Raw genomic sequence first — 230686 nt, 5'->3', positions numbered from 1 at the left:
AGTCCTTCGGCGCACAGATCTTTATCGGCCATCGCGCCGAGAACGCCGCCGAGGCTGATGTACTGGTGGTTTCAAGTGCCGTGAACACCTCCAACCCGGAAGTGGCCACCGCCCTTGAACGGCGTATTCCGGTGGTACCACGCGCCGAGATGCTGGCCGAGCTGATGCGCTATCGCCATGGCATCGCCGTCGCCGGTACTCACGGCAAAACCACCACCACCAGCCTGATCGCCTCGGTATTCGCCGCCGGTGGCCTGGACCCGACGTTCGTGATTGGTGGCCGCCTGAATGCAGCCGGCACCAATGCACAGCTCGGCACCAGCCGCTACCTGATCGCCGAAGCCGACGAAAGTGATGCCAGCTTCCTGCACCTGCAACCGTTGGTGGCGGTGGTGACCAACATCGACGCGGACCACATGGCGACCTACGACGGCGACTTCAACAAGTTGAAGAAAACCTTCGTCGAGTTCCTGCACAACCTGCCGTTCTACGGTTTGGCCGTGGTGTGCCTGGACGATCCGGTCGTGCGTGAAATCCTGCCGCTGGTCAAGCGCCCGACCGTGACCTACGGCTTCAGCGAAGACGCGGATGTGCGCGCAATCAATGTGCGCCAGGAAGGCATGCAAACCTTCTTCACCGTGCTGCGTCCTGACCGTGAGCCGCTGGATGTCTCGGTCAACATGCCGGGCAACCACAACGTGCTCAACTCCCTGGCGACCATCTGCATTGCCACCGACGAGGGTGTCAGTGATGAAGCCATTGTCGAAGGCTTGTCGCGCTTTGCCGGTGTGGGCCGCCGCTTCCAGGTCTACGGCCAGTTGCCGGTAGACGGTGGCGACGTGATGCTGGTGGACGACTACGGCCACCACCCGACTGAAGTCGCGGCGGTGATCAAGGCCGTGCGCGGCGGTTGGCCGGAGCGCCGCCTGGTGATGGTCTACCAGCCGCATCGCTACAGCCGCACCCGCGACCTGTATGACGATTTCGTCAATGTATTGGCCGATGCCAACGTGCTGCTGTTGATGGAAGTCTACCCGGCCGGTGAAGAACCGATTCCGGGCGCCGACAGCCGCAAGTTGTGCAACAGCATCCGCCAGCGTGGCCAGTTGGACCCTATCTACATCGAGCGCGGCGTGGATCTGGCGCCGCTCGTCAAGCCGCTGTTGCGTGCCGGCGATATCCTGCTGTGCCAGGGCGCCGGCGACATCGGTGGCCTTGCCCCTAAATTGCTGGCGAGCCCGCTTTTCGCCGCTGCCGAAAAGGGGAAGTCGAAATGACCACTGACTACGGCTCCCTGTTTTCCAGAATTACCCCGGCCGACTTCGGCCGTGTAGCGGTGCTGTTCGGCGGCAAAAGCGCCGAGCGCGAAGTGTCGCTCAAATCCGGCAACGCCGTGCTCGAAGCCTTGCAAAGCGCCGGTGTGAATGCCTTCGGTATCGACGTGGGCGATGATTTCCTCGCCCGCCTGCAGGCCGAGAAGATCGACCGCGCCTTCATCATTCTCCACGGCCGTGGCGGTGAAGACGGCAGCATGCAGGGGCTGTTGGAGTGCGCGGGCATCCCTTACACCGGCAGCGGCATCCTCGCTTCCGCCTTGGCCATGGACAAGTTGCGCACCAAGCAGGTGTGGCACAGCCTGGGGATTCCAACCCCGCGTCACAGTGTTCTGTGCAGCGAAGACGATTGTATTTCCGCGGCCAAGGAACTGGGTCTGCCTTTGATCGTCAAACCTGCCCATGAAGGCTCCAGTATCGGCATGGCCAAAGTGAACTCGGCCGCCGAATTGATCGACGCATGGAAAGCGGCAAGTACCTACGATTCGCAAGTGTTGGTGGAACAGTGGATCCAAGGTCCCGAGTACACCATCGCCACCCTGCGTGGCCAGGTATTGCCGCCTATCGCATTGGGTACGCCCCACACCTTTTATGACTACGACGCCAAGTACCTGGCTTCCGATACCCAGTACCGGATTCCATGTGGCCTCGATTCAACCAAGGAACAGCAATTGATGGACCTCACGGCGAAAGCCTGTGAGGCACTGGGTATCGCCGGTTGGGCGCGGGCAGACGTGATGCAGGATGAGCAAGGGAATTTCTGGTTCCTGGAAGTCAACACTGCTCCCGGCATGACCGATCACAGCCTGGTACCTATGGCCGCCCGTGCCGCCGGTCTGGATTTCCAGCAGCTGGTGCTGGCGATCCTGGCCGCAAGCGTTGAGTCAAGAGGCTAAGAACATGAACGGCGCATCGCTTCGTCATCAGCCCCCACCCGTACCGAGCCGCAAGCCGGTGCCACGGGGTGCCAGCCGAATGGTGGCTAAAGAGCCGATGTCGGTGCGCTTGCCCAAGGCCAACTTTGGCTTCCTCAAGGCGCTGTTCTGGCCGGTGTTGCTGGTGGCGTTGGGTTTCGGCACCTACGAGGGCGCCCAGCGTCTGCTGCCGTATGCCGACCGACCGATTACCAAGGTCAGTGTGCAGGGCGACTTGAGCTACATCAGCCAGCAGGCGGTGCAGCAGCGCATCGGCCCGTACCTGGCGGCGAGCTTCTTCACCATCGACCTGGCCGGTATGCGCTCGGAGCTGGAACAGATGCCGTGGATCGCCCACGCCGAAGTCCGCCGTGTATGGCCGGACCAGGTGACGATCCGCCTGGAAGAGCAACTGCCCGTGGCCCGTTGGGGTGATGGCGCGTTGCTGAACAACCAGGGGCAGGCGTTTGCGCCTCGTGAAGTGGCCAACTATGAGCACCTGCCGCAGCTGTTCGGGCCGCAGCGGGCGCAACAGCAAGTGATGCAGCAGTACCAGGCGTTGAGCCAGATGCTGCGGCCGCTGGGCTTCTCCATTGCACGCCTGGAATTGCGTGAGCGGGGCAGCTGGTTTTTGACGACCGGGGCAGGCAGTTCCGGCCCGGGCATCGAGTTGTTGCTGGGACGCGACCGCTTGGTGGAGAAGATGCGCCGCTTTATTGCCATCTATGACAAAACCTTGAAAGAACAGATTACGAACATTGCGAGCGTCGACCTGCGTTACGCCAACGGCCTGGCCGTCGGCTGGCGTACACCGGCTGCGCCCACGGCAGCACAACCCGCTGTCGCGAAGAATTAAGAAGAGGCAGGACCCATGGCAAACGTGCAAAGCGGCAAAATGATCGTCGGTCTCGATATCGGCACCTCCAAGGTGGTGGCGCTGGTGGGCGAGGTCGGGGAAGACGGCACGATCGAAATCGTCGGTATTGGCACGCATCCGTCCCGGGGCCTCAAGAAGGGCGTGGTGGTCAACATCGAGTCCACCGTGCAATCGATCCAGCGCGCCATCGAAGAAGCGCAGCTGATGGCCGGTTGCCGGATTCACTCGGCGTTCGTCGGCGTTGCCGGTAACCACATCCGCAGCTTGAACTCCCACGGCATCGTGGCGATCCGCGACCGCGAAGTCAGTTCGGCCGACCTCGAGCGCGTCCTCGACGCCGCCCAGGCCGTGGCCATCCCGGCTGACCAGCGCGTCCTGCACACCCTGCCGCAGGACTATGTGATCGACAACCAGGAAGGTGTTCGCGAGCCCCTGGGCATGTCGGGCGTACGTCTGGAGGCCAAGGTCCACGTGGTGACCTGCGCCGTCAACGCCGCTCAGAACATTGAAAAATGCGTGCGCCGCTGCGGCCTGGAAATCGACGACATCATTCTCGAGCAACTGGCTTCGGCCTACTCGGTACTGACCGACGACGAAAAAGAACTGGGCGTGTGCCTGGTGGACATCGGTGGCGGCACCACCGACATCGCGATCTTCACCGAAGGCGCGATCCGTCACACCGCCGTGATCCCGATTGCGGGCGACCAGGTGACCAACGACATCGCCATGGCGTTGCGGACACCGACCCAGTACGCCGAAGAAATCAAGATTCGCTACGCCTGTGCCCTGGCCAAGCTGGCCGGTGCCGGTGAAACCATCAAGGTTCCAAGTGTCGGCGACCGCCCACCGCGCGAACTGTCGCGCCAGGCCCTGGCCGAAGTGGTCGAGCCACGCTACGACGAACTGTTCACCCTGATCCAGGCGGAACTGCGCCGCAGTGGCTACGAAGATCTGATCCCGGCCGGCATCGTGCTGACCGGTGGTACTTCGAAAATGGAAGGCGCGGTCGAACTGGCCGAGGAAATCTTCCACATGCCGGTGCGCCTGGGCGTGCCTCATGGCGTGAAGGGCCTGGGCGACGTGGTGCGCAACCCGATTTATTCCACTGGCGTGGGCTTGCTGTTGTACGGGCTGCAAAAGCAGACCGACGGCATTTCCCTGTCGGGCCCGAGCATTCGTGACAGCTACCGCAGCGACGACGATGAGAAAGCGCCGTTGCTGGACCGGATCAAAAGCTGGGTGCAAGGCAACTTCTAACGATTTACCGCAACACCGCAACACCGTTCCAAGCAGTAGGCGAAAAAACTAGAGAAAATGAAAGGAGAGGGAACATGTTCGAACTCGTAGACAACATCCCCGCAAGCCCGGTCATCAAAGTGATCGGTGTCGGCGGTGGCGGCGGCAACGCTGTCAACCATATGGTCAAGAGCAACATTGAAGGCGTTGAGTTCATTTGCGCCAACACTGATGCCCAAGCGCTGAAAAGTATCGGTGCGCGGACCATCCTGCAATTGGGCACAGCCGTGACCAAGGGCCTCGGCGCCGGCGCCAACCCGGAAGTCGGCCGTCAAGCCGCTCTGGAAGACCGCGAGCGTATTGCCGAAGTGCTGCAAGGCACCAACATGGTGTTCATCACCACCGGCATGGGCGGCGGTACCGGTACCGGTGCTGCGCCGATCATTGCCGAAGTGGCCAAGGAAATGGGCATTCTGACCGTCGCTGTGGTGACCCGTCCGTTCCCGTTCGAAGGCCGCAAGCGCATGCAGATCGCCGACGAAGGTATCCGTCTGCTGTCTGAAAGCGTCGACTCGTTGATCACCATTCCCAACGAGAAGCTGCTGACTATCCTGGGTAAAGACGCCAGCCTGCTGTCGGCTTTCGCCAAGGCTGACGATGTATTGGCCGGTGCCGTTCGCGGTATCTCCGACATCATCAAGCGCCCAGGCATGATCAACGTCGACTTTGCCGACGTGCGTACCGTGATGAGCGAAATGGGCATGGCGATGATGGGCACTGGCTGCGCCAGCGGTCCGAACCGTGCACGCGAAGCCACTGAAGCGGCCATCCGCAACCCGTTGCTGGAAGACGTGAACCTGCAAGGCGCGCGCGGCATCCTGGTGAACATCACCGCAGGTCCTGACCTGTCCCTGGGCGAATACTCCGACGTGGGTAGCATCATCGAAGCCTTCGCTTCCGAGCACGCCATGGTCAAGGTCGGCACCGTTATCGATCCGGACATGCGTGATGAGCTGCACGTGACCGTGGTTGCTACCGGCCTGGGTGCAAAAATCGAGAAGCCTGTGAAGGTCATCGACAACACCTTGCACAACAGCCAGGCCAGCCAGCCAGCTGCGGCTCCAGCGCCCGTGCGTCAGGAACAGCCGTCGGTGAACTACCGTGATCTGGACCGTCCGACCGTGATGCGCAACCAGGCCCAGGCCGGTGCTGCGGCGTCCCGTAGCCTGAATCCGCAAGATGATCTGGACTACCTGGACATCCCGGCATTCTTGCGTCGTCAGGCCGATTAATGGAATGTATCAGGGCTATGAAGGTGATTGGTGTTCAGCAAAGGTCTGGTCTGGTATTATCGCCAGCCTTTGTTGATACCAGTTCGCAATTTGCGCTGAAGCGGTCCAATCCATGATTAAACAACGCACCCTGAAGAATATTATCCGTGCAACAGGTGTAGGTCTGCACTCCGGGGAGAAGGTATACCTGACCCTCAAACCTGCACCTGTCGACACCGGCATCGTGTTTGTTCGTGCCGACCTGGACCCTGTGGTGCAGATTCCTGCTCGCGCGGAAAACGTTGGCGAAACCACTATGTCGACCACATTGGTCAATGGTGACGTCAAAGTGGATACGGTGGAGCACTTGCTCTCGGCCATGGCTGGCCTGGGCATCGATAACGCCTACGTCGAGCTCTCCGCGTCCGAAGTCCCGATCATGGATGGCAGCGCTGGACCCTTCGTATTCTTGATTCAATCTGCCGGCCTGGAAGAACAGGACGCAGCCAAGAAGTTCATTCGTATTCTGCGGGAAGTGACAGTAGAAGACGGCGACAAGCGCGCCACCTTCGTCCCGTTCGAAGGCTTTAAAGTGAGCTTTGAGATCGATTTCGATCACCCGGTATTCCGTGACCGCACCCAAAGTGCAAGCGTGGATTTTTCCAGTACTTCGTTCGTAAAAGAAGTCAGCCGCGCGCGTACCTTTGGTTTCATGAGTGACATCGAGTACCTGCGCAAGCACAACCTCGCACTCGGCGGTAGCGTTGAAAACGCCATTGTGGTCGACGCGGATGGTGTACTGAACGAAGACGGCCTTCGCTATGAAGACGAATTCGTGAAGCACAAGATCCTCGATGCAATCGGTGACCTCTACCTGCTGGGCAACAGCCTGATAGGTGAGTTCAAAGGCTTCAAGTCGGGCCACGCCCTTAACAACCAGCTGCTGCGCAAGTTGATTGAGCAGACAGACGCTTGGGAAGTCGTGACCTTCGAAGATGCCAGCACCGCACCGATCTCTTACATGCGTCCCGTTGCGGCGGTGTAAGTAACAACTCTCTTTCTTTAGTTTTGAAAGGCCACCTTCGGGTGGCCTTTTTTTTTATTCGCTCATTGCTATCCGGTTACGGCCCGAGTACTTGGCCTCATACAACGCCTGATCCGCACTGAGCAATAACGTCTCCAGGGACATGTGGCTGTGTTTGTCCCAGGTGCTCATGCCGATGCTCACGGTAATCGGCTGCTCGGCGCCGGGCACCAGTGGCAAGTGTTCGACACTGCTGCGGATATGTTCGGCGATCACCCAGGCGCCTTTGACGTCGGTGTGCGGCAGCACCACCGCAAACTCTTCTCCACCGTAGCGCGCGGCCAGGTCTGCCGGGCGCCGGATGTTGTCGCTGATTACCTGGGCAACCGTGCGCAGTGCCTCGTCGCCACCGTGATGGCCGTGGCGGTCGTTGAATGCCTTGAAGTGATCGACATCGATCATCAGCAGCGTCAGCGGCTCGGTCGAGCGTTGTGCGCGGTCCCATTCCAGTTGCAGGCGTTGGTCGAGCACACGGCGGTTGGCCAGGCCGGTCAGGGCGTCGGTGGCGGCCAACTCCGACAGCACTTGTTCGGCGCGATAGCGGCGGCGCAGTTCGCGACGCAGCATCCAGGTCAGCCATAACAAACCGATGCACAGTACACCGGTGGCACCACTGGTCAGCAACGCGGCACGTTTCCAGGGGGCGAACACATCCTCGCTGGACAGGGCCACCACCACGATCAGCGGCAGGTCGCCCACGTTGGTGAATGTATATAGGCGCTCTATCCCGGTGAGGGTAGAGACTGCCTGGAAGCTGCCTTCGCCTTCGCGCAGCATGCGCTTGAAGTTGGGGCGATCACTCAGGTCTTTGTCGATCATGTCGCGTTCCAGCAACGGCTGCTGGGCCAGGAGAATGCCGCGGCTGCTCAGCAGATTCACGGAGCTGCCACTGCCGATGGCGAGGCGATTGAACAATTGATCGAAATACGCCAGGCGCATGGTCGCCACCGCCACCCCGGCAAATTCGCCATTGGGCCCGGATACGCGGCGGCTGAATGCGATACGCCACACTTGCTCGCAGTCGCAGTGGATCTTGAACGGGCGGCTGATAAACAGCCCGGCGTCGGGGTTCTGTTGCTGCACCAGGAAGTAGTCGCGATCAGCAAAGTTGCGCCGTGTCGGATGCAGGGTAGAGGAGTCGGCAATCACCGCACCATTGGCATCCAGTAGCAGTACTTCGCCTTTGAAGGGCGCCGCGTTGGATTGATCAAACTGCACCAGGTGCCGGATGTCCGCAGGCACCGACGTCAAGTCCTTGTACGAGGTGGCCGCGATCAGACCCTGCAATGCCAGATCGTAGAGTTCGACGTTGCGCAGCACATCGGCGTTGATCAACTGGGCGATGTTGGTGGTCATGCGCTTGGCCGCCTGCAGGGTGCTGGCGTGTTCACGGCTCAGCAGCGCCGTGACGATCACCACGATCAGGATTACGGTCAGGCTGCTGCCCAAAAGCAGCAACAGTTCCGAACGAACGGGCAGTTTACGAGTGCGGGGTTGTCTCATCGCGCAGACTTCAACAGGTAGATACTGGCAGTTTAGTTCTGCGCGATGAAAATTAAATCATTGGTTAATAAGAAAAGTTTGTTGATCAGAACACATTGATCGGGTAGTCCACGATCACGCGGTATTCATCCACATCCCGGTCTACCGCCGAGTAGCCATTGCCCCCACGGTTGGTCGCCCATTGCAGGCGCACGGCCAGGTTCTTGGCCTTGCCGCCCTGTACCACGTATTTGAGGTCGATGTCGCGTTCCCAGTGCTTGGCGTCCTTACCGTCAGCGCTATACCAGGCGCTGTAGCCACGGCTGTTGGGGTCGACCTTGGTCAGGTCGGTCTTGCCGCTGATGTACGAGACGGCTGAGGTCAGGCCAGGCAGACCGAGGCCGGCAAAATCATAAGCGTACTTGAGCTTCCACGAGCGCTCGCCAGGTCCGTTGAAGTCCGAGTATTGCTGGGAGTTATCCAGGTAAATGCTGTCGCCTTGGGTGATGTAGTCGAATGGCGTGTTGCCGTTGACCCGTTGGTAGGCGGCGGTGACGCTGTGATGGCCGATGCCCACGGTCAGGTGCAGGCTGTAGGTGTTGTTGTCGATGCTGCCCAGCAACGATTGCCCGGTGTCCTGGGTGTGATAGTAGTGCAGGCCAGGGTTGAGGCTGACCAGGTCGTTCAGCGTGTAGGTGTAGTCCAGGTCGTAGTAGTACTGATGCCAGACGTCCTTGAGTTCGGACGCGTATAGATTGCTGGTGAGGCCCGCAACACCGCTGAACGATACGCCGGCCCAGTTCAGGTGTCGGCTGTCGGTGTGGTCCGGCAGGGTGCCGTAGCTGGTGCCGATACGGCGGTGGCCGCTCTGGTTGTAGAGCTTGGTGAAACTGGCCTGGCCGCCTTCGATCATCCAACCGTCGAAACTGTGGTTGACCAGGCTCACGCCACGGAAGGTCTGCGGCAACATGCGGGTCATGCCGCCAGCGATTACCGGGTTGTTGAGCAACAGGTCACCGGCTTTCAGCTCGGTATCGAAAGCGCGCATTTTCAAGGTGCCGCCGGCGGTGGAAAACGAGCCGGGGGCTTTGCCGTTGCCGCTGCCATAAGGAAGGATGCTGGAACCGTCGGTGCCACCACCGCCGTCAAGCTTGAGGCCGAGCATGGCATTGAGGTCCAGGCCGAATCCGACCGTGCCTTGGGTGTAACCGGACTCGAAGGTGCCGATAAAACCCTGGCCCCACTCCTTGCTGTCATCGGTGTGAATGTCGCGACGGTCGCGGTTCATGTAGTAGTTGCGGGTGTTGATGTTGAGGTGCGAGCCTTCGACGAAACCGTCGGCGGAGGTCGGGTCGGCGGCGTGGGCGAGAGAGGTGATCGTTGCTGCAATAGCGATGAATAACGGGGTGAATGTCAGCGAGGTTTTCACCGGTGAAGCTCCTTTGGTCAATCATTGACGGCCAATGTCGTAGGGGATGCCTGGCCTTTTTTTACGGCAAAAAAAAGCCGCTGAAGTCAGCGGCTTTAAGACGAATTCCCAGTGTAGAGCCCTGGAAATAAGTCGAGGGAAATTCGGGTGAGCGGGAAGCTGTCGTTGCCATCGCGCTCATCGATGCGTCAAAGTAACGCAGGTGAGCGGTGCGATACAGAGTGTAACAAGATAATGACTGTTGCCAAAACCGCAACAGTTTGGCCTGGCTGATGTGTTTGGTTTCAAGTGTGGGAGGGGGCTTGCTCCCGATAACAGAGTGTCAGTCGCTACATTTGTGACTGATGCACCGCTATCGGGAGCAAGCCACCTCCCACATTTGCCGGCGGATTCAGATTGGCAGGGTGATGCCAAAGGTGTTGCCGCCACCCTCACTGCGTACAAACACATCCCCTCCATGCATCAGCGCAATCGCCTTGACAATGGCCAGCCCCAATCCATGGTTCGCTCCGCTGTTGCTGCGCGACGCATCCACCCGATAAAAACGTTCGAACAAGCGTGGCAAATGCTCGCCGGCAATCTCATCGCCAGGGTTGGTCACGCTGATTGTCACCTGATGCGCCTGCTGTTCAATGCTCACGTCGATGACCTGCCCCGGCGCGGTGTGCTGCACGGCATTGCTCAGCAGGTTGATCAGCGCACGGCGCAGGTGGGCCTTTTCGATCTGGACCAAGGCGTCGCCACGGACCTGCACTTTGACCTGGGCATCTTCGAGGATGAAGTCCAGGTAATCGAGGGTGGTGGCCACCTCATCGGCCAGTGAGCTTTCAATCAGCTTGGTCGCCTTGCTGCCCTGATCGGCACTGGCCAGGAACAGCATGTCATTGATGATTGAACGCAGGCGTTCCAGCTCTTCAAGGTTCGATTGCAGGACCTCGAAGTAATGCTCTGCCGAGCGCCCCCGTGTCAGCGCGACCTGGGTCTGGCCGATCAGGTTGGTCAGCGGCGAACGCAGCTCGTGCGCCACGTCGGCGTTGAACGATTCCAGACGTGAGTAGGCTTGTTCCACCCGGTCCAGGGTGGAGTTGAACGAGTTGACGAATTGGCTCAGTTCCGGCGGCAGCGGCGACAACTGCAGCCGCCCGGAGAGTTTGGGTGGCGCAAGCTTCTGCGCTTCGTCCGAGAGCTTGCCCAAGGGTTTGAGCCCGATGCGCGAGACCCAGAATCCCAGCAGAGCCGCCAGCACTACGCCGACAAAGGCCAGGCCGATCAGGGCCATCAACAGCTGGTGCTGGGTGGCGCGGAAGTTCTCGGTGTCGATGGCAATCAGGAAGCGCAAGGGCGGGCGTTGTTCTTTGGCCGGAAACTGGCTCACCAGCACTTTGAACGGATATTCATGCCCCGGCAGACGCAGGTCGCGCTTGCCGGTGGGGCCGGCGGCGAAGGCGCGAGTCCGTGCATCCGGCTCACCGTATTCATACTGAGAGTCGCTGCTGACCACCCAAAATCGGATGCGTTTGTCTTCCTCACCCAGCAGCTTGAGTTTGGCGGTGATCTTCGCCCAATGCTCCGGCGTACCGAAGCGTGTCACCGAAGACTCCAGCACGCTGTAGCGGGCATCCAGCTCGGCGCCGGGCAGCAAGCCCAGGCCACGGTCCACTTGCTGGTACAGCGCGCCGCCGATCAGCACGAAGATCAGCAGCGCGACCAGGGTGAACATGCCGCTCAGGCGCAGGGCGATCGAGTTAGCGGCCACTTGGGTTCTCCAGCACACGGCTTTCCAGCACATAACCCATGCCGCGAATGGTGTGCAGCAGTTTCTCCTCGAACGGCCCGTCGAGCTTGGCGCGCAGGCGTTTGATGGCAACTTCCACCACGTTGGCGTCACTGTCGAAGTTGATGTCCCAGACCATTTCCGCAATGGCGGTCTTGGACAGGATTTCGCCCTGGCGTCGCGCCAATACACTGAGCAGCGAGAACTCTTTCGCCGTCAGGTCCAGGCGCACGCCATTACGGCTGGCCTTGCGGCTGATCAGGTCGATCCACAGGTCGGCGACGGTGACCTGCACCGGCTCATGCCCGCCACTGCGGCGGGTCAACGCTTGCAGGCGCGCCACCAGTTCCAGGAACGAAAACGGTTTGCCCAAATAGTCATCGGCGCCTTCGCGCAGGCCACGAATACGGTCCTCCACGCGCTCGCGGGCGGTGAGCATGATCACCGGCGTCTGCTTGCGCGCGCGCAATGCGCGCAACACGCCGAAGCCGTCGAGGCCGGGCAGCATCACATCGAGCACGATCACTGCGTAGTCATTTTCCAGCGCCAGGTGCAAACCCTCGACACCTTCGCGTGCCACATCGACGGTGTAGCCTTGCTCGGTCAAGCCACGGTGCAGGTAGTCCGCGGTTTTCTCTTCATCTTCAACAATCAGAACGCGCATGAGCCGTTTGCTCCAGGACGGGCCTCAGCCTCAATGTGGGGTCGCCAGCTCAAGCGCTGGCTTGGGCCGGTGGAAGATCTTCTCAAGGTACAAGTATATGACCGGCGTGGTGAACAGCGTCAGCGCCTGGCTCACCAGCAGGCCACCCACCACGGCAATGCCCAGCGGTTGGCGCAGCTCCGCACCCGGGCCGGAACCCAGCATCAACGGCACCGCGCCGAGCAATGCGGCCAGGGTCGTCATGATGATCGGCCGAAACCGCGTGACGCACGCTTCATAAATCGCCTCTTGCGGTGCCAGCCCGCGCACGCGCTGGGCTTCCAGGGCGAAGTCGATCATCAGGATGCCGTTTTTCTTGACGATACCGATCAGCAACACCAGGCCGATCAACGCCATGATCGAAAAATCCTGGCCCAGCAGCCACAGCATGATCAGCGCGCCCAGGCCCGCCGAGGGCAAGGTGGAGATGATCGTCAACGGGTGCACGAAGCTCTCATACAGCACCCCCAGGATAATGTAGACCGCCACCAGCGCCGCGAGGATCAGCCAGGGTTGGCTGGCCAGCGAACTCTGGAATGCCTGGGCCGCGCCCTGGAACGTCCCGATCAAGGTTGCGGGCATGCCGATTTCATTCTTGGCCTGGTTGAGCATGATCACCGCATCCCCCAGTGCGACGCCGGGCGCCAGGTTGAACGACAGGTTGGCGGCCGGGAACATGCCGTCATGGCTGATGGACAATGGCCCGACGCTGGGCGGGTCGACCTTGGCCAGGGCCGACAGAGGCACCATCTCGTTGGTCAGCGGCGAGCGCAGGTAAAAGTAGTTCAGGCTTTCGGCCTTGCCGCGCTGCTGGCTGTCCAGTTCCAGTACCACCTGGTATTGATTGATCTCGGTCTGGAATTCGTTGATCTGGCGCTGGCCGAAGGCGTCGTACAGTGCCTGGTCGACATCGGTGGCGGTCAGGCCGAAGCGTGCGGCGGCCTGGCGGTCGATGCTGATGTGGGTGATGCTGCCACCCAGTTGCAGGTCGTTGGACAGGTCGCGAAAGGCCGGGTTGGCGCGCAGTTTTTCGGTGAGGCGCTGGGTCCAGGTGTTGAGCGTCGGGCCGTCGTTGCTCTTGAGGACATATTGATACTGGGCACGGCTGGGGCCGGAGCTGAGGTTGATGTCCTGGCCGGCGCGCAGGTACAGCACGATGCCCGGCACTTTCGCCAACTGGGGGCGCAGGCGATCGATGAACTGGCTGGCGGACACATCGCGATCACCGCGGTCTTTCAAGGCGATCCAGAAGCGACCGTTGGCAATGGTCTGGTTGCTGCCGGTCACGCCTACCGAATGGGAAAACGCTTCCACGGCGGGGTCAGCCTTGATGATCTCGGCCAGGGCCTTGTGTTTGGCGACCATGTCCGGGTAAGACACGTCGGCTGCGGCTTCGCTGGTCCCCAGTACAAAACCGGTGTCCTGCACCGGGAAGAAGCCCTTGGGGATAAACACATAACCGACCACGGCCAGGGCCAGGGTCACCAGAAAGATCGCCGCCATGCTGCGTTGATGGGCCAGCGCGCGGCGCAGGTTGCGCGCATAGCCGGCCAGCAGGCGTTCGCTGAAGCCGGGTTTATCGGAGGCCTGGTGGGGCGGCGCACGCATGAACAGCGCGGCCAGGGTGGGCGCCAGTGTCAGCGAAACCACCACCGAAATCAGAATGGTCGAGGTGGCCGTCAGCGCAAACTCCTTGAACAGCCGTCCGACCACGCCGCCCATGAACAGCAGCGGGATAAACGCCGCCACCAGCGAGAAGCTGATGGACACGACGGTAAAGCCAATCTCGCCGGAACCCTTGATCGCCGCTTCACGTTTGTCGAGACCCGCTTCCAGATGGCGGTGAATGTTCTCCACCACCACGATAGCGTCGTCCACGACGAAACCGACCGCGATCACGATCGCCACCAGGGTGAGGTTGTTGAGGCTGAAGCCCAGCACATACATCAGCGCGAAACTGGCGACCAGCGACACGCCAAGCACGCTGGACACAATCAGCGTCGCCGACAACTGGCGCAGAAACAGTGCCATCACCGCCACCACCAGGAGGATGGCGATCAACAGCGTCACTTCCACTTCATGCAGGGACGCGCGGATGGTCTTGGTGCGGTCGCTCAACACACTGACGTTGACCGAAGCCGGCAACATGCCTTCCAGGCGCGGCAGCGCGGCCTGGATACGGTCCACGGTCTCGACGATGTTGGCGCCCGGCTGGCGTGAAATCACCAGGTTGACGCCTGGGGTATCGCCTGACCAGGCCTGCACGTAGGCGTTTTCCGAACCATTGATGACTTTGGCGATGTCACGCAGTTGAACCGGTGCACCGTTCTTGTAGGAAACGATCAGTTGGCCGTATTCGTCCGGGTGAAACAGCTGGTCGTTGGTCGACAGTGTCGACACGCTGTTCTCCCCGTAGATCGCGCCCTTGGCCAGGTTCAGGCTCGACTGCTGGATGGCCAGGCGCACGTCCGCGAGGGTCAGGCCGATGGCCGCGAGTTTGTCCGGCGAGGCCTGCACGCGAATCGCCGGGCGCTGCTGTCCGGTGATGTTGATCTGGCCGACGCCGTCGATCTGACTGATCTGGCGGGCCAGTAGGGTTTCCACGTAGTCGCTCAGTTCGGTGCTGGGCATGCTGTCGGCGCTGACGCTGAGGATCAGTACCGGGCTGTCTGCCGGGTTGACCTTTTTCCAGGTCGGCAGGCTCGGCATGTCCCTGGGCAGTTTGCCGGACGCGGTGTTGATCGCCGCCTGGACTTCCTGTGCCGCGGTGTCGATGCTTTTGTTCAGGGTGAATTGCAGCGTCAGCAGGCTTGAGCCCAAGGCGCTGCTGGAGGTCATCTGGGTCACGCCGGGAATGGCGCTGAATTGCACCTCCAAGGGCGTTGCAACCGACGAGGCCATGGTGTCCGGGCTGGCTCCGGGCAGGGTAGCGGTGACCTGGATCGTCGGAAACTCCGCTTCCGGCAGTGGGGCGACGGCCAGGCGTGGGAAGGCAATCAGCCCCAGCAACACCAGGGCGAAGGTCAGCAGCAGGGTGGCAACCGGATTGTCGACGCACCACGCGGAAGGCGAACGGCTGCCGCTCATGGTTGCACCTGAGGGGCAACGGTCTGGATCACCTGGGGCGGTTCCTTGAGCACCTCCACCCGGGCTCCGGCCTTGAGCCGCGACTGACCATCGCTGACCAGCACGTCCCCGGCCTGTACCCCCTTGATGATGTTGAGGTCGCTGTTCTGGTAGACCACTTGCACCGGTACCACTTCAACCTTGTCACCGCTGATCCGGTACACGAAGTGCGAGTCCAGGCCGCGTTGCACCACGGTCGGCGGTAACACCAAGGCGTTTTTGTCCATGGCGGTCTGGATCTTGAGGGTCACCAGTTGCCCCGGCCACAGGCGCTGGGCGGCGTTGTTGAACTCGGCTTTGGCGCGCAGGGTGCCGGTGGTGGAGTTGATCTGGTTGTCGATCAGGCTCAAATGGCCTTCGGCGAGCAGGTCGCCGGTCTGGCCGTCGGTGTCGGCGCCCATGTAGACATCGACGTTGGCCTGGGTCGGCGCGGCGATCAAGCCTTGCAGGGTCGGCAGCATTTGCTGTGGCAGGGAAAATTCGACGGCAATCGGGTCGATCTGCGTGACGGAGAACAGACCCTGGGTATCACTCATACGCAGGAAGTTACCCTCATCCACGGTGCGAATACCGACGCGGCCGCTGACTGGCGAGCGTATCTGCGTATAGGAAAGTTGCACCTGAGCCGAGTCGATAGCGGCCTGGTTCCCCTGGGCCGTAGCCTTGAGCTGATTGACCAAGGCTTGTTGCTGGTCGTAGGTCTGCTTGGATACGCCGTCGTCAACGCTCAACGCCTTGTAGCGCTTGAGGTTGACCAACGCCACCTGCAACTGGGCCTGGCTTTCTCCCAACTGTGCCCTGGCCTGGTCGAGGCTGGCGCGGATCGAGCGGTCGTCGAGGGTTGCCAGCAGGTCGCCGGCCTTGACCCACTGGCCTTCCTTGACCAGCAACCTGGTCAGGATGCCGTCGATTTGCGGGCGAATCACCACACTGTGCAGCGACAGCACCGAACCGATACCACTGACGAAACGCGGGACATCCTGTTGTGCAACGCTCACCACGCGCACCGGAATGGCAGCCGGTGCAGCCAGTTTGGTCTTGGCTGGGCGGGTCAATGCCCAGGCTGCAACCGCCAGCACCAAAAGGACGCCCACCAGCAGGGCCGTGTTTCGTTTTATTTGCATAGGTGAGGCGCCAGGGCAAAGGATCGTAAGAATGAATGAACCTTTATAGCTCGCCGACCCGGTCAGCAAAGTGACCGCTGTCTGACGGCGCTGTCAGTTAAGGTCCGACCATTCGTACGACAATAGATAAAGATACGAGGGCCGCAGGTATACTGCGCGCCAGTGTGGCCTGCAAGCCGGTCCCTCTCCATTTTTTGCCCGCTCCGGAGCTTTCATGACTTCCCCGACCCAACCCGCTGTTGAAGCGACCGACCTCGTTGATACGGCCAATGCCGACGGCGTTGAAAAAGCCGAGATCCCGGCTTTCAAGTTCCCTTTCAAGCCGGGTGAACTGGCCGGGGCCAAGAATGCCGGCCAGCCTTGGTACAAGGGCGGTGTCAAGAACGGTCATACCAAGACGCCAGGTATGGCGCCACCCGGTACTCGCCGTTCCATGGGTAAACGTTAAGAGTAAAAATTCGCGGGCAATACCGATCATTGCCTACGGCAATAGCTGAAATTTCGTATTGTCGGCCCGCAGACCTTTCTTGAAAGCTTGCACGGTATCCGCTTCGCTCCGGCTGTTTTTGCCGGAGCGCAGGTGAGATGAGCCTGGCTTTTCCGGAAAGGATATCCCCCTGATGCTGAAACAGCTCTGTGTTGCGTTTGCCGTATTACTGCTGCTCGTCATGTTCAGCACTGCCACTGCCAGTGATCCACCCAGACACGAAATCCGTTTTGCCGTCGCCGCGCATTTTCCCCCGTTTCAAAGCCGCAATCAGCAAGGCCAACTGGTGGGGCTGAATATCGAATTGGGCAACGCCCTGTGCGTGCAGCTCAATGTGCGTTGTACCTGGGTCGACCAGGTGGTTGTGGAAAACTTCCCAGCCCTTGAAGCCCGGCAATTCGATGCGATCATGGGCATGGCGCCGACATCGGCCCGGCGCCAGTGGGTGAACTTCACGGATGATCTCTACCCGATCACCACCCGCCTGGTGGCCCGTAGATCATCGGGTCTGACTCCGGATCGGCGATCGCTCAAGGGCAAGCGTGTCGGCGTCCTGGTGAAAAGTAACCGTGAAGCCTTTGCCCTCTCGCAGTGGGCGCCGGCAGGGGTGACCATCAAGAGTTTCTGGCTCAATGACCAGCTGGTTCGCAGCCTGGTCGCGGGCGATATCGATGCGACGTTGCAAGGTACCGTCGAAATCCGTGAAGCGCTGCTCGACACACCCGACGGCCTGGGCTTCGACTTCCTCGGCCCCGTCGTCTCGTCGCAACTATTGGGTAACAGCGTGGCGATTGCGGTGCGTAAGCCCGATACGGCGTTACGCAGTGAACTCAACCGTGCGCTCGAACAACTGATGCAGAACGGCGAGTACCGACGCATCCTGCACTCTTACCCTGTTAACGGGCTGCATGCCTGTCCATGATCGCCCGTTTCCCCAGGGTCAGGCGGCGCGCAAGGAGATGAATGCATAGTTGGCAGGCACTTCGGTAACGATTTGTGCCCCGGCATCCAGCACCTGTTCGGCGATATCCATCCCGGACACATGAAACACCCACTCATGGGCCGCATACGGCTGATCAACCGCCAGCTCGATCGCCTGGGTAAAGGCGTGCATGTCCGGTAAGTAGGCCGTAAAACCGTCACCCTTCAGCGCTGTGGTGCGGATGCCGAGTAAGGCGCACACCGCCTCTTTGGTCTGTACATCATCACGGTCAGCCTGGCGTGAGCGACGAATCAGCTCCGCCAACGCAGGGTCCGTCAGCTCACCCCCGACGATCAGGGCCGGCCCTTGTTCCCAGGATTCCGGTGGGCAATCCTTGGCCGCCGGGTTCAGCGGAATATGCGGGTTGATTTCCATCGGGTAGATCCGACACACCAGCGGGCGCCGCTCGTAGATGCCGCAGCGGTTGTCTTCGTCAAGATTCCGGCAGCGCCCGGCGTTGTAGGCGGCAAAGGTGATTGCCACTAATGCCTCGGTATTGCCGCTGGGCACTTTTACCGAACGGCGCTCGGCGTGTTCGCGCTGCTGCTGCGGCACCCCCAGGCCACTGGCCAGGAAACCTTCTACAAGAACGATCACATTACCGCCATCCGCCGCCCATTGCCGGGCTTCGTCGAGGGTCAGGGGGACGTGGTGGTCGGTGCAGCACTTGCCGCAACCTACGCAGGAAAAATGAGTGTTCATGGGCAAGTTCTGTCACCAGGCAAGGTCAGAGGGCACGCAGGAACGGTGACGGGTTTTTTACCTCTATCCACCATTCGGGCTCTCTTGAAGCAAGTTACACGCCAGTGCCTGTCAGTCCTCTATCACTACATCGCGTAGGACAAATCTCATGCCTGCGCTTTCATAGAGCTGCCGCGCGCGCAGGTTGCTCTCCAGCACCTTGAGGTCCACATAGGGTTCGCCGCGTTGCTTGAACACTGCAAAGGCCTGCAGCAACAACGCACGCCCCAGCCCCTGACCTTGGGCGCAGGGGTGAATCGAGAGGTTCTTGATAAAGGCGCTGGTCCAGCATTGAGCCACGCCGAGCACGCCGTCAGCGTTACAGGCCACCAGGCACAGCGTCGGGTCGAACTCGGCATCCGTGATGAATTGATGTTGCCATTGCTCCAGGCTGGGCACGCGACCGCCACCCTGGTCCTGGGTCAGGCGCAAGACTGAATGGATGGTTGGGGCCAGTTCGGCGCGGTAATGATCCAGCTCAATACCCGCCGGCCACTGTGGCGCGGGCAGGCTGCCCGTCAGGTCACGGCGCAGCAGCTGGAAGTATTCCCGCATGCCTCACAGACCTTTTTGCGCCACGCTCTGGGCGGCGACCACCAGGCATTTGGTCAGGTCTGGCGAGGAGAACTTGGTCAGCACCGCGTTGGCCCCGGCCAAGCGCGCTTTCTCGCTGTTCATCGCGCTGTCCAGGGAGGTATGCAGCAGCACATAAAGGTCCTGGAAGTCCGGAGTTTCGCGCAAGGTGCGGGTGAGGGCGTAACCGTCCATTTCAGACATCTCGATGTCCGACACCAGCACGTTGATCTGCGCGTCAGTGCCTTGCAGCTCCAGCAGCACATCAATCGCTTCCTTGGCGCTGCGGGCGGTGTGGCAGGTCAAGCCGAGGTTGCGCAGGGTATGTACCGACTGTTGCAAGGCGACCTGGCTGTCATCCACCACCAGGATGCGGGCATGGCCGAGGACTTCGGCTTCTTCCATGGTCAGGTCGGTCGGCGCCGCTTCAATCGGGGCCGGGGCGATGCCGTGGATGACTTTCTCGATATCCAGCACTTGCACCAACCCGCCTTCCACCTGGGTAACCCCGGTGATAAAGGCACGGTTGCCACCGGAGCCATAGGGCGGTGGGCGGATATCGGTGGTCAGGCAGTGCACGATCTTGCTCACCGCCTGCACATGCAGGCCCTGCTTGGAGCGGCTGACATCGGTGACGATCAGGCAGCCGCCGTCGGGGTCTTGCAGGGGCATTTCCCCCAGGGCGCGGCTCAGGTCGATCACCGACAGCGAAGCGCCGCGCAAGGTGGCGATGCCTTTGACGTGGGGGTGCGACTCCGGCAGCCGGGTCAACGGCGGGCAGGGGATGATTTCACTGACTTTCAGCAGGTTGATCGCCATCAGCTTGCCGCTGCGCAAGGTAAAGAGCAGAAGCGAGAGTGAGTCTGCGCGGGCTTTGGTGGTGGACATAAAAACCTTCTGTGGATCAGGGAGTGTGATCTGTAGCAGGTTATCGACTTGGGGGAGCCAGGCTTTAACCGGATTTTGTTGCGGGCCGGCTCCCCCCACCTTGGATCTGTATCAGCCCTTCCACACTTGTGGGTTCACCAAATCCTGCGGACGCTGCCCCAGCAAGGCGCTGCGCAGGTTATCCAAGGCACGGTTGGCCATGGCTTCGCGGGTTTCATGGGTCGCCGAGCCGATGTGCGGCAGCGTCACGGCATTGCTCAGTTGGAACAACGGCGACTCGGCCAATGGCTCCTGTTCATACACATCCAGACCGGCACCGCGAATTTGCCGGTTTTGCAGGGCCTCGATCAGCGCCGGTTCATCGACGACAGGCCCACGGGAAATATTGATCAGGATCGCGCTGGACTTCATCAGCCCCAGCTCGCGGGTGCTGATCAGGTGGCGGGTCTTTTCGCTCAACGGCACCACCAGGCACACGAAGTCGGCTTCGGCCAGCAATTGGTCCAGGCTACGGAACTGCGCGCCCAGCTCCTGCTCCAGCGCCGTCTTGCGACTATTGCCGCTGTACAGGATCGGCATATTGAAACCCAGGCGACCGCGTCGGGCCACCGCTGCGCCAATATTACCCATGCCCACGATACCGAGGGTCTTGCCGTGCACATCGCAGCCGAACAACGGTGCGCCGACGCTGGCTTTCCACTGGCCGGCCTTGGTCCAGGCATCCAGCTCGGCCACGCGGCGCGCGCTGCTCATCAGCAGGGCGAAGGCCAGGTCGGCGGTGCTTTCGGTGAGTACATCGGGGGTATTGGTGAGCATGATCCCGCGCTCGTTGAAGTAGGGCAGGTCATAGTTGTCGTAGCCCACCGAGACACTGGACACGACTTCCAGCTTGCTCGCCGCTTCGAGTTGCGCACGGCCCAGCTTGCGGCCCACGCCAATCAGGCCGTGGGCATGGGGCAGGGCGTCATTGAATTGAGCGTTGATGTCGCCGCGCTTGGGGTCGGGCACGATCACCTCGAACTCCTGTTGCAGGCGTTCGATCATGGGCGGGGTGATACGGCTGAAGGCAAGGACAGTCTTTTTCATTGCAGGCGGGCTCATCGACTACGGAAGAATGCCAAGCACGCTAACATTTATCCCCTCAACGCAACACCACTACAAAGTCGCGAGGCGAACGCCGCTGCTCAGCTCATACGCGGCCAGCTCCGCCTGGTGCGCCGCCAGGATCTCCGGCAACGACCCGCGCAGGTATTCCACCCAGGTCTTGATCTTCGCATCCAGGTATTGGCGCGAAGGGTAGATGGCGTACAGGTTCAGCTCTTGCGAGCGGTAGGTCGGCATGACCCGGACCAATGTGCCGTTGCGCAGGCCTTCGATGGCGGCGTACACCGGCAGCAGACCGACGCCCATGCCGCTGGTGATGGCGGTTTTCATCGCATCGGCCGAATTCACCAGGAACGGCGAGGTGTTGATCGCCACGCTTTCCTGGCCTTCAGGGCCATTGAAGGTCCATTTATCCAGTTGGATCACCGGGCTGACCAGGCGCAGGCAGGCATGGTTGAGCAAGTCCTGTGGGCGCTGCGCGCAACCCTTGGCCTTGACGTAGTCCGGCGAGGCACACGCAATGCTGTAGGTGATGCCCAGGCGTTGGGATACAAAACCCGAATCCGGCAGCTCGCTGGCCAGTACGATCGATACGTCGTAACCCTCGTCGAGCAGGTCCGGCACACGGTTGGCCAGGGTCAGGTCGAAGGTCACGTCGGGGTGGGTACGCCGGTAGCGGGCAATCGCGTCGATCACGAAATGCTGGCCGATGCCGGTCATGGTGTGCACTTTCAGTTGCCCGGCGGGGCGCGCATGCGCATCACTGGCCTCGGCCTCGGCTTCCTCGACATAGGCGAGGATCTGCTCGCAACGCAGCAAATAGCGTTTGCCGGCTTCGGTCAGCGCGATGCGGCGGGTGGTGCGGTTCAACAAGCGGGTTTGCAGATGGGCCTCGAGGTTGGAGACCGCGCGCGACACATTGGCCGTGGTGGTATCCAGCTGCGCGGCGGCGGCGGTAAAGCTGCCGGCTTCGGCGACGCAACTGAACGCGCGCATGTTTTGCAAAGTGTCCATGGAGTGTTCTCAGGGGAGATGACAAATTGTGACAGAAAGTTACGCCGACCAGTGATCCCTACCAATGGATTATCGCCTGAACGGTAACAAAGATTCACAGGAATACCAGCTTATCGTCCTGCATGCCGCCGCCTAGAATTGCGCCACCTTCCCCGCACCACCACCTCAGGAATTCGCTTGCCGTGCCGTGCCGCATCAGCAGAGAGCTGAAGACTCTCAGTGTTTGGGCTTTATCGTTAGCAATCAGCGGCTGCATCGGAACCGGAGGCATTGCCCCACAAGGCCAGGTCCTCAACGCCAATACCCTGGCCACCGACGAAGCCATCCAGAACGCCGTCCAGGACGCCCACTGGCCCACCGCCCAGTGGTGGCAAGCCTACAACGACCCGCAACTGAACCGCTGGGTTGAACGTGCCACGCAAAACAGCCCGAGCATGGCCATGGCCGCCGCGCGGGTGCGTGAGGCGCGGGCCATGGCCGGGGTGGCCGAGTCGGCCGAGTCGTTGCAGGTCAACAGCGACACCACTCTCAAGCGCCACAACTGGCCCAAGGACCAGTTTTACGGTCCTGGCGAGTTGAGTGGCGCGAACACCTGGGACAACAGTTCCACGCTCGGCCTGAGCTATGCGCTCGACCTGTGGGGCCGTGAAAGCAATACCACGGAACGCGCTGTCGACCTGGCCCACATGAGCGCCGCCGAGGCGCGCCAGGCCCAACTCGAATTGCAGAACAACGTCGTGCGCGCCTATATCCAGCTGTCGCTGCATTACGCCAGCCGCGATATTGTCGCCGCCACCCTGGCCCAGCAAGAGCAGATCCTGGAGCTTGCCAACAAGCGCCTGAACGCGGGGATCGGCACCCACTTCGACGTCAGCCAGGCCGAAACCCCATTGCCGGAAACCCATCGCCAACTGGACGCCCTGGACGAAGAAATCGCCCTGAGCCGTAACCAGTTGGCGGCGTTGGCCGGCAAAGGCCCGGGGGAGGGCGCGATGTTGCAGCGCCCGACGCTGTCCCTCGCCGCCCCGTTGAAACTGCCGTCCAGCCTGCCCGCGCAATTGCTCGGCCAGCGCCCCGACGTGGTCGCCAGCCGCTGGCAGGTCGCCGCCCAGGCCCGGGGTATCGATGTCGCCCATGCCGGTTTCTACCCCAACGTGGATCTGGTCGGCAGCCTCGGCTACATGGCCACCGGTGGCACCGCGCTGGGCTTCCTCAGTGGGCAGAAATTCAACTACACCGTCGGCCCGGCGATCACCTTGCCGATTTTCGACGGTGGCCGCCTGCGCGGGCAATTGGGTGAGGCGAGTGCCGGTTATGACATCGCCGTGGCCAAGTACAACCAGACCCTGGTCAACGCGCTCAAAAGCATCAGCGACCAGTTGATCCGCCGCGAGTCCATGGACAAGCAGGCGGCTTTCGCCGCGCAGTCGGTGGCGTCGGCCCGGAAAACCTATGACATTGCGATGATCGCCTACCAGCGCGGCCTCACGGATTACCTCAACGTGTTGAATGCCCAGACCTTGCTGTTCCGCCAGCAACAGATCGAGCAACAGGTTCAGGCCGCACGCTTGAGCGCTCACGCCGAACTGGTGACCGCCCTGGGTGGCGGCCTCGGGGCCGGCAGCGATGTGCCGCAACCGGCCAAGACCCTCCCGAGCAAGACCCCGGCGGCGCTCGCCGTGTTTGACCACTGAGTAGCCTGTGATGACTCCTTTGCCTGCACCGCTGCGCTGGCTGCACTCCCTTGAGTGGCGCCGTGGTTTCTTCGACTGGGCGCGCAGCGACGGCGTGACCTGGGTCTACATCTTCAAGGTGCTGATCGCTGCGTTCCTCACCTTGTGGCTGGCCATGCGCCTGGAACTGCCGCAACCGCGCACGGCAATGATCACGGTTTTCATCGTGATGCAGCCGCAAAGCGGGCAGGTGTTCGCCAAGAGCTTCTACCGTTTCCTCGGCACCCTGGCGGGCTCGGCGGTGATGGTCTTGCTGATCGCCCTGTTTGCGCAGAACACCGAACTGTTCCTCGGCGCGCTGGCGATCTGGGTCGGCCTGTGTACTGCCGGTGCGACGCGTAACCGCAACTTTCGCGCCTATGGGTTCGTGTTGGCGGGCTACACGGCGGCGATGGTCGGCTTGCCGGCCCTGGCCCACCCGGATGGCGCGTTCTTGGCGGCGGTATGGCGCGTATTGGAAATCTCCCTGGGAATCCTGTGTTCCACGCTGGTCAGCGCGGCGTTCCTGCCGCAGACCTCCAGCGCGGCAATGCGCAATGCCCTGTACCAACGCTTCGGCGTGTTTGCCTTGTTCGTGACCGATGGCCTGCGTGGGCGCAGCCAGCGCGAAGGCTTCGAGGCCAGCAACGTGCGTTTTATCGCCGAAGCCGTGGGCCTGGAAGGGCTGCGCAGCGTCACCGTGTTCGAAGACCCGCATATGCGGCGGCGCAATGGGCGCCTCAGCCGCCTCAACAGCGAGTTCATGAGCATCACCACGCGCTTTAACGCCTTGCACCAATTGCTGGAGCGGCTGCGCACCGATGAGGCTGATCACGTCGTCGCGGCGATCAAGCCCGGTTTGCAAGACCTGGCCGAAGTGCTCGACGGTTTTTCCGGCCGTGCCCTCACCAGCCCCGACGCCGCACGGCTGGCCAACCAACTCAGCGCCTACAAGGAAGGCTTGCCGACCACGGTGCGCAGCCTGCGTGCGGCCTTCCAGGAGGGCGAACCCACCGAGGCTGAGCAACTGGATTTCCACACCGCCTACGAGTTGCTTTACCGCTTCGTCGATGACTTGCACAACTACGCGTTGACCCACGCGTCCCTGGCCGACCACAGCCACGCACGGGAAGACTGGGACGAGCCCTATACGCCAAAGACCAACTGGCTGGCCTGCGCCGCTTCCGGGATCCGTGCGTCGTTCATCCTGATCGTACTCGGCAGTTACTGGGTGGCCACCGCCTGGCCAAGCGGCGCAACCATGACCTTGATCGCCGCCGCCACGGTCGGGCTGTCTGCGGCGACGCCCAACCCCAAGCGCATGGCGTTCCAGATGGCCTGCGGCACCTTGATCGGTGCGCTGGTGGGCTTCGTCGAAATGTTTTTCGTATTCCCGTGGATCGACGGTTTCCCGCTGCTGTGCGTGATGCTCGCCCCCGTCATCATCTGCGGTGCGTTTCTCGCTTCACGCCCGCAATACGCCGGCGTAGGCGTGGGCCTGCTGATCTTTTTCAGCACCGGCTCGGTGCCGGATAACCTCACGATCTACAACCCCTACAGCTTCATCAACGACTACATCGCGATGGTCATCGGCATGCTGGTGTGCGCGGCGGCGGGGGCGATCATTCTGCCGCCCAACAGTCGCTGGCTGTGGCGTCGCCTGGAGCAGGACCTGCGTGAACAGGTGGTGTATGCGATCAGCGGCAAGCTCAAGGGCCTCGCGTCGAGCTTCGAAAGCCGCACCCGCGACCTGCTGCACCAGGCCTACGGCCTGGCGGTCGGCCAGCCGCAGGTGCAGCGCGACCTGCTGCGCTGGATGTTCGTGGTGCTGGAAGTCGGCCACGCGATCATCGAGTTGCGCAAGGAACAGGCGATCCTGCCGGTGCACCCGGCGTATGCCGAATCCCAGCCGTGGCGCCAGGCGATCCGCGTGATGGGCCGTTCATTGGTGCGACTGTTCCTGCAACCCAGCGCGAGCAACCTGGAGCGCGGCCTGATCGCGGTCGACCACGCCATCAGCCGCGTGCAGGCCACCGACGAACCTTTCGCCCCGCACTTCGACACCTCGGCCCTGCGCCGGGTGAAAAGCTATCTGCACTTTATCCGCACCTCGCTGCTGGACCCGCAATCACCACTGGCGGCCCTCAAGGGCGCCACGCAAGGAGCCACGCATGCCCCGTGAAATCGCGTTCCACGGCCTCTACATGCCGACCATGACCCTGATGTTCCTGATCGCGGCGGGGCTGGCCTGGGGTGTGGACCGCTTCCTGGCCGGGTTCGACCTGTACCGTTTTTTCTGGCATCCGGCGTTGCTGCGCCTGAGCCTGTTCGTTTGCCTGTTCGGCGCCCTGGCGCTGACCGTCTACCGTTGAGAATGCCCCGATGAAAAAGTTTTTCAGTCTGCTTGCGACCTTGCTGGTGCTGGCCCTGGCCATCTGGATTGGCCGCACGCTGTGGGTGCACTACATGCAAACCCCGTGGACTCGCGACGGCCGTGTGCGCGCCGATATCATCAACGTCGCCGCCGACGTGACCGGCGAAGTGGTGGACGTGCCGGTGCGTGACAACCAACTGGTGAAAAAGGGCGACCTGCTGATGCAGATTGACCCCGAGCATTACCGCATCGCGGTCAAACAGGCGCAATCGCTGGTGGCCTCGCGTAAAGCCACCTGGGAAATGCGCAAGGTCAATGCCCACCGCCGTGCCGACCTCGACGCCCTGGTGATCTCCAAGGAAAACCGTGACGACGCCAGCAACATTGCCGACTCGGCATTGGCCGATTACCAGCATTCACTGGCGCAACTGGAAGCTGCCGAACTCAACTTGAAGCGCACTCAAGTGGTCGCGGCCGTCGACGGTTATGTGACCAACCTCAACGTGCATCGGGGCGACTATGCGCGCATCGGCGAAGCCAAGATGGCCGTGGTGGATATGAACTCGTTCTGGGTCTATGGCTTCTTCGAGGAAACCAAGTTGCCCCACGTCAACGTCGGCGACCCAGCCGATATGCAACTGATGAGCGGCGAGACCCTCAAGGGGCACGTGGAAAGCATCTCACGTGGCATCTACGATCGTGACAACCCTGAAAGCCGTGAGCTGGTGGCGGATGTGAACCCGACCTTCAACTGGGTGCGATTGGCCCAGCGGGTGCCGGTGCGCATTCATATCGATGAGGTGCCCGAAGGCGTGCTGCTGGCGGCAGGCATCACCTGCACGGTGATCGTCAACCCGACGACCCGTTGAGCAGGCTGCGTTGCGCGGCCCGCCCATGCACACACCTACGGCCCGAACCGCACCAGCATGCGTTGACCGACCCGCAGTGACGCCGGCGGGGGCTGGTCGAACGCCAGGATACATTCGACCGTACGCATGTTGGCCCGCACCTGGGCGTCGTCTTCAAGGGTGCTGTTGCCCAGTACCGCACTGATGCGCACCACATGCGCAGACAACGGTACCGAACCATTGCCGCTGTCATCCGTCACTTCGGCCCGCATGCCGGGGGTGACCACGCCGGCAAATGACTCATTCAGCTCGGCACGTACGATACGCGGCTGGTTCGGTAGCAATACGAAGGCCGCACCGGACTGCGCGGAGACCGCCGCGCCGGGCTGGATCAGGCGACGGACCACTTCGGCATCGATGGGAGCGCGGAGGCTGCGCCGGGTCAGTTCGTAGCGTGCGGCGTTGAGCTTTCTCGTCGCGATGTCGGCTTGCACCTTATTGGTTTCGCTCTCGTCACGTAGCCGCTCGACCGCTTCATGGGCCTCATCGGCACTTTGCTGGTCGCCGGCGCCTGCTCCGGCGGCCAATGTCAGGCGCTTGGCCTTCTGTTCGGCGAACTTGAGCTGCCTGGCCAGTTGTTTGGCTTGCACCTGCACCTGTTGTTGCCCGGTCAGTGCAGCACCCACCGCCAGTTGTTGCAGCTCGCTGTCCAGGGTGGCGAGCAGTTGGCCTTTTTTGACCTGCTCGCCTTCTTTCACCTTGATCTCATTAACCACTGCGTCGGAAGTGAAGCCGAGCTTGAGCAGGCCGCCTTCCACGTCAATGCGGCCACGGGCGACCGCCAGGTAGCTGGGGGCCGATGCGGCGGGGTTTGCCGGTTGATCTTCACGGGAGCAACCCGCGAGCAACAACAGTGCGCTACTCAGAACCAGCCATGGGCGAAGCGAACGCGAGTTCATACAAAATGTTCCTGGGCACCGGCCAGCTTGGCGGGTGGGAAAGGTTGGGAGTGATCGTTCAGGATGCGGCCGTCTTCAATGCTCAGCACCCGGTCGGAACTGCTGATCAGGCGTGGGTCGTGGCTGACACACAGCACCGTGGTCCCGTGTGTGCGTGCGATCCTGTGCAAAATGTCGATCACGATATGGCCGTTGGCGGCGTCGAGCGCACTGGTGGGTTCGTCGGCGAACAGCAGTTCGGGCTCTTTGGCCACGGCACGGGCGATGGCGACACGTTGCTTTTCGCCACCGGACAATTCGGCCGGGCGCAGCTTCATGCGCGCACCGAGCCCGACTTCTTCCAGGGCCGCGATGGCGCGCTGGCGTACTTCTTTGTGGGGCAGGCCCAGGTAGCTCAACGGCAGTTCGACCTGTTGCAGTGCGGTCAGGGCCGGGAACAGGTTGAAACCCTGGAACACAAAGCCGGTGTGCTTGAGGCGAAAACGCTCGAGTGCCTGGTTGTCCAGGCTTGCCAGGTCTTGCCCCAACGCGGTGGCGCTGCCCTGGTCGGGGCGTTGCAAACCACTGAGGATCGCCAGCAACGTACTTTTGCCGCAACCGGACGGGCCTGAGATCAGGGTCAGTTCCCCTGGCCGTATCGCCAGGGAAATGTCGTGCAGCACAGGCGTCACGATCCGGCCCGAGGTAAACGACTTGCTGATACCACGGGCTTGAAGCGTGATGGCGGTTGCCGATGTCGAGAGGCTCATGGGCAGTTATCTCAGAAGGCTTGCCGGGTCGGCGTGGCGTAAGGTGCGGATGGCCGCGAGGCCCGACACCAGTGCCAGGATCATGCTCAGCAGCACGCACGCCAGAGCCGCGCCGGACGAAAGTTGCAACGGCACGTTGTAGTGCGCCGCCATGACAAAGAACAGCCCCGCCAGCACCGAACTGCCGAGCAGCCCCAGCGCCCCGACCCAGAACGCCTGTTCCATTACCACTTTGCGCAGGGCATTGACCCCCACGCCAAGGGCATTCAGGGTTGCGTACTCGCGGATCGAACCGACGATGGCGGCCACCAGCGTCTGGCTGGTGATCACGGCGCCGACCAGAAAGACAATGCCTGCCAGAAACAACACGCCTGCACCGGCGCCCGTGTCGAACATCCAGTACATCTGCGAACGCTGGGCGAACTGCTGGGCGGTCCAGACTGCGTAGTTGCCGAACCCGGCACCGCCGCCCAGGCGCGCGGCAACGGCTTCGGCCTGGCTTGGGTCGCGCACTTTGGCGACCAGGTACGTCATGCGGTCCGCCGTGGCGGTGGCGTCGAGTTGTTGCGCCGTGGAAAGCGATGCCAGCACGTTGACCCCGCCCAGCGCACGCAGGCCGCTGGTGACGCCGACCACATGCACGCGCTGGCCGTTGATGATTGCGCTATCCCCCAGCTTGACGCCCAGGCTGTCCAGGTCGGCGCGGTCCACGATCACGGCGCCGGGCTCATCCAGGCGGGCACGCAGCAGGGGTGGCAAGGTCCGTTCAAACATCAGGCCCTGGGGCCCGGCATCAATGCCGCAGACGTAGACCGACACGCCACCGGTATCGCGTGCACCGCGCCAATCGGCATCCACCCAGCGGAACGACTCCACCCGCTGGATATCGGCATCCATGCGCAGGCGCATTTCTACATCGGCATTGATCGGCCGCCCGAGGTTGACGCTTTGCGTGCCGGGATAACCAACCCAAAGGTCTGCCGTGGAGCCGGTGATATACACACTGGCACTGCCGAAGATGCCCAGTACCAGGGCCGTCTGGAGCAACTGCAGCAAACCTGCAAAGCCTACCGCGATGATCGCGGGCAGGAAGCGGCGCCACTCATGCACCAGTGTCAAACGGGCAAGCGCCACCATCAGTCAGCATCCTTAAGCGTGGTCGCCGGTAACGGCGCGCCACCGAGCGCCTTGTAAAGCGCGACGTAGGCGACATCCCTTTGGGTGGTCGCGTTGTCGGCCTGTTGCTTGGCGCGCAGCGTTTCGACCTGGGCGCCCGTCAGTTCCAGCGGGCTCATCAAACCCAGGTGGACGCGCTGTTGCGCCGCTTCCAGGCGGCTACGTGTCGCGGCATAGACCTGTTTGGCCGACTGCTCGCGCAGACGCAGTTGCTCAAGGTCGCCCAAGGCAATTTCGGCTTCGGCAACGCCTTGCAGTACCGCTTGCCGATACGCCAGCACGGCGGCCTTCATCTGGTGATTCCTGGATTTGGCGGCGGCGGCCCGCTGGCCCCAGTCGAACAGCGGGATACTGATCCCGGGCCCGGCCGAGAAAATGCTGTTGCCGCTGGGCGTGTGCTTGCGATTGCTGGCAATGTTCAGCGACCACTGCAACGACGTGCCCAGGCTCAGGTGCGGGTACATTTCGGCACGGCTCAACCCGAGTTCACCGGCGGCGATCAACACCTCGGCCTCGGCGCCGGCAATTTCCGGACGTGTGCGCAACAGGTCCGCCGGCAGGCCGTTGACTTGCCGTTGGCCAAGTGTGGGAGCGGAGCCGGGTTGCAGCCAACCCGCGTCGGGTTCCGGTTGCCCGGTCAGTAGAGCCAATTGTTGCGCATGGCTGTTGATCAGTTGCCGTGGCTCGGTCAGCAGCATCTCCGTCTGCGCCAGTTCAGCCTCGGCGCCGGCCACATCGCCCTGAGGCGCCAGTGTGAGTTGCTGACGTACCTGCAACAGTTGCAGCTTTTCATGCTGGGTGTCGCGCACGCTCAGCAGCGCGCGTTCTGCCTGTTGCGCCGAGCGCAGTTCGATCCATTGGCGCACAACCTCAGCCACCAGCGACACCTGCACGCTGCGCAAGTCGGCAACTATGCGCGCCTCGTTACCCTGGGCCACGCGGTCGGCGCTTTGTCCGGCACCAAACAACGGCAGTTCCCACTGCGCGTCAAAGCCGATCAGGAAGTAAGACGTGCTGGTATCAGGGCTGATCGCATCGTGAGTCTTGATCCCCAGCGAGGGCAGATACGGCGATTGCGCATGTTGGCGCAATACCCGTGCGGCCCGCAGGCGCTCGACGGCGGCGGCGACATCCAGATTGTTTTGCAGGGCTCGCGCCACCAGCGCATCCAGCTTGGGGTCATTGAATGCGCGCCACCACTGGTTCAGGTCGGGGGCCAGCGGCGACCCGGGAGGCGGCGCGTTGCGCCACGCTTCGGGTGGGGTGGGTTTCAAGGCCGGCAAGGGGGCGACTGAACAGCCGGTCGTGACCATCAACAGCAGTGACAGTGAGCATAGCGTCCGGCAAGAGCGCGAAAGGTTAAAAGGCTTGATTGGTTTCACCCAGAAGCTTCCAGGACTGTTTTAGAGGATCGATGCGGACTTCGATCAACGACCAGCCGGATAGGGGCGAGGTGTTTGTTGAGTCAGGAATCAGGGCGCAACTTTACGCAAAGCGCCCGTTCAGGGTTGTAGCAAAATTGTATTGCTCTGTAATGAATGACCCTGGAGTCACGCCTGGCAGTAGGTTTCATGCAGGTGCCGCCATAGCAGCGCACCGCTGGCCTGCTTCTCGAACACCACGGTGGCCCGCCGATCCGTCCGGGTACCGCTGTCATCGATCTGAAGCTCGCGGTAAGTGACTGTCGCACCGTTGGCGTGTTGATCAATCCCGGTCATTTCGCTCAGGGTGATTTTCAACCCTGGACGCATGCCACCCAGGCGCGTGAACAGCGCATTGACCCCGGCCGCATTCACCCTGGCGCCGGTGGCGGGTGCCACCATGCTGAATTCGGGCGAGAAGCGCGCCAGCAGGCTCTGCAATGTTCCTTCAGGCGCCACTCCGGCAAACCATTGCTCGATCTGGATGTGGGTGTGGATCACTTCGTCGAAAAAAATACGGTAATCATTCATGGCTGTCGCTCACTGGCAGGATGAAGCAGTGCGCGGACTCTGGACGTATCCAGGCGTGACACTGCGAAGACGGGCAGCACGGTCAGGGCTGCGGCTATCGTGAAGGTTGTCGCGAAAGAATCCAAGGCCGACAACAGCGCACTGAGCGCCGCGGCGCCAAGGCAGAAGCTGATTTGCCGGTTGATGTTCCACAAGGCGCTGGCATGACCCATATGGGCGGCGGGAATATCCAGAAACGCCAGGGTTTGTGCGGTGCTGCTACACAGGCTGCCACCCAGGCCCATCAATACATAGGCAACAATAATCACGCTGGGTTCGGGGTTGTTCAGCAAGAGAATGCCGCCGCATTGCAGGGCCATTCCCATCAGCAACAAGGGTTTGGGGCCGCAACGATTGAACAGTTTTTTGCTGAGGAAAATGGCCAGCGCCGACGCCAGCGCCCACGGCAACATCAGTGCGCCAGTGCGTGTTGCGTCATAACCCAGGCTGCGCAAATAGAGAATGGCGATCAGGCTGGTACCGATAAACACGCCGGGAATGAACAGATAAACCAGCATTGCCACCCGCAGCATCGGGCTGCCGGCTTGTTTGAAAATACTGCCGATGTCCAGCGCCGGGCGCACGGCGGTCGGCACGTCAGGTTTTATCCACAGCATGGTCAGCAACCCGGTGACCAGCGCCAGCGGCAGGTTGGCATAGAAGATCCAGCGCCACGACACGCTGTCGACGATCAGCCCGCCCAGCGCCGGCGACAGTGCCGGCACCAGCAACGCCACCGACATCACCCGCGCCGTCAGTTGGCTGCGCTCCGCTGCCGGAAATTGCCGATAAGCCATCGCTTGCCCCACCGGAATCAGCAGCCCGCCACCCAAGCCTTGCAACGCACGCCAGCCAATCAGCGCTTCGATCGAGCTTGCCTGGCCGGCCATCACCGAAGCCCCGGCGAACAACAGCAGGCTGCTGGCAATCAACGTGCGCTCGCCCAGGCTCGCCGCCAGCCACACACTCAATGGAATGATCAAAGTGAGGCCGAGCATGTAGGCGTTGCTGACCCACGCCAGTTGCGTCACCGAAGCCTGTAACTGGCGGGCGATATCCGGGTAGGCGACGGTAGCGACAAACATGTTCACCAGGTCCAGGGCGAAGCCCAGCAAAAAGATCCAGGCGACTTTCGAGCGGTAGGTCATGAACGTGATCCTGCGAGTGAAGCGGGCAGGGTAGGCCACATGTTCACTTTGGAATACATCGGTTTGCCTGCTAGTTTGTCAAAAATATTTTGACAAGTGAGGGGGGTTGCCCATGGTCAGCCTGGACCGATTCGACACCTTCAAAGCCGTGGTAGAAGCCGGCTCGCTCAGCGCGGCCGCCGACCTGTTGGGCCAGACCCGTGCCGTGGTCAGTTTCAACCTCAAGCGCCTGGAGGCCGAACTGGGCGTTACCTTGCTCACTCGCAATACCCGGCAACTGGCGCTGACGGACGCCGGCGAGCGCTTCTATCAGCGCTGCACGCGGGTGCTGCTGGAAGCGCAACTGGCGATCGAGGATGCCCGTTCGGAACACGCCCAGCTCAAGGGCACGCTGCGCATCACCACGACCGTGGACTATGCGCTGGCCGTGGTGGCCCCGGCGGTCGAGGCGTTCCGTCGACTGCACCCGGACTTGCATATTCACTTGTCCACATCGTCCACCCATGCCGATTTGATTTCGGAACGTTTTGACGTGGCGATCCGGCTGGGGCGCCTTGCGGACTCCAATCACCGCGCCGTGCAGCTGTCGACCTACGAGGTATTGGCGGTTGCAGCACCAGCGTTTGCCGGGGTTCGAACCCTGGACGAGTTGGAGCGTTTGCCCAAGCTGGGGCATGGCCGCCTGACCGAGTTGAACGTGACCGGCCCGACCGGTGACCCGCATTCCTATCGCATCGGCCCGGCGGCACTGGTCGCCGACAGTGCCGCCGTGCTCCAGGCCTTTGCCGTGCGCGGCCACGGTGTCGCGGTGCTGCCGCAGTGGCTGGTGCAAGACGATCTGCGGTCGGGGCGCTTGGTGTGCCTGTTGCCGGACCATCGCTTTGCCCCGCAAGGGGTTTATGCGATGTATCCGGATACGCGGCATTTGCCGCAGAAGGTGCGGGCGTTTATTGATTTTATGAAAGGCTAGAGCGTCCGCGTCAGCCCGAAGCGTTTCATCAGGATTTTCTCCAGCAGCGCCTTGGGCAACAACGCGGCCATCAACGGCAACGCCCGGCTGCCGTTGCCCGAACGCAACAAGCGTGGTGGTTCGTTCTGTTGCACCGCCTTGAGCACATCCGCCGCGAATACATCGGCGGGGGTCGGCTTGTCCTGGGAGGCCTGGCTGCGCGCTCGAATGCCCTCGCGCAGCGGCCACCACGGCGATTGTTCGTTGATCAACAGCTCTGCCTGGGCGCCGGCATTTTTGGCGAAACGGGTGTTGATCGCTCCCGGTTGGACTTCCATCACCCGCACACCAAACGGCGCCAACTCCATGCGCAGTGCATCGCTCAAGGCATGCACGGCGGCTTTGGATGCGCAGTACGCACCGGCAAAGGGGGTCACCAACACGCCCGATACGCTGCCGATATTCACCACCAGGCCTTGGCGACGGCGCAGGGCGGGAAACAGCGCCTGGGTCACGCCGACGATGGAAAAAACGTTGGTTTCGAACTGGCGTTGCAGGCCGTCGGTGCCGCCATCGAGCAAGGGGCCCATGGCGCCATAACCGGCGTTGTTCACCAGCACATCCAATTCGCCCAGTTGTTCGGCCAGGCGCTGCAAGGCGGCACTGTCGTTGACGTCCAACGGCACGGCATTGAAGCCGGCCGCGGCCAGGCTGGTCACATCGTCCTGGCGACGGGCGCTGGCCCACACCTCGTAGCCTGCGCCTTTGAACGCGTCGGCGAGGGCGCGGCCAATGCCGCTGGAGCAACCGGTGATGAGTACATTAGGCATGATCAGTCCTTTGTCAGTCCGAGAAACTGCCTTGCAGATGCTCGGCGCGAAATTCCAGGGTTTGCGGGCGGTAGCCGGGGCGTAGCGGCGGCGTGGGCAGGCAGTCTTCCCAGATCTCACCAGCCTGCAGTTCGCCGGGGCCGCGATAGCGTGGGGCGGCGTAGACGTTGTCGGCCAGGTTGACCGTGTCGCCGGGTGCATAGGCGGCCACGCGCCAGCGCAGTTCGGTCAGGGGTACGTCGTTGGTGTTCTTCAGGGTCAGCTTCAACGGGCGGTCAGCCTGGCAGTCTTGTGGCGCATAACTGATACGAAGCTCCAGGCGCGCCAATTGCGACGCTTCGCGATTATCCAACCACACCACCCAGATCGCCACGCACCCCAGGCCGACAGCGGCGGCGAGGGAGACCGGCAGCGCCTTGGCGGGGTAGCGCAGCAGCAGGATCAGCCAGGTGATGATCAGGAGAACGCCGAAGAACATGGAGACCACCTCGAATAGGGAACGAGCATCCTAACTTAAGCTTAGGCGGGTTTGGGTTGCTTGAGTGCGATGTTGCCTGGGCTGATGTCATCGGGAGCAAGCCCCCTCCCACACTTGAATGTGTTCACAAATCAAAATGTGGGAGGGGGCTTGCTCCCGATGGGGACCGCAAGGCCCCAAAGAAAAAGCCCCCGCCCAACCGGCTGCGGATAGGGGACGCAGTCGGCTGGGCGAGGGCTTCTTGTACGACTGTTTTACTGCGCGATAGTTTTCACCGAAACACCTCGTTCAACCGGCGTCGAGCGTCCGTAGATATCTTCGAACCGCTCGATATCGTCCTCGCCCAGGTAGCTGCCCGACTGCACTTCGATGATTTCCAGCGGGATCTTGCCCGGGTTGCGCAGGCGGTGCACCGAGGCAATCGGGATGTAGGTGGACTGGTTCTCGCACAGCAGGAACACGTTCTCGTCACAGGTGACTTCAGCGGTGCCGCTGACCACGATCCAGTGCTCGGCGCGGTGGTGGTGCATTTGCAGCGACAGGCAGGCCCCCGGCTTCACCGAGATGTGCTTGACCTGGAAGCGTCCGCCCATGTCCACCGAGTCGTAGGAGCCCCACGGACGATAGACTTCGCAGTGGTTCTGGGTTTCGCTGCGGCCTTGCTCATTGAGGGTGTTGACCATCTGCTTGACGCCCTGGACCTTGTCCTTGTGGGCAATCATCATCGCGTCCTTGGTTTCCACCACCACGATGTTATCGAGGCCGATCACCGACACCAGTTTGCCGTTGCCATGCACCATGCAGTTGCGGCTGTCCTGGATCACCACGTCGCCTTTGCTCACGTTACCGTTGGCGTCTTTATCGTTGACCGCCCACAGCGAGGCCCAGCAACCCACGTCGCTCCAGCCGGCGCTCAGCGGCACGACGCAGGCGCGTTGGGTTTTTTCCATCACGGCGTAGTCGATGGAATTGTCCGGGCAGCAGGCGAAGGTGGCTTCGTCGAACGTCACGGTGTCGGCATCCTGCTCACTGCGCTCGAGGGTCAGTACGCAGGTGTCGTAGATGTCCGGGTCGTGCTTTTTCAGTTCTTCGAGGAAACGGCTGGCGCGGAACAGGAACATGCCGCTGTTCCAGAAGTAACCGCCGCTTTTGACAAACTCCACGGCCCGTTTTTCATCGGGTTTTTCCACGAACTGTTGCACGCGGCTCACACCCTCAGGCAGCAGCGAGTCGTTGGTGGACTTGATATAGCCGTAGCCGGTTTCCGGGCGGGTCGCCGGTACACCGAACAGCACCATCTCGCCCCGCTCGGCGGCCACGGTCGCCAGGGCCAGGGCGCGTTGCAGGGCTTTCTGGTCATCGATGACGTGGTCGGCCGGCAGCACCAGCATCAGTTCGTCACGGCCTTCATTGACCAGCATCATCGCAGTCAAGGCCACGGCCGGTGCGGTATTGCGCCCGAACGGCTCCATCAGGATGCGCTGGCTTTCCAGGTTGCGGGCGTTGAGTTGCTCATTGACGATGAAGCGGTGCTCTTTGTTGCAGACCACGATGGGGGTGTCCATGCCTTCGAACACCAGGCGTTCCAGGGTTTGCTGGAACAGCGTGTGTTCGCCGGTCAGGGCCAGGAATTGCTTGGGGAACTGTTTACGCGAAAGCGGCCAAAGACGTGAGCCGCTACCACCGGAAAGGATTACTGGGATCATGGGGTTTCTCCTTGAATCGATATGGGTCAGAGCCTGTGGGAGGGGGCTTGCTCCCACAGGGAATCGTCAAATTGAAAAGCTAATCAGCGGGTCGACACCGGGCGCTTGACCCAGACTGGCGACAGGCTCGAACCCGAGCCGGTGACATACAGCACCGCCGCTTCACCACGTTCCAACGCAACCGGCTTCACATCGCCGACTTTCTTGTCTCCGTCATACAACGCCAGGCTGACTTTCACCGGGTTGATCTCACGCTCGCCACGGCCTTTGGCGGCCACCGACTGGACCACGTCGGTCTTGCCGTCGGCGGTTTTCAGGGTCAGGGCCTTGTCGCTGAGGTTCTGCACGCGTACCAGGGATTTCTGCTTGTTCTTGAACGGTGGTTCTTCGATCAATTGCGGCTGGCCGCTACTGCTGTTGACCAAGGTGTAGTAGTGGTCCGGGGCGAGTTTGACCGGCACGGTCTGGCTGCCGACCTTGGCGCTGTAGTCACCGCCGGGCATGAAGCTGAAGTCGCTGCTGGAAAGTGGTGCGACATCGCTCAGGTTGGTGGCGCCGACGGTGGCGCTGACCTCTTGGTTGGACGCGTTGTAGATACGTACGAAGCTCGAGCCTTTTGGCGCGGTCGGGCCGTAAAGCGCTGCGTCTCCACCGGCAAAGGCGGACATCGAGACGATGCTCATACCGGCAGCCAGGGCCAGGGTCTTGGCGAGACGACGAGGAGTAGTAGTGAAAGTCATGTGAGTTACCTCTCTTTCAGTTTTGCGCCCGGTCGGGCATCTCGGATTTCTGGGTTTTAACGGTGTTGAGTGCCATGTTTTGTTGGCGCGAACCGGCTTGTTTAAGCTGCGCAACCCACTGCGGGTCGGCATCGCCGATTTCGTTGTTGACGGGCAGATATCGTTCGGGGAACTCCCAGATCAGCACTTGCGGCGGGCTGTTCTTGAAGTCATCGCTTTTCAGGTAGCTGAGCATCGGCAGGATCGGGCCGTGGCCGTCTTCGGCGTAGCTGATTACGTCGCTGTGCAAGGCTTGCTTGAGCGCGCCGACGAAGTTCCAGTTGGGGTTGGCGCTGTAGCTGGTGCCGACCAGGGCCACTGGGGTTTCGCTGTCGCTGAATAACGCATCGTCACCTTTGTTTTCAGCCAGATGAGTGACACGTTTTTGCAGTGGCTCTTTGGGCGGCATCAGGTTTTCGAACAACGGGTCGAGCGGCAGGAACAGACGCAGGTCGCCTTTATGCGGCTCGGTCCTTTCGGCTTCGGTGACGAAGCGCTGGGGTTCGCCGCTGAGCGGGGTCTTGTCGGCAATCACCTTGGCCAGCTGTTTGGCCGCGACTTCGGCGCCGTCCGGTGTCCAGTGGGTGTCGGTGCGCAGGAACACCTGCTTGCCGCCGAGCTTGGCCTGTTGCAGCGGGCCCAGCAGGTCGGGGGCGATGATCTTGTCGGCGGCCACGTGGGCGTGGAAGTCCTGGTACAGATTGGCGTGGATGCTCGCAGGTTTCACCTCACCCAGGTGTTCCGGGTACAGGCGCACCTTGGCCGGCACGATCGCCATCACCAGTTGAATACCCTGGGCCTTGAGCTTCTGGCGCACGCCTTCGACCAGTGCGTAATTGTCTTGCAGGTTCTGGTCTTCGTTGGCGCTGGGGTTGAACTCCTCGTCGCTGTACAACCAGTGATCGCGACCGAGCACTACGCCCTTGCGACCTTCGTTGAACAGCTTGTAGTCCAGCGCGGCCCAGAGGTTGGTGCCCAGGCGCTTGATCGGGAACTCGTCGTCGTAGTGGGTCTCGACGGCCTTGGTCCAGCGACCGTTGAGTACGGTCGCGTCGGCGTTGGTGCTGAAACCGAAGAAACTGCGCAGCGACCAGGCGCCAAGGGCCAGCAGCAACGCCAGGAACAGGCTGATATAGAGGATGCGCAATGAGCGGGTCATGGTCGGCTCCCTCAGAATTGGAAGTAAAGGAACGGCGAGAAACTCTGCGCCGACAGTTTGAGAATCGACGCCACGAACAGCAGCAGCACCGCGGCGCGCATGGCGTAGCGTGGCCAGTCAGCCGTCCAGTAGGCCGGTTGCACGGCGGCATCCCGGCCGACGGTGAAGCCGGGCTGGTGGATGCTGCCTGGGTTGTCGCCCGGCACCGCCTTGATCAGGCTCGGGTCGGCCGGGCGGGTTTTCTCGGCGGGGCGGTTGGCGTAGAAGTCGCGCAGGCCGAAGAACGCCAGCGTGGCGTACGCCACCACCAGGGTTGCCACTTGCAGGCCGGTGAGGCTGGCGCGGTTGAGTTCCGACAGCGACCACTCGTTGAAGCTGAACATTGCGCCGTACATACGCCCGGCGACGTGCAGGTTTTCAGCGCGGAAGATCACCCAGCCCATCACCACCAGGAGGAAGGTAAAGGCCCAACGGATGACGTTGAAACTGCGGGGTGTAGTGTTGAGGCCGATGGCTTTCTCAATCGCCAGCCACATGCCGTGCCACGCGCCCCACACGATGTAGGTGATGTTCGCACCGTGCCACAGGCCACCGAGCAGCATGGTCAGGAACAGGTTGCGGTAGGTGGTCAGCGTGCCTTTGCGGTTACCGCCCAGGGTGATGTACAGGTAATCGCGCAACCAGGTGGACAGGCTGATGTGCCAACGTCGCCAGAACTCGGTAATCGATTGGCTGATGTACGGCTGCTTGAAGTTTTCCATGAAGCGAAAACCCATCATCAAGCCCAGGCCGATAGCCATGTCGCTGTAGCCGGAAAAGTCGAAGTACAGCTGCGCGGTATAGGCCAGCGCGCCGAGCCAGGCGTCGCCGGTGGTGGGGTTTTGCAGGGCGAAGCAATGATCGGCCACCACCGCCAAGGTGTCGGCAATGAACACCTTCTTGATAAAACCCTGCATGAACCGGGTGCAGCCCTCGGAGAATTTATCGAGGGTGTGGGTGCGGTTGTTGAACTGGTCGGCCAGGTCGCGAAAACGCAGGACCGGGCCGGCGATCAGGTGCGGGAAGATCGCCACGAACGCGGCAAAGTCGATGAGGTTACGCGTGGCCGGGGTGTCGCCGCGGTACACGTCGATGATGTAGCTGATGGACTCGAAGATGTAGAACGAGATACCGATCGGCAACAGCACGTGAGTGAGGATGAACGGCTCCAGGCCCATCGACTTCATCATCACATTGATGCTGTCGACGCCGAAGTTGGCGTACTTGAAGTAACCGAGGATGCATAGGTCGACGGCCACGCCGAGCAGCAGCCAACGCTGTGCCGGCCGGGTGCGTACACCGGCGGCGCCGACCTTGAGGCCGATCCAGTAGTTCCACAGGGTGACGGCGGCGAACAGCGCCAGGAAGTCCACTCGCCACCAGGCGTAGAACACGTAGCTGGCAATCAGCAGCAGCAGGTTGCGATAGCGTTGCCCGCTCAAGTAGTACAAGCCGAGAAAGATCGGCAAGAACAGAAACAGGAACACATTGGACGAGAAAACCATCCCGATCTCTCCATGTTTAACCAACAGTCAAGGGCCGCAGCCCCCCCAAACCCCCCCACGATTTCGAGGGGAGGTTGTGATCGTTGTGATCGTTCCCATGCTCTGCGTGGGAATGCCTCACTGGACGCTCTGCGTCCGCTTTCTGGACGCGGAGCGTCCCTGGCTGCATTCCCACGCGGAGCGTGGGAACGATCAGCCGCTAACTGCCTTTGTTGCCTTTTTCATGCGTCGGGTCGTAGACCTTGGTCAGGTCGCCACCCAGGCGGAAAGTCTTGAAGGGCTGCATCCCGTGCTTGCGCTCGAGTACATCCGGGGCGCAGGTGTAGAGGGTGCAGAAGGGTTCGAGCCAGGCGAATTTCATGTCCTGCTTCAAGTCCTTCATATCCTGCTCTTTGCCGTTCTTCTGTTCGAAGATCTGCGGGTCTTTCACGCCGGCCAGCACTTTGTCGCCCAGGCGCTTGAGCGCGCTGTTGTTTTCCTGGCGCAAGTCCACGCCATTGACCAAGGCAAAACTGGCGATCATCGACAGCGGCGGCAGGGCGTAGTTGTGATACGACAGGGCCCGCTGCTGACGCTTCAATTCGTTGGGCAAAAAGCCCTGGTCGTCGACCTGGTTCACGCCGACCTTGTATTCCTTCACCGCCCAATCAAACAGGTCGCGGCGGTTGGTGGCGATGGACGTGGCCATCACCGACCAGGCGGCCCAGTAGGAGTGGTTGTTGGTTTTTTCCAGCGGCAGGTTGTCCCAGTCGCTGACGACTTGATCGGCCAGCTTGTTGAACCACGCCTCGATCAGTTGCGATTCCTGCTGATGGTTGGCCAGCGGGTGAGAGTCGGAGAACTTCAGGCGCACATAGGCCGAGGCCATGCTGCCCAATGCCCATTTGCGCATGGATTTGCCGGTGTGGTTGAAGTCCTTGGACATCAACGCATCGGCCTTGGCCCACGACACCAGCCAGTTCAACGTGCACTCGAGCTGTTCCGGGCGGCCGTCACGCATGAACTGCATCACGCGCTTGCTGGTGTCTTTTTCCAACTTGGTGATATCGGCGGTGCTGTCGCGAAAGGCCTGTTCGGACTTCAGGTTCAGCGTGGCGCGAGCCTTGTCCGAGCCTTCGTACTTGCTGCGAAATTGCAGCGGCCCGGTGTAGGGCGTCGGCATGGTGTCGCAGTTTTCCTTGAAGTCGCCGGTCTTGAACGCTTCAATCGGTGCGAAATAGCCCTGGGGCGGACGTAGCGGGGCGGCGGCGTTGACGGAACCGGCGAAGATCGCCAGGCCGAGCAACGAGGGAATCCATAGTTTTTGCATAAGTCACCTCACTTCCCGAGTTGGGCGGTCTGCTGACCACCGCTTGGGAATACGTTGCGTGTGCAAATTTTCGCTTCGACCTTTTGCGCGGCAGCTCCCGCTTCCGGCCCCTGCACTTCCACGGCCAGCAAGTTCTGCGAGGCCCAGTCTTCATCGGTGCGCAGTTCAAAGGCGAAACGCCCGTCTGTATCGGATGTTTCGGGTTTCTCGATCTTGATGTCCTCGTGGCGCCCGTTCATGTACCAGAGGGTGGCGTGCAAGGTTTTCACCGACGGATCGGCGAAGCGGATATCCACCTGATGGCTGCTGTTACGCAGGTCCTTGTTCGCGCTGTTGACCAGCAGTTCGTTCTTGCCGGGTTTGAGCGTGGTGCTGGTGCTCATCTGCGCGGTCTTGCCTTCACAGCCGTTGTCGAGCAGCGCCATCATCTGGCGGTAGATGGTTTCCTGGTCCAGGCGATACAGCGGCGAGAATTCCCAGATCAGGATCTTCGGTGGGCTCTTCTGGAATTCATCGCTGCCCAGGTACTGGATCATCGAGCCTTCCAGGCCGCCGCCGGGGAAGGCGACGTTGAGGATGTCGGCACCGATTTCCTGTTCCAGGAAGCCGGCGAAGTTGTAGTTCTTGCCACTGTGGCTGGTGCCCACCAGCGTGATCTGCGGGTTGCCCGAGTCACCGAACAAATCGCCGTCGCCCGCTTCGCCCTTGGGCTCGGTGGTGAACTGGTCCATGTACTGGATTGCATAGCTGGTGCCGCACAGTTGCCCGGCCATGTTGTGCAGGGTGCCGGTCTTGCCCATGCGTCCGGAGCGTTTGGTTTCGAATTCACGCTTGGGAATATCCGCGAACTCAGGCATCGCACGCACTTTGGCGGCGACTATTTTCGCGGTGCGCTGGGCGCCGTACGGGGTCCAGTGCTGGTCGCCGCGGAAGTAGAAGTCGTGGGCCGGCAATTCATCCGGCAGTTGCTCGTTGGTCAACGGCGACAGGTCCGGCACTACAAAGCCCATCTTGGCGAAACGGCCGAGCATGCTCTTGTAGTTGCCCAACGCCTTGTCGAAATCGAACTTGGCTTTTTCTTCGGGGTTGAGCTTGTTGCGGTTTACCAGGCCACGGGTCGGCTGGTAGACCAATACCAGCTCCACGCCCTTGGCCTTGAACGCATCGTGCAGCTGTTGCATGCGCTTGTAACCGGCCGGGGTGGTGTCGAATTCGGTGCGCAAATCTTCCTGGGTACGGAACAGCCAATCGCCCTGGGCTTGCACCAGGGTGGTGAAGTTCTGCTGGTAGCGCGTGGTGTAGTTCTTCGCGTCATGCGCGGCCGGGCACAGGCTGCAGCAGGGTTCGGCGGTGAAGGTCGGGGCCTTCAGTTCGTCGGCGCGTACGCCCTGGCTGGCCGCGAGCAGGCCGAGGGTCAGACCCGAAAGGCTCAGCAGTTTGATCATGTGTGGGTGCATAAGGGTCATCCTCAATCCTGCATTTCGGTCTGGCGTTCGACAGGGTCGATCAGCACGGCTTTCTGCTGGCGTACCAGCAGGTCGAGAATTTCTTCCTGGCGATCGCCCAGCACGCCGTTGAAGCTGATGCCGCTGGACTTGGTCGGTGCCAGCATCGACACGCGATACAGCTCGACGCTCAGCGGCGAGTCGATGGACAGCGGCCCGCTGGCGTTGCCTGCCAGTTCACCGCCGACCACGATCAGCGAGACCTTGGCGTCGAACGGGTCGAGGGCGATGTCACGGTCGGTGTCGGTCAGATCCTTGATGTGGCCGTACACGCCGGTCAGGCCGTTGGCCATGGCCGTGTTCTCGTAGAGCTTGATGTTCACGCTGTTGCGCACGCGAATGCCGTGACGACGGTTGCTGATCACCTTGTTGCCCCACAACAGGTTGTCGCCGCTCTCATAGAGGGTGATGCCGTCGGTGTGGTTGCGGTAGATCTCGTTGTCGACGATCAGGTTGTTCACGCTGTTACGGTCGATCACCAGGCCCGAGAGCTTGTTGTCGTAGCTGCGGTTGTTGAAGATGAAGCTGTCATTGACCTCACGGGAAATGATGATGCCGTGCTTCTTCTTCGTGCCGTGCACGGTGTTGTCGGCGATGATCAGGCCATGGGAGCGGTCGTGGGGGTCGATGCCGTAGACGATGTTGTCCTTGTAGGTATTGCCCTTGATGACAAAACCGGTGGTTTCATAGCAGTAGAAGCCGTACCACATGTCCGAGAACTCGGAATCGATGATCCAGCCGGTCGGTTCCGGGCGCTTGAGCACCTTGGCCATGTTCGGGGTGTACTGGGAAATACTCACCCCGTATGACTTGCTGTTGGCGTAGCCGAAACTGGCCATCTTGCTGTTGGCCACGTAGGTCTCGGTACCGCCCCAGGCCAGCAGGAACGGACGGAACTCCTTGGGTGACTGGAACAGTGCCGGGCCGTTGGTCTTTTCATTCCAACCGGTGATTCTGGTATCACGCACGAACAGCTGCCCGTCGTTGATCAGGAACGCACCGGCTTGTTGGGACAGGCGCAGCTCCTGGGTTTTGCGGTCGATTTCGAGGATGCCTTTACGCCCGACCACGATCGGCAGCTTGGCCAGGAACACACCCGGCGAGGTCTCGCTGAAGTACTGCTTGGGTACTTTGCCGAGCAAGTCCTTGAGGTTCATGTAGCCGTCATCGACGAAGATCGCCTGGGGAATGCCGTGCTGACGCACCACCCATTCGGCCATCTTGTTGTCACCGCCGATGAAATCCTTGAGCGCGTCTTCCTGCATCATGCGACGGATGCTGATCTTGCCGGGCTTGCTGCGTACGACTTTCTTTTCCAGCGCCGCAGCGGTGTAGCCGCTCAGGTCCGGCAAGGCGGGCTTGGCCATTTCCAGCGGTGCGGTCGGCGGGCTGGAAATGGTGTAGGTCTTGGCCTGTTGCAGCCCTTTGGCGATGGTCGGCGCCTTGGCCGCCGAATCGGCAAACGCCGGGGCGCTGGCCAGCAGCATTGCGGCGACGAGTAGGCTTTGAGCATTCATTGCGCAGGCTCCCATCAGAATCGCCAGATCACGTCGACAAAGGCGCGGTGCATGTACGAGTCGACTTGGCTGCCATAGGCGTCGCCCGGTTTGAACACGCCTGCACGAAAGCGCACCAGGGCCGATGGTTCATCGATCGACTGGCTCAACGCGGCCGGCAGCAGGCCCTTCTTGAAGTACTTGGTGACCACCAGGTCCATCTCCTGGCCCAGGTCTTTCTTGCCGTCTTCAAGGGGCAGGGAAGTGCTGGACAAGATTGCGCCGGTCACGTCATCGGTGTTGTTCTGCACGGCGTCGATACCGTTGCTGCCCACCGGCTTGTTGCCGTCGACACGCCAGAACTTGTGGTAGACCAGGCTGGCGTCATAGTCCTCGCGCAGTTGCCAGGAACCGAACAGGCTCATGGACTGCATGTTGTTCATCTCCCCCCGGAACGCCTCGCCGAAGCGGTGCACGCGGGACTGGGTGCCGGTCCAGTTCGAACGATTGCTCTGCAGGCCGTTCTGCTCGTATTCGGCGCTGGCGCGCGAATAAGCTGCACCGACTTGCCACTGCGGGTCGAGGCGCAGGCGCACACCGATATCGGTGGCCCAGCCGTTCACGTCATCACTGCGCTTGGCGTTGCCCGGGCGGGTGCCGTCGGCATTCAACGCGTTGACTGTGTCGCGGTTGCCTTGCATGCCGGTGATGCTGGCCCAGTAGTTGACGGTGTTGGTGTTACGCCAGTTATAGGCGTCGCTGTTGGCTTCGAGGCCGAGCCAGGTCAGGTCGCCGTTCTCGCGCTTGTCCAGCGGGTCGGTAGCCACGCCGGGTTCGGCGTAGTCGAGCTTGCCATCGTCATGGGTGTGGTGCCCGCGTATGCCGATCCACTGGCCCGGTGTCCACTGGTAGGACGCATCGGCGTAGAAGTGCTGGCGGTCCTTGTCCTTGGGCGACAGTTCCTTGAGGTCGGTGCGGTATTCGCTGAAGCGTTCGGCGGCGCCGACATTGGCCTTGAGCAAGGTGGTGTCGAAGGTCCAGTTCAGCGCCTCGATATTGGTATCGCGCCATTGGCCGTCGTCGTTGCGCAGGCGTTGGCGACCCAGCTTGAGAATCTCGCCAGGGTAGGGCGTGAAGCCGCTATAGCCGACCCAGAACTCGCGCAGGGCCAGGTAGTTTTTCTTGGTCTTGCGGTCGTTGTTGCTTGACTGCTCGGTGGCGTCATCGGAGGACTGTTGCAGGGTGTCGGTCTCGATGATGTCGCTCGATGTCACGGCCTGGCCCATCGCATAGGCGCTCCACGCGCCGCTTTCACCATAGACCCACGGGCGCAGGTCGAGGCCGATGCCGTTGACGTCACCGCCGGGCTTGGTGCCCAGGTCGCGGTCGTCTTCGGACTGGCCGGTGATTTTCACTTCCAGGCCGAAGTTCTTGGCTTCGGTCAGCGCCGCCAGGGTCGGGCATGACCAGAGCAGGGCGAAGGTCAGGCCAATGCCGGCCTTGACGAATGGATTGAGCTTCATAGGGATTCCTCGCCGTCTTCTTCTTGCAGGGCGTGCAGTTGCAGCGTGCTCTGGGCCAGGGTGCCGCGGGTGGCCAGTTCTTGTTGCACCAGGCGTTGGCCTTCGGCGCGTTGCGCAGGCGTCAGCGGGGCTTCGAGCTGGGTGGCCAACTCGTTGGCCTCCGGCGTGTCCTGGGCCTTGGCCAATTGGCTGAAGACATAGGCGTTCAATGGGTCGGGCTTGGTGCCCTTGCCTTGGGAGAACAACTGGGCAATGGCGAAGTCGGCGCTGTTCTGGCCGTTGCGTGCAGCCGTCAGCAAGTGGTCCAGGGCTTTTTGCGAGTAGACCTTGCCCAGGTAGCCACGACGGTAGATCTGGCCGAGGTAGTAATCGGCGGCGACTTCCTTGCCCACGGCTTTTTCGAAGTGGGCTTCGGCGGCCTTGGCGTCGGCCGGTACCCACTTGCCTTCGTAGTAGAGCTTGCCCAGCAACAATTCGGCACGCGGCTGGTCGGCAGCGCGGCCATTGTCCAGGTACTTCATCATCTGGTCGACGTCACCCAGTTCAGGGAAGTCGTAGAGCAACTGCGCCAGGCTGACCCAGGACGCAGGGTAGCCGGGGGCGATCTTCTCCAGCAGCGCCTGGGCGGTTTTTTCGTCCGGTTGGCCGAGGCTGGCGTCGCCGAGCACACGGGCGACGCTGTCGACGCGTTGTGCGGTGACGGTGCCACGGCTGTAGCCGGCTTTCATCTGTTTGAGCAGCTCGGCTTGTTTCTCCGGCTGGGCTTTTTTCTGATAGACCGTGGCCAACTCGACGTAGCAGATATCGGTGGTGTTCAGTGCGGCCTTGCAGATGCGTTCCACATCATCCAGGTGCTGGTCGTAGGTGTCCTGCGTGCGATACAGCAGCACTTGGGCCAGACCGGCTTCGGGGTAACCGGCAGCCTGCCATTGGCTGATCTGCTGCTGGGCATTCACGTTCGGGAAACTGTGCGGGTATTGCAGGTACAGCATCGCCAGCGGGATCAGGGTGTTGCCTTCGCCATGGGCAAAGGCTTTTTTCAGCAGCCCTTCGGCTTCATGCTGTTCGGCTTCGGTGCTGCCAGGCTTGGCCACCAGCAGGCGACCGAGACGGGCCTGGGCGCGGGGCGAGGTGTCCGCCGCCGCACGGTAGGTGGCTTCGGCCTGTTTGATTTGCGCCGGATCGCGTGTGCCGACCTGGATATCGGCCAAGCCTACCTGGGCCTCGCTGTAGCCCAGGTCTGCCAGTTGCTGGTAATTCTGCTGGGCGGTGACGGTGTCGCCACGCTTCAAGGCTTCGTTGGCCAGGCGCTGGTCGGGCAGGCCGGCGCAACCGGCCAGGCTCACTGCAACAGCCAGCAAGGCCACCGAACCCAGGTGGGAGGGGGCTTGCTGTGGCGAGCAAGCTTGCTTGCGCTGGGGGGCGAAGCGCCCCCAAAAAGTCGACGACTGCTGCGCAGTCGAGCGGGAGCAAGCTCCTTCGCCACGGCAAGCCCGGTCCCACAGGGATCGTGTTGTTTTTGATATTGGGTTCACAGGCATGTCCTCGCTTACAGACCGTGAGCCATGGCTTTATCGATCAGCCAGTTCAAGGAGGGGCCGCGGTCGCTGGTCACTTCCACCGGGCGACCGGCGTAGGTGCTGTCCAGCGGGGCGTCTGGCTTGATCTGTACGCGGATGTCGGAAGACAGGTCGGCGCTGTTCAGGCTGGTGCTGCTGACGATGGTGCCGGTGCGCACCTGTTCTTCGTCGGCCACCTGGAAGCTCACCGCAGTGCCTGGGCGAACGTCGGCGAACTGGCGATAGGTGAAGCGTGCTTCCACGTTGGCCTGGCTGCCGCGTGGCACCAGATGGAAGATCACGTCACCTTTGCTCGCGTACTGGCCGTCGGCAACCAGTTGCTGGGCGACCACACAATCGCAGGGCGAAGTGAGGGTGCCGGTCATTTGCTTGCCGAACAGTTCTTCAACCTTGGCCGGCTGCAGTTGGTCTTCGTCCAGGTGGCCTTTGAGGACATCGAGCATGCTGGTGCTGAACGTCGCCAGTGGCGCGCCTTTGGCGGCGACCGCGTCACCTTTGAGCAAGCTCTGCACGGTGCCGTCGCGGGGCATGGTCACGTTCATGCCGGGCACGCTGACCAGGCCGGCCTGGGCGTGGCTGACGAAGTACATGCCGTACACCGATTTGAAGATAAACCCGAACGCCGCAAGGCCGACCAGGAAGATCCCCGCGCTGAACGTCACTGCACGCAGACGCCCGAACGCGGTCATGCCGCTGCCGCTGTCCTTGACCTTGCGTGCCTTGGTGAAGTTGTCGCGTTGCAGGGTGGCGAGCACGTCGCCCATGGTCACGATGTCACCGGACAAGTGCGAGGTGATCAGGTGGCGCAGGGTGGAAATGTCTTGCGGCTCCAGGTTCTGGAACTGGCAACCGGCGCGGCCGCTCTGGCGGTCGTAGGAGCGGATCTGCAGCTCCACATCCATCGCCAGGCCGAGGTTGTCGATGACAAATTGCAGGCGGCCTTTGTGTACGGCGCCGACGGTCAGCGGCTGGGTGGAGGTGAACGCCAGGCCACCAGCGGACAGGTCGATCACTCGTGCTTCAGTCGGTGTGCGGTCAGAGTTGAAGAAGCGCAACTTGGCCGGAATCTTGACTCGGGCATGTTGGCGCTGGGCTTCGGATTCGTGGACAACATTGGCATTGACTGGGCTGTTCATACTGTTCGATTTCCTAGTTAATTCAGGCTTGGCAGGGTCAGACCATCATCAAAAGCACGGCGACAAAAATGCTGCCAGCAGAGAAGGTCATGGTCCGAGACGACCAGGTGTTGAACCAACGTTGAAAGCTGGCCAAATCGCGGGTCAGTTTGGTGTCCTGGCGGGTCCAGGACTGTTGATCAAGGCGGAAGAACACGTAGATCTTCACCAGCGCCCCCATGATCTGGTTGTAATAAAGAATCACCGGGTAGGCCGGGCCGATCTTGTGGCCGGAGCACGACAGCAACAGCGTGAGAATCAGGCGAGTGATGCCGATCCACAGCAGGTACGCGAGGATGAACGCGCCGCCGTATTTGAAGGTGGCTATGAACGCTACGGTCAGGCCGAGCAGGGACGTCCACATCGACACGCGCTGGTCGAACAGCACGATGCTGGTAAACACGCCCAGGCGGCGTACACCCAGGCCCAGGGCGCGGGAGTTCTGGCGCAGGTTGTTGCCGTACCAGCGGAACATCAGTTTGCGGCTGGCCTTGATGAAGCTTTTTTCCGGTGGGTGCTCGACCGTGTTGATCGCGGCATCCGGCACGTAGAAGGTGTCGTAGCCCAGGCGCATCAGGCTGAACCAACTGGACTTGTCATCACCGGTCAAAAACTTGAAACGGCCCAGGCGCCAGTGTTGCAGCGAGTCGCTTTCCACATCGGCGATGAAGTCCGGGTCGGTGACCACCGTGGCACGGAACACCGACATGCGCCCGGTCATGGTCAACACGCGCTTGGACAGGGCCATGGAGCACATGTTGATGTGCCGCTGGGCGAACCGCAGCTTGTGCCATTCGCTCATGATGTAGCCGCCGCGTACTTCGCAGAACTCGTTGGTGGTCAGGCCGCCGACATTGTCGAACAGCTGGAACCACGGCACGGTCTTGCGTACCACGCCCTCTGCGAGCACGGTGTCGCCGTCGATCACGGCCACCACGGCGCGGTCATCCGGCATATGCCGGGAGATGGCGCGGAAGCCGAAGGCCAGGCCGTCGCGCTTGCCGGTGCCGGCGATGCGCACGAAGTCGAGCTTGACGTGGTCCGGAGGGTTCATGCGTTCCCACAGGCTTTTCACCAGCAGCTCATCGGACATTTCCACCAGCGAGCAGACCACCGTAGTGGGGAAGCCGCATTCAATGGCTTCACGGATCACCGAGCTGTACACCTGGGCGGTGGTCAACGCGTCGATACGGAAGCTGGTGACCATCAGGAACACATGGGACGGGTCGGCGGCCTTGCCCAGCTTGCGCACTTTGCGGCGCAGGTGCGGGTAGACCACGTACAGGAACAGCATGCCGCGAAAGAAATGCGTCGCCCCCATCGAGTAGCGCCAGATACCGACAGCGCCAATCAGGAAAATAAAATTCTTCGACTGCGAGTCGAACGTGCTCGCCGGCAACAGCAGGGCGAGACCCATCAGCAGGCTGAGGAAGAACAACCAGCCGGCCGATTGGAGCAAAATGTGTCTTAACTTGGACATGAGCGTCATCCGAGGGTGGAGAAGGCTCCGGCTGCAAGCGCTGGGGAAGTACCCTTGCAGCCGGAACTTACCGTTGCCGTTACCAGCAAATGCCTTCGGTGCGGCCGCCGGCGCTGGTCGCCTTGGCCATGAAGCCCACCAGGTCGATCACTTGCTTGCCGTGCGGTGCTTCGTGCGCCAGGGCGCGGAACTTCTCGTCGCGGTTGCCCAGGATGATCACGTCGGAGTTGTTGATCACATCATCGAAGTCCGAGTTGAGCAGGGACGACACATGGGGGATCTTGCCTTCGATGTAATCCTTGTTGGCGCCGTGCACACGGGCGTACTCGACGTTGCTGTCGTAGATGCTCAGGTCGTAACCCTTGCCGATCAGCATTTCCGCCAGTTCCACCAATGGGCTTTCACGCAGGTCGTCGGTGCCGGCCTTGAAGCTCAGCCCCAGCAGCGCGACTTTGCGCTTGTCGTGGCTGGAAACGATGTCGAACGCGTTCTGGACCTGGGATTCATTGCTGCGCATCAGCGAGTTGAGCAACGGCGCTTCCACGTCGAGGGAACCGGCGCGGTAGGTCAGGGCGCGTACATCCTTGGGCAGGCACGAACCGCCGAAGGCGAAGCCTGGGCGCATGTAGTACTGGGACAGGTTGAGGGTCTTGTCCTGGCACACCACCTCCATCACTTCACGGCCATCGACACCAACGGCCTTGGCGATGTTGCCGATCTCGTTGGCAAAGGTGACTTTGGTGGCGTGCCACACGTTGCAGGTGTACTTGATCATCTCGGCGACGGCGATGTCCTTGCGGATGATCGGTGCGTCGAGTTCTTCGTACAGCGACTGCAGCACGTCGCCGGACGCTGTGTCGAACTCGCCGATGACGGTCATCGGTGGCTGGTCGTAGTCGGCGATGGCGGTGGATTCACGCAGGAACTCCGGGTTGACCGCGACACCGAAGTCGACGCCGGCTTTTTTGCCGGAGCAGTCTTCGAGGATCGGGATCACCACGTTGGCCACGGTGCCCGGAAGCACGGTGCTGCGCACCACGATGGTGTGGCGGGTGGTCTTGTCACGCAGGACGAAGCCGATTTCGCGGCACACCGACTCGATGTAGTTGAGTTCCAGGTCGCCGTTCTTCTTGCTCGGCGTGCCGACGCAGATCATCGACAGGTCGGTGTCGCGGATGGCTTCGGCGAAGTTGGTGGTGCCGCGCAGGCGACCGTTAGCGATGCCCTGGCTCAACAGTTCGCCCAGACCCGGTTCAACGATTGGCGATTTGCCCGCGTTGATCAGGTCGATCTTTTCCTTGGAAATATCTACACCGACCACTTCGTGGCCACGGGCAGACAGGCAACCGGCACAGACTGCGCCAACGTAACCTAGACCAAATATGCTGATGCGCATCGCATTTACCTCTTTGTGTTAATCACGCCAATTAGATGGCCGGAGTTCATGTTTGCAAGCGTCACTGATTGCCGCGAAAGTTGGGCGAATAAACGCCGACTTGTCACGTGCAGGCATGTTGAGTAGTGAGTGGCTAACGAGTGCACTCAAGTTGTGCTTAACTTGGCCTTGTTATTGGGGAGTGCTCTGAAATGTAGCCAGGCTTCCTGCTGGAAGGGGCTGGCGCCTTTGCCCGCTGGGCTCTGGCTTGCATATTTCAGGCAAACGCTGCCTTGGCCTATAGGGGATAGCAACTAATCCTTATCGCCGCCCTCAACTCAATCAGTTGATGATTCAACCCTGCTATATAAGTCGTGATGGCAACTTAGTTATTGCTGGGTTGTGATGTAAGTCATCTCCTACAGAAACAGAGAATTTTGTTACCGGTGGTATGAGCCGCGTGTTCAGGTGAAGTTCCGAGCCGCTCATCCTGTTTTCTGAAATTTCTTGAAATATTGGAAAAGATGGCACTAGTACTATATTGATAGCACTTGCTACTTCGGCCAGTAGTTGCAGGGAGTTGGTAAGCGGGGATAGTTTTGTGCCACTACCTTTTGAAAAAAGCGGTGCCACTACGAAAAAAAATGACGAATGTCGAGTGAAAGATTCGTTAGGAATGCGTCAATCTATTTTTTGACGCCAAATAAATGACGTTTTAAATTTGAAATACAGTCAAAAGTGGGAGGGGGCTTGCTCCCGATGGCAGAGTGTCAGTCACTGAATGGGTAACTGAACTATCGCTATCGGGAGCAAGCCCCCTCCCATATTTTGAGCGCCTTATTCCGGTGCGTGATCCCGCAGGAACACCAGATTGTCCGGCTTGGACAGCTGCGCATCGAAGCGATAACCCTGCACCTCGAACTGCTTCAGATGCGCTGGGTCGTTGATGCGTTCCTCGATCACAAAGCGGCTCATCATGCCCCGGGCCTTCTTGGCATAGAAGCTGATGATCTTGTACTGGCCGTTCTTCAGGTCCTTGAATTCGGTATTGATGATGCGTGCGTTCAGGGCTGTGCGCTTGACCGCCGAGAAGTATTCGTTGGACGCCAGGTTGAGCAACACATCGTCGCCTTGTTCGGCCAGGGCTTCATTGAGCCACTCGCTGATGCGTGTGCCCCAGAATGCGTAGAGATCCTTGCCACGGGCGTTGGCCAGCTTGGTGCCCATCTCCAGGCGGTACGGCATCATCAGGTCCAGAGGGCGCAGCAGGCCGTACAGGCCCGAGAGCATGCGCAGGTGGTCCTGGGCGTAGCTGAAATCGGCATCGGTGAAGGTTTCGGCGTTCAGGCCGGTGTATACGTCACCCTTGAAGGCCAGCAGTGCCTGCTTGGCATTGGCCGGGGTGAAGGCGGGCGTCCAGCTGCCGAAGCGCGCCGCATTGAGGCCGCCGATCTTGTCGGAGACGTGCATCAACTCGCTGATTTGCGCCGGGCTCATTTCGCGCAATTGTTCGATCAGTGCCTGGGAGTGATCCAGGTACTGCGGCTGGGTAAAGCGCTGGGTTACCGGCGGCGTCTCGAAGTCGAGAGTCTTGGCGGGGGAAATCACCATCAGCATGAAGTCGTCTCCTGAAATCGTGGCGTGTAGCGTGGCCGCGATTCTAGGGGGTGCAGCGTTTTGACTCCACCTATGATGGCGATAGTCGCGATCCGCTATGATGCCCGGTGACTCTGGAGAGGGAGACCCTGTGTGCGAATCGCGCTTTTAATCTCGGCTTGTCTGTTATGCCTCAATACCCAGGCTGCGCCGGTGGATGTGGCGAGCCTGGATCGTGGCACCTGGCCGGAAAAACTCAGCAGCCCGGCGCTGTTCGATGTGGCCTCGCGTGCGGAAATCCTGATGTTCGCCCACAGCCTGTTGGCCAGTGAGGCCCAGGATGACGGCGCGCTCAAGCAGCGACTGGGGCTGAAGATCATCAACCTGGCGTCGATCTACGACCTGCGTCGCCAGCTGTGGCAGCGCCTGCTGGAGAACTACACCCTCGCCCAGCAGAGTTGCGAAGAGGACGCCTCGTTCTGCTACCTGGTGGAAAACATGGATGACCTGCGCGAGCAGGCCGGCAAGTTCGAAGTCAGTGAAAACTCCTTCTATATAGGCTGGGCCGGGCCGAGCCATCAATTCCATGAGCGTTACCTCGATGAACTGCTGCGCAAGGCAGCGCTGTTCCCGCAGATCAGTAGCGAAGTGGCGCGCTTTGGTGACCATGAGCGCAACGGTGATGAGCTCAATGATCGAATGTTCCTGCTGACCTTCGACGGCGGTCCGGCACCGCTCAACGGCAATACCGACTGGCTCACTGACTATTTGCGTAAACAGAAGATGAACGCCATTTTCTTCGCCCTCGGCGGCAGCCTGCAAACCCGGGTGGAACGCAGTTCGGCCAGTGACGTGCAGGCGCTGTACCACGGCCAGTGCGTGGGCACCCAGGGTTGGCAATACCGTTCCCACAGCCACTGGGTGGACTGGCAAAGCTCCATCACCCGCGGTGCGTCGCTGACGCAAAACCTGATGCCGGAAAACTATGTGCCGCTGTTTCGCCCGCCTTACGGCCAGCGTCGCGCGGACAGCCAGGGGTTCTTCCAGGCGCAAGGTCTGCAGGTGGCGTTGTGGGATATCGATTCCCAGGACGAGCCGGGCCAGCTCAAGGCTGATGAGTCGGCGCAACGGGTGCTGACGCTGATGTTGCTGTGGCGCAAAGGGGTGATTGTGTTTCACGACACCCAGGACAAGGCACGGGTGGCGTTGCCGCTGTTGTTGCAATCTACGGCACAGAGTGGCCTGGGCTGGCAGGACTGCCGGGAAGCTTTTCGTTGAAAAAGACGAAACGCCCGGCCCGGTTGGGGCAGAGGCATTTTCGGGGTGATTTTGTGCGACAAATCGATGCAGGCGGACTTCCGACTTTAACGGGGTGCCTGGCACTCGGCTAGTGTTATTCGTCATCCTGAAAAATAAACTTCAAAAAAGCGTCAAAGTGCTTTTTCCTGTCATGGGTTTTGCGGTATTACGAAGTCAGATCGCCGAAACCTGCAGCACAGGTGGCGTCTTACAAGACTCCTCAGGTGGGCACCGCGCTTGACGTCACTCAGGTGCGGTCGGTGGTCGAATCGAGGCGCAGCACCGCCCAGGTATTGCGTCGAATGGCTCCCACAAAGGTGACCGAGTATGGATGATCATGGACGTAACCCTTCTTCCGACCAGCCAATCCTTTACGTGCTTGATACCAACGTATTGATCCACGATCCAAACGCACTGCTTAACTTCGAAGAACACCACGTCGCCATCCCGATGATCGTGCTTGAGGAGCTCGACAAGCTCAAAAGCGGGCACCACAGCGTGGCCGCCGAGTGCCGCCAGGCGATTCGCCTGATCGACAAGACCCTGGGTGAAGCTTCACCCGAAGACGTTGAAGTCGGCGTGCCGATCCAGCGTGGTAAAGGCGGGCCCAAGGGCTTGCTGTCGATTCTGATGAGCAAGCGCAGCGAGCCCAACAGCCTGCTGCCGGAGAACCTGAACGACAACAAAATCATCAACCAATTGATCGACTTGCACGCACGCGACAAGGAGCTGCGCGTGGTGCTGGTGACCAAAGACATCAACATGCGCCTCAAGGCACGAGCGTGTGGGATCGCTGCCGAGGACTACAGTACCGACCAACTGGTCGACGACGTGTCGATGCTGTCGCGTGGTTATCACATGATGACCGGCTCGTTCTGGGACCGCGTCAGCAAAGTCGAAACCCGTCAGGATCATGGCCGCACCTGGCACCAGGTGCAGTTGATCGACAACCTGCCGGCCGTGCACATCAATGAGTTCATCGTCGACGAACAGGGCTTCGTGGGCTGGATCAAAGAGATCCTGGTCGACAAGCTGCTGATCCTCGACCTGCATCAGGAACCCCTGTTGCACCAGGAAGCCTGGGGCCTGAAACCGCGCGATATCTACCAGAGCCTGGCGTTGTATGCGCTGCTCGACCCGGATATCCACCTGGTCAACCTGACGGGCGCCGCTGGTTCGGGCAAAACCATTCTCGCCCTGGCCGCCGCCATCGAGCAGACCATGGTGACCAAGCGCTATCGCCGCATCATCGCCACCCGCAGCGTGCAGGGCCTGGACCAGGAAATCGGTTTCCTGCCCGGCACCGAGGCGGAAAAAATGGAGCCGTGGCTGGGGGCGATCACCGATAACCTCGAAGCCTTGCACATGGATGACGAAAACACCCATGGCAGCGTCGATTACATCCTCAGCAAAGTGCCGTTGCAGTTCAAATCCCTCAACTACATTCGAGGTCGCAGCTTCCAGCAAAGCCTGATCCTGATCGATGAATGCCAGAACCTCACGCCGCACCAGATGAAAACCATCATCACGCGTGCCGGCGCCGGTTCCAAAGTGGTGTGCCTGGGTAACCTGGCACAGATCGACACCCCTTACCTGTCCGCGACCAGCTCCGGGCTGACCTACCTGACGGAACGTTTCAAAGACTTCCCCAACGGCGTGCACATCGCGCTGCAAGGGGTGCCTCGTTCGATCCTGGCCGAATACGCCGAGTCGCACCTGTAAACACAGACCTGTGAGAGTTGGTGGCTAAATGCCACGAACCACCCCGGATTTTTCGCGAAGTCCGGGGTTTTTGTTGTGGGCGACATTTGTCTTCGTTAATGCGCCCAGGGTGCTTGTGGTCTTTGTAATTATTTTGTTACATTTTTTGCCGCTGCAAAAACAATAAGAACGCTGCGTGACCCCCGTCGGAAGACCTCCTCATTAATTCGACGAACACTTGAAAACCCCATGGGTTTTCCGCGTGACCCTGCCTATTACAAAAAGCCCGATACATCGCTCATTGACGACGCACATCTCCAAAGGGAAAGGAAAATGGACGTAGCAGGTAATGGCTCCACTGTATTTTTTCGCAAGCGCCAATCGATACCCCTCACACCCATCGCTCTCGGCTTGGCCTTATGGCTCGGCCACGGCCCAACGGCCTGGGCGGATGACAGCAACCCTTACACCGCCCCGGTGCTCGAATCGGCCTTTCGCAAAGCGGTTGCCTCGTTTGGCCCGAATACCGACGTGTATAAAAACCTGCGGTTTGCCTACGCCGATATCGTCGATCTTGCCGCCAAGGACTTCGCCGGCCAGTCCGCCAAGTTCGATTCGGCCCTCAAGCAGAACTACGAGCTGCAACCGGAAAACCTGACCATCGGAGCCATGCTCGGTGACACCCGGCGGCCACTGGACTACAGCTCACGCCTGGATTACTACCGCAGCCGGCTTTTCAGCAACAGTGGCCGCTACACCACCAACATTCTCGACTTCTCCAAGGCCATCATCGCCAACCTGCCCGCCGCCAAGCCCTACACCTATGTAGAACCGGGCGTCAGCAGCAACCTCACCGGGCAGCTCAACGCCGGCCAGTCCTGGGCCGCCGTCACCCGTGACTGGAATGCCAACGCGCAAACCTGGAAAACCCCGGAAGCCCAGGTCAACTCCGGCCTGGATCGCACCAACGCGTATTTCGCCTATGCCTTGGGCATGACCGGCAAGGGTGTGAATGTCGGCGTGCTCGACTCCGGCATTCTCACCGAACACTTCGAATTCCAGGGCAAGAACGCCCAGGGCCAGGACCGTGTGCAGGCGGTGACGTCCACGGGCGAGTACTACGCCACGCATCCGCGTTATTTCCATGACACCCCGGCCGGCGAGTTTCAAAAAGGCGAGCACTTCAGTATTTCCGGCGAGTACGACCCGACCATCAACGACGGGCACGGCACGGAAATGTCCGGTGTGCTGGGCGCCAGTCGCAACGGCACCGGCATGCACGGCATAGCCTTTGACGCGAACATTTTTGTCGCCAATACCGGCGGCACCGACGACAACCGTTTCCAGGGCTCCAACGATCTGGACTACAACGCGTTCATGGCCAGCTACAACGCCCTGGCCGCCAAGAATGTGTCGATCGTCAACCAGAGCTGGGGGCAGAACTCGCGCAATGACGTGGAAAACCATTTCGGCAACGTCGGCGACAGCGCGGCCGACAACCTGCGCGACATGACCGCCGCCTACCGCCCGTTCTGGGACAAGGCCCACGCCGGGCAGAAAACCTGGATGGATGCGATGGCCGATGCTGCCCGGCAAAACAGCTTTATCCAGATCATCTCGGCGGGCAACGACAGCCACGGCGCCAACCCGGACACCAACGCCAACCTGCCATTTTTCAAGCCGGATATCGAAAGCAAATTCCTCTCGATCACCGGTTACGACGAGACCAGTGCCCAGGTCTACAACCGTTGCGGCACCTCGAAATGGTGGTGCGTGATGGGTGTTTCCGGGATTCCGTCCACCGGGCCTGAAGGTGAAATCATCCCCAACGCCAACGGCACCTCCGCCGCTGCGCCGAGCGTCTCCGGGGCTCTGGCGCTGGTGCTCCAGCGCTTCCCCTACATGACCGCCAGCCAGGCCCGGGATGTGTTGCTCACCACCTCCAGCCTGCAAGCGCCGGATGGGCCGGACACCCCTGTGGGGACCCTGACCGGTGGCCGCACCTACGACAACCTGCAACCGGTGCACGATGCGGCGCCGGGCACGCCGCAAGTACCGGGCGTGGTCAGTGGCTGGGGCCTGCCCAATCTGCAAAAAGCCATGCAAGGGCCGGGGCAGTTCCTCGGGGCGGTGGCCGTGGCATTGCCCACGGCTACGCGTGACATCTGGGCTAACCCGATTTCCGATGAGGCGATTCGCGCCCGTCGGGTAGAAGATGCCACCGAACAAGCGACCTGGGCCGCGACCAAACAGCAAAAAGGCTGGCTCAATGGCCTGCCTGCCAATGCTTCGGCGGATGATCAGTTCGCGTATGAGATCGGCAGCGCACGGGAGCAGGCGACCCTGGCTCGAGGCAAGGATTTGCTTACCGGCGCGACCTATGTCGGCAGCCTGGTCAAGTCCGGTGACGGCGAGCTGGTACTGGAAGGCCAGAACACTTACTCGGGCAGTACCTGGGTGCGTGGAGGCAAGCTGTCGGTGGACGGCTCGCTGACTTCCGCAGTGACGGTGGACGCTAGTGCCGTGGGCACGCGCAATGCGGATAACGGTGTGACGACCACCTTGGGTGGCACGCTGGCCGGCAACGGCACGGTGGGTGCCTTGACCCTCAACAGCGGTGGCCGCGTGGCGCCGGGGCATTCGATTGGCACGCTGCACACGGGTGACGTGACCTTCAATCCAGGCTCGGTGTACGCCGTTGAAGTGGGCCCCAATGGCCGCAGCGACCAGATCCAGAGCAGCGGCGTCGCGACCCTCAATGGCGGTGTGGTGACGGTGTCCTTGGAGAATAGCCCCAACCTGCTGTCCGCCAGCGAGGCGCGCAGCCTGCTGGGCCAGCCGTTCAACATCCTCAGCGCCAGCCAAGGTATCAACGGCCGGTTTGCGGCGATTACTCCCAACTATCTGTTTATTGGCACTGAGCTCAGCTACCAGCCGAACCAACTGAGCCTGACGGTGGCGCGTAACCAGGCGACGTTTGCCAGTGTCGCGCAAAACCGCAATGAGCGTGCGGTCGCGACAGCGGCCGAAGCGTTGGGCGCGGGCAGCCCGGTGTACGAAAGCCTGCTGGCCTCCGACTCGGCGCCGCAGGCGCGGGAGGCGTTCAAGCAGTTGTCCGGGCAATTGCACTCGGATGTGGCGGCGGCGCACATGGCCGACAGCCGTTACCTGCGTGAAGCGGTCAATGGCCGTCTGCAACAGGCCCAGTCGCTGGATTCCGGCGCGCAGATCCAGGCCGGCGATAACGGCGGTTGGGTACAGTTGCTGGGCGGTCGCAACAACATCAGCGGTGACAACAACGCCAGCGGTTATTCCTCATCCACCAGCGGGGTGTTGCTGGGCCTGGACACCGACGTCGGGGACGGCTGGCGCGTGGGGGCAGCTACCGGCTACACCCAGAGCCATCTCAATGGCGCATCGTCTTCGGCAGACAGCGACAACTATCACCTGTCGGTCTACGGTGGAAAACGTTTCGATGCGATAGCCCTGCGCCTAGGTGGCGCCAGCACCTGGCACCGTATCGACGCTTCGCGTCGTGTGGCCTATGCCAACCAGGCGGACTACGACAAAGCCGACTACAACGCGCGCACCGACCAGGTGTTCGGCGAGATCGGCTACACCCAATGGAGCCAGTTCGAGCCTTTCGCCAACCTGACCTACCTGAACTACCAGAGCGATTCGTTCAAGGAGAAAGGCGGCGCCGCAGCCTTGCACGCCAGCAAACAAAGCCAGGACGCCACGCTCTCCACACTGGGCCTGCGCGCGCATACCCAATTGCCGGTCAGCTCGACGTCGGCGGTGACCTTGCGCGGCGAGTTGGGTTGGGAGCATCAGTTTGGCGCTACCGATCGCGAAGCCTCGCTGAAATTCGCCGGCAGCGACACGGCCTTTGCAGTCAACAGCGTGCCCGTGGCCCGCGATGGCGCGGTCATCAAGGCCAGTGCTGAAATGGCCTTGACCCCTGACACGCTGGTGTCCTTGAGCTACAGCGGTTTGCTGTCCAACCGAGGTAACAACAACGGGATCAATGCCGGGTTTACCTTCCGCTTCTGACCCTTTGTAGTGAGCGGGCTTGCCCCGCGCGGCGGTGTGTCAGGTAAGTTTGAGCCGCCTGACACACCGCGGCGCGGGGCAAGCCCGCTCACTACATGCATTTGGATGGGGGGCCGCGTGTTGTGCCCCTTTTTTTGACCTACGGGTTTACAATTGTCGCTCCTGATCAGGAGTATCCCTGTGCTGACTCATCTCGATTCCCAAGGTCGCGCCCATATGGTCGACGTCACCGACAAAGCCGTGACGTTCCGAGAGGCCGTGGCCGAAGCGCGGGTGCGCATGCTGCCCCAGACCCTGCAAATGATTGTCGACGGCGCCCACCCCAAGGGCGACGTGTTTGCCGTGGCCCGTATCGCCGGCATCCAGGCCGCAAAAAAAACCAGTGATCTGATCCCGCTGTGCCACCCGTTGATGCTCACTGGCGTCAAGGTCGAGCTGAGCGCCGAAGGTGTGGATACGGTGCATATCCTGGCGCGCTGCAAACTCAGTGGCCAGACCGGCGTGGAGATGGAAGCCCTGACCGCCGCCAGTGTCGCAGCGCTGACGATCTACGACATGTGCAAGGCCGTGGACCGCGGCATGACCATCGAAAGCGTTCGCCTGCTGGAAAAGCTCGGCGGTAAAAGCGGGCATTTCAAGGCGGAGCAGGCATGAGCATCAACGTATTGTTTTTTGCGCGCTACGCAGAGGTGGTGGGCTTCGATTCGCTGGAAATGGAAGGCGATTTTGCCACCGTTGACGCTGTGCGCCTGGCGTTGGCGGCGGATCCGGAGTTTGCCGTGCTCAACGAGACCAGCCTGATGTGCGCCCGCAACCAGGAACTGTGCAACCTCGACGAACCGCTGCAGCCGGGCGACGAAGTGGCGTTTTTCCCGCCCGTGACCGGGGGGTGAGCAGGGTGATTCGTGTGCAAGTCGAGGCGTTTGATCCCGGCGCCGAAGTCAATGCGATGCACGCAGCCAATGTGGGTGTGGGCGCGGTGGTGAGCTTTGTCGGTTATGTGCGCGACTTCAACGATGGCCGTGAAGTGTCGGGGATGTTCCTTGAGCATTACCCCGGCATGACTGAAAAAGCCTTGGCCAAGATTGCCGTGGAGGCCGAGCAGCGCTGGCCGTTACTCAAGCTGGAGGTGCTGCATCGTATTGGTGTGCTGGAGCCGGGCGAGCCCATCGTCTTCGTCGCGGCAGCGAGTGCCCATCGCCAGGCCGCGTTTGATGCCTGTGCGTTCGTGATGGATTACCTGAAGACGCGAGCGCCGTTCTGGAAGAAAGAGAACACCAACGAAGGGCCGCGCTGGGTAGAAGGGCGCCACAGCGACCATACGGCCGCAGACCGCTGGAAATAGCGGGGCAAACACAAAACCCAATGTGGGAGGGGGCTTGCTCCCGATGGCGGTGGCACATTCAACAGTTGTGTTGACTGAACGACTGCTATCGGGAGCAAGCCCCCTCCCACATTTTTTACTGCACCCAGCTTTATGGGCGTTTGCGTTCAACCGGACGCAGCAAGTGCATTGGTGGTCTCTCGCCGCTGATAAGAGTCATCCCCAGCGAAGCCGGACCGCTGGAAATAGTGGGTCGAACACAAAACCAACTGTGGGAGGGGGCTTGCTCCCGATGGCGGTGGCACATTCAACAGTTATGTTGACTGAGCGACTGCTATCGGGAGCAAGCCCCCTCCCACATTTTTACTGCATCCAGCTTTATGGGCGTTTGCGTTCAACCGGACGCAGCAAGTGCATTGGTGGTCTCTCGCCGCTGATAAGAGTCATCCCCAGCGAAGCCGGACCGCTGGAAATAGCGGGTCGAACACAAAACCAACTGTGGGAGGGGGCTTGCTCCCGATGGCGGTAGCACATTCAACAGTTATGTTGACTGAACGACTGCTATCGGGAGCAAGCCCCCTCCCACATTTTTTACTGCATCCAGCTTTATGGGCGTTTGCGTTCAACCGGGCGCAGCAAGTGCGTCGGCGGTGTTTCGCAGCTGATCTTGCGGCCCAGCAGCGCCTCGATCGACGGTAGCTGATACGAGTCATCTTCCCCTGCGAAGCTGATCGATACACCCGCCGCGCCGGCACGGCCGGTACGGCCAATGCGGTGCACGTAGTCGTCCGGTACTTCCGGCAGGGTGAAGTTGATCACGTGGCTGATTCCGTCGATATGAATCCCGCGGCCCGCCACGTCGGTGGCCACCAGTACGCGGATCTTGCCCTCGCGAAAGCCTTCCAGGGTCTTGATACGCTTGTGTTGCGGCACGTCGCCCGACAGCTGCGCGGCGTTGACGCCATCACGCACCAGGCGTTCCTCGATGCGGCGAACTTCGTCCTTGCGGTTGGCAAACACCATCACGCGTTCCCAGCCGTTGTCGTTGACCAGGTTGTAGAGCAGTTTGTACTTGTCGGCACCGGCTACGGCATAGATGTGCTGTTCGACGTTTTCGCTGGCAACGTTTTCGGCTTCGATCTCGACGATGGACGGGTCGGTGGTCCATTGCTTGGCGAGGTTCATCACGTCGTCGGTGAAGGTCGCGGAGAACAGCAGGGTCTGGCGCTCGGTTTTCGGTGGGGTCTGGCGAATGATCTGACGGACCTGCGGGATGAAACCCATGTCGAGCATGCGGTCGGCTTCGTCCAGTACCATCACTTCGACCATGTCCAGGTGCACGTCGCCGCGCTGGTTGAAGTCCAGCAGGCGGCCCGGAGTGGCCACCAGGATGTCGCAGTGGCGGGCTTCGAGCTGCTTGAGCTGCTTGTCGAAGTCCATGCCGCCCACGAAGGTCATCACGTTGAGGCCGGTGTACTTGGTCAGGTCGGCGGCGTCCTTGGCGATCTGCACGACCAGCTCCCGGGTCGGGGCAATGATCAGGGCGCGCGGCTCACCCATGTAGCGTTCTTTGGGCGGTGGCGTCTGCAGCAACTGGGTGATGATCGAGATCAGGAACGCAGCGGTCTTGCCGGTGCCGGTCTGCGCACGACCGATGGCGTCTTTGCCGGCCAGGGTGAAACCCAGGACTTGCGCCTGGATCGGCGTGCAGTACGGGAAGCCCAGGTCCTGGATGGCGTGCATCAGTTCCGGGGCGAGCTTGAAATCGTGGAAGCGCGTCTTGCCTTCCTGGGGCTCGACGACGAAGTCTTCGAGTTTCCACGGAGTGACCGGCGGTTTGGGCGCACGTTCGCGACGTGGCTTGGGCGCGACGGGCGCAGGCGTGGCCTCGAGCGGTTTTGCCTGTTCGGCCGGCATTACCGCTGGCTTTTTCGGCTGGGCGGCAGGTGCGGTCCGGCCGGGCTGTTTACCGTCATTGCGGCTGCCGGACGTGGGGGCAGGGGCACTGGAAACTGGCGCGAGCGGCTCAGCCTCGCTTTTGCCGAACATCTTCTTGAGTGCTTTGAGCACGGTGATCTCATTAATTGGTTAAGGAATGTACGCCGGCCAGTGTAATGCAAGAAACGGGCGCGGCGTAGTGCGTCTGTCATGCGGCTACATAAAGCAATGCTTTTCAGCCCAGGCGAGTGCTCAACCAGGTACCGATATCGCGTATCTCTTCAGGTAACACTTCGTGGCCCATTGGGTATTCCTGCCATGTCACGGTGACACCACGGGTCTTCAAGTGCTCGTAGGCACTGCGGCCCATGGCGTTCTGTACCACGTCGTCGTAGTGGCCGTGCAGGCACAGGGCCGGAATGCGCTGCTGGCTGGCGGACAATTCCAGCTCATCGTCGAACGTCGGTGCGTAGGTGGAGAGGGCGATCACGCCGCCCAGCGCGCCTTGCCATTTCAGGTACGCGGTATGGAACACCACCGCCCCGCCTTGGGAGAACCCCGCGAGGAAAATCCGCGAGGCGTCTATTCCGCTGCTTTTTTGCTCTTTGATCAGGTCGGTGACCATTTTGGCCGAGGTTTCCAGCTCTTCCAGGCTGATGGACCGGGCCGGGCTCATGGCCTTGATGTCGTACCAGCTGGGCATCTCGTAGCCGCCGTTGATCGTCACGGGACGGGTCGGTGCCTGGGGCAAAACGAAACGGGTTGTCAGTAAGTTTTCCTGCAGCGCTTCGGCCACCGGCAGGAAGTCGTAGCGATCGGCGCCCAGGCCATGCAGCCAGATTACGCAGGCGTCGGCGGACTTGGCGGGCTGAAGAATCAAGGGTTCGGTCATGTCTGCTCCATCTATGTGCACACGCTCCGATTGGGTGCGTTGGAACGGTGCGTAAAAGGTCGATCTGTTAAGAGAATGTCGCAAGGTTGAATCTTTTTCTATTGCACATGGGCTGAAACGACTCAGCCGGCACTCTGGTACGCGCCTTGCTATGTGTAGGTCGATGTCAGAACTATTCGCAGACGGTAACACTATCAGTGACTGCCGCTTGTGGGATAGCAGCTGGAATTATCGCGACAACCTCATGCCGCTTGACCCTTAAAAAAGCCAACACGGGTCGATATCGCCTCATAAGGGTGCGCTGAGGTTCGAGCTCCGACACAACAAGAGCAACTGGAGGTTTGAATGAAGGTATTGAAATCCACCCTGGCCATCGTCACCGCGGCCGCTGTATTGGGTGTCAGTGGTTTTGCCCAAGCCGGCGCTACCCTGGACGCCGTGCAGAAGAAAGGCTTTGTGCAATGTGGTGTGAGTGACGGCCTGCCGGGTTTCTCGGTGCCGGATGCCAGCGGCAAGATCCTCGGGATCGACGCTGACGTGTGCCGTGCTGTGGCCGCTGCCGTTTTCGGCGACGCCACCAAGGTCAAATTCAGCCAGTTGAATGCCAAGGAGCGTTTCACCGCGCTGCAATCCGGCGAAGTCGACATCCTGTCCCGTAACACCACCATGACCAGTTCCCGCGATGCGGGCATGGGCCTGAAATTCCCGGGCTTCATCACCTACTATGATGGTGTCGGCTTCCTGGTGAACAACAAGCTGGGCGTGAAAAGTGCCAAGGAACTGGACGGTGCAACCATCTGCATCCAGGCCGGTACCACCACCGAGCTGAACGTCTCCGATTACTTCCGCGCCAACAACCTCAAATACACCCCGATCACCTTCGATACCTCCGATGAAAGCGCCAAATCGCTGGAATCCGGCCGTTGCGACGTGTTGACCTCCGACAAGTCCCAGCTGTTCGCCCAACGCAGCAAGCTGGCCTCGCCGAAGGATTACTCGGTGCTGCCGGAAACCATTTCCAAAGAGCCACTGGGCCCAGTCGTACGTAACGGCGACGACGAGTGGCTGGCCATCGTGCGCTGGGTAGGCTACGCCATGCTCAACGCTGAAGAAGCCGGTATCACTTCGAAAAACGTTGAAGCTGAAGCCAAGTCCACCAAGAACCCGGACGTCGCACGTCTGCTCGGTGCCGACGGCGAATACGGCAAAGACCTGAAAGTGAAGAAAGATTGGGTCGTACAGATCGTCAAGCAAGTCGGTAACTACGGTGAAGTGTTCGAGAAAAACCTCGGCAAGAGCACTCCGCTGGAAATCGACCGTGGCCTGAACGCGCTGTGGAACAACGGCGGCATTCAATACGCACCCCCAGTGCGCTGATCGCTGATGGTTCTGTCACCCGGTGGGCCAACCACCGGGTGATGTTCTGTTCCATTATTTCCGGGGCACTTCATGCAAAATCAAATCGGCGCACCCAAGCAGAAGCTCAGCTTCAGCGATCCCAAAGTGCGTGCGTGGCTCTTCCAGATCATCACGATTGTGGCGGTGGTCTCGCTGGGCTGGTACCTCTTCAACAATACCCAGACCAACCTTCAACACCGGGGCATCACCTCGGGGTTCGAGTTTCTTGAGCGCAGTGCCGGCTTCGGTATCGCGCAGCACCTGATCGACTACACCGAATCGGACAGTTATGCCCGAGTGTTCGTGATCGGCTTGCTCAACACCTTGCTGGTGACCGTGATCGGCGTGGTCCTGGCGACCCTGCTCGGTTTCATCATCGGCGTGGCGCGACTGTCGCCGAACTGGATGATCAACAAGCTGGCGACGGTGTACGTGGAAGTGTTCCGCAACATACCGCCGCTGCTGCAAATCCTGTTCTGGTATTTCGCGGTGTTCCTGACCATGCCGGGGCCGCGTAACAGTCACAACTTCGGCGATACCTTCTTTGTCAGCAGTCGCGGCCTGAACATGCCGGCGGCGTTGATGGCGCAGGGTTTCTGGCCGTTCGTGGTCAGCGTGGTGGTGGCGATTGTCGCGATTGTGCTGATGACGCGCTGGGCCAATAAACGTTTCGAAGCCACCGGCGTTCCGTTCCACAAGTTCTGGGCGGGGCTTGCGCTGCTGGTGGTGATCCCGACGTTGTGCACGCTGGTTTTCGGCGCCCCACTGCATTGGGAAATGCCGAAGCTGGCAGGCTTCAACTTTGTCGGCGGCTGGGTCCTGATTCCCGAGCTGTTGGCCCTGACCCTGGCATTGACCGTCTATACGGCAGCGTTCATCGCCGAGATCGTGCGTTCGGGCATCAAGTCCGTCAGCCACGGCCAGACCGAAGCCGCGCGCTCCCTGGGTTTGCGCCCGGGGCCGACGCTGCGCAAGGTCATCATCCCGCAAGCCCTGCGGGTGATCATTCCGCCGCTGACCAGCCAATACTTGAACCTGGCGAAAAACTCGTCGTTGGCCGCCGGTATCGGTTACCCGGAAATGGTTTCGCTGTTTGCCGGCACGGTGCTCAACCAGACCGGCCAGGCGATCGAAGTCATTGCTATCACCATGAGCGTGTACCTGGCGATCAGCATCAGCATTTCCCTGCTGATGAACTGGTACAACAAGCGCATTGCGCTGATCGAGCGGTGAGGAAACGCCCATGAGTTCTCATACTTTCAAACCTGACATGCCGCCGCCGAGCAAAGTCTTCGGCCCGGTGGCCTGGATGCGCGCCAACCTGTTTTCCAGTTGGCTCAACACCCTGCTGACCTTGCTGGCGATCTACCTGGTGTACCTGGTGGTACCACCGATTCTGCATTGGGCGATTCTGGACGCCAACTGGGTCGGCACTACCCGTGCCGACTGTACGAAGGAGGGCGCCTGTTGGGTGTTTATCCAACAGCGTTTCGGGCAGTTCATGTACGGCTATTATCCCGCCGATCTGCGCTGGCGAGTGGACCTGACCGTCTGGTTGGCCGTCGTGGGCGTGGCGCCGTTGTTCATCTCGCGTTTCCAGCGCAAGGCGATCTACGGCCTGAGCTTCCTGGTGCTGTACCCGATCATTGCCTACTGCCTGTTGCATGGCGGCATCTTCGGCCTGACCAACGTGGCGACCAGCCAGTGGGGCGGCCTGATGCTGACCCTGGTGATCGCCACCGTCGGTATCGCCGGCGCGTTGCCGCTGGGTATCGTGCTGGCGTTGGGACGGCGTTCGAACCTGCCGGCGATTCGAGTGGTCTGCGTGACCTTCATCGAGTTCTGGCGCGGCGTGCCGTTGATCACGGTGTTGTTCATGTCCTCGGTGATGCTGCCGCTGTTCCTGCCCGAAGGCATGAACTTCGACAAGCTGCTACGGGCGCTGATCGGCGTGATCCTGTTCCAGTCGGCCTATGTGGCCGAAGTGGTGCGTGGCGGTTTGCAGGCCATTCCCAAGGGGCAATACGAAGCGGCCGCGGCGATGGGCCTGGGGTACTGGCGCAGCATGGGCCTGGTGATTCTGCCCCAAGCCTTGAAGCTGGTGATCCCGGGCATCGTCAACACGTTTATCGCGCTGTTCAAGGACACCAGCCTGGTGATCATCATCGGTTTGTTCGACCTGCTCAACAGCGTCAAGCAAGCCGCCGCTGACCCGAAATGGTTGGGCATGGCCACCGAAGGCTACGTGTTCGCCGCCCTGGTGTTCTGGATTTTCTGTTTTGGTATGTCGCGCTATTCCATGCATCTGGAACGCAAGCTCGACACAGGCCACAAGCGTTAGGAGTTCTTTTATGAGCGAAGCAATCAAAAAGCCTGTGGGCCCTGAAGGCATTATCCAGATGCAGGGCGTCAACAAGTGGTACGGCCAGTTCCACGTGCTGAAAGACATCAACCTCAACGTCAAGCAGGGCGAGCGTATCGTGCTGTGCGGCCCGTCGGGTTCGGGCAAGTCCACCACCATTCGCTGCCTCAACCGCCTGGAAGAACACCAGCAGGGCCGTATTGTGGTCGACGGCGTGGAGCTGACCAACGACCTCAAGCAGATCGAAGCGATCCGCCGTGAAGTCGGTATGGTGTTCCAGCACTTCAACCTGTTTCCGCACCTGACCATCTTGCAGAACTGCACGCTGGCGCCAATGTGGGTGCGCAAGATGCCCAAGCGCAAGGCCGAAGAAATCGCCATGCACTACCTTGAGCGCGTGCGTATTCCGGAGCAGGCCCACAAGTTTCCAGGGCAACTGTCCGGCGGCCAGCAACAGCGTGTGGCCATCGCTCGTGCCCTGTGCATGAAGCCCAAGATCATGTTGTTCGATGAGCCGACCTCGGCGCTCGACCCGGAAATGGTGAAGGAAGTGCTGGACACCATGATCGGCCTGGCCGAAGACGGCATGACCATGTTGTGCGTGACCCACGAAATGGGCTTTGCCCGCACCGTGGCCAACCGCGTGATCTTCATGGACAAGGGCGAGATCGTGGAACAGGCGGCGCCGAATGATTTCTTCGACAACCCGCAGAATGATCGGACCAAGTTGTTCTTGAGTCAGATTTTGCATTGATCAATGTTTGAATGAATAAACCCGGCCTGGTGCCGGGTTTATTTTTGCCTGACTGAAAACCTGGAGCGTTGCCTTTGTAGGCAACTCTGAATACGCTGTAGGAAAATTCATCCTATGATTGGACGAAAGCGCAGAACCCATGACTGACATCGCCCCTCTGATCAAACGCTCCCTGGTCGATCAGGCCCTTGAACAATTGCGCCTGCGCATCAGCCAAGGCGTCTGGGCCGTGGGTGAGCGGTTGCCCACCGAGCCTGAGCTGTCCGCCGAGCTGGGCATCAGCCGCAATACCGTGCGTGAAGCCATGCGTGTCTTGGCATTTTCCGGGCTGATCGATATTCGTCAGGGCGACGGCAGTTATCTGCGCTCGATGACCGACCCACTGGGGACGATGCGTGCGTTGTCCCATTGCACCCTGGGGCAGGCGCAGGAAACGCGGCAGATTCTTGAAGTGGAGGCCGTCAGCCTGGCGGCGGTGCGTCGTACCGAAGAGGACCTCAACGGCCTGCGTGCGGCGCTCGACGCCAGCGCCGTGTTGTACCACGGCGACTTGGAGGCTTATATCAGCGCCGACCTGGTGTTTCACACGCGCCTGGTGGACGCCGCGCATAACCCTGCGCTGAGCGAGTTGTATCAGTACTTTTCCGCCATCGTCAGCGCGCAATTGCGCCAGACCCTGAATATTTCGCCGCGTCGCCAGGCGGTGTTCGATCTGCATGTCGCCCTGCTCGACGCCGTGGAACACCAAGACCCGGAACGTGCCAAATCCCTCTGCCGGCAGTTGATCAATGAACCCTGAAACCCAGCGCCCCAGCGAACTCGAAGAACTGTTGATCGATGCGGAAGCCGACGATGAGGTGGTGCAGAACAGCCACCCGCCAGTGAGTCGCCCCTGGCTGTTGCTGCTGGGCCTGGTGCTGGTGGCGTTGAACCTGCGCCCGGCGCTGTCGAGCCTGTCTCCGTTGCTCAATGACGTGTCCGCAAGCCTTGGGTTGTCGGCGGCCAAGGCGGGGTTGCTGACTACCTTGCCGGTGTTATGCCTGGGGCTGTTTGCCCCCACCGCACCTATCCTGGCCCGCCGCTTCGGCGCCGAGCGCGTGGTGCTGGGTGTCTTGCTGATGCTGGCTGCGGGCATCCTGCTGCGCAGTTCGCTGGGTGAAGTGGGGTTGTTCGCCGGTAGCCTGGTGGCCGGCGCGAGTATCGGCATCATCGGCGTGTTGTTGCCGGGTATCGTCAAGCGTGATTTCGCCCGGCAGGCAGGTGCCATGACCGGTGTCTACACCATGGCCCTGTGCCTGGGCGCGGCGCTGGCGGCTGGGGCTACGGTGCCGCTCAGCCAGCACTTTGGTGAGCGCTGGAGCATCGGGCTGGGCTTCTGGATTCTGCCGGCGTTGCTGGCCGCACTGTGCTGGCTGCCGCAGGTCGGTCAGAAGCATGGTGCCCACCGGGTGGCTTATCGGGTGAGCGGTTTGTTGCGCGATCCACTGGCCTGGCAAGTCACCTTGTACATGGGCCTGCAATCCTCCCTGGCGTACATCGTGTTTGGCTGGTTGCCGTCGATCCTGATCGGCCGTGGCCTGAGTGCCACCGAAGCGGGGTTGGCGCTGTCGGGCTCCATCATCGTGCAATTGATCAGCTCCCTCGCCGCACCGTGGCTGGCCACACGCGGCAAGGACCAGCGCCTGGCCATCGTGGTGGTGATGGTGCTGACCCTCGGCGGCCTGTTCGGTTGTCTGTATGCACCCCTCGACGGGCTGTGGGGCTGGGCCATTTTGCTGGGGCTCGGGCAGGGCGGCACTTTCAGCCTGGCATTGACCTTGATTGTGCTGCGCTCGCGTGATGCGCATGTGGCGGCCAACCTGTCGAGCATGGCCCAGGGGATTGGTTACACCCTGGCTTCCATGGGCCCGTTCGCCGTCGGCCTGGTACATGACTGGACCGGCGGCTGGGCCGCCGTGGGCTGGATTTTCGCGGCACTCGGGCTCGGCGCCATTGTCGCCGGCCTGGGCGCCGGCCGGGCGTTGTATGTGGACGTGCGCAGTGAGAGGGTTGACGCCTAGAGCATGGGCTTGCGGTGCTAAGTTGAAGCCTGTGGCGAGGGAGCTTGCTCCCGTGGCGGTTTGTCAGCCGACCTGGATGTTAGGTAGATCGCGTACATATCCATTGCTGCGGTAACGGCGGCTTATGGTTCCGCTCTTACAGCGGGTCACTTTTGGAAGGACCCAAAAGTAACCAAAAGGTCCTTGCCCCACCACTCGGCACCTCGCTCAGGCTCGGTGTTCGGCCAGCGTGGTTTAACGGGGCGACTAAGATCAAGATCTAAAGCAAGATCAAAAACACTGCAAACAGCGCATCAGGGCCATCGTTTGTTTAGATACCCATGGGCCTAGAGGTAGACCACCTCCAGCGTGGCTGACCCATCCATCGGCGTTTCCGTGCTCAGGTCCAGGTTTTGTTTGGCATTGATCACCGCCTCGAGCTTCAAGGTGGTGCTCAGGTTCTGGATCGCTGACGGGCCGGCCACGCTGCCGAGCACGTCGGTAAAGCCCAGCAGGCTGCGCGAGCCGATATCGATCGGGTTGCTGTTGGCGGTGCGCCACGCCACACCGCCTGTGGTCGATTCGGTGCCGTAGATCTGCGGCAGGTCATCGACCACGGTTTGCTTGGGATCGAAGCTCACCGAATACACACCGATCTTGCCGCCACTGTTGTCCAGCCCCAGCCCGTAGTAAATCTCGCTGTTGACGTGGGCCGTGCCGTCGCGGTTATCGCGCATGCGCAGGGCATAGCGGCCAGGGGCGTTGCAGCTCACCGTCAGGGTCAGGTACTTGAGGGGCAGGCGGGTACCGGTCGCCTGGTTCAGGTCCTTTTGCGAAATCTTGCCGAAGTCGACCAGGCCACCCCCAGGCAGCAGCGGCGTGCAGGCCATGGGCGTGATCAAGCCGGTGACGGTCAGTTCGACGGTGGACGCGGCGTTGGCCAAGGTGTAGGTGCCCAGCAACGTCAAGGCCGCGATGGGTATCAGGTAGGCGTTCATGGGGTGCTCCTCTAGAGGTAGTTGATTTCGAGGGTGGCCGAGCCGTCGAGATGCACTTCGCTGCCCAGGTCCAGGGAGCCGAGGGGCGCGAGTACCGCTTCGAGGTTCAGCGTGGCGTTGAGGTTTTGAATGGCGATGGGGCCGCCGACGCTGCCGGCCTGGGCGGCGAACCCCAGGTATCGGTTGGCTGCAATCGGCAGTGGGGTTGCACTGGCGCTGCTCCACGGCTGGGACCCGGTTGCGGAGTCGGTTCGGTAGAGTTGAGCGACGTTATCGGCGGTCATCTGCGATGGGTCGAAGGTCAGCCGGTAGCGGCCGATCTTCTGTTGCCTGGCGTCCAGCCCAAGGCCGTAGGTGCTGTCGTCGGCCACGCCGGTGGCCGAGCCCTGGCGGTTGTCCTGCATGCGCATGGCGAAGGCGGTCGGGGCGTCGCACGTGACGTTCAGCACCACTGTGCGCGGGGCCAGCGGTGTTTCCTGATGCTGATTGAGGTCAATGACCGACAGTTTGCCCAGGTTCACATTGCCGCCGTTGGACAGGCTCGGGGTACAGGCGGCCGGGGCAAACTGTGCAAGCAGGCTGACCTCCCGCGACCGCCCGGCGCCGCGGGCGTCGAACAGCCCGCTGGTTTCCCAGGTGACGGCTTCACGCACGCGGGAGGCCTCTTCACGGGCCCAGGCGCTGGCGTCGATTTGCACCGACAGGCTGCGCCCGGTTACGGGTATGCCGCCGCGCATTGGCACTATGCTGTGTTCCGGGCGCCAAGCCAGGGCTGTGGCGACTGTTACGGCGGGCTGGCCTGGCCCTGCCGATAAACCCAGCTCCACCGCCTGGCCATCGAGCACGGCATCGCTGGCTGTCAGGCCGTAGCTGCCACGCTCGGTGAAGCGAAACCGCTCCACACCCGCGCCGAGGCCACGATAAAACACGCTCATGTCCGTCGGCTGCGGGCAGTTCAGGGTGAGCCTTGTGCGGCGCTCACCCAGTAGCCGCTCACCGCTTGGGACAAGGGCGAGGGCGCGGTTCATCAAGCCGAAGTCCAGGCGGTTTTCGCTCAGGTTCAGTTGGCATTCCTCCGCGCCCAACGCACTGGCGCTCAGCAGCAGAAAACCCAGGGGAAACAAGGCAGCTTTCATGGTGATGGTCCTCATGGCGTCAGGCAGTGCGCGGGCGCGGTTTCGAAATACACGTTCGGATCGCCGGCCTTCGGCAAGGCAAAATCCAAGCGGCAGCGAGGCTGGTCGGGGGCCTTGACCCACAACGGGCGTTGATCCAATGCATTGGGTAAAAACACCTGACTGCCTTCCTGAACCAGCGTCACGAACTCACCATTTTCAGTGCTCACTGCCGCACCTCGCGGCAACGGCCGGCCATCGGCGGTGGTCACGCTCAGCAGCACGCGACGCGTCAGGCTGACGCCGAACTGCAGCTTGTCGACGCTGCCCCGGCCGGCGGTCAGTACCGCCAAACCGTTGCTGATATCGGCGTTGCGTGGCAGTGAGCGGGTTTGTACTTCCACCGGGCTACGGCCATAGGCGGCCAGTTGCGGTGCCACGGCCTGGCCTTGCCAGTCGGTCCACACCGGGCCGCTTGGGGTCGACAGTTTGATCCCGGCCATCTCTCCCACCGAAACCACGGCAAAGGTGTCGCGCACCGGGTACGGCGAGAACGTCACACCGTCACCGTGCAGCACCACACCGCCGCGGGCGCCGCCTTGATAACTGGAGCGCTGGGCTTCGGAGCGGGTGTAGTTGAAGTCCAACTGGCTGTAGTAGGGCAGTGCCGAGACCCCCAGGGACGACTCCACTTCGCGGTCGCGGCTGTCGCGTTCTACGCCGACACGGTAGGCCAGTTGGTCGTTGACCTGCTCGCTCATGCCCACGCCGACGCGGTGCTCGCCGCCCGTATTGCGCGCCCAGGCGCGGCCTCTGCGGTTTTCACCGAGGGGCAGGCTGATGTTCAAGTAAAGGCTGTCGTCGCTTTGCTGCCGGCCGCCTACCTGCCACTCGGCGCTGGCGGAAACCGACACCCCACCCACCGATGTGCCCCATGACGCCAGCGCCCGGCTGCTGCTGTAACCGGCATACGACGCGGAGCGTGACACCCCCGCGCTGAAGGCGCCCAGCCACGGGCTGGCCCACGATGCGGTGAGGCTTTGCTGATCGCGATAGCGTGAACGTTCCTGCTCGTGGGTGTAGCGCGAATAGGTCGACTCATCGAGGTCGCGGTAGCCCAGTGAACGCCACGAGGCGGCGGTGGTGATTGCCCAGTTGTCGCTCAGCTGTTGCGACCAGGAGAGGTCGGTCTGCACACCTTGCTCGTTGCCCACACGCGTGGCTTGTGCGCCCTGCACGGTAAATTGCAGCTGGGTCTCCGGGCGCGGTAACCAGCCCAGGTTCATGCCGGCGGCACGATAGGCATCGGCGATCAATCCGCCACCGCCGACGCTCACCTGGGAAAGCAATGCACCATTCCAACCGGCGCTGACCACCCAGGGTTCGGCACCGTCGCTGTTGCCGATCTGGCGCACGCGGCCCGCCGCCACGGCATAACCCGGCGCTGGCAGGCCCAGGCCGAGCATGGCGGCCGGCACGGTAAAACGGCGTTCTTCGCCATGGGTTTCCTTGACCGTGACCTCCACGTCGGAGCGACTGTTCAAGCGGCGTACATCGGTCAGGGAAAACGGCCCGGCGGGCACCACCGTCGAGTGGATCAACGCGCCGTTCTGGCGCACCTCGACCTGCGCCGGGCTGTTGGCGATGCCGGTAATGGTCGCGCCTCGGTTCTGGTCTTGCAGGGCGGTTTCGTTAAGCACCTGCGCGCCGGTGATCTGCGCGCCTGCCAGCACCGGGTTATAGAGGCTGATCTGCCCGGCCTGGAACACCGACTGTTGTTCGGCGAAGGTGCGCTGGGCATAGGCGTCCAGGTGGGTGGTGCGCGAGATTTTGTCTTGCCAGGTCTGCACCTGGCGGCTGCGCACGATCCAATCGCCGGCGTTGAAACCCACTTCGGTGTTGGCCGATGCAAAACGGCTGCTGCTGCCTGCGGATTGGTTATGCAGGCCAGTCAGGTCGTAGTTGAGCAAACCGGCGAAACCGCCGCTCTGATAGCCGGACACATCCTGCACCGCTGGGCGAAGGGCTTCGCCGGGCACGATCAGGGCGAGCTGCAAAGCGGCCGGGTCTTGCTCGATAACAGTTTGTGGGTAGGCGGCCAGGAAATCCTGGCAGGCGGCGTCTGCATCCAACACCACCAAGTTACCGGCATCCAGCAGAGGTCGGTCGAAACACAGAGCGCCCTCGCGGTCGAATGCCACGTCGATCCGGCCTCGGCGTTGGCCGTTGATGCTGAGGTTGACGGCGTGTCGCCCAGGGGTGAAGCGCGGCGCGTCCAGCAGCAGGTTGGCAAGCTCGGGGTCGATACCGCGTTGGGACAATGTTTGTGGATCGAACAGCCCGACTTTTGTCGGCTCGTCGGCCAAGGGTTCGTTGGCGGGCCAGAGGGCGCCGAGTGTCAGCGCCAGGCCGGCCAGCAGGGTGCGGCGGGGTGAAACGGCGGGCATGGCTTCGCCGTCGCGGTCAGTCATTACTGTGCTCACAAGGTCGTACTCGAGAGTGGAGGCATACTGGCTGAATTCAGGGCCAGGCTTCCCGGCGGCCTTCAATGAGGCCACTTCTTTATTTGAGGGTTGGCGCGGTGTGACCGTCGCCTGTTCTTATAGGTTGAGCGCCGCGTCGTAGGGCGCAACGGCAAAGCCGTAGGTGGTCGCAGGTTGCAGTCGCACCGTGTTTGCCGTTGCCGCGCTGACATTGATGCTCAGGGTTTCCCCCGGCAACACATAGGTGCGTGGCAGCAGCGCCGAGTTGTCGCCGGGCAGTAGCCGCAGTTCCTGGGCCAGGCGCACCACGTAGGGGGTCGGGTTGCTCACGGTCAGCTGGTTTTTTTCCAAGCGCCAGACCAGCCCCTCCCATGGGGTGCGGTTGGGAGCCAGGCCCTTGGGATGGATGATCACCGGCAGGTTCTGGCGCACGGTCACGCCCACCCGCGCATGGCCGGCCTGGGCCTGCGAACGTCCCTGGGGCATGCCTTCGAAGATCACTCGCTTCAAGCGCTGAGTGGTCAACGGCTGGGCCGATTGCAGAATGAAGCGCACCAACTGGCTTTTGGAGGGCTCCACCCGCGCCAGAGGCGGGGTGACAAACAGTAGCGGCTCGGTGTCCTCGGGGTTGTCTTCCAGGGTGACGTGCAGCAACGCAAGCTTGCCATCGGTATTGGTTACCGACACCGAGGTTTCGCCCTCGGCTTCGTAGAGGAGGACGACCGACGTATCCGGGACCATACCGTCAGCCACGGCTGGGTGACTGAGCATCAAGAGAAGAGCGCCGATGCACCGACGCAGTGTTTGAAAGGAGAAACCAGGGAAGGTTGGCATGGCTACATATACCTAAGGTCGAGCACGATAGAGCCGTCCAGCGGCACTTCCTGATTCAGGGTCAGGAACGCTGCGGCGTTGATCGACGTGTTGATGTTCAAGGTGGCGTTCAGCAGGCGATGAGGTTCCGGCACCAGGGTGCCGAGCCTGGCAAAGCCCATGTAGTTGTCGGGGTAGGCGTTGGCCTCGGGAAACCAGGTCAGGCCCTGATTGCTCGAGGCCAGTACCAGCACGCGTGAGCCGTCTGCCATGACGTCGCGAAAGGCAATTGAAACAGTGCCCAGGCGTTCGCCTGGGGCGTGGACGTTGTGGCCCAAACCGTAATAGAAGCCAGGGCCAAGGGATGAGTCTGCGCGGTTGTCCAGACCTACCAGCACAAACAGAACCGGCTCGTTGCAGCTTACGCCCAGGTCCAATGTCTGCATGGGCAGTGCGCTGAACTCGTATTGATTGAGGCTGCGGGCCGGGACCCTGCCATGGTCGACGATGCCGTTGTCCGACAGGGTGACCTCGCAGGCACTGGGGGTGATCAACCCCGTGACATCGAGGACCGTACTGGAGGATGCCCGTGCGGGTTGGCTGATACTGAACAGGTAAAGCAAGGCCAGCAGGCCTGAAGTCAGGTTCTTCATGGAAACGGTTCACCGGGAGCCTGAAGTATCGAGGGGGCCGAGGCTGCACCCCCTCTCAGGTGGTTTAAATGCGCAGCGACAGGTTCGCCACTCCTGGGTTTACAGGTAACGCACCGTCAGGGTCACGGAGGCATCGATCGCGGCTTCATTGTTAAGGGTTAATTGGCTGCTGGGCGCAATCCTGGGCTCGATGACCAACTGCGAGACCAGTGTCTGCACCGGCATGGGGGCGACGGTAGCGGCGTCGGCGACCGAAATGAGGTTGTGACGCATCAGGTGGCGCTCGACAAACCAGGTCAAGCCACCGTCATCGGAGCCAATGGTCCGGGCGGCGACGCTGTCAGCAATAGGGTTCAGCAAGCGCAGGGTCATGGCGCCAAGTTTCTCTGTGCCGTTGATCAGGCCCAGGCCGAAATCCATCATGTTGTTTTCGAAGTCGGAGCCTTCGCGGTTGTCCTTGCTCTCCAGTGCCATCAGGGTCGCGGCGTCGCAGATGACCGTTAAGTCGACGGTTTTTGCCTCAAGGGGGGTGGGTTGCGTGGTGTTCAGATCCTTCGCGGAAATTTTGCCGTAGTCCACCGTCTGCGCAGACAGGCTCGGCTCGCAGGAGCTGGGGGTGATCAGGCCGACGACGCTCAGGTCAACATTGGAGGCGGCGAAAATACTGGTACTGCTGGCCAGGAGCAGGCCGGCAAGCAGGGGTTTGATGGCTTTATTCATGTTGGGTCTCCAGAAAAAGGAATGGCAATTACCAGTACTTGAGCTGCAACGTGGCGTGACCGTCGATCGGCAACTCATCCAGCAAGGTCAGGTCGCTCGCCGGTGCGATCACCGTGTAGGCGCGCAGGCGTGCGTTCAGGTCCTTCACTGCGATAGGTATGTAGGCGCTGCTGGCGGCTGAGAATGCAGTCAAGGCCGCGTGCCCCAGGTAAGACGAGGGCCCCCAGGTGGTGCCGCCATCACGGGACATGATGGTTTGCACGGGCGCGTTGTCGGCGACCGCTTCAAACAGGCCGAACGAGACGGCGCCGAGTTTCTGATCGTCGTTGACCATGCCCAGGCCGTGCATCGAGCGTGGGTTGACGGCGGCGGTGCCGGCGCGGTTATCCACTGTGGTCAGGGTGAACAGCGTGGCGCCTTCGCAATGCACTTCCAGATCCATCTCACCGGTTTGCAGGCGAGTGGGAAGGACGGGGTCGAGGTCACGCGCGGTCAATTTGCCGTGGTCGACGACGCCATCGTTCGACAGGGTCGGAGTGCAAGACGCCGGGGTAATGGTCCCGGAGACGCTCAAGTCCATACTGCTGCTTGCGAAAGCGCTGGGTGTGCAGGCCGCCAGCAGAATGGCGAGCGCGGCGCTGGGGGTTCTATCCATGGGCACAGGTCCTTGTGAATGGGGGTTGGGGTGACGGTCAGAGGTACAGCACGTCCAGTGAAGCGCTGCCGTCCAGAGGGACTTCCTCGTTCAGCGTCAGGGTGCGGGTCGGAGCAATGTGAGTGGTGATGCTCAGGTCGACGGTTACGCTGCGCAGCGCCGTAGGAAAGTGCGGGCCGCTGCCGAGGGTGTCGCTGAACGCATTCCAGTAGCGATGCCCCATATAGCTGCCTGAAGAGTTCATCAACCAGCTTTGGCCTTGGTCAAAGGAGAACAGGGGGTAGACGACAACTTCTGAGATCGGGTTGAGCAGGTCTATGGAGTAGCTGCCCAGTTTCTCGTTGCCGTTGATCAGACCCAGGCCGTAGTTGTGGTCGAGGAAGAAATGGGCCGACCCCAGGCGGTTGTCTTTGCCGTTCAAGGCAAACAGGGTTGCGGCCTCGCAACTCACGTTCAGTTGCAGCGTGGCACGGGGGAGTTCGGTCGAATTGTCGACCGATAAATCCTTGGACGCGATCTTGCCGTAGTCCACCGTACCGTCCTGAGACAAGGTGGGGACGCAGGCGCTGGGGGTAATGCTGCCTTTGACGGTCAGGTCGACACTGCTGGCAGCCAGCGCCCAAGGGCAAGTGAGCAGCAGCACACTGCCTGCAAGGGCTGCGAAAGAGGCTTTCATGGGAAAACGTATTCCTGTGCAAGGTTCAGGGACAGATAGAGCGCGCGGAGAAGTTGCCCATTGGATTTAGAGTTATCGAGGGGCGCGCGCTGTTATTGATAAAGCGGGGGGAATTTATCGCCGGGATCGTGCGGGGTGAATGCAACTTTTACGATAGTGCGAGCAACCCTGTAACGCTGTTCGACGAGGGCGTTTTTATTCGGGAAAAAATCCCGTTGTCGTAGTTGTTGTATCGCCTTGGCCGGTTCATTTGGATACGTTTCGCGCTTTTTTCGCCTTTACTCAAGCTCAGTGGGTGGCGAAACTTTCTGAGCGAGAAGTTCCAGTGCAGTTGTCAGAAAAGTCGGCGATGTGTCGTCGACTCCTGGCGTCAGGCAAGGCCTGGTGAGCTTATCGCTCTGCATGAGGTCACTATGCGGGGCAATAAACCAGGCGGTGGGCCGCCTACGGCATTGCCGTCGGACGATCTGCCCAGTCATTGGCGGCACGCCAGGGTCTTGGTGGTCGACGATCACGCGACTTATCGGTTGCTGATGAGCGCGTTGCTGGACAAGCTCGGTGTCGCCCATCGAGTGGTCAATGACGGGCAGGCGGCGCTGGATAGCCTGGCCAGCGATGTGTACGACCTGGTCATCAGCGATTGCCGCATGCCGGTCATGGACGGCTACACCATGACCCGCGAGCTGCGACGCCGCGAACGCGAGGCCGGACATGCGCGGGTGCCGGTGATTGCCTTGACCGCACGACTGGACGCCGAGGACCTGCGTCATTGCCTGGCCTGTGAAATGGATGGCTGGCTGATCAAGCCGGTGTCGCTGGCCCGGTTGCGCGAAGTGGTGATGCAGTGGCTATCGGATGCACACGTCCATGCCCACCAAGCCCCTCACGGGCCCGCGAACTTCCGGTGCGAGCCGCGCCCGACCCGTGCCAGCCTGGTCGCCACGTTCGGCACCTGGGCGGTGGTCGAGCCGATGTTGCGCAGCCTGATCGACGAAGCCCGGTACGACCTGGCAGGTCTGGCCCTGGCCCAGGCGAGTCTGGATGCCGCATTGACCGCCCACCACTTGCACCGCCTGGTGGGGGGCGTGGCGTTTCTCGGTGCGACGCCGCTTGAACCGCAGGCGGTGCGGCTGATGGACGACGTACAGCGTTCGGGCGTGGCTGACTGCGCTGTGGTGCTGGGCATGTTTCGTGAGGATGTGGAACGTTACCTACAGTATTTGGGAAAACTTCGACTTGATAAATGAAGGAGTTTTCCATTCTGTTATGTAGTACTTTTCTGTATGTATTTTCTTTTAATTGTGTAGGTGTTAATGCCGGCCTCCAGAAGTATGGGGTAATAGCCTGTCAGCCGTGTTTATTGACGGTTGTTGCCTGCGACAGGGCGATGTATTTTGATTGCTACTTATTTGCCATCATGGATATTACCGATGCTCCGCATAATTATTGCTGACGATCACCCTATTGTTCGCGTAGGGCAGAGAGTGGTGATTGAGGCGAGTGGTAAGTGCAAGGTCGTGGGCGAGGCCAACGGGCCGGACGAATTGCTGGCGTTGGTGGGCAGCGTGCCCTGTGATGTGATAGTGACGGACTTTGCGATGCCCGGCGACCAACAGGCCGACGGTTATGGATTACTCGGGTTGTTGCATCGGCGCTACCCCAGGTTGCCGGTGATACTGGTGACCATGTTTGCCAACGTCGCGACCCTGCGCACGGCGTTGTCCCACGGTGCAAGGGCCGTAGTGGCCAAGAGTGCCTCGGCCAGAGAGTTGCCCCAGGCCCTGCAAACCGTGGTGCAGGGGCGTACCTTTGTCAGTGAAAGCCTGCGCGCCCAGCTTGACCAGGCGCAACCGGCACAGACCCCCAGGCTGTCCGGCAAGGAACAGGAAGTGGTGCGCATGCTTGCCAGCGGCATGACCGTCAGCCAGATTGCCGCGCGGGTCAACCGCAGTATCTCCACGATCAGCAAACAGAAAAGCACGGCCATGCACCGGCTGTGTATTTCCACGGATGTGGATTTGTTTGCTTATGCTCGTGAAGCGGGAATGGTGCCCTGATAGTTGCGGTTTTATGACATTAGTGTGCTGAGTGTATTCGTATTACTTGTATTTGGTTTAACTCGATCGTGCTTTAAAGTTTGCCTGTCGTCTCATCCTTAGTGTGGTGGGAGTCTGACATTCCTAGTCTATTAATTGAGTCGAACTTGCAGGGTGGCGACGCATGTTTGCTGCCCCGCTTATAATCGACCGTAAGCGAGCATTGATATGCAACAGTCTCAACTAATGATTGCCGCAGCGCTGATGCTGGCCGGTGTTTCCACGGTATCGGCTGCTTCAAGCGTGGACCTGAGCGTTACCGGCAAGATCACCCCGGCCGCGTGTACGCCGTTATTGTCCAATGGTGGCCTTGTCGACCACGGCAAGATATCCGTCCAGGATCTCAATCCCCGGGGCAATACCCAACTGCCGGATGCCGCGCTGACGCTCGAAGTGAACTGCGAAGCGAGCACCACCCTGGCCATCAAGGTCACCGATAACCGTTCCGGCACCGTCAGCTACAACAACGGGACCGCTTCATACTTCGGGCTGGGGCTGGCCGCCAATGACAAGAAAATCGGCTGGTATGAACTGAGGATGAACAACGCCACGGCGGACGGTGAACTGCGTGAGGTGATCGAATCGGTCGATGGCAGCACCTGGCTGTACGCCGGCACCCTCTGGCAGCCTGATTGGCTGCGTTCGTTGAACGGGGCGAGCGGTTCCTACGCGCCATTGCCGATGCAAACCTTCAAGGCTGACCTGGCGATTGCCACCTGGATCACCGACAAGGCCACGTTGCCGGTCACCGAAGAAATCCTCATCGACGGCAACGCCACGCTGGACGTTGTCTACCTGTAACCCGCCCACACATCACTCATGCCCCTGGCGAATGACCGTGGCTTTCCCCGGCCGCGCGGATTATCGTGCGCTCCTATCAACAACAACGATTCAGGGAGCTGCACATGAGTGATGCCCATACCGCGTTGATCACCCGTTTCTACCAGGCGTTCCAACGCCTGGACGCCGAGGCCATGGCCGCCTGCTATACCGATGACGTGGTCTTCAGTGACCCGGCCTTTGGCGAACTGCGTGGCCGGGATGCCGGCGACATGTGGCGCATGCTCACCACCCGCGCCAAGGATTTCTCCCTGACCTTCGACAACGTGCGCAGCGATGAGCATAGCGGCGGCGCGCATTGGGTGGCGACGTATCTGTTCAGCGCCACCGGCAACACGGTGGTCAACGATATCCAGGCGCGTTTCGTGTTTCGTGATGGCAAGATCTGCGAGCACCACGACCACTTCGACCTGTGGCGCTGGTCGCGCCAGGCATTGGGCACCAAGGGCCTGTTGCTGGGCTGGACGCCCTTGGTGAAAAACGCCGTGCGGGCCCAGGCACTCAAAGGCCTGAAGGCATTTCAGGCCAGTCGTTGATAAGCTGCGGGCTTTTTTGCATGGCCGAATCCTGCTGTGAACACGCCTGACCCCAAACCCTGGTTTGTCTACCTGGTACGCGCCGCCAATGGCGCGTTGTATTGCGGCATCAGCAATGACCCGGTGCGCCGGTTCGCGATGCACCAGAGCGGCAAGGGCGCGCGTTTTTTTCTCTCCAGCCCCGCCGTGGCGCTGGTGTACACCGAAGTGTGTGCAAGCAAAGCCGACGCCTTGCGTCAGGAACGCCTGATCAAAAAACTCAAGAAAAGCGCCAAGGAGTGCCTGGCGGCGAGTGGCTCATCACCCTGACTGATAGTTTCCCATCACGCCATCGTGACGTTTTGCGCGCTAAGCTGACGGCTCATTTGTTGTAAATGGACTCCAGCATGTCAGCGCTCATCCTGCATCATTACCCGACGTCACCCTTCGCGGAAAAAGCTCGGCTATTGCTGGGTTTCAAGGGCCTCTCCTGGCACTCAGTGCTCATTTCGCCGGTGATGCCCAAACCGGACCTGACCGCGTTGACCGGTGGCTATCGAAAAACGCCGGTGTTGCAAGTCGGCGCCGATATTTATTGCGACACGGCGTTGATCGCGCGCCGGCTGGAGCAGGAAAAGTCCTCGCCGGTGCTATTTCCCCTAGGCCAGGAAATGATCACCCAGACCTTCGCCACCTGGGCCGACAGCGTGGTGTTTGCGCATGCCGTCAGCCTGGTCTTCCAGCCTGAATCGGTGGCGGTGCGTTTCGCCAAGTTGTCGCCAGAGGCAATCAAGGCGTTTATCGCCGACCGCGCCGCACTCTTCAGTGGCGGCACGGCCAATAAACTGCCCGCCGAACTGGCCAAGCACCAATGGCCGGCAATCATGGCGCGCCTGGAGCAGCAGTTGCAGCGCGAAGAGGGCGACTTTCTGTTCGGCGAGCCGTCGATCGCCGACTTCGCCCTGGCCCACTCCATGTGGTTTCTCAAGGCTACGCCGGTGACTGCGCCATTGGTGGACGCCTATCCTGCGGTGGTGGCCTGGCTGGGGCGGGTGCTGGGCTTCGGTCACGGCAATGCAAGCCAGATGAGCGGCGAGCAGGCGTTGGAGATCGCCCGCAACGCGACCCCGGCACCCTTGCCCGATGAGGTATTCGAGGACTTGAACGGCTTCAAGGCAGGCCAGCAGGTCAGCATTGCGGCGACTGACTACGGCGTCGACCCGGTAGCCGGTGAACTGTTGTTTGCCGGCCGCGAAGAGCTGATCCTGCGCCGTACTGACGAACGTGGCGGGACTGTGCATGTGCATTTCCCGCGCTTTGGCTTTCGCATCCAGGCGTCATAGAAAAATTATTTGCGAACCGCGGTGAGGTAAACCTGTGGCTCATCCGTGTAGTGCTTGAAACTGCGATTTATTCGCATTAACAGCGTTTTCTACACGGGTTTTCACAGCATGAAGTCGACGGCGGGCGGTTGGGTTAAACAGTGGCTGGGAGCCTCGGTATTGGCGGTGTCGGGGCTGGCGTTGCTGCCCCTGGCGGTGGCACGGGCGCAGGAGCAGCAAAGCACCCAGTTCAGTTTTGCGCTGGCAGCCAAACCGCTGCCCCAGGCCTTGAGCGATTTCAGCCGGGTCACCGGCATGAGCGTGATCTACACCGATGAAGCCCCCTACGGCCTCAACGCTCCGGCGGTCAGTGGCCAGATGAGCGCGACCCAGGCCCTGCAGCGCCTGCTGAGCCAATCGGGCTTTACTTTCCGCCAGATCGACGCTCGCACCCTGGCCCTGGAACCGGTGCCTACCGAAGGGGCCGTCAACCTCGGCGCGACCACCATCAACGCTGCCAGCCAAACCCAGGACGCCACCAGCTACCAGCCACCGCCCACCAGTTCAGTGATGCGCTCCCAGGGCCTGTTGCTGGAAACCCCGCAAACCGTCAACGTCGTCCCTGCCCAGGTATTGCGTGATCAACAACCGCGCAATCTGGATGACGCCCTGGGCAATGTCAGTGGGATCACCCAGGCCAACACCCTTGGCAGCACGCAAGACGCCGTGATGTTGCGCGGCTTTGGCGACAACCGTAACGGTTCGATCATGCAGGACGGCATGCCAGTGGTGCAGGGGCGCGCGTTGAACTCCACGGCTGAGCGGGTCGAAGTCCTCAAAGGTCCGTCGTCGTTGCTGTACGGCATCCAGGACCCAGGCGGCGTGGTTAATATCGTCAGCAAGAAGCCCGAGCTGGTGCAGTCCACCTCCCTGACGGTACGCGGCTCGACCTTCGGCGATGGCAAGAACGGCAGCGGCGGCAACCTCGACACCACCGGCCCGATTGGCGACAGTGGCCTGGCCTACCGCCTGATCGTCGACCATGAAGACGAAGACTACTGGCGCAATTTCGGTACCCACCGCGAGACACTGCTGGCGCCATCCCTGGCCTGGTACGGCGACACCACCAAGGTGGTGTTCGCCTATGAACACCGTGAATTCCTTTCACCATTCGACCGTGGCACCGCCATTGATCCCAAGACCAACCACCCGTTGAATATCCCGGCGACTCGGCGCCTGGACGAGCCGTTCAACAACATGGAAGGCCGTTCCGACCTGTATCGCCTGGAAGTCGACCATGACTTGAACGACGACTGGAAAGCTCATTTCGGCTACAGCTGGAACCGCGAGACCTACGACGCCAGCCAAGTCCGTGTGGTCAAGGTCAATACCAACGGTACGCTGACCCGCAGCATGGACGGCACTCAGGGGGCGTTGACCACCGACCGTTTTGCCACCGCCAGCCTCGAAGGCAAGGTCGACGTGGCCGGCATGCAGCATGACCTGGTATTCGGCCTGGACGATGAGTACCGCAAGATCTACCGTGCCGACCTGATCCGCCAGGCGCCGCGTGGGGTCTTCAACTACAACAACCCCGTGTACGGCAACGAAGTGGCCGGCACCACCGTCAGCGCCCCGGACAGTAACCAGACCGACCTGCTGCGCAGCGATTCGCTGTTCTTCCAGGACGCCATCCACCTAACCGACCAGTGGATTCTGGTAGGCGGCGCGCGCTACCAGATGTACGACCAGTACGCCGGCAAAGGCGTGCCCTTTACCGCCAACACCGATGGCAACGGCCAGAAGTGGGTACCCCGTGCCGGCCTGGTGTACCGCTACACCGACCAGTTGTCGTTCTATGGCAGCTACACCGAGTCGTTCAAACCCAACTCCACCATTGCGCCGCTGGCCAACAAAACGGTGCTGGACGGCAGCCTGGAACCGGAACAATCCAAAGCCTGGGAATTGGGGACCAAGTTCGATATGCCGGGGCGCATCACCGCGAGCGCGGCGTTGTTCAACATCGAAAAACGCAACGTGCTGGTGCAGGTGGGCGATGGCCTGGCCTCGGTGTACAGCGTCGCCGGCAAGGTACGCTCGCGTGGCCTGGAACTGGACGCCAGCGGGCAATTGACCGACAACTGGAGCTTGATCGGCAGTTACGCCTATACCGATGCTGTGGTGGTCGAGGACAGTAAATACAAAGGTAACGACCTGCAAAACGTGGCGAAGAACACCGCCTCGCTGTCGGCGGTGTATGACTTCGGCAGCCTCCTGGGCGGTGATCAGTTGCGGGTCGGTGCCGGGGCGCGCTATGTCGGCGAGCGGGCGGGGGACGCCGCCAATAGCTTCGAACTGCCGAGCTACACCGTGGCCGACGTGTTTGCCACCTATGACACCAAAATCGATGGGCAAAAGGTCAAGTTCCAGCTCAACGTGAAGAACCTGTTCGACCGTACCTACTACACCTCTTCGGTGAACACGCAGTTCGTGTCCATTGGCGATGCGCGGCAGGTGTCGGTTTCCAGCACGGTGACGTTCTGATGAACAAGGTCGCCTGGCTACTGGCCCTGTTCATCAGCACCACCGCAGCGGCGGACAGCGGCGCCATCCACCGCGAACACCGAGTGACGTTGCCTGGCTCCGGGCACAGTTGGGGGTTCGTCGGCCTCGATCCGACGCGTCCCTATCTGTTCCTGGCCCGCCGCGAAAACGGGTTGACCGTGTTTGATGTCCAGCACCAACGTACGGTCAAGAACGTGCTGCAGTCCGATGGCGCCAACGGTGTGGTGTTCGTGCCTGGGTTGGACCGCGTGTTTGTGCTCAACACTGACGGCAGCTTGAGTGTGGTGCAGTTATCCACACTCAAGCCGCTCAAGCGTATCGCCGTTGCGCAAAGCAACCTCAACAGCGCGGTGTACGAGCCGTCCACCGGCAAGGTGATTATCGTCAGCGGGCGTCGGGCGGATCGTTCGACGCTGTTCGAGTTCGATCCCCAGCAGGAACGCATTACCGGCGCCCATGAACTGGCGGTGAAGAAGATCGACCCGCTGTTGCTCAAGGGCGATGGCAGTTTCTTCTTGCCGATGCGTGATGAAGGCAAGGTCGCGCGCTATGCGGCCGATACCTTTGCCGTGCTCGATACCTGGCAATTCAGCGATTGCCCCAAGCCGAGCGCGCTGGCCCAGGATGCCGAGCGCCAGCGCTTGTTTGTGGCGTGTCGAGGCGACTCGCCGATGCTGATCGTTGCGGACCGTGAAAGCGGCGAGGTCAAGGCCAGGCTGCCGATTGGGCGTGACGTCAATGCCGTGGCCTACGATGCGCAACATCGTCGTTTGCTGATCCCCAGCGGCGTGGACGCGAACGTCATGGTGATCGAGCAAAGTGATGCCGATCATTACGCCTTGTCGGCCACCGTCAGCACCGTGCCGATGGCCTATAACATGGCCTTCGACGCGCAACGCCAGCGGGTTTACCTGCCGGCCATGGACTTCAACCAGCCTGCGCCGAGCACTGCCGAACCCAAGCCCGACCCGCAGTTTCAGGCCGGTACGTTCTCCATCACCACCCTGGTACTTGATTGAGGGCTTTGAATTAACCAAGCTGCGCACTCTCGTAGTTTCAGGAATGCCAGTGTTATGCAGTGGGGACGATGGATACACGCCGGCGCGATGGCGCTGGGCTTTGGGTTGTTGCTCAGTGGTTGCGCCACGCCTTCGAAGACGGCGGGCGGGCAGGGCCTGGACCAACTGCTGGCCGACCCGGCGCTGCACGGCGCCAGCGTTTCCCTGATGGTGCGGGATGCCAAAAGTGGCGCCACGCTCTACCAGTACAACCCACGCACGCGGTTGGTGCCGGCTTCCAACCTCAAGCTGCTGACCACTGCTGCGGCCATGGACGTGCTGGGGCCGCAATACCGTTTTGCCACACAATTGCTCAGCAATGGCACGCGCCAAGGCGATCGTCTCAGCGGCAACCTATACCTGCGCGGCCTCGGCGACCCGACCCTGCAGTTTGCCGACTACCAGGCGCTGGCGGCGCAATTGGCCAGCCAGGGCATTCGCCAGGTGCAGGGCGACCTGGTGTTCGACGACACCTGGTTCGACGCCGAGCGATTGGGCGTCGACTGGTCCCACGATGATGAAACCACCTACTACGGTGCGCAGATTTCAGCGCTGACCGTATCACCCAATAGCGATTTCGATGCGGGCAGTGTCCTGGTCACGGCCAAGGCCCCGGTGCGCGTTGGCCAGCCTGTCACGGTCGAGATCTACCCGCCCACCGATTACCTGCAACTGAGCAACCGTGCCGTCAGCGGGCCGGGCAACACTTACGGGATCAATCGCCGGCATGGCACCAACCTTTTGCAGCTCAGCGGTGCGGTCGCGCCGGGCAGGCAGAGCGAGCAATTGGTCAGTGTGTGGGAGCCCACGCAGTTGGTCGCCAACCTGTTCGAGCAGGCGCTGGCACAGCAGGGCATCCGCGTTTCGGGGCGTCGGGTGATGGGCGCTGCGAGCCCGGCCACGGCGACCGTGCTGGCCGAGCACCAATCGGCGCCGCTGCAGGAGCTGATCACGCCGTTGCTCAAACTCTCGAACAACAACATGTCCGAAGCCTTGCTCAAGGCCATGGGGCGCAAGACCGCCAACAGTGGCACGGCGGCGGCGGGCGCGGTGGCGGTGGCCGGGTTTCTCAAGCGTCAGGGCCTGGATACCACGACGCTGAGCCAGGTCGATGGTTCGGGCCTGTCGCGGCGTAACCTGGTGTCGTCGCAAAACCTCACGGATGTGCTATTGGCCGCGAGCAAGCAGCCGTGGTTCAACGCCTGGTACAACGCGTTGCCGATCGCCGGCAATACCGAGCGCATGACCGGCGGCAGCCTGCGTTATCGCCTGAAGGGTACGCTCGCGGAAAACAACCTGCATGCCAAGACCGGCTCCATGGGCGGCGTTTCGTCCCTGAGCGGCTACCTCACCGATACCCACGGACGGCGGTTGGTGTTCTCCATGATCAGCAACAACTATGTGGTGGCCGGCGCCCAGGTCAAAGGCGTGGAAAACCGTGTGGTCGAGGCACTGTCACGCTGGGACGATTGATTCAGGGCTGATAGCCCATGCGCCAGCTTACGGCCCGGGTCGCTGCCAGCAACTGCTGCGCCGCCGGGCCATTTTCATCGGCGTGGAACAATGAGGTGGGGCCGACTACGGTCATCACCGCCGCCACTTGCCCGACCGCGTTGAAGACCGGTGCCGACAACGCATCGACCCCAGGCATCAGCAAACCGTGCACAAAATGCAGGCCACGGCTGCGAATCTGCTCGCACACAGCGGCGTAGGCCTGATCGTCGGCCAGGGCATGGGCGGTTCCGCCCTGAATCTCACGCTCGCGCAACTCCACGGTTTCCCGCGACGGCAAATAAGCGCTGAACACCAGGCCGGTGGACGAACTGAGCAGCGGTAATACCGAGCCCAACTGCGTCACCACCGTGACGGCGCGCACCGCAGGCTCGATATGCACCACGGTTGCGCCTTGATTGCCCCAGACCGCGAGAAAGCAGGTTTCATTCAATTCATCGCGCAGTTCCGCCAGGGGCATCGCGCCGACTTTCAACACGTCCATGCTGCCCAGCGCAGCCAGGCCCACGCGTAACGCCTCGCGACCCAGGCCATAGTGGTTGGTGGCGGGGTTCTGTTCGGCAAAACCTGAGGCGATCAGCGCCTGCAAATAACGATGCACCTTGCTCGCGGGCATTTGCACGTGTTCGGCCAGGCGCGACAACGAGGTGGCCGGCGAGAGTTCAGCCAGGGCCTTGAGGATATCGGTGCCCACTTCGGCCGAGCGGACTTTCTGTTTTCCGGTGTCGCGGGGGGTATCCATGGAAGGGCAAGAATCCGAGAGATGAATGGGCGTCTTTATAGCTTGACGGTCGATAGTGATCAAATTACGTTATGCGTAAGTGAATTACGATAAAAACAATTCCGTACAGAGGATGTTCCATGAACCTCGAATACCAATCGGGCTTCGGCAATGAATTCGCCAGCGAGGCCCTGCCTGGTGCGCTACCCGTCGGCCAGAACTCCCCGCAGAAAGCGCCTTATGGGCTGTACACCGAACTGTTCTCCGGCACCGCCTTCACCATGGCCCGCAGCGAAGCGCGCCGTACCTGGCTGTATCGTATTCAGCCCTCGGCCAATCATCCGGCGTTTGTTAAGTTGGATCGGCAATTGGCCGGTGGGCCCCTGGGAGCGGTGACACCGAACCGCCTGCGTTGGAATCCGCTGGATGTTCCCAGCGAACCGACGGATTTTGTCGATGGGCTCGTGGGCATGGTTGCCAACTCGGGGTCGGAAAAACCCTCGGGCATCAGCATCTACCACTACTGTGCCAACCGCTCCATGGAGCGCGTGTTCTTCAATGCCGACGGCGAACTGTTGATCGTGCCCGAGCAGGGGCGCTTGCGCGTTGCCACCGAGCTGGGTGTACTGGACGTGGAGCCGTTGGAAATCGTCGTGCTGCCACGCGGCCTGAAATTCCGTATCGAGCTGCTGGACGCCGAGGCGCGCGGCTACGTCGCCGAGAACCATGGCGCACCGCTGCGCCTGCCGGACCTGGGCCCTATCGGCAGCAATGGCCTGGCCAACCCACGCGACTTCCTCACGCCGGTCGCGCACTACGAAGACCTCAAGCAACCGACCACCCTGGTGCAGAAGTTCCTCGGTGAACTGTGGGCCTGCGAGCTGGATCATTCGCCGCTGAACGTGGTCGCCTGGCACGGCAACAATGTGCCGTACAAATATGACCTGCGTCGCTTCAACACGATCGGCACTGTCAGTTTCGATCACCCGGACCCGTCGATTTTCACGGTGTTGACCTCGCCCACCAGCACCCACGGCCTGGCCAACCTCGACTTCGTGATCTTCCCACCGCGCTGGATGGTGGCCGAGAACACCTTCCGTCCGCCGTGGTTCCACCGCAATCTGATGAACGAATACATGGGCCTGATCCAAGGCGCCTACGACGCCAAGGCCGAAGGCTTCCTGCCCGGCGGTGCGTCGTTGCACAGCTGCATGAGTGCCCATGGGCCGGATGGCGAGACCTGCACCAAAGCTATCAATGTGGAGCTGGCGCCGCACAAAATCGATAACACCATGGCCTTCATGTTCGAGACCAGCCAAGTGCTGCGTCCCACACAGTTCGCCCTTGAATGCCCACAACTGCAAAACACTTATGACGCGTGCTGGGCCTCGTTGCCCGCCACCTTCAACCCGAACCGGAGATAACCCATGACTCATCCAACGCTAACCCGCAGCTGGGTGGCCTCCGCCAACGGTCACCGCGATTTTCCCCTGCAAAACCTGCCGCTGGGGGTGTTTAGTATCAAGGGCTCGGCACCGCGCAGCGGCGTGGCGATTGGTGACTCGATTCTCGACCTGTTTGCCGCTTTGGACGCGTTCGAGGGTGAAGCGCGCCGTGCTGTGGAAGCCACCGCCGGCGGTCAGTTGAATGCCTTTTTCGAACTCGGCCGTGGCCCGCGTGTGGCCCTGCGCGAACGCCTGCTGGAACTGCTGGCCGAAGGCAGCCAACTGCAAACCCGCGAGGCTCAAGTGCTGCACCGCGCCGCCGATTGCCAGATGCATGTGCCGGCGAAAATCAGCGACTACACCGACTTCTATGTCGGCATCGAACACGCGCAGAACGTCGGCAAACTCTTCCGCCCCGACAACCCCTTGCTGCCGAACTACAAGTACGTGCCGATTGGTTACCACGGGCGCGCCTCGACCATTCGCCCATCGGGCACCGACGTCCGTCGCCCCAAGGGCCAGACGCTGCCGGCCGGCCAGGCCGAGCCGAGCTTCGGCCCGTGCGCACGCCTGGACTACGAATTGGAGCTGGGCATCTGGATCGGCCCGGGCAACGCCATGGGCGACGCGATTGCCATTGGTGACGCGGCCGAGCATATCGCCGGTTTCTGCCTGCTCAACGACTGGTCGGCGCGGGATATCCAGGCTTGGGAGTACCAGCCGCTGGGGCCGTTCCTGTCCAAGAGCTTTATCACCAGCATCTCGCCCTGGGTGGTTACGGCTGAAGCGCTGGAGCCGTTCCGCAAGGCGCAAGCGCCGCGTCCCGAAGGTGACCCGCAGCCGCTGTCTTACCTGCTGGACAAGCGTGACCAGAACGCAGGTGCCCTGGATATCGAACTGGAAGTCCTGCTGACCACCGCTTCGATGCGTGAGCAGAACCTGCCGGCTCATCGCCTGACGCTGAGCAACACCCAGCACATGTACTGGACCGCAGCCCAAATGGTTGCCCACCACAGCAGCAACGGCTGCCAGTTGCAGGCCGGAGATCTGTTCGGCTCGGGCACCTTGTCCGGGCCGCAGCCGGGGCAGTTCGGCAGCCTGCTGGAAATCACCGAAGGCGGAAAAAAACCGATTGAACTGCCGAGTGGCGAGGTGCGCAAGTTCCTTGAGGACGGCGACGAAATCATTCTGCGTGCCCGTTGCAGCCGTGAAGGGTTTGCTCCCATTGGCTTCGGCGAGTGCCGTGGCACCGTGGTCGCGGCGCACTGAGAGGGACGGGCGATGGATCTCTATACCTACTACCGCTCTACCGCGTCGTATCGGGTGCGTATCGCGCTGGCGCTCAAGGGGCTGGATTTCAGCGCCGTGCCGGTCAACCTGCTGGTTCCGGCGGGCGGCGCCAACCGCCAGCCCGAATACCTGGCGATCAACCCGCAAGGCCGCGTGCCTGCGTTGCGTACTGATGACGGGGCATTGCTGATCCAGTCGCAGGCGATCATCGAGTATCTGGAGGAACGTTATCCACAGGTGCCGCTGCTCTCCAAAGACCTGGCCGCCCGTGCCCATGAGCGGGCGGTTGCCTCGATCATCGCCTGCGATATCCACCCATTGCACAACTCCAGCACCCAGAACCTGTTGCGAAAGTGGGGGCATGATGAGGCGCAGTTGCTGGAATGGATCGGCCATTGGATCAGCCAGGGCCTGGGCGCGGTGGAGCAATTGATTGGCGATAAAGGCTTTTGCTTTGGCGAGCAGCCGGGGATGGCGGATGCGTTCCTGATTCCCCAGCTGTACGCGGCGGAACGTTTCAAGGTGCCTTTGGCCGCGTACCCGCGTATCGGGCGGGTGGCAGCCTTGGCGGCTCGGCATCCGGCGTTTGTGCAAGCACATCCGGCTAATCAGCCGGATACCCCTGATACACCCTGAATGAATGTGGGAGGGGGATTGCCCCTTCCACATTGGATCGAAGTTGCCCACATAAAAAAATAAAGGGACCTTGCGATGCACAATCAGATTGCCAGCTTTCGTGCGGCACTCGATGCCCGTCCGGTGTCGAACTATCAGTGGTTGATCCTCCTGCTACTGGCGCTGTTGCTGGTGACCGACGGTTACGACGCTCAGGTGCTGGGTTACGTGGTACCGGCCTTGGCCAAGGATTGGGGCTTGGAAAAAGCCGCGTTCGGCCCGGTATTCAGTGCCAACCTGTTGGGCCTGACGTTGGGCTCGCTGCTGGTGACGCCCCTGGCCGACCGGTTTGGCGTGCGGCGCATCCTGCTGGGCTGCGTGCTGATCTATGCCAGCCTCACGGTGTTGATGGTGTTTGCCAATTCCCTGACGACGCTGATGGCCGCGCGCTTTATCTGCGGGATCGGCATGGGCGGTGCGATGCCGAGCGCCATGGCGTTGATGTCGGAATACTCCCCACCCCGTTTGCGCACCTTGATGGTGACGTTGGCCGCGTGCGGCTTTTCGTTCGGCGGCGCGGCGGGTGGGTTCGTTGCGGCGGGGTTTATCGAAGGCTTTGGCTGGCAGGCGGTTTTCCTGGCGGGCGGCGTCACGCCGTTGCTGCTGTTCCCCTTCCTGGTGTGGCTGCTGCCCGAATCCCTGCCGCGCCTGTTGCGTGACGCACCGCCCTATGCGCGCTTGCAAAAGGTCACGGCGCGCATGCTGCCCGGCTGGCAGCCGCCACTGGCCAGCGCGGCCGAAAGCCAGCGGGAGGAGGGGAGCAAGCTGACGGTGCTGGAGTTGTTCCGCAACGGCTATGCGCGCCCGACCCTGCTGCTCTGGGCGACCTTTTTTGTCAGCTTGATCCTCTTGTACTTCATGATCAGTTGGCTGCCGTCGCTGCTGCTGGAAAGTGGCCTGGCCTTGAAAGAAGCCAATCTGGTGACGTCGATGTTCCTGTTTGCCGGCACCCTGGGTGCCATCGGCATGGCCTGGTTCGCCGACCGCCTGAAAAGCAAGGTGCGGCTGTTGTCCGGCGTGTTGGCGGCGGCTGCGCTGTGCACCCTCCTGTTAGGGCTGAACCATGACAACCCGCGTTACCTGGTGGCCTGCGTGTTCGCCGCCGGTTTCTGCATCATTGGCGGCCAACTGACGCTCAATGCCTTCGCCAGCAACTTCTACCCGGCCCATGTGCGCGCTACCGGCACCGGCTGGGCCTTGGGGGTGGGACGATTCGGCTCGATCCTGGGACCGCTGTTCGGCAGCCTGCTGTTGGCGATGCATATACCGGTGCAGCAGATTTTCTTCTTCTGCGCGATTCCGGCGGTGATCGCTGCGTTGCTGATCATTCAGGTACGTTCGCCTGTCGTCAGCGTGCCCAAGAGCCCGTTGCAGACGGATATCCTCAAGGCGCCGGGGGCTTAATGCACCACCGTGTTGGGCGGCAGATGCCCCAGCCGCTCGGTCAGGCGCAGGCGCTGGATCGGGTCTTCGCTGAGCAGCAGGGCATGTTCCAGGTCAAAGCGCTCGGCGTTCGGGCAGTCCAGGCGCTGATACAGGCTGGCCCGGGCCAGGTAGTCGGCGGCGCTGGCATTGCCCAGTTCCAGAACGCGCTCGGCATCGATCAAGGCGTCGAGCGGGGCATCATTGGAGAGGTGCAGCTGGCGCAGGTTGCGTGACAGCCGTTGCAGGATCGAACGGGGTTCAGCGGTGTTCAGGTGTTCGGCCTGCAACTTGAGATTCGGCCCATATTGACGTTGCAGCAGTTCGCGGCAGTCATTGGGGTACAGACGCCGACCGCCACAGGGGTCCAGCAGATGGTCGGCGCCGGGCACCCGCAACAGAAAATGCCCCGGGAAATTCACGCCCACCAAGGGGATGTCCAGGCGTCGCGCGATTTCCAGTGCGATCAGCGCCATGGCCAAGGGTTGCCCGCGCTTGCGTTGCAGTACCTTGTCCAGCAGGGCGGCGGCGGGGCGCAGCGGGGTGAATTCGTCCTGGGCGAATCCCAGGTCGTTCAAGCGCCGCAACAGGGGTTGACCCAGTTCGTCAGCGGGCAACATGGGCATGCCCAGCGCGACCTGTTGTTGCAGCAAGGTGACGTCTTGCAGGATGAGCAACGGCTGCACGACGGGATCGTGCTCGGCGGCAATCCACAACGCCGCTTCAAACAGCGCGGGGGGAGAGCGGTCCAGGCAGGCGAAAAAGGCTTGGCGGGGATTCATTGCTTTCTCCGGCGGATGCCCTCGTTTTAGCCTTGCTGTGAATTTTCGTCCAGCGTCTTGAGAAATATCCTACTGTCTTATGTCTTAGGGCCTGCAAAACCGTGAGCCTTATTCCAGTGCAGTCCAGCATTTTTCTACCGCAAGCCTATACTTGGGCCACTACCAGAAGTGATTCGGGAGCTCATTGATGTTTGCGCTCATGCACAGCACCCGCCTTGAATCGCTGCACCTGAGCGTCGACCCGGTGACCGGTCTGAAGGCGATCATCGCCATCCACAACAGTCGCCTGGGGCCGGCCTTGGGCGGCTGTCGTTACCTGACGTACCCCGACGATCAAAGTGCCGTGGCGGATGCCGCGCGCCTGGCCCAAGGCATGAGCTACAAAGCCGCCCTGGCCGGCCTGCCGGTAGGCGGCGGTACGGCGGTGATCATCCGCCCCGTGCACGTGGAAAGCCGCGCCGCCTTGTTCGAAGCCTTTGGCCGCTGCATCGAAAAACTCGACGGCCGCTTCATTACCGCCATCGACAGCGGCACCTCGGTTGCCGATATGGACTGCATTGCCCAGCACACGCGCTTCGTCACCAGCACCACCGCCGCCGGCGACCCCGCGCCGCACGCGGCCATGGGAGTGTTTACCGGTATCCGCACCACCGCCATGGCCCGCCTGGGCAGCGATAACCTCGAAGGCTTGCGCGTGGCGGTGCAGGGGCTGGGCAATGTGGGGTATGCCCTGGCCGAGCAACTGCACGCGGCCGGTGCCGAGCTGTTGGTCAGCGACATCGATCATGGCAAGGTCCAACTGGCCATGGAACAACTTGGCGCGCACCCCATCGCCAACGATGCCTTGCTCAGCACCCCTTGCGACATCCTCGCGCCCTGCGGCGTCGGTGCGGTGTTCAATCGCCATACGGTTGGCCAACTGCGTTGCGCCGCTGTGGCCGGTTCCGCCAGCGCGCAACTGACCAACCTGGAGATCGCCGACCAACTGGAAGGGCGAGGCATCCTCTACGCCCCCGACTACGTGATCAACTCCGGTGGCCTGATCTACGTCGCTCTCAAGCACCACGGCGCCGAGCTGGCGGATATCACGGCCCATCTGTCAAACATAGGCAGGCGCCTGACCGAAATCTTCGCCCACGCCCAAGCCGAAAAACGTTCCCCGGCACGCGTTGCCGATGAGTTGGCCGAGCGTCTGCTGTACAAATAGCCCAGGCATTAAAAAGGCCCTGAGCCAGTGACTCAGGGCCTGTTCAATTCGGACTTCATTCCGTTGCAGGGTTCAGCAACTCGGCCAGTGCATCCGGCTGGCTCTTGAACGCCTTGGCAAACACATCGCGGTTCTTCGCCATGTAGATCCCGGCTTCTTCCACTTGCTGCTCGCTCAGGGACGGCACGGCCTTTTGCAACACTTCTGCGAGCAACTCAGCGAGTTCAAGCATCTTGTCATGACGGTCAGCTTCGGCTTTATCCATGAACAAACGCTCCAGATCTCGGCTGCTGCGGTATACCACTTCGACGGCCATTCACCACCTCACATGCCTTCACGATAGTTGTCTATTGCGACTACTGTATTTATATACAGCTAAAGGTTAAGCCAAACCGTGGGGTTTGGGTAGCAGTTTTTTAATGTAGCTCGAAAAGCCAGGTTTGCAGTGCCTCATATCACCCCGCCATCATCTTATAGCTGCCGCTGGCCTTTTTTCTGCATGCAGAACAACCGTCACGTTCAACTCGCATTATCCGGTCGAGCCGACCTAAGGAAGCATCATCGTGAAAATCAACTGGGCTGAAAGGCTGCGCCAGAACGTCCATGGGCTGGCCGAATCCCTGGGCAACCTGTTTGTCGAGACATTCCATTACCTGGCGTTGTTTGCCATTGGTGCGGTGACCGCGTGGGCGGCGGTGATGGAGTTTCTCGGGATGTTGGAGAACGGGCATATCAAGATCGATGACATCTTGCTGCTGTTCATCTACCTGGAATTGGGCGCGATGGTCGGGATCTATTTCAAGACCAACCACATGCCGGTGCGTTTCCTGATCTACGTGGCGATCACTGCGCTGACGCGCCTGTTGATCTCCAACGTATCGCACCACAACCCGCCGGACATCGGCATCATCTACCTGTGCGGCGGTATTCTGCTATTGGCGTTTTCGATCATGGTCGTTCGATATGCCTCGTCGGCATTCCCGTCGGTGAAGGTTGAAGGCCCGCGTCGCAAAGGCGAGGCGAGCCAGGAAACCGAGAAGGGCGAACTCTAGAGCCCGACGCTGAAGGGCAGGGGACGGGCGGGCGGGCGCTGCAGAAGTTTGTGGCTGTCGCCGTCCGTCATCATCGCCAGGATCTCCATGGCGCTATGGCCCTGCTCTATGGCAATGCCGAACTGAATGCTTTGCACCAGCCGCTTGAGACGTTGCGGATCGTTGCGTTGTTCGGCACTGATCATGCGTTTGGCCACCACGCCCGTTTCGTTCGAGAGGGTGAGCATGATGCTGCCGTCGAGCCGTTGGATGCTCAGGTTGACGCGGTAATCGGGGCTGAAAGTGTCCGTGATGATCTGAAAAGGATTGTCCATGGTGCGTTACCGCCTGATAGGAACATGCAGTCATTGACGACCGGTGTCGGGAATAGTTCGCGTTGCCTGACCACCGGCCACTCCGTCGCTGAGGTTTTACAAAATCCGTTTACCTCATGAGCTGTACAGCAAAGGGCGTGCCGTACAGCGATCTGACAAACAATGCGGTCCTTGTGTGGGAGGGGGCTTGCTCCCGATGGCGGTCATTCAGCCGAGTATTTATTGGCTGACACACCGCTCATCGGGAGCAAGCCCCTCCCACAGTCATCTCGGGGTGTCTTTGAGAGCGGTGACCTGTTTCAGGGCAGTACCGAGAAAACGATCGCCGAAAGCGCAATCAACCCGATCACCACCACAAACCCATTCGACAACTGGCCCGAATACTGGCGCAGAGAGGGCACGCGGCGGATCGCGTACATCGGCATCAGGAACAACAGGCAGGCAATGATCGGTCCACCCATGGTTTCGATCATGCCCAGGATGCTGGGGTTGAAGGTCGCCACGGCCCAGCAGGTCAGTACCATGAACACTGCGGTGCAACGTTCCAGCGCCTTGGACGACATCGAACGGTTACGCCCGCGCAAGGATTTGACGATCAGGCCCTGGAAGCCTTCACTGGCACCGATGTAGTGGCCCAGGAAGGATTTGGTGATCGCCACCAGCGCAATCAACGGCGCGGCGTAGGCGATGACCGGCGTTTGGAAATGGTTGGCCAGGTACGACAGGATCGAAATGTTCTGCGCCTTGGCGGCCGCCAGGTCGGCCGGCGACAGAGCCAGCACGCAGCTGAAGCAGAAGAACATCACTGTCAGCACCATCATGCCGTGGGCGGTGGCGAGGATCCCGCCGCTTTTGCGCTCGGCCTGGGCGCCATAGACGCGCTTTTGATCGACGGCAAACGCGGAAATGATCGGTGAGTGGTTGAAGGAAAACACCATCACCGGAATCGCCAGCCACAGGGTCTTGAAGAACAGCGGCATTGGCATGCCATCCCCGGCCGAGGCGAAAAACGCGCCGTTCCAGTTGGGGATCAGGCTGAACGCGAGCAGCAACAGCGCGGCGACAAAGGGGTACACCAGCACGCTCATGGCTTTGACGATCACGCCTTGGCCGCAGCGCACAATGGCCATCAGGCCGAGGATCAGCACCAGTGACAGGACTGCCCGGGGGGGTGGCGTCATGTGCAACTGGTGCTCCATGAAGCTGCCGAGGGTGTTGGTCAGCGCCACGCTGTACACCAGCAAAATCGGGAAAATCGCAAAGAAATACAGCAGGGTGATCAGCTTGCCCGCGCCGACGCCGAAATGTTCTTCGACAACTTCGGTGATGTCGCCGGATTTGCCCGACAACACAAAGCGCGTCAGCCCACGGTGGGCGAAGAAGGTCATCGGGAACGCCAGCAGCGCCAGCACGATCAGCGGCCAGAAGCCGCCGACGCCGGCGTTGATCGGCAGGAACAAGGTGCCCGCGCCGATGGCGGTGCCGTAAAGGCCGAGCATCCAGGTGGTGTCGTGTTGCGTCCAGCCGCTGGTCACGGTTGTTTCTACGGCAGGGTTTTCTACGGCAGGTGTACGTACATCGGTCATCGATATTGCCTCGTTATTATTTTTGCGCGGGCTCACGTTGGGGCGGGTAGCAGTGCTCCGATCAGCACTCCACCCAGCTGACCGCCAGGCCGCCCCGTGAAGTTTCTTTGTATTTGTCATGCATATCGGCACCGGTATCGCGCATGGTGCGGATCACCCGGTCGAGGGAGATGAAGTGTTTGCCGTCGCCGCGCAGGGCCATTTGCGTGGCGTTGATCGCCTTCACGGCAGCGATGGCGTTGCGCTCGATACAGGGTACTTGCACCAGGCCACCAACCGGGTCGCAGGTCAGGCCCAGGTTATGCTCCAGGCCGATTTCGGCGGCGTTTTCCAATTGCTCGGGGGTGGCGCCGAGGATCTCGGCCAACCCGGCGGCGGCCATGGCGCAGGCTGAGCCGACTTCGCCCTGGCAGCCGACTTCGGCGCCCGAGATCGAGGCGTTTTTCTTGCACAGAATGCCGACAGCGGCGGCGGCCAGGAAGAAATTGACCACATCGTCGTCAGACGCGTTGGCATTGAACTTCATGTAGTAATGCAACACCGCCGGGATGATCCCCGCCGCGCCATTGGTCGGCGCCGTGACCATGCGCCCGCCGGCGGCGTTTTCTTCGTTGACGGCGAGGGCGAACAGGTTGACCCATTCCATAGCGGACAGGGTCGAGGTGATGACATTCGGTTTGCCGATTTCCAGCAGGTTGCGGTGCAATTTCGCGGCGCGACGCGGCACATCCAGGCCACCCGGCAAAATGCCTTCGTCGCGCAGGCCCTGTTCTACGCATTCGCGCATTACCGACCAGATATGCAGCAGGCCGCTGCGGATCGCTTCGTCGCTGCGCCACGCCCGTTCATTGGCCATCATCAGTTCCGAAACCCGCAGGCCGTGCTTGTTGCACAGGGCCAGCAGTTCGGCCGCGCTGGAAAAGTCGTAGGGCAATTGCACATCGCTGGTCGGCGCAGTGCCCGAAGCCGCTTCAGCCGCGTCGATGATGAAGCCGCCGCCCACCGAATAATAGGTTTGTTCGCTCAGCAGGCCGGTTTCACCGTAGGCGTGCAGCGACATGGCATTGGGGTGGTAAGGCAGGCTTTCGTCCAGCAGCAGGAGATCGGAGTGCCAATTGAAGGCAATGTCCTGGGTGCCGGCGAGCAGCAGCCGGCCGGACTCGCGCAACTGTTGGATGCGCGCGTTGATCGAGGTTGGGTCGACCTGGTCGGGCCATTCGCCCATCAGGCCCATGACACAGGCGCGGTCGGTGGCGTGGCCCACGCCGGTGGCGGACAGCGAGCCGTACAGGCGCACTTCGACCCGGCGCGTGGCGCTCAGTAACTGTTGGTCGACCAGTGCCTGGGCGAAGCTTGCCGCTGCCCGCATGGGGCCGACGGTGTGAGAGCTGGAAGGGCCGATACCGACTTTGAATAGATCGAAAACACTGATAGCCATGCTAAAGCCTTACAAGCAATGGAGTAGGAATCGCTGCCATTTTTGTAGGCCGAGCGCAATTGGCGCGATACTGATCCTCTGGATCGGCACTGACCAACGAATTATCCTAAGAAACCCTTTAGCAGGACTAAACGCTATGACCCGCCCACTCCATGGTCAGACCTACGTCTGGCTGCACGTGTTTTCCTGTGCGGCACGGCATCTGTCGTTCACTCGCTGCGCTGAAGAACTGCACATCACGCCGGGGGCGGTGAGCCAGCAGATCCGGCAGTTGGAGGAGCGCTTGGGTTTTCGACTGTTCCATCGCCGGGCGCGTGGGGTTGAACTCAGTGCCGAGGGCCAGCGGTTGGCGGCGACGGTGGGGGAGGCTTACGGCAGCATCGATGCCGAGTTGCAGCGCTTGGACGCGGGCATGATCAGCGGCACCTTGCGCCTGCGTTCGATTCCATCATTTCTGGGTAAGTGGCTGACCCCGCGTTTGCCGCGTTTACAGCAACGCTTCCCGGATATTCAACTGCGCATGGTCGCCGAAGACAGCAGCATTGCCTTGCACGAGGGCGACTTTGACTTGGCGATCGATCTCAACGACGGCAGCTATCCAGGCTTGTTATCCACAGCCCTGCTGGACGAGCAGATATTCCCGGTGTGCGCGCCGAGCCTGCTGCGCGGCCGTCCGCCGTTACACGGACCGGCGGATCTGGCGCACTTCCCGTTGTTGCACGACATCACGGCCTGGCGTGGGAGTTATGAATACGCCGAGTGGGAGTTTTACCTGAATGCCATCGGCTACCACCTCGCCGATGTGCGACGTGGGCACACCTTCAACCGTAACCACCTGACCATCGAAGCCGCCATCGCGGGCATGGGCGTGGCGATTGCGCGGCGCACGTTGCTCAATGACGAGCTGGAGCGCGGCACCTTGATTGTGCCCTTCGGTGTCGCCGTGCCCAACCACAAACGCTACGTGCTGCTGTATGCGCCGGGTGCGTTGAGCCATCCGGGCGTGCGTGCGGTGCATGATTGGCTGGTGGAGGAGGCCGAGGTTTTTCGCGGATTGCACCCGTTGGGAGAGGGGCAATTGTGAGGTTCGCAAGGTGTAGGAAGATTTAACTAACTCCCCACCCTAACAGCGTTTTTGCTCGTAGTCAGACTTAATTTGTAATGTGGGATTTATCTTTGCAAAGGGGTTGAAATGTTTCGCTGACTGCTCAATTGTGTCATCAAGAGGTCATGGTTTCACCGCACCGGTGTTGCAGTTGTGACCTCCCGCGAGCTAGCTGAAATAAGGGAAGAACTATGCAAATCCAAGTCAATAGCGATAACCATATTGAAAGCAGCATCCGACTGGAGGAGTGGGTACGTACGACCATTGAGAGCACGCTTGATCGTTATGAAGAACACCTGACCCGCGTTGAGGTTTACCTGCGCGATGAGAACGGCGACAAGCCCGGCCCCCATGACTTGAGTTGCCGGCTGGAAGCCCGGCCAAAGGGGCATCAACCGATCTCGGTCTGCGATAAAGCCGATACGCTGGAGCAGGCGATCGATGGTGCAGCCATCAAGCTTGAACATGCGTTGGAGCACCTGTTCGGCAAACTGCAAGGCAAGCCACGCGCTGCCGGGAAAAGTCTGCCGGCCAACAAAGTCGACGAGGGTGCGCTCGAAGCAGAGTTCGAAGAAAACTTGCAGGCAGCGATTAACAGCTGACCGCTCTTTCTCCCTAGCCAAACGGGCCTGCAGATGCAGGCCCGTTTTCGTTTAACGGCTGCGGAAAAAATACCGGCTCAAGAGCGCCAGGCCGCCAGCACCGATACCGGCGAAGAGCATCGCCCAACCGGCGCCATGGCGCAGCGCCGCCTGGGCGTCCGTCACGGTCAGCCCCGGCACGTCCAGCTTGCCCGCGGCAAGATGCTGGCTGATCGCCGGCCAGTCTGCTGCTGTGGATTCGGGCAGCAAGCTGGCCAGTTGATGACTGATCCCGAGCAGCAACACCAGCCCCATCAGCGCGATATTGAGCGCCAGGGTAATCAGCCGTGCACTGAGATCGATACCCGACGCCATGCCGGCACGGTCGGCCGAGACCGAGCCGGTGGTGGTGTTGGTGGTCGGCGAATTGGTCAGCGCCAAACCCACTCCCGCGATGACACAACTGCACAGCACCAGCACGATACTCGGTTGCTCGGTACCGTTGACCAGGGCCATGGCGATAAACCCGGCGCCCATCAAACCCAGGCCCACGGGGATGATCCGCTCCGCGCCATAGCGCAGTGCCAGGCGTTCAGCCAGCGGCGGCACCAGCAAGGTCGGCAACGTGTAGGTCAGCAGGGCGCCGCCGGTGGTCAGGGTGTCGTAGCCCAGGCCCGCCTGGAAATAGAGCGGCAAGTAGATCATGAACGGCCAGAAGCTGAAATTCATCCCGACCGAGCCCATCAACGCGCCGTTGAAACGCTGGATGCGGAACACCGAGAAGTCGAACATCGGATGCTCGCTGCGCCGCTCGATGACTACGAACAACAGCAACCCGATCAACGACAGACCAGCCCAAGCGAGCATGGCCGGTGCGCCGAAGCCGTGCTCGCTGCCTTGGGTGATGAAGTACACCAGCGCAAATACCGACAGCGTCAAGGTGAGCATGCCGGCGATGTCCAGACGATGACCCGCCGGGTCCCGCGATTCCTGCACGCTGACCCGCAGCAACACCAGGGTCAGCAGGGTCAGCGGCACATGCACCAGGAACACCCAGCGCCAATCCGCGATCGCCAGGATCAAGGCCCCCACCATGGGCCCGAAGCCCAGGCCCAGGCCCGCAATCACGCCCCATACCGCGAAGGCCCGCGCACGCGCCGCCGGCTCCCGGAACTGGTGCGAAAGAATGGCGAACTGACAAATCATCATGGCGCCGGCTCCCACACCCTGGACAAAACGCGCCGCGATCAGCATGGGCGCCGTATCGGCCAGCCCACAGGCCAGCGAAGCCAGGCCGAACAGCCACAAGCACAACACCAGCATGCGCCGTCGGCCAAAGCGATCGGCCAGGGTGCCCGCTGCCATCAGCACGCTGGTACAGGCCAGGGTGTAGGCGTTCATGATCCATTGGGCATCCTGGAAGCCTGTGCCCAATTGTTGTTCGAGGGTGGGCAGGATGACCGGCACGCTGGAGATTTCCAGGCCGAACATCAGTGCAACGAGGCACACAGCGGTGAGGGCGAGGCCATCTCTGGCGGTCCGTGGGGCGCTGACGGCCGATACAGCGGCGGCGGGCGGCATGGGCAATTCCTTTGGATTGAATGAGGGTTTATTCTCGCGGGAACAGGATTCTTTATTCGTGATAAGTTTTCCCTGGATAGGGGATTCAGGAGCGACAATAAAACCATGGCCACTCCACGTTTCGACGGCGTTGAACTGTTTCTGCAAATCGTCGAGAGCGGCAGCCTGACCGAAGCCGCCGAACGTCTGAACCTCACGCGCTCTGCCGTGGGCAAGGGCCTGGCGCGGCTCGAGGCGCGCTTGGGCACGTGCCTGTTGCAGCGCTCCACGCGTCGCCAGCGTCTGACCGAAGATGGGCAGGCCTATCACGAGCATTGCCTGCGTGCACTGGCCGAACTGGAAGCTGCCGAGTCGGTGCTCGAAAGCGGCCGACAACAGCCGCGTGGGCGTCTACGCGCAAGCTTGCCATTGGCGTTCGGCCACCATTATGCGGCGCCTGCCTTGTGGGGCTTGATGGACCGTTATCCGCAATTGGAGATCGAGATTTCATTCTCAGATCGGCTCACGGACCTGGTGCAGGAAGGCTTCGACGTCGCCGTGCGCATCGGCCCGTTACCGGACACCGACCGTCTGAGCGCCCGCCGCCTGGGTGAGCAGTCGGTCGGGTTGGCCGCTTCACCGGCGTACTTGCAGCGTGTCGGGCCGATTGACTGTATTGATGACCTCGCCGGTCACCGAGGCATTGCCTACCGTTGCAATACGTCCTTTCGCTCTGGGGTGGCATCGATGTTGATGCTCGACGACCTCCAGGCCGTGGCCGATGCCGCGATTGCGGGCGTCGGCCTGGCCTGGTTGCCGAGCTGGCTGATTGCGCATTATGTGCTGCGTGGGCAGTTGGAAGCGGTGTTGCCGAACCACCGCGCCCAGCCTGCGCCGATCCATGTGATCTGGCCGACGGCTGCGCATATGCCCGCCAAGGTGCGCTGCGCCATCGACGCCTTGGTGGCGGGCACCCCCAGCTGCCTGGCGGGCAGTTAGAACGCGATGGAGGTTTGCACGTAGACCGTGCGCGGCTCGCCGACGTATTTGCCCTTGTTGTTGTCGTCGAACGAACGGGTGTAGTACTGCTTGTTGAAGATGTTTTTCACACCGACCGCCACGTTCAGGTCTGACAACTGCGGGCCGAAGTCATACGCCGCGCGGCTGCTGAACAGCATGTAGCCGGGGATGCGTCCGTTGGCGCCGTCGGCACTTTCCGCCCGGGTATTGGCGTTATCGGCGAACTGGCTGCTCTGGTAGCTGCTGTCGAGGTTGAGCTTCCAGGGGCCTTCGGTGTAACCCACGCCCAGGGTGCCTTTGTGCTTGGACGAGAACGGCACGCGGTTGCCTTTGTTCGGGCCGTCTTCGCGGATGGTCGCGTCGACGTAAGCGTAGGTGGCGTAGACATCAAAGCCTGTGAGCGCCGGGCTCAACGCATCGAGGGCGTAGTTGACGCTCGATTCGATGCCCTGATGGCGCGTTTCGCCCCGGGCGATCACGGTGTCGTTGGTCTGGTTGCTGTCGTACTGGTTGTCGAAGTTGATCAGGAACGCGCCGATTTCCGCACGCAGGTTGCCGTTGTCATAACGGGTACCCAGTTCCCAGGTACGGGCTTTTTCCGGCTTCACTTCGCCGCTGGCTACGCGGTTGGGCATCTGGCTGTATTGCACGCTGCCGAACGAGCCTTCGGTGTTGGCGTAGAGGTTCCAGTCTTCGGTGAGGTGGTAGAGTACGTTCAACGCCGGGAGTGCGGTGTTGTAGTCGCCCTTGTATTTGACGTTGGTCAGGTTGTTGGTTTGCTGGGACTCGATCATCTCGTAGCGCACGCCCGGCGTGATGGTCCACTTGCCGATGTCGATGCGGTCATCGACGAACAACGCATTGGCCTCGGTGGCGCCACGCGTGTCGCGGTCGTTGCGGCTGTTGGTATCGGGCATTTGCTGGTTGGCGGTGATCGGCGTGCGATAGCGCATTTCGTGACCGGCTTCGCTGATGTAGCGGTAGCCGATGCCGACCTCATGGCGGCTGGGGCCGAGGTCGAAGCCCTGGGCGAAGCGGGTTTCCAGGCCGCGTACCCAGTATTCGCGGGGTGACAGTGAAAGGAAGTTGCCCTGGTCCAGGTAGCCGTTACGCAAGGTGGTGGTGAAGAACGTGTTGGCGGTGAACTCACGGCGGTCTTCCTGGTAGCGATAACCGGCGTTGAACATCGTACGGCGGCCCCAGAATTTGTCGTAGGGGCGGGTGGACTGGTACGGGTCCGCCTTGTAGTCCTTTACGTTCAAGCCGCCGGGCATATCGGCCTGGCCTTCGTAGTACTGAGCCATGGTATTGAAGCTGTTGGCGTCGTCGAGCTGGTAATTGCCCTTGAGAATCAGGTCGTCGATGCGCGTGTTGCTGTTTTCGCGCCAGTCGCCGCCACGGGTGCCGGAATACAGAATCGCGCCGCCCAGGCCGTTGTCGGCCGTGCCGCCGGCCAGCAGGTTGCCGCTGGTCTTGAAGCCATCGTGGCTGGAAGACGGGCTGGTCTCGGTCTGCAAGCCACCTTTGACCGTCGGTGCGTCCGGGATAGCGCGGGTCACGAAGTTGACGATGCCGCCGACGTTTTGCGGGCCATAACGCACGGCGCCGCCACCGCGTACCACGTCCACTGCATCCATGTTGCCCATGCTGATCGGGGCGAATGACAGCTGGGGTTGGCCATACGGTGCGAAGGGCACCGGAATGCCATCCATCAACACCGTGGAGCGCGAGGCCAACCGTGGGTTGAGGCCGCGAATACCGAAGTTCAGCGCCATGTCATGGCTGCCGGTGCCGTTGTTTTCCGGAGCGTTGACGCCGGGGATGCGGTTGAGCACGTCACGAGCCTGGGTCGCACCCTGGCGTTCGAATGCTTCGCGGCGGATCACGTCACGGGCGCCGGGGTGTTCGAACACGTTGGTTTGCTGCGCATCGCCGAGCCAGTCGCCGACGACATTGGAGGTTTGCAGTTCGACCGTCGTGGGGGCGTTGGCCGGTTGCAGGCTATAGGCATTGTTGCCCTCGGCGCGGGCTTGCAGGCCGGTGCCTTCCAGCAGTTTTTGCAAGCCGTCGGCGGCGCCGTAGTTGCCGGATAAACCCCGGCTTTGCATGCCGGCCGTCAGCTCGGAGCCGAAGGAAATCAGCACACCCGCTTCTCGCCCGAATTGGTTCAGGGCCGCTTCCAGCGAAGCCGGTGCGATGTGATAGGGCTTGGCATCGGCCGCCATCAGCTGGGGCAGCACGGCGAAACTGAGGCTGGCGCCGAGCAGGAGTTGGCGCAGGGTGCGGGCGAGAGGGGTGGGTTGCTGGAGCATAAATGGCGGTCCTGAGAAGGAAGGATCAAAGTGGCTTTCCTTCTCTGTCACGCGAGGGCTGGAAAACGGCTCACGGTTGTCGAAAATATTTTCAGGCGCGTGCCTGCACGCTCACCCAGTAGCGCGTGAAGCGGCGAACCTTGACCGGCAGGCTGACTTCCAGCAGATCGAGAATGCGTTCGCTGTCGTCCAGCGGATAACTGCCGGACAGCAACAGGTTGGCCACCTGCGGGTCGCAATTGAGCTGACCGCGGCGGTAGCGTCCCAGCTCGGTGAGGAAGTCTTCCAGGCGCATATGCGCAGCCATCAGCATGCCATCGGCCCAGGCGCCGCTGTTGGCGTCGACGGGGCGCGGGGTGTCCCAGCCTTTGCGAGTGAAATTCACCTGGCGGCGGGCTTCGACGATCAGTGGCAGGCCGCTGTAGTGGTCAGGCATGACCTCGACGTGGCCGTCGAGTACCGCCAGTTGGGTGTGGTCGTTGAACTGGCGCACATTCAAGCGCGCCGCCTGGCTGCTGAGCAGGCCCTGGCCGGTCAGCACACGCAGGGGCGAATGACCCGCCCGAGCCGTCAGCAGCATTTCGCCGTCGAGCAGGCGGATCGAGCGCTGCCGGCCATCCATGTGCACATCCACCGCGCTGCCGGTGTTGAGCTGCAACTGGCTGCCGTCGGCCAACTGCACTTTGCGACGCTGGCCTACGGGGCTGCGATAGTCGGCACTCAGCGGCGGCAGAATGTGTTGCTGGCGCAGGCCCCAGGCCGCCGCCGAACCCGCGCCGAGGATCAGCAGCAACTTCAGCGCCTGGCGCCGGCTGTTGGACTTCGGCGCGTTCAGCGCCGCATGGGCCAGGGGCGAAGGCATGCCGCGCAGGCGTTGGTTGACGCGTTGCATATGCTCCCAGGCGCGCTGATGCTCGCTGTGGGCCGCCAGCCACTGTTGCCAGGCCGCATGCTGGCGCGGGTTGAGGCCACCTTGCTGCATTTCCATCAGCCAGTGCACGGCCTGCTCGGCGACGTGGGTCGAGAAGTTCATAGGGCAAAGTAGCAACGCATGGCTGCTTTATTCAGGTGGCGTTTGACGGTGGCAATCGAGATGCCCAGTTCTGCGCCGATTTGCGCGTAGGTCAGGCCGTCGAGCTGGGCCAGCAGGAAGGCGCGTTTGACTTGACGCGGCAGGCCGTTGAGCAGTTGGTCCAGCTCGAGCAGGGTTTGCAGGAGGATGGCGCGTTCTTCTTCCGAAGGCGCGACGTGCTCGGGCAGTTGCGCCAAGGCGTCGAGGTAGGCGCGTTCCAGGTCCTGGCGACGGTAGTAATTGAACAGGACACGCTTGGCCACGGTGGTGAGGAAGGCGCGGGGTTCGATCAGGGTTGGGGTTTCCCGTGCGGTCAGCACCCGGATAAAGGTGTCTTGCGCCAGGTCCGCGGCACTTTCAGGGCAGCCGAGCTTGCGTCGCAACCAGCCGGTGAGCCAGTGGTGATGGTCGTGGTACAGGACTTCGACGGTGTTGGACGGCTGCAACGCGATCACTCCACGAACATTGGTGTGCGTCAGAGAACAAGAATTGTTCGCATTGTAGGTTGCATGACAACGTTGGGCAATCCTGCAGCTCTATAAAGGACGCAGGTGATTCATCCGTTCTCTTTTGCTTATGAGAATATTTATCATTAATATCGCGCACTGATGATCCTGGCGCCTCCCGCATGCACAGCACAACCTCACTGTCCGCTTCCTACCGACTGGCCGCGACGTCGCGTGTCGTAGTGGCGCCCGTGATTCTGTTGGCGGTGCCGTGTTGGCGGATGCTGCCATGAGGGTCGGCACCCCACCGGAATCCCAGGACCACCCGCACACCGATGCGGCCAGTGGGCGTGCGCATTTCCTGCAGGTGTTCTTGTCCCAGCGCTCGCAGATGGAAGCGTTGGTCAGCCGCCGCGTGGGTTGCCGTGCCACGGCGGCCGACCTGGTGCAGGACCTGTTCCTGCGTTTCTGGCGCCGGCCGCTGGTGCAAGTCGAAGAACTCAGCACCTACCTGTTGCGCTGCGCGGGCAACATTGCCATCGACCATTTGCGCAGCGAAAGCGCGCGGGTGCGCAGCAGCGAAGGCTGGTTGCCGGAGCAGCAGGACTACCAAGGCTGCGAACCCCAGGCGGCACTCGAAGCGGGCAATGATTTGCGCCATGTCGAAGCCGCTTTGCGCAGTTTGCCGGAGCGCACTCGGCAGATTTTCCTGCTTAACCGCATCCATGGCCGCAAGTATGCGCAGATCGCCCAGGCCATGGGCTTGTCCCAAAGTGCCGTGGAAAAACATATGATGCGTGCCCTCGAAGCCTGCAAGGCCAGCCTTCGTGAACCGCCGCCTCCACGCACGCCAGGGAAAGCACCGTGAACGTCACCCCCACACCCGCTCAGGAGCAGGCCGCGCTCGACTGGTTGAGCCTGTTGCACGACCAGCCCAGCAGTGGCGACCAGGCGACCTTCAGCCGGTGGTTGCGCGCCGACCCGGCGCACGTCGAGGCTTACTCCCAGGCGCAGGTGCTGTGGGAGCTGAGTGAAGTGCCGGCACGTCAACTGGCGGATGAAGAGGCGCTGGTCTTGCAGGGCTACCTCAATGCGATGAACACCCCCAAGCGCTCACGGGTGGTGCGCTGGTCCGGTGCGCTGGCGATAGCCGCGAGCCTTCTGTTGATGGTGTGCATGGGCGCAGGCTGGCAGCCGTCGCGCTGGGTCGATGACTTGGGCGCCGACTATGTGACGGCGACCGGCGAGGTGAGGACCGTCACCCTGGCCGATCAATCCCAAGTGACCCTGGATGCCGACAGCGCCATTGCCGTGGATTTCAGCCAGGGCGAGCGCCATATCCAATTGCGTCGCGGCGCCGGTTTTTTCAGCGTGACTCACACCGGCCAACCCTTTGTAGTGGGCGCCGACAGCGGTGAAGCGCGGGTGCTGGGCACGCAGTTCGAGGTGCGCCTGCAACCGGCGGGTGCCCAGGTGACGGTGCTTTCCGGGCGGGTCGCAGTGACGCCTTCCAGGCAGGGCCAGCAACAGATTCTGTCGGCAGGCCAGCAAGTGGCCTACGCCGACGGTGTCGCCGAACCCATGCACCCGGTCGACAGCGAATCACGCCTTGCCTGGCGTGAAGGTTGGCTCAACTACTACAAGGCGCCCTTGGCCGATGTGGTCAAGGATCTGGGGCGTTACTACCCCGGGCGCATTCTGTTGCTCAACGACGAGATGGCCGGCAAGCGTGTGAGCGGGAGCTTTCCGAGCAAAGACCCGCAAGCCGTGTTGAATGCCTTGCAGGCGGTGCTGGGGTTTGAGAAGCACGAGATTCTTGGTCGGATGATTGTATTGCGTTAGTCACACGTAAGATAAAAGCGCCGCAGAACCCCATGTGGGAGGGGGCTTGCTCCCGATGGCGGTGAATCAGCCAGAACAGCTGGCGCTGACACACTGCAATCGGGAGCAAGCCCCCTCCCACATGGAGTTTCTGCGGTGTTTTGTCGAGTGGATTACTTCAGCGCGGCCATGATCGCGTCCGGGTTGTAGTCACGGATCAACGTGCCGTTCACGTCCACAAACGGAATTCCGCCACCTCCCAACGCCTCATATGCCTTGCGCGCCTGGGCGTCCTTCTCGATGTCGAAGGCCTGGTAGGGGATGCCTTTCTGGTCCAGGAAGCGGCGGGTCTGCTTGCAGTAGCCACACCACTCGGTGGAGTAGAGCACCACGCGCGCCGAGGCGCGTATCGGCTCCGAAACCACCTGCGAGGGGTTGAACACCCGCTCGATCTTGCCCCAGTTCTGGATTACAACCACCACCAGCAACACCAGCAAGACTTTCTTGAACACCCCGCCGAGCATCAGTTGCGGCGCTTGAGCTGGTCGGTCAGTTGGGTTGGCAGGCCCTTGATGATCAAGGTGCCGGCGGCTTCGTCGTACTCGATCTTGTCGCCCAGCAGGTGCGCCTCGAAACTGATGGACAAGCCTTCGGCGCGGCCGGTGAAACGGCGGAACTGGTTGAGGGTGCGCTTATCCGCCGGGATTTCCGGCGACAGACCGTAGTCCTTGTTGCGGATATGGTCGTAGAACGCTTTTGGCCGATCTTCATCGATCAAGCCCGACAGTTCTTCCAGGCCCATGGGTTCGCCGAGCTTGGCCTGGCTGCTGGCGTAATCCACCAGGGTCTTGGTTTTCTCGCGGGCGGATTCGTCCGGCAGGTCTTCGCTTTCGACGAAGTCGCTGAACGCCTTGAGCAAGGTGCGGGTCTCGCCCGGCCCGTCGACGCCTTCCTGGCAACCGATGAAGTCGCGGAAGTACTCCGAAACCTTCTTGCCGTTCTTGCCCTTGATAAACGAGATGTACTGCTTGGATTGCTTGTTGTTCTGCCACTCGGACACATTGATCCGCGCCGCCAGGTGCAATTGGCCAAGGTCGAGGTGGCGCGATGGGGTCACGTCCAGCTCGTCGGTCACCGCCACACCTTCACTGTGGTGCAGCAGGGCAATGGCCAGGTAATCGGTCATGCCTTGCTGGTAGTGCGCAAACAGCACGTGGCCGCCGGTGGAGAGGTTGGACTCCTCCATCAACTTTTGCAGGTGCTCGACCGCCATGCGGCTGAAGCGGGTGAAATCCTGGGCACCGTCGAAATATTCCTTCAACCAGCCGCTGAACGGGTGCGCGCCGGACTCGGCATGGAAGAACCCCCAGGCCTTGCCTTGTTTGGCGTTGTAGCTCTCGTTGAGGTCGGCAAGCATATTCTCGATGGCGGCGGATTCGGACAGCTCCGTATCGCGGGCGTGAAGAACTGCGGGTGTGCCGTCGGGTTTTTTGTCGATCAGGTGGACGATGCAATGACGGATCGGCATAGGCTTCTCGGCTGGTTGAAGGGGAGCCGGTGGCCTCCCCGAAAAGTCGCTCAGTGTACCGCACCCATTGGTCAAGACACGCCTGGAAGGCTATTTTGGATGCTCTCTGACGGGGCATATGCCTTTTTTTCACGGTTTAGAGCGATAAAGCTGACCAAATGGCTAGGTAGAGGCGGATATTTCCCCGTCTCTGTGCTAGTTTTGCCCCGTCTTACGCCAAGTCTCGGCGTTAAGCGTGCATTCAGCATCTGTCAGGTCGAACCAATCCCCGTTTCAAGCATCTATAACCCCGATCTCCGCGGTTATTAAGCCTGGGGTGCCAGGCCTAGACGGTCGGGCTCGATGGCTGACACTGCACTCTGCAATCCATATGAATTTGATAGGGAAGGAACACCACAATGGCTATTACTAAAGACCAACTGATCGCTGACCTGGCTGAAGCAGTAGACGCACCGAAAACTACCGTGCGCGCTCTGCTGGACCAACTGAGCCAAGTTGTTGCTGATCAGCTGGAAAACGGCGGCGAAATCACTCTGCCAGGCGTTGGCAAACTGAAAGTGACCGAGCGTCCTGCCCGTACTGGCCGTAACCCTTCGACTGGCGCTGCCATCGAAATCGCTGCCAAGAAAGTTATCAAGCTGGTTGTGGCCAAAGGCCTGACCGACGCTGTTAACAAGTAAGACGCAGCAAAAAAAACCGTGCTCCGGAGCGATCCGGGCACGGTTTTTTATTGCCTGCGATTTGCCTTGTAGTGAGCGGGCAAGCCCGCGCTGGGTGGCGAAGCCGCCCTAAAACCGGCAATTGTGGTCAGGCTGGAGAAATGCAGTGTCTGGTATGGGGCTGCTTCGCAGCCCAGCGCGGGCAAGCCCGCTCACTACAGGGGTCAGTTGCGGACCCAGCGTTGGCGCCAGATCAGTTGTTCGTTCTTGGTCTGGAAGGTCCAGGCGACGAAACGGCTTTGTTTCTGCCCCTGGGACATCTCCACCACCTGGCTTTCCAGCGCGCCGGCCTTTTTCAGTGCTGTCTCGATTGCGGGCAGGTTCGACGCTTTTGACACCAGGGTGCTGAACCACAACACCTTGTGGGCAAAATGCGCGCTCTCGGCAATCAGCTGCGTCACAAAGCGCGCTTCACCGCCTTCACACCACAACTCGGCCGATTGGCCGCCGAAATTCAATACCGGCAACTTGCGCTTGGGATCCGCCTTGCCCAAGGCACGCCACTTGCGTTCGCTGCCCTTGGTGGCTTCCTCCATGGACCCATGGAACGGTGGGTTGCACATCGTCAGGTCAAAGCGCTCGCCCGGTTCCAGCAAGCCCAGCAGGATCTGCTTGGGATTGGGTTGCTGGCGCAGTTGAATGACTTTGCCCAGGTCGTTGGACTGCACGATGGCCTTGGCTGCGGCCACGGCGACAGGGTCGACGTCCGAGCCCAGGAAGTTCCAGCGGTACTCCATGTAGCCAATCAGGGGGTAGACGCAGTTGGCGCCCATGCCGACGTCCAGCACCTTGACGATAGAACCGCGCGGGATCTTGCCGTCATTGGTGCTGGCCAGCAGGTCGGCGAGGAAGTGCACGTAGTCGGCGCGCCCAGGCACCGGTGGGCACAGGTAGTCGGCGGGGATGTCCCAGTGCTGGATGCCATAGAAGGCCTTGAGCAGCGCCCGGTTGAAGACCCGCACCGCCTCCGGGCTGGCGAAGTCGATGCTTTCCTTGCCGTATGGGTTGATGATCACAAATTTCGCCAGTTCCGGCGTGGTCTTGATCAGCGCCGGAAAGTCGTAACGGCCTGTGTGGCGGTTGCGTGGGTGCAGGGTGGCCTCTTTGCGCGGCACGACGGGTTTGGCCGTGGCTGCGGTTTTAGGCTTCTTGCGCGGAGGTTTTGGCGTACTGGGGGCGGTCATGATGATTCTGGTGTTGGCTCAAAGTGGCGAGCATTGTCACACATCCCGAGGTGATCTCGGGCAAATGTGGGAGAGGGCAGGCCCCCCTCCACCTTGATTGTATTGCCAGCCTGGAATTGGGGAGTTCCAGGCAAAAAAAAGAGACCCGAAGGTCTCTTTTTTCACACAGGTTCCGCCTTACAGGCTGGAAATCCGCGCATGCTGCTCCGCCAGCTTGCCCAGGGCCTGTTCAGCCTCGGCGAGCTTGGCGCGCTCTTTGTCGATCACTTCAGCCGGCGCCTTGTCGACAAAAGCCGCGTTGGACAACTTGCCGCCCACCCGCTGCACTTCGCCTTGCAGGCGGGCGATTTCCTTGTCCAGGCGCGCCAGTTCGGCGCCTTTGTCGATCAGGCCGGCCATCGGCACCAGCACTTCCATGTCGCCCACCAATGCGGTGGCGGACAGCGGTGCTTCGGCGCCATCAGCCAAGACAGTGATGGACTCCAGCTTCGCCAGCTTCTTGAGCAGTGCATCGTTCTCGTTGAGACGGCGCTGGTCTTCGGCGCTGGCGTTCTTGACGAACACCGCCAGTGGCTTGCCCGGCCCGATGTTCATCTCGGCGCGGATGTTGCGCGTGCCGAGCATCAGGGTCTTGAGCCATTCGATATCGCTTTCGGCCGCCTCATCGATGCGCGCTTCGTTGGCCACCGGCCAAGGTTGCAGCATGATGGTCTTGCCTTCGATACCGGCCAGCGGCGCCAGGCGCTGCCAGATTTCTTCGGTGATGAACGGCATGAACGGATGCGCCAGGCGCAGTGCCACTTCGAGCACGCGCACCAGGGTGCGACGGGTGCCACGCTGGCGTTCGATCGGCGCGTTCTCGTCCCACAGCACGGGCTTGGACAGCTCCAGGTACCAGTCGCAATACTGGTTCCAGATGAACTCGTACAAGGCCTGTGCGGCCAGGTCGAAACGGAACTGGTCGAGTTGGCGGGTGACTTCGGCTTCGGTACGTTGCAACTGCGAGATGATCCAGCGGTCGGCCAGGCTCAGCTCGTAGGCTTCGCCGTTCTGGGCGCAGTCTTCGCCTTTATCCAGCACGTAGCGCGCCGCGTTCCAGATCTTGTTGCAGAAGTTGCGATAGCCTTCGACGCGGCCCATGTCGAATTTGATGTCGCGACCGGTGGACGCCAGCGAGCAGAACGTGAAGCGCAGGGCATCGGTGCCGTAGCTGGCGATGCCGTCGGCAAACTCGTCGCGGGTCTGCTTCTCGATCTTCTTCGCCAGCTTCGGCTGCATCAGGCCCGAGGTGCGTTTCTGCACCAGGGTTTCCAGGTCGATGCCGTCGATGATGTCCAGCGGGTCGAGCACGTTGCCCTTGGACTTGGACATCTTCTGGCCCTGGCCATCACGCACCAGCCCGTGCACGTACACGGTCTTGAACGGTACCTGCGGCGTGCCATCTTCGTTCTTCACCAGGTGCATGGTCAGCATGATCATCCGGGCAACCCAGAAGAAAATGATGTCGAAACCGGTGACCAGCACGTCGGTGGAGTGGAATTTCTTGAGGAATTCGGTTTGCTGCGGCCAGCCCAGGGTAGAGAAGGTCCACAGGCCCGAACTGAACCAGGTGTCCAGTACGTCGTTGTCCTGTTGCAGCGCAATGTCGGCACCGAGGTTGTGCTTGGCACGGACTTCGGCTTCATCGCGGCCTACATAGACCTTGCCCGACTCGTCATACCAGGCCGGAATGCGGTGGCCCCACCACAGTTGACGGCTGATGCACCAGTCCTGGATGTCGCGCATCCACGAGAAGTACATGTTTTCGTACTGCTTGGGCACGAACTGGATGCGGCCATCTTCCACGGCGGCGATCGCAGGTTCTGCCAGCGGTTTGGTGGACACGTACCACTGGTCGGTCAGCCACGGCTCGATCACGGTGCCGGAGCGGTCGCCCTTCGGCACTTTCAGGCCGTGGTCGTCAACGCTGACCAACAGGCCGGCGGCGTCGAAGGCGGCGACGATCTGCTTGCGTGCTTCGAAACGGTCGAGGCCGACGTATTCAGCCGGGATCTTGCCGTCAATGCTGTCGTTCAGCGTACCGTCCAGGTTGAAGACCTGGCAGGCCGGCAAGACGGCGGCATTTTTGTCGAAGATGTTCAGCAGCGGCAGGTTGTGGCGCTTGCCGACTTCGTAGTCATTGAAGTCATGGGCCGGGGTGATTTTCACGCAGCCGGTGCCGAACTCGGGGTCGCAGTAGTCGTCCGCGATAATCGGGATGCGACGGCCGACCAGCGGCAGTTCGACGAACTTGCCGATCAGCGCCTGGTAGCGCTCATCGTTCGGGTTGACGGCCACGGCGGCGTCGCCAAGCATGGTTTCCGGACGGGTGGTCGCGACGATCAGGTAATCGTTGCCTTCAGCAGTCTTGGCGCCATCGGCCAGCGGATACTTGAGGTTCCACAGGAAACCTTTCTCGTCGTGGTTTTCCACTTCGAGGTCGGAGATCGCCGTGTGCAGCTTGGTGTCCCAGTTGACCAGGCGCTTGCCGCGGTAGATCAGGCCGTCTTCATGCAGGCGCACAAAGGCTTCCTTCACCGCTTCCGACAGGCCATCGTCCATGGTGAAGCGTTCGCGACTCCAGTCTACGGACGAGCCGAGGCGACGGATCTGACGGCTGATATTGCCGCCGGACTGGTCTTTCCATTCCCAGACTTTCTCGAGGAATTTCTCGCGGCCCAGGTCGTGACGGTTCTGGCCGGTGGCCTCGAGTTGGCGTTCCACCAGCATCTGGGTGGCGATACCGGCGTGGTCGGTGCCCGGCTGCCACAGGGTGTCGCGACCCTGCATACGGCGGAAACGGATCAACGCATCCATGATCGCATTGTTGAAGCCATGGCCCATGTGCAGGCTGCCAGTGACGTTCGGTGGCGGAATCATGATGGTGTAGGAATCGCCCGCGCCTTGCGGGGCGAAATAATTCTCGGATTCCCAGGTGTTGTACCAGGAAGTTTCGATGGCGTGCGGCTGGTAGGTCTTATCCATGCGCGGCGGGACCCTAGTTGGCATTAATTCAGGAAAGCCGGCAAGTATAACGGGGGATAGGGCGCAGGGCGAGGCGAAGACGGGCTTGAGGTGTATGGGGGGCAAATGTGGGAGCGGCCTTGCCCCCGATAGCAGTGGACCAGCCAGTTCAGGGGTAGCTGATACCCCGCTATCGGGAGCAAGCCCCCTCCCACAGAGGATCTTTGTTTGATTTAAGACTGGTACTGGCTGAGCAACCGCTCCATCCGCGCATCCAGCCGGCGCTTGATCTCGGTTTCGATGTGCGGGGCAAAGTCGTCGATCACGTCCTGCATGATCAGTTGCGCGGCGGCGCGCAGTTCGTTGTCCAGGTGCAGCAGCAGGGCGTCTTGGCCTTTTTCGGCGGGGGCCGGCTCGACGGCGGGCGCCTGCGCAACCGGTTCCGGTGCGACGGGTTTGCCGCCGACCATGTCGAACAGCAGCGGAATCTGTACCTCGCCTTCGACCGTCTCGGTCAGCAGCGGCGGTTGCAAGTCATCATCACCCAGCAACTTGCGGATCGACTCCAGGTCGTCCAGCAGGTGGTCGTCTTTTTTTAAAGGGTTGGAAGTGTCCATCATTTACTCAAAGTCGTTGTAGCCGGTGATCTTGCAGAGGATAGCCCTGTTCGCGGTAGAAACGGAAACTCTCCCGCGCGGCCTGACGAATAGCCGGATCTTCCACCACCACTTCCGCCACCCGGGCGAACGCCTTGGCAAAGGGCGGTACTTTCAGGTCGAGGTTGACCAGCAGGTCATGGTGATCGCCGCAGCTGTCGCCCAATCCCAGGACGACCAGGCCGTCGGGTTCGGATTCGGCGGGGCCGTGAGGCACGAAGCTTTCACCCTTGAAGCGCCACAGGCGGGCATCGAGCTCGTCACGTTGGGCGGCATCGCTGCAGTGCAGGTAGATGCGATGGCCCATGCGCCAAGCCTTTTCGGTGAGTTTGCAGGCAAAGTCCAGGCGCGCGAGCGGGTCGGCGCTGGGCAATATATAGAAGTCGACTTGGGTCATTGCGGTTCCTGAACGGCCTCAACCGGGATAAAAGCGAGCGTATTGTGGCGAGCAAGCTTGCTTGCGCCGGGGCGCGAAGCGGCCCCAGAAAAGCTGGGGACTACTGCGCAGTCCAGCGGGAGCAAGCTCCCTCGCCACGACATTCTCGCTCCTACAGGGTTAGGCCTTGGCGCGATCCAGCAGGTACTGGGTCAGCAGTGGAACCGGACGACCAGTGGCGCCCTTGTCCTTGCCGCCGCTGGTCCAGGCCGTGCCGGCGATGTCCAGGTGCGCCCAGTTGAAGTTCTTGGCGAAGCGCGACAGGAAGCAGGCCGCGGTGATGGTGCCGGCTTTCGGGCCGCCGATGTTGGCGATATCGGCAAACGGGCTATCCAGCTGTTCCTGGTACTCATCGAACAGCGGCAATTGCCAGGCGCGGTCATCGGCGGCTTTACCGGCACTGAGCAGTTGCTCGATCAGCTCGTCGTTGTTGCCCAACAGGCCCGAGGTGTGGGAACCCAGGGCGACGACGCAGGCGCCGGTGAGGGTGGCGATGTCGATCACGGCCTGCGGCTTGAAGCGTTCGGCGTAGGTGAGGGCATCGCACAGCACCAGGCGGCCTTCGGCGTCGGTGTTGAGGATTTCGACGGTCTGGCCGCTCAGGGTGGTGACGATGTCGCCTGGGCGCGAAGCACCGCCACTCGGCATGTTCTCGGCACAGGCCAGGATGCACACCAGGTTGATCGGCAGTTTCAGCTCCAGCACGGCACGCAGGGTACCGAAGACGCTGGCGGCGCCGCCCATGTCGTACTTCATCTCATCCATGCCCAGGCCCGGCTTGAGGCTGATGCCGCCGGTGTCGAAGGTGATGCCTTTACCCACCAGGGCGTAAGGCTTCTCGGACTTCTTGCCGCCGTTGTATTGCATCACGATCAGGCGTGGCGGCTGGTCGCTGCCCTGGCCCACGGCATAGAACGAGCCCATGCCCAGTTCCTTGATCTTCTTCTCGTCGAGCACTTCGACTTTCAAGCCCTTGAACTCTTTACCCAGTGCCTTGGCCTGTTCGCCGAGGAAGGTCGGATGGCAGATGTTCGGCGGCAGGTTGCCGAGGTCGCGGGTGAACGACATGCCATTGGCGATGGCCTGGGCGTGGGTCACGGCACGCTGGACTTCAGCCTGGGCGGCCTTGATGGTCAGCAGGGTGATTTTTTTCAGGGCGCGGGGTTCGGCTTTCTGGCTCTTGAACTGGTCGAAGATGTAACCGCCGTCGACCAGGGTTTCGGCCAGCAGGCGCGTCTTGCCGTAGCTGTCGCGGCCTTTTACGACGATTTCATCGAGTGCCACCGTCGCTTCGCTACCGCCCAGGCCCTTGAGGGTGCTGAGGATGCCGCTGATGATCTTGCGGAACGGACGGTCGCCCAGTTCGGCGTCCTTGCCCACGCCAACCAGCAAGACGCGCTCGGCTTTGAGGTTGGGCAGGCTTTGCAGCAGCAGGCTCTGGCCGACCTTGCCGGCCAGGTCGCCGCGCTTGAGCAAGGCGCTGATGGCGCCACCGCTCAATTCGTCCAGCTGCTTGGCGGCGGTGCCGAGTTTGCGGCCTTCGCCGACAGCGACCACGAGGGTGGCGGTTTTCAACGTTTCGGGGCTAACGCTTTTTACAACCAATTCCATTTTCGGGTCCCTTATCAAGGTCTGTGAGCCTGAGGTTCGTACGCAGGCTTTAACGCCTGGCGGCTTGGTAAACCGCCAGCGGCAAAGGCCGCAGTTTGAACCTCGCCGACGGAACCTGACAACCCTTGCCACATGCTTTGTGCACGCGCATGAGTAAGCTCCGTGACAGGCGCGGTCAATCACAGGATAATACGCAATCTTTTTAGCCGGCCCATGCAAACGGGTCGACTCGTTATGCTTGCTTGTTTGGCCGCCTTAGCCTGACAACCCTGGAGTGTCTGGTTTGATCGTCTTCCGTTATCTGTCCCGCGAAGTCCTGTTGACCCTGAGTGCCGTGAGTGCGGTATTGCTGGTCATCACCATGAGTGGTCGTTTCGTCAAATTCCTGGCCCAGGCCGCTTCCGGGGCTCTGGACCCGGGCTCGCTGTTCCTGATCATGGGCTTTCGCCTGCCGGGCTTCCTGCAGTTGATCCTGCCGCTTGGCCTGTTCCTGGGCATTCTGCTGGCTTATGGCCGGTTGTACCTCGAAAGTGAAATGACCGTGCTTTCGGCCACCGGCATGAGCCAGCAGCGTCTGCTGGCCATGACCATGGTGCCGGCCGCCGGCGTTGCCTTGGTGGTGGCATGGTTGAGCATGAGCCTGGCGCCCCAGGGCGCCATGCAGTTCCAGCTGCTGCTGAACAAACAGGATGCGATGACCGAGTTCGACACCCTGGAGCCCGGGCGCTTCCAGGCGCTCAACGACGGCACGCGGGTGACCTATACCGAAACCATGACCGATGACCGCTCCAACCTCGGTGGTGTGTTCATTTCCCAGAAAAACTTCGGCCAGAACCAGAAAGACCGCGGCATTTCGATTCTGGTGGCCAATAGCGGGCGCCAGGAAGTACGCCCTGACGGCAGCCGCTACCTGATCCTGGAAAATGGCTATCGTTATGACGGCAGCCCTGGCCTCGCGGACTATCGGGCGATCAAGTACGACACTTATGGTGTGATGCTGGCCAAGCCTGAAATCAGTGAAGAGGTAACCGACCGCGACGCGCTCCCGACTGCCTCGTTGTTCGGCAGCCAGGAACTGCGCTCCATCGCCGAGTTGCAATGGCGGATTTCCCTGCCGCTGCTGGTGTTCATCGTGACCTTGATGGCCGTGCCGCTGTCCCGGGTCAACCCGCGCCAGGGCCGTTTCCTCAAGCTGCTGCCGGCGATCCTGCTGTACATGGCCTACCTGACCATCCTGATTTCCGCCCGTGGCTCCCTGGAGAAGGGCAGGTTGTCGCCGGCCCTGGGCCTGTGGTGGGTGCATGGGATATTCCTGGCGATCGGCCTGGGGCTGCTCTACTGGGAACCTATCCGTTTGAAAATGAAGAGCCGTCGTGGCCTGAAGGAGTTGGCCCGTGGCTAAGCTTGATCGCTATATAGGTAGCAGCGTACTGATCGCCATCCTGGCGGTGTTGGGCATCATCCTTGGCCTGGCCTCGTTGTTCGCTTTCATCGACGAAGTCGGCAACGTCACTGACACCTATACCGTCACGGACGTATTGAGCTTCGTCGCATTGACCGCGCCTCGTCGTGTCTACGACATGATGCCGATGGCGGCGCTGATCGGCTGCCTGATCGGCCTCGGCAGCCTGGCCAGCAGCAGCGAACTGACCATCATGCGTGCCGCCGGTGTGTCCATCGGGCGTATCGTCTGGGCGGTGATGAAGCCCATGCTCCTGCTGATGGCCTGCAGCGTGCTCGTCGGTGAATACGTAGCGCCGCCTGCCGAAGCCACGGCCCAGGCCAACCGCGCCCTGGCCCAGGGTTCGGGGGATGCGCAAAGCGCCAAGCACGGTCTGTGGCACCGCCAGGGTGACGAGTTCATCCATATCAACGCTGTGCAGCCGGGCGGCCTGTTGATCGGGGTAACCCGCTATACCTTCGACAAAGAGCGGCACATGCTGACTTCCAGCTTTGCCAAGCGTGCGCAGTACAGTGCCGAGAAGTGGGAGTTGAGTGATGTCACCACCACCTATTTCCGCAATGTGGGCCAAGGCACCAAGGCCAGCACCGAAGTGATCAACGTGGCCTCCGAGCCATGGGACATCGCCCTGAAGCCGGAACTGCTCAATACCGTGGTGATGGTCCCGGAAGCCCTGCCGATCTCCGGTTTGTGGAGCTATATCCACTACCTCAAGGACCAGGGCCTGAATAACGGCCGCTACTGGCTGGCGTTCTGGGTCAAGGTGCTGCAACCGGTGGTCACCGCTGCGTTGGTCTTGATGGCGATTTCCTTCATCTTCGGTCCGCTGCGTTCCGTGACCCTCGGCCAGCGGGTATTTACCGGCGTGCTGGTGGGCTTCACGTTCCGTATCGCCCAGGATCTGCTTGGCCCATCAAGCCTGGTGTTCGGTTTTTCTCCGCTGTTTGCGGTACTGGTGCCGACGGCGATCTGCGCCGTGGCCGGGTTGTGGCTGCTGCGGCGGGCCGGTTGATACTGCGCTTATGAACAAAAAATGCCCCGGTCGAGAGATCGGGGCATTTTTGTTCTGGTCAGCAAAGATGACGTCTGGCCTGAGCATCAGGTACAATTCCCGGCTATTTTTCAGCGGGCAATCTGCCTGCAGCCTTTTTGAGTGTTGACCCGTGAGTGATTTGAGTCATATCCGCAATTTCTCCATCATCGCCCACATTGACCATGGCAAGTCGACGCTGGCCGATCGATTCATCCAGATGTGCGGCGGCCTCGCCGAGCGTGAAATGGAAGCCCAGGTACTGGATTCCATGGACCTCGAGCGCGAGCGCGGGATCACCATCAAGGCCCACAGCGTTACTTTGTACTACAAGGCCAAAGACGGCATTACCTACCAGCTGAACTTCATCGACACCCCAGGCCATGTCGATTTCACCTACGAAGTCAGCCGTTCCCTGGCGGCCTGCGAAGGTGCCTTGCTGGTGGTTGACGCCGGCCAGGGCGTTGAAGCGCAGTCGGTTGCCAACTGCTACACCGCGATCGAGCAGGGCCTGGAAGTGATGCCCGTGCTGAACAAGATCGACTTGCCCCAGGCCGAGCCTGAGCGCGTCAAGGAAGAGATCGAGAAGATCATCGGCATCGATGCCACCGACGCCGTCACCTGCAGCGCCAAGACCGGCCTGGGTGTCGACGAAGTGCTCGAGCGCCTGGTGCACACCATTCCCGCCCCGACCGGCAACATCGAAGACCCGCTGCAAGCGTTGATCATCGACTCCTGGTTCGACAACTACCTGGGCGTTGTTTCCCTGGTTCGCGTGCGCCACGGCCGCGTGAAGAAGGGCGACAAGATCCTGGTCAAGTCCACCGGCAAGATCCACCTGGTGGACAGCGTCGGTGTATTCAACCCGAAACACACCGCAACCGCTGATCTGAAAGCCGGTGAAGTAGGTTTCATCATCGCCGGTATCAAGGACATTCACGGTGCGCCGGTGGGCGACACCCTGACCTTGAGCAGCACGCCGGACGTCGACGTACTGCCGGGCTTCAAGCGCATTCAGCCACAGGTCTACGCCGGCCTGTTCCCGGTCAGTTCCGACGACTTCGAAGATTTCCGCGAAGCCCTGCAAAAACTGACCCTCAACGACTCGTCGTTGCAGTACACCCCGGAAAGTTCCGACGCCCTGGGCTTCGGCTTCCGTTGCGGCTTCCTGGGCATGCTGCACATGGAGATCATCCAGGAGCGCCTTGAGCGCGAATACGACCTGGACCTGATCACCACTGCGCCAACGGTTATTTTTGAGCTGTTGCTGAAAACCGGTGAAACGATTTACGTCGATAACCCGTCCAAGCTCCCGGATCTGTCGGCGATCGAAGACATGCGCGAGCCTATCGTGCGGGCCAATATCCTGGTTCCGCAGGAGCACTTGGGCAACGTCATCACCTTGTGCATCGAGAAGCGTGGCGTCCAGCGCGACATGCTGTTCCTCGGTACGCAGGTGCAAGTGACCTACGATATGCCGATGAACGAAGTGGTTCTGGACTTCTTCGACCGCCTCAAATCCACCAGTCGCGGCTATGCTTCGCTGGATTACCATTTCGATCGTTACCAATCGGCTAATCTGGTGAAACTGGATGTGCTGATCAACGGCGACAAGGTAGATGCGCTGGCGTTGATCGTGCACAAGGACAACGCGCATTACAAAGGTCGGCAGTTGACCGAGAAGATGAAAGAACTGATTCCGCGCCAGATGTTCGACGTCGCGATCCAGGCCGCCATCGGCGGGCAGATCATTGCGCGGACCTCCGTCAAGGCTCTCAGAAAGAACGTACTGGCCAAATGCTACGGCGGTGACGTAAGCCGTAAGCGCAAGCTGCTTGAGAAGCAAAAAGCCGGTAAAAAACGCATGAAGCAAGTAGGTAACGTGGAAGTTCCACAAGAAGCCTTCCTTGCGGTGCTCAGGTTGGATAGTTAGGTCCTATGTCGCTAAATTTCCCGCTGTTGCTGGTCATCGCCGTTGCCGTTTGCGGTCTCCTGGCGTTGCTCGATCTGGTGTTCTTCGCCCCGCGTCGGCGGGCGGCTATCGCCTCCTATCAGGGCAGCGTCAGCCAGCCCGATGCGGTGGTGGTCGAAAAGCTGAACAAAGAGCCCCTGCTGGTTGAATACGGCAAGTCGTTCTTCCCGGTACTGTTCATCGTGCTGGTGTTGCGCTCGTTCCTGGTGGAGCCGTTTCAGATCCCGTCTGGGTCGATGAAACCTACCCTGGACGTGGGCGACTTCATCCTGGTGAACAAGTTCTCCTACGGGATTCGCCTGCCGGTGATCGACAAGAAAGTCATCCCGGTGGGTGACCCGCAGCGCGGCGATGTGATGGTGTTCCGCTACCCAAGCGACCCGAACGTCAACTACATCAAGCGTGTCGTGGGCCTGCCGGGCGACGTGATCCGCTACACCAGCGACAAGCGTCTGTTCGTCAACGGTGAATCGGTGGCCGAGAAGCTGCTGGGCACCGAGCCGAACACCCTGGGCAGCGCCGAGCTGTACCAGGAAAAGCTCGGTACGGTAGAGCACGAAATCCGCAAGGAAATGAGCCGCTACCGCGCAATGCCTGATGGCCAGTGGAAAGTGCCGGCCGGTCACTACTTCATGATGGGTGACAACCGGGACAACTCCAACGACAGCCGCTACTGGGATGACCCCAGCATTCCCAAGGACCTGCTGGGCATGGTTCCCGACGAGAACATTGTCGGCAAGGCCTTTGCGGTCTGGATGAGTTGGCCGGAACCCAAGCTCAGCCACCTGCCGAACTTCTCGCGGGTCGGGCTGATCAAGTAATACAGACGGCGCTGTTCACACAGCGCCGAATGCTTTTCTGGGGTTGGGACAATCATTGGCCCGGCTTCATGCGACACCAATCAGGATTTGAATTTGAACACTGCGTCAATCGTCGATGGCCGCCGGTGCCACCAACTAGATATGGATAAACCGTGACCGTTTCTCTAAGTCGTCTCGAGCGCCAGCTCGGCTACACCTTCAAGGACCAGGAATTGATGGTCCTTGCCCTCACACACCGCAGCTTTGCAGGGCGTAATAACGAGCGCCTGGAATTCCTCGGTGATGCCATCCTCAACTTCGTTGCCGGTGAGGCGCTGTTCGAGCGTTTCCCCCAAGCCCGTGAAGGCCAGCTGTCACGCCTGCGTGCACGGTTGGTGAAAGGCGAGACCCTGGCGGTACTGGCCCGTGGTTTTGGCCTGGGCGAATACCTGCGCCTGGGTTCCGGTGAATTGAAAAGCGGTGGTTTCCGCCGCGAGTCGATCCTGGCCGATGCCCTTGAGGCGCTGATCGGTGCGATCTACCTCGATGCCGGCATGGAAGCGGCGAAGGAGCGCGTCACTGCCTGGCTGACCTCCGAGATCGAGAGCCTGACGCTGGTCGATACCAACAAAGACCCCAAGACCCGCCTGCAGGAATTCCTGCAGTCGCGCGGTTGCGAACTGCCACGCTACGAAGTGGTGGACATCCAGGGTGAGCCCCATTGCCGCGTATTCTTCGTGGAATGTGAAATCACCTTACTGAACGAAAAAAGCCGAGGCCAGGGTGTGAGCCGTCGTATTGCCGAACAGGTAGCGGCCGCTGCAGCACTGATTGCCCTGGGCGTGGAGAATGGCCATGACTGATTCAACCGCAACACGCTGTGGCTATGTCGCCATCGTTGGACGCCCGAACGTGGGCAAGTCCACGTTGCTGAACCACATCCTGGGCCAGAAGCTCGCGATCACCTCGCGCAAGCCGCAGACTACCCGCCACAACATGCTGGGCATCAAGACCGAAGGCAACGTGCAAGCGGTCTACGTCGACACCCCGGGCATGCACAAAGGTGGCGAGAAAGCCCTCAACCGCTACATGAACAAGACGGCTTCGGCCGCGTTGAAAGACGTCGACGTGGTGATCTTCGTGGTTGACCGCACCAAGTGGACCGACGAAGACCAGATGGTTCTGGAGCGCGTGCAGTATGTCACCGGCCCGTTGATCGTCGCCCTGAACAAGACTGACCGCATCGAAGACAAAGCCGAGCTGATGCCGCACCTGAGCTGGCTGCAGGAACAACTTCCGAGCGCCCAGATCATCCCGATTTCGGCCCAGCACGGGCACAATCTCGATGCGCTGGAGCGTGTGATCGCCGAGCACCTGCCGGAGAACGAGCACTTCTTCCCGGAAGACCAGATCACCGACCGCAGCAGCCGTTTCCTCGCCGCCGAACTGGTGCGCGAGAAAATCATGCGCCAGATGGGCGCCGAGCTGCCGTACCAGATCACCGTGGAAATCGAAGAGTTCAAGCAGCAGGGCAAGACCCTGCATATCCATGCGCTGATCCTCGTCGAGCGTGACGGCCAGAAGAAAATCATCATTGGCGACAAGGGCGAGCGCATCAAGCGCATCGGCACCGAAGCGCGCAAGGACATGGAGTTGCTGTTTGACTCCAAGATCATGCTCAACCTGTGGGTGAAGGTGAAAGGTGGTTGGTCCGATGATGAGCGCGCACTGCGCTCCCTGGGTTACGGCGACCTTTAAGCAGAACACCGCAGGACTGAAAATGTGGGAGGGGGCTTGCTCCCGATGGCGGTGGGTCAGTTAATACATAAGTGACTGACCACCGCCATCGGGAGCAAGCCCCCTCCCACATTCGGTTTGTGCAGTTTTCAAAAAATGCATTCCAGCAGTGAGCCACCATGTCCCAGCCCACCAGCCAACCTGCCTACGTCCTGCACAGCCGCGCCTACCGCGAGACCAGTGCCCTGGTGGACTTCCTCACCCCTCAAGGCCGCCTGCGTGCGGTGTTGCGCAGCGCACGGGGTAAGGCGGGCACATTGGCGCGGCCGTTCGTGGCCCTGGATGTGGAGTTTCGCGGCAAGGGCGAGCTGAAAAACGTCGGCCGCATGGAAAGCCTGGGCACCTCGGCCTGGCTCAATGGCGAAGCGCTGTTCAGCGGCCTCTACCTCAACGAACTGCTGATCCGCCTGCTGCCCGCCGAAGACCCGCACCCGGCCGTTTTCGATCACTACGCCGCCACGCTGTTGGCCCTCGCCGAAGGCCGCCCCCTGGAACCGCTGCTGCGCGCCTTCGAATGGCGGTTGCTGGATGATCTGGGCTACGGCTTCGAGCTCGCCAACGACCTGCACGGAGCACCGATCGCCGCTGATGGCATGTACCGCCTGCAAGTCGACGCCGGCCTTGAGCGCGTGTACCTGCTGCAACCCGGCCTGTTTCAGGGCACTGAGTTGCTGGCCATGAGCGAAGCCGATTGGAGCGCCCCGGGAGCCTTGTCCGCCGCCAAGCGCCTGATGCGCCAGGCCCTGGCCGTGCATCTGGGGGGGCGGCCACTGGTCAGTCGCGAGTTGTTTCGAAAGCCCTGACAACCCCGTGTATGCTGTGCAGCGTTTCTTTCCCTTTTCAGGAGCGCTTCCGTGACCACCAGCAACCGCATTCTTCTTGGCGTCAACATCGACCACGTCGCCACTCTGCGCCAGGCCCGGGGCACCCGTTACCCTGACCCGGTCAAGGCCGCGCTGGACGCTGAAGAAGCGGGCGCCGACGGCATCACCGTGCACCTGCGCGAAGACCGCCGCCATATCCAGGAGCGTGACGTGCTGGTGCTCAAGGATGTGCTGCAAACCCGCATGAACTTCGAAATGGGCGTCACCGAAGAAATGATGCAGTTCGCCGAACGCATCCGCCCGGCGCACATCTGCCTGGTGCCGGAAACTCGCCAGGAACTGACCACCGAAGGCGGCCTCGACGTGGCCGGCCAGGAAGCCCGGATCAAAGCGGCCGTGGAGCGCCTGTCGAAGATCGGCAGCGAAGTCTCACTGTTCATCGACGCCGACGAGCGCCAGATCGAAGCCTCGCGTCGTGTCGGCGCGCCGGCGATTGAACTGCATACCGGCCGTTACGCCGATGCCACCACGCCAACCGAAGTGGCCGAGGAACTGCAACGCATCATTGATGGCGTGAGCTGCGGCCTCAAGGCCGGCCTGATCGTCAATGCCGGCCACGGCCTGCACTATCACAACGTCGAAGCCGTGGCGGCGATCAAGGGCATCAACGAGTTGAACATCGGCCACGCGTTGGTGGCCCATGCGCTGTTCGTCGGTTTCAAAGGCGCCGTGGCCGAGATGAAGGCGCTGATCCTGGCCGCCGCCAAGGCTTGAGATCCAGTGTGGGAGCGGCTTGCTCCCACATGAGAAGTCTTACTGTTTAGACCCCGCCGGTGTATCGTATCTGCCCTTTGCAGGGCTTGGTCCTGCGGCAGATACGTGAGGTTGTTGTGTCCCGATCCTTTTCCCGTCGACAAATCCTGGGTGGCCTCGCCGGCCTTGCCGTAGTGGGCGTGGGGGCCGGTGGTGCCTATCGCTACTGGCTGGGGAAAGTCGCCGAGGCTGAAGCGGGGCATGACTACGAGTTGATCGCTGCGCCCCTGGACGTGGAACTGGTGCCGGGACACAAGACCCAAGCCTGGGCGTTCGGCCCTTCGGCGCCGGGGACCGAGTTGCGCGTGCGCCAGGGCGAATGGCTGCGCGTGCGCTTCATCAACCACCTGCCGGTCGCTACCACGATCCACTGGCATGGTATTCGCCTGCCGCTGGAAATGGACGGCGTGCCGTACGTGTCACAGCTGCCGGTGTTGCCGGGTGAATACTTCGACTACAAATTCCGCGTGCCCGATGCCGGTAGCTACTGGTATCACCCCCACGTGAACAGCAGTGAAGAACTCGGTCGTGGCCTGGTCGGGCCGTTGATCATCGAAGAGCGCGAGCCTACAGGCTTCAAGCACGAACGCACCCTGAGCCTGAAAAGCTGGCACGTGGACGAGGAGGGCGCCTTTGTTGCTTTCAGCGTACCGCGTGAGGCGGCGCGTGGCGGTACTGCCGGGCGTTTGTCGACCATCAATGGCGTCTCCCAGGCGGTGATCGATTTGCCGGCCGGGCAGATTACCCGTGTGCGCTTGCTCAACCTGGATAACACCCTGACCTATCGCCTCAATATTCCCGACGCCGAAGCGCAGATCTACGCCCTGGACGGCAACCCCGTCGAGCCGCGCCCACTGGGCAAGGAGTACTGGTTGGGCCCTGGCATGCGGATTTGCCTGGCGATCAAGGCGCCGCCGGCGGGTGAAGAACTCTCCCTGCGTAACGGCCCGGTGCGCCTCGGTACCTTCCGCTCGGTGGCCAACACCGATGCACCCACCGAATGGCCTGCAGCCTTGCCGGCCAACCCGATCAGCGAGCCGGACCTGGCCAACGCCGAGAAACTCAACTTCAATTTCGAATGGGTGGGCACCGTGTCGGTGGACGACGGTAAACCGCCGAGCCTGTGGCAGATCAACGGCAAGGCTTGGGATATCACCGACAAGACCTGCGCCGACCGCCCGATTGCCAAGTTGGAAAAGGGCAAGAGCTACATTTTCGAATTGAAGAACATGACCCAGTACCAGCATCCGATCCACCTGCACGGCATGAGCTTCAAGGTGATCGCTTCAAACCGCCACAAGGTGATCCCGTACTTCACCGACACCTACCTGCTGGGCAAGAATGAGCGTGCCCGCGTGGCGTTGGTGGCGGATAACCCGGGGGTGTGGATGTTCCACTGCCACGTGATCGACCACATGGAAACCGGCCTGATGGCCGCCATCGAGGTGGCGTAATGCGCCAGATCCGTCCCGCAGCCATTATCGATCGCAGCCGCGACCAGGACTTCATGCGCGAAGCCCTGGCTCTCGCCGCTCAAGGCGCTGCATTGGGTGAAGTGCCGGTAGGCGCGGTGCTGGTGCAGGAGGGTGAAATCATCGGCCGCGGTTTCAACTGCCCCATCAGCGGCAACGACCCCAGTGCCCACGCCGAAATGGTCGCCATCCGCGCCGCCGCGCAGGCGATCAGCAATTATCGGCTGGTCGGCAGTACGCTGTATGTGACCCTGGAGCCGTGCAGCATGTGTGCCGGGCTGATCGTGCACTCGCGCATTGCGCGGGTGGTGTATGGCGCGCTGGAGCCCAAGGCCGGGATTGTGCAGAGCCAGGGGCAGTTTTTCACCCAGGGTTTTCTCAACCATCGGGTGTTGTTTGAAGGGGGCGTGCTGGCCGAGGAATGTGGCACGGTGCTGAGCGAATTCTTCAAGGCCCGCCGAGCCAAGCCATCTCTCTAAACAACCCTGGGGATTAAAAAATGTGGGAGGGGGCTTGCTCCCGATGGCGGCCTGTCAGTCAGTTTATTTATGACTGATGCACCGCTATCGGGAGCAAGCCCCCTCCCACAATTTGATCTCTATTGCTTCAGTGAGTGATCACCGTTATTTCTTGGCGATGATCACCGCCCGCATCGGCGCCGGCAGCCCTTCGATGGTCTTGCTGTGATCATCGGGGTCGAGGAAATCACTCAACGACTGATACTTCATCCACTCCGTGCCACGCTGTTCCTCCACCGTCGTTACGCTGACGTCCACACAGCGCACCTCACTGAACCCGGCCCGTCGCAGCCACAGCATCAACGCCGGTACCGACGGCAGGAACCACACGTTACGCATCTGCGCGTAGCGATCTTCCGGCACCAGCACTTGCTGTTGGTCGCCTTCCACCACCAGGGTTTCCAGGACCAATTCGCCGCCTTTGACCAGGGTGTCTTTCAGCGCCAGCAAATGCTCGATCGGCGAGCGGCGGTGATAAAACACACCCATGGAAAATACCGTATCGAAGCCTTCCAGATTCGCCGGCAGATCTTCGAACGGGAAGGGCAGGTGCCAGGCTTTGGGTTCGGACAAGTAACGCTGCACCGCCTGGAACTGGCAGAAGAACAGCCAGTTAGGGTCCACGCCGATCACGCTGTCAGCCCCGGCACCGAGCATGCGCCACATGTAGTAGCCGTTACCGCAGCCGACATCGAGGATGCGTTTGCCTTTCAAGTTCAGATGCGGCGCCACCCGCGACCACTTCCAGTCCGAGCGCCATTCGGTGTCCACATGCACGCCGAACAGATGGAACGGCCCCTTGCGCCACGGGCTCAGGCCCATCAACGCGGTGCGCATCTGTGCGCGGGTGGCATCGTCGCAGTCGGTGTCGAGTGTCAGTCCATTGATCAGGTCGACTTCGCTGGGCTGGATCTGCGGCAGCGCGTCCAACGCACTCTGCCAACGCTCCAGGTCGCCATGACCCTTTTCCATCTTGCTATCGAGTTGCGCTTGCAGGCCCTGGGCCCATACCGCCAGGGGAGTGCCGACCAAGTGGCGGGCGAGGGGGGACAGATCAATCATGGCAAGGCAATCAACGAGGCAAAGTTAAGACACTGGAACCACGGCGCGACTTTCGAGAACCCGGCGGCCAATAGGCGTTCCCGGTGTTCTTCGAGGCTGTCGGGCTTCATGACGTTTTCGATGGCGCTGCGCTTCTGGGCAATTTCCAGTTCGCTGTAGCCGTTGGCGCGCTTGAACGCGATGTGCAGGTCGGTGAGCAACGCCTGCTCTTCAGGATCATTGAAGCGCAGTTTTTCTGACAGGATCAACGCACCGCCCGGCAGCAGCGACTGGCGGATGCGCGTCAGCAGGCCCAGGCGTTCGGCGGGGTCGATAAATTGCAGGGTGAAGTTCAACGCCACCACCGAGGCCGGCTGGAACTGCAGCGCGAGGATATCGCCCTCGATGACTTCAACCGGCAACAGCTCCTGGAACATCGAGTCCTGGCCATTGAGGTATTCGCGGCAGCGCTCGACCATCGCCGCCGAGTTATCCACCGCGATCACCCGGCAGCCGTCAGTGCGCACATGGCGGCGCAGGGCCTGGGTCACCGCCCCGAGGGACGCGCCCAGGTCGTAGAGCACGCTGTTGGGTTGGGCAAACTGCGCCGCGAGCACGCCGAGGTTCTCGACGATGGTCGGGTAGCCCGGCACCGAGCGCTTGATCATGTCCGGGAACACCCGCACCACGTCCTCGTTAAAGGCGAAGTCCGGCACCTGGGGCAGGGGCTGGGCGAATAGGCGATCGGGTTCTTTGCTCACGGTTGTTCCGGCATTGATGTGGAAAAGGCCGGCATTTTAGCCAAGTTGGCCCGCGTGTGCGCGGGTTGTCTGATGGAAAGCCGAGGCGGTGATGCCCCACTGGCCGAGCCAGTAAGTGACGATCAATAGATAGGGCGCCGCGTCGAACGACACGACGAACCGATTGATGCCGATCAGCGTATCGGAAAACACAAATGACAGCGCTCCCGCAGCCGCCAGCAGTGCCGAGCGTTTTGGCACTTCGCTGCCCAGTCGTGCCAGTGCACGCCAGAGCATGGCGCTGATCACCGTTGCGTAAATCACTACCGGTATCAGCAAATCACCCAGGCCGTGGGCGATCAGGATGCTCAACAGCACGGCGCCCACCCCCAGCGCCAGTATCAATGGCAGCAGCGCCAAGCGGCGGCAGTCGCTGAAATACGCTTTGAGATACGCCAGGTGGGCGAATAGAAATGCACCCAGGCCAAAGATAAACAGGTCGCCCGGCCAGGCGAGCAATACATCGCCTACCAGGGAAAAAATCAGCCCCAGGCTGATCCAGCGTCGATAGTCGGTGGGCGGCGCATCATGCAGCCAACCCAGCAGCGCAAGCACCGGCATGGGTTTGACCAGCAGGCACAACAGTGCCGCGTGAGTGCTCAGGCCGTAGATAAAGGTGCCGGCACCCATCAACGCAAGGATCAGCCAGGGCATATCAGTTCACCGTAATGGCACAGTCGAAGGTCTCAGTGGGTTCGGCTTCCGGCTCCCAAGGCTGCTGGGAGGTCAGGCGCAAACGGCCCTGGCCTGCGGCAAACGCCTGGAAGCGCCAGGTGGATTGGCCGCCGCCGCCGATCACGCCGGATTCCGCGCTGCTGTAGACCTCCGGGCTCAGGGCGCGCAGCACGCCGCCGGCGGAGTCCTGGATGGCCCAGCGGTAACCGGTGGTGGGGTTGCTGGGTAGGGTGAGGATCAGGTTTTGCCCGGATTTAAGCTGGAGCGGGCAGGCGCTTTGGCTGTCCACGGTGACGTTTTGCTTCGGCGCACTGGCACACGCGGCGAGCAGAGCAAAGCTCAGGGGGAGTAGCAGGCGGGCAGCGGTCATGGAGCCTCCGTTCATTTACGACGAACGGCGAGCATAACCGAAGATGAGACAAGGTGTGACAGGCTGCTGTAGTGAGCGGGCTTGCCCCGCGCTGGGTGGCGAAGCCGCCCCAATAAAAACGCCGCATTTCTGCCTGAGAGAATGCGGCGTCTGGTTTTGGGGCGGCTTCGCCCCCCAGCGCGGGGCAAGCCCGCTCACTACGGGATCAGAAGAGTACTTTGGCCACGTCTGCGAAGCGCTTGGCAAAGTGCACCGTCATGCCTTCCTTCAAATACTCCGGCAGCTCTTCAAAGCTCCCGCGATTGGGCTCCGGCAAGATCAGCTCATGAATCTTCTGGCGCCTCGCCGCTATCACCTTCTCGCGCACCCCGCCAATCGGCAGCACGTGCCCGGTCAACGTCAGCTCGCCCGTCATGGCCACGCCTTTTTTCGGCGGCTGGTTACGCGCCAACGACAGCAGCGCACTGGCCATCGTCACGCCCGCACTGGGACCATCTTTCGGCGTGGCGCCTTCCGGTACGTGCAAATGCACGAAGGCTTCGTCGAAGAACTTCGGGTCACCGCCAAACGACTTCAGGTTCGAACTGATGTAGCTATAGGCGATTTCGGCGGACTCCTTCATCACTTCGCCCAGCTGCCCGGTGAGCTTGAAACCGCGATTGAGCGTGTGAATGCGCGTTGCCTCGATCGGCAGGGTCGCGCCGCCCATGCTGGTCCAGGCCAGCCCCGTAATCACGCCGGTGCCGGACAGCACTTGCTCGTTACGGAACACCGGCATACCCAAGGCACTTTCCAGGTCCTTGTTGCCGATCTTGATCACCGAGTCCGGTTCATCCAGCAGCTTGACCACCGCCTTGCGCACCAATTTGCCCAGTTGCTTCTCCAACTGGCGCACCCCGGCCTCTCGCGCATAACCGTCGATCAACGCGCGCAGGGCACCGTCGCTGATGGTCAGGCTGGTTTTCGCCACGCCGGCTTTTTCCAACTGCTTGGGCCACAGGTGGCGCTTGGCGATGGCGACTTTTTCTTCGGTGATATAGCCCGACAGGCGGATCACTTCCATCCGGTCCAGCAATGGGCCGGGGATCGAGTCCAGGGTGTTGGCGGTGCACACGAACAGCACCTTGGACAGGTCCAGGCGCAGGTCCAGGTAGTGGTCGAGAAATTCGACGTTCTGTTCCGGGTCGAGGGTTTCCAGCAGGGCCGAAGCCGGATCGCCCTGGAAGCTCTGGCCCATCTTGTCGATCTCGTCGAGCATGATCACCGGGTTCATCACTTCCACATCTTTCAGTGCCTGCACCAGCTTGCCCGGCAGGGCGCCGATGTAGGTACGGCGGTGGCCCTTGATCTCGGCTTCGTCGCGCATGCCGCCGACGCTGAAACGGTAGAACGGCCGACCCAGGGACTCGGCGATGGATTTACCCACGCTGGTCTTGCCCACGCCCGGCGGGCCCACCAGCAGCACGATGGAGCCGGCGACCTCGCCTTTATAGGCACCCACCGCGAGAAATTCGAGGATGCGGCTCTTGATGTCATCCAGGCCGGCGTGGTGCTTGTCCAGCACCTTGCGTGCGTGTTTGAGGTCGAGCTTGTCCTCGCCATACACGCCCCACGGCACCGAGGTCGCCCAGTCCAGATAGTTGCGCGTGACCGCGTATTCGGGCGAGCCGGTTTCCAGGATCGACAGCTTGTTCATTTCTTCGCTGATGCGTTTCTGTGCCTGGGTCGGCAGCACTTTGCCCTCCAGGCGCTGCTCGAACTGCTCGACGTCCGCACTGCGGTCATCCTTGGTCAGGCCCAGCTCTTGCTGGATGACTTTGAGCTGTTCCTTGAGGAAGAACTCGCGCTGGTGCTCGCCGATCTTGCGGTTCACTTCGGCTGAAAGTTCTTTTTGCAGGCGCGCGACTTCTACCTCTTTGCGCAGCATCGGCAGCACTTTTTCCATGCGTTTGAGCATGGGGACGCAGTCCAGCACTTCCTGCAACTCATTACCGGTGGCCGAGGTCAGCGCGGCGGCGAAGTCGGTGAGCGGTGACGGGTCGTTGGGGCTGAAGCGGTTGAGGTAGTTTTTCAACTCTTCGCTGTACAGCGGGTTGAGCGGCAGCAGTTCCTTGATCGCATTGATCAGCGCCATGCCATAGGCCTTGACCTCGTCGGTCGGCTCGCTGGGCTGATGCGGGTATTCGACTTCCACCAGGTACGGTGGGCGGTGGTGCTTGAGCCAGGTCTTGATGCGCACACGGGTCAGGCCCTGGGCCACGAATTGCAGCTTGCCGTTCTCGCGGCTGGCGTGGTGCACCTTCACCAGGGTGCCGTACAGCGGCAGGCTGGAGGTATCGAAGTGACGGGGATCTTCGGGCGGTGTGTCCATGAAGAACAGGGCCAGGGAATGGTGGTCGGATTTGCTCACCAGCTCCAGGGTTTCGGCCCACGGCTCTTCATTGACGATCACCGGCAACACTTGCGCCGGGAAGAACGGGCGGTTGTGGATCGGAATGATGTAGACCTTGTCCGGCAGGTTCTGCCCAGGCAGGGCCAGGCCGGTGTTGGAAGACGGCGTTTCTGCGTTTTCGGGGTCGGCGTAGTCGTTGATATCGTAATCAGGGAATGCTTGCTGGTCGCTCATGGGGCACCTGCATCAGTAAGTATGCAGGTTAGATGGGGCGGGACCGTGGTGGTTTCAATGGCCGCGAGCACTTAGCAACAAATTGCATGAAATTCCTGCGGTGACTCGGCCGATGGCGTCAGCTGATTTTGTGCAGGTAAGAGGGCAATGGCTGCTCGGGCAGCACCGACAACACTTTCAAACGCTGCAACATCCGCTGGCGTGCGCGTTGCAGATGTTCACGCAGGTTCAGTGCCGCCGCATCAAACGCACCGTGCAGCAGCAATTCCAGAATCAACCGGTGTTCGGCCAACATCGCAGGGTCGGCACCAATGCCCAGTAAACGGTAAAAAATCCGACTGATGATCATCGGGCTCTGGCCCTGGCGGATCAGCGCGGCAATCTTGCGGTTTTGCAGGCCGGCCAGGCAGTGCTGGTGCAAGTCCTCTTCGATCTGTTCGATGGCTTCCAGGCTGCAGTGGGGGTTGTCCTGGGCGTCCAGCACGCGCTGCAGCATCGTTTCAAGCCGCTCGCGATCGAGGTGAGGGGCGCTCTGGCGCAGGGCTTCGGGTTCCAGGCAGGCGCGCAGTTCGTAGTCTTCGGTGACTTCGCGTGCGGTCAAAGGCCCCGCCAGCCATTGCGAGTAGGGCTCCTTCTCGACCAAGCCACGGTCGCGCAGGCGCATCAGCGCTTCACGCACCACGGCTCGGCTGACGCCGTAGTGGTCGGCGGCGGCTTGTTCGTCCAGGCGGTAATGGCCGAAGGCGATGCACGTGGAGAGCGCCGCACCGATTTCCTCGACGATGCGCTCGCCCAGTGGCCGAGTGTCCACCAGCTCCACTTCGCCATTGAGCCCCAGGTGCGCATGGCTCAAGGGCAGGCGCAGGGGCTCCATGGCCAGGCCTTCGGGGTTGATCAGGTAGCCGCGACCGTTGAAGCGGCAGATCAAACCTTCGGCGTGCAGCAGGTCCAGCGCCTTGCGCACCGGTACGCGACTGGTGCCGAACAATTCGGCCAGTGGCGCTTCCAGCAGGACCAGCCCATGGCGGGCGGTACCGCTGACGATCGCGTCGCGCAACACTTGATGAATCATCGCGTAGCGGGAGGCCGAGGCGGACACTGCTTTCATCGCGTTCTCTGGTCAGGTAGGACGGTGGCCGGGGATTCTCTCACAGTTGCGCCTGTCACTCTGTACCCCGGCAAAGGCACTTTTCTGGGGCCGTTACGGCAGGCATGTTACTTTTCTGCACCAAAATGTACTTATTGATAAAAGATACATTATTAGGGTCGCGGGTTGTCCCGGCGGTCTCCTTTGGGTTTTCTATCGGATGCCAGCCCCTCTATCCCGTAGCTATTAGAGATAAACCAGACTGGCATACACAAGTCACCCGCTAAGACTGGCACGGAAACTGCTTTTGTAAAATGTACATTTTATTAATAAGTACGTTTTATAGAGGGTCGTCACTGTGTCAGACGCCACTTCAATGGCTGAGGCTTTCGCCAGCGGCCGCAGCGATCCGGTAGAGGTGCTCGAACAGGTGCTGGTCCATGCGAGCATGGCCCCCAGCGTGTTTATCGGCCTGAGCGCCGAACGTGCCCGCCGCGAGGCCGAAGCGGCCGCCGCTCGCTGGCGCGCCGGCCAACCCTTGAGCGTATTCGATGGCGTGCCCCTGGCCTGGAAGGATCTGTTCGATGTGGCCGGTAGCGTCACCACCGCCGGTGCCGCCTACCGTCGTACGGCACCGGCCGCCTTGCTCGATGCCCCGAGCGTGGGGCTGCTGTGCCGTGCCGGGATGGTCAGCGTGGGCAAGACCAACCTCAGCGAGCTGGCCTATTCCGGCCTGGGCCTGAACCCGCATTTCGGCACGCCGTACAATCCCCATGGCACCGACCGGCCGCGCATTCCTGGCGGCTCGTCTTCAGGTTCGGCGGTGGCCGTCGCCGCCGGGATCGTGCCGATCGCCATGGGCACCGACACCGCAGGGTCGATCCGCATTCCCGCGGCCTTCAATGGGGTGGTGGGTTACCGCGCCAGCAGCCGTCGCTACAGCCGCGACGGTGTGTTCCCGCTGGCCCGCACCCTCGACAGCCTCGGCCCGTTGACCCGCAGCGTGCGCGACGCGCTTGCCATCGATGACCTGCTCAACGGGCGTACGCAGTTGCACACTCCGCGCAGCCTCAAGGGCCAGCGTTTTGTACTGGAGCAGGGCGCACTGGACGGCATTGAGCCCGCCGTGCGCAATAACCTGCTGCGTGCGACGGATCAATTGAAAACCGCCGGGGCGCTGATCTGCGTGCGCCCGTGCATCGCGTTCCAGGCCACGCTGGACCTGATCCGGGACCACGGCTGGCTCGGCTCATTCGAAGCGTTCGCCCTGCATCAAGCCTTGCTCGACAGCGCCGATGCCGAGCAACTCGACCCCCGCGTACGCCGCCGCCTCGAAGCTGCGCGCGCGTTGCCGGCCAGCCAGTTGATCCACCTGCTCGATGCGCGTCGGCAATTGCAGCAACAGCTGAGCGACGACCTCGACGGCGCCATCCTGATCACGCCCACCGTTGCCCATGTGGCCCCCGCGCTGGCGCCGCTGGAGGCCGACGACGCGCTGTTCGTGCAGACCAACCTCGCCACCCTGCGCCTGACCATGCCCGGCAGCTTGCTGGATATGCCCGGCGTCACCCTGCCCAGCGGTCGCGACGCCCAGGGCTTGCCCACCGGGCTGCTGCTCAGCGCGCCGATGGGCGAAGACGCACGCTTGTTGCGGGCCGCGTTGTCCGTCGAATCCGTACTGACTATTTAAGGAGACACACCATGGCTAAAGACATCCTTTGTGCATTTGGCGTCGACGTTGACGCCGTCGCCGGCTGGCTCGGTTCCTATGGCGGCGAAGATTCGCCGGATGACATCTCCCGTGGCCTGTTCGCGGGAGAGGTCGGTGCGCCGCGCCTGCTCAAATTGTTCGAGCGCTACGGTTTGCGCACCACCTGGTTTATCCCCGGTCACTCGATGGAAACCTTTCCCGAGCAGATGAAGGCCGTGGCCGACGCCGGCCATGAAATCGGCGTGCACGGCTACAGCCATGAAAACCCCATCGCGATGACCGCCGAGCAGGAAGAAATCGTCCTGGACAAGTCCATCGAACTGATCACCCAAGTCACCGGCAAACGCCCCACCGGCTACGTCGCACCCTGGTGGGAATTCAGCAAGGTCACCAACGAGTTGCTGTTGAAAAAAGGCATCAAGTACGACCACAGCCTGATGCACAACGACTTCCACCCTTACTACGTGCGCAAGGGCGACAGCTGGACCAAGATCGACTACAGCCAGCACCCCGACACCTGGATGAAACCCCTGGTGCGCGGCGAAGAAACCGATCTGGTGGAGATCCCGGCCAACTGGTACCTCGACGACCTGCCGCCGATGATGTTCATCAAAAAAGCCCCCAACAGCCACGGCTTCGTCAACCCGCGTCACCTGGAAGAAATGTGGCGCGACCAGTTCGACTGGGTCTACCGCGAACACGAACACGCCGTGTTCACCATGACCATCCACCCCGACGTGTCCGGTCGCCCGCAAGTGTTGTTGATGCTTGAGCGTTTGATCGAGCACATCCAGAGCCATGCCGGCGTGCGCTTCGTCACCTTCGACGAAATCGCCGACGACTTTATCCGCCGCCAACCGCGTACCTGACCCTACAGGATGCGTTCGACCCCCCACTTTGCGAGGCGCGATTCATGTCCATCTACAACAAGCTTGACCTGACTGGCTGGAAACCCCGGCAACTGACGTCCCAGGAAGTGCGCTTCGCGACCTGGATCGCGTTTTTCGCCTGGGTGTTTGCGGTGTACGACTTCATTCTGTTCGGCACCTTGCTGCCGGAGATCGGCCGGCATTTCGGCTGGAGTGAAGTGGAGCAAGCGCAGATTGCGACTTGGGTGGCGGTGGGCACGGCGGTCGTCGCCTTTGCCATCGGCCCTGTCGTCGATAAATTGGGGCGACGCAAAGGCATCATTTTCACCGTGGCCGGGTCTGCGCTGTGTTCGGCGTTGACGGCCATCGGCGGGGCTTGGGGCAAGTCGCCATTGATTTTGATCCGTTCGTTGGGCGGGCTGGGCTATGCCGAGGAAACCGTCAACGCCACTTACCTGAGTGAGCTGTACGGCGCCTCGCAAGATCCGCGGCTGACCAAGCGCCGTGGCTTCATCTACAGCCTGGTGCAGGGCGGCTGGCCGGTGGGCGCGTTGATCGCGGCCGGGTTGACTGCGTTGTTGCTGCCGGTCATTGGTTGGCAGGGCTGTTTCATCTTCGCCGCGATCCCGGCCGTCGTGATCGCGATCCTGGCGCGCAAGCTCAAGGAAAGCCCGCAATTCCAGATCCACCAACGCATCAGCGAACTGCGTAAAAACGGCGCAGTGAACGAAGCGCAGAACGTCGCCGTGACCTACGGCGTGGATTACGACGAACACAGCAACTCCGGCCTCAAGGCGGCGTTCCGTGGCCCCGCGCGGCGCGCCACCTTGGTGATCGGCGCCGCGCTGTTGCTCAACTGGGCGGCGATCCAGGTGTTCAGCGTGCTCGGCACGTCGGTGATCGTCAGCGTGCACCACATCTCGTTTGAAAACTCGCTGATCATCCTGGTGCTGTCCAACCTGGTGGGTTACTGCGGTTACCTCAGCCATGGCTGGATGGGCGACAAGATCGGCCGTCGCAATGTCATCGGCCTGGGCTGGATGCTCGGTGGGCTGTCGTTTGCCGGGATGCTGTTCGGGCCAAGCAATATGCCGATGGTGGTGGGGCTGTACAGCCTGGGGCTGTTCTTCCTGATCGGGCCTTACTCGGCGGCGCTGTTCTTTATCAGTGAGAGCTTTCCCACCAGCATCCGCGCCACCGGCGGCGCGATCATCCATGCGATGGGGCCGATTGGCGCGGTGGTCGCCGGGTTTGGCGCGACCCAGGTGTTGTCCGCCGGCAGTGACTGGCAAACCGCCGCGCTGTGGTTCGGCGCACTGCCGTGCTTTTTGTCCGGTGCCCTGATGTTTGCCGCGCGCCATGTGCGCCCGGAAACCGTTCAATAAGGAGTGTGCGATGAAGCGTAAAGTTGCCTTGGTCACCGGTGCCGCCAGCGGCATCGGCCAAGCCCTCGCCGTGGCCTATGCGCGCAGCGGCGTCGCGGTGGCGGGCGGGTATTACCCGGCTGATCCACATGACCCGCAGACCACGGTTCGCTTGGTGGAAGCGGTGGGCGGCGAGTGCGTGATGTGGCCGCTCGATGTAGGCGACAGCGCCTCGGTGGACGCGCTCGCGGCGCAGGCCCTGGAGCATTTCGGGCGGTTGGATTACGCCGTGGCCAATGCCGGCTTGCTGCGCCGCGCGCCGCTGTTGGAGATGACCGATGAGTTGTGGAACGAGATGCTCAATGTCGACCTGACCGGCGTGATGCGTACCTTTCGTGCTGCCGCCCGGTACATGGGCGAGGGCGGCGCACTGGTGGCGATTTCATCGATTGCCGGCGGCGTGTATGGCTGGCAGGAGCACAGTCACTATGCGGCGGCGAAGGCGGGCGTACCGGGGCTTTGCCGTTCGCTGGCGGTGGAGTTGGCGGCCAGGGGAATTCGTTGCAATGCGGTGATCCCCGGATTGATCGAGACGCCGCAGTCGTTGGATGCGCAGAACTCCCTTGGCCCGCAGGGCCTGGCAAAAGCTGCGCGGGCAATCCCGCTGGGTCGGGTCGGGCGGGCCGATGAAGTGGCGGCGCTGGTGCAATTCCTGACCAGTGATGCGTCGAGCTACCTGACCGGGCAAAGCATCATTATCGATGGCGGCCTGACCGTGCGCTGGCCCGATTGACAGCTGCCCACATGGGATCTGTGTTTGCTTCAGGAGATTTGACATGCCTCAACTGACCAACCGCCGCGCCGTGATCACCGGCGCCGGCAGCGGTATCGGTGCCGCCATCGCCCGGGCCTACGCCGCGGAAGGTGCGCGCCTCTTGCTGGCCGACCGCAATGCCGCAAGCCTGGCCGAAACCGCGATCACCTGCCGCAACCTCGGCGCCGAGGTCGTCGAATGCCTGGCCGATGTCGGCTGCGTCGACGGCGCACAGGCCAGTGTCGACCGTTGCGTCGAGCATTTTGGTGGCATCGATATTCTGGTGAACAACGCCGGCATGCTCACCCAGTCGCGCTGCGTCGACCTCACCCTTGAAATGTGGAACGACATGCTGCGCGTCGACCTCACCAGTGTGTTCGTCGCCAGCCAGCGTGCCTTGCCGCATATGCTCGCGCAGCGCTGGGGGCGGATTATCAACGTGGCCTCGCAACTGGGGATCAAGGGCGGCGCCGAGCTGACCCATTACGCAGCGGCCAAGGCTGGGGTGATCGGCTTTACCAAGTCCCTGGCGCTGGAAGTGGCCAAGGACAATGTGCTGGTCAACGCCATCGCCCCCGGCCCGATCGAAACCCCCTTGGTGGGCGGTATCAGCGACACCTGGAAACGTGCCAAGGCCGCCGAGTTGCCCCTGGGGCGCTTCGGTTTGGCCGACGAGGTAGCACCCGCCGCCGTGCTGCTCGCCAGCGAGCCGGGCGGCAACCTGTTCGTCGGCCAGACCCTGGGCCCGAACTCCGGCGACGTCATGCCATGAGCGGGGTGTAGCGATGTGTGGGCTCTGCGGCTTGCTCGGCGAAGACCTGCACTGGAGCGATCCCCTGGGCGATGAACTGCCCCGGCGCCGTGAGCGCCTGCGCCGGATCGCCGCGATCAATCAGGTGCTGGCGGTGTTTCGGCTCAAGGTCGAGGACTTCCAGGGCGCCTCTTACCTGCTGCTGGGCGCCACCGGCAAACAAGCCTTGGCCAGTGGCCTGGATGCATTGTGGCAGGCGGCTGAAGACATGCTCGGCCGACCGTTGGACCCGCTTGATCCACGCTTGCTGGAGTCTCTGGAGTCATCATGAGTATCGCCCTCAACGTTATCACCGGCTTCCTCGGCAGCGGCAAAACCACCTTGCTCAAGCGTCTGCTGCAGGGTGAAAGCCTGGGCGACACGGCTTTGCTGATCAATGAATTCGGCGATGTCGGCATTGATCATCTGTTGGTGGAGGAGGTCGCGCCGGACACCGTGCTGCTGCCCAGTGGCTGCGTCTGCTGTTCGATTCGCGGCGAGTTGAAAGAGGCCTTGCTCGGCCTGTGGCAACGCCGCGAGCGCGGTGAAATCCCCGCGTTCAAACGGGTGATCCTGGAAACCACCGGCCTGGCTGACCCGGCGCCGATCCTCGCCACGCTCAATAACGACGTGCAACTGCGCGGGCGTTTCCATATTGGCTTGGTGGTCACCCTGGTGGACGCCAGCCACGCCGCGCTGCAGGAGCGCTTGCACCCCGAATGGCTGGCCCAGGTCGCGGCGGCGGATCGGCTGCTGCTGAGCAAAACCGACGTGGCGGGCGACTGTGCTCCTTTGCGCACGCATTTGCAGGCACTCAACGCCGGTACGCCGATCCTCACGACCCAGGACATTCACAGCGGCGACCAATTGCTGCTCGGTGAGGGCTTGCGCAGCGCTGAACCGGTTGTGGAGGTCAATCGCTGGCAGTTGCATCAAACCACCTCCGCCTCCCACGGTGCGGCGCAGGTGTGTTGCCTGACGTTCGAGCAACCGCTGGACTGGGTCGGTTTCGGGGTCTGGTTATCGATGCTGTTAAGATGCCATGGCGAACGAATCCTTCGCGTCAAAGGACTGCTCAACGTGAACGCAAGCTCGGCCCCTATCGTCATCCATGGCGTGCAGCATTGCCTGCATGCACCGGTCCATTTGCATGCGTGGCCGGGCAGCGATCGGCAATCACGCCTGGTCTTTATCCTGCGTGGGCTCGACCCGGCGCGGTTGCGTCACTCCTTTGAGGTGTTTTCACGGCGGTTCGTGGCATGATCACCCTACGTGTCCTCGGCACTTCGGTGACGCTGCTCGAATGCTTGCGGGTGCGTGCCGAACAGGAGCTGGGCATTCGCCTGGTGTACCAGGTGCACGATGTCGAACAGGCCCAGCGCATCGCGGTGATGCAGCCCGACAGCTACGACCTGTACGACCAGTGGTTCCACAACGTCGACTTCGTGTGGCCGGCGCGGGCGATCCAGCCCATCGACACCCGGCGGATTGCGCTGTGGCACGAGATCAACGACCTACCCAAGCGCGGTCGTCTATCGGCCAATGACCGCCTGGGCAGTGGCAGCGTGCCGAGCGAGCGCCTGTTCGTGCAGCACGACGGCAGCCTTGGCAGCACGGTGACCGAGCGCATCAGCATGTTGCCGCTGACCCATAACGCCGACAGCTTCGCCTACCGTCCCGAACGCTTGCCCGAGGGTTTCAGCCACGGCAATGAAAGCTGGGGCTGGCTGCTCGACCCGGCGTGGCGTGCGCGCACCGCGCTGCAAAGCGATGCCGCCATCGGAGCCCTCGACGCGGCGCTGGCAGTGCAGGGCGCAGGGCTGGCGCAGTTCAAGGACATCGGCAACATGAGCATCGAAGAGATCGATGTGCTCGCCGATATCCTGGTGCGCAAGCAGAAGGAGGGGCATTTCGCCGCATTCTGGTCGGATGACGAAGAGGCGGCACAACTGATGCTCAGTCCGAGTATCGATATCCAGAGCCTGTGGTCGCCGACCTTGATGCGCCTGCACCGTGCCGGCGTGAAGTACCGCCTGGCCGTGCCCCGCGAAGGCTATCGCGCCTGGTTCGGCGGCTTGTCGCTGTCCCGTCATGCCCGGGGCCCGGTGTTGGATGCGGCCTATGCCTACCTCAATTGGTGGCTGTCCGGCTGGCCTGGGGCGGTGATGGCTCGCCAGGGCTACTACATCGGTAACCCGGCGCGCAGCCGTGATCATTTGACCTGCGCCGAATGGGATTACTGGTATGCCGGCAAGCCTGCGCGGGAAGAATTGCCGGGCAGCGATGGCTTGCCCCTGATCGATGTGGGCGAGGTGCGCGATGGCGGTTCTTATGAACAGCGCATGGGGCATGTCGCGGTGTGGAATTCGGTGATGGATGAGCACAACTACCTGGTGCGCCGCTGGGGGGACTTCATGCGCGCACGGAGCGCTTAATCCGCACAGTCCTCAGTCGCCAATAAAATGACAGGCAAGTTCCAGGTTCTATTGGGTGTACTTATCCCAGGTCCCAGCTAATCTGCTAAAACACAACATTCGATCAGAATGGATGTTTTTTTGACGCCAGATCAGCAGTCGCCAGGGAGGCGCATGACACAGGGACGGCTTGGCAGAGAGCGGCGAATACTGCCCGAGGGCACTGCGATGAAGTGGCGTCACACTTTTCAGACCCGCATTGCCGGGGTGTTGGCGCTGTTGCTACTGGTGGTAGTTGCGGCCACTTACTTTGCCGTACAGGCCGCCACCACTCGCGCCGTGGAGAACCAGGCCGAGGTGCAGTTGGAAACCGGCCGCCAAGTGTTCGAGCGCCTGCTGGACCTGCGCGGGCGTCGGTTGCAATCCGGGCTGGACTGGCTCACCGCCGATGGCCCGTTCATGCAGGCCGTCGCCGCCGGCCGCAGTGAACCTATCCTGGCCGAGTTGCGTCGGCATGGCGGCGGTATCAGTTCCAGCGAGGTGTTCGTGCTGGACCTGGAGGGGCAGGTCATGGTCAGTACCTTGCCGATACTCACCCGCGGTCAGCCGTTTCCCTATGACCATGCCTTGCGGCAGGCGCGACGCAGCGGGCTGCAGATGCTGATCGTGGCGATGGACGGGCAGCCTTACTTGCTGGTGCAGGATGTGGTCCTCGACCCGCAGCCCATCGCCCGAGTGGTCATGGGTTTTCCCATGGACACGCTGTTCGCCAATGAGCTGCGCTCCATGAGCAACCTGGAGGTGTCCTTCCTCAGCGTGCAGGACGGCCAGGTCGGCCGCCTGTTCACCACCCAGCCCTACGAGTACCAGGCCAGCATCATCGAGCGGCTGCGTGACGTGCACTTGAACCCCGAAGCGCAGGTCGGCGTGTTTCATGGCAAGCGTGTACTCAGCCAGGTTCTGCCGCTGGCCAATACCGGTGATGGCGATGAGGTGCGCGTCTTGCTGCAAAGCCCGCTGGACCACGCCTTGGAGTCCTTTGCGCCGCTGGACCGGCAATTTCTCGGGATTGCCCTGGCCGTGCTGCTGGTAGCACTGGCGGCCGCGCTGTTCCTGGCGCGCCGCGTATCGCGGCCACTCGATGCCTTGGTGGCGGCGGCCGGGCGGATTGGGGCGGGTGACTATCGCACCGCCGTACGGGTTCGCAGCCACGACGAGTTCGGCTTGCTGGCCCGGGCCTTCAATGCGATGCAAAGCGGTATCGCCGTGCGTGAGCGGCAGTTGGCCCATAATGCCCTGCATGACCCGCTCACCGGCCTGCCCAATCGCGCCCTGGCCATGGAGCGCCTGGGCAGTGCGATCAGCGCCCGACGCCCGGTGGTGTTGTTATATATCGGCATTGAAAACTACCGGGTGATCAACGAAGGCTTCGGCCCTGAAGGTGTCGAGGACATGCTGCGCGAAGCCAGCCGCTGCTTGTCCATGAGCCTGCTGGCCAGCGACACGGCCGCGCGCATTGCCGGCAGCGAGTTTCTGCTGCTGTTGGAAAACACCGAGATTGACCGCGCCGTGGCGCGTGCCGACCACCTGTATGGGCTGCTCACCGAGCCCCAGCGCATCGGCCATGACGAAGTGCGCCATGAGGTGAGTATCGGCATCGCCGCGTACCCCGCCGACGGCCAGCAGGTAGACGAGTTGATCAGCCGCGCCGCCATCGCCCGGCATGACGCGGCGGCCTCGCCGGGCTACTTGCAGATCTACCAGCAGGACCGCGACTTGGCCCACCAGCGCCAGATCACCCTGATCCGCGATCTGCGCCGTGCGGTGATCGAGGGCGAATTGTTCCTGTGCTACCAGCCCAAGCTCGACCTCAACCAGGGCCACGTGCGCCAGGCGGAAGCGCTGTTACGCTGGCAGCATCCGACCCTGGGCCTGGTGTCGCCCAGCGAGTTCATCCCCTTGGCCGAGCGCACCGGCAGCATGGGCGCCCTGACCCTGTGGGTGATCGAAGAGGCGGTGCGGCAAATCGCCGAGTGGGGGCAACGGGGCTTGCCTATGCAGGTGTCGGTGAATATTTCCGTGGATGATCTGGCCGATGATGACCTGGCCATTCGCGTCACCGCCTTGCTGGTGCAATACGAGGTGGCGGCCGAGCGGCTGATCTTTGAAATCACCGAAAGCGCAATCATGCATAACCCGCAGCAGGCGCTCAGCGTGCTGGAACAGCTGCGTGGATGTGGCATCAGCTTGTCGGTGGATGATTTCGGCACGGGTTATTCGTCGCTGGCGCAATTGCAGCGCCTGCCGGTGCAGGAATTGAAGATCGACCAATCGTTTGTGCGCAACCTCGACAGCACCACCGGTGACGGTGTGATCGTGCGCTCGACCATCGAGATGAGCCACAACCTGGGGCTCAAGGTCGTCGCCGAGGGCGTGGAATTCGAGCCCAGCCTGAAATTGCTCAAGCAATGGAAGTGCGACACCGCCCAGGGCTACCTGATCGGCCGGCCGTTGAATGCCATGGCGTTCGAGATGTGGATGCGGCATCAGGGCTTTTCGGTCTAGCGCCGGGCATAAAAAAGGCGGCTATCCGTGGATAGCCGCCTGTGTTTTGCCGCCGGGATTGCTTAGTCCGGCAGTTTGAACGCCATCACATAGTCACCCTGCTTGGTGCCCAGGGAGCCGTGACCGCCGGCCATGACCAGCACGTATTGCTTGCCGTCCTTGCCGGTGTAGGTCATCGGTGTGGTTTGCGCGCCTGCAGGCAGGCGGCCTTCCCACAGTTGCTTGCCGTTTTTCACGTCATAGGCACGCAGGTACTGGTCCAGGGTGCCGCTGAGGAACGCTACGCCACCGGCGGTAGTGAACGTACCACCCAGGCTTGGCACGCCCATGGTCAGTGGGACCGGAACCGGCGAGCTGTCACGCACGGTGCCGTTTTTATGCATCCAGATGGTTTGGTGGGTGGTCAGGTCGACCGCTGCCACGTAACCCCAGGCCGGAGCCTGGCACGGCAGGCCCATCGGCGACAGCAGCGCTTCGAGGATCACGCCATACGGCGCGCCTTTGTTCGGCTGTACGCCTTCGGTTTCGCTGACACGTGGGCCTTGCTTGGCGATGTCGGCAGCCGGGATCAGTTTCGATTTGAACGCCATGTAGCTCGGGTTCACGAATGCGATCTGGCGGACCGGGTCGACGGAGATACCACCCCAGTCGAACACACCGAAGTTACCGGGGTACACGATCGAGCCTTGCAGCGATGGCGGCGTGAATGGGCCGTCGTAGCGCATCGACTTGAAATCGATCCGGCAGATCAGTTGGTCAAACGGCGTCACACCCCACATGTCGCGCTCTTTGAGCGGCGGTGGCATGAAGTTCAGGTCGGACTTCGGTTGAGTCGGGGAGGTGTGATCGCCGGCCACTGCGCCTTGCGGTACAGGGATTTCATTGATCGGCACTACCGGTTGGCCGTTGCTGCGGTCCAGTACGTAGATGCTGCCTTGCTTGGTCGATGCCATCACCGCTTGCTTGACGCCGTCGGCGGTCTTGATGTCGATCAGGCTTGGCTGGCCGCCCACGTCCATGTCCCACAGGTCATGGTGAGTGAACTGGAAGGTCCACTTCACGTGGCCGGTGTCGATATCCAGTGCGGTCAGGCCGGCGCTGTATTTCTCAGAGGCCGGGGTGCGGTCGCCACCATACTGGTCGGGCATCTGGTTGCCCATCGGCAGGTACAACATGCCGAGCTTTTCATCGACGCTGAACATGGACCACATGTTCGGCGAGTTGCGGGTGTAGGTTTTGCCTTCGGCCAACGGGGTGGTGTCGTCCGGGTTGCCGCTGTCCCAGTTCCACACCAGCTTGCCGGTGTGTACGTCGAACGCGCGGATCACACCGCTTGGCTCGTCGGTGGAGACGTTGTCGGTCACGTGACCGCCGATCACGACCAGGTTCTTGGTCACGGCCGGAGGCGAAGTGGAGTAGTAACCGCCTGGAGCGAAGCTGCCGATGTTGGCACGCAGGTCGACCTGGCCTTTGTCACCGAAGTCTTCGCACATCTTGCCGGTGTCGGCGTTCAGGGCGATCAGGCGGGTGTCGGCAGTCGGCACGAAAATGCGTTTCGGGCATACGGCGCTGACCGGCGCCGGGCTCGCGCTGCCGGTAGGGCTCTGCTCGGAAGCGTACACGGCGTCATCGTGATACGACACGCCACGGCAGGTCATGTGCGCCCAACCCTTGAAGTTGGCCGCACCTTCGGTGCTCAGCTTCGGGTCGAAACGCCAGATTTCCTTGCCGGTGTCCGGGTCCAGGGCAATCACCTGGCTGTGCGGCGTGCACACATAGAGCATGCCGTTGACTTTCAGCGGGGTGTTTTCCGCAGTGGTTTCACCGGGGTCGCCAGGGCCGGGGATGTCACCGGTACGGTAGGTCCAGGCCGGCACCAGCTTGTGCGCGTTTTCCGGGGTGATCTGGGCCAGTGGCGAGTAACGATCACCGAAGGCCGAACGGCCATAGGAGTTCCATTCACCGTCGGCCTGGCTCGGCGCTGCGCTGGCCATGCCAGGTACGGCGTCACGGTCCAGTTGGCCGGTCTTGACCATTTCACCCGGGTTGGTGAATTGGCTGGCCAGCGCCGTTGCACCGGCCAATACCACGGCCACGCTCAGTGCCCCAGTGCCCAGCGGCGCCGCTTGGCCGCGCAGCAGCGGGCGACGGAACCACGGGAGCAACATGACGATGCCCAAGGCGAACAACAGCGCCAGGCGCGGCACCAATTGCCACCAGTCCAGGCCGACTTCCCAGAGCGCCCACACGGTGCTGGCGAACAGCACCAGTGCGTACAGGCCCAGCGCAGCACGGCGAGTAGCCAGCAGCAACACGCCGGTCAGGGCGATGCCGATACCGGCCAGCAGGTAGTACAGCGACCCGCCGAGCATGCTCAGCTTGACGCCACCGGCCAGCAAGGCCAGGCCCATGATCAGCAGCAAGACGCCTAGCAGCCTGGGCAGCAGGCGGCTTGGGCTTGAGGCACCATCAGTGCTCATAGTGTGTTTCTCCGTTACGTTGGAATTATGTAACCCCGTGCTTCACTGTAGATGACGATTCAGCGCGGGCTTGGTTCATCGTTGTTTTTGGTTTTTCTGGGGTGCAGCGGGGTTATCCACAGGCGGGTGATTTATTCCCAGGCGCAGGTCGGGGTAAGACAGCGCTGTCTTTAAAAAGGAAAAAATTCGGCAAGATGGGGTCGACCGCAGGCGTGAAACGTTTCAGTTTATTGCGGGCAAGGATAATGCGGCGGCGAAACAAGAGAAAGCACGAATCGCAAGATGCATCGTTTCAGTTTTGGTAACAGTGACTAAATGTCGCTGCAAAAACAGGATGAAAAAAGGGGGCTGCTGATGGCGGTGATTCAGTCATTGGCTACAGCGACTGGAACTGCGTCATCGGGAGCAAGCCCCCTCCCACAGGGTTTGGCTGTGATTTTAGAAGGTGGTGCGGATGCCCAATTGCACACTGCGCCCTGGAGCTGGTGCGATATCACGCAGAATCGAGCTGGCGTAGCGAACGGTCTGGTTGGTCAGGTTTTCGCCGTTCACAAACGCCAGCCACTCGCTGCCGCCTACATTGAAGCGGTAACCCGCGCTGGCGCCCAAGGTGGTGTAGCCGTCGGTGCCGCTTTCGTTAGCCGGCACACGGCCTTGACCCGCTGCATGTTCCACATCGATGCGTGCCTGCCAGCGGTCCAGTTCCCACAGCAAACCGCTGTTCAAACGCAGCGGCGCGATGCGTGGCAAGGCTTCGCCGGTGTCCAGGTTGGTGGCGCGCGTGTAATCGCCCGACAGTTCCAGCGCGAATTTGCCGTAGGCACCTTCGCCCAACTTCCAGTGATCCTGGGCTTCGAAGCCGGCGAAACGTGCGCGTACGCCGGAGTATTTGTACTCAGGGATCCCGCCGGCGTCTTCTTCACCTTCATCGTTCAGCGTGCGACCGCTGCCCAGCAAACCGATGTAGTTGGAGAAGCGGCTGTAGAACACGCCAAAGCTGCCCTTGTGGGTACCGTTGTCAAAACGCAGGGCCAGGTCGCTGGACACAGCTTTTTCTTTCGACAAGTTGGCATCGCCCACTTCGTAAGTGCCGGTGGCGACATGGGCGCCGTTGGCGTACAGCTCATAGAATGTCGGGGCGCGCTCGGTGTAGCCCAGGGTGGCAGCCAGGGACCACACCGGCGTGAGGCTATACACCGCGCCTGATGACAGGCTGCCCGCGTTGAAGTCATTGGAGTGGTCGGCATTGGCGAAACGCGCGTTGCCTTTGGCATCCGGGTCGATGTGGGTGTGTTCCAGGCGCCCGCCAAGGCTGAGTTTCAGGCGCTCGGTGGCTTGCATTTCTTCGAGGATGAACAGCGCGCCGGCGTTGGTATCGGTCTGTGGCACGAAGGCTTCTTCGCCGAGGGCCGAGAACTCGTTGCGATTCACCTGGGCACCGACCACACCCTCGAACGGACCGATAGGCAGGTGACGGCCCTCGACCCGCGCTTCATAGCCCTTGTTCTTGAAGGTGGTGCCGGTCTCGCCGCCTTCAATCTCCCGGTGCTGGTAATCGGTATACCCCGCGTCGACCTTCACCGAACTGAACGGGCCTTGCAGGTTGCGCAACTCGGAGGCAAAGGCGTAATGGTCCTGCTTCATGCGGATACGCACGTCCTGCTCGGCGGGCGAACCATAGTTGCTGTCGTAGTTGCTGTAGGACAGGCCGGCATAACCGTCGTCCCAGGTGTAGGAACCCCCCAGCGCACCGCCGTCCTGGCGCCCGCTGCTGTTGCCCAGCCGGCCATCTTTGCCAGGGCCGTCTTCACTTTCAGGGGCGTGACGGCTGCGTGCATAACCCGGGATTTTCAGGTCATTGAATTCCCGTGCATTGGCATCCAGATGCAAGGCGAAGGTGCCATTCCCGGCCTCCAGTTTGCCCGCGCTGCTGCGGGTGGTGTCGGCGCCGCCGTAGCGCAACTCTCCGGCACCGTGGATACCTTCGATGGCCTCGGTGGGGATGCGGTTGTCGAACGTGTTGACCACGCCCCCGATGGCACTGCCGCCGTACAGCAGCGCCGCTGGGCCGCGCACGATCTCGATGCGATCAACGTTGATCGGGTCCAGCGGTACGGCGTGGTCATAGGACAGGGACGAGGCATCCAGCGCGCCCACGCCATTGCGCAGGATGCGAATGCGGTCGCCATCCTGGCCACGAATGATCGGTCGGCTGGCGCCGGGGCCAAAGTACGAAGACGACACACCGGGTTGCTTGTTGAGGGTTTCGCCCAGGCTGCCTTTTTGTTGCAGGGTCAGGTCGTCGCCTGCGAGCACGGTGGTGGGCGAAGCGAGTTGCTCGCTGCCCAGCGGGTTGGCGGTGATGACTTGAGGTTGCAGCTCCAGGGCGTGGGTTTCGGAGCAGATCAACAAGGCGGCGGCGAGCGGGGTCAAGCGCCAGAGAGGGAAGAGGGACATCGGACATTCCTTGGCAAAACAGCGAAAAAGAGCAGGTTCAAGACGGTATCGAGATCATTACATTTGATATTTGTCGTTACAATATAACATCTCTTTTTCAGCTGGATAGCGGGAACTTTTCTCCGAGGGCTATATTCAATGCAGTGCTTCCACCTGTACGCCTCGTCGGCTAAGGTGCGCGGCTGTGTTTTCTCTTTTTGCAAAAGGCCTGGCATGACCGCGACAAGCAACGACCCGCTCCACGGTGTGACTCTGCAACATATCCTCACCACCCTGGTGGCACATTACGATTGGGCGGGCCTGGCCGAACGCATCGATATCCGCTGTTTCAAGAGCGATCCGAGTATCAAGTCGAGCCTGACGTTCCTGCGCAAAACCCCATGGGCGCGGGAGAAAGTCGAAGGGTTGTACGTGAAGCTGATGCGCACCAAACGCCCGCTGGATTGATCCCATGAAGCGCTTTGTGGCCACGGCGGCACTGGCCGGTTGGGTCGGGTTGGCGATTCAGCAGTACCTGATTTTCTATTCGCGCTGGCTCACCGATGCCAGCCTGTTGGGCGGGTTGATCAACTTTTTCAGTTTCTTCACGGTACTGACCAATACTCTGGTGGTCGTGGTGCTGAGCTATGCGCTGGTCAACCGGGATTCAGCGGCCAGGCGGTTTTTCCTGGCGCCTACGGTCAGCAGTGGGATCGCTGTGAGCATCATCGTGGTCAGCCTGGCCTACAACCTGTTGCTGCGGCATTTGTGGAGCCCTGCAGGCTTTCAATTCATCGCCGATGAACTGCTGCATGACGTGATGCCGGTGCTGTTTTTGATCTATTGGTGGCGGTGTGTGCCCAAGGGCCATTTGCGCCTCGGGCATATCGGCGCCTGGGTGATCTACCCACTGGTGTACTTCGGCTATGTGCTGCTGCGGGGCGCTTTGCTCGGGCAGTATCAGTACCCGTTCATCGATGTCGGCACCCTGGGTTATCCACAAGTGTTTGTGAATGCCGGGGGGATTCTGGCGGGGTTTGTCGCGATCGCGCTGGCGGTGGTGGGGCTGGACAGACTCATCAAGCCCCACGCCTGATTCACTCCTCGTCGCTACCGTCGGCACGCCAGTAGCCTACGGCCTTGAGGAATTCTTCATTGACCCGGTGCGTGTCCAGCAATACACGACGCACCTGGCGCGACAGTTTGCTTTCGGTCGCCACGAAGCTGTACAGCGAACCACTCGGCAGCGTCAGCGTGCGTACGGTTTCCAGCAGGTCATCCTGGCCACGGATCACCCAGATCACTTTCACGTCGGCAGCACTTTCGAGGGGTTGCCGTTCCGCCGCGTTGGCGATCTCGATCACCGCCAATACCTGGCGCCCGGCCGGCAGTTCTTCCAGGCGGCGGGCGATGGCGGGCAGGGCGGTTTCATCGCCGATCAACAGGTAGCTGTCGAACATATCCGGCACGATCATCGAGCCCCGAGGCCCACCGATATAGAGGTGCTGGCCGACCTGCGCCTGCTCTGCCCACGTCGAGGCAGGGCCGTCACCGTGCAGGACAAAGTCGATGTCCAGCTCGCCGATGCTCAGGTCGAAGCGCCGTGGCGTGTAGTCGCGCATGGCGGGCTGCGGGCCGTCGCCCTTGATCGTGAAGGTCGGGCTCTCCAGTGCTGCCTGTTCGGCGGCGTTCTGTGGGAACAGCAGTTTGATGTGATCGTCACTGCCCAGGCTGACAAAACCCGCAAGCTCAGGGCCGCCCAGGGTGATGCGGCGCATGCGCGGGGTGATATCCACCACCCTCAACACTTGCAGGCGGCGACGTTTGATTTCATGGGTAACGCGATGGATGGCTTGAGTATTCATTGAGCTTTCCCGTCGGCAATGGCTTGAGCGGTGCCGTTGAGCAGCGCCGCGACACGAACGATTTCTTCCGGGCTCCAGCGCCCGTGGTGCGAATGCAAGGCATGGCGCAGGTTGTGTACCGCTTCGTGGATTTCCGGCGGGCGGTCGTGACCACGCAGCGAACGTTTGCTGACGTCGAGACGCATGCGTACACCCTCCAGGGCAACGGCTTGCTCGCTTAAGAAGAGACGACCGGCGTCGGTGATTGTGTAGCGTTTTTTTCCGCCTTCGGTATCGCCGGTGATCAGTTCGCTCTCTTCCAGAAAGGTCAGGGTCGGGTAAATCACACCAGGGCTGGGGCTGTAGGTGCCATCGAACAGGCTTTCTATCTGGCGGATCAGGTCGTAGCCATGGCACGGCTGCTCAGCGATCAGCGCCGGCAGCAGCAATTTCAGGTCTCCGGGTGCAAATACCCGAGGGCCTCGGCCGCCGCGTTCGCGTCCCGGGCGTTTTTCAAAGCCGTCGTGATGATGGGGATGGTGGGGGTGATGCTCTCTCATGTGCTTGGCTCTCCGTTTTGGTTAGATATAACGTAAGATATATCTTAAGGCGAACGCAAGCCCTTCGGACGAATGGCTCATCTATCGCTGTCGCTGTGTTTACGCGTGGCAGCACGGTGAATTCATATCCGGAAAGAACTTTGTTAGTTGTATAAATGACGGGTTGTAATATCGTTCTGACGGAATGATCCGCCAATAAAATATTTCGTTTAATTGTGCGTAGTTTTCTTCTTACAGCTAATTAATAAGTTTTGGCAAAGTGCTATATTTTTCCTATTGACTTGATCGTTGTCCGGCTACCCAGTACAAGGAAACCACCTGCTTACGTGTTGGAAAACTCACGGGATACTTGTGTCGCTTTGAAACTTGCGAAGTTGTCAATGCACGTTATTGGAAACGCTAAAGCGCGTTCTGTAACGCCAACTCCTTTACGTTAGAAAACAGGTATTCAGTCATGTTGAAAAAAATCGCCATTGCCTCGCCACTGGTTGCCGCTGTACTGGGTTCGTCCCTGGCGTTTGCCGCGGATGATGCGCGCACTTCCATCCAGATCAAGGCGGACATTCCCACCAAGCAGTTCCACGCCCAGCCGCTGGACCCCAACTTCGGTAAAGACGAAGTCATGAGCTACAACCCCGTCAGCGGTGAGCTGAGCTCGCTGCGCGCAACCTTCAGCGTCAAACATACCGATGGCTCCGTGCACGCCTACATTGAAGGTGGCCCTACGGCAGCCGCGCTGTACAACGGCAGCAACAGTATTGCGCTGACCAACACCTTCAACGGCGTCGTGCTGACCGCCTCACCGCAAGAAGTGGTGGATGACCCGCAATCCACCCCAGGCACCCAGGCTGACCTGGTGATTACTCCGGCCAAACCGGCGGACAACCAGAACGGCCTGTACACCGCCAACTACACCGTGATCTTCGACGCTGTGCCGCGCGCGCCGGCACTGTAACGCCGCCGTGTCGTGGAGCGCCTGGTTGAGCGCCAGGCGTTGATGAAGGGGCGGTGGCCTGTCCTGGCCGCCGCCCCGTTTGACAGCTTCGGCTGTCCGTAAAAGTGAGTATTCCGTTCATGTTTCCGATGACGCCTATCGCGGGCGCCCTGGCGCTATCGCTGTGCGCCAGCGCACTGGCAGCGCCCTCAGCGCCTGGCACCACGCCGCGCAGCCTGTTGTCGCAATCCAAGGAGTTGCCCAGTGATTTCGAACAACACTTCTTCGATGTGCCGCTGGCCGTGCGCGTCGAACTCGATCAACAGTTTCTCGGCGAGGCGATGATCGTGCTGGGGCGGGATGATCGCATCACGTTACTGGCGTTCGGCGATGTTGCCGACAGTCAGTTTTCAGCCGGTGAACGCGATAAGTGGCAGCAACTCCTGCAACAGGGCATGCCCCTGGGAAGTTGTGAGCGAAGTTGCCCGTCGCAATTATTGGCGGTGCACTACAGTATTGAAAATTCGTTGGTCTCGATCCTCACCGAAAATGTCGAGCGTAATGCCGAAGTCAAACGGTATTACGATCAGCCTGAAACGGGCAGCGTGGGCTTGATCTTGAATAATCAACTCAACCTCAACGGTGGCGCCGAGGAGCAACTCGGCGGGCGCTATGGCCTGGAGGCCAGCTCCAGCATCGGCAACTGGACCCAGGCGTTGAACCTGCAGTTGTCACGCCTCGGCGGCACCGACACCACCCTTTACCACGCTGTACACGAGCTTTATAGCCAGCGCGAACTGCAAGGCCAATTCCTGCGCCTGGGTTATTTCACTCCAGGCTCCGACGGTCTGACCCGACAGATACGTGCGTTCGGCGCCAACCCCGACACCGCCGTGGGCGTGATGTATGGCAGCTCCGACAGCCTGCTGATCAACAACCCCAAGCCCAGCGTGTACCCGATCTATGTCACCGCCAGCCGCCAGGCTTCGGTGGAGATCTACCGCAACGGCTTGCTGCTTAACAGCCAGGCCGTGGCAGCCGGGTTGCAGACCCTCTACACTCGGCCACTCCCCGGCGGTATCTACGAGGTGGAAGTGCGCCTGGTCGAAGACGGCCGCACCACCTCCACCACCCAGGAACTGGTCTACAAACCCAACAACTGGCGCAACGCCGACGAGCGCTGGCGTTACAGCAGCTTCCTCGGGCGCGAGAGCAAACTGCTGAGCAACTGGGACGAACAGGCCAGCGGCTTCATGACCTATGGTGCCAGCGCCAACTACCTGGCCCACCCCCGGGTCATCCTGGGTTTGTCGACACGCAAGGTGCGCGAGAAGCTGCAAAATGGCGTGTCGGTCGACTGGACCCTGGCTAACGCCACCAGCGTATATGCCAATGTCTACCAGACCCAGGATCACGGCACCGGCCTGGATATCCAGGGCCTGTACAGCTACGGCCATGGCAGCCTCGTGGCCAGCCACAACCGCAGTTGGCTCGACACGCGCCGCACCTATGAAACCTTGCCCGATGGCACGCGAGTGCGGCCGCGCAGCACCTTCGTCGGGCAGGCCAGCAATTCGTCGTTGTCGATCAACCATCGCCTGAGCAACAAGAGTTCGATCAACTCCCGGCTGTCCTACAGCCAGAGCAACATCGAAGGTCTCGGCCTGGACCTGGGCTGGAACCAGCGCGGTACGGTGTTGGGCAGCGATGCCAGTTGGCGTGTTTCGGTGTTCGATCGCCCGGCCACGGCCAGTACCGGCGACAAGCGTAACCGGGGTGTCGACATCAGCGTCAGCCTCGCCCTTGGGGGACCAGGCGAGCAATGGTCGGCCAGCCTCGGCACACGCACTGCGCGCGATGGCGGCCGCGACAACAATGGCTCGCTGACCTACCAGCGCAGTCTGGATGATCACTTCCTGCAGAGCGTCTCGGCCACGACGACGGCGGATACCTATGGCGTCGGCTTGTCCGGTCGCAGCAGCTTCCAGACCGAAGCGCTCTACGGCGACGCATTTTTGCAGCGCTCTTCGTTCAACGACAAGCTCAGCGGCGGCCTGAACCTCAATAGCACCGTCGCCGTAGGCGCGCAAAACATGGTGCTCAGCAGCCAGTACCACACCGGAGGGGCCGGGATGATCGTGGATGTCGAGACCGACCTCGACGACATCACCCTGCGCGCCGATGACCTGGCCGGTGGCAGCGCCACCTTGCGCCCCGGGCGCAACTTTGTGCCGATCACCGCTTACAAGAGCAGCACCCTGAGCTTTGACTTCGAAGGCAACCACCCACCGGCCGCCGCTATCCAGCCGGCGCGCAGCAACTACCACCTGAACAAGGGCGGCGTGGACTATCGCAAGATCAGTGTGATGCAAACCGTCACCGTGCTCGGACGGTTGCTCGATGCCCAGGGTAAACCGCTCAAGGGCCATCACGTGATCAACCACGCCAGCCGTGGGGTCAGCGAAGTGGACGGGTTCTTCTCCCTGGAAATGCACGCCGGTACACCCACCCTGCAAGTGAGCTTTGCCAATCAATTGCTCTGCCAGTTCCGCGTGGACCCGGGCACCGCCCGCCGCGAAGGCGACGTGCTGATGATCGGCGACCTCAGCTGTACGCCGGACACCCTGGCCGATGTGGTGCATGGCACGCAAACCGCCGGTTGAAACCCTTTATCCGTTGAGGTTCAAGCAATGAAACGTTTTTGCATGCTGTTAGGCGCCACGCTGTTTTCGCTGGGCAGCCACGCCGGCCCGCAGATCAATGTCGGGGTGGTCTACGACTACCTGGATGCGGAAAAAAGTACCTATATGAAGCGCGTGTTCAACGGCGGCACCTCCACGGCTTTCGTCAAGGTCAACATTCTCGAGATGATCTACGCCGCCGATGGCAGCTACCGGGAAGTGCCGTTGCAGGACCACGTCGGCGGCACCGCCCGCGACGGCCTGATGGCCAGCCCGGCGCGGCTGATCGTGCCGGCCAACGGTACCCAGGGCACGCGCTTGCTGTTCATGGGCAACCGCGACAAGGAGCGATATTTCCGCGTGCGCTTCGTGCCCGTCGTGCCACAGAGCGAAGATGAATTCGCCCTTACCGATGAAGAGCGCGCCGAATACAAAGACAACCTCGCCGCCGGTGTGCGGGTGCTCGCAGGCTACGGCACGGTGTTTTTCGTGCGCCCGAAAAACACGCGTTTCGACACCCAGGCCGATAACGCCGCCAGGCGCTACGCCCTGCGCAACAACGGCAACAGCGTCGTGGTGGTGGATGAATTCAAGGACTGCCGGGTCGACGACCCGCGTGACTGCCGGCCCACCGTCAAGCACCACATCATGGCCGGTCGCAGTTTCAGCTTCGACAAGGAAGCGGGGCGCGAATACCGCTTCAACCTGATCGAAGGCTCCGCGAAGAAAACCGTTGAGATCAAGGGTTGATCCCGTGCCGAGGCAAAAAATGCTCAAGTTACTGATGTGCGCCGCTGTCTCCATCGTCAGCCTGCTGACCGCCACTCCCAACCGGGCGGCGCTCGAGCGGGAGACGTTCGAAGTGTTTGTCGAGATCCCCACGCCGGACTTTTATGTGTTGCCGGTCGACCCGCAGTTGTTCCACCGCGAACAACGCCTGGACTACAACCCGGTGTCGTCGCAGTTGAGCCCGCTGCGCGCGCAGTTCGATGTGAAAAATATCGGCGGCGCCATCGGCGCACGGCTTGAGGAACAGCCATTTCTCTACAACGGCAGCGACCGTATCGACCTGCGTGTGAGTTTCAACCGGCAGGAATTGAGCCTGGAGCGCAGCGAAGTGGTGTCCACCGCCGAAGCCAAGCCCGGCAGGCGCGTCCCGCTGGAAATCGTCGCGATCAAACCCGCCGACGACTACCTTCCCGGCAATTACTACGGCACGGTGCGGGTGGTGTTCGACGCTACTGCGCCGGGCTCATGAGGTTTCTTTGATGAAGTTGATTATTCGCGCCGTGTGTGCGCTGGCGTTGCTGTTACCGCTGGCCGCGCAGGCTCTCACCCAGGACATCACGGCGGTATTTCGCCCGGACCCGTCCAACCCCTTGCTCAACCGTTTCGTCAACACCACACCCGAGAGCGGGATCTGCCCCTGGCACATCCCTGAGCGCTGCAAGGCTCTGGGGATTTTCAGCATCCGCACCAGCGACCTGACCTTCTCATCCAGCGTGCCGATCCAGGGCGGCCATACCGACGTACGCAAAGGCGCGATGTTCAAGGTGCCCAGCGAGTGGCGCGATGTGACCGTCAGCCATGCAGTCACAGGCGCGTCGGAAACGGTGAGGATGCGCATCGCCGGTATCGGTGGTCGTTTCGATTTGTACGGAGGGGTGGGCCAAACGGTCTGGGCCAGGGGCGCCATTGGCTGGAAATATGCCCCTGCACCTTGCCTGGGGACCAACTATGGCACGGGTAACAATACGTTTTTCTTGTGGTCCTGGATCACGCCGCTCAACGTCGGCGCCTGTGACATGGCTGCGATCAAGGATATCCCGGACATCCGCTACCCGGTGTTCGAGTACTCCTACGAACTCAGCACTCCGAACCCGCTGACCATGGACAGCGGTGTGTACACCGGCAGCATCACTTACAGCGTAGGCCCCCGGGCGGATTTCGATTTCGGTGACATCATGCAGCCCAACGACAATCAACTCACCTTTAACTTTACCCTGGACGTCGATCACCACCTCAAGGTCGAGGTGCCGCCGGGTGGCAATCGTGTGCAACTCGAACCCCAGGAGGGCTGGCAGGCGTGGTTGAAAAACGGACGCAAACCCACGCGACTGTTCCGCGATCAGACCGTCAACCTGTGGGCCAGCTCGCCATTCAAGATGACCCTGGAATGCGGCGAGCCCATGGGCAATACCTGCAGTATGCGCAACGCAGCGGGCGATCAAGTCCCGCTGGACGTCGCCGTCACCTTGCCCGTCGGGTTGAACGACAGCGTTGGGCGCCCGGTCAACCGGCTGCCCTTGCGCCTGGACGGTGTGGGCACCCAGTTATTCCAGCCGACGCGGTACATCGACCGCAAGCCCAGCACCCTGCACTTTGAGATCAAGGCGGACAGCGTGTCGCAGATGCTCGATCACGGGGGTGGCAGCGCCTATTCAGGCACGGCCACCGTGGTGTGGGACTCGGGGTTGTAGGCGCTTGCCGAGCCCCATGCCCTTGCGCCGGCTTCGCCATTGGCCTGGCGGTTTTCCGCGGCCGGCATGCATTGTGTATGGCTACCCGGTTGCAAGTACGGCATCAGGATCGGTGCCATGCCTTTGAGCACTTGCACCGGCAAGGCCGAGGTGAAGGTGAAGTGTTCCGCCGAGCGGCCAGGGACGAAAGCGGTGAGCGTGCCGAAATGACTGTCGCCCAGGTAGAACACAAAGGTCGCGGTGCGGTTGATCGACTTGGAGCTGATCACCCGGCCGCCGGCGCCGATGGCTTCGATGCGGTTGTCGCCGGTACCGGTCTTGCCGCCCATGGCAAGCGGGGTGCCGTCGGCCAGTTTGAAACTGCCGGAGACGCGTTTTGCCGTCCCCGCATCCACCACCTGGGACAGCGCGCCGCGCAGGGCTTGCGCCACCGCCACCGGCATGACCCGCTTGCCGGGCGCGGGGTCGTTTATCAGGCGGGTTTCATAGGGCGTGTCGGCGCCAAAGTGCAGGCTGTCGATGCGCAGCACCTTGGAGCGCACGCCGTCGTTGAGGATGATGCCCATCAGTTCCGCCAGCGCCGCAGGTCGGTCACCGGAGCTGCCGATGGCGGTTGCCAGGGAGGGCACCAAGTGATCGAAGGGATAGCCGACCGCCTGCCAGCGCTGATGGATATCGAGAAACGCCTCGATCTCCAGCATGGTACGAATGCGGCTGTCGCGTGCGCTTTGATGACGGCTCTTGAACAGCCAGCTGTAGACTTCCTGGCGCTCGAATTGGCTGGCTTTCACGGCCTCGCCGAAGGTGGCGTCGGGATGATTGAGCAGGTAGCCGAGCAGCCACAGGTCCAGCGGATGGACCTTGGCGATGAAGCCTTGGTCAGGCAAGTCATAGCTGCCGGGGCGGTAGTCTTGATAGAGCTTGGCCAGGCGCTCATCACTGAGCTTGCCGACGTCCTTGCTGCCGGCTAGGTGCGAACGCACGAAGCGGTTGAAGCTTTCCTGGCTCGCCTCGGGCAGCAGGTAACGATGCACCGCCGCCAGGCGGATCGGCGTCGCACGGACACTGTCGAGGAATGTATCGAGGCGGGCCTGGGTGTCTTTTTTCTGATACTTCTTCCAGAACCTGAGCAGGAACGCGGTGCCTTCGCGGTCGGCGAATCTGGCCAGGTATTCCTGGCGCCGAGGGTCGTTGTCGTCCTTGAGCAACTGCGCGCTGTTGTTGGGGCCTGCGTAGGTGGTATAGCGCACGATATCGCGCATCAGGCGAATGAACGGCAGGTTGATCGATTCGCGCAAGGCGTCGCGCAGGGTGGGGCTGCGGCCGTTGTCCTGGCTGCGAAAGTTGTGGAAGTGATGCAGGCCGCCCCCGGTGAAAAAACCTTCTGCCGGGTTGGCCGAGTAGGTGCGGTCAAGGGCGGCGTCGAGCATTTTTTCCAGGCTTTTGTCCGGGGTCTGGATCAGGTAGTCGATGGCCCACCGGCTGAGGCGGTCCTGATCGTTGATCGGCACTTTTTTCAACGCGGCGGGGGATTGCGCCGCGTATTGATCATGCAGCTCACTGACGATTTGCAAGTAGGTGGTGAGCACCCGCAGCTTGGCCGTGGAGCCCAACTCCAGCTTGCTGCCTTCATTGATATCGAAAGGCTGGTCGGTGTTATCGGTCTGTACCCTGACCCGCGAACCGTCCGGGGTCAGCTCGAACAGGGTAAAGCTGTAGCGGACTTGAGGCGTGCTGGCGGCGGTCAGCAGGCGCTCGCCGAGCAGGCCGAGCTGGCGTGCGTAGTCAGGGTCGGCCAGGTGCTTGAGGTAATCGCTGACCTGGGTCTGCAGGGTGCCTTGCAAGGTACTGGTCGCCGACAGGTCCAGGCGGTCGAGGTCGTACAGCGGGCGATTGAGCAACGCGGCAACCCGGCTGCGCGCGACGCTGATGCCCTTGTTGGTTTCAATCGGTTGCACCGTGGGTTGTTGCACCCAGTCGCGATAGCTGAGCGTGGCGCCAAGGGCCGCGTTGAGCAGTGGCGCGTCGATCACGCCGTTCTGGGCCAGCAATCGCAGATGGCTGTCGGTGAGTTGCGCCAGTTCGTCACGCCCCTTGACCAGGTAATGTGAAGGGCGGCGCTGGGCGATGATCAGCGCCAGCACCTCGCGCAATGCCAGCGCTTTTGCTTGCAGGTCATTGCCCACCAGCGCCTGGTTGACCTGGTTGAAATCGGCGCCGAACCACACCCGCAAACCTTCGGCCAGGCCGTGCACCTCACCGTGCCCCGGCACGGCCGACAACGGCACGCTGTTGAGGTAGTCGCGCACGATATTCTGCCGTGCGATCGCGGTGTCAGGTCCCGCCTGGTAAGCCCGTACGCCGGCGGAAAACATCTGCCGCAGTTTCTCCGCGCCGGAAAGTGTCAGGCCGTCCGGGGAGTGGCGGTACTTTTCCAACTGGGTCGCCAGGGTACTGCCGCCGGCACTCTGGCCGGGCAGGTGCAGGGTCTTGGCCACTTGCGACCAGGCCGCCTTGGCAAAGCGCGGCCAGTCGACGGCGGGGTTGGCCTGTGGGGCGGCGGGGTCGAGCAGGTCACGGTTTTCGATAAACAGCAGGCTGTTGACTACCAGCGGCGGAATGGCGGCGAAGCTGGCGTAGAGCTGTTGCGGGTAGGTGTATTGGTACAGCGGCAGCGCCTGGCAATCGGTGAGCGACAAACCGGCCTGGATTTTTTCCGCGTAGGGCACGAACAGCCCCTGGCGGGTGTAATCCATCAATTGGGGGGAGAAGCGCGTCTGGGATTGCACGACGTAACCGCGTTTGAGCAAGCGGGCCAGGAAGTCGTCGAGGTCGCTGTAGCCCAGGCGTCGGTCAAACGGTCCGGGGCCTGGGTACACGATGGCATCACTGGGACCGTCGGCCAGCCGGTAGGTCAGTTGGTTGGCCAGCCTGCTCAATTGTTCGGCTTGCAGGCGTGAAGTGCGCATCTCTCTGGTGGCGGCAAAGCCCAGGGCCAGCAACGCCATTAGCACGATCAGCCAGAACAGCCGGCGCCCGTAGCGGGGCCTGGGTTTATTTTGGGGTAAAGGCGCTGGTTCCGAACTGCCTTGTAGTTTCGCAGCCTTGGTCGATTCGGTTTGCCACAGTGCGCCCATAGTCGATTGATCCATTCACGCAGATTGATCGGACTTGTTTGAAGCTTAGACGGTGTGGGCTTGATGTGAGGAAATTGTATTTTTTGCGTGGGAAGCGTCTGAATCCGCCCTTGAGTGAACGACGGCAGCTGCGGCGATTGGTCGCCGGGTATAGGTCATATGCGCCTGTGAAATTGCATTATTGTGGGCGCTTCCACTAAATTGACTGGCTTTTACAGTGAAAGGCACTGGTCGAGGCTTTTTATACTGCACGGCCCATCGTCTTGCCCTGCAAGGCGGGGCTGTTCATGAGACGGCCCCGGTTTCGATTTCCGCCTGGCCTTACCGGCAACGGCGTGTGAAACGCGACGGGCTATCCAATAACAAGATGAGGTTGTATCCCTATGCCAGTCGGCAACCCCCTGCCCCATGGCGAGACCGCTCAAGGCGGCCCGCTCAAACGCGAACTCGGTGAGCGACACATTCGCTTGATGGCACTCGGCGCCTGCATCGGTGTCGGTCTGTTCCTGGGTTCGGCCAAGGCCATTGAAATGGCCGGTCCGGCGATCATGCTGTCGTACATCATCGGTGGCCTGGCGATCCTGGTGATCATGCGTGCGCTCGGCGAGATGGCCGTGCACAACCCTGTCGCCGGTTCGTTCAGCCGTTATGCACAGGATTATCTGGGCCCGTTGGCGGGCTTCCTGACCGGCTGGAACTACTGGTTCCTGTGGCTGGTGACCTGTGTCGCGGAAATCACGGCGGTCGCGGTGTACATGGGCGTGTGGTTCCCCGATACGCCGCGCTGGATCTGGGCCTTGGCGGCGCTGATCAGCATGGGCACCATCAATCTGATCGCGGTCAAGGCGTTCGGTGAGTTCGAGTTCTGGTTTGCCCTGATCAAGATCGTCACGATCATTGCGATGGTCATCGGCGGCGTTGGCATCATTGCGTTCGGTTTCGGCAACGATGGCGTGGCGCTGGGTATTTCCAACCTGTGGGCCCACGGCGGTTTCATGCCCAATGGCGTGCAGGGCGTCCTGATGTCCTTGCAAATGGTCATGTTCGCCTACCTGGGCGTGGAGATGATCGGCCTGACCGCCGGTGAAGCGAAGAACCCGCAGAAGACCATCCCCAGCGCAATCGGCTCGGTGTTCTGGCGCATCCTGCTGTTCTATGTGGGGGCGCTGTTTGTGATTCTGTCGATCTACCCGTGGAATGCGATCGGTACCCAAGGCAGCCCGTTTGTGATGACCTTCGAGCGTCTGGGGATCAAGACCGCCGCCGGCATCATCAACTTTGTGGTGATCACCGCGGCCCTGTCGTCGTGCAACGGCGGCATCTTCAGCACCGGGCGCATGCTTTACAGCCTGGCGCAGAACGGCCAGGCCCCGGCGACCTTCGCCAAGACCTCGAACAACGGTGTGCCACGTCGCGCCCTGCTGTTGTCGATCTTCGCGCTGCTGCTGGGGGTGTTGCTCAACTACCTGGTGCCGGAGAAAGTCTTTGTCTGGGTCACCTCCATCGCCACCTTCGGCGCGATCTGGACCTGGCTGATGATCCTGCTGGCCCAGCTTAAATTCCGTAAAAGCTTGAGCGCCGCAGAACAGGCCGGGTTGAAATACCGCATGTGGTTGTACCCGGCCAGTTCGTACCTGGCGCTGGCGTTCCTGGTGTTGGTCGTGGGGTTGATGGCGTACTTCCCGGACACCCGCGTGGCGCTGTATGTGGGGCCGGTGTTCCTGGTGCTGCTGACGCTTGTGTTCTATGCCTTCAAGTTGCAGCCGACCGACGCGAGTGAGGGTATGCCACGCTCCGTTTAGTGCGGGGGGAGCGAGTTCGCTCCCCTGGCGTTAGCTGCGTCTCTGGTTGGCCAGTTGTGCTGCCTGGGTCAATTGACGGATCAGGCGTTCACGTTCGGCAGTTTCCTGGTCGGTAATCGACTGGCGCCGGTCCAGGTAGGTGTCTGAGCGTTTGTCCGTCACTGCCTGGTTCAACGCATTCACCTGGTGCCGGGTGATGGTGTCAATGGTGCTGAAAGGCTCCGGGTAGCTGCGGGCGAGGTATTCGAGCCAGAAGTCTTCCTGCAACAAAGAGGTTTGCGGCGCGTCGGTCTTGCTGATGTCCCGCAGCTTCTGCCGGGCATTGGCAATATCCCTGGACTTGACCCACTCCCGTGCCGAATACAACAGCTCTTCCTGATGCACCGGCAGGTTGAACTCCTTTGCCAGGCTCATGCGCAAATACAGCTTCACCTCGGCATCGTCAGGATCGACCTGGGCCTCGCGCAGTGATTTCAGATGGTCCTCGGCGAACTGGTCGAGTGTGCGCAGGTAGAACAGGCTTTGCGCCAAGGCCAGCAGCTCGCGTTCGGCTATGGCGATGTTCGATTGCGCCTTGGCCACGTAGCGCAGGTGGCGGATTTCCATATCGATAAAGGCCAGGATCGCCCCATCACCACAGGTGCCTGCCAGGTAGGTGTTGAGGAATACGTCGTTACGTAACTCGGTGGAATCGCCCATGGCGTTCAGCAGGTGCCACACCCGTTGGGTCAGGGCTTTTTTCGAGGTTTCGTTCTTTACATAGGCATAAGACTTGGTCAGGTCCTTCAGTACGCGAAATGCGTCATCGGAGCTCGCGTCCTCGTTGCTCTTCAATAGGTCCCACAGCTTTTTGCAGGCCGCGTGTTCGGCAGCAGGGATGCCGGTAAGCCAATCATTCAAGTCGGCCGGCACGTTCTGTTGATGCTGGATGCCCGGCAAGGGGCCGCCCAGCCTGACGCCGGTCTGGGCGTAGTAGTCGTTTATCCGCTCTAGCGTGTCGGCGTCCAAGGGGTTGTCGTGCAACACCGTATTGCGATTGGTGCGGGCCATGCTGGTGTTGAACAACGCGTCGGGAAGCGTGGTAATACGGTTTTCATGAAGCATCAACGCACCCAGGTCGTCGCGGGTTTCGGCACCTATTGGCCATTGAGTGAGGCCGGTATTGCGCAGTGACAGAACCGTCAGCCTCGGCATGCTGCTGATATCCGGTGGCAGGCCCAATGGGTTGTTATCCAGGTGCAGTTCTTCCAGGCGGGTCAGGGTGCTCAGGCGTTGCCGGGATTCGTCGGTCAGCACGATGTTGTTGTCCGCCAGGAACAACTGTTCCAACTGGGTCATCGCGGTGATGCTGGCGGGCAGCTCCGTGAGCATGCAGTCGATTTTCAGATACTTGAGGTTGGCGAACTTGCTCAGAAACGCATTACCGGTGGCCGGGAAGCTATCGGCGGCGATATGCAGGTAATCGATATGCGCAAAGCCCTGGGTGCCCAGGAGAAAATCGGTGTCGGGCAAGTCGTTGTCGCCCAGTTGCAGCTTGAGCACGTGCACGTCGAGCAGGCCGTCGGCATACAGTACGCGGGTTTCCTGACGCCACGCGCTGCGGATCTGTTCGGCCAGGTAGCGCCGCTGGCCGAGGTTCATGCCCAAGGGGTCGGTGGCGGGATCATCGTTGGCGTGGGGCGACTCCGCCCAGCGGGTGAGGCCGTAATCCAAGGTCTGGTATTCGGCCTTGCGCCGCTCCAGTTCGAGTAACGCGGCGGGTTCGCTCATGCCCAGTGCATCAATCAGGGCGTTGGCCTTGGCCACGCTGAAACTGGGGTAGATCTCGCGCACCTTGCTGACCAGATCCACCGGCTGGCGGGCGTGGAACGGCCATAGGTCGCTCAAGGTAAACGGGTAGGCCGTGAATGAACTGTTGACCGCCATCGGCGGCTGCAGCCAGTACGGAATATGCGGCAGATCGAGCAGGGCCTTGATCGCCACGCGCTGGCCCAGCGCGAGGTCAGCGAGGCGGTGCCGCAATGGGGTCAAGTCACCGCTGTCGTCAATGCCCAGGGCTTGGCGCTCAGTTTCGGACAGCAGGTCGGCGACGCCCCCGAGCAGGTCGGTGGTTTCTCCCAGCGCCTGGCCCATGCCGTCGTAGGCCCGATAGCCGTTGTCCATCTTCACCAGAACCCGACGATCATTGCCGTCGAGGATCCCGGCGTGCTCCAGCAAGCGCCCTTTAGGCGTACCTGCGTGGATATCCAGGCGCAGGGCCGCCGGCCAGCCGGGGACGCTCTTGAGCAAATGCAGGATGATCTTTGCGCTGTCGGGGTTGGCCAGGGTCGTGAGGTACAAACCTTCGAAGGCGCGGTTCAGGCGCACATCATGGGCGGTCAGGCGCGCCTGTTCTGCCAGGCGCAGGCCGACCTCGTCGTGATCGTGCAACTGCTTGAGTTCCTGGCGGCTGGCATGCTCCAGAATCGCCTTGGCCGCGCTGATGGGGAGTGCCGGATGATGGTTCTGCAAGCGCTTTTCCAGGCGAGTGCCGCTCTGTTCGCTCTGGCGGTAGAGGATATCGAATAGCTGAGCGCGTTCCTGATGAGCATGCTCGGCGATTTTCTTCGCCAGTTTGAACAATCGCTCCTGCTGGGTCGCGGGCAGTTCGCCGAGCAGTGCCTCGATCAAGGTGGTGTTCAATACGATATTTTTCAGCGGCTCGGGGCCGTGGCTGTCGGTCTCGCTGATGCGGATCTTCTCGGCGTCGGGGTTGAGTTGGCTCGGGTACTGTCCGAGCACCTTGCCGTGGCTGTCGACCACTTCCAAGGCATGGCTGCGCGGCCATCCGGGCAAGGCGCTGACCAACAGCAATTGCAGCGAAGTCCGTGCACTGCGGTTGGCCGTGTAGGTGGTCATGGCGCGGATGAAGTGCAGGATCTCGTGCTCGATGCGAAAGCGCTTGCTGGTATCGGTCAGCAACGGAGGTGGAGCCAGGCCGGCGCTGTGCACTTCGCGCAAGGCCCGCGACGGGGTGTCGGTGAGCTTGAGGATGTGTTGCGCGGTGGCTTGGTCGACGTTGAAGTCCTCGCTGCCGAGGCGATAGAACAGGTGGTGGTCGTCCCAGGACAACGGGTTTTCGTTGGAAAGCCGCCACGCGCCACGACGATTGTGCTCCAGGCGGGGCGTGTCGACACCGACTTTTTTCGGGTGCTTGAGCCGCCATTTGAGCCGGGTGTGGTCATAGGTCACCGGGTACAACGAGCCATACAGGGGCAGCAGTTGTTGCCCGTCGAGTTCGTAGAGGCCCAGGGCGTCGGGTAACAGGTTGGCGGGCAGCACCACGCTTTGCGCGTATTGGCCCAACGACTGATCGAGCAGGGTGATGTAGCCTTCGGGGCTGCGTTGGGTGCTCATCAGGTCGCCAAGGGTGTTGCGCAAACCCTGGGCATCGGTGTCTGAGGTCATGCTCAGTTTCAGCCGTTCGTGGGGTTGCAGCACTGAGCCGATTGCCAGGTAGAAGCTGTCGACGCTCGGCGACACCGGGATCAGGCCCCCATTGCGCATGTCATAGGCCTGGTAATGGCCGTTGCCGTAGTGCCGCAACTCCACGGTGGTGTCATCCGGGCCACTGTTGGCATACGGCTTGTCGTCTATCTCGGTGATTACAAAGTGCCGCTTGAGGGTGTTGCGGATCAGGCTGGAGGCAAACTCCCGTGCCCATAGATCGGTGTCCGCATCAAAAGCCCTGGCGTGGTACAAGCCATCGATCACGGCGTCGATGCGCAGGGCCGTGCGATGGTTTTCCAGGTGTTCACGCAGTACATGGGGCAGCGTGCCATCCTGCAGGAACTGCGCCCGTTCGGTACTGCTGAAGTGCTGGTCGCGCAGCAGTTGATCAAGGTTGGCCGAGCTCAAGGGGGGGTACAGGTCACGCAGTTTTTTCAACACCGGGGTGACTTCCACCCGCGGCCGTGCGGCCCTGACCGGCACAAACACCCTGGCGGTATCGGTGGCTGCGATTTCATGGCGGGCAAAGCCTGAGTAGCGTGTCAGGGCGCTGAACAGGTCGATTCGCCGCGCTCGCGCAAGTTCACTGATCTGCAGGCGTATCCGGGCGATGCGCTGGGCTTCGGTGAGGTTGGGGCTGCCTTCTTTGCCCAGCACCGAGGCGGCGGGTTGCACGCGCAGGATCAATTCAAACAAGCGCTCCTGGGCCACGGCGCCGCTGCCGGTGTCGCCCAAGGCGCTGTAGGTGCCGTCATCGCGGCGCGTGAGGGTAATGCGCTGTGATGTGGCCGGCGGTGGGTCGCTTTTGGCGTAGCTTTCGAGCGGCGTGCCGTACGGGTCGTACACGTCGATCAGCACCTGCGCCGGCCAATCCGGCAGTTGAGTCAACAGGCTCAGTACCAGGCTGTCGGCATGCGGCGGCCAATGTCCGCGCCGGTGAAAGTGGTTGATCAGTTGGTTGATCAACTGGTCCGCCTGCAGGCGACGTACCCCTTCAGTCAGGGTGATGGGGGCAGGGCTGCCCGACCACACGCGGTCCAGAATGGCGCGCGTGGTGGCCGTACTGCGCAGCAGCGTGTGCATATCGGCATCGGTGAGCGCATGGGGGCCGTTGGGCAGCATGCGCTCGGTCAATTGGCGGTCCGAGAGGGTATGGGCATCTTGCAGGTCCAGCACCCAGACCTGTTGCGCCGGGTCGAAGACAATCGTCGGGGCGTAGGCGGTGCCATCGCCGTGCTTGATTTTCCAGCGCATGGCTCGGGCGTCGTAGTCGACCTCCACTACCTGCCGTTGCCCGTTTTGCTCGAGCCAGGCGTACTGCTGACCCTTGATCATGTAAGTGCCTTGTGGGCTGATGCGCTGGCCGTCGAGGAGGTTCTGGTCCGGCACCGCGTAAGGGCGGATATCCGGTGTCCACAGTTCATAGGTACTGTCGCTGCGCATGACTTTGCGTGGCTGGCCCAATCGCTGGATCAACTGCTCCAGGCGTTGCCGGTGCACACGCCCGGCGGTGGTGATCAACAAGCCGTTGACCGCAAGGTCGGCCACATCGCTCAGCGCCGCCGCGAACTGACTGGCTTCGCCTTTGGCCGCTTCGTTGATGCCGGTGATCAGGCTGTAGCCAAGGCTACCGAACACTACCGCCTGCATGACCCGGTTCAACCCGCTGACGCCACCTGGCACGGGGGTCAGCAGCAGTTGCAGAATTTCATCGGCGATCGCCGCTGCACCGTCGATCACCGCTTGCAGGTCGCGCTCCGAACGGGCGGTGGCGAGGGTTGAAAGGTTGGCCCGGTAGCGTTTCACCTGGCGCTGGGTCAGGGCTTCGACCAGGGTGTGTTTGCGGTTTTGCTTGGGGTCGGCGCTAAAACGCAGGCTGTCGAGAGTACGTTCGGGGAACAGACGATGAAAGGTGTCATACAGGAACCCCGCCAACGGGTTCAGGCCGGGCGGGCGCGGTTCATCCTTGAGTAACTTCTGGAACCCGCGCAGTTCGGGGGTGGGCAGTTGTCTTGCAAACCAGCCCAGGTCGCCCTTGCGGTGGCTGTCCTTGAGTTGCTGCACAAATGTCTGGTTGGCGCTGTTGGCGTCTACGTGATAGCGCAAGGCACCGTCGGGGCGGAACGGAAAGTAGGAGACGACGCCCAGGCTGGCCACTCGGATCATCAGCAAGGGCACTGCAATGGTTTTGCCGGTGCGTATGCTGAACGTCTCGAATTCAAGCGCGGGGCCGCTGCCGTCGATGGCCTGGCTGAGCTTATCGTAGAGCTCACGGGTCACGCCGGTACTGGCCCGGTTGCGATACGCCTCCAGTGTTTCGAACGACAGGCTGGAACGCGCACTGGCCAGCAGCACAGTGTGAAGTTTTCCGCCTTTGCGCAGGGCGTTGTTAAGGGTGGTTTGCAGTTGGCCGCCGAGGTCGAGGTCGCGGCTGATCTGGATGAATTTTTCGACGGTCAGATCCGGGTCGTCCACGCCACTGAGCGACGATGCATCGACAAAGGTTTGCCCCGCCTTGGGCGATTGACTGGTGGTGAAGTCGAAATTGAGACAGGCCGCATCCCACAGCGACAGGCTGGAATGGTGGGCACGGTATTTCCACGTATCGTAGGCCCGACGAAAGCGGCGTGCACCTCGCCCATCGTTCATGGCACTGGTGCGCGGTTCCCAGGGCAGGGGGGCTTGCAACTCTTCCAGGTAGCGGGTGTGCAGGTAGGCCTTTTCGGGGTCCTGGCCGCCGATGCGGCTGCGTAATTGGGCCAAGCCGCTGGCCTTGAACTCGCTGATCAACGTAGCGTTTTGCGCATCCACGGCCAGCAGGGCCTTGTGGGCTTCGCGTTGCAGCTTGACGTAGTCGCGTTGTTGCTCATGGCTCAGGCTGCTCATGGAGCGTGCGAAGGTTTCGCGGAGCATTTCCAGGGTTTCTTGGCGAGCCCAGGATTCGCTGGTTTGCAGCTCGCCCGACAATTCATTGAGCGATGGATGGGTAGGCATCGACCATTTCCTTTCACTGTTAAGTGGAGGGCAAATGGAAGCATCCCCGTACCGTTCGCTGGCGCTACCTATATAGCTTGCGTGAACGGCACGGGGCGATTGGCGCGGCTACCGTGCGAGGGTGTGGACGAATGGCCGCTGGTCCAGGCGTTTGTTGAACTCCATCCAGGCGGCCAGGCCACCCATCAGCAGCATGCCGGTGATGGCAGTGAGTAATTGCATGAGCAGGGTGTCGCCCATGAGTGCGTTAAGCATGTCTGCCAACGGCGCCAGCAACACACCGAGACAAAACACTTCGAGCGAGTAACGGCCCATGCGGCAGACCTGTTCGGCCGGCCAGTTGCGCGTCCATCCGGTGGTCGGGAGCAGCTTGGCGGTCACGTAGGCCAGGGCCAGGAAATGCACCAGGCGCACGGGTGACAGGTCGGTCTTGCTGATGGGGTAGATCAGGTCGCTGAGGGCGGCGGGCACCCAGGCGTCGTGCACCTGAGGCCAGCGCCAGGACAACGTCAGAACCCCGGCCAGTAGCACGTAGAACGCCGCCAGCACAAACACGGGTTGCTGCAACAACGGTCGCGGTTGAGTGGGCTCAAGCCTCTGGCTGTAGATCGCCGCCGCGCCGCCCAGTACAAACAGGAACTGCCAGGTCACCGGGTTGAAATACCACACGCCATCTGCAATCGCCCGCAGGTTCCAGCCCATCCAGGGCGCCAGCAGATATACCGTGGCGGACAGCGCCACCACGGCCCAAGTCCGGCGCAGCATCAACGGCAATACCAGCGGCAGGCCGGCCAGCAGCACGATGTAGAGCGGCAACGGGTCCATCAGGTTGGGCTTGAAGCGCAGCAGCAGCTCGTCGGTCAGTGCCTGTTGCGGATGGGTGATGAAGTGCGTCAGGCCCATCTCCTGGACCAGGTCGCGGGTCTCCACATGGCTGTTGGCGAAGAACACGATGCCCATCAGCATGGCCAACAAGAAAATATGCACCACGTACAGCACCCAGGCTCGGCGCAGGATTTTCAGCGAGGCGAACCAGTAGCCATCACGTTGCAGGATCTTGCCGTAGGCCAATACGGCAGCGTAGCCGGCGAGGAACACAAACACCTCCGCCGCATCGCTGAAACCGATGTTGCGCAAGGTGATCTGGCCGAGTGGGTTGTGGGGGACGTGATCCCAGAAAATGAAGATCAACGCCAGGCCCCGAAAAAAATCGATGCGCGGGTCGCGTCCGTTCAGCATGGCGGCTGGCTCTTGAACAATAGGTTTAATGAAGACAGGCGAGCGCGCGTGTTGTCGTACGCCGCACGTCGGGCGGGCGCAGGGTGGCGGGATTTGTAAATGATTGCAAAAGCGGGTTATTACTGAATGTAAAGCCTGCCCGATGTCGGGCAGGCCTTGGGGATATCACGCAGCCTCGACGTCATTGGGCTCAAAACTATCCGCCCGCGCCATCTGCCACATGCGTGAATAGAACTCGCCGTTGACCTCACCCGTCAGCAGCTCACCAGGCTTGAGAAACACATGCAGTTGTGAGAACAGCTTGATCTCTGTCGCTGACATGCGTCGCACCAGGTGTTTGGCCGACAGTTGCGACGGGTGTTCGAGACCCGCTGCCGCGAGCATTTCCGCCAGTGCCTTGAGCGTGCTGCGGTGGAAGTTGAATACGCGCTGGGCCTTGTCCGGCACCACCAGTGCCCGTTGGCGCAGCGGGTCTTGGGTGGCGACGCCGGTCGGGCATTTGTTGGTGTGGCAGCTTTGTGACTGGATGCAGCCAATCGCGAACATGAAGCCTCGCGCCGAGTTGGCCCAATCGGCGCCGATGGCCAGGACGCTTGCGATGTCGAATGCGCTGACGATCTTGCCGCTGGCACCGAGCTTGATCTTGTCGCGCAGGTTCAGGCCCACCAGGGTGTTATGCACGAACAACAGGCCTTCACGCAGCGGCACGCCGATATGGTCGGTGAATTCCACGGGCGCGGCGCCGGTGCCGCCTTCCTTGCCGTCGACCACGATGAAGTCCGGGAGAATGCCGGTTTCCAGCATGGCCTTGGCAATGCCCATGAATTCCCACGGGTGGCCGAGGCAGAACTTGAAGCCCACGGGTTTGCCCCCGGAGAGCTCACGCAGTTGGGCGATGAAGTGCATCATTTCGATGGGGGTGGAGAATGCGCTGTGGCGCGAGGGGGAGACGCAGTCCTCGCCCATCATGATGCCGCGTGTCTCGGCAATTTCTTTGGTCACCTTGTGCTTGGGCAGGATCCCACCATGGCCGGGCTTGGCGCCCTGGCTCATCTTGATTTCGATCATGCGCACTTGCGGGTTCTGCGCCTGCAGGGCGAAGCGTTCCGGGTCGAAGCGGCCGTCGCTGGTGCGGCAGCCAAAGTAGCCGCTGCCCAGTTCCCAGGTCAGGTCGCCGCCGTTCTCACGGTGATAGGGGCTGATGCTGCCTTCACCGGTGTCATGGGCGAAGTTGCCGAGCTTGGCGCCCTGGTTGAGGGCGCGGATCGCGTTGGCGCTCAGGGAGCCGAAACTCATCGCCGAGATATTGAACACCGACGCCGAGTAAGGCTGCGTGCACTGAGGGCCGCCGACCATCACGCGGAAGGTGCTGGGGTCGCTCAGCGGAGCCGGGCGCATGGAGTGGCCGATGAATTCAAAGCCCGACTGGTACACATCGATCAGCGTGCCGAAGGGTTTGTCGGCGGTTTCGTTCTTGGCGCGCGAGTACACCAGCGAACGCTGGGCCCGGGAGAAGGGCAGGGCGTCGCTGTCGGACTCCAGCAGGTACTGGCGTATTTCCGGGCGGATGGTTTCCACCAGATAACGGATATTGCCCAGGATCGGGTAGTTGCGGCGCACGGCGTGGGGGCTTTGCAGCAGGTCGAAAATACCGATCAGGCTCAATAGGCCGGTGATCACGGTAATCGGCCACAACCATTCGTGTTCGATAAAGGGGAGGCTGGCGAGGGTGAAAATGACGCACACGGCAAAGAAGGCGTAACGGCTTAGTAACGACAGGCTCATACGGGGTTCCTTGGGTTCGGACTCATCGGCCAGGCGTTTTGCGCCTGAAGAAAAATCGACGACAGCTGCGACTGGGATTGGCTCCCCAGCCTGCTGTACGGGTATTTCTTATGGACTTTCACGGTTTACAGAGCCTTGAAGCTTACGAGCGATCTCCTTGCTGGAGCAACCGCTGGGCATCAAATAGCAGGCCCTGATGCCCGTCAGTCAGGAGAAGCGCCGTTATCTTGGCGCGTTCTATGCCGCCGTTTGCCGGATCGGCAGCACCACGCGAAACTTCGTCCCCTTGCCCACTTCGCTGCTGACGGAAATATCGCCCCGGTGTTTCTTGACGATGCCGTAGGACAGTGACAGTCCCAACCCGGTGCCTTCGCCCACCGGCTTGGTGGTGAAGAACGGATCGAAAATCTTCTGCACGGTTTCCGGGGCTATTCCACAGCCGTTGTCCGCCACTTCCAGCCACACGTTTTCGCCTTCCACCCCATTGCTGATGGTGATCGTGCCGCGCTCCGGCCCCATGGCCTGCGCCGCGTTGATGACCAGGTTCATTACCACCTGGTTGAGTTGCGAGGCCAGGCATTCGATCTCCGGCAAGGGCGCGTAATGCTTGACCACATCGGCCTTGTATTTGAGTTCGCTGGCGACAATGTTCAGCGTGGAGTCGATGCCGTGCTGCAGGTCGGCGAATTGCCAGGCCTGGTCGTTATCCACCCGGGAAAAGTTTTTCAGGTCTTTGACGATCTGTACCACGCGGCCAATGCCTTCCTTGGATTCACGGATGAGGATGGGGACATCTTCCTTGAGAAAATCCAGCTCCAGTTCGGTGCGTAAAGCCTTGAGCCGATCCAGCGTTTCCCCCGGCGCCAGCTGGCTTTCGGCATGGTGGTAGGCGTCCAGCATCTGTTGCAGCTGGTTGAAATAGCTATCGAGCGTACTGAGGTTGGAGGAGATAAAACCCACCGGGTTGTTGATCTCATGCGCCACACCGGCTGCGAGTTGCCCCAGCGACGCGAGTTTCTCGGACTGCACCAGCTGGCTTTCGAGGAGCTTGCGCTCGGCGATTTCCACTTGCAGCGCCTGGGTGCGTTGTTCCACCAACTGTTCCAGATGGGCGGTTTGCAGCGAGGCGCGTCGGGCCATGTCCCATTTGTTGGCCAGGGTATTGGCCATCTGCTGGACTTCGATATTGTCGAAGGGCTTTTTCAGGATCAGCAAACGGTCATGGGCGTGCAGGCGCTCTAGCAGCGTGTCCCAGGAGTAATCCGAATAGGCCGTGCAGACCACCACTTGCAGGTCGGGAGCGACTTTCCAGAGTTCTTCGATGGTCTTTGCCCCGTCCCAGCCCTGGGGCATGCGCATGTCGACGAAGGCCAGTGCGTAGGGCCGTTGTTCGGCCATGGCCGTTGTCAGCAGCGCCAGGCCCTCTTCGCCGCCATAGGCCGAATGCAGCTCGAATGCCTGCGTCTTGGGTTTACTCGTGTCGCCAAACAACGCTGATTCCATGTCATCCAGCGCCTGGTTGGAGTCATCCTGCGGCATCAGGATTTTACGGAAGTCTTCGTGAATCGACGGCGTGTCATCAATCAACAGGATGCGCCGGTTGGGAGGCTGGTTCATGCGGGGCTTCCGGCAGGGGTAAGAGGGATTTTCAGGGTAAAGACCGCGCCTTGGCCTGGCCCATCGCTGTGGGCACTGAGTTGGCCGTTCATCTCAACGGCGGCCAGCGCGCAACTGTGCAGGCCGAAACCATGGCCTTCCTTACGGGTCGTGAAACCGTGGGTGAAGATGCGCGTCATGTTTTCGGCCGGTATACCTTCGCCTTCATCTTTTACACTGATCTCCAGCATGTCGTCACCCTGCGTCCGGACCGCGAGGGTCATCTGCCGTGGCCGGTCGCTGAGGTTGGACATGGCGTACTTGGCGTTGCTGATCAGGTTGACCATGATCAGCAGCAGCCGGTGTTTATCACCCATCACTTCCGGTACCGGCGCGAACTCCTTGACCACCGTGACGTGGTGACGGCTCAGTGCGCCGGCGTTCATGCGCAAGGCATCTTCCATCAGGGTGCTGATCTGGACCGGCTCCAGTGGGGTTGCGACACCGGCATAGGATTGCTGCGTGGAAACGATGTCCTTGATGTGATCGACACTTTTGCTCAGTTGCGCCAGCTCTTCGGCCATGCCTTGCTGTTCAACGGCAATGGCGTCCACCAGTTGGTTCAAGTAGTTGGGCAGCAACTTGCCTTTTTCGTCTTCGCTCAGGAAGGTGCCCAGATCGTGCGGGTGCTCATTGATCAACTGCATGGCTTTGCCCAGGCCCTGGGCTTTGCTGCTGCGCAGTTTGCGCGCGACCAGGTCGGCGGAGATATTCACGCTGTTGAGCACGTTGCCGACGTTATGCAGCACGTTGGTGGCGATCTCGGCCATGCCGGCCTGGCGGGCGCTGTCCATCAGCTCGCTCTGGGCATCCTTGAGCTGTTGGGTGCGCCGTTCCACGCGTTGCTCCAAGGTTTCGTTGGCCGACTGCAAGGCGCGGTTGACCCGGTTGACCTCGGCGAAACTGCGTAACAGGCGCACCGCCAGGTAGAGCAGCATCACCACCAGCAGGGTCGAGAAGATCAGCAGGTAGCGATGGTACTGATGATCCACCCGGTCAGACGCCTGCTGGTCCTGGTCGAGATGGGTGCTCAGGTTCTCCAGGCTTTCGGCCACCGGGACCGCGGCAATGCGCTCAAGCAGGCCATTGACCAGCGGCTGCTCGCGCAGGATCAACTCAATATGATTACTCAGGATGTCGACTGGCGCCTGAAACTCACTGGGCAGGGTTTCCTTGTTGATCGCCAGTTTGCCCAGGCCCACCAGAATATCCGCCGCCCGCTCATCACTGGTGACCTGGGCGAACTCCAGGCTGCTGAGCAGCAGGTCGTAGGTGTCGGTGGCCACGCTTTGTACATGCAGCCTGCTTTCATCGTCAACGCGGTTGAATTGGGCCTGGATATCGTCTTCGGCGGTCGGCAGGAACGCGAGGGAATTGCGCAGCACCGCGTTGTGGGATTTGAACTGGTCCACCAGCCGGGCTTTTTCCTGGAGGGCGGCTTCGTAGGCTTGCTGGCTGGCTTGCCAGCCAGCCAGGTCGGGACTGTCGTGGTAAGACTCACGGTTTTTCAGATCGGCCCATATCCGGGTCATTTCCAGCAAAGGCGAGACCAGCGGGTCGTAGTTACGGGTAATGGAGATCCTGGCCTTGAGCACCTCACTGTCCCACTGGGCATTGAGTTGCTGCAGTTGCCGGATCAGGTCCCGGGACTGGGTGTAGGTGGCGGTCTGGTCGCGGGTTGACTTGAGGTACAGAAACACCAGGATCGAGGCCAGAACCAAGGTCATCAGGGTGAGCAGCAGGGTGCTGGTATGGCTGCGAGACAGGGTCATAGTGGCTTACCCTCCCATTGGCCGGTCAGGGTCTTGAGAAACTGGATGATCAGGTCTTTGTCGTCCTGGGAAGGGTTGCGGCCCAGTTGGTACTTGAACATGACATCCACCGCGTCCTCCAGGGTCTTGGCCGAGCCGTCGTGGAAGTACGGCGCAGTGACCGCGACATTGCGCAGGCTGGGCACCTTGAACACGTGACGGTCTTCTTCATCCTGGGTCACCAGGTAACGGCCCAGGTCCGATTCGAGCGGGTTGCCGCGGGCCTTGAAGTAATCGCCCATCACGCCGAACTTCTGGAACATGTTGCCGCCGATGTTCACGCCCTGGTGACAGGCGATGCAGCCGTAATCTTTGAAGCGCTGGTAACCGTACTTTTCCTGGATCGTCAAAATCTCGGTGTTGCCCTGCAAATATTGATCGAACCGAGAGTTGGGGGTGAGCAGCGTACGTTCATAAGTCGCCAGGGCGTCTTGCACGTTGGCGGCGGTGACGCCATCCGGGTAGGCCTTGGAAAATGCAGATGCGTAGAGGGGCATGGCGGCCAAGTTCTGCACCACGGTTTTCCAGTCGCTGCCCATTTCAGTCGGGTTGATGACCACGTGTTCGGCTTGGGCTTGCAGGGTGTCCACCCGACCATTCCAGAACTGTTTGAAGTTCAGGCTGGCGTTGAACACGGTCGGCGTGTTGATACCGAGCGGCTTGCCATCGAAGCCCAGGGAGAATGCCTTGTTGTCGGCCCCTCCGGTTTCCAGGCGATGGCAGCTGGCGCAGGACAATGTGTTATTCACCGACAGGCGTGGCTCATTGAACAGTTGGCGGCCCAGCTCGACTTTGGCCGGGTCCAGGGTGGGCACCGGCGGCAGCGGTTTGAGCGCTTCGTCCAGCGGCGCGGCCATCAGCGGCGCGCCTAGGCCCAGCCATATCGCCAGGGTAAGCCCGTAGGTTGACACTGCTTTCAATCGCGCACTCCTTGCAAACGACTAATGATCGGGCATCAGGCTGGTCTTGCCCGCCTGCAGCAACAAGATGAAGTCCTGCGCAGGCACTGCCTTGCTGAACAGGAAACCCTGGCCTTCCTCGCAGCGCTCGGCCTGGAGGAATTTCAGCTGTTCGAGGGACTCTACCCCTTCGGCGATAATGTTCAAATCCAGGCTTTTGCCCATGCCGATGATCGCGCTGATCAACTGCGCATCCTGATTGTTCACAATCAGGCCGCGAATGAATGACTGGTCGATTTTCAACACATCGATGGGGAAGCGCCGCAGGTAGCTGAGGCTGGAATAGCCCGTGCCGAAGTCGTCCAGGGCCAGACGGACACCCATGGCTTTGATCCGGTTCAACGTGATGACGGTGGTGTCGACGCTCTGCATCAACACACTTTCCGTGATCTCCAGTTCCAGCTGGGCCGGGGGCAGCCCGGTCTGCTTGAGAATGGCGGCCAGGTTCTCAACGAAGTCGCGCTGGCGGAAGTCGATCGAGGAGATATTCACCGAGATACTCAGCGGGTTCAGGCCCAGGGCGTTCCAGGCTTGAGCCTGCTCGCAGGCGCGACGCAGCACCCATTTCGTCAGGGGCACGATCAGCCCGCAGTCTTCGGCCACCGGAATGAATTCGGCGGGGCTGACCCAGCCGGAGCGTGGCTGGAACCAGCGGATCAACGCTTCGGCGCCAACGATGTGCCCGGACTTCAAATCCAGCTTCGGTTGGTAATGCAGTACAAACTCATCACGCTCCAGTGCCTGGCGGATCGCACTTTCCAGGCCCTGTTGGCGTTGCGCGCGCAGGTTCATGTCTTCAGTGTAAAAACGGAAGTCGTTCGGCCCCAGTTCCTTGCTGTTGTGCATGGCGGTTTCAGCGTGCTTGATCAACTCCACCGCCGAGCCGCTGTCATTGGGGTAAGTGCTGATGCCCAGGCTGGCGGTGACGCTCAGGTCATGCCCGGCCACATGGCGGGTCACGCTGATGGCATTGAGAAATTTTTGCGCGATATGCTGGGTTTGCTGGAGATTCTGGACATCGTTGAGCAGGACCACGAACTGGTCAGAGCCATAACGGAACACCGAATCCGATTCCCGCACGGCCTCCAGCAGGCTTTGGCTGACCTGTTGCAGCACTTCATCGCCCACCGGGTAGCCCCAGGCATTGTTGACGCGTTTGAAACGGTCCAGGCCGATAAAGACCACCGCCAGCTGGGTCTCGTGCCGTCGGCCCAGGGCAATCGCCTGGGACAGACGGTCCCCCAGCAATGTGCTGTTGGGCAGGTCGGTGAGCGTGTCGTATTGCAACAGGCGCGAGACCTTGAGCAATTCCTGCACCCGTTCCTCGATGGTGCGCTCCAGGTCGATCATCTTCAGGGCGACATCCTGGGCCAGTTGCCATTTCCAGGTGAGGGCACTGGCCATCTGGCGGATTTCCAGGTGATCAAAGGGTTTTTTCAGGATCAGCAATTGGTCGTTGTACTTCAGCCGCGCTTCGATGGCCTCGAATGAGTAATCGGAATAGGCGGTACACAGCGCGATTTGCAGCTTGGGATCGACGTTCCATAGCTGTTCGATGGTTTGCAAGCCATCCCAGCCCGGAGGCATGCGCATATCGATAAACGCCATGGCGTAGGGGGATTGCTGCGCCAGGGCTTTGTTCACCAGCTCAAGGGCTTCCTGGCCCTGATAGGCCGAGTCCAGCACAAACGCCTGGCGCACGGGCGCGGAGGTGCCGAAAAGCGTTGCTTCGAGGCTGTCCAGGGACTTTTCGCCCTCTGCTTCGGCGCAGAGGATCTTGCGAAAGTCCTCGTGGATCGAGGCGGTGTCATCGACGATCAGGATGCGACGGTTGGCCCGTCCCGGGTCGATGTTCATGGCGCGCTCCGCACAGGCAAAAGGCTCGATTGCATAACGGCTCCTTCCTTGGCTTCACCTCTGAGTGGGGGGCGAGTTGCTCTGACAGCATAGTCGAGCTCGCTTGATATCGACGGCCAGTTGGCGTCAAATTAACGCGATTGCCGCGCGATGACCTGCAGCGTGAGTCCCCCTTGCCTACAAGCGAAGGCGCAAGGTACGACACGAGGGTTCAATTTAGCTCAACTTTGTTTTATTTGAAGGCAGAGTCACCATGGATGAACAGCTCGCTACGAAATCCGTCGTTTTGCTGGTCGACGACGAAGAATCGATCCTCAACAGTTTGCGCCGCCTGTTGCGTACTCAGCCCTACGAAATACTGCTGGCCGGCGGTGGTGCCCAGGCGCTGGAGATTCTGGCCGGGCGGCACGTCGACCTGGTGATGAGCGATGCGCGCATGCCCGGAATGGACGGCGCGCAGCTCCTGGCCGAAGTGCATCGTTTGTATCCCGCCACCAGCCGCATTTTGTTGACGGGTTATGCCGATGTGGCAACCATCATCAAGGCGATCAACGAGGGCCAGATTCACCGCTACATCAGCAAGCCCTGGAATGACGACGAATTGCAGTTGGTCCTCAATCAATGCCTTGAGCACCAGCGCCTGGAGCGCTTGACCCGGCAGCAGAATGAGCAGCTCAAGGTGCTTAACAGCACACTGGAAAAACGCGTGGCGGCGCGCACTTCCGAGTTGCAACAGACCGCCGACATGCTCGACCTGGCCTACGAAGAGCTCAAGCGCAGCTACGTGACGGGCACTGAGGTGTTCTCGCTGCTGGCCAACTTGCGCCTGCCCAAGGACAAGCAGACCAACCGCGCCTTGATCGAGCTGATTCGGGTGTATTGCGCCGCCCAGTCGATGGATGAAGCCAGTACCCGCGACCTGACGATGGCCGCTGCGTTGTACAACATCGGCAAGCTGAGCTGGACCGACGGCATGATGGTTGCGCCGTCGGACAGGCTGCACAGCACCGACCGTGAGTTGTATCGCGCGTACCCGACGCAAAGCGAGTCGCTATTGATGACCCTGGAGCCGATGAAGGATGCGGCGCGGCTCATTCGGCATCACCAGGAGCGCTGGGACGGTACGGGTTTTCCCGACCATCTCAAGGAGGAGGCGATTCCGTACGGCTCACGCCTGCTGAAGCTGGCAGTGGACTTTATCGAGTTGCAAAAGGGCTTGATCCTTGAGCGGTATCTGAACAGCGACGAAGCGCTGCTGTATATCCGCAAGTATGCCGGGCGCCTGTACGATCCGGCACTGGTCGAAGACTTCGTCAAAGCCTGCGCCACTTTTTTGAGCGATGTGACCCTGGGCGACCCCAGCGTCAAAGTCCTTTCCACCCGGGATCTGGAAGCCGGCATGGTCCTGGCGCGCAACCTCAATGCCGATAACGGCATGCTGCTGCTCAACGCCGGCAAGGTGTTGAACCTGCCGCTGGTGGAAAAGCTGATCGCGTTCGAAGCGATGGAAGGCGCCAAATACAGCGTATTTATCAAACTACCCGAAGAGACCCCCATTCTTTAATGAGCCTTTCAACCATTCGTATTGCTGCCGCCCTCCTGATCGGCCGCGACGGCCAGACCTTGCTGGTGCGTAAGCGCGGCACCCAGGCATTCATGCAACCGGGCGGCAAGATCGACGCCGGGGAACAACCGGCCCAGGCCCTGGCCCGCGAGCTGCACGAAGAACTCAACTTGCACATCGACCCCAGCCAGGCCCTTTACCTCGGCCACTTCTCGGCCCCGGCCGCCAATGAGCCAGGTTTTACCGTGCACGCCGAGTTGTTCCAGGTGCACATCGACGTGGCGGTGGTGCCCGCTGCGGAAATCGAGGAAGTGCGCTGGATCGACCCCATGGGCGACGGTGGCCTGCACTTGGCGCCGTTGACGCGTGACCTGATCCTGCCGTTCTATCGCCAGTCGCTGACGGCATGAAGATTCGCCCGCTGGTGGCCGGCGACGCCACCGCGTATCGCGAGTTGATGCTGGAGGCCTACGGCGCCTATCCACAGGCGTTCACCTCCAGCGTGGCCGAGCGTGCAGCGATGCCGTCGAGCTGGTGGGAAAAGCGCCTTTCCAGCCCGCTGGATCGGTTGCTGGGTGGGTTCGACGGTGATGAGCTGGCCGGGATTGTCGGCCTGGCCTTTGAACCCCGCGAGAAGGCTCGGCACAAAGTGACCCTGTTCGGTATGTACGTGAGCGCGGCGCATCAGCAGCAGGGGCTTGGCCGTAAATTGATGGAAGCGGCGCTCGATGACGCACGCCGCCAGCCCGGCCTCAAAGTTATTCAACTGACCGTCACCGCCGGCAACGATGCAGCCTTGGCGTTGTACCAGCGGTGCGGGTTTATCCAATACGGCCTGGAGCCGTTGGCGGTGCGGGTGGGCATCGAGTATTTCGACAAAATTCACATGTGGCGTGAATTGAAAGGTCAGTGATCAGCCACGGTGCTGCTCTGCGTCGTTTATCGAACCGCGCTGACCCCATCCAGCGTCGAAAACGAAGTGTCCTTGGCCGTCAGCAAGAAGTCGCGCATATACGGCGCATCCAGCATGTCGGCGCGAATCCCGGCATACAGCGTCGCAAACAAACCTTTCTCGCCCAGGCGCTTGGCCTTCACGTAACCCCGCGAGCTGTACTCATGCAGCGCCCAATGGGGCATGCCGCAGACACCACGGCCGCTGGCCACCAACTGCATCATCATCACCGTCAATTCCGAGGTGCGCACCTGGGCCGGTTCGACGTCGGCCGGTTCCAGAAAACGCGTGAAAATATCCAGGCGGTCACGCTCCACCGGATAGGTGATCAGGGTTTCGCTGAGCAGGTCTTCCGGCACGATATAGGACTTGTTCGCCAACGCATGCTGGTTGGCGACCGCCAGCATGGCTTCGTAGGTGAACAGCGGTACATAAGTGATGCCCGGCAGTTCCAGCGGGTCGGAGGTCACCACCAGGTCCAGATCGCCACGGGCCAGGGCCGGCAGCGGGGCGAAAGCGAAACCCGAGGCCAGGTCCAGCTCGACTTCCGGCCAGGCGTCGCGGAACTGGTCGATGGTCGGCATCAGCCACTGGAAGCAGCTATGGCACTCGATCGCCATGTGCAGACGCCCGGCGGTGCCGCCGGCCAACCGTGCGATATCGCGCTCGGCACCGCGCAGCAAGGGCAGGGTGGCGTCGGCCAATTGCAGCAGGCGCAGGCCGGCGCTGGTGAAACGCAGCGGCTTGGTCTTGCGCACGAACAGTGGCATGCCCAGGCGTTCTTCCAGTTCCTTGAACTGGTGGGACAGTGCCGATTGCGTCAGGTGCAGGCGCTCGGCGGCTTCCACCAGGCTGTCGGCTTCGCGCAAAGCGTGCAGGGTCTTGAGGTGACGAATTTCCAGCACCAGGGCCTCCATGAGTAAAACTTGCCAACACATTAATTAAGTTGAGTTTGTCTCATGTTCCCTTTGCGGACAAGCCGGTGCGCGGCGGCGACTAGAGCAATCCATCCCACGCCGTCTGGAAATGCTGCCTTGCCAGTGGTTTATTAATGTCGCCCCGCCAGATCGCCACGTCGCCCGTTGCCCCGTCGCGGGCTTGAGTCTGTTGCCATTTCAGCCCGAGGCGACGCTGGGCCGGCAATTTGAGGTGGCCTTTGACAAAGACATCGAGTTGCTTGGGCGTGGCCGACTCGTAGTGAAAGTGCGCGTACCACAGCGGCTTGGGCGTGGCCTGGCGGACATCGCGGATTTCAAATTCCTGCATGAAATCCGGCCGGCCATCCTGGCGCCGTCCCAGGTCCTCCAGGGCACCGGTCTTGCGGATATCGACAATCGGTTTGTCGTCCAGCTGCTGACTGAGCAGATAGTCCAGGTAGCCCTCGGTCGGTGTCTGGCTGCTGATTGACTGGTTGATCCGCAGCCGCCGGCCTTGCTCGCGCAGGTCGGTGGCCTTTTGGCGCAGTTGCCGGACCAATGCCGAATCTCCCGCCAACTCTGCGAGGTGACGGGCTTGCAGGTCGAGGGTATCTGCCTCGCTGGTCATCATGAACTCAAGGTCCGCCGGGAGCATTTTCTGGCGCCTGTAGCCGTCGACTCGGGCCTGGTGGGCGGCAAGGTTCTGCAGACGATTCTTGGCGTCCTGGGTCAAGGCGTTCAGATCGCGGGGGGTGGGTTGCCATGCCGTCGGGCTCGCTGCATCGACGCGGCGGAATTTGCCGTCGCTGCCTTGTTCCCAGACATGCTCCTCGCCCCGTTTACCCGTGAGGGTGTAGCGCGGTTTTTGCGGGGCTGAGGTTTTATCGGCGTCACCAATCAGCAGCAGGTTGTCGTCGGTCTCGAACACGCGTTTGCCGGGTGAGCCCGTGGTCTTGGGCGTGACGGTGGTCAGGGCTTTTTCGGCGCGTGTGCGCAGGGCGCTGAGCTGTTGGTGCATCTGCGCGACATAGGTGTCATCAAACAGCTGCGGTACACCGGCCGTCCAACTGTTCAGCTGGCGCTGATAGGTTTCGTAGGTGCTGATGCAGTGCTGCAAGATGCGGTTGCGCTGGCTGGGGTTGGGGCTTGCCTCGAGCAGATGACGTTGCAGGTACAGCGCCTGTATCAAGGCGTTCTCGGCGTTTTTCAGCGGCCCCTGCAGGTAGTGCCAGGCGATGTCGTGCCCAGGTTTGCGATGCGCGATGAGATCGGTCAATGCCTCGGTCTTGAAGCGCGCGCGTTCAAATTCCGAATAACGCCGGTTGATGGCTTCGGCAGCGGTGGCCAGGGTTTTTCGATTGATTCCAGGGCCCAGGGGCAGCCATTGGTTCATCAGTTCAACTGCGGCGTCGGTTCGCTGGTAGCAGTCGAATACCTGGATATCCAAGTCCCGGATCTGTGCCCTGAGGGCTTGCCTGGCGGACACCTGATCAAAGGGCATGGCCTGAAGACGGGTGTTGAGGGCGGCGGCTTCATCGGAATATTTCAGGACTTGTTGCAGGGCAACCCGCACTTGCAATTGCGCGCACTGGCACACGTTATCGGCCACATCGCTGCGCGATTTTCTCAGCATTTGGCTGCGATTCCCTCGCAGGTAGCGTGAGATAGCCACCAGCTCCTCATCCATTTTCAGCGCCTGCGCGGTGAGGCTGTCCATGGCGCGTTCCAGCGCCGGGATAACAGAGAGATCATCCGCGTGGTAGCGCGGCAGCAGTCGATTGAGTTCTGCGCTGCTGGCGTCTATCAACTGCAACGCCGTCCCGATCCGAGATATCAGCCTGCGCTGCTGGCGCAAGGCATGGTCGGTCCACCAGCGCGGCAGCCATTGGCGAATCATCGCCGGCCACAGCGGGTCGAGGCGGTCGGCCACGGCGCCCAGCACGTTGCCGCCCCCCGGCAGCCCGCCATCCACCAAGGTGCCGTAGAGCGCGCCATGGGTATCCCATTGGCCGTTCTCGTCCAGCCCGATGGGCTGCTTATAGGACTTTTTACGCGTGCCGCTCAGTCGCAGGGTTTGATAAGCCTTGTCGAACTCCACCTGGAAGATCTGGCCGTGGTTGAGGATGAAGTCACCTGCGGGGTGGCGATAGACCTGGCGATAAATGCCCTGTTTGCCCGGTTGCAGGCCCGCCAGTGAAAGCGGTTTTTCATACGCATAACCGTCGAACCGCGTCAGGATGCTTGCCCGGCTGTGCGATGCCAGGGAGCGCCAGGCGCCGCTGCTGACGCCGGCATGGGCCGATTGTCGCAAGCGCATCAACCGGCGCGCCGCATCGGCCCGCACCGACGGCACGGCGGCCATCGGCACAATATCCATGGCCGCGAACAACAGGCATTCGAACACTGACGCCAGCTGTTCAATGCCGGCATGCGTTTCCCCTTGGCGGAACGCATCGACGGCACCGGCCAGTTGGGTGACACCATCCACCAGCGACACCGCCGTACCCACGAAAGGCACGAACCCCAAGGCGATCTTGATCCCGTTGAACAGGTGCCCGCTTTGCAGCGCATAGCGTTCCAGCGCAAGGTCTTCGTTGGAGCGGGCATCATTGCGGTTGGCCTCGATCAGCCGCCCCATGTGCGCATCCAGCAGATGTGCCGACAGTGAGGTGGTGACCGGCCAACGTTCGCCCGCGCCGATCATGCCCGTAAAGTGTTTTTGCTGGGCCTGGTCGATCCGCTGGATATGCGCACGGACATCGCCCTTGATCGCATGGCCGGCGACGTACTGCACCATCTTGTCCAGCCGGCACAGATCGAACAGGCCCTTGCGCGCCTGGTCCAGGCTGTCGTAGCGACGGAAAAAACGTTCGTCAGGTGCGTCGGGCAGGTACAACAAGGTCAAGCCGCTCGCTGCGTCGTGAATGAAGGTGATGCCCGACAAGGTGATCGGCTGCTCGTCACGGGTATCACGCCCTCCCGTCGCGAGGTGGGCCGGCAGCAGGCGGATGCGCCGTGACCCTGAGTCCCAGGCCGTGGCGGTGTCGGCATCGATGGCGATGTCGAGCAGTTGCAGGTCCGTTTCCGTCAGCTGGTTTTGCAGCACGGCGTAGCGCCCTTGCAGCTGCAACAGCAGGCGCCAGGGTTTGATCAGCACTTCACGGCGGTACTGCTGTTCAAAGGTCGATTCATCCGGGTGCCCTCTGAACGTGGCGTAGATATGGTCTTCATATTTCTTCGCCAGGTTGAGGTCCCGCACCATCTTGCTCAGGTAGTCGGCGCTGAGTCCGGCCTGCAAGGCACGGACTTCCTCGGCGGCGTCGCTGGTCACGATTGCGCGCATAAAACCCAGGCGCAGGCTCAGCGTGCTGTCAATGTTGGCCAATGCCAGTTGTTCCAGGGACAGGCTGCTGCGTGCGCGACTGGGAACATCCACCAGGCGTGTCGGTGTGCCGCCGATATTGCCGCCGGGGATGATGTCGCGCTGCTGTTGGACAGAGTCCGGCAGTTCCACGGCGATGGAAAACCCTTGCTCAAGGGCGAAGTCCTTGCGCAGGCGCGCATCGATGTGTCGCCGCACAAAGTCGCCACGCGCGGGCAGGGACTGGTCGAATAATTGTTGTGCCTGTTCGATCGCCGGCAGGTAAGCCTGCATCAACGGTTTGAGGCTTGCACGTTGTTGCGCGGTAAGGCTGCGCAGCCAATCGGGGAGTTGTTCGGCCAGATGGGCGCTGTTGTCTTGTTCGAGCACCTGCAAGCAGGCCAGGTCCCGGGCTTCGTGCAGCGGCACGCGCAGGCTGTGAAGTGTCTGCAGGTGCAGTTTTTCCAGTTCAGCCGCACGTCGGCGGCCGTGGGGTGGTGCCGGATGATCCGAACGTATCTGCGCGGCCTGCTCCTCGAACGCGACGTGTTGCAGGTTGAGGCTGTAGTCGAGCGGGTCGACGGTCAGCTCCTTGAGCTGCATGGAAAGCGCCTGTTCCTCGGGCATCAGGCGTAATACCGATGCGGCCAGGGCCTGGCACGAGTCGAACCGCTGCAAGCCGCCGCCGGTGCCGGGCCAGTACAGCAACAGGCTATGAAGAGTGTCAGGTGGGTCGGTCAGCGCAAGCGCACAGGTGAAGACCAGCGGGCCTTTGAGTTCGGTGGTGGTGACGGTGGTCGTGGCGTTGTTCTGGCGGGTGATCGACAGCCATAGCGCGGCCACGCACGCGTCCTCGTTGCGCGCGGCGCGCAGCGGCTGGTCGAGCACCGTTTCCAGGCGGGTCAGTTCGTGTGGGTTGATTTGCTCAAGGCTGCGTTGCAGCCTGGCCTCGGCTCTCAAACCTTCGCGCCTGGCGGTATACAGCGCTGTGTACTGAATATTGAGGGTCGTGGTATCCAATGGCCGCCTTTCCAGCATCGTCACAGCGGCGGCGTCTGCCGCCAATTGCTGGGCAGTGAGTTCTGCGAGGGCTTGCTTGAAGGCGTTCATGCGAGGTTCATCGCCTTGCAGGGTTTCCAGGGCCAGGCGTTGTTGCCGGATCATCGCCCGGCGGTGGCTGGGGTCAAGGTCGGCGCCCAGCCAACCAAAGGGTGGCGGTGAATCCAGCTCGATTTCTTCGGCCGACGGCGTTTGCCTGGGCGCTGCCGCCGAGAACAGCGGGCGGGTGCGTCGCAGCAAGTCCAGTTCGTCACTGTGCAACAGCGCCAGGGGGGCTCCATCGCGGAAAACCGGGTGCTGCGGCGCGCTGCCCAGGCTCTGCCATTGCGCGTCGACCAGCCAGGCCAGCCATTGCTCGATGCCGTTGGCCAAGGGCTGTGTCTGGAGCCGGTAGTGGAGGGTCGCCAGGGGGGCTTCAGTACCGAACAGTTCGCGCTGGTGCTCCAGCAGCCAACGCTCCATCCCGGCACGTTGGCTGAAGACCTGCCAGGCCGGTTGGTGAAACGGCACATATAAAAGCTGGCTGACGGGTTGTTCCCCATCCAGTGTGACCACCCAGGCGCCGGGCAGTGCATGCAGGCTGGCGTCGGAATGTTTGAGCATCAGCTGTTCGGTGAATATTTTCTGCTCGTTCACTGACGGCGTGTCGTCCGACGACTCAAGCAGTACGAACAGCGGTGTGAGCGGGGTCGCCCGCTCAATGTCTTGAGCCTTGAGCCACAAGCCCGTCGCCTCGAAATGCTCGCGATACAACTGTGCGGCACGTTGGCGTCGGCTGATCGGGGTCTGCGGTGCCCGGCCCGCCCAATAGCGGTTCCAGGCCTGGGTGAGGGCGGCGCGGATATCCAGGCGGCGGACCTGCTCCAACAGTTGCGGCGTCGTCAGCTTGGCCAGTGGATGGTTGGCGGGCAGATGTAATACCTGCACGTCACTCAGTGTCGTGGTGTCAGTGGCCGGGTACTTGAGGAGAAACGCGCAAGCGTCGGTCAGGGAACAGCGGCCGGCCGCGTGCTCGCCCTCGGATGGGGTTTGCAGCCCTACCTGGGCGCCGTCCAGGCCCAGGTGTTGCTGGAGCGTGTCATGGATGGTCGCTCGCAGTGTCGGCGCGTGGCTCATCAGTTCGAGCATGTCCCTGCGGCAATCACGCAAGCGTTGTTCGGCGCGCAGCAGCAGGTTCTCGTCCTGGTTCAACGCCAGGGTCGTATGTGAAGGGGTAAAAGTCGGCAGTGGCAGGTCAGCGAGTGCTGGCGCAGATAGGTCGGGCATGATGGGGGTTCCTTGGGCAAAAGGCCGATGGCTTCCGGCATCCGCCCATTGAACGCACCTGCTCCGGCGAGTTGGCGCTACATGTGTAGACCTGACCGCTGGGCACTCTTCATCAAACTGTCATGGAAGTGTGGCAGCGCGCTTGAACAAACTTCATCAGACTCGCGCTCTACTGGGGTTCTGCGTTTCGGTGTTTTTCATGCGCGTGTTTTTTCTACTGGCCGCTCTCTTGTTCGGCCTGCCGTCTTTTGCGGCTTCTCGATGTGATGTCAATGTCCCGACCCAAACGGTCGACCTGGAAACAGTCAGCATCGCCTACCAAAGTATCGGGCGGGCGTCGGATCCTGCGTTGCTGCTGGTGATGGGGCTGGGCGGGCAGTTGATCCATTGGCCGGATGAAGTGGTGGTGGCCCTGTGTGAGCAGGGGTTCCGGGTGATTCGCTACGACAACCGTGACGTCGGCCTGTCCACCTGGCGCCAGGCCCCGGCCAGCGCCAACCTGACCTTCGAAGTGCTGCGCTACAAGCTCGGCCTGCCGGTAGCGACGCCTTACACGCTGACGGATATGGCCGATGATGCGCTGGGTTTGATGGATGCCTTGCAGATCCGGCAATTCCACGTGCTGGGCGTGAGCATGGGCGGCATGATCGCCCAGCACCTGGCGGCGATGGCGCCGCAGCGGGTGGAAAGCCTGACGTTGGTGATGACCAGCTCAGGCGCCGAGGGCCTGCCGGCGCCGAGTGCGGCGCTGGTGCAATTGTTGTCGCGGCGCAGCGCACCCAATCGCGAGGTGGCGCTGGAGCAGCAGGCGGATCTGCTCGCGGCCCTGGGCAGCCCGCAGGTGAAAGATGATCGTCAGGTATTACTGCATCAGGCGGCACTGTCCTATGACCGTGCCTTCAACCCGGACGGCGTGAAGCGCCAGATCATGGCAATCCTCGCCGAGCCAAGCCGCGTGCCGTTGCTCAACCAGCTGCGGGTCCCGACACTGGTGGTGCATGGCACCGCCGATCCCTTGTTGCCGGTGATGCACGGCGTGCACCTGGCCGCGCATATCCAGGGCAGCCAACTGAAGCTGATTCCGGGCATGGCCCATCGATTCCAGGAAGCGTTCAAGGCACCGCTGCTGACGGCGGTGCTGCCCTACCTGCAAGCCCATCGCGAAGACGTCGCGCACTGGGCGCAGATTGACCTGGGTGAGTCTTCGAAGGTGCTGTGAACTTGGTGTATGGTGCAACCTTTACGGCGCGTCAGTGCCGACAAGAACGCCTGCGAGGTTGCCTGCCATGAGTACTCCCCTGAAAATCGATTTCGTCAGCGACGTGTCTTGCCCCTGGTGCATCATTGGCCTGCGCGGCTTGACCGAAGCCCTCGACCAACTGGGTAGCGAGGTACAGGCCGAGATTCATTTCCAGCCATTCGAACTCAACCCGAACATGCCCGCCGGCGGGCAAAACATCGTTGAGCACATCACCGAGAAATATGGCTCCACCGCCGAGCAGTCCCAGGCCAACCGCGAACGCATCCGCGACATGGGCGCAGCCCTGGGCTTCGCTTTCCGCACCGACGGCCAGAGCCGTATCTACAACACCTTCGACGCCCACCGCCTGCTGCATTGGGCGGGGCTCGAAGGCTTGCAGTACAACCTCAAGGAAGCGCTGTTCAAGGCGTATTTCAGCGATGGCCAGGACCCATCCGACCACGCGACCCTGGCGATCATCGCCGAGAGCGTCGGCCTGGACATCAAGCGTGCGGCCCAGATCCTGGCTAGCGACGAGTACGCCGCCGAAGTGCGCGAGCAGGAACAACTGTGGGTGTCCCGTGGCGTGAGCTCGGTGCCGACCATCGTGTTCAACGACCAGTACGCGGTCAGCGGCGGCCAGCCGGCGGAAGCCTTTGTGGGCGCGATTCGTCAGATTATCAGCGAAGCCAAAGGCTGAGCTTCAGTCAAACTTGTAGCTGATCGCCGTCTGCACCTGGCCCTGGTTCACGTCGCCGGTTTTCTTGACGATGCTGCTGTTGGCCGCCGAACCGACCAGGCGCGTCCAGCTGGCGCTGGTCAGCCACGACCAATGGGAGGTCAGCGGGAACTCGAAACTCTGGGTCAGCGTCAGGTTCTGGAAGCCGGCGCTGGCGTTGTAGGCCCGGATACCTGAGGCGGCGGATTCATTGGCGTCGACGCCAAAGAACGCCTGGGTCTGGCGGGCGTCGGCAAAGTAGGCCATCAGGCCCGTGCTGCCGATGATGTCGCCGCCCATCGGGTAACCCAGTTCGCCGCCGAGTTTGCCGAGCATGCCGGTTCGACTGCGTGCGCCGCCGACGGCCTGGCCGACCTGGGTGTAGACGCGCCAGAAATCGGCCGGGGCGTATTGCACGAACCCGCCGACTTCGGCCATGTCCGGCACATCACGCAAGCCGCGCAGCGAGCCGTTGGACGTGCGGCCGGGCAGGTAATTGACATAAGGGCCGGCGGTAAAACCATTGGTATTGAGTACGCTCCAGGTCAGGCCGTCGTCTGTACCCAGGCTCACGTTGCCCCAGTCCAGGTCGAGGTAGGGAATCGGTTTGACTTCGTAGCTGCTGGCGGTGGGGTCGCGGGGCTGATAGCTGACGCCGGCACCCACCTCGCCGGTGATACCGGCGGCCCAAGCGGTGCTGGAAACGCCCAGCAGACCGACTAAACCTGTGAGTACCGCGCAAGTGACTTTGAACATGGAGCGGATTCCTTACCTGAACTGGCGCGCATTCACGCGCGAAGATAGCCCTGCGCGCAAGCACTCATCTTGTTTGTAGCAAGCTACAAAAATTGTAGCTGGCTCGACACATATCACCACGCATCTCAGCCAAAACCCCAGCCCCGCTGGCGTTCAGCCAGTTGGCACGCTCCCTGCTATACCCCTGGGGCAAGCGCATACAGCGCGCTCCATCAAGGTAAACGCAATGATCCAGTGGCATATCGTGTGTGACTTCGACGGGACCATCACCCCCACCGATGTCATCGACAACGTCCTCCAACGCTTCGCCGGCCCCGAGTGGGAAACCATCGAACAGGAATGGCTGGATGGACATATCGGTTCCCGCGAATGCCTGAGCCGCCAACTGGCGCTGATCAAAGCGACCCCGGCAGAACTGCTGGCGTATTTTGACAGCGTCGAAATCGATCCGGACTTCCCGGACTTCGTCGATCACGTCATGGGCCTGGGCGCCACCATCGAGGTGGTCAGCGATGGCATCGAACAGGGCATCGCGCGCATTCTGTCGCGCAACTACGTGACCCTGCTGCCGATCCTCGCCAACCGCCTGCGCCAGGTCGACCAGAACAGCTGGCGCATCGACTTCCCGTATTCCAGCGATGCCTGCCGTGCCGCGGCCGGCAACTGCAAGTGCAAATCCACCCCACGCAACAAACGCGTGCTGGTGATCGGCGACGGCAAGTCCGACATGTGTGTGGCTTCCACCGCCGACTTCGTCTTCGCCAAAGGCAGCCTGGCCAAATACTGCGAAGCCAACCATATCCCTCACGTGCGCTTCGACACTTTTGCCGAACTGCCTGCGCTGCTGGCCAAACTGCCGATGGGCATCGCCGCCAACGCCACCACCTTTACCGCTGAAAATCAGGAACTCTTCCACCATGTCTGATATCCGTATCGCTACCGCCGAAGACCAGGTTCTTCTGGATAAAGAAGCCAAGTATTGCTCTTACGGCGACACCGTTCACTACATCGAGCCACCGCGCATTTTCAGCCGTTGCGAAGGCTCCTACGTGTGGGATACCGAAGACCAGGCGTATCTCGACCTGCAAATGTGGTACTCGGCCGTTAACTTCGGCTACGCCAACCCGCGCCTGAATAACGCGCTGAAACAGCAGATCGATACCCTGCCGCAAATCGCCAGCCAGTACCTGCACAAAGGCAAGATCGAGCTGTCGGAAATGATCGCAGTCGACGCCAAGAAGAAATTCGGCCTCGACGGTCGCGTGCACTTCAACGTCGGCGGTTCGCAGTCCATCGAAGACTCCCTGAAAGTCGTGCGTAACGCCAGCAACGGCAAGAGCCTGATGTTCGCCTTCGAAGGCGGCTACCACGGTCGTACCCTCGGCGCGTCGTCGATCACTTCGAGCTACCGCTACCGTCGCCGCTACGGCCACTTCGGCGAGCGTGCGCAGTTCATCCCGTTCCCGTACCACTTCCGCGGCCCTAAAGGCATGACCAAGGAAGAATACGGCAGCCACTGCGTGAAGCAATTCGCCCGTCTGTTCGAGACCGAGTACAACGGCGTGTGGGACCCGAAAGTCGGTTCCAGCGAATACGCAGCGTTCTACGTCGAGCCGATCCAGGGCACCGGCGGCTACGTGATCCCGCCGATGAACTTCTACCGCGAGCTCAAGCAAGTCCTGGATCAGCACGGCATCCTGATGGTGTCCGATGAAATCCAGATGGGCTTCTACCGTACCGGCAAACTGTGGTCGATCGAGCACTTCGACGTGCAGCCAGACGTGATCGTCTTCGGTAAGGCGCTGACCAACGGCCTGAACCCGCTGGGCGGTATCTGGGCTCGTGAAGAATTGATCAACCCGAAGATCTTCCCACCAGGTTCGACCCACTCCACCTTCGCCTCCAACCCACTGGGTACGGCGGTAGGTCTGGAAATGTTCAAGATGACCAGCGAAGTCGACTACGGCGCCATGGTCATGGCCAAGGGCAAATACTTCCTGGAAGGTCTGCAAGACCTGCAGAAACGTTTCCCGATCATCGGCGACGTCGATGGCCTGGGCCTGGCCCTGCGCTGCGAAATCTGCGCTGCGGACGGCTTCACGCCAGACAAGGCGACCCTGGACTACATGGTCGAAGAAGGCATGAAGGGCGACATGATCGTTGACGGCCAGAAACTGGGCTTGATTCTCGACGTGGGCGGCTACTACAAAAACGTGATCACCCTGGCACCGTCCCTGGAAATCAGCTACCCGGAAATCGACCTGGGCCTGAAACTCCTGGAGCAACTGCTGGTGCGAGCGACCAAGCGGTGAACAACATCGGAGTCGACCTCGGTGAAGGTGACGCCGGCTTCGTGTTGGGTGAAGGTCCGGTCGGGATTCTGTTGATCCACGGCCTGACCGGCACCCCGACGGAACTGCGCCAAGTCGCCAAGGGGCTGGCCAAGGTGGGCAACTGCACGGTGTACGTGCCCACCCTGGCTGGGCACTGCGGCGATAACAGCGACTTGCAGGCGACCGGCTGGCTGGACTGGTATGAAGGCGTGCGCAAGACCTTTGCGCAGGTCAAGCAGCGCCACGAGCAGGTGTTTGTCGGTGGCTTGTCCATGGGCGCGGTGATGTCGATGTATGTGGCCGCCGAGCACCCAGGACAAGTGGCCGGGTTGCTGATGTATTCCACCACCTTGAAGTACGACGGCTGGAGCATTAACAAATTGGCGTTCTTGACGCCGTTGTTAATGAAGATTCCATTCGGCGTGCACGTCTGCCGCTTTGAAGAGAAGCCGCCGTATGGCATCAAGAACGAGCGCCTGCGCTCGATCGTCGAACGGCAGATGAAGGAGGGGGAGAGCAGCGAAGCCGGTTTGCTGACCATGGAGGGCATCACGGTGCGCGAGTTGCACCGCATGAACGCCGTGGTCAAGAAACGCATGCCTGAGATCAAGGTCCCGGCGTTGGTGCTGCACTCCATCGAGGACGACATCACCAGCCGCTGGAACGCCGATTACGTGGAGCGCCATCTGGGTGGTCCCGTGACCAAGATCCTGCTGGACAACTGCTATCACATGATCACCGTCGACCTGCAATACCGCCGGGTGATCGAGTTGAGTGCCGAGTTTGTCGAGCAACATGCCGCCGCTGTCCAAGCGCCCGTGGATTACCGACAGCGGGCATGAACCTGAGCACTCGACGTGATCATCGCCCAAGCCTGCTTGGGCGTTCGAGCCATCCAGCGCAGTGTCTGGAACGGCTTGAAGAACGCGCGGTCTGTGTCTGGGTAAACGAGCGAGCTTGAGTACAACAGCCTGTTCTTGCGCCGGCGTAATCGGTGGGTGAACGGGCTGTTCAATTTCGCGAAAATGTTTCTTCGACCGGATCGTTCCGACCCTGCCATGGCTGCTGTGATAAGCGAAACCTGATGATCACCAAGACCCGCCCGAAAGCCCGCCCCTTTGCCATCTCGCGCTGGAGCGTCCAGCGCAAGCTGGTGCTGGCGTTCTGGTTGGTCAGCGTTATTCCGACCATGATTGCGGCCGAACTGGCGGCAACCACACTGTCACAGATCTTCGACAGCAACGTGCGCATCTGGCTGCAAGAGTCGACCAAGATCGTCAAGGACGAGGTCGGCAACATCCTTCATGACAACGCGCGCATGGCCAAGCTGTTCCTGCGCTACACCAGCCCGCCGTCAAGCAAGCAAGCCGCCAAGCACGACCGGCTGACCGCCGACATTGCCAACGCCACTGATATCGACGTAGTTGCGCTGATCCGCGCCAGCGATCACAAGGTGGTGTTCACCACGGCGGCTGACGATGTGGTCAAGCAGATCAACCTGACCAGCAATGCCGTCTTGCAGACGGTGCAGGTGGCCGGCGTGACGACGGGCATGGTGGTCTCCACGTTCGAAACCACGCAGGACGGGGAGGACTACCTGCTCCTGGTCGCTACCTACCTGGACAGCAGCTTCCTCACCAGTGTGGCGGATGTCCACTCCCTCGACCTGCGCCTGTACCTGGCCAACCCTTCGGGTTTTTCCGAGATATTCTCGACCCAGCGTTTTGATAATCACCCGTCGCGCATCCCGAAGAATGTCGAAACGGCCATGCGCGCCACCAAACAACCGAGCGAACAGTTCACCAACAATTACAGCGGTTTGTACTGGCCGATCTTCAACGACGCCGGCGACCTGCAAGGTGTGATCTTCAGTGGCCTGCTGCGCCATACCAGCCTGGTGGGGCTGGTGAACCAGAGCAACCTGTTCTTGCTGATTTTCCTGCTCAGCTCGGCGCTGTCCCTCGGCGCCGGGGTACTGGTGTCACGGCGCCTGACCAAGCCGCTGCGGGACTTGTCCCTGGGGGTGAACGCGGTGATCTCCGGCAATTATGAGCACCGGGTGCTGGTCAGTGGCGGCGACGAATTGGCGCAGTTGAGCAGCACCTTCAACCACATGACCGAACGCCTGGGCGAGCTGCACCACCTGGAAGCGCAACTGCGCCGTCGAGACCGGTTGCACGCCCTGGGCGAAGTCGCCATGGGCCTGGCTCACGAAATCCGCAACCCGCTGGGTATTATCAAGACCGCCACCCAGCTGTTGCACCGCCGTGCGGACTTGGCGGAGACCGACAAGCGCCACCTGGAATACGTGATCAGCGAAGTCAGCCGCATCAATGAACTGATCACCGAGTTTCTCGACTTCGCCAAACCCAACCCACCGTTGCGTGTGTTGCAGGCGGCACGCCCGGTGGTCGAAGAAATCCTCGGCTTCTGCGGCCCCGAATTGGCCACCCACAATATCGATGCACAAATTATCGACCAGGCCCCCGGCGCGACGCTTTATGCGGATGCCAAACAGATCAAGCAGGCGTGCCTCAACCTGATTCTCAATGCCGTCGACGAAATGCCTGAAGGTGGGCGTCTGACGCTGGGTATCGCCAGCACGAACGGCTACACGGTGATCAGCATTGCCGACACCGGCCCGGGCATTCCGGCGGATATGATGGAGCGTATCTTTACGCCATTCGTCACTACCAAGGCTTCGGGCACCGGCCTGGGGCTGGCTAAAGTCTATTCGATCATGGAAAGTCACGACGGCAGCATTGAATGCGCCAGTGAGAAAGATGCCGGCGCCACCTTCAGCCTGTACATTCCGGCGCAGGGTGAAGACGATGGCGACGATGAGGAAGGTCATGACGCATAACGTATTGGTAGTCGACGACGAGCCGAAGCTGTGTGATTTGTTGTCGTCTGCCTTGAGCCAGAATGGCATCCAGGTGTTCACCGCGAGCAACGGCCTGCATGCGCTCAAAGTGCTGGAGCAGGAAGACATCGACCTGGTGATCAGTGACTGGCGCATGCCGGGCATGGATGGGCCGGCACTGCTGGCCGAGATCAAGGTGCGTTTTCCGGACCTGCCGGTGATCGTGATGACGGCCTACAGCACGGTGAAAAATGCCGTGCAGTCGATGCGCAATGGCGCCTATGACTACATCGCCAAGCCCTTCGACATCGACGAGCTGGACATCACCGTGGCCAAGGCTTTGCAGTTTCGCGACATCCTGCGCGATAACGCGCGGCTGCGTGCCGAGCTGGATCACCATGCCCAATTCGACAGCCTGGTGGGCGAAAGCCCGGCCTTTCGCCAGGTGCTGCACGCGATCGACTCGGTACGCGACAGCAATGCAACCATCCTGCTGACCGGCGAAAGCGGCACCGGCAAGGAAATGGTCGCTCGCGCCATTCACAAGCACGGCAGCCGGGCCGACAAACCGTTCGTAGCGGTCAATTGCGCGGCGATCCCCGAAGGCTTGCTGGAAAGCGAGATGTTCGGCCATCGCAAGGGCGCTTTCACCGGCGCGGTCAGTGACCGGGTCGGGCGCTTCCAGCAGGCCGACAAAGGCACGTTGTTCCTGGACGAAGTGGGCGATATGCCCCTGGCCTTGCAGGCCAAGATCCTGCGTGCATTGCAGGAGCGGGTGATCGAGCCGGTGGGTGATCCACGCGAGCGCAAGGTCGACGTACGAGTGATCGCCGCGACCAACAAAAACCTGCTGGATGCGGTGGCCAACAAAGAATTCCGCGAAGACCTTTACTACCGTCTCAACGTGTTCCCGATTCCGCTGCCGCCCCTGCGTGACCGTGCCGAAGACATCGTGCCCCTGGCCCGGCACTTCGCCGAGACCCTGAGCGCCACCGCCGGCAAACGCATCACCGGCTTCAGCCCGGAGGCGTTGCAGGCCATGGCGGCCTACAACTGGCCGGGCAATATCCGTGAACTGCAAAACTGCGTGGAGCGCGCGACCATCGTGGCGGCCAAACCGGTGATTGAAGATATCGACTTGCCGGCTTACCTGTTCGCCTCCAAGCCCACCGAGGGTGGCGTGACGGCGGTGCTCAGCGAGGGCCTGGGTGTGCCTCAGGACCTGGATGCGGCGCTGGCGGAGGTGGAGAAAGCCTACATCCTGGCGGCATTGCAAGAGAGCAACGGGGTGCAGGCAGCGGCGGCGGCGAAGATCGGGATTTCTGAAAGAAGCTTCTGGTATCGCCTGAAAAAACTGGGCATCCAGGTGGAAAAGATCATCCGCTGAAAGCAGACCTGTAGTGAGCGGGCTTGCCAGTCAGTTAAGCGATAGAACGATGAATAACTTGTGGGAGGGGGGCTTGCTCCCGATGAGGGTGTGTCAGTCAGCAATTTATCGACTGACTCACCCTCATCGGGAGCAAGCCCCCCCTCCCACAGTGACCGCGTTACTCCTTAACTGACTGGCATTGGGGCTTGCCCCGCGCTGGGCGGCGTAGCCGCCCCAAACCGAGGCCCTCGATCTTTCTGAAACACCGCAGCGGTCTTGTTGGGGCGGCTTTGCCGCCCAGCGCGGGCAAGCCCGCTCACTACAAGTTAGGTCGCGATAGGAGTGGGGTCTCCTGTGACTTAGTGGCTCAAGCCATATTTCTTGACCTTGTCGAACAGCGTGGTCTTGGCCATCCCCAGTTCCTGGCTGGCCTGGGTCAGGTTGCCGCCGCTGCGTTGCAGGGCGTCGTTGAGCAGGTTGCGTTCAAAGGCTTCCACCGCTTCGGTGAAGGCCAGGCCCTGGTTGCCGCTGCTGGCACCGCTTTTCTTGAAGGCGGGCAGGCCCAGGGCGAAACGTTCGGCGACGTTGCGCAGTTCGCGCACGTTACCGGGCCAGTCGTGGCTCATCAGGCTCGACAGGGTCTGGTTGTCCAGCTCCGGCGCGGCGCGGTCGAAACGCAGGGACGATTGCTGCAGGAAGTGTTCGAACAGTTGCAGGATGTCTTCGCGGCGCTCGCGCAGCGGTGGCAACTCCAGGGTCACCACGTTGAGGCGGTAGTACAGGTCGCTGCGGAACTGGCCGGCACGGCTCAGCCCGTCGAGGTCGGATTTGGTGGCGGCGATCACCCGGCAATCCACCGCTACGCTCTGGTTCGATCCCAGGCGTTCGAGCGTGCGTTCCTGCAACACTCGCAACAATTTGATCTGCAGGTTGATCGGCATGCTTTCCACTTCATCGAGGAACAGCGTGCCTTCGTGGGCGTGCTCGATCTTGCCGATACGGCGTTTGCCGGCGCCGGTGAATGCGTTGGCTTCATGGCCGAAAATCTCGCTTTCGAAGAGGTTCTCCGGCAGGCCGCCGCAGTTCAACGCGACGAATTGGTGAGCGTGGCGCCGGCTGAAATCATGCAGGCAACGTGCGACCAGTTCCTTGCCGGTGCCGGTTTCGCCTTCGATCAGCACGTTGGCCGAGGTGTCGGCCACATTGGCGATCAGTTCGCGCAGGTTCTGCATGGCCGGTGAGCGGCCGATGATGCGGCCTTCCAGGGAATCGCGTTCAGCCAACTGACGGCGCAGCGACCAGACTTCCCGCGCCAGGCTGCGTTGCTCCAGGGCACGGCGCGCCACGTCGACCAGGCGCTCGGGGGAAAAGGGTTTTTCCATGAAGTCGTAGGCGCCGTTGCGCATGGCGCCCACCGCCATGGAGATATCGCCATGGCCGGTGATCAGTACCACCGGCAGGCTTTTATCCAGGGCCTTGAGGCGGGTCAACAGCTCCAGGCCGTCGATGCCCGGCAGGCGGATATCGCTGATCACGATGCCGGCAAAGTTCTCACCAATGCGCTTGAGCGCTTCTTCGGCACTGCCTACGCCCACGCTGGGAATGTCTTCCAGTGCCAGGGCCTGCTGGCAACCGAGCAATACATGGGGGTCGTCTTCGACGATCAGGACGGTGAGGCCGTCCTTGGGGGCTGTAGCGTCTGTATTCATGTCGACTCAGCTGTTTGAGCGCCCGCCAGCGGCAAGCACAGGACAAAGGCAGTACCACCACCGGCCGGGTGTTCCACGGCGAGGTTGCCGCCGGTGGCCGCCGCGAGGCTGGCGGACAGGGTCAGGCCCAGGCCCAGGCCCTGCTCGCCTGGCTTGGTGGTGAAAAAGGGTTCGAATAAATGTTTGCGCGCCTCGGGGTCGATACCATGACCGTTGTCACGCACGTGCAGGCGATATTTGCTGTCGGCGCTGTGGCCTTCCAGCCACAGTTCGGGGGCCGGCTGTGCCTGCATGGCGTCGAGGGCGTTGCCGATCAGGTTGACCAGGATCTGCTCCAGGCGCGTCTGGTCGATCTGCAACTGGGCGTCGGCGAAGTCGCGGTGCAGGGTGATCGGCAGGCCGTCCAGGCGTGCGCCGAGCACCTGGAACGCAGCGTCCACGGCTTTGCCGAGGCTGGCCTCGCCCTGGTCGTCACCGCGTCGGGCGAACGAGCGCAGGCTGGCGGTGATGCGGCCCATGCGGTCGATCAGTTCGTTGATAGTCTTGAGATTGGTGCTGGCGGTGTCGAGGGCGCCGCGCTCAAGGAAGCGCACGGTGTTGCCCGACAACGTGCGCAGCGCCGCCAGTGGCTGGTTCAATTCATGGGCGATACTGGTGGACATCTGTCCGATGGCTGCCAACTTGCCCGCCTGTACCAGTTCGTCCTGGGCGCGGCGCAGGGTTTCTTCGGCCTGGCGCCGTTCGCGGATCTGGCCCTTGAGCCGTTCATTGCTGGCGCGCAGGTCGGCGGTGCGTTCGGCAATCCGTCGCTCCAGTTGGCTGTTGGCTTCCTGCAAGGCTTCGCGGGCCGCGAGGCGGGTGGCGATGACCTTGCGCCGTTCGTTCCAGGCGATCAGCAGAAAGGCCACCAGGCCAAAGGCGACGGCCACCAGGATGCCTTGATTGATCGCTGCGCGGCGCAGGTCATTGAGCGGCGTCAGCAGGGTGAAATTCCACGGTGTGTCGTTGAGCGGACGGGTTTGCGCCAGGTAGCTGACAGCGTGCTCGTCGTTAACCACTTCACTGTTGGCCGGGAAGGTCAGTTTCTCGCTGCCTTCGTTGAGGCGCTCACGGGCCAGGGGTTCGAGCTCGTTCAGAGTCGCCCAGTAATATTGCAGGCTGTGCGCCAGGCGTTCCTTGGTGTCATCGCTCAGCGGGCGCACCGCCTTGAGTCGGCGGGCCGGGTCGCTGGAAAGGATGATGATGCCGTTTTCATCACTGACAAACGCTTCGAGGCGCGCACGTTGCCAGCGCTCCTCCAGGGCTTCGAGGCGCACTTTGACCACGGCCACGCCGATGATCTTGCCGTGCTCTTCCAGGCCGTGGGCCAGGTAGTAGCCGGGCTCGCCGTTGGTGCTGCCGATGCCGTAGAAGCGGCCGGGTTGGCCACGCACGGCGTTCTGGAAATAGGCGCGGAAGGACAGATCCTCACCCTGGTAGCTGTCGGCATCGCGCCAGTTACTGGTCGCCAGCACGCGGCCGGTAGTGTCCATCACGTAGATGGCCCGACTGCGACTGCGGCGGTTCAGGCCCTCCAGGTAATCGTTGACGGTTTTGCGCGTCTCCTGGTTCGGGTCGGCCAGCAGTTGGGAAACGCTGGACTCCAATTCCAGGAGGCTGGGCAGATAGGTGTATTTGCTCAGTTCACTTTCGACCGTGCGGGCGTGAAGCTCCAACTGGCGTTCGCCCGTGTCGCTGAGCGTGCGGATGCCGTAGAACTCACTGACCCAGAACCCGATATAACCCAAGCCGATCATCAGGGCGATGATCAACGGCGGCAGGAACAGTTGGCGAATCAGACGTGGTTTCACAGCAAGTGATGGCGGTGCGGCGCGAAATTGGTTGGGGTCGCATTTCATCACAGATGCCTTGGGTCAACCAGAGCTTGCCGGTCCAGTGTGGGAGGGGGCTTGCTCCCGATAGCGGTGGTTCAGCTGAATATGCATTGGCTGATATAGCGCTATCGGGAGCAAGCCCCCTCCCACATTGACCCGGTTTCTACAGGGGAAGCTACGGAGTACTTAGTGCTGCAGGATTTTCTCAAGGAAGTGCTGTGCACGCTCGGAGCGGGCGCTGATATCGCCGAAGAACTCTTCTTTCGGGCAGTCTTCGATGATCTTGCCGGCATCCATGAAAATCACGCGGTCGGCCACTTTACGGGCAAAGCCCATTTCGTGGGTCACGCACATCATGGTCATGCCTTCCTGGGCCAGTTGCACCATTACGTCGAGCACTTCGTTGACCATTTCCGGGTCGAGGGCCGAAGTGGGTTCGTCGAACAGCATGACGATCGGGTCCATGGCCAGGGCGCGGGCAATCGCCACTCGCTGTTGCTGGCCGCCGGACAGTTGGCCCGGATGCTTGTGGGCGTGTGCCGACAGGCCGACGCGGTCAAGCAGTTGCAGGCCTTTCTTGGTGGCTTCTTCCTTGCTGCGGCCAAGCACCTTGATTTGCGCGATGGTCAGGTTTTCGGTGATGGTCAGGTGCGGGAACAGTTCGAAGTGCTGGAACACCATGCCCACGCGCGAGCGCAGTTTCGGCAGGTTGGTCTTCGGGTCGGCGATGGAGGTGCCGTCGACCACGATGTCGCCCTTCTGGAACGGTTCCAGCGCGTTGACGCATTTGATCAGGGTGGATTTGCCCGAGCCCGAGGGCCCGCACACCACGATCACTTCGCCTTTTTTAACCTCGGTGCTGCAATCGGTCAGCACCTGGAAGTCGCCATACCACTTGTTGATGTTCTTGATAGAGATCATACGGCAAACCTTTTTTGCAGACGCTTGACCAGCAGCGAGGCGGAAAAGCTGATGATGAAGTAGACGACACCGGCGAAGATCAGGAACTCATTGGAGCGGCCGATGATGTCGCCGTTGGAGCGGGCAGAGTTGAGGAAGTCCACCAGGCCCACGGTATAGACCAGCGAGGTGTCCTGGAACAGGATGATCGACTGTTGCAGCAGCAACGGGGTCATCTTGCGGAACGCCTGGGGCAGGATGATCAGGCGCATGGTCTGGCCATAGGTCATGCCCATCGCTTGTGCCGCGCCCATCTGGCCCTTGGGGATCGACTGCACGCCGGCCCGCACGATTTCACAGAAGTACGCGGCTTCGAACATCATGAAGGCCACGACGCAGGACGTGAACGCGCCGATCGGGGTGTCCTCGCCGGTGATCCAGCGCAATACGAACGGCACCGCCAGGTAGAACCAGGTGATCACCAACAGCAGCGGGATCGAGCGGAAGTAGTTCACATACGCGCCGGCCAGGCTCGACAGCAGCTTGCTGGACGACAGGCGCATCAGCGCGAGCACGGTGCCCAGCGCGATGCCGCCGATCACGCCCATGACCATCAGTTGCAGGGTCATGAGCATGCCGTTCCACAGGCCCGGGATAGCGGGGATGATGCCGCTGAAATCGAAGTCCATTATTTACCCCCCACGGAGATCAGGCCGGGCACGGCGACTTTCTTCTCGACCAGGCGCATCAGCAACATCAGGCTCATGTTCAGGGTGAAGTAGATCAGTGTGGCCAGGGTGAACGCTTCAAACAGGTTGGCCGAGAATTCGGCGGTCTGCTTGGTTTGCGCCAGCAGTTCCATCAGGCCGATCAAGGACGCCACGGAGGAGTTCTTGAACACGTTGAGGAACTCCGAGGTGAGCGGCGGAATGATGATCCGGTAAGCCTGGGGCAGCAGCACGTTCCAGTAGATCTGCGGCAGCTTGAAGCCCATGGCGCGCGCCGCGGATTCCTGGCCGCGTGGCAGTGCCTGGATGCCGGTACGCACTTGCTCACACACACGGGCGGCGGTGAACAGGCCCAGGCACACCACTACGCTCAGGTAGGCCGAGGTAGTCGGGTTGAGGTCTTGTTTGTACCAGTCCTGCAGGTTCTGCGGCAGCATGTCGGGCACCAGGAAGTACCAGATGAACAGCTGAACCAGTAGCGGCACGTTACGAAACAGTTCCACGTAGCAGGTCGCGATGCCCGATACGAGGCGGCTTGGCACGGTGCGCATGACCCCCAGAATGGAGCCCAGCAGCAAGGCGATAATCCATGCCACGACAGCGATGGCGATGGTCCAGCCCAGGCCGGCGATATACCAGTCGAGATAAGTCTCGCTGCCAACGCCGGTGGACTTGAAGAATACGCCCCAGTCCCAGTTGTAATTCATTAGGGTCTCCCCTCGAGATCGATCGATGTACAAGCACCCGCTTGGGGAAGATCCTTTCCCACCTGACGGTGAACGCCAGGCACACGCGATCGGCTCGAAAACCGCCAGGTCGAGTGTTCCAAATTAAAGCCAGCAGGTAGTAACAGACGCCTGAGGGAGGGTTGGCTCCCTCAGGAGATAAGCTTAGTCAGGTATCAGATTTTTACGTCAGGCGCCGGCTTGTCGCTTGGGTTGGCGATCAGCTCCTTCACCTTCTCGCTCATCGGGAAGTTCAGGTTCAGGCCTTTCGGTGGGATCGGGCTTTCGAACCATTTGCTGTAGATCTTGTTGATTTCGCCGGACTTGAACAGGCCAACGATGGCGTCATCGACAGCTTTCTTGAACGCTGGGTCGTCTTTGCGAACCATGCAGGCATAGGCTTCGAAGGACTGTGGAGTGCCGGTAATGACCCAGTCATCCGGCTTCTTGGCCTTGGCTTCTTCACCGGCGAGCAGGGCGTCGTCCATCATGAAGGCAACGGCGCGGCCGCTTTCCAGCATCTGGAAGGATTCGCCATGGTCTTTGGCGGAGATAACGTTCATGCCCATCTGCTTGTCGGCGTTCATCGCCTTGATGATGCGCTCGGACGTGGTGCCGGCGGTGGTCACGACGTTCTTGCCTTTCAGGTCGGCAAAGTCAGCGTAGGACGGCTTGCCATCCTTGTCTTTCTTGACCAGCAGGCGGGTGCCGATTTCGAAGATGTTGACGGTGAAATCAACTTGCTGGGCGCGTTCGGCGTTATTGGTGGTGGAGCCGCACTCGAGGTCCGCGGTGCCGTTCTGGATCAACGGGATACGGGTTTGCGAGGTGACCAGGTTGTACTTGACCTTGAGGTCGGGTTTGTTCAGGTCTTTTTTCAGGGCTTCAACCACAGCCAGCTGAACGTCGTGGGAGTAGCCCACAGGTTTGCCCGAACCATCCGCAATGTAGGAAAACGGGATGGAACTGTCGCGGTGCGCGAGAGTGATGGTGCCGGAGTCATTGATTTTCTTCAGTGTGCCGGTGAGTTCGGCGGCGAAAACTGGAGTGCTGATCAGAGCAGCAGCGATAGCTGCGCCCAGGATATGGGGAACGATGCGCATCAATACTTCCTCGACATTTGTTTTTTTTATAAAGCCGGCTCAACGGCTCTCTTGTACAGCGAATGCCCGTGACGGCTCCTGAAGCGTCTCAGGCAATCCTCAGGGAGTGTAGAGCATGAGTCGTGCCAGACCAGGAATAAAAGGTTAACTGCATGATTTATATGATGATTAACTTTGTGTGACGGCAAATATGTAACCGTCGGATCCGGCAAACCGAATAGGTTGGGGTGTTGCGTTCGGAAAACCGAATGCAATGGGGAGGGCATGTAGGACCAGGCTCGCTCGCCAACAGGCGCAAAAACGCCGCGTTCATTCTGGATAAACGGGGCGTTCTCAGGTTTTTCGCGAGCGGGCTCGCTTCTACGGGATGGAGGGTCAGGCCGCCTGGGTCTTGCTGCGGTTCTGCTCAACCTGGGAGAGGTAGCGTTGCAGGTTGTCCTGTTCTTGCGCAGTGGTGAACAGGCCCAGTTTGGTCCGGCGCCACAGCACGTCCTGCGCTTGTGTCACCCACTCTTCGGCGCACAGGTAGTCGACTTCGCGGGTGTACAGGCCACCACCCAGGTGCTCGCCCAGGTCGGCCGGCGATTGCACACCCTCCAACAGGCGCCAGGTACGGCTGCCGTACGTGGTGGCCCAGCGTTGGGCGAGCTCGCTCGGCACCCAGTCGAACCGGCTGCGAATGGCATCGGCCAGCGCTTGTGGCGTGGTCATGTTTTCGCCGCCGGGCAGGCTGGCTGTTACGGTCCAGCTTGGACGCATCTGGGTGAAGAACGGCGCCAGCTGTGCCATCGCCGACTCCGCCAACTTGCGGTAGGTGGTCAGCTTGCCGCCGAATACCGACAGGATCGGCGCTTCACCATTGCCGCCGGACAGTGCCAGGGTGTAGTCGCGGGTGATGGCCGACGGGTTATCCGACTCGTCATTGCACAGCGGACGCACGCCGGAGTAGGTGTGGACGATGTCGTCGCGGCTCAGTTGCTTCTTGAAGTGAGCGTTCACCACCTTGAGCATGTAGTCGGTTTCACCTTCGGTAATCGCCACTTTAGCCGGGTCGCCGGTGTATTCGCGGTCGGTGGTGCCGATAATGGTCAGGTGGTTCAGGTATGGAATGGTGAAAACGATACGCTGGTCTTCGTTCTGCAGGATGTGCGCGTGGGCGCCTTCGTACAGTCGCGGCACGATCAGGTGGCTGCCCTGGATCAGGCGGATGCCGTAAGGCGAATCCAGCTTCAGGTCGTCCTTGATGAACTTGGCGACCCAGGGGCCTGCGGCATTCACCAGCGCACGGGCGCGGATCGAGAACAGGCTGCCATCGGCACGTTCCATGTTCATTTCCCACATGCCGTTGCTGCGGCGTGCACTGACGCAACGGGTCTGGGTATGGACATGGGCGCCCTTCTCGCGGGCGGCCATGGCGTTGAGTACCACGAGGCGGGCGTCATCCACCCAGCAATCGGAATATTCGAAGCCTTTGGTGATTTCGCTTTTCAGCGGGCTGTCAGGGCCGAACTTGAGACTTTTGGAGCCAGCAAGTTTTTCGCGCTTGCCCAGGTGGTCATACAGGAACAGCCCGGCGCGAATCATCCACGCCGGGCGCAGGTGCGGGCGGTGCGGCAACACGAAACGCATGGGCTTGACGATGTGCGGCGCCTTGGCCAACAGCACTTCACGTTCAGCCAGGGCTTCACGCACCAGGCGGAACTCGTAATGTTCCAGGTAGCGCAGGCCGCCGTGAATCAGCTTGCTGCTGGCAGACGATGTGTGGCTGGCGAGGTCGTCCTTTTCGCAAAGGAATACCGACAACCCGCGCCCGGCTGCGTCTGCTGCAATGCCGACGCCATTGATCCCGCCACCGATTACGGCAACGTCATAGACTTCGGCAAGCGGTGGAGCAGGCAAGGTGGAAGGAGTCATCGGCTGGCCTCGCGATCTTTTCGTCTTTGAATTCGAACATTAATGTTCATTTGCGAAAATGGTAGCTGATAAACGCGCGCACAGCCACCCGACTTCGATTGAAAAAACTCATCGAAGGGCGGGGAAAGGAAAATTTGTGAACATGAAGGCAGCCTGTAGTGAGCGAGGCAAGCTCGCTCACTACAGGATATTTGTAGTCTTCAGACGACTTCCAGGCGAACCTTGTGCTGGTTCAATAGCTGCACCAACGCCGGTACCGGTTGCTGGTCGGTCACCAGGCAATCCACCAGGCTGATTGGCCCCAGTCGAATCATGGCATTGCGCCCGAATTTGCTCGAGTCCGCCGCCAGGATCACTTGGCGCGCATTGGCGATGATCGCCTGCGAAACCCGCACTTCCTGATAGTCGAAATCCAACAGGCTGCCGTCTTCGTCGATGCCGCTGATGCCGACCAGGGCAAAATCGACCTTGAACTGGTTGATGAAGTCGACACTCGCCTGGCCCACGACACCGCCGTCGCGGCGCACATTGCCACCGGTCAGCAACACATCGAAATCGTCCTTGGTGCTGAGCATGGCGGCGACGTTGAGGTTGTTGGTGATGATTTTCAGGTGGTTGTGGTTGAGCAGCGCGCGGGCTATGGACTCGGTGGTGGTGCCAATATTGATGAACAATGAGGCATGGTCGGGAATCTGCGCGGCGATGGCTTCACCGATGCGCTGTTTCTCATCGCGCATCTGGTCGGCACGCATGGCGTACGCGGTGTTCTCGACACTGGAGTCATAGGCCGCGCCGCCGTGGTAGCGGCGCAGCAGATTGGCGTCCGCCAGTTGGTTGATATCGCGGCGGATGGTTTGCGGGGTGACAGCGAACAGCTGCGCCATTTCCTCGATACTGACGTAGCCGCGTTCGCGGACCAGTTCGAGGATTTGTTGTTGGCGGGGAGGCAGATTCATGGGGCGTCCTTTGGGCTGCCATACAAAAGTGGCCCATGATGACGCAGCAAGCGGCTCCCCGCCAGTTACAACCCGATTTGGGCTCGGTACCTGGCTTATTCAGCGCCTTCGTGAGGCTCCCAGTCGCGGGTGCGGCTGACCGCTTTTTGCCAGCCGGAGTACAACTTCTCCTTGGCTGCCTCATCGAGCTGAGGTTCGAATTCGCGCTCGATCACCGCTTTACCGCGCAACTCGTCCAGGCTGCCCCAGAAACCGCACGCCAGGCCTGCCAGGTATGCCGCACCGAGGGCTGTGGTTTCGCGCATTTGCGGGCGCTCGACCTGAGTGCCGAGGATATCGGCCTGGAACTGCATCAGGAAGTTGTTGGCCACTGCGCCGCCGTCCACGCGCAGGGCCTTGAGGCGTTCGCCCGAGTCCTGTTGCATGGCGTCGAGAACGTCGCGAGTCTGGTAGGCAATCGACTCCAGGGCTGCACGAATAATGTGGTCCACGCGTACGCCACGGGTCAGGCCGAACAGTGCGCCGCGTGCGTAGGGGTCCCAGTACGGAGCACCCAGGCCGGTGAAGGCCGGTACCAGGTATACGCCGTTGCTGTCCTTGACCTTGCCGGCGAAGTATTCGGTGTCGTGGGCGTCGTTGATGATTTTCAGCTCATCGCGCAGCCATTGCACGGTGGAGCCACCATTGAATACCGCGCCTTCCAGGGCGTAGGCCACTTCGCCGCGCGGGCCGCAGGCGATGGTGGTGAGCATGCCGTGCTTGGACTTCACGGCTTTGTCGCCGGTGTTCATCAGCAGGAAACAACCGGTGCCGTAGGTGTTCTTGGCTTGACCCGCTTCTACGCACATCTGGCCGAACAGGGCGGCTTGCTGGTCACCGGCGATGCCGCCGATGGCAATGCCACTTTTGGTGCGGCCGTAGATTTCCGAGGAAGATTTCACTTCCGGCAGCATTTCCCGCGGGATGTCCAGGATCTCCAGCATCTTCGCATCCCACTCCAGGGTGTGGATGTTGAAGAGCATGGTGCGCGAGGCGTTGGTGTAGTCGGTAACGTGGGTCTTGCCGCCGGTAAATTTCCAGATCAGCCAGCTGTCGATGGTGCCGAACAGCAGCTCGCCGGCGCGGGCACGCTCGCGGCTGCCTTCGACGTTGTCGAGGATCCACTTGAGCTTGGTGCCGGAGAAATACGGGTCGGTCACCAGGCCCGTGGCGTCGCTGATGTATTGCTCATGGCCATCTCGCTTGAGCTGCTGGCAGATCTCGGTGCTGCGGCGGCACTGCCAGACGATCGCGTTGTAGATCGGGCGGCCGGTGATTTTGTCCCACACCACAGTGGTTTCACGCTGGTTGGTGATGCCGATGGCGGCCACCTGATCATGGTGCAGGCCAGCCTGGGCCAGTGCCTCGACCATCACCGCGCTTTGGGTGGCGAAGATTTCCATCGGGTCATGTTCGACCCAGCCAGCCTGTGGGTAATGCTGAGCGAATTCACGCTGGGCGGTGCACACCACGTTGGCGTCGCGATCGAAAATGATCGCCCGCGAACTGGTGGTGCCCTGATCAAGGGCAATGATGTAGTTCTTGTTCTGAATGTCGGTCATGTCGATTGCCTTGGACGAAAATAAGGAAGTTATTAACCAGCCTGGGCCGCAAAAAGGGCAGTGGGCGCCAGGCCGGCGCTATCAGGAAATATGCGTCTTGCCGTTGACAGCCGTGTCAGTTGTTTCAGAAACAGTGGGGGCGGCGCTCGGCAGGTGACGGGCAATCAACCCGCGATAGGCAGCAGCGCCGAGGCATGCGCCGACGATCGGAGCGAAAATCGGCACCAGGAAGTAAGGAATATCGCGACCACCGGTGAAGGCCATTTCACCCCAACCGGCGAAAAAGGTCATCAGCTTGGGGCCAAAGTCACGTGCCGGGTTCATCGCAAAACCGGTCAGCGGGCCCATGGCGCTACCGATCACCGCAATCAGCAGGCCGATCAGCAGAGGTGCCAGCGGGCCGCGTGGCAAACCGTTGTTGTCGTCAGTCAGTGCCATGATCACACCCATCAGGATCGCGGTGATGATCATCTCCACCAGGAACGCCTGGGCTGTGCTCAGCAGCGCATGGGGGTAGGTGGAGAACACCGACGCCAATTCCAGGCTGGCCTGGGAGCCGCGAACCATATGGTGGGTTTGTTCGTAATCGAAAAACAGGTTGCTGTAGAGCGTATAGACCAACGCGGCGGCGCAAAACGCACCGGCGATCTGGGCCAGGATATAGAAGGGCAGTTTGCGCTTTTCGAAATCGGCAAAGATGCACAGGGCGATGCTGACTGCCGGGTTGAGGTGAGCCCCGGAAATGCCGGCACTCAGGTAGATCGCCATACTTACGCCGACCCCCCAGATAATGCTGATTTCCCATAACCCGAAGCTGGCACCCGCGACCTTGAGCGCAGCCACACAACCGGTACCGAAGAAGATCAGAAGCGCAGTCCCCAGGAACTCGGCCATGCATTGGCTCGAAAGTGAAGGCTGTTGAAGAGCAGTTGTCATGGAAAACCTCTGTTTTTGTTGTTGTCTGTTGTCTCGTCGCAATGGGCGAGCGTCGACTTTTACCGTGGAAAGGATCCCCATCCTGACTCGCGGTCTACTGCTCGAGTGCTGCGGGTGGTATTCCTGCAGTATTCGTAAACGAAAAAATATAGACAAGAATGACGCCTGTCAAAGGTCGAAAGTGAACTATTGGTCATTTTCGAACTATTGGTGTGGTGAATGATCATGCCAGGCGCGTTGCACAAGGGTTATCTCAGGGGCGCACTAGAGCGTTTTGCATGGACTTGGCCTAGAATTGGCCATCAGTTTGCCCAGCCTGGAGCGCTCATGACCCCCGCATTGGACCTGTTGAAAAAAGTTCGCGCCGAACATCGCATTCACAGTTATGAACATGACCCCAAGGCGGCGTCGTATGGCTTGGAGGCCGCGGAAAAATTGGCGCTCGACCCGGCGCAGGTATTCAAGACGCTGCTGGCCAGCAGTGAGAAAGGTGAGTTGCTGGTGGCGGTGGTGCCGGTCGTCGGAAGTCTGGATTTAAAAGCCCTGGCCCACGCCGCAGGGGTGAAAAAAGTCGAGATGGCGGACCCGGCGTCGGCGCAACGCGCTACCGGTTACCTATTGGGCGGAATCAGCCCGTTGGGCCAGAAAAAGCGTCTGCGCACGTTCATCGACGTGACGGCACAACCGTTTGCGACGATTTTTGTCAGTGCGGGGAGGAGGGGCTTGGAGGTTGAGCTACCGGCGGCCGTACTGGCTGAACATACCCAGGCCAAATTCGCCGAAATTGGCCGGGCATGACCTAATGCTCGTCAATTAAGAGAACCTGCCGCAACCAAACTCTGTAGTGAGCGGGCTTGCCCCGCGCTGGGTGGCAAAGCCGCCCCAAATTCAGTCACCGCGATCTTCCTGAAACACCACGGCGTCCTTGTTGGGGCGGCTGCGCCACCCAGCGCGGGGCAAGCCCGCTCACTACAGACGATGTGTTCTACATCCCACCCTTTAACTGACTGGCATTAGGGCGTGACCGGTCGTTACGCCGGGTTGTAGCGGCGTACGCCGGCGTTGGCGTGCGGGACCTGCGCGGCAACGCTGCCTGACGCCTGGAACAGCACCAGATGTTCAGCGGCAACACGAATGCCCACATCTGCCCCGACCCGGTGATCGGCATGGCTGGGGAAGATCGACTCCAATTGAGCGCCCGTTGGCAACTGCAAGCGGTACAAGGTCGAGGCACCGAGGAAGGTTTTGCCGACAATCCGCGCTTTCAACGGGCTGTCCGGTGCATAAACGATGTCATCCGGGCGCAGCAATACGTCCACTGCGCCACCTGTAGGCCAGGTATAGGCACGCTTACCGCGCAAGTCGCCCAGTTCGGTGCTGACCGATTGCGGCGAACTCAGCTGGCCGCGAATGAAATAGCCTTGGCCGACGAAGCTGGCCACATAAGGTGTCTGCGGCTGGTGATAGAGGTTGTAGGGCGTGTCCCACTGTTCAAGGCGACCCTCTTTGAAAACCCCGACCTGATCACTGACGGCGAAAGCTTCTTCCTGGTCGTGGGTGACCAGGATCGCACTGGTGCCGCGTGCCTTGAGGATGTCACGCACTTCATGGCTGAGCTTGCGTCGCAGTTCGCCGTCGAGGTTGGAGAAGGGTTCGTCGAGCAGCAAAAGCTGCGGCTCCGGCGCCAGGGCGCGGGCGAGGGCGACCCGTTGCTGTTGGCCACCGGAAAGCTCATGGGGAAAGCGCTGGCCCAGGTTCTTCAGGTTGACCAGTTCGAGCAGCTCGGCGACCACGCGATCTTTTTGCGGGTGTTTGCGAATGCCGAAGGCGATGTTGTCGGCCACGCTCAGGTGCGGAAACAGTGCGTAGTCCTGGAACACCATGCCGATGCGACGCTTCTCGGGTGCCAAGGTGAAACCTGCACTGGAGATGACTTCGCCGGCCAGGCGGATTTCACCTTCGTGCACCGGTTCAAACCCGGCAATCGCACGCAGGGTGGTGGTTTTGCCGCAGCCCGAGGAGCCCAGCAAGCAACCGATGTCACCTGCATTGAGGTGCAGGTTGAGGTTCTGCACCACCCGTTGAGCTTGATAGCCGCATGCCAGATTGTGCAGGTTCAGCAGAAGACTATGACTCATGCGTGGTGATACGCCGGCTCAACCAGGAATTCGAGCAGGGCTTTCTGCGCGTGCAGACGGTTTTCGGCCTGGTCCCAGGCGACCGAGCGAGGGTCGTCGAGTAAGTCGAGGCTGATTTCTTCGCCACGGTGAGCCGGCAGGCAGTGCATGAACAGGACGTCCGGCGCAGCCAGGTCGAGCAGGGCGCGGGTGACCTGGAAGGGTGCGAACAGGGTCAGGCGCTTGGCAGTTTCTTCTTCCTGGCCCATGGAGGTCCAGACGTCGGTACTCACCAGGTGCGCACCGATCACCGCATCGCGCGGGTTGCGCACGATGGTGACGCGGTCACCCGCCTGCGCAAGGAAGCGCGCATCCGGCTCGTAGCCTTCGGGGCAAGCAATGCGCAGTTGGAAGTCGAACTGGATCGCCGCTTCTATATAGCTGTTGCACATGTTGTTGCCATCGCCGATCCAGGCCACGGTCTTGCCCTGGATCGCGCCGCGATGCTCAAGGAAGGTTTGCATGTCGGCCAGCAATTGGCAGGGATGCAGGTCATCGGACAGGCCATTGATCACCGGTACACGGGAGTTGGCGGCAAATTCAGTCAAAGTGCTGTGGGCGAAGGTACGGATCATCACCGCATCGAGCATGCGCGACATGACGATGGCGCAGTCGCTGATCGGCTCACCCCGTCCCAGTTGGGTATCACGCGGCGACAAGAAGATCGCCTGGCCGCCCAGTTGGATCATGCCGGCTTCGAAGGACAAGCGGGTGCGCGTCGAGGACTTTTCGAAAATCATCCCGAGTACGCGGTTTTTCAAGGGCTCAAACAGTACGCCGCGGTTACGCAGGTCTTTAAGCTCAATGCCTCGACGGATCACGCTGACCAGCTCTTCGGGCGTGCAATCCATCAGGGAGAGAAAGTGCCTTGCGCTCATCATTAACTACCTTTTTGCAACAGACCGCAGATACTCAAAGCCTTGTTTATTGTGACAACGGGCGAGACCTGCGGCGAAAGCCGCACGGGGCGACGAAATAGGGGAAGGCGCGATATTGACATTAAATGTCGCGTCTTACCAATAGGGCTACGGTTTTATGGGTGTTCAAGAAGGGCGCGAAGGCGCTTTTGAAGCCTGATTCTTCACAGCAGTAGAGCCTTTGTACACTGGCGTTGCAGCCTTTTGCAATGCGCGAGGGCGGGCCCAGGCCAGGCTGTGTCGGTTTCAGAGGGGGCATGCGCAGCTTGTAACATTTGCTCATGCTTACCCCTATGGCTTGGCCTGATAGCCGTCGATTCACACGGCGAACGGTGCTGGCGGCGCTGGGGGGCTGGGTCCATAGTCTGGCCAAAGCCCTTATAAAGAGACTGGCCATGACCAAGACTCTCCACCACCGAGCCTGCCATCTGTGTGAAGCCATCTGCGGGCTGACCCTGGAAACCACCCTGGCCGACGACGGCCACCTGGCGATCACCTCGATCAAGGGTGACCCGCAGGACACGTTCAGCCGCGGGCATATCTGCCCCAAGGCCGTGGCGCTGCAAGATATCCAGAATGATCCCGACCGTCTGCGCCAACCGATGCTGAGGGTGGGCAGCGAGTGGCAGCCGATCTCGTGGGAGGAGGCATTCACACAGGTCGCCGAGCGGCTGGCCGGCATCCAGGCCCGGCATGGGCAGAACGCAGTGGCGGTGTATCAGGGCAACCCCAGCGTGCACAACTACGGGCTGATGACCCACAGCAACTACTTCCTTGGCTTGCTCAAGACGCGCAATCGGTTCTCGGCGACCTCGGTGGACCAGTTGCCCCACCATCTCACCAGCCACCTCATGTACGGCCACGGCCTGCTGTTGCCGATCCCGGATATCGACCACACCGACTTCATGCTGATCCTCGGCGGCAACCCGCTGGCGTCCAACGGCAGCATCATGACCGTGCCGGATGTAGAGAAGCGCCTGAAAGCCATCCAGGCGCGTGGCGGCAAAGTGGTGGTGGTCGACCCACGGCGCAGCGAGACGGCAGCGATAGCTGATCAACACCTGTTCGTGCGCCCGGGAGGGGATGCAGCGCTGTTGTTCGGAGTGCTCAACACGCTGTTCAGCGAGAACCTGACCCGCGCCAGTCATTTGCCGGTTGAGGGGCTTGAGGAGGTGAGGCGCGCGATCGCCGGGTTCAGCGCCGACGCCATGAGCCGTCAATGTGCAGTGCCGGCCGAGCAGATTCGCCAGTTGGCGCGGGACTTTGCCGCCGCCGACAGGGCCGTGTGCTATGGGCGAATGGGCGTCTCTACCCAGGCCTTCGGCACGCTGTGCCATTGGCTGGTGCAACTGATCAACCTGGTGACCGGCAATCTGGACCGTGTCGGCGGTGCGCTGTGCACCACGCCGGCGGTGGACCTGGTGGCGTCCACCGCCGGCGGGCATTTCAATCGTTGGCAGAGTCGGGTTTCCGGGCGTCCGGAGTACGGTGGTGAGTTGCCCGTGTCGGCATTGGCCGAAGAAATGCTGACCGAAGGCGAAGGGCAGATCCGTGCGCTGGTGACGGTGGCAGGCAATCCGGTACTGTCGACGCCCAACGGCCGCCAGCTGGAGCAAGCGCTGGATGGCCTTGAGTTCATGCTCAGCATCGACCTCTACATCAACGAAACCACGCGCTATGCCGACCTGATCCTGCCGTCCACCTCGGCGCTGGAGAACGACCACTACGACACCACCTTCAATATGTTCGCCGTGCGTAACGTCACCCGTTTCAATCGCGCGATCCTGCCCAAGCCTGAAGGCGCCTTGCATGATTGGGAGATCTTTGTCGGCCTGGCCAAGGCCTTTGCCACGCGGACCGGTGTGGCGCTCAAGCCGACCATGGAGCCCGCGCGAATGATTGATTTCGGGTTGCGTGCCGGCGTGTACGGCGATGCCTCCAGCCACAAATTGTCGGTGGCGATGTTGGTCGATCATCCCCATGGCGTGGACTTGGGACCGCTCAAGCCCAATCTTGCGGCGCGCCTGAAAACCGCGAATGGCCAGGTGCAGGCGGCGCCCGCCGTGATCCTGGCGGATCTGGCGCGTTTCGCGGCACAGCCGGTACCCATGGCCGATGAGCTGCTGCTGATCGGTCGCCGGCACGTACGCAGCAATAATTCCTGGATGCATAACTATCACCGCCTGGTGAAAGGCAAGCCTCGCCACCAGTTGCTGATGCATCCCGACGACCTTGCCCGGCGCCAGTTGAGTGATGGTCAGCGGGTACGCGTCAGCTCGCGTATCGGCATGGTCGAAGTGGAGGTGCTCGCCAGCCTGGACATGATGCCCGGGGTGGTCAGCCTGCCCCACGGTTGGGGCCATGGCCGCCCCGGGGTACAGATGACCATCGCCAGCGGGCAGCCAGGGGCCAGTGCGAATGACTTGACCGATGAACGGCAGTTGGATGAGTTATCCGGGAACGCCGCGCTGAACGGGGTGCCCGTGCGGGTGGCGGCGGCTTAAGCTGCCTGAGCACCACGCTGGAATTTTGCGTTACAATGCGTCACCGTGCCGACCAGTGAGTCGCGAAGTTCCTGCAGAGGTGTTCCATGGATATCATCGAAACGATCAAAGAGCAGATTGCCAACAACACCATTCTGCTTTACATGAAGGGCGCGCCAAACGCTCCTCAGTGCGGTTTCTCCGCGAAGGCTTCCCAGGCCATCATGGCGTGTGGCGAGAAATTCGCTTACGTGGATATCCTGCAAAACCCTGAGATCCGCGCCAACCTGCCGAAATACGCCAACTGGCCGACGTTCCCGCAACTGTGGGTAGCCGGTGAGCTGGTCGGCGGCAGTGACATCATCGTTGAGATGGCGGCTGATGGTTCGTTGCAAACGCTGATCAAAGATGCAGCGGCAAACGCAGCAGCCAAGACTGACGCTTGATGCTCATGTAGAAAGTCCTGCAATAAAAAGCCCCGCTTCTCGTGAGAGAGCGGGGCTTTTTTGTACCTGCGTACGAAGGGCTTATTCGCCCATCTGCGATTGCAGGTAGTTTTCCAGGCTGACTTTGTCGATCAGGCCCAGTTGGGTTTCCAGCCAGTCGATATGCTCTTCCTGATCTTCCAGGATGTCTTCCAGCAGTTCGCGGCTGCCGAAGTCGCCCTTGCTTTCACAATGTGCAATGGCAGCCTTGAGGTCGCTGTGGCTCTTGTGTTCGAACTTCAGGTCGCTGCGGATCATTTCCTGGGTGTGTTCGCCGATGTTCAGCTTGCCCAGGTCCTGCACGTTCGGCAGGCCTTCCAGGAACAGGATGCGCTTGATCAGGGCGTCCGCATCCTTCATGGCCTTGATGGATTCCTTGTATTCACGCTTGCCCAGCTTTTCCAGGCCCCAATCGTCATACATGCGTGCATGCAGGAAGTACTGATTGATCGCGACCAGTTCATTGGCAAGGATTTTATTGAGTTGCTGGATGACTGAGATGTCGCCTTTCATGACTGGGGTCCTGCCCTGTAATTGCTGTGTATAGGGCGGAGTTTGAGCGGCCAATTACAGGGTGTCAAACCTAAGTTATTGAATAATAAATGAAAATTAATAGGAATAAGAATGTTTGTGTTCCGCGTCTTGGCGCTAACTAATTGAATTACGGGCATAAAAAAACCGGACACTAAGTCCGGTTCTTCAAAATATGCTGATTCAAGCGTGTGTAAATTCTGCTGAATAGGGGAGCGCGCCCTGGGCTGTCTGCAACTGCGTCAGGGTTTCCCGTACCACCTGCTTGGCCAGGCACGCACATTTTCCGCACTGGCTGGCAACGCCGGTGGTTTCGCGTACTTCCTTGTAGCTGCAGCAACCTTCGTAGATTGCTTCGCGGATTTGTCCGTCGGTGACGCCAGTGCAGAGGCAGACATACATAAGGGAGAACCGTCGCAGGTTTGAGGCTTAAGTGCGGTGGATCTTAATGTTAACGAGAATGATTGTCAAAGTAGAATCTTAGGGTCCGTTACTGGCACTGCGCCCGCACTGACGAACGGTTTTTTCAGTGTATGATGGTCGGTCTTCACGAAGCGTGACTGCGTCACAGGGCTGTCGTCGGAATGCGGCAGACTCACGACCGGTCCTTTTACTTCAATCGTCACCCCACATCAGGAGATACCCCATGAGCGTACTCGTCGGTAAACAAGCCCCGGATTTCGACGTACCTGCCGTCCTCGGCAACGGCGAAATCGTAGACAGCTTCAAACTGTCTGAAGCCATCAAAGGCAAATACGGCCTGGTGTTCTTCTACCCGCTGGACTTTACCTTCGTCTGCCCTTCGGAGCTGATTGCTCTGGACCACCGCATGGACGATTTCAAGGCGCGCAACGTTGAAGTGGTAGCCGTTTCCATCGACTCCCATTTCACCCACAACGCTTGGCGCAACACTGCCATCAATGATGGCGGTATCGGCAAAGTCAAATACACCATGGCTGCCGACATGAAGCACGAGATTGCCAAAGCCTACGACGTTGAGTCCGAAGGCGGCGTGGCTTTCCGTGGCGCATTCCTGATCGATGACAAGGGCGTCGTACGTTCGCAGATCATCAACGACCTGCCGCTGGGCCGTAACATGGAAGAGCTGATCCGTCTGGTTGACGCTTTGCAATTCCACGAAGAGCACGGCGAAGTTTGCCCTGCCAACTGGAAAAAAGGCGACAAAGGCATGAACGCTTCGCCAGAAGGCGTTGCGGCTTACCTGACCGAGAACGCTGGCAAGCTGTAAGCCAGAATCTCGGTACAAAAAAACCGGCCTGAGAAGGCCGGTTTTTTTATGTGCGGGGTATGACTTCAGTCGTTGAAGTCTTCCCAGCCGCCCATGTCTTTCCAACGGTTGACGATGCCGCAGAACAGCTCGGCGGTCTTCTCGGTGTCGTAGCGTGCCGAGTGGGCCTCGCGACCGTCAAAGTCGATACCGGCTGCCTGGCACGCCTTGGCCAATACCGTCTGGCCGTAAGCCAGGCCGGCGAGCGTTGCCGTGTCGAAGCTGGAGAACGGATGGAACGGATTGCGCTTCATGTCCAGCCGCGCCACGGCGGCGTTCAGGAAGCCCAGGTCGAAGCTGCTGTTGTGCCCCACCAGGATTGCACGCTTGCAGCCATTGGCCTTCAGCGCCTTGCGTACGCCACGGAAGATATCGGTCAGTGCCGCTTCTTCACTTACAGCCATGCGCAGCGGGTGGTCCAGCTTGATGCCGGTAAATTCCAGGGCTGCCGCTTCGATGTTGGCGCCTTCGAACGGCTCGACACGGAAGAAGTGGGTGTGCTCCGGGTACACGAAACCCTGTTCATCCATGCCGATGGTGGTGGCGGCAATTTCCAGCAGCGCGTCGGTGGCGCAATTGAAACCACCGGTTTCTACGTCGATGACAACCGGCAGATAGCCGCGAAACCGCTCGGCCATCGGGTGACGGGAGCCGCCGCCACTGTGCTCGTGTTCGTCGTCGAAATGGTCTTCACTCACGTGTTTTCCTCCAGCAGGCGCCAGCGCAGTGTTTCACCGGCGCGCAGCGGGATGACAGTCAGCTCGCCGAACGGCAGGCTGGCAGGGGCGGTCCAGTCTTCACGGACCAGGGTAATACGGTCGGTATTCGCCGGCAGGCCGTAGAAACGCGGGCCATTGAGGCTGGCGAAGCCTTCGAGCTTGTCCAGGGCATTACGCTGTTCGAACGCTTCGGCATACAACTCGATCGCCGCATACGCGGTATAGCAGCCGGCACAACCGCACGCGGCTTCCTTGGCGTGCTGGGCGTGGGGGGCGGAGTCGGTGCCGAGGAAGAACTTCGGGTTGCCGCTGGTCGCCGCATCCAGCAAGGCCACCTGGTGGGTGTTGCGCTTGAGGATCGGCAGGCAATAGAAGTGCGGCCGAATCCCGCCTACCAGCATGTGGTTGCGGTTGTAGAGCAGGTGGTGGGCGGTGATGGTAGCGCCGACGTTGGCCGAAGCCTCGGTGACGAACTGCACGGCGTCGGCTGTGGTGATGTGTTCGAACACGACCTTGAGGGTCGGGAACAGCTCGACCACCCGGCGCATATGCTCGTCGATGAAAATCTTTTCACGATCGAATACGTCGACATCGCCACGGGTGACTTCACCGTGGATCAGCAACGGCATGCCGACTTCGGCCATGGCTTCGATGGCCGGCAGGATCTTGTCGATACTGGTCACGCCGGAATCGGAATTGGTGGTCGCGCCCGCCGGATACAACTTGGCGGCATGCACGAAACCGCTGGCTTTGGCCTGGCGGATCTCGTCAGGTTGGGTGCGGTCGGTCAGGTAGAGCACCATCAGCGGTTCGAAGCGGCTGCCGGCCGGCCGTGCAGCGAGGATACGCTGGCGATAGGCATCGGCTTCGGCGGCATTACGGACCGGCGGTACCAGGTTAGGCATGATGATGGCGCGGCCGAACGTGCGCGCGACATCGGCCACAGTTTGGGGTAACGCAGCACCATCGCGAAGATGAATATGCCAGTCGTCGGGACGCAGCAGGGTCAGGCGGTCGGACATTGGGGATTCCAGGCGGGTCAATCTGGTGGGAATGCTACCGGAAAAGACTCTTGCAGGCACTCGCTATCAAGTTTTGCAGGATGCGACCGATATCCCCGGGTATGCCTTAACGATGTATGACGCTTTGAAGTGTTGTAGAAACCAGTGGAGCCTCCCGTGCGCCAGCATTATCTAGCCCTGCTCAGTGCGTTCGCCAGCCTGCCTGTGATGGCCCTCACGTTCCAGACACGCCTGGAGAATATTGAGTGGAAGGTGGAGGGCGATCAGTTCGAGTGCCGTCTGACCCAGCCGATCACCGATTTCGGCTCTGGTGAGTTCGTGCGCCGGGCCGGCGAGCAGGCGACGTTTCGTCTGAAAGCCTTTAACGGGTCGCTGGGTGCCGGTTCAGCCACCTTGTTGGCCGCCGCTGCTCCCTGGCAACCCGGCCGCGGTGACATCAACCTGGGTGCCGTGCGGGTCGGCAGCGGCGACGTGTTGTTCAATAGCTCCCAGGCCCAAGCCGGTCGTCTGTTCAGTGGTTTACTGGAAGGGCGTAGCCCAACCGTGCGGCATTACGCGCGTGAAGGCGGCTATTCGGAAATTCGCCTGCTGCCGGTGAAGTTCAGCAAGGCCTACAACGATTATCAGTTGTGCACCGCAAAGTTGCTGCCGATGAATTACGATCAGGTCAAGCAGACCGAGGTCGGGTTCCCTGGCGGTGGTATCGAGCTGGATGCGGCGGCCAAGAAAAAGCTGTCGGTGATTCTTGCGTTCATGAAAGCCGATCCCACGGTCAATCATATCGAGTTGAACGGCCATTCCGATAACAGTGGTAACCGCCTGACCAACCGCGATGTGTCGCGGCGTCGTGCGCTGGCGGTGATGGACTACTTCAAGGCCAACGGTATTCCAGAATCGCAAATCACTCTGCGTTTCCACGGCGAAAGCTACCCACTGGCGCCCAACACCAATGCGGCCAACCGTGCGCGCAACCGTCGCGTGAATATCCAGCTTGAACGGGTCGCGGCGCCCGAGAAACCGGCGCCTTCGACCGCAGCCCCAAGCAACCCCGCGCATATTTCATAAAGCGCGCTCATAAGGTGCGACCATCGGTCGCCCGCTCGACATAATCTGTCGCTTTATCTTCATTTGCTGTCGCGCCTCTGTAAATTCACGGTTTTGGTCGGTAGAATCGACGCCTTTCCGTACAACCCCGTGGAGTGATGGCATGGCCGACGTAAACAAGGTCGTTCTCGCGTATTCCGGCGGCCTGGACACTTCGGTGATCCTCAAGTGGCTGCAGGATACTTATAACTGTGAAGTGGTGACCTTCACCGCTGACCTGGGTCAGGGCGAAGAGGTCGAACCTGCACGTGCCAAGGCGCAAGCCATGGGCGTGAAAGAGATCTACATTGACGACCTGCGCGAAGAATTCGTCCGCGATTTCGTCTTCCCGATGTTTCGCGCCAACACCGTCTACGAAGGCGAGTACCTGCTGGGTACTTCGATCGCGCGTCCGCTCATCGCCAAGCGTCTGATCGAAATCGCCAATGAAACCGGCGCCGACGCCATTTCCCATGGCGCCACCGGCAAGGGCAACGACCAGGTCCGTTTTGAACTGGGCGCCTATGCGCTCAAGCCCGGCGTAAAAGTGATTGCACCTTGGCGCGAATGGGACCTGCTGTCCCGTGAAAAGCTGATGGATTACGCTGAAAAGCACGCAATCCCGATCGAGCGTCACGGCAAGAAGAAATCCCCGTACTCGATGGACGCCAACCTGCTGCACATCTCCTATGAAGGCGGCGTGTTGGAAGACACCTGGACCGAGCACGAGGAAGACATGTGGCGTTGGACCGTCTCCCCGGAGAACGCACCCGACAAACCGCAGTACCTGGAACTGACTTACCGCAACGGCGACATCGTCGCGCTGGACGGCGTCGAAATGACCCCGGCCACCGTACTGGCGACCCTGAACCGTATCGGCGGTGAGCACGGTATCGGTCGTCTCGACATCGTTGAGAACCGTTACGTGGGCATGAAGTCCCGCGGCTGCTACGAAACCCCAGGCGGCACCATCATGCTGCGCGCTCACCGTGCCATCGAGTCCATCACCCTGGACCGTGAAGTGGCACACCTCAAAGATGAGTTGATGCCCAAGTACGCCAGCCTGATCTACACCGGCTATTGGTGGAGCCCTGAGCGTCTGATGCTGCAACAGATGATCGACGCTTCCCAGGTCCACGTGAACGGCGTTGTGCGCCTGAAGCTGTACAAGGGCAATGTGATCGTCACCGGTCGCAAGTCCGATGAGTCGTTGTTCGACGCGAACATCGCCACTTTCGAAGAAGATGGCGGCGCCTACAACCAGGCGGACGCGGCAGGCTTTATCAAGTTGAACGCATTGCGCATGCGCATCGCGGCCAACAAAGGTCGCTCGTTGTTCTGAGTGATTCGCCCGCAGTGAAAATGGCCCCTTGTTCAAGGGGCCATTTTTTTTGCCTGTTATTTTTAACCGGAGTGAAGTGTTTAAAGTTATAAACGCCTGTTGATAGTTTTGTAGTTGGCGCTTTTTATTTCGTTTGATTTGCTCCAGGGATAATTGAATTTTGTAGGGGGAATGAATTTTTTACACCTGAACAGGAACTAGCCTTACAGGAAATTCACTCACAAAAGTACAGCGAAGCCATTTGGCGCTGAAACGTCTGTAGGAATTTTGGGTGTAAGAAAATATGTTAAATGGAACTAAAGCAGTCGATTTTTTTATGCCGGCTTTCCCGTGTGCAGGCAAGAGGCAAGGGGCATTTGCTGAAAGGTGCGTACGCCACGTTTACCGCATGCCCCATACCCGCTGGAGATTTCACTCAAAATATGTAAAAGCCCGGAAAGGTCTGAAAGGTCTTATAAAACTCGACACATCCGAGTTGTTGGTTTTTTGTAGGTTAATTCTTATATCGTTGTGGGTTGGGTCTCTGCTTGCTGTTGCTCGGGGGGTAACGCTATGCCAACTATGAAACGACTAGGCTATTGTGCTTGCTCTAAATAATTCGAACAGCGAAATTGGACTTTCTCATGAATAAAGTGCTGATCGTGGATGATCATCCCGTCATTCGTCTTGCTGTGCGCATGCTGATGGAACGTCATGGTTATGAGGTCGTTGCCGAGACTGATAACGGTGTCGATGCCTTGCAACTTGCACGGGAACATACGCCGGACATTGTCATACTGGACATCGGAATTCCCAAGCTCGATGGGCTGGAAGTCATCTGCCGGCTGGCTTCAACCAAACAACCTGCACCGTTCAAGGTGTTGGTACTGACATCCCAGGCCCCGGGGCATTTTTCCATGCGCTGCATGCAGGCTGGGGCGGCCGGTTATGTGTGCAAGCAGCAGGACCTGACCGAGTTGTTGAGTGCCATCAAGGCGGTGCTCTCCGGCTACAGCTATTTTCCGAACCAGGCGCTTAATTCGGTGCGCTCCACCATGGGCAACGCCAGTGAAGCTGACATGGTCGAGCGCTTGTCGGGGCGAGAGATGATGGTGCTGCAGCAACTGGCCCGGGGCAAGACCAACAAGGAGATTGCCGACGGTATGTTCCTGAGCAACAAGACCGTCAGCACCTATAAGACCCGTTTGCTACTCAAGCTCAATGCCCGCTCCCTCGTCGACCTGATTGAACTGGCCCAGCGCAACGGGCTGGTATGAGTTAAGACATTCCACCGCTCCGGCATTCGTATACCGGCAAAAAAGCCTCCGTCAGGGAGGCTTCCGGTCGTTCACGAGTCGATCAGAGATCGAAGTCGTAATCGGCCAGCTGTTTTTGCAAGCGTCGCTCTTCCAGAAGATTGTCGATAGTGCGGCGTTTGCTCAAATTGGTCTTGGCCACCTCTACAACAGGGGCATCTCCTTCGTCATCCGCCTCTGCAATGAGGTCGTCTTCTACATCCAGTTGTTCTTTGCCAGTGCTCATAAGGTTAACTCCAGGCTAAGACTGCCGTTGGCGCTCCTTATAACGATAATCCATGATCGGGTAAAAAAGATTTTTTCAATCGATTGATTGCAAAAACTAATGATCACTCAATCGTCGGACGTCTTGTCCTTGTATTCGCACAGGTCTTCGATGCGGCAGCTCCCGCAGCGTGGTTTGCGGGCCTGGCAGACATATCGCCCGTGCAGGATCAGCCAGTGGTGGGAATCGAGCAAATACGGCTTGGGCACGAACTTCATCAATTGTTTTTCCACCTCCACCACGTTTTTGCCGCGAGCAATCCCGGTACGGTTGCTGACGCGGAAGATATGCGTGTCCACCGCCATGGTCAGTTGCCGGAATGCCGTATTGAGTACGACGTTAGCGGTTTTTCGGCCCACACCGGGGAGCGCTTCCAGCGCTTCACGGGTTTGCGGCACTTCACTGCCATGCAGTTCAATCAGCAGGCGGCAGGTCTCAATGACGTTCTTGGCCTTGCTGTTGTACAAGCCGATGGTCTTGATGTATTCCGACAAACCGTCCACGCCCAAGGCGTAAATGGCCTCCGGTGTATTGGCCACCGGATACAGTTTGGCCGTGGCCTTGTTGACGCCAACGTCTGTGGACTGAGCCGAAAGGATCACCGCAATCAACAACTCGAACGGCGACGAGTAGGCCAGCTCGGTTTTGGGTTCGGGATTGTCTTCGTGAAACCTGCGGAAAATTTCCAGGCGTTTGGCAGCGTTCATGGGGCGGGCGTTTCCTTGCAAGCGGGCAGCATAGTGTTCAAAGGTGGGGGGCCGGGTCGTGCAGGATAAACCATCATCCGCACACCCGGCAGCGTCTGTCGCGGCTTACGCGCCGGTACGCGCGTTCACTTGGCGCTGTGCCTCGTCCAGCTTGTGCTGTGCGGCGTCCAGCTCAGTCGCGCTGCAGCCAGGTTGGCGTTGTAACTTGCTGACCTCGGCCCGGGCATAGGCCAAGGCGGTTTTCAACTGGCGCAGTTCTGCGTCGATGGGGCGTTTTTCTACGCGCTGCAAGTCGGGCCTGGGTTGCTCGCTGTCATTCTCAGCGTCATGCAAGGCTTGCTCGGCGCTGACCAGCGCTGCGCTCAAGGTTGCCAATTGCTGTTGGTCAGCGTTCAGGTCCTGGGCTTTTTTCAGTTCGGCGCGACGCATTGCCAGTTGGATTTTTGCGCGCTTGAGCGCTGGGTCTTTTTGACTCGGCAGCGCTGTCGGGCTGGGGACCTCCAGGGCCGCGAGGGCCTGCTCCGCCGCTTCGAACTGCTGTTGCAGCACGATCAGTTGCGACTGTTGCTCAAAGGCCGGTGGGTGACCAAAAGCTTTCAAGGATTTGTGCAACTGAGCGCGACTCATTGCGACCGTGATTTTGGCTTTTTTGACCGCAGCGTCCTGGGCTGAATCGGTCGGCATGGGCATAACCGGCGCCGAGCGCTTGGCCCGTGCCAGGCGTTCGTCGAGCTTGCGCGCTTCTTCGCGTTGCAGGCGGGCATTACGCTGCTCGAAGCGCCGTCGTGCCCGGTCGCGCTTGAGGCCGCGTTCATGGTGCTGGTGGTCATTAGCTGCCAGGCCACCCACAATCGGCAACACAGAGGTCGCTGGGCGCATCTCAATGCAATCGACCGGGCAGGGCGCGACACAAAGGTCGCAACCTGTGCACTCATCGATGATAACGGTATGCATCAACTTGGCGGCTCCGACAATCGCGTCCACCGGGCAGGCCTGGATGCACTTGGTGCAACCGATGCATTCGGCTTCTCGGATGTAGGCGACTTGGGCCGGGGCTTCTCCTCGGCTGGTATCCAGCGCCAGAATCGGCACTTTCAGCAATTGCGCCAGGCCGGCGATGGTTTCCTCCCCACCGGGAGGGCACTTGTTGATCGCCTCACCAAGGGCGATACCCTCAGCATAAGGCTTGCAGCCCGGATGCCCGCATTTGCCGCATTGGGTCTGCGGCAGCAGCGCGTCGATACGTTGAATCAGGTTCGTGACCATTGGCATGCCAGTTGAACAAACAGGGCTTGTAGTGAGCGGGCTTGCCCCGCGCTGGGTGGCGCAGCCGCCCCAAATCCAGGCGTCTTGGTGTTTCTGAAACTACTGCGGCGTCCTTATTGGGGCGGCTGCGCCACCCAGCGCGGGCAAGCCCGCTCACTACACAGCCGGTTATTTGATGCGTTGGCCCGGCTTTGCGCCGCTGTCCGGGCTGAGCAGGTAGATTTCTTCGCCGCCAGGGCCTGCCGCCATCACCATGCCTTCGGAAATGCCGAACTTCATCTTCCGTGGCTTGAGGTTGGCGATCATCATGGTCAGGCGCCCGTCGAGTTTGGACGGGTCCGGATACGCGCTCTTGATCCCGGAGAAGACATTGCGTCGCTCGTCACCAATGTCCAAGGTCAGGCGCAGCAGCTTGTCGGCACCCTCTACTGCTTCGGCCTTGACGATCAGTGCAACACGCAGGTCCACGGCCGCAAAGGCGTCAAACTCGATTTCCGGAGAAATCGGGTCCTTGGCCAGCTCTCCATTGCCGGTCGTAGCGGACTCGCCGGTGTCGGTCTGGCTGGCAGTCAGGTCTTCTTTCGAAGCGTCGGTCATGGCCTGGACTTTGGCCGGGTCGATGCGGGTCATCAGTGGCTTGAACTCATTCAACTGATGGTTGCCGAGCAAGGTGGCGTGATCGTTCCAGGTCAACGGCGCGACGTTCAGGAACGCTTCGGCGTCGGCGGCCAGCAGTGGCAGTACCGGCTTGAGGAAGATCACCAATTGGCGGAACAGGTTGACGCCCGTGGCGCAGATCGCCTGCACTTCAGCCTGCTTGCCTTCCTGCTTGTTCAGCGACCACGGTGCCTTGTCGGCGATCCAGGCGTTGGCTCGGTCGGCCAGGCCCATGATTTCGCGCATGGCGCGGGCAAAGTCGCGGGCTTCATAGGCGTCGGCGATGCTTGGCGCAGCGGCCGTGAAGGCTTCGGTCAGCTCCGGCGCGGCGTTTTCGGCGACCAGCAGGCCGGCGTTGCCCTTGTGGATAAAGCCGGCGCAACGGCTGGCGATGTTGACCACCTTGCCGACCAGGTCCGAGTTGACCTTCTGTACGAAGTCTTCCAGGTTCAGGTCCAGGTCGTCGACGCCACGGCCCAGCTTGGAGGCGTAGTAATAACGCAGATATTCCGGCGACAGATGGTCCAAGTACGTGCGCGCCTTGATGAAGGTGCCACGGGACTTGGACATCTTCTGGCCGTTGACCGTCAGGTAGCCGTGTACGGCAATGCCGGTCGGCTTGCGGTAGCCCGAACCTTCAAGCATCGCCGGCCAGAACAGTGCGTGGAAGTTGACGATGTCCTTGCCGATGAAGTGATACAGCTCGGCGGTGGAGTCCTTGCCCCAGAACGCGTCGAAGTCCAGCGCCGGGGTGCGGTCGCACAGGTTCTTGAAGCTGGCCATGTAGCCGATCGGCGCATCCAGCCATACATAGAAGTACTTGCCAGGTTCGCCCGGGATCTCGAAACCGAAGTACGGCGCATCGCGGGAGATGTCCCACTGTTGCAGGCCGCTGTCGAGCCACTCGGACAGTTTGTTGGCCACGGCGTCCTGCAGGGTGCCGCTGCGGGTCCAGGCTTGCAGCATCTGCTGGAAATCCGGGAGCTTGAAGAAGAAGTGCTGGGAGTCCTTCAGTACCGGGGTGGCGCCGGAGATGGCCGACTTCGGATCTTTCAGGTCGGTGGGTGCGTAGGTGGCACCGCATTTCTCACAGTTGTCGCCGTATTGGTCTTCGGAGCCGCATTTAGGGCAGGTGCCCTTGATGAAGCGGTCGGCCAGGAACATTTTCTTTTCCGGGTCGAAATACTGGGTGACCGAACGCTGGTCGATGTGCCCGGCATCCTTGAGCCGCAGGTAGATCTGGCTCGACAGCTCGCGGTTTTCTTCGGAGTGGGTCGAGTGGAAGTTGTCGAAATC

General features: G+C 61.1%; 189 protein-coding genes and 3 pseudogenes (2 of these 192 running past the window's edge). 91 read left to right on the top strand and 101 right to left on the bottom strand.

Annotated elements, in window-relative coordinates:
* The 6 genes from murC to lpxC all read left to right on the top strand — a co-directional run.
* Positions 1 to 1277, top strand: the 3' portion of a protein-coding gene (gene murC, locus MJP36_RS25260) for a UDP-N-acetylmuramate--L-alanine ligase (RefSeq protein ID WP_060753909.1). It extends 172 nt beyond the left edge of the window; the window shows 1277 of its 1449 coding nt (coding positions 173-1449); the start codon falls outside the window, past its left edge; its stop codon occupies positions 1275 to 1277.
* Positions 1274 to 2230, top strand: a complete 957-nt coding sequence (locus MJP36_RS25255) for a D-alanine--D-alanine ligase (protein ID WP_060753908.1) — start codon at positions 1274 to 1276, stop codon at positions 2228 to 2230. Before murC ends, MJP36_RS25255 begins: the two co-directional genes overlap by 4 nt.
* Positions 2231 to 2234: 4 nt before the next feature.
* Positions 2235 to 3104, top strand: a complete 870-nt coding sequence (locus MJP36_RS25250) for a cell division protein FtsQ/DivIB (RefSeq protein WP_060753907.1) — start codon at positions 2235 to 2237, stop codon at positions 3102 to 3104.
* A 15-nt stretch (positions 3105 to 3119) separates the two neighbouring features.
* Complete coding sequence (gene ftsA, locus MJP36_RS25245; RefSeq protein ID WP_060753906.1) at positions 3120 to 4382, top strand: cell division protein FtsA; 1263 nt, start codon at positions 3120 to 3122, stop codon at positions 4380 to 4382.
* 74 nt (positions 4383 to 4456) lie between these two features.
* Complete coding sequence (ftsZ, locus tag MJP36_RS25240; protein WP_060753905.1) at positions 4457 to 5653, top strand: cell division protein FtsZ; 1197 nt, start codon at positions 4457 to 4459, stop codon at positions 5651 to 5653.
* Positions 5654 to 5765: 112 nt separating this feature from the next.
* Positions 5766 to 6677, top strand: coding sequence for a UDP-3-O-acyl-N-acetylglucosamine deacetylase (lpxC, locus tag MJP36_RS25235; protein WP_003171886.1), 912 nt, complete (start codon positions 5766 to 5768; stop codon positions 6675 to 6677).
* A 54-nt stretch (positions 6678 to 6731) separates the two neighbouring features.
* On the opposite strand, the gene MJP36_RS25230 is transcribed toward lpxC, so the two are convergent.
* From MJP36_RS25230 to MJP36_RS25205, 6 genes are all read right to left on the bottom strand, one after another.
* Positions 6732 to 8219 carry a GGDEF domain-containing protein gene (locus tag MJP36_RS25230; RefSeq protein ID WP_244384301.1) on the bottom strand — a complete coding sequence of 496 codons (1488 nt, stop codon included), beginning with the start codon at positions 8217 to 8219 and terminating at the stop codon, positions 6732 to 6734.
* A gap of 85 nt (positions 8220 to 8304) precedes the next feature.
* A complete protein-coding gene (locus tag MJP36_RS25225; RefSeq protein WP_244384300.1) occupies positions 8305 to 9627 on the bottom strand; it encodes an OprD family porin in 1323 nt (440 codons plus the stop codon).
* A 391-nt stretch (positions 9628 to 10018) separates the two neighbouring features.
* Complete coding sequence (locus tag MJP36_RS25220) at positions 10019 to 11383, bottom strand: heavy metal sensor histidine kinase (protein WP_244384299.1); 1365 nt, start codon at positions 11381 to 11383, stop codon at positions 10019 to 10021.
* Positions 11373 to 12065 (bottom strand): heavy metal response regulator transcription factor, encoded by a 693-nt coding sequence (locus MJP36_RS25215; RefSeq protein ID WP_060753901.1) that lies wholly within the window; start codon positions 12063 to 12065, stop codon positions 11373 to 11375. Before MJP36_RS25215 ends, MJP36_RS25220 begins: the two co-directional genes overlap by 11 nt.
* A 30-nt stretch (positions 12066 to 12095) precedes the next feature.
* On the bottom strand, positions 12096 to 15191 hold the full coding sequence (locus MJP36_RS25210; RefSeq protein WP_244384297.1) for a multidrug efflux RND transporter permease subunit: 3096 nt from the start codon (positions 15189 to 15191) through the stop codon (positions 12096 to 12098).
* Positions 15188 to 16354, bottom strand: a complete 1167-nt coding sequence (locus MJP36_RS25205) for an efflux RND transporter periplasmic adaptor subunit (protein WP_244384296.1) — start codon at positions 16352 to 16354, stop codon at positions 15188 to 15190. Before MJP36_RS25205 ends, MJP36_RS25210 begins: the two co-directional genes overlap by 4 nt.
* 214 nt (positions 16355 to 16568) lie before the next feature.
* Here MJP36_RS25205 and MJP36_RS25200 point away from each other — a divergent pair, with 214 nt between their 5' ends.
* Together MJP36_RS25200 and MJP36_RS25195 are read left to right on the top strand one after the other, a co-directional pair.
* Entirely contained in the window at positions 16569 to 16802 is a 234-nt protein-coding gene (locus MJP36_RS25200) for a hypothetical protein (RefSeq protein ID WP_060753898.1), read from the top strand.
* 172 nt (positions 16803 to 16974) lie between these two features.
* Positions 16975 to 17763, top strand: coding sequence for a transporter substrate-binding domain-containing protein (locus MJP36_RS25195; RefSeq protein WP_060753897.1), 789 nt, complete (start codon positions 16975 to 16977; stop codon positions 17761 to 17763).
* Between the two features lie 18 nt (positions 17764 to 17781).
* On the opposite strand, the gene MJP36_RS25190 is transcribed toward MJP36_RS25195, so the two are convergent.
* The 5 genes from MJP36_RS25190 to MJP36_RS25170 all read right to left on the bottom strand — a co-directional run bounded on the left by MJP36_RS25190 (position 17782) and on the right by MJP36_RS25170 (position 22143).
* Positions 17782 to 18525 carry a YkgJ family cysteine cluster protein gene (locus tag MJP36_RS25190; RefSeq protein ID WP_104995552.1) on the bottom strand — a complete coding sequence of 248 codons (744 nt, stop codon included), beginning with the start codon at positions 18523 to 18525 and terminating at the stop codon, positions 17782 to 17784.
* A gap of 111 nt (positions 18526 to 18636) precedes the next feature.
* On the bottom strand, positions 18637 to 19119 hold the full coding sequence (locus MJP36_RS25185; protein WP_244384294.1) for a GNAT family N-acetyltransferase: 483 nt from the start codon (positions 19117 to 19119) through the stop codon (positions 18637 to 18639).
* A 3-nt stretch (positions 19120 to 19122) separates the two neighbouring features.
* Complete coding sequence (locus tag MJP36_RS25180) at positions 19123 to 20025, bottom strand: chemotaxis protein (protein WP_060753894.1); 903 nt, start codon at positions 20023 to 20025, stop codon at positions 19123 to 19125.
* Positions 20026 to 20136: 111 nt separating this feature from the next.
* Positions 20137 to 21111 (bottom strand): 2-hydroxyacid dehydrogenase, encoded by a 975-nt coding sequence (locus MJP36_RS25175; protein WP_244384292.1) that lies wholly within the window; start codon positions 21109 to 21111, stop codon positions 20137 to 20139.
* Between the two features lie 69 nt (positions 21112 to 21180).
* The gene (locus MJP36_RS25170) at positions 21181 to 22143 is read right to left on the bottom strand and encodes a LysR family transcriptional regulator (RefSeq protein WP_060753892.1); all 963 of its coding nucleotides are present in this window, start codon (positions 22141 to 22143) and stop codon (positions 21181 to 21183) included.
* Between the two features lie 182 nt (positions 22144 to 22325).
* Here MJP36_RS25170 and MJP36_RS25165 point away from each other — a divergent pair, with 182 nt between their 5' ends.
* Genes MJP36_RS25165 through MJP36_RS25150 form a run of 4 tightly spaced genes read left to right on the top strand, consistent with a single transcriptional unit; the run spans position 22326 to position 27098 of the window.
* Positions 22326 to 23837, top strand: coding sequence for an efflux transporter outer membrane subunit (locus MJP36_RS25165; protein ID WP_244384290.1), 1512 nt, complete (start codon positions 22326 to 22328; stop codon positions 23835 to 23837).
* A 10-nt stretch (positions 23838 to 23847) separates the two neighbouring features.
* Entirely contained in the window at positions 23848 to 26037 is a 2190-nt protein-coding gene (locus MJP36_RS25160) for an FUSC family protein (protein WP_244384288.1), read from the top strand.
* Positions 26027 to 26227, top strand: a complete 201-nt coding sequence (locus MJP36_RS25155; RefSeq protein WP_060753889.1) for a DUF1656 domain-containing protein — start codon at positions 26027 to 26029, stop codon at positions 26225 to 26227. Before MJP36_RS25160 ends, MJP36_RS25155 begins: the two co-directional genes overlap by 11 nt.
* 10 nt (positions 26228 to 26237) lie before the next feature.
* On the top strand, positions 26238 to 27098 hold the full coding sequence (locus MJP36_RS25150; RefSeq protein ID WP_244384286.1) for an efflux RND transporter periplasmic adaptor subunit: 861 nt from the start codon (positions 26238 to 26240) through the stop codon (positions 27096 to 27098).
* 35 nt (positions 27099 to 27133) lie between these two features.
* Here MJP36_RS25150 and MJP36_RS25145 read toward each other — a convergent pair whose 3' ends face one another.
* The 6 genes from MJP36_RS25145 to MJP36_RS25120 form a co-directional block, all read right to left on the bottom strand.
* Positions 27134 to 28036 (bottom strand): HlyD family secretion protein, encoded by a 903-nt coding sequence (locus tag MJP36_RS25145; RefSeq protein WP_244384284.1) that lies wholly within the window; start codon positions 28034 to 28036, stop codon positions 27134 to 27136.
* Positions 28033 to 28785 (bottom strand): ABC transporter ATP-binding protein, encoded by a 753-nt coding sequence (locus MJP36_RS25140; RefSeq protein ID WP_060753886.1) that lies wholly within the window; start codon positions 28783 to 28785, stop codon positions 28033 to 28035. Before MJP36_RS25140 ends, MJP36_RS25145 begins: the two co-directional genes overlap by 4 nt.
* A gap of 6 nt (positions 28786 to 28791) precedes the next feature.
* Complete coding sequence (locus MJP36_RS25135; RefSeq protein WP_244384282.1) at positions 28792 to 29922, bottom strand: ABC transporter permease; 1131 nt, start codon at positions 29920 to 29922, stop codon at positions 28792 to 28794.
* Positions 29922 to 31274 carry an efflux transporter outer membrane subunit gene (locus MJP36_RS25130; RefSeq protein WP_244385664.1) on the bottom strand — a complete coding sequence of 451 codons (1353 nt, stop codon included), beginning with the start codon at positions 31272 to 31274 and terminating at the stop codon, positions 29922 to 29924. Before MJP36_RS25130 ends, MJP36_RS25135 begins: the two co-directional genes overlap by 1 nt.
* A gap of 237 nt (positions 31275 to 31511) precedes the next feature.
* On the bottom strand, positions 31512 to 31913 hold the full coding sequence (locus MJP36_RS25125) for a DUF4440 domain-containing protein (protein ID WP_244384280.1): 402 nt from the start codon (positions 31911 to 31913) through the stop codon (positions 31512 to 31514).
* A complete protein-coding gene (locus MJP36_RS25120) occupies positions 31910 to 33100 on the bottom strand; it encodes an MFS transporter (protein ID WP_244384278.1) in 1191 nt (396 codons plus the stop codon). The genes MJP36_RS25125 and MJP36_RS25120 overlap by 4 nt, the downstream gene beginning before the upstream one ends.
* A 112-nt stretch (positions 33101 to 33212) precedes the next feature.
* Between MJP36_RS25120 and MJP36_RS25115 the strand changes: the two genes are divergently transcribed.
* Positions 33213 to 34070 (top strand): LysR family transcriptional regulator, encoded by an 858-nt coding sequence (locus tag MJP36_RS25115; RefSeq protein WP_161548239.1) that lies wholly within the window; start codon positions 33213 to 33215, stop codon positions 34068 to 34070.
* Here the strand turns inward: MJP36_RS25115 and MJP36_RS25110 are convergent.
* The 15 genes from MJP36_RS25110 to yaaA form a co-directional block, all read right to left on the bottom strand.
* Positions 34067 to 34879: an SDR family oxidoreductase gene (locus tag MJP36_RS25110; protein ID WP_244384273.1), complete on the bottom strand. Its 813-nt coding sequence runs from the start codon at positions 34877 to 34879 to the stop codon at positions 34067 to 34069. The genes MJP36_RS25115 and MJP36_RS25110 overlap by 4 nt on opposite strands.
* 13 nt (positions 34880 to 34892) lie before the next feature.
* Complete coding sequence (locus tag MJP36_RS25105) at positions 34893 to 35357, bottom strand: multidrug transporter (protein WP_205344562.1); 465 nt, start codon at positions 35355 to 35357, stop codon at positions 34893 to 34895.
* Positions 35358 to 35611: 254 nt separating this feature from the next.
* A complete protein-coding gene (locus MJP36_RS25100) occupies positions 35612 to 37063 on the bottom strand; it encodes a mannose-1-phosphate guanylyltransferase/mannose-6-phosphate isomerase (protein ID WP_060753878.1) in 1452 nt (483 codons plus the stop codon).
* Positions 37064 to 37146: 83 nt separating this feature from the next.
* Complete coding sequence (locus MJP36_RS25095; protein ID WP_060753877.1) at positions 37147 to 37803, bottom strand: alginate O-acetyltransferase AlgF; 657 nt, start codon at positions 37801 to 37803, stop codon at positions 37147 to 37149.
* Positions 37804 to 37819: 16 nt separating this feature from the next.
* Positions 37820 to 39001, bottom strand: coding sequence for an alginate O-acetyltransferase (locus MJP36_RS25090; RefSeq protein WP_161548237.1), 1182 nt, complete (start codon positions 38999 to 39001; stop codon positions 37820 to 37822).
* A gap of 11 nt (positions 39002 to 39012) precedes the next feature.
* Positions 39013 to 40545 (bottom strand): MBOAT family O-acyltransferase, encoded by a 1533-nt coding sequence (locus MJP36_RS25085; protein ID WP_244384271.1) that lies wholly within the window; start codon positions 40543 to 40545, stop codon positions 39013 to 39015.
* A gap of 199 nt (positions 40546 to 40744) precedes the next feature.
* Entirely contained in the window at positions 40745 to 41854 is a 1110-nt protein-coding gene (locus MJP36_RS25080) for a mannuronate-specific alginate lyase (protein ID WP_060753874.1), read from the bottom strand.
* Between the two features lie 8 nt (positions 41855 to 41862).
* Positions 41863 to 43311, bottom strand: coding sequence for an alginate O-acetyltransferase (locus MJP36_RS25075; protein WP_060753932.1), 1449 nt, complete (start codon positions 43309 to 43311; stop codon positions 41863 to 41865).
* Between the two features lie 11 nt (positions 43312 to 43322).
* Entirely contained in the window at positions 43323 to 44891 is a 1569-nt protein-coding gene (algG, locus tag MJP36_RS25070; protein ID WP_161548236.1) for a mannuronan 5-epimerase AlgG, read from the bottom strand.
* Complete coding sequence (locus MJP36_RS25065; RefSeq protein WP_161548235.1) at positions 44891 to 46378, bottom strand: alginate export family protein; 1488 nt, start codon at positions 46376 to 46378, stop codon at positions 44891 to 44893. The genes algG and MJP36_RS25065 overlap by 1 nt, the downstream gene beginning before the upstream one ends.
* Complete coding sequence (algK, locus tag MJP36_RS25060; protein WP_244384270.1) at positions 46375 to 47919, bottom strand: alginate biosynthesis TPR repeat lipoprotein AlgK; 1545 nt, start codon at positions 47917 to 47919, stop codon at positions 46375 to 46377. Before algK ends, MJP36_RS25065 begins: the two co-directional genes overlap by 4 nt.
* Before the next feature lie 8 nt (positions 47920 to 47927).
* Positions 47928 to 49094, bottom strand: coding sequence for an alginate biosynthesis protein Alg44 (locus MJP36_RS25055; RefSeq protein ID WP_244384269.1), 1167 nt, complete (start codon positions 49092 to 49094; stop codon positions 47928 to 47930).
* Positions 49095 to 49131: 37 nt separating this feature from the next.
* On the bottom strand, positions 49132 to 50613 hold the full coding sequence (gene alg8 / locus MJP36_RS25050; RefSeq protein WP_161548234.1) for a mannuronan synthase: 1482 nt from the start codon (positions 50611 to 50613) through the stop codon (positions 49132 to 49134).
* Between the two features lie 79 nt (positions 50614 to 50692).
* Positions 50693 to 52009: a nucleotide sugar dehydrogenase gene (locus MJP36_RS25045; protein ID WP_060753869.1), complete on the bottom strand. Its 1317-nt coding sequence runs from the start codon at positions 52007 to 52009 to the stop codon at positions 50693 to 50695.
* Between the two features lie 816 nt (positions 52010 to 52825).
* Positions 52826 to 53605, bottom strand: coding sequence for a peroxide stress protein YaaA (yaaA, locus tag MJP36_RS25040; RefSeq protein WP_205344557.1), 780 nt, complete (start codon positions 53603 to 53605; stop codon positions 52826 to 52828).
* Positions 53606 to 53737: 132 nt separating this feature from the next.
* Between yaaA and MJP36_RS25035 the strand changes: the two genes are divergently transcribed.
* From MJP36_RS25035 to moaE, 6 genes are all read left to right on the top strand, one after another.
* Positions 53738 to 54862, top strand: a complete 1125-nt coding sequence (locus MJP36_RS25035; protein ID WP_161548232.1) for a polysaccharide deacetylase family protein — start codon at positions 53738 to 53740, stop codon at positions 54860 to 54862.
* Positions 54863 to 55210: 348 nt separating this feature from the next.
* A complete protein-coding gene (locus MJP36_RS25030; RefSeq protein ID WP_161548231.1) occupies positions 55211 to 56605 on the top strand; it encodes a PhoH family protein in 1395 nt (464 codons plus the stop codon).
* A 312-nt stretch (positions 56606 to 56917) separates the two neighbouring features.
* A complete protein-coding gene (locus tag MJP36_RS25025) occupies positions 56918 to 60637 on the top strand; it encodes an autotransporter domain-containing protein (RefSeq protein WP_244384267.1) in 3720 nt (1239 codons plus the stop codon).
* Positions 60638 to 60817: 180 nt separating this feature from the next.
* On the top strand, positions 60818 to 61291 hold the full coding sequence (gene moaC / locus MJP36_RS25020; protein WP_205344555.1) for a cyclic pyranopterin monophosphate synthase MoaC: 474 nt from the start codon (positions 60818 to 60820) through the stop codon (positions 61289 to 61291).
* Positions 61288 to 61530: a molybdopterin converting factor subunit 1 gene (gene moaD / locus MJP36_RS25015; protein ID WP_060753863.1), complete on the top strand. Its 243-nt coding sequence runs from the start codon at positions 61288 to 61290 to the stop codon at positions 61528 to 61530. Before moaC ends, moaD begins: the two co-directional genes overlap by 4 nt.
* 56 nt (positions 61531 to 61586) lie before the next feature.
* Positions 61587 to 61982, top strand: a complete 396-nt coding sequence (moaE, locus tag MJP36_RS25010) for a molybdopterin synthase catalytic subunit MoaE (RefSeq protein ID WP_060753930.1) — start codon at positions 61587 to 61589, stop codon at positions 61980 to 61982.
* Positions 61983 to 62567: 585 nt separating this feature from the next.
* Here moaE and rhlB read toward each other — a convergent pair.
* Positions 62568 to 64037 carry an ATP-dependent RNA helicase RhlB gene (gene rhlB / locus MJP36_RS25005; protein WP_060753862.1) on the bottom strand — a complete coding sequence of 490 codons (1470 nt, stop codon included), beginning with the start codon at positions 64035 to 64037 and terminating at the stop codon, positions 62568 to 62570.
* A 97-nt stretch (positions 64038 to 64134) separates the two neighbouring features.
* A complete protein-coding gene (locus MJP36_RS25000; RefSeq protein WP_090366637.1) occupies positions 64135 to 64791 on the bottom strand; it encodes an alpha/beta hydrolase in 657 nt (218 codons plus the stop codon).
* A 345-nt stretch (positions 64792 to 65136) separates the two neighbouring features.
* On the opposite strand from MJP36_RS25000, the gene MJP36_RS24995 reads away from it, so the two are divergent.
* From MJP36_RS24995 to MJP36_RS24970, 6 genes are all read left to right on the top strand, one after another.
* A complete protein-coding gene (locus MJP36_RS24995) occupies positions 65137 to 66168 on the top strand; it encodes an amino acid ABC transporter substrate-binding protein (RefSeq protein ID WP_090366636.1) in 1032 nt (343 codons plus the stop codon).
* 72 nt (positions 66169 to 66240) lie between these two features.
* Positions 66241 to 67422, top strand: a complete 1182-nt coding sequence (locus MJP36_RS24990) for an amino acid ABC transporter permease (protein ID WP_104995572.1) — start codon at positions 66241 to 66243, stop codon at positions 67420 to 67422.
* Positions 67423 to 67432: 10 nt separating this feature from the next.
* Positions 67433 to 68530: an amino acid ABC transporter permease gene (locus MJP36_RS24985; RefSeq protein ID WP_198760479.1), complete on the top strand. Its 1098-nt coding sequence runs from the start codon at positions 67433 to 67435 to the stop codon at positions 68528 to 68530.
* A 10-nt stretch (positions 68531 to 68540) separates the two neighbouring features.
* Complete coding sequence (locus MJP36_RS24980) at positions 68541 to 69305, top strand: amino acid ABC transporter ATP-binding protein (protein ID WP_003221897.1); 765 nt, start codon at positions 68541 to 68543, stop codon at positions 69303 to 69305.
* Positions 69306 to 69444: 139 nt separating this feature from the next.
* On the top strand, positions 69445 to 70104 hold the full coding sequence (locus tag MJP36_RS24975; protein ID WP_060753857.1) for a FadR/GntR family transcriptional regulator: 660 nt from the start codon (positions 69445 to 69447) through the stop codon (positions 70102 to 70104).
* Entirely contained in the window at positions 70094 to 71365 is a 1272-nt protein-coding gene (locus MJP36_RS24970) for a CynX/NimT family MFS transporter (RefSeq protein WP_104995574.1), read from the top strand. The genes MJP36_RS24975 and MJP36_RS24970 overlap by 11 nt, the downstream gene beginning before the upstream one ends.
* Positions 71366 to 71691: 326 nt before the next feature.
* Here the strand turns inward: MJP36_RS24970 and MJP36_RS24965 are convergent, their stop codons facing one another.
* The 8 genes from MJP36_RS24965 to MJP36_RS24930 all read right to left on the bottom strand — a co-directional run bounded on the left by MJP36_RS24965 (position 71692) and on the right by MJP36_RS24930 (position 79457).
* Positions 71692 to 72342 carry a DUF1120 domain-containing protein gene (locus MJP36_RS24965; protein ID WP_060753855.1) on the bottom strand — a complete coding sequence of 217 codons (651 nt, stop codon included), beginning with the start codon at positions 72340 to 72342 and terminating at the stop codon, positions 71692 to 71694.
* Between the two features lie 11 nt (positions 72343 to 72353).
* Positions 72354 to 73478 (bottom strand): DUF1120 domain-containing protein, encoded by a 1125-nt coding sequence (locus MJP36_RS24960; RefSeq protein WP_244384265.1) that lies wholly within the window; start codon positions 73476 to 73478, stop codon positions 72354 to 72356.
* An 11-nt stretch (positions 73479 to 73489) separates the two neighbouring features.
* Complete coding sequence (locus tag MJP36_RS24955; RefSeq protein WP_244384264.1) at positions 73490 to 75928, bottom strand: fimbria/pilus outer membrane usher protein; 2439 nt, start codon at positions 75926 to 75928, stop codon at positions 73490 to 73492.
* Positions 75929 to 76057: 129 nt separating this feature from the next.
* Positions 76058 to 76711 carry a fimbria/pilus chaperone family protein gene (locus MJP36_RS24950; protein ID WP_234016608.1) on the bottom strand — a complete coding sequence of 218 codons (654 nt, stop codon included), beginning with the start codon at positions 76709 to 76711 and terminating at the stop codon, positions 76058 to 76060.
* Positions 76712 to 76776: 65 nt separating this feature from the next.
* Positions 76777 to 77406: a DUF1120 domain-containing protein gene (locus tag MJP36_RS24945; protein WP_060753852.1), complete on the bottom strand. Its 630-nt coding sequence runs from the start codon at positions 77404 to 77406 to the stop codon at positions 76777 to 76779.
* Between the two features lie 99 nt (positions 77407 to 77505).
* Positions 77506 to 78126, bottom strand: coding sequence for a DUF1120 domain-containing protein (locus MJP36_RS24940; protein WP_161548225.1), 621 nt, complete (start codon positions 78124 to 78126; stop codon positions 77506 to 77508).
* A 28-nt stretch (positions 78127 to 78154) separates the two neighbouring features.
* Positions 78155 to 78781 carry a DUF1120 domain-containing protein gene (locus tag MJP36_RS24935; protein WP_060753850.1) on the bottom strand — a complete coding sequence of 209 codons (627 nt, stop codon included), beginning with the start codon at positions 78779 to 78781 and terminating at the stop codon, positions 78155 to 78157.
* Between the two features lie 37 nt (positions 78782 to 78818).
* A complete protein-coding gene (locus MJP36_RS24930; RefSeq protein ID WP_060753849.1) occupies positions 78819 to 79457 on the bottom strand; it encodes a DUF1120 domain-containing protein in 639 nt (212 codons plus the stop codon).
* 413 nt (positions 79458 to 79870) lie between these two features.
* On the opposite strand from MJP36_RS24930, the gene MJP36_RS24925 reads away from it, so the two are divergent.
* From MJP36_RS24925 to dacB, 9 genes are all read left to right on the top strand, one after another.
* Positions 79871 to 80704 (top strand): response regulator, encoded by an 834-nt coding sequence (locus MJP36_RS24925; protein ID WP_244384262.1) that lies wholly within the window; start codon positions 79871 to 79873, stop codon positions 80702 to 80704.
* Positions 80705 to 80887: 183 nt separating this feature from the next.
* Entirely contained in the window at positions 80888 to 81514 is a 627-nt protein-coding gene (locus tag MJP36_RS24920) for a response regulator (protein WP_104995582.1), read from the top strand.
* 207 nt (positions 81515 to 81721) lie between these two features.
* Positions 81722 to 82354, top strand: coding sequence for a DUF1120 domain-containing protein (locus tag MJP36_RS24915; protein WP_104995583.1), 633 nt, complete (start codon positions 81722 to 81724; stop codon positions 82352 to 82354).
* A 104-nt stretch (positions 82355 to 82458) separates the two neighbouring features.
* A complete protein-coding gene (locus MJP36_RS24910; protein ID WP_104995584.1) occupies positions 82459 to 82929 on the top strand; it encodes a nuclear transport factor 2 family protein in 471 nt (156 codons plus the stop codon).
* A 36-nt stretch (positions 82930 to 82965) separates the two neighbouring features.
* The gene (locus tag MJP36_RS24905) at positions 82966 to 83238 is read left to right on the top strand and encodes a GIY-YIG nuclease family protein (protein WP_060753844.1); all 273 of its coding nucleotides are present in this window, start codon (positions 82966 to 82968) and stop codon (positions 83236 to 83238) included.
* A 77-nt stretch (positions 83239 to 83315) separates the two neighbouring features.
* Positions 83316 to 84251, top strand: a complete 936-nt coding sequence (locus tag MJP36_RS24900; protein WP_104995585.1) for a glutathione S-transferase family protein — start codon at positions 83316 to 83318, stop codon at positions 84249 to 84251.
* Between the two features lie 108 nt (positions 84252 to 84359).
* A complete protein-coding gene (locus tag MJP36_RS24895) occupies positions 84360 to 86774 on the top strand; it encodes a TonB-dependent siderophore receptor (protein ID WP_104995586.1) in 2415 nt (804 codons plus the stop codon).
* Positions 86774 to 87814, top strand: a complete 1041-nt coding sequence (locus MJP36_RS24890) for a YncE family protein (protein WP_234016609.1) — start codon at positions 86774 to 86776, stop codon at positions 87812 to 87814. Before MJP36_RS24895 ends, MJP36_RS24890 begins: the two co-directional genes overlap by 1 nt.
* 54 nt (positions 87815 to 87868) lie before the next feature.
* Entirely contained in the window at positions 87869 to 89326 is a 1458-nt protein-coding gene (gene dacB / locus MJP36_RS24885; protein ID WP_060753841.1) for a D-alanyl-D-alanine carboxypeptidase/D-alanyl-D-alanine endopeptidase, read from the top strand.
* Position 89327: 1 nt separating this feature from the next.
* Here dacB and MJP36_RS24880 read toward each other — a convergent pair whose 3' ends face one another.
* Positions 89328 to 90107, bottom strand: coding sequence for an IclR family transcriptional regulator (locus tag MJP36_RS24880; protein ID WP_244384260.1), 780 nt, complete (start codon positions 90105 to 90107; stop codon positions 89328 to 89330).
* Between the two features lie 119 nt (positions 90108 to 90226).
* Here MJP36_RS24880 and hmgA point away from each other — a divergent pair, with 119 nt between their 5' ends.
* From hmgA to MJP36_RS24860, 4 genes are all read left to right on the top strand, one after another.
* Positions 90227 to 91510, top strand: coding sequence for a homogentisate 1,2-dioxygenase (hmgA, locus tag MJP36_RS24875; protein WP_060753839.1), 1284 nt, complete (start codon positions 90227 to 90229; stop codon positions 91508 to 91510).
* A gap of 3 nt (positions 91511 to 91513) precedes the next feature.
* Positions 91514 to 92800: a fumarylacetoacetase gene (fahA, locus tag MJP36_RS24870; RefSeq protein WP_244384258.1), complete on the top strand. Its 1287-nt coding sequence runs from the start codon at positions 91514 to 91516 to the stop codon at positions 92798 to 92800.
* 12 nt (positions 92801 to 92812) lie between these two features.
* A complete protein-coding gene (gene maiA / locus MJP36_RS24865; RefSeq protein WP_244384255.1) occupies positions 92813 to 93457 on the top strand; it encodes a maleylacetoacetate isomerase in 645 nt (214 codons plus the stop codon).
* Between the two features lie 75 nt (positions 93458 to 93532).
* Positions 93533 to 94900: an MFS transporter gene (locus MJP36_RS24860; RefSeq protein WP_244384253.1), complete on the top strand. Its 1368-nt coding sequence runs from the start codon at positions 93533 to 93535 to the stop codon at positions 94898 to 94900.
* On the opposite strand, the gene MJP36_RS24855 is transcribed toward MJP36_RS24860, so the two are convergent.
* Complete coding sequence (locus MJP36_RS24855) at positions 94897 to 95700, bottom strand: SirB1 family protein (RefSeq protein WP_244384252.1); 804 nt, start codon at positions 95698 to 95700, stop codon at positions 94897 to 94899. The two genes, MJP36_RS24860 and MJP36_RS24855, sit on opposite strands and share 4 nt — an antisense overlap.
* A gap of 187 nt (positions 95701 to 95887) precedes the next feature.
* Here MJP36_RS24855 and MJP36_RS24850 point away from each other — a divergent pair, with 187 nt between their 5' ends.
* Positions 95888 to 96907 (top strand): Leu/Phe/Val dehydrogenase, encoded by a 1020-nt coding sequence (locus MJP36_RS24850; RefSeq protein WP_060753834.1) that lies wholly within the window; start codon positions 95888 to 95890, stop codon positions 96905 to 96907.
* 55 nt (positions 96908 to 96962) lie between these two features.
* Here the strand turns inward: MJP36_RS24850 and MJP36_RS24845 are convergent, their stop codons facing one another.
* Entirely contained in the window at positions 96963 to 97223 is a 261-nt protein-coding gene (locus MJP36_RS24845; RefSeq protein ID WP_161548215.1) for a YebG family protein, read from the bottom strand.
* A 247-nt stretch (positions 97224 to 97470) separates the two neighbouring features.
* Here MJP36_RS24845 and MJP36_RS24840 point away from each other — a divergent pair, with 247 nt between their 5' ends.
* Entirely contained in the window at positions 97471 to 97959 is a 489-nt protein-coding gene (locus MJP36_RS24840) for a phosphate-starvation-inducible protein PsiE (RefSeq protein ID WP_060755005.1), read from the top strand.
* On the opposite strand, the gene MJP36_RS24835 is transcribed toward MJP36_RS24840, so the two are convergent.
* The 3 genes from MJP36_RS24835 to MJP36_RS24825 all read right to left on the bottom strand — a co-directional run bounded on the left by MJP36_RS24835 (position 97956) and on the right by MJP36_RS24825 (position 101297).
* On the bottom strand, positions 97956 to 98273 hold the full coding sequence (locus MJP36_RS24835; protein WP_090366587.1) for a DUF3509 domain-containing protein: 318 nt from the start codon (positions 98271 to 98273) through the stop codon (positions 97956 to 97958). The genes MJP36_RS24840 and MJP36_RS24835 overlap by 4 nt on opposite strands.
* Positions 98274 to 98572: 299 nt before the next feature.
* Entirely contained in the window at positions 98573 to 99859 is a 1287-nt protein-coding gene (locus tag MJP36_RS24830) for a serine/threonine transporter (protein WP_090366585.1), read from the bottom strand.
* A 61-nt stretch (positions 99860 to 99920) separates the two neighbouring features.
* Complete coding sequence (locus tag MJP36_RS24825; RefSeq protein WP_104995592.1) at positions 99921 to 101297, bottom strand: L-serine ammonia-lyase; 1377 nt, start codon at positions 101295 to 101297, stop codon at positions 99921 to 99923.
* Positions 101298 to 101433: 136 nt separating this feature from the next.
* Here MJP36_RS24825 and MJP36_RS24820 point away from each other — a divergent pair, with 136 nt between their 5' ends.
* Complete coding sequence (locus tag MJP36_RS24820; RefSeq protein WP_090366583.1) at positions 101434 to 102381, top strand: LysR substrate-binding domain-containing protein; 948 nt, start codon at positions 101434 to 101436, stop codon at positions 102379 to 102381.
* 212 nt (positions 102382 to 102593) lie between these two features.
* Positions 102594 to 103004 (top strand): HPF/RaiA family ribosome-associated protein, encoded by a 411-nt coding sequence (locus MJP36_RS24815; protein ID WP_060755000.1) that lies wholly within the window; start codon positions 102594 to 102596, stop codon positions 103002 to 103004.
* Between the two features lie 51 nt (positions 103005 to 103055).
* On the opposite strand, the gene MJP36_RS24810 is transcribed toward MJP36_RS24815, so the two are convergent.
* The gene (locus tag MJP36_RS24810) at positions 103056 to 104564 is read right to left on the bottom strand and encodes an MFS transporter (protein ID WP_244384251.1); all 1509 of its coding nucleotides are present in this window, start codon (positions 104562 to 104564) and stop codon (positions 103056 to 103058) included.
* A gap of 105 nt (positions 104565 to 104669) precedes the next feature.
* On the opposite strand from MJP36_RS24810, the gene MJP36_RS24805 reads away from it, so the two are divergent.
* Positions 104670 to 105542, top strand: coding sequence for a LysR family transcriptional regulator (locus MJP36_RS24805; protein ID WP_198760435.1), 873 nt, complete (start codon positions 104670 to 104672; stop codon positions 105540 to 105542).
* On the opposite strand, the gene fecA is transcribed toward MJP36_RS24805, so the two are convergent.
* The 3 genes from fecA to MJP36_RS24790 form a co-directional block, all read right to left on the bottom strand.
* Positions 105539 to 107875, bottom strand: a complete 2337-nt coding sequence (fecA, locus tag MJP36_RS24800) for a TonB-dependent Fe(3+) dicitrate receptor FecA (protein WP_244384249.1) — start codon at positions 107873 to 107875, stop codon at positions 105539 to 105541. The two genes, MJP36_RS24805 and fecA, sit on opposite strands and share 4 nt — an antisense overlap.
* Before the next feature lie 91 nt (positions 107876 to 107966).
* Entirely contained in the window at positions 107967 to 108908 is a 942-nt protein-coding gene (locus MJP36_RS24795) for a FecR domain-containing protein (RefSeq protein ID WP_090366578.1), read from the bottom strand.
* Positions 108905 to 109393: a sigma-70 family RNA polymerase sigma factor gene (locus MJP36_RS24790; RefSeq protein ID WP_244384248.1), complete on the bottom strand. Its 489-nt coding sequence runs from the start codon at positions 109391 to 109393 to the stop codon at positions 108905 to 108907. The genes MJP36_RS24795 and MJP36_RS24790 overlap by 4 nt, the downstream gene beginning before the upstream one ends.
* Positions 109394 to 109682: 289 nt before the next feature.
* Here MJP36_RS24790 and MJP36_RS24785 point away from each other — a divergent pair, with 289 nt between their 5' ends.
* Positions 109683 to 110261, top strand: coding sequence for an RNA polymerase sigma factor (locus MJP36_RS24785; RefSeq protein WP_198760431.1), 579 nt, complete (start codon positions 109683 to 109685; stop codon positions 110259 to 110261).
* Positions 110258 to 111235, top strand: coding sequence for a FecR family protein (locus MJP36_RS24780; protein ID WP_244384246.1), 978 nt, complete (start codon positions 110258 to 110260; stop codon positions 111233 to 111235). The genes MJP36_RS24785 and MJP36_RS24780 overlap by 4 nt, the downstream gene beginning before the upstream one ends.
* Before the next feature lie 152 nt (positions 111236 to 111387).
* Here MJP36_RS24780 and MJP36_RS24775 read toward each other — a convergent pair whose 3' ends face one another.
* Together MJP36_RS24775 and yejK are read right to left on the bottom strand one after the other, a co-directional pair.
* Entirely contained in the window at positions 111388 to 111738 is a 351-nt protein-coding gene (locus MJP36_RS24775; protein ID WP_060754993.1) for a glutaredoxin family protein, read from the bottom strand.
* Positions 111738 to 112742 carry a nucleoid-associated protein YejK gene (yejK, locus tag MJP36_RS24770; RefSeq protein WP_090366571.1) on the bottom strand — a complete coding sequence of 335 codons (1005 nt, stop codon included), beginning with the start codon at positions 112740 to 112742 and terminating at the stop codon, positions 111738 to 111740. Before yejK ends, MJP36_RS24775 begins: the two co-directional genes overlap by 1 nt.
* A 398-nt stretch (positions 112743 to 113140) precedes the next feature.
* Here yejK and MJP36_RS24765 point away from each other — a divergent pair, with 398 nt between their 5' ends.
* Positions 113141 to 113422, top strand: coding sequence for an HU family DNA-binding protein (locus tag MJP36_RS24765; protein WP_003188840.1), 282 nt, complete (start codon positions 113141 to 113143; stop codon positions 113420 to 113422).
* Positions 113423 to 113625: 203 nt separating this feature from the next.
* Here MJP36_RS24765 and rlmF read toward each other — a convergent pair whose 3' ends face one another.
* From rlmF to MJP36_RS24740, 5 genes are all read right to left on the bottom strand, one after another.
* Positions 113626 to 114645 carry a 23S rRNA (adenine(1618)-N(6))-methyltransferase RlmF gene (gene rlmF, locus MJP36_RS24760; RefSeq protein ID WP_090366569.1) on the bottom strand — a complete coding sequence of 340 codons (1020 nt, stop codon included), beginning with the start codon at positions 114643 to 114645 and terminating at the stop codon, positions 113626 to 113628.
* Positions 114646 to 114822: 177 nt separating this feature from the next.
* On the bottom strand, positions 114823 to 117669 hold the full coding sequence (locus tag MJP36_RS24755) for a valine--tRNA ligase (protein ID WP_244384242.1): 2847 nt from the start codon (positions 117667 to 117669) through the stop codon (positions 114823 to 114825).
* Positions 117670 to 117881: 212 nt separating this feature from the next.
* Positions 117882 to 118265: a hypothetical protein gene (locus MJP36_RS24750; protein WP_060754988.1), complete on the bottom strand. Its 384-nt coding sequence runs from the start codon at positions 118263 to 118265 to the stop codon at positions 117882 to 117884.
* A 7-nt stretch (positions 118266 to 118272) separates the two neighbouring features.
* Positions 118273 to 118701 carry a DNA polymerase III subunit chi gene (locus MJP36_RS24745; RefSeq protein WP_060754987.1) on the bottom strand — a complete coding sequence of 143 codons (429 nt, stop codon included), beginning with the start codon at positions 118699 to 118701 and terminating at the stop codon, positions 118273 to 118275.
* A 159-nt stretch (positions 118702 to 118860) separates the two neighbouring features.
* Positions 118861 to 120351 carry a leucyl aminopeptidase gene (locus tag MJP36_RS24740; protein ID WP_244384236.1) on the bottom strand — a complete coding sequence of 497 codons (1491 nt, stop codon included), beginning with the start codon at positions 120349 to 120351 and terminating at the stop codon, positions 118861 to 118863.
* Between the two features lie 283 nt (positions 120352 to 120634).
* On the opposite strand from MJP36_RS24740, the gene lptF reads away from it, so the two are divergent.
* The 10 genes from lptF (at position 120635) to tadA (ending at position 131000) form a co-directional block, all read left to right on the top strand.
* On the top strand, positions 120635 to 121753 hold the full coding sequence (gene lptF / locus MJP36_RS24735) for an LPS export ABC transporter permease LptF (RefSeq protein WP_090366562.1): 1119 nt from the start codon (positions 120635 to 120637) through the stop codon (positions 121751 to 121753).
* Positions 121746 to 122825 carry an LPS export ABC transporter permease LptG gene (gene lptG, locus MJP36_RS24730; protein ID WP_060754984.1) on the top strand — a complete coding sequence of 360 codons (1080 nt, stop codon included), beginning with the start codon at positions 121746 to 121748 and terminating at the stop codon, positions 122823 to 122825. The genes lptF and lptG overlap by 8 nt, the downstream gene beginning before the upstream one ends.
* 151 nt (positions 122826 to 122976) lie before the next feature.
* Positions 122977 to 124776, top strand: a complete 1800-nt coding sequence (lepA, locus tag MJP36_RS24725; protein WP_090366560.1) for a translation elongation factor 4 — start codon at positions 122977 to 122979, stop codon at positions 124774 to 124776.
* A 5-nt stretch (positions 124777 to 124781) separates the two neighbouring features.
* Positions 124782 to 125636, top strand: coding sequence for a signal peptidase I (gene lepB, locus MJP36_RS24720; RefSeq protein WP_060754982.1), 855 nt, complete (start codon positions 124782 to 124784; stop codon positions 125634 to 125636).
* Positions 125637 to 125788: 152 nt separating this feature from the next.
* Positions 125789 to 126478, top strand: a complete 690-nt coding sequence (gene rnc, locus MJP36_RS24715; protein WP_033902449.1) for a ribonuclease III — start codon at positions 125789 to 125791, stop codon at positions 126476 to 126478.
* Entirely contained in the window at positions 126471 to 127373 is a 903-nt protein-coding gene (era, locus tag MJP36_RS24710; RefSeq protein ID WP_244384233.1) for a GTPase Era, read from the top strand. Before rnc ends, era begins: the two co-directional genes overlap by 8 nt.
* 158 nt (positions 127374 to 127531) lie before the next feature.
* Entirely contained in the window at positions 127532 to 128215 is a 684-nt protein-coding gene (gene recO, locus MJP36_RS24705) for a DNA repair protein RecO (protein WP_060754486.1), read from the top strand.
* A 51-nt stretch (positions 128216 to 128266) separates the two neighbouring features.
* Positions 128267 to 129010, top strand: a complete 744-nt coding sequence (gene pdxJ / locus MJP36_RS24700; RefSeq protein WP_060754485.1) for a pyridoxine 5'-phosphate synthase — start codon at positions 128267 to 128269, stop codon at positions 129008 to 129010.
* Between the two features lie 116 nt (positions 129011 to 129126).
* A complete protein-coding gene (locus tag MJP36_RS24695; RefSeq protein WP_104996208.1) occupies positions 129127 to 130503 on the top strand; it encodes a multicopper oxidase family protein in 1377 nt (458 codons plus the stop codon).
* Positions 130503 to 131000 carry a tRNA adenosine(34) deaminase TadA gene (gene tadA / locus MJP36_RS24690; RefSeq protein WP_060754484.1) on the top strand — a complete coding sequence of 166 codons (498 nt, stop codon included), beginning with the start codon at positions 130503 to 130505 and terminating at the stop codon, positions 130998 to 131000. Before MJP36_RS24695 ends, tadA begins: the two co-directional genes overlap by 1 nt.
* Positions 131001 to 131144: 144 nt before the next feature.
* On the opposite strand, the gene cmoB is transcribed toward tadA, so the two are convergent.
* The 6 genes from cmoB to MJP36_RS24660 form a co-directional block, all read right to left on the bottom strand.
* Positions 131145 to 132101 carry a tRNA 5-methoxyuridine(34)/uridine 5-oxyacetic acid(34) synthase CmoB gene (gene cmoB, locus MJP36_RS24685; protein ID WP_060754483.1) on the bottom strand — a complete coding sequence of 319 codons (957 nt, stop codon included), beginning with the start codon at positions 132099 to 132101 and terminating at the stop codon, positions 131145 to 131147.
* A complete protein-coding gene (gene cmoA / locus MJP36_RS24680; RefSeq protein WP_244384229.1) occupies positions 132098 to 132841 on the bottom strand; it encodes a carboxy-S-adenosyl-L-methionine synthase CmoA in 744 nt (247 codons plus the stop codon). The genes cmoB and cmoA overlap by 4 nt, the downstream gene beginning before the upstream one ends.
* A gap of 36 nt (positions 132842 to 132877) precedes the next feature.
* A complete protein-coding gene (locus MJP36_RS24675) occupies positions 132878 to 133534 on the bottom strand; it encodes a lysoplasmalogenase (protein ID WP_060754481.1) in 657 nt (218 codons plus the stop codon).
* 1 nt (position 133535) lies between these two features.
* Positions 133536 to 133925: a protease inhibitor I42 family protein gene (locus MJP36_RS24670; protein WP_090366553.1), complete on the bottom strand. Its 390-nt coding sequence runs from the start codon at positions 133923 to 133925 to the stop codon at positions 133536 to 133538.
* A gap of 205 nt (positions 133926 to 134130) precedes the next feature.
* Positions 134131 to 136551, bottom strand: coding sequence for an endopeptidase La (lon, locus tag MJP36_RS24665; RefSeq protein ID WP_090366551.1), 2421 nt, complete (start codon positions 136549 to 136551; stop codon positions 134131 to 134133).
* Between the two features lie 118 nt (positions 136552 to 136669).
* Entirely contained in the window at positions 136670 to 137659 is a 990-nt protein-coding gene (locus tag MJP36_RS24660) for a GntR family transcriptional regulator (protein ID WP_244384225.1), read from the bottom strand.
* Positions 137660 to 138014: 355 nt separating this feature from the next.
* On the opposite strand from MJP36_RS24660, the gene MJP36_RS24655 reads away from it, so the two are divergent.
* The 9 genes from MJP36_RS24655 (at position 138015) to MJP36_RS24615 (ending at position 148165) form a co-directional block, all read left to right on the top strand.
* Positions 138015 to 139328: an amidase gene (locus MJP36_RS24655; protein WP_244384224.1), complete on the top strand. Its 1314-nt coding sequence runs from the start codon at positions 138015 to 138017 to the stop codon at positions 139326 to 139328.
* Positions 139329 to 139339: 11 nt separating this feature from the next.
* Positions 139340 to 140218: a polysaccharide deacetylase family protein gene (locus MJP36_RS24650; RefSeq protein ID WP_010212857.1), complete on the top strand. Its 879-nt coding sequence runs from the start codon at positions 139340 to 139342 to the stop codon at positions 140216 to 140218.
* 44 nt (positions 140219 to 140262) lie between these two features.
* The gene (locus MJP36_RS24645) at positions 140263 to 141603 is read left to right on the top strand and encodes an MFS transporter (RefSeq protein ID WP_244384223.1); all 1341 of its coding nucleotides are present in this window, start codon (positions 140263 to 140265) and stop codon (positions 141601 to 141603) included.
* A gap of 10 nt (positions 141604 to 141613) precedes the next feature.
* Positions 141614 to 142375, top strand: a complete 762-nt coding sequence (locus MJP36_RS24640) for an SDR family NAD(P)-dependent oxidoreductase (RefSeq protein WP_244384221.1) — start codon at positions 141614 to 141616, stop codon at positions 142373 to 142375.
* 43 nt (positions 142376 to 142418) lie between these two features.
* A complete protein-coding gene (locus MJP36_RS24635; protein WP_244384220.1) occupies positions 142419 to 143168 on the top strand; it encodes an SDR family NAD(P)-dependent oxidoreductase in 750 nt (249 codons plus the stop codon).
* A 13-nt stretch (positions 143169 to 143181) separates the two neighbouring features.
* Positions 143182 to 143478: a hypothetical protein gene (locus MJP36_RS24630; RefSeq protein ID WP_060754472.1), complete on the top strand. Its 297-nt coding sequence runs from the start codon at positions 143182 to 143184 to the stop codon at positions 143476 to 143478.
* Positions 143475 to 144449: a CobW family GTP-binding protein gene (locus tag MJP36_RS24625; RefSeq protein ID WP_244384219.1), complete on the top strand. Its 975-nt coding sequence runs from the start codon at positions 143475 to 143477 to the stop codon at positions 144447 to 144449. Before MJP36_RS24630 ends, MJP36_RS24625 begins: the two co-directional genes overlap by 4 nt.
* Positions 144446 to 145621 carry an ABC transporter substrate-binding protein gene (locus tag MJP36_RS24620; RefSeq protein ID WP_060754470.1) on the top strand — a complete coding sequence of 392 codons (1176 nt, stop codon included), beginning with the start codon at positions 144446 to 144448 and terminating at the stop codon, positions 145619 to 145621. The genes MJP36_RS24625 and MJP36_RS24620 overlap by 4 nt, the downstream gene beginning before the upstream one ends.
* Positions 145622 to 145828: 207 nt before the next feature.
* Positions 145829 to 148165, top strand: coding sequence for a putative bifunctional diguanylate cyclase/phosphodiesterase (locus MJP36_RS24615; protein ID WP_244384217.1), 2337 nt, complete (start codon positions 145829 to 145831; stop codon positions 148163 to 148165).
* Between the two features lie 62 nt (positions 148166 to 148227).
* Here MJP36_RS24615 and MJP36_RS24610 read toward each other — a convergent pair whose 3' ends face one another.
* Positions 148228 to 150645 (bottom strand): glucose/quinate/shikimate family membrane-bound PQQ-dependent dehydrogenase, encoded by a 2418-nt coding sequence (locus MJP36_RS24610; protein ID WP_060754468.1) that lies wholly within the window; start codon positions 150643 to 150645, stop codon positions 148228 to 148230.
* A gap of 438 nt (positions 150646 to 151083) precedes the next feature.
* Entirely contained in the window at positions 151084 to 153102 is a 2019-nt protein-coding gene (locus MJP36_RS24605; RefSeq protein ID WP_244384208.1) for a TonB-dependent receptor, read from the bottom strand.
* A gap of 213 nt (positions 153103 to 153315) precedes the next feature.
* On the opposite strand from MJP36_RS24605, the gene MJP36_RS24600 reads away from it, so the two are divergent.
* Both MJP36_RS24600 and MJP36_RS24595 read left to right on the top strand, forming a co-directional pair.
* Positions 153316 to 153549: a VF530 family protein gene (locus MJP36_RS24600; protein WP_060754466.1), complete on the top strand. Its 234-nt coding sequence runs from the start codon at positions 153316 to 153318 to the stop codon at positions 153547 to 153549.
* Positions 153550 to 153553: 4 nt separating this feature from the next.
* On the top strand, positions 153554 to 154177 hold the full coding sequence (locus MJP36_RS24595; RefSeq protein WP_244384202.1) for a Pr6Pr family membrane protein: 624 nt from the start codon (positions 153554 to 153556) through the stop codon (positions 154175 to 154177).
* Between the two features lies 1 nt (position 154178).
* On the opposite strand, the gene MJP36_RS24590 is transcribed toward MJP36_RS24595, so the two are convergent.
* Together MJP36_RS24590 and MJP36_RS24585 are read right to left on the bottom strand one after the other, a co-directional pair.
* Positions 154179 to 154946 carry a siderophore-interacting protein gene (locus MJP36_RS24590; protein ID WP_161548192.1) on the bottom strand — a complete coding sequence of 256 codons (768 nt, stop codon included), beginning with the start codon at positions 154944 to 154946 and terminating at the stop codon, positions 154179 to 154181.
* Positions 154943 to 155485: a PadR family transcriptional regulator gene (locus tag MJP36_RS24585; protein ID WP_060754463.1), complete on the bottom strand. Its 543-nt coding sequence runs from the start codon at positions 155483 to 155485 to the stop codon at positions 154943 to 154945. The genes MJP36_RS24590 and MJP36_RS24585 overlap by 4 nt, the downstream gene beginning before the upstream one ends.
* A 454-nt stretch (positions 155486 to 155939) precedes the next feature.
* On the opposite strand from MJP36_RS24585, the gene MJP36_RS24580 reads away from it, so the two are divergent.
* The 5 genes from MJP36_RS24580 to MJP36_RS24560 all read left to right on the top strand — a co-directional run bounded on the left by MJP36_RS24580 (position 155940) and on the right by MJP36_RS24560 (position 161580).
* The gene (locus MJP36_RS24580) at positions 155940 to 156440 is read left to right on the top strand and encodes a CS1 type fimbrial major subunit (protein WP_060754462.1); all 501 of its coding nucleotides are present in this window, start codon (positions 155940 to 155942) and stop codon (positions 156438 to 156440) included.
* A gap of 119 nt (positions 156441 to 156559) precedes the next feature.
* Positions 156560 to 159082 carry a TcfC E-set like domain-containing protein gene (locus MJP36_RS24575; RefSeq protein ID WP_244384199.1) on the top strand — a complete coding sequence of 841 codons (2523 nt, stop codon included), beginning with the start codon at positions 156560 to 156562 and terminating at the stop codon, positions 159080 to 159082.
* A gap of 27 nt (positions 159083 to 159109) precedes the next feature.
* Positions 159110 to 159850, top strand: coding sequence for a molecular chaperone (locus MJP36_RS24570; RefSeq protein WP_244384197.1), 741 nt, complete (start codon positions 159110 to 159112; stop codon positions 159848 to 159850).
* Positions 159851 to 159869: 19 nt separating this feature from the next.
* Complete coding sequence (locus tag MJP36_RS24565) at positions 159870 to 160358, top strand: CS1 type fimbrial major subunit (RefSeq protein ID WP_244384195.1); 489 nt, start codon at positions 159870 to 159872, stop codon at positions 160356 to 160358.
* 10 nt (positions 160359 to 160368) lie between these two features.
* The gene (locus MJP36_RS24560) at positions 160369 to 161580 is read left to right on the top strand and encodes a hypothetical protein (RefSeq protein ID WP_244384193.1); all 1212 of its coding nucleotides are present in this window, start codon (positions 160369 to 160371) and stop codon (positions 161578 to 161580) included.
* On the opposite strand, the gene MJP36_RS24555 is transcribed toward MJP36_RS24560, so the two are convergent.
* On the bottom strand, positions 161538 to 164717 hold the full coding sequence (locus tag MJP36_RS24555; protein ID WP_244384191.1) for a transglycosylase domain-containing protein: 3180 nt from the start codon (positions 164715 to 164717) through the stop codon (positions 161538 to 161540). The two genes, MJP36_RS24560 and MJP36_RS24555, sit on opposite strands and share 43 nt — an antisense overlap.
* Before the next feature lie 383 nt (positions 164718 to 165100).
* Here MJP36_RS24555 and MJP36_RS24550 point away from each other — a divergent pair, with 383 nt between their 5' ends.
* Positions 165101 to 166519: an amino acid permease gene (locus MJP36_RS24550; protein ID WP_244384189.1), complete on the top strand. Its 1419-nt coding sequence runs from the start codon at positions 165101 to 165103 to the stop codon at positions 166517 to 166519.
* Positions 166520 to 166549: 30 nt separating this feature from the next.
* Here the strand turns inward: MJP36_RS24550 and MJP36_RS24545 are convergent, their stop codons facing one another.
* The 8 genes and pseudogenes from MJP36_RS24545 to MJP36_RS24510 all read right to left on the bottom strand — a co-directional run bounded on the left by MJP36_RS24545 (position 166550) and on the right by MJP36_RS24510 (position 182309).
* Positions 166550 to 173002 (bottom strand): NEL-type E3 ubiquitin ligase domain-containing protein, encoded by a 6453-nt coding sequence (locus tag MJP36_RS24545; RefSeq protein WP_244384187.1) that lies wholly within the window; start codon positions 173000 to 173002, stop codon positions 166550 to 166552.
* 108 nt (positions 173003 to 173110) lie between these two features.
* Positions 173111 to 174241 (bottom strand): OpgC family protein, encoded by a 1131-nt coding sequence (locus tag MJP36_RS24540; protein WP_244384185.1) that lies wholly within the window; start codon positions 174239 to 174241, stop codon positions 173111 to 173113.
* 165 nt (positions 174242 to 174406) lie between these two features.
* Positions 174407 to 176026, bottom strand: a complete 1620-nt coding sequence (locus MJP36_RS24535) for an FMN-binding glutamate synthase family protein (RefSeq protein WP_104995627.1) — start codon at positions 176024 to 176026, stop codon at positions 174407 to 174409.
* Positions 176023 to 176209 (bottom strand): annotated as a pseudogene (locus MJP36_RS24530) (LuxR C-terminal-related transcriptional regulator); the annotation flags it as partial. The pseudogene MJP36_RS24530 and the gene MJP36_RS24535, both read right to left, overlap by 4 nt.
* Positions 176210 to 176263: 54 nt before the next feature.
* On the bottom strand, positions 176264 to 177643 hold the full coding sequence (locus tag MJP36_RS24525) for an ATP-binding protein (RefSeq protein WP_104995628.1): 1380 nt from the start codon (positions 177641 to 177643) through the stop codon (positions 176264 to 176266).
* Complete coding sequence (locus tag MJP36_RS24520) at positions 177640 to 179454, bottom strand: DAHL domain-containing protein (RefSeq protein WP_244384183.1); 1815 nt, start codon at positions 179452 to 179454, stop codon at positions 177640 to 177642. The genes MJP36_RS24525 and MJP36_RS24520 overlap by 4 nt, the downstream gene beginning before the upstream one ends.
* Positions 179451 to 180413 (bottom strand): cytochrome-c peroxidase, encoded by a 963-nt coding sequence (locus tag MJP36_RS24515; RefSeq protein ID WP_412047591.1) that lies wholly within the window; start codon positions 180411 to 180413, stop codon positions 179451 to 179453. Before MJP36_RS24515 ends, MJP36_RS24520 begins: the two co-directional genes overlap by 4 nt.
* 21 nt (positions 180414 to 180434) lie before the next feature.
* The gene (locus tag MJP36_RS24510; protein ID WP_244384182.1) at positions 180435 to 182309 is read right to left on the bottom strand and encodes a GGDEF and EAL domain-containing protein; all 1875 of its coding nucleotides are present in this window, start codon (positions 182307 to 182309) and stop codon (positions 180435 to 180437) included.
* Between the two features lie 253 nt (positions 182310 to 182562).
* Between MJP36_RS24510 and nosR the strand changes: the two genes are divergently transcribed.
* Genes nosR through MJP36_RS24495 form a run of 3 tightly spaced genes read left to right on the top strand, consistent with a single transcriptional unit; the run spans position 182563 to position 184786 of the window.
* Positions 182563 to 183873, top strand: a complete 1311-nt coding sequence (nosR, locus tag MJP36_RS24505) for a response regulator c-di-GMP phosphodiesterase, NosR family (RefSeq protein ID WP_244384181.1) — start codon at positions 182563 to 182565, stop codon at positions 183871 to 183873.
* A complete protein-coding gene (locus MJP36_RS24500; RefSeq protein ID WP_060754448.1) occupies positions 183873 to 184283 on the top strand; it encodes an NUDIX hydrolase in 411 nt (136 codons plus the stop codon). Before nosR ends, MJP36_RS24500 begins: the two co-directional genes overlap by 1 nt.
* A complete protein-coding gene (locus MJP36_RS24495; protein WP_244384180.1) occupies positions 184280 to 184786 on the top strand; it encodes a GNAT family N-acetyltransferase in 507 nt (168 codons plus the stop codon). The genes MJP36_RS24500 and MJP36_RS24495 overlap by 4 nt, the downstream gene beginning before the upstream one ends.
* 26 nt (positions 184787 to 184812) lie before the next feature.
* Here MJP36_RS24495 and metR read toward each other — a convergent pair whose 3' ends face one another.
* Positions 184813 to 185730: a transcriptional regulator MetR gene (metR, locus tag MJP36_RS24490; protein ID WP_034096103.1), complete on the bottom strand. Its 918-nt coding sequence runs from the start codon at positions 185728 to 185730 to the stop codon at positions 184813 to 184815.
* Positions 185731 to 185821: 91 nt separating this feature from the next.
* A complete protein-coding gene (locus MJP36_RS24485; RefSeq protein WP_244384179.1) occupies positions 185822 to 191428 on the bottom strand; it encodes a dermonecrotic toxin domain-containing protein in 5607 nt (1868 codons plus the stop codon).
* Between the two features lie 199 nt (positions 191429 to 191627).
* Between MJP36_RS24485 and MJP36_RS24480 the strand changes: the two genes are divergently transcribed.
* Positions 191628 to 192647 (top strand): alpha/beta fold hydrolase, encoded by a 1020-nt coding sequence (locus tag MJP36_RS24480; RefSeq protein WP_060754445.1) that lies wholly within the window; start codon positions 191628 to 191630, stop codon positions 192645 to 192647.
* A gap of 67 nt (positions 192648 to 192714) precedes the next feature.
* On the top strand, positions 192715 to 193368 hold the full coding sequence (locus tag MJP36_RS24475) for a DsbA family oxidoreductase (RefSeq protein WP_205344512.1): 654 nt from the start codon (positions 192715 to 192717) through the stop codon (positions 193366 to 193368).
* A gap of 3 nt (positions 193369 to 193371) precedes the next feature.
* On the opposite strand, the gene MJP36_RS24470 is transcribed toward MJP36_RS24475, so the two are convergent.
* Positions 193372 to 194142, bottom strand: a complete 771-nt coding sequence (locus MJP36_RS24470) for a MipA/OmpV family protein (RefSeq protein ID WP_244384178.1) — start codon at positions 194140 to 194142, stop codon at positions 193372 to 193374.
* Between the two features lie 226 nt (positions 194143 to 194368).
* Here MJP36_RS24470 and MJP36_RS24465 point away from each other — a divergent pair, with 226 nt between their 5' ends.
* The 6 genes and pseudogenes from MJP36_RS24465 to MJP36_RS24440 all read left to right on the top strand — a co-directional run bounded on the left by MJP36_RS24465 (position 194369) and on the right by MJP36_RS24440 (position 200725).
* Complete coding sequence (locus tag MJP36_RS24465) at positions 194369 to 195067, top strand: MtnX-like HAD-IB family phosphatase (RefSeq protein WP_060754442.1); 699 nt, start codon at positions 194369 to 194371, stop codon at positions 195065 to 195067.
* Positions 195060 to 196454, top strand: coding sequence for an aspartate aminotransferase family protein (locus tag MJP36_RS24460; protein ID WP_244384177.1), 1395 nt, complete (start codon positions 195060 to 195062; stop codon positions 196452 to 196454). Before MJP36_RS24465 ends, MJP36_RS24460 begins: the two co-directional genes overlap by 8 nt.
* Positions 196451 to 197317 carry an alpha/beta hydrolase gene (locus MJP36_RS24455; protein WP_090366494.1) on the top strand — a complete coding sequence of 289 codons (867 nt, stop codon included), beginning with the start codon at positions 196451 to 196453 and terminating at the stop codon, positions 197315 to 197317. The genes MJP36_RS24460 and MJP36_RS24455 overlap by 4 nt, the downstream gene beginning before the upstream one ends.
* Positions 197318 to 197428: 111 nt before the next feature.
* Positions 197429 to 197560, top strand: a pseudogene (locus tag MJP36_RS24450) (GNAT family N-acetyltransferase); the annotation flags it as partial.
* Entirely contained in the window at positions 197560 to 199338 is a 1779-nt protein-coding gene (locus tag MJP36_RS24445; protein ID WP_090366493.1) for a sensor histidine kinase, read from the top strand. The pseudogene MJP36_RS24450 and the gene MJP36_RS24445, both read left to right, overlap by 1 nt.
* Positions 199328 to 200725, top strand: coding sequence for a sigma-54-dependent transcriptional regulator (locus tag MJP36_RS24440; RefSeq protein WP_060754438.1), 1398 nt, complete (start codon positions 199328 to 199330; stop codon positions 200723 to 200725). The genes MJP36_RS24445 and MJP36_RS24440 overlap by 11 nt, the downstream gene beginning before the upstream one ends.
* A 341-nt stretch (positions 200726 to 201066) precedes the next feature.
* Here MJP36_RS24440 and aauR read toward each other — a convergent pair whose 3' ends face one another.
* The 10 genes from aauR to MJP36_RS24390 form a co-directional block, all read right to left on the bottom strand.
* Positions 201067 to 202347, bottom strand: a complete 1281-nt coding sequence (aauR, locus tag MJP36_RS24435; RefSeq protein WP_244385662.1) for a two-component response regulator AauR — start codon at positions 202345 to 202347, stop codon at positions 201067 to 201069.
* Positions 202348 to 202412: 65 nt separating this feature from the next.
* Positions 202413 to 204314 carry a two-component sensor histidine kinase AauS gene (gene aauS, locus MJP36_RS24430; RefSeq protein WP_161550403.1) on the bottom strand — a complete coding sequence of 634 codons (1902 nt, stop codon included), beginning with the start codon at positions 204312 to 204314 and terminating at the stop codon, positions 202413 to 202415.
* A gap of 162 nt (positions 204315 to 204476) precedes the next feature.
* Entirely contained in the window at positions 204477 to 205211 is a 735-nt protein-coding gene (locus tag MJP36_RS24425) for an amino acid ABC transporter ATP-binding protein (RefSeq protein WP_060753935.1), read from the bottom strand.
* Positions 205208 to 205879, bottom strand: coding sequence for an amino acid ABC transporter permease (locus tag MJP36_RS24420; protein ID WP_060753936.1), 672 nt, complete (start codon positions 205877 to 205879; stop codon positions 205208 to 205210). Before MJP36_RS24420 ends, MJP36_RS24425 begins: the two co-directional genes overlap by 4 nt.
* On the bottom strand, positions 205879 to 206625 hold the full coding sequence (locus MJP36_RS24415) for an amino acid ABC transporter permease (protein ID WP_060753937.1): 747 nt from the start codon (positions 206623 to 206625) through the stop codon (positions 205879 to 205881). The genes MJP36_RS24420 and MJP36_RS24415 overlap by 1 nt, the downstream gene beginning before the upstream one ends.
* A gap of 194 nt (positions 206626 to 206819) precedes the next feature.
* Positions 206820 to 207746 carry a glutamate/aspartate ABC transporter substrate-binding protein gene (locus tag MJP36_RS24410; RefSeq protein WP_104995639.1) on the bottom strand — a complete coding sequence of 309 codons (927 nt, stop codon included), beginning with the start codon at positions 207744 to 207746 and terminating at the stop codon, positions 206820 to 206822.
* Positions 207747 to 208121: 375 nt separating this feature from the next.
* On the bottom strand, positions 208122 to 209660 hold the full coding sequence (gene glpD, locus MJP36_RS24405; RefSeq protein WP_244384176.1) for a glycerol-3-phosphate dehydrogenase: 1539 nt from the start codon (positions 209658 to 209660) through the stop codon (positions 208122 to 208124).
* Between the two features lie 200 nt (positions 209661 to 209860).
* Positions 209861 to 210616 (bottom strand): DeoR/GlpR family transcriptional regulator, encoded by a 756-nt coding sequence (locus MJP36_RS24400; protein WP_060753940.1) that lies wholly within the window; start codon positions 210614 to 210616, stop codon positions 209861 to 209863.
* Positions 210617 to 210711: 95 nt separating this feature from the next.
* Positions 210712 to 212217 (bottom strand): glycerol kinase GlpK, encoded by a 1506-nt coding sequence (glpK, locus tag MJP36_RS24395; protein ID WP_090366489.1) that lies wholly within the window; start codon positions 212215 to 212217, stop codon positions 210712 to 210714.
* Between the two features lie 81 nt (positions 212218 to 212298).
* On the bottom strand, positions 212299 to 213153 hold the full coding sequence (locus MJP36_RS24390) for an MIP/aquaporin family protein (protein ID WP_060753942.1): 855 nt from the start codon (positions 213151 to 213153) through the stop codon (positions 212299 to 212301).
* A gap of 327 nt (positions 213154 to 213480) precedes the next feature.
* Here MJP36_RS24390 and ybaK point away from each other — a divergent pair, with 327 nt between their 5' ends.
* Entirely contained in the window at positions 213481 to 213951 is a 471-nt protein-coding gene (gene ybaK, locus MJP36_RS24385; protein ID WP_060753943.1) for a Cys-tRNA(Pro) deacylase, read from the top strand.
* 233 nt (positions 213952 to 214184) lie between these two features.
* Here the strand turns inward: ybaK and MJP36_RS24380 are convergent, their stop codons facing one another.
* The gene (locus MJP36_RS24380; RefSeq protein ID WP_244384175.1) at positions 214185 to 215291 is read right to left on the bottom strand and encodes an ABC transporter ATP-binding protein; all 1107 of its coding nucleotides are present in this window, start codon (positions 215289 to 215291) and stop codon (positions 214185 to 214187) included.
* Positions 215288 to 216208 (bottom strand): ornithine carbamoyltransferase, encoded by a 921-nt coding sequence (gene argF / locus MJP36_RS24375; protein ID WP_090366486.1) that lies wholly within the window; start codon positions 216206 to 216208, stop codon positions 215288 to 215290. Before argF ends, MJP36_RS24380 begins: the two co-directional genes overlap by 4 nt.
* Before the next feature lie 434 nt (positions 216209 to 216642).
* Between argF and MJP36_RS24370 the strand changes: the two genes are divergently transcribed.
* On the top strand, positions 216643 to 218751 hold the full coding sequence (locus tag MJP36_RS24370; RefSeq protein WP_244384174.1) for a molybdopterin oxidoreductase family protein: 2109 nt from the start codon (positions 216643 to 216645) through the stop codon (positions 218749 to 218751).
* Positions 218752 to 218837: 86 nt separating this feature from the next.
* The gene (gene grxD / locus MJP36_RS24365) at positions 218838 to 219176 is read left to right on the top strand and encodes a Grx4 family monothiol glutaredoxin (RefSeq protein WP_060753947.1); all 339 of its coding nucleotides are present in this window, start codon (positions 218838 to 218840) and stop codon (positions 219174 to 219176) included.
* An 81-nt stretch (positions 219177 to 219257) separates the two neighbouring features.
* Here grxD and bfr read toward each other — a convergent pair whose 3' ends face one another.
* Together bfr and MJP36_RS24355 are read right to left on the bottom strand one after the other, a co-directional pair.
* Entirely contained in the window at positions 219258 to 219728 is a 471-nt protein-coding gene (gene bfr / locus MJP36_RS24360; RefSeq protein WP_060753948.1) for a bacterioferritin, read from the bottom strand.
* 201 nt (positions 219729 to 219929) lie between these two features.
* The gene (locus MJP36_RS24355) at positions 219930 to 220148 is read right to left on the bottom strand and encodes a bacterioferritin-associated ferredoxin (protein WP_081086986.1); all 219 of its coding nucleotides are present in this window, start codon (positions 220146 to 220148) and stop codon (positions 219930 to 219932) included.
* 244 nt (positions 220149 to 220392) lie between these two features.
* Between MJP36_RS24355 and MJP36_RS24350 the strand changes: the two genes are divergently transcribed.
* Positions 220393 to 220995, top strand: a complete 603-nt coding sequence (locus MJP36_RS24350; protein ID WP_034096135.1) for a peroxiredoxin — start codon at positions 220393 to 220395, stop codon at positions 220993 to 220995.
* Positions 220996 to 221060: 65 nt separating this feature from the next.
* Here the strand turns inward: MJP36_RS24350 and rnt are convergent, their stop codons facing one another.
* Both rnt and pyrC read right to left on the bottom strand, forming a co-directional pair.
* Complete coding sequence (rnt, locus tag MJP36_RS24345) at positions 221061 to 221732, bottom strand: ribonuclease T (protein ID WP_060753949.1); 672 nt, start codon at positions 221730 to 221732, stop codon at positions 221061 to 221063.
* Positions 221729 to 222775, bottom strand: a complete 1047-nt coding sequence (gene pyrC, locus MJP36_RS24340) for a dihydroorotase (protein WP_060753950.1) — start codon at positions 222773 to 222775, stop codon at positions 221729 to 221731. Before pyrC ends, rnt begins: the two co-directional genes overlap by 4 nt.
* A 156-nt stretch (positions 222776 to 222931) precedes the next feature.
* On the opposite strand from pyrC, the gene MJP36_RS24335 reads away from it, so the two are divergent.
* The 3 genes from MJP36_RS24335 to MJP36_RS24325 all read left to right on the top strand — a co-directional run bounded on the left by MJP36_RS24335 (position 222932) and on the right by MJP36_RS24325 (position 226456).
* A complete protein-coding gene (locus MJP36_RS24335) occupies positions 222932 to 223840 on the top strand; it encodes a flagellar protein MotY (RefSeq protein ID WP_104995644.1) in 909 nt (302 codons plus the stop codon).
* A gap of 142 nt (positions 223841 to 223982) precedes the next feature.
* Positions 223983 to 225200: an argininosuccinate synthase gene (locus tag MJP36_RS24330; protein ID WP_025856870.1), complete on the top strand. Its 1218-nt coding sequence runs from the start codon at positions 223983 to 223985 to the stop codon at positions 225198 to 225200.
* A gap of 623 nt (positions 225201 to 225823) precedes the next feature.
* Positions 225824 to 226456 (top strand): response regulator transcription factor, encoded by a 633-nt coding sequence (locus tag MJP36_RS24325; RefSeq protein WP_060753953.1) that lies wholly within the window; start codon positions 225824 to 225826, stop codon positions 226454 to 226456.
* 82 nt (positions 226457 to 226538) lie between these two features.
* Here MJP36_RS24325 and MJP36_RS24320 read toward each other — a convergent pair whose 3' ends face one another.
* The 4 genes and pseudogenes from MJP36_RS24320 to metG form a co-directional block, all read right to left on the bottom strand.
* A complete protein-coding gene (locus MJP36_RS24320; protein WP_060753954.1) occupies positions 226539 to 226721 on the bottom strand; it encodes a PA3496 family putative envelope integrity protein in 183 nt (60 codons plus the stop codon).
* Positions 226722 to 226828: 107 nt separating this feature from the next.
* On the bottom strand, positions 226829 to 227467 hold the full coding sequence (gene nth, locus MJP36_RS24315; protein ID WP_060753955.1) for an endonuclease III: 639 nt from the start codon (positions 227465 to 227467) through the stop codon (positions 226829 to 226831).
* Positions 227468 to 228340: 873 nt separating this feature from the next.
* A pseudogene (gene rsxB / locus MJP36_RS28240) lies at positions 228341 to 228715 on the bottom strand (electron transport complex subunit RsxB); the annotation flags it as partial.
* Positions 228716 to 228901: 186 nt separating this feature from the next.
* A protein-coding gene (gene metG, locus MJP36_RS24305; protein WP_060753957.1) for a methionine--tRNA ligase crosses the window boundary here: on the bottom strand, positions 228902 to 230686 show its 3' portion. It continues 267 nt past the right edge of the window; 1785 of the gene's 2052 nt are visible here — the last part of the coding sequence; the start codon falls outside the window, past its right edge — the gene reads right to left on this strand; the stop codon is at positions 228902 to 228904.

Origin of the sequence: Pseudomonas palleroniana, from assembly GCF_022836895.1 — a bacterium.
Classification (GTDB): domain Bacteria; phylum Pseudomonadota; class Gammaproteobacteria; order Pseudomonadales; family Pseudomonadaceae; genus Aquipseudomonas; species Aquipseudomonas palleroniana.
Note: the sequence above shows the minus strand (reverse complement) of the source record. Positions and strands in the feature narration are given on the sequence as shown.

Coding starts and splice junctions, on each gene's coding strand:
- MJP36_RS24370 (WP_244384174.1), top strand. CDS start 216,643: ATGACCAAGACTCTCCACCACCGAGCCTGCCATCTGTGTGAAGCCATC.
- MJP36_RS24540 (WP_244384185.1), bottom strand. CDS start 174,241: ATGCTGAACGGACGCGACCCGCGCATCGATTTTTTTCGGGGCCTGGCG.
- argF (WP_090366486.1), bottom strand. CDS start 216,208: ATGAGCGCAAGGCACTTTCTCTCCCTGATGGATTGCACGCCCGAAGAG.
- nth (WP_060753955.1), bottom strand. CDS start 227,467: ATGAACGCTGCCAAACGCCTGGAAATTTTCCGCAGGTTTCACGAAGAC.
- lpxC (WP_003171886.1), top strand. CDS start 5,766: ATGATTAAACAACGCACCCTGAAGAATATTATCCGTGCAACAGGTGTA.
- MJP36_RS24985 (WP_198760479.1), top strand. CDS start 67,433: ATGAGTTCTCATACTTTCAAACCTGACATGCCGCCGCCGAGCAAAGTC.
- MJP36_RS24575 (WP_244384199.1), top strand. CDS start 156,560: ATGTTTCCGATGACGCCTATCGCGGGCGCCCTGGCGCTATCGCTGTGC.
- cmoB (WP_060754483.1), bottom strand. CDS start 132,101: ATGATTGATCTGTCCCCCCTCGCCCGCCACTTGGTCGGCACTCCCCTG.
- MJP36_RS24380 (WP_244384175.1), bottom strand. CDS start 215,291: ATGAGTCATAGTCTTCTGCTGAACCTGCACAATCTGGCATGCGGCTAT.
- MJP36_RS25175 (WP_244384292.1), bottom strand. CDS start 21,111: ATGAAAAAGACTGTCCTTGCCTTCAGCCGTATCACCCCGCCCATGATC.
- MJP36_RS25085 (WP_244384271.1), bottom strand. CDS start 40,545: ATGGTTTTCTCGTCCAATGTGTTCCTGTTTCTGTTCTTGCCGATCTTT.
- MJP36_RS24355 (WP_081086986.1), bottom strand. CDS start 220,148: ATGTATGTCTGCCTCTGCACTGGCGTCACCGACGGACAAATCCGCGAA.
- MJP36_RS24440 (WP_060754438.1), top strand. CDS start 199,328: ATGACGCATAACGTATTGGTAGTCGACGACGAGCCGAAGCTGTGTGAT.
- MJP36_RS24850 (WP_060753834.1), top strand. CDS start 95,888: ATGTTTGCGCTCATGCACAGCACCCGCCTTGAATCGCTGCACCTGAGC.
- MJP36_RS24460 (WP_244384177.1), top strand. CDS start 195,060: ATGTCTGATATCCGTATCGCTACCGCCGAAGACCAGGTTCTTCTGGAT.
- MJP36_RS24625 (WP_244384219.1), top strand. CDS start 143,475: ATGAGTATCGCCCTCAACGTTATCACCGGCTTCCTCGGCAGCGGCAAA.
- MJP36_RS25045 (WP_060753869.1), bottom strand. CDS start 52,009: ATGCGCATCAGCATATTTGGTCTAGGTTACGTTGGCGCAGTCTGTGCC.
- MJP36_RS24605 (WP_244384208.1), bottom strand. CDS start 153,102: ATGTCCCTCTTCCCTCTCTGGCGCTTGACCCCGCTCGCCGCCGCCTTG.
- MJP36_RS24830 (WP_090366585.1), bottom strand. CDS start 99,859: ATGACCGATGTACGTACACCTGCCGTAGAAAACCCTGCCGTAGAAACA.
- MJP36_RS25215 (WP_060753901.1), bottom strand. CDS start 12,065: ATGCGCGTTCTGATTGTTGAAGATGAAGAGAAAACCGCGGACTACCTG.
- MJP36_RS25120 (WP_244384278.1), bottom strand. CDS start 33,100: ATGACCTACCGCTCGAAAGTCGCCTGGATCTTTTTGCTGGGCTTCGCC.
- ybaK (WP_060753943.1), top strand. CDS start 213,481: ATGACCCCCGCATTGGACCTGTTGAAAAAAGTTCGCGCCGAACATCGC.
- MJP36_RS24555 (WP_244384191.1), bottom strand. CDS start 164,717: ATGGGCGCACTGTGGCAAACCGAATCGACCAAGGCTGCGAAACTACAA.
- MJP36_RS24845 (WP_161548215.1), bottom strand. CDS start 97,223: ATGGCCGTCGAAGTGGTATACCGCAGCAGCCGAGATCTGGAGCGTTTG.
- MJP36_RS24475 (WP_205344512.1), top strand. CDS start 192,715: ATGAGTACTCCCCTGAAAATCGATTTCGTCAGCGACGTGTCTTGCCCC.
- MJP36_RS24970 (WP_104995574.1), top strand. CDS start 70,094: ATGAACCCTGAAACCCAGCGCCCCAGCGAACTCGAAGAACTGTTGATC.
- MJP36_RS24585 (WP_060754463.1), bottom strand. CDS start 155,485: ATGAGAGAGCATCACCCCCACCATCCCCATCATCACGACGGCTTTGAA.
- MJP36_RS24350 (WP_034096135.1), top strand. CDS start 220,393: ATGAGCGTACTCGTCGGTAAACAAGCCCCGGATTTCGACGTACCTGCC.
- MJP36_RS24570 (WP_244384197.1), top strand. CDS start 159,110: ATGAAACGTTTTTGCATGCTGTTAGGCGCCACGCTGTTTTCGCTGGGC.
- MJP36_RS24910 (WP_104995584.1), top strand. CDS start 82,459: ATGAGTGATGCCCATACCGCGTTGATCACCCGTTTCTACCAGGCGTTC.
- MJP36_RS25140 (WP_060753886.1), bottom strand. CDS start 28,785: ATGAGCCTCTCGACATCGGCAACCGCCATCACGCTTCAAGCCCGTGGT.
- MJP36_RS24975 (WP_060753857.1), top strand. CDS start 69,445: ATGACTGACATCGCCCCTCTGATCAAACGCTCCCTGGTCGATCAGGCC.
- MJP36_RS25160 (WP_244384288.1), top strand. CDS start 23,848: ATGACTCCTTTGCCTGCACCGCTGCGCTGGCTGCACTCCCTTGAGTGG.
- MJP36_RS24560 (WP_244384193.1), top strand. CDS start 160,369: ATGAAGTTGATTATTCGCGCCGTGTGTGCGCTGGCGTTGCTGTTACCG.
- MJP36_RS25095 (WP_060753877.1), bottom strand. CDS start 37,803: ATGACTTTCACTACTACTCCTCGTCGTCTCGCCAAGACCCTGGCCCTG.
- fecA (WP_244384249.1), bottom strand. CDS start 107,875: ATGCTCCAGCAACCCACCCCTCTCGCCCGCACCCTGCGCCAACTCCTG.
- MJP36_RS24795 (WP_090366578.1), bottom strand. CDS start 108,908: ATGAACTTCTCGACCCACGTCGCCGAGCAGGCCGTGCACTGGCTGATG.
- MJP36_RS24325 (WP_060753953.1), top strand. CDS start 225,824: ATGAATAAAGTGCTGATCGTGGATGATCATCCCGTCATTCGTCTTGCT.
- MJP36_RS25195 (WP_060753897.1), top strand. CDS start 16,975: ATGCTGAAACAGCTCTGTGTTGCGTTTGCCGTATTACTGCTGCTCGTC.
- MJP36_RS24740 (WP_244384236.1), bottom strand. CDS start 120,351: ATGGAATTGGTTGTAAAAAGCGTTAGCCCCGAAACGTTGAAAACCGCC.
- bfr (WP_060753948.1), bottom strand. CDS start 219,728: ATGAAAGGCGACATCTCAGTCATCCAGCAACTCAATAAAATCCTTGCC.
- MJP36_RS24660 (WP_244384225.1), bottom strand. CDS start 137,659: ATGAAAGCAGTGTCCGCCTCGGCCTCCCGCTACGCGATGATTCATCAA.
- moaD (WP_060753863.1), top strand. CDS start 61,288: ATGAGCATCAACGTATTGTTTTTTGCGCGCTACGCAGAGGTGGTGGGC.
- MJP36_RS24595 (WP_244384202.1), top strand. CDS start 153,554: ATGAAGCGCTTTGTGGCCACGGCGGCACTGGCCGGTTGGGTCGGGTTG.
- MJP36_RS24640 (WP_244384221.1), top strand. CDS start 141,614: ATGAAGCGTAAAGTTGCCTTGGTCACCGGTGCCGCCAGCGGCATCGGC.
- MJP36_RS24645 (WP_244384223.1), top strand. CDS start 140,263: ATGTCCATCTACAACAAGCTTGACCTGACTGGCTGGAAACCCCGGCAA.
- MJP36_RS24600 (WP_060754466.1), top strand. CDS start 153,316: ATGACCGCGACAAGCAACGACCCGCTCCACGGTGTGACTCTGCAACAT.
- MJP36_RS24525 (WP_104995628.1), bottom strand. CDS start 177,643: ATGAACCAGCCTCCCAACCGGCGCATCCTGTTGATTGATGACACGCCG.
- MJP36_RS24915 (WP_104995583.1), top strand. CDS start 81,722: ATGCAACAGTCTCAACTAATGATTGCCGCAGCGCTGATGCTGGCCGGT.
- MJP36_RS24775 (WP_060754993.1), bottom strand. CDS start 111,738: ATGCTCGGCGGGGTGTTCAAGAAAGTCTTGCTGGTGTTGCTGGTGGTG.
- MJP36_RS25170 (WP_060753892.1), bottom strand. CDS start 22,143: ATGGACACTTTGCAAAACATGCGCGCGTTCAGTTGCGTCGCCGAAGCC.
- tadA (WP_060754484.1), top strand. CDS start 130,503: ATGCGCCAGATCCGTCCCGCAGCCATTATCGATCGCAGCCGCGACCAG.
- MJP36_RS24545 (WP_244384187.1), bottom strand. CDS start 173,002: ATGCCTACCCATCCATCGCTCAATGAATTGTCGGGCGAGCTGCAAACC.
- MJP36_RS24620 (WP_060754470.1), top strand. CDS start 144,446: ATGATCACCCTACGTGTCCTCGGCACTTCGGTGACGCTGCTCGAATGC.
- MJP36_RS24820 (WP_090366583.1), top strand. CDS start 101,434: ATGACCCGCCCACTCCATGGTCAGACCTACGTCTGGCTGCACGTGTTT.
- era (WP_244384233.1), top strand. CDS start 126,471: ATGACTGATTCAACCGCAACACGCTGTGGCTATGTCGCCATCGTTGGA.
- MJP36_RS25025 (WP_244384267.1), top strand. CDS start 56,918: ATGGACGTAGCAGGTAATGGCTCCACTGTATTTTTTCGCAAGCGCCAA.
- rlmF (WP_090366569.1), bottom strand. CDS start 114,645: ATGACCGCCCCCAGTACGCCAAAACCTCCGCGCAAGAAGCCTAAAACC.
- MJP36_RS24420 (WP_060753936.1), bottom strand. CDS start 205,879: ATGGACTTCGATTTCAGCGGCATCATCCCCGCTATCCCGGGCCTGTGG.
- MJP36_RS24925 (WP_244384262.1), top strand. CDS start 79,871: ATGCGGGGCAATAAACCAGGCGGTGGGCCGCCTACGGCATTGCCGTCG.
- MJP36_RS24520 (WP_244384183.1), bottom strand. CDS start 179,454: ATGACCCTGTCTCGCAGCCATACCAGCACCCTGCTGCTCACCCTGATG.
- MJP36_RS24610 (WP_060754468.1), bottom strand. CDS start 150,645: ATGAGCACTGATGGTGCCTCAAGCCCAAGCCGCCTGCTGCCCAGGCTG.
- grxD (WP_060753947.1), top strand. CDS start 218,838: ATGGATATCATCGAAACGATCAAAGAGCAGATTGCCAACAACACCATT.
- MJP36_RS24940 (WP_161548225.1), bottom strand. CDS start 78,126: ATGAATAAAGCCATCAAACCCCTGCTTGCCGGCCTGCTCCTGGCCAGC.
- MJP36_RS24510 (WP_244384182.1), bottom strand. CDS start 182,309: ATGAACATCGACCCGGGACGGGCCAACCGTCGCATCCTGATCGTCGAT.
- MJP36_RS24655 (WP_244384224.1), top strand. CDS start 138,015: ATGGCTGAGGCTTTCGCCAGCGGCCGCAGCGATCCGGTAGAGGTGCTC.
- nosR (WP_244384181.1), top strand. CDS start 182,563: ATGGATGAACAGCTCGCTACGAAATCCGTCGTTTTGCTGGTCGACGAC.
- MJP36_RS24930 (WP_060753849.1), bottom strand. CDS start 79,457: ATGAAAGCCTCTTTCGCAGCCCTTGCAGGCAGTGTGCTGCTGCTCACT.
- MJP36_RS24425 (WP_060753935.1), bottom strand. CDS start 205,211: ATGATCTCTATCAAGAACATCAACAAGTGGTATGGCGACTTCCAGGTG.
- MJP36_RS25090 (WP_161548237.1), bottom strand. CDS start 39,001: ATGACCCGCTCATTGCGCATCCTCTATATCAGCCTGTTCCTGGCGTTG.
- ftsA (WP_060753906.1), top strand. CDS start 3,120: ATGGCAAACGTGCAAAGCGGCAAAATGATCGTCGGTCTCGATATCGGC.
- MJP36_RS25145 (WP_244384284.1), bottom strand. CDS start 28,036: ATGAACTCGCGTTCGCTTCGCCCATGGCTGGTTCTGAGTAGCGCACTG.
- MJP36_RS24750 (WP_060754988.1), bottom strand. CDS start 118,265: ATGGACACTTCCAACCCTTTAAAAAAAGACGACCACCTGCTGGACGAC.
- MJP36_RS24965 (WP_060753855.1), bottom strand. CDS start 72,342: ATGAACGCCTACCTGATACCCATCGCGGCCTTGACGTTGCTGGGCACC.
- MJP36_RS24550 (WP_244384189.1), top strand. CDS start 165,101: ATGCCAGTCGGCAACCCCCTGCCCCATGGCGAGACCGCTCAAGGCGGC.
- MJP36_RS24745 (WP_060754987.1), bottom strand. CDS start 118,701: ATGACCCAAGTCGACTTCTATATATTGCCCAGCGCCGACCCGCTCGCG.
- MJP36_RS24880 (WP_244384260.1), bottom strand. CDS start 90,107: ATGGATACCCCCCGCGACACCGGAAAACAGAAAGTCCGCTCGGCCGAA.
- MJP36_RS24635 (WP_244384220.1), top strand. CDS start 142,419: ATGCCTCAACTGACCAACCGCCGCGCCGTGATCACCGGCGCCGGCAGC.
- MJP36_RS24580 (WP_060754462.1), top strand. CDS start 155,940: ATGTTGAAAAAAATCGCCATTGCCTCGCCACTGGTTGCCGCTGTACTG.
- MJP36_RS24785 (WP_198760431.1), top strand. CDS start 109,683: ATGAGGGTCGGCACCCCACCGGAATCCCAGGACCACCCGCACACCGAT.
- MJP36_RS25000 (WP_090366637.1), bottom strand. CDS start 64,791: ATGACCGAACCCTTGATTCTTCAGCCCGCCAAGTCCGCCGACGCCTGC.
- MJP36_RS24320 (WP_060753954.1), bottom strand. CDS start 226,721: ATGAGCACTGGCAAAGAACAACTGGATGTAGAAGACGACCTCATTGCA.
- MJP36_RS25105 (WP_205344562.1), bottom strand. CDS start 35,357: ATGTTCTTCGGCGTTCTCCTGATCATCACCTGGCTGATCCTGCTGCTG.
- MJP36_RS24480 (WP_060754445.1), top strand. CDS start 191,628: ATGCGCGTGTTTTTTCTACTGGCCGCTCTCTTGTTCGGCCTGCCGTCT.
- MJP36_RS24950 (WP_234016608.1), bottom strand. CDS start 76,711: ATGCTCAGTCACCCAGCCGTGGCTGACGGTATGGTCCCGGATACGTCG.
- glpK (WP_090366489.1), bottom strand. CDS start 212,217: ATGACCGACATTCAGAACAAGAACTACATCATTGCCCTTGATCAGGGC.
- MJP36_RS24565 (WP_244384195.1), top strand. CDS start 159,870: ATGCTCAAGTTACTGATGTGCGCCGCTGTCTCCATCGTCAGCCTGCTG.
- MJP36_RS24535 (WP_104995627.1), bottom strand. CDS start 176,026: ATGAGCCTGTCGTTACTAAGCCGTTACGCCTTCTTTGCCGTGTGCGTC.
- aauS (WP_161550403.1), bottom strand. CDS start 204,314: ATGAAATGCGACCCCAACCAATTTCGCGCCGCACCGCCATCACTTGCT.
- MJP36_RS24675 (WP_060754481.1), bottom strand. CDS start 133,534: ATGCCCTGGCTGATCCTTGCGTTGATGGGTGCCGGCACCTTTATCTAC.
- lepB (WP_060754982.1), top strand. CDS start 124,782: ATGTCGCTAAATTTCCCGCTGTTGCTGGTCATCGCCGTTGCCGTTTGC.
- MJP36_RS25190 (WP_104995552.1), bottom strand. CDS start 18,525: ATGAACACTCATTTTTCCTGCGTAGGTTGCGGCAAGTGCTGCACCGAC.
- MJP36_RS25255 (WP_060753908.1), top strand. CDS start 1,274: ATGACCACTGACTACGGCTCCCTGTTTTCCAGAATTACCCCGGCCGAC.
- MJP36_RS24615 (WP_244384217.1), top strand. CDS start 145,829: ATGAAGTGGCGTCACACTTTTCAGACCCGCATTGCCGGGGTGTTGGCG.
- MJP36_RS24495 (WP_244384180.1), top strand. CDS start 184,280: ATGAAGATTCGCCCGCTGGTGGCCGGCGACGCCACCGCGTATCGCGAG.
- hmgA (WP_060753839.1), top strand. CDS start 90,227: ATGAACCTCGAATACCAATCGGGCTTCGGCAATGAATTCGCCAGCGAG.
- MJP36_RS25130 (WP_244385664.1), bottom strand. CDS start 31,274: ATGGTCACGACCGGCTGTTCAGTCGCCCCCTTGCCGGCCTTGAAACCC.
- MJP36_RS25100 (WP_060753878.1), bottom strand. CDS start 37,063: ATGATCCCAGTAATCCTTTCCGGTGGTAGCGGCTCACGTCTTTGGCCG.
- MJP36_RS24995 (WP_090366636.1), top strand. CDS start 65,137: ATGAAGGTATTGAAATCCACCCTGGCCATCGTCACCGCGGCCGCTGTA.
- MJP36_RS24890 (WP_234016609.1), top strand. CDS start 86,774: ATGAACAAGGTCGCCTGGCTACTGGCCCTGTTCATCAGCACCACCGCA.
- MJP36_RS24815 (WP_060755000.1), top strand. CDS start 102,594: ATGCAAATCCAAGTCAATAGCGATAACCATATTGAAAGCAGCATCCGA.
- alg8 (WP_161548234.1), bottom strand. CDS start 50,613: ATGTCCAAGTTAAGACACATTTTGCTCCAATCGGCCGGCTGGTTGTTC.
- fahA (WP_244384258.1), top strand. CDS start 91,514: ATGACTCATCCAACGCTAACCCGCAGCTGGGTGGCCTCCGCCAACGGT.
- MJP36_RS24990 (WP_104995572.1), top strand. CDS start 66,241: ATGCAAAATCAAATCGGCGCACCCAAGCAGAAGCTCAGCTTCAGCGAT.
- MJP36_RS24825 (WP_104995592.1), bottom strand. CDS start 101,297: ATGGCTATCAGTGTTTTCGATCTATTCAAAGTCGGTATCGGCCCTTCC.
- MJP36_RS24415 (WP_060753937.1), bottom strand. CDS start 206,625: ATGAATTACAACTGGGACTGGGGCGTATTCTTCAAGTCCACCGGCGTT.
- algG (WP_161548236.1), bottom strand. CDS start 44,891: ATGGGAGCCTGCGCAATGAATGCTCAAAGCCTACTCGTCGCCGCAATG.
- MJP36_RS24945 (WP_060753852.1), bottom strand. CDS start 77,406: ATGAAGAACCTGACTTCAGGCCTGCTGGCCTTGCTTTACCTGTTCAGT.
- MJP36_RS25075 (WP_060753932.1), bottom strand. CDS start 43,311: ATGCACCCACACATGATCAAACTGCTGAGCCTTTCGGGTCTGACCCTC.
- glpD (WP_244384176.1), bottom strand. CDS start 209,660: ATGACTCCTTCCACCTTGCCTGCTCCACCGCTTGCCGAAGTCTATGAC.
- MJP36_RS24810 (WP_244384251.1), bottom strand. CDS start 104,564: ATGCCGCCCGCCGCCGCTGTATCGGCCGTCAGCGCCCCACGGACCGCC.
- MJP36_RS25230 (WP_244384301.1), bottom strand. CDS start 8,219: ATGAGACAACCCCGCACTCGTAAACTGCCCGTTCGTTCGGAACTGTTG.
- MJP36_RS24485 (WP_244384179.1), bottom strand. CDS start 191,428: ATGCCCGACCTATCTGCGCCAGCACTCGCTGACCTGCCACTGCCGACT.
- MJP36_RS24765 (WP_003188840.1), top strand. CDS start 113,141: ATGGCTATTACTAAAGACCAACTGATCGCTGACCTGGCTGAAGCAGTA.
- MJP36_RS24805 (WP_198760435.1), top strand. CDS start 104,670: ATGGCCACTCCACGTTTCGACGGCGTTGAACTGTTTCTGCAAATCGTC.
- lon (WP_090366551.1), bottom strand. CDS start 136,551: ATGAGCGACCAGCAAGCATTCCCTGATTACGATATCAACGACTACGCC.
- yaaA (WP_205344557.1), bottom strand. CDS start 53,605: ATGCTGATGGTGATTTCCCCCGCCAAGACTCTCGACTTCGAGACGCCG.
- algK (WP_244384270.1), bottom strand. CDS start 47,919: ATGCCTGTGAACCCAATATCAAAAACAACACGATCCCTGTGGGACCGG.
- MJP36_RS25135 (WP_244384282.1), bottom strand. CDS start 29,922: ATGGTGGCGCTTGCCCGTTTGACACTGGTGCATGAGTGGCGCCGCTTC.
- MJP36_RS24960 (WP_244384265.1), bottom strand. CDS start 73,478: ATGAAAGCTGCCTTGTTTCCCCTGGGTTTTCTGCTGCTGAGCGCCAGT.
- pyrC (WP_060753950.1), bottom strand. CDS start 222,775: ATGTCCGACCGCCTGACCCTGCTGCGTCCCGACGACTGGCATATTCAT.
- MJP36_RS24855 (WP_244384252.1), bottom strand. CDS start 95,700: ATGAATCCCCGCCAAGCCTTTTTCGCCTGCCTGGACCGCTCTCCCCCC.
- MJP36_RS25055 (WP_244384269.1), bottom strand. CDS start 49,094: ATGAACAGCCCAGTCAATGCCAATGTTGTCCACGAATCCGAAGCCCAG.
- MJP36_RS24590 (WP_161548192.1), bottom strand. CDS start 154,946: ATGAATACTCAAGCCATCCATCGCGTTACCCATGAAATCAAACGTCGC.
- MJP36_RS25150 (WP_244384286.1), top strand. CDS start 26,238: ATGAAAAAGTTTTTCAGTCTGCTTGCGACCTTGCTGGTGCTGGCCCTG.
- MJP36_RS24955 (WP_244384264.1), bottom strand. CDS start 75,928: ATGACTGACCGCGACGGCGAAGCCATGCCCGCCGTTTCACCCCGCCGC.
- MJP36_RS24755 (WP_244384242.1), bottom strand. CDS start 117,669: ATGGATAAGACCTACCAGCCGCACGCCATCGAAACTTCCTGGTACAAC.
- MJP36_RS24330 (WP_025856870.1), top strand. CDS start 223,983: ATGGCCGACGTAAACAAGGTCGTTCTCGCGTATTCCGGCGGCCTGGAC.
- MJP36_RS25115 (WP_161548239.1), top strand. CDS start 33,213: ATGGTCAGCCTGGACCGATTCGACACCTTCAAAGCCGTGGTAGAAGCC.
- MJP36_RS25125 (WP_244384280.1), bottom strand. CDS start 31,913: ATGAATGATTACCGTATTTTTTTCGACGAAGTGATCCACACCCACATC.
- MJP36_RS24465 (WP_060754442.1), top strand. CDS start 194,369: ATGATCCAGTGGCATATCGTGTGTGACTTCGACGGGACCATCACCCCC.
- MJP36_RS25155 (WP_060753889.1), top strand. CDS start 26,027: ATGCCCCGTGAAATCGCGTTCCACGGCCTCTACATGCCGACCATGACC.
- MJP36_RS24500 (WP_060754448.1), top strand. CDS start 183,873: ATGAGCCTTTCAACCATTCGTATTGCTGCCGCCCTCCTGATCGGCCGC.
- MJP36_RS25250 (WP_060753907.1), top strand. CDS start 2,235: ATGAACGGCGCATCGCTTCGTCATCAGCCCCCACCCGTACCGAGCCGC.
- MJP36_RS24835 (WP_090366587.1), bottom strand. CDS start 98,273: ATGGACAATCCTTTTCAGATCATCACGGACACTTTCAGCCCCGATTAC.
- MJP36_RS24900 (WP_104995585.1), top strand. CDS start 83,316: ATGTCAGCGCTCATCCTGCATCATTACCCGACGTCACCCTTCGCGGAA.
- MJP36_RS25180 (WP_060753894.1), bottom strand. CDS start 20,025: ATGTCCACCACCAAAGCCCGCGCAGACTCACTCTCGCTTCTGCTCTTT.
- MJP36_RS24860 (WP_244384253.1), top strand. CDS start 93,533: ATGCACAATCAGATTGCCAGCTTTCGTGCGGCACTCGATGCCCGTCCG.
- dacB (WP_060753841.1), top strand. CDS start 87,869: ATGCAGTGGGGACGATGGATACACGCCGGCGCGATGGCGCTGGGCTTT.
- recO (WP_060754486.1), top strand. CDS start 127,532: ATGTCCCAGCCCACCAGCCAACCTGCCTACGTCCTGCACAGCCGCGCC.
- MJP36_RS24390 (WP_060753942.1), bottom strand. CDS start 213,153: ATGACAACTGCTCTTCAACAGCCTTCACTTTCGAGCCAATGCATGGCC.
- MJP36_RS25065 (WP_161548235.1), bottom strand. CDS start 46,378: ATGAAGCTCAATCCATTCGTCAAGGCCGGCATTGGCCTGACCTTCGCC.
- MJP36_RS25110 (WP_244384273.1), bottom strand. CDS start 34,879: ATGCCTAATGTACTCATCACCGGTTGCTCCAGCGGCATTGGCCGCGCC.
- MJP36_RS25030 (WP_161548231.1), top strand. CDS start 55,211: ATGGATGATCATGGACGTAACCCTTCTTCCGACCAGCCAATCCTTTAC.
- maiA (WP_244384255.1), top strand. CDS start 92,813: ATGGATCTCTATACCTACTACCGCTCTACCGCGTCGTATCGGGTGCGT.
- MJP36_RS24400 (WP_060753940.1), bottom strand. CDS start 210,616: ATGAATCTGCCTCCCCGCCAACAACAAATCCTCGAACTGGTCCGCGAA.
- moaE (WP_060753930.1), top strand. CDS start 61,587: ATGCACGCAGCCAATGTGGGTGTGGGCGCGGTGGTGAGCTTTGTCGGT.
- MJP36_RS24670 (WP_090366553.1), bottom strand. CDS start 133,925: ATGACCGCTGCCCGCCTGCTACTCCCCCTGAGCTTTGCTCTGCTCGCC.
- MJP36_RS24470 (WP_244384178.1), bottom strand. CDS start 194,142: ATGTTCAAAGTCACTTGCGCGGTACTCACAGGTTTAGTCGGTCTGCTG.
- MJP36_RS25205 (WP_244384296.1), bottom strand. CDS start 16,354: ATGCAAATAAAACGAAACACGGCCCTGCTGGTGGGCGTCCTTTTGGTG.
- MJP36_RS24630 (WP_060754472.1), top strand. CDS start 143,182: ATGTGTGGGCTCTGCGGCTTGCTCGGCGAAGACCTGCACTGGAGCGAT.
- MJP36_RS25210 (WP_244384297.1), bottom strand. CDS start 15,191: ATGAGCGGCAGCCGTTCGCCTTCCGCGTGGTGCGTCGACAATCCGGTT.
- MJP36_RS25185 (WP_244384294.1), bottom strand. CDS start 19,119: ATGCGGGAATACTTCCAGCTGCTGCGCCGTGACCTGACGGGCAGCCTG.
- MJP36_RS24920 (WP_104995582.1), top strand. CDS start 80,888: ATGCTCCGCATAATTATTGCTGACGATCACCCTATTGTTCGCGTAGGG.
- MJP36_RS24410 (WP_104995639.1), bottom strand. CDS start 207,746: ATGCGCATCGTTCCCCATATCCTGGGCGCAGCTATCGCTGCTGCTCTG.
- MJP36_RS24445 (WP_090366493.1), top strand. CDS start 197,560: ATGATCACCAAGACCCGCCCGAAAGCCCGCCCCTTTGCCATCTCGCGC.
- yejK (WP_090366571.1), bottom strand. CDS start 112,742: ATGCCGATCCGTCATTGCATCGTCCACCTGATCGACAAAAAACCCGAC.
- MJP36_RS24980 (WP_003221897.1), top strand. CDS start 68,541: ATGAGCGAAGCAATCAAAAAGCCTGTGGGCCCTGAAGGCATTATCCAG.
- MJP36_RS25200 (WP_060753898.1), top strand. CDS start 16,569: ATGACTTCCCCGACCCAACCCGCTGTTGAAGCGACCGACCTCGTTGAT.
- MJP36_RS24650 (WP_010212857.1), top strand. CDS start 139,340: ATGGCTAAAGACATCCTTTGTGCATTTGGCGTCGACGTTGACGCCGTC.
- MJP36_RS24895 (WP_104995586.1), top strand. CDS start 84,360: ATGAAGTCGACGGCGGGCGGTTGGGTTAAACAGTGGCTGGGAGCCTCG.
- ftsZ (WP_060753905.1), top strand. CDS start 4,457: ATGTTCGAACTCGTAGACAACATCCCCGCAAGCCCGGTCATCAAAGTG.
- MJP36_RS25080 (WP_060753874.1), bottom strand. CDS start 41,854: ATGCAAAAACTATGGATTCCCTCGTTGCTCGGCCTGGCGATCTTCGCC.
- MJP36_RS24935 (WP_060753850.1), bottom strand. CDS start 78,781: ATGGATAGAACCCCCAGCGCCGCGCTCGCCATTCTGCTGGCGGCCTGC.